The sequence below is a fragment of the Kyrpidia spormannii genome (assembly GCF_002804065.1).
Taxonomy (GTDB): Bacteria; Bacillota; Bacilli; order Kyrpidiales; family Kyrpidiaceae; genus Kyrpidia; species Kyrpidia spormannii.
This window is the reverse complement of record NZ_CP024955.1, coordinates 921,067-1,151,752: the sequence shown is the minus strand read 5'-3', so window position 1 is coordinate 1,151,752 and position 230,686 is coordinate 921,067. Positions and strand designations below refer to the sequence as shown.

General features: G+C 57.2%; 222 protein-coding genes, 2 tRNA genes, 1 other RNA gene, 7 pseudogenes and 5 riboswitches (1 of these 237 cut by a window edge). Of the genes and pseudogenes, 46 read left to right on the top strand and 186 right to left on the bottom strand.

Annotation, left to right across the window (positions count from 1 at the left end; translation table 11 throughout):
* Nucleotides 1-156 precede the first annotated feature (156 nt).
* Nucleotides 157-690: a PIN domain-containing protein gene (locus CVV65_RS05700; protein WP_133121235.1), complete on the bottom strand. Its 534-nt coding sequence runs from the start codon at nt 688-690 to the stop codon at nt 157-159.
* Complete coding sequence (locus CVV65_RS05695; RefSeq protein ID WP_100667329.1) at nt 680-1,795, bottom strand: helix-turn-helix domain-containing protein; 1,116 nt, start codon at nt 1,793-1,795, stop codon at nt 680-682. Before CVV65_RS05695 ends, CVV65_RS05700 begins: the two co-directional genes overlap by 11 nt.
* 81 nt (nt 1,796-1,876) lie before the next feature.
* Between CVV65_RS05695 and CVV65_RS05690 the strand changes: the two genes are divergently transcribed.
* Both CVV65_RS05690 and istB read left to right on the top strand, forming a co-directional pair.
* The gene (locus CVV65_RS05690; RefSeq protein WP_456237322.1) at nt 1,877-2,788 is read left to right on the top strand and encodes an IS21/IS408/IS1162 family transposase; all 912 of its coding nucleotides are present in this window, start codon (nt 1,877-1,879) and stop codon (nt 2,786-2,788) included.
* Complete coding sequence (istB, locus tag CVV65_RS05685; RefSeq protein ID WP_100667328.1) at nt 2,785-3,570, top strand: IS21-like element helper ATPase IstB; 786 nt, start codon at nt 2,785-2,787, stop codon at nt 3,568-3,570. Before CVV65_RS05690 ends, istB begins: the two co-directional genes overlap by 4 nt.
* Before the next feature lie 100 nt (nt 3,571-3,670).
* Here the strand turns inward: istB and CVV65_RS16520 are convergent, their stop codons facing one another.
* On the bottom strand, nt 3,671-3,916 hold the full coding sequence (locus CVV65_RS16520; RefSeq protein WP_133121234.1) for a hypothetical protein: 246 nt from the start codon (nt 3,914-3,916) through the stop codon (nt 3,671-3,673).
* Nucleotides 3,917-3,982: 66 nt separating this feature from the next.
* Complete coding sequence (locus tag CVV65_RS05680; RefSeq protein ID WP_100667327.1) at nt 3,983-4,474, bottom strand: hypothetical protein; 492 nt, start codon at nt 4,472-4,474, stop codon at nt 3,983-3,985.
* A 953-nt stretch (nt 4,475-5,427) separates the two neighbouring features.
* On the opposite strand from CVV65_RS05680, the gene CVV65_RS16705 reads away from it, so the two are divergent.
* Together CVV65_RS16705 and CVV65_RS05675 are read left to right on the top strand one after the other, a co-directional pair.
* Nucleotides 5,428-5,598, top strand: a complete 171-nt coding sequence (locus CVV65_RS16705) for a hypothetical protein (protein ID WP_157935396.1) — start codon at nt 5,428-5,430, stop codon at nt 5,596-5,598.
* Entirely contained in the window at nt 5,595-6,005 is a 411-nt protein-coding gene (locus tag CVV65_RS05675; RefSeq protein WP_100667326.1) for a type II toxin-antitoxin system death-on-curing family toxin, read from the top strand. Before CVV65_RS16705 ends, CVV65_RS05675 begins: the two co-directional genes overlap by 4 nt.
* 379 nt (nt 6,006-6,384) lie before the next feature.
* On the opposite strand, the gene CVV65_RS05670 is transcribed toward CVV65_RS05675, so the two are convergent.
* Together CVV65_RS05670 and CVV65_RS05665 are read right to left on the bottom strand one after the other, a co-directional pair.
* The gene (locus CVV65_RS05670) at nt 6,385-6,852 is read right to left on the bottom strand and encodes a helix-turn-helix domain-containing protein (protein WP_133121233.1); all 468 of its coding nucleotides are present in this window, start codon (nt 6,850-6,852) and stop codon (nt 6,385-6,387) included.
* Between the two features lie 624 nt (nt 6,853-7,476).
* On the bottom strand, nt 7,477-8,025 hold the full coding sequence (locus tag CVV65_RS05665; protein WP_100667324.1) for a hypothetical protein: 549 nt from the start codon (nt 8,023-8,025) through the stop codon (nt 7,477-7,479).
* Between the two features lie 1,074 nt (nt 8,026-9,099).
* On the opposite strand from CVV65_RS05665, the gene CVV65_RS05660 reads away from it, so the two are divergent.
* On the top strand, nt 9,100-9,909 hold the full coding sequence (locus CVV65_RS05660) for a hypothetical protein (protein ID WP_100667323.1): 810 nt from the start codon (nt 9,100-9,102) through the stop codon (nt 9,907-9,909).
* Nucleotides 9,910-10,367: 458 nt separating this feature from the next.
* Here the strand turns inward: CVV65_RS05660 and CVV65_RS05655 are convergent, their stop codons facing one another.
* The 10 genes and pseudogenes from CVV65_RS05655 to CVV65_RS16515 all read right to left on the bottom strand — a co-directional run bounded on the left by CVV65_RS05655 (nt 10,368) and on the right by CVV65_RS16515 (nt 16,979).
* Nucleotides 10,368-10,676 carry a type II toxin-antitoxin system RelE/ParE family toxin gene (locus CVV65_RS05655; protein ID WP_100667322.1) on the bottom strand — a complete coding sequence of 103 codons (309 nt, stop codon included), beginning with the start codon at nt 10,674-10,676 and terminating at the stop codon, nt 10,368-10,370.
* The gene (locus CVV65_RS05650; RefSeq protein ID WP_100667321.1) at nt 10,669-11,067 is read right to left on the bottom strand and encodes an AbrB/MazE/SpoVT family DNA-binding domain-containing protein; all 399 of its coding nucleotides are present in this window, start codon (nt 11,065-11,067) and stop codon (nt 10,669-10,671) included. Before CVV65_RS05650 ends, CVV65_RS05655 begins: the two co-directional genes overlap by 8 nt.
* A 274-nt stretch (nt 11,068-11,341) precedes the next feature.
* The gene (locus tag CVV65_RS05645) at nt 11,342-11,716 is read right to left on the bottom strand and encodes a helix-turn-helix domain-containing protein (RefSeq protein WP_100667320.1); all 375 of its coding nucleotides are present in this window, start codon (nt 11,714-11,716) and stop codon (nt 11,342-11,344) included.
* 48 nt (nt 11,717-11,764) lie between these two features.
* Nucleotides 11,765-12,025, bottom strand: a complete 261-nt coding sequence (locus CVV65_RS05640; protein ID WP_198592137.1) for a type II toxin-antitoxin system RelE/ParE family toxin — start codon at nt 12,023-12,025, stop codon at nt 11,765-11,767.
* A gap of 618 nt (nt 12,026-12,643) precedes the next feature.
* Nucleotides 12,644-12,817, bottom strand: a pseudogene (locus tag CVV65_RS17530) (IS256 family transposase); the annotation flags it as partial.
* Nucleotides 12,818-12,855: 38 nt separating this feature from the next.
* Nucleotides 12,856-13,494, bottom strand: a complete 639-nt coding sequence (locus CVV65_RS05635; protein WP_100667319.1) for a restriction endonuclease — start codon at nt 13,492-13,494, stop codon at nt 12,856-12,858.
* Nucleotides 13,495-14,230: 736 nt separating this feature from the next.
* The gene (locus CVV65_RS17410; protein WP_198592136.1) at nt 14,231-14,734 is read right to left on the bottom strand and encodes a putative toxin-antitoxin system toxin component, PIN family; all 504 of its coding nucleotides are present in this window, start codon (nt 14,732-14,734) and stop codon (nt 14,231-14,233) included.
* Entirely contained in the window at nt 14,734-15,006 is a 273-nt protein-coding gene (locus tag CVV65_RS05620) for an AbrB/MazE/SpoVT family DNA-binding domain-containing protein (protein WP_100667318.1), read from the bottom strand. Before CVV65_RS05620 ends, CVV65_RS17410 begins: the two co-directional genes overlap by 1 nt.
* Nucleotides 15,007-15,534: 528 nt before the next feature.
* Entirely contained in the window at nt 15,535-16,023 is a 489-nt protein-coding gene (locus CVV65_RS05605) for a DUF3997 domain-containing protein (RefSeq protein ID WP_100667316.1), read from the bottom strand.
* Nucleotides 16,024-16,169: 146 nt separating this feature from the next.
* Nucleotides 16,170-16,979, bottom strand: a complete 810-nt coding sequence (locus tag CVV65_RS16515; protein WP_133121232.1) for a hypothetical protein — start codon at nt 16,977-16,979, stop codon at nt 16,170-16,172.
* Between the two features lie 111 nt (nt 16,980-17,090).
* On the opposite strand from CVV65_RS16515, the gene CVV65_RS05600 reads away from it, so the two are divergent.
* The gene (locus CVV65_RS05600; protein ID WP_232796716.1) at nt 17,091-18,392 is read left to right on the top strand and encodes an IS256 family transposase; all 1,302 of its coding nucleotides are present in this window, start codon (nt 17,091-17,093) and stop codon (nt 18,390-18,392) included.
* Between the two features lie 1,384 nt (nt 18,393-19,776).
* Complete coding sequence (locus CVV65_RS05590; protein ID WP_133121231.1) at nt 19,777-20,262, top strand: hypothetical protein; 486 nt, start codon at nt 19,777-19,779, stop codon at nt 20,260-20,262.
* A gap of 854 nt (nt 20,263-21,116) precedes the next feature.
* Here the strand turns inward: CVV65_RS05590 and CVV65_RS16700 are convergent.
* Nucleotides 21,117-21,254 (bottom strand): hypothetical protein, encoded by a 138-nt coding sequence (locus tag CVV65_RS16700; protein WP_157935394.1) that lies wholly within the window; start codon nt 21,252-21,254, stop codon nt 21,117-21,119.
* A gap of 45 nt (nt 21,255-21,299) precedes the next feature.
* Nucleotides 21,300-21,875: a hypothetical protein gene (locus CVV65_RS05585; protein ID WP_100667313.1), complete on the bottom strand. Its 576-nt coding sequence runs from the start codon at nt 21,873-21,875 to the stop codon at nt 21,300-21,302.
* Between the two features lie 978 nt (nt 21,876-22,853).
* Here CVV65_RS05585 and CVV65_RS05575 point away from each other — a divergent pair.
* Together CVV65_RS05575 and CVV65_RS05570 are read left to right on the top strand one after the other, a co-directional pair.
* The gene (locus tag CVV65_RS05575; RefSeq protein WP_100667311.1) at nt 22,854-23,258 is read left to right on the top strand and encodes a hypothetical protein; all 405 of its coding nucleotides are present in this window, start codon (nt 22,854-22,856) and stop codon (nt 23,256-23,258) included.
* Between the two features lie 393 nt (nt 23,259-23,651).
* A complete protein-coding gene (locus tag CVV65_RS05570) occupies nt 23,652-25,454 on the top strand; it encodes a ribonuclease H family protein (RefSeq protein WP_100667310.1) in 1,803 nt (600 codons plus the stop codon).
* Nucleotides 25,455-25,712: 258 nt separating this feature from the next.
* Here CVV65_RS05570 and tnpC read toward each other — a convergent pair.
* From tnpC to tnpA (CVV65_RS05555), 3 genes and pseudogenes are all read right to left on the bottom strand, one after another.
* Nucleotides 25,713-26,675: pseudogene (tnpC, locus tag CVV65_RS05565) on the bottom strand (IS66 family transposase); the annotation flags it as partial.
* Nucleotides 26,676-26,747: 72 nt separating this feature from the next.
* A complete protein-coding gene (tnpB, locus tag CVV65_RS05560; protein ID WP_100667308.1) occupies nt 26,748-27,101 on the bottom strand; it encodes an IS66 family insertion sequence element accessory protein TnpB in 354 nt (117 codons plus the stop codon).
* Nucleotides 27,095-27,424 carry an IS66 family insertion sequence element accessory protein TnpA gene (gene tnpA / locus CVV65_RS05555; RefSeq protein WP_100667307.1) on the bottom strand — a complete coding sequence of 110 codons (330 nt, stop codon included), beginning with the start codon at nt 27,422-27,424 and terminating at the stop codon, nt 27,095-27,097. Before tnpA (CVV65_RS05555) ends, tnpB begins: the two co-directional genes overlap by 7 nt.
* Before the next feature lie 103 nt (nt 27,425-27,527).
* Here tnpA (CVV65_RS05555) and CVV65_RS17405 point away from each other — a divergent pair, with 103 nt between their 5' ends.
* Nucleotides 27,528-27,842 (top strand): transposase, encoded by a 315-nt coding sequence (locus CVV65_RS17405; RefSeq protein ID WP_100667306.1) that lies wholly within the window; start codon nt 27,528-27,530, stop codon nt 27,840-27,842.
* 103 nt (nt 27,843-27,945) lie between these two features.
* On the opposite strand, the gene pdxR is transcribed toward CVV65_RS17405, so the two are convergent.
* Nucleotides 27,946-29,349, bottom strand: a complete 1,404-nt coding sequence (gene pdxR / locus CVV65_RS05545) for a MocR-like pyridoxine biosynthesis transcription factor PdxR (protein ID WP_100667305.1) — start codon at nt 29,347-29,349, stop codon at nt 27,946-27,948.
* 542 nt (nt 29,350-29,891) lie between these two features.
* Between pdxR and CVV65_RS05540 the strand changes: the two genes are divergently transcribed.
* From CVV65_RS05540 to CVV65_RS05520, 5 genes are all read left to right on the top strand, one after another.
* Nucleotides 29,892-31,005, top strand: a protein-coding gene (locus CVV65_RS05540; protein ID WP_100667304.1) for an IS3 family transposase whose coding sequence is annotated in 2 segments (ribosomal slippage) — nt 29,892-30,161 and nt 30,163-31,005 — 1,113 coding nt in all. Because the reading frame shifts where the segments join, the coding sequence is not laid out codon by codon here.
* Between the two features lie 527 nt (nt 31,006-31,532).
* Nucleotides 31,533-32,075 (top strand): SdpA family antimicrobial peptide system protein, encoded by a 543-nt coding sequence (locus CVV65_RS05535; protein WP_100667303.1) that lies wholly within the window; start codon nt 31,533-31,535, stop codon nt 32,073-32,075.
* Complete coding sequence (locus tag CVV65_RS05530; protein WP_100667302.1) at nt 32,072-33,037, top strand: sporulation-delaying protein SdpB family protein; 966 nt, start codon at nt 32,072-32,074, stop codon at nt 33,035-33,037. The genes CVV65_RS05535 and CVV65_RS05530 overlap by 4 nt, the downstream gene beginning before the upstream one ends.
* 91 nt (nt 33,038-33,128) lie before the next feature.
* The gene (locus tag CVV65_RS05525; RefSeq protein ID WP_100667301.1) at nt 33,129-33,809 is read left to right on the top strand and encodes a sporulation delaying protein family toxin; all 681 of its coding nucleotides are present in this window, start codon (nt 33,129-33,131) and stop codon (nt 33,807-33,809) included.
* Nucleotides 33,810-34,077: 268 nt separating this feature from the next.
* Complete coding sequence (locus tag CVV65_RS05520) at nt 34,078-34,494, top strand: PH domain-containing protein (RefSeq protein WP_100667300.1); 417 nt, start codon at nt 34,078-34,080, stop codon at nt 34,492-34,494.
* Between the two features lie 203 nt (nt 34,495-34,697).
* On the opposite strand, the gene CVV65_RS05515 is transcribed toward CVV65_RS05520, so the two are convergent.
* The gene (locus tag CVV65_RS05515) at nt 34,698-35,843 is read right to left on the bottom strand and encodes an IS630 family transposase (protein WP_100666696.1); all 1,146 of its coding nucleotides are present in this window, start codon (nt 35,841-35,843) and stop codon (nt 34,698-34,700) included.
* A gap of 122 nt (nt 35,844-35,965) precedes the next feature.
* Between CVV65_RS05515 and CVV65_RS05510 the strand changes: the two genes are divergently transcribed.
* From CVV65_RS05510 to CVV65_RS05490, 5 genes and pseudogenes are all read left to right on the top strand, one after another.
* Nucleotides 35,966-36,187 (top strand): uberolysin/carnocyclin family circular bacteriocin, encoded by a 222-nt coding sequence (locus tag CVV65_RS05510; protein WP_100667299.1) that lies wholly within the window; start codon nt 35,966-35,968, stop codon nt 36,185-36,187.
* Between the two features lie 183 nt (nt 36,188-36,370).
* Complete coding sequence (locus CVV65_RS05505; protein WP_157935393.1) at nt 36,371-38,578, top strand: stage II sporulation protein M; 2,208 nt, start codon at nt 36,371-36,373, stop codon at nt 38,576-38,578.
* A 58-nt stretch (nt 38,579-38,636) separates the two neighbouring features.
* A complete protein-coding gene (locus CVV65_RS05500) occupies nt 38,637-39,293 on the top strand; it encodes an ATP-binding cassette domain-containing protein (protein WP_100667297.1) in 657 nt (218 codons plus the stop codon).
* Nucleotides 39,294-39,422: 129 nt separating this feature from the next.
* Nucleotides 39,423-39,707 carry a hypothetical protein gene (locus CVV65_RS05495; RefSeq protein ID WP_100667296.1) on the top strand — a complete coding sequence of 95 codons (285 nt, stop codon included), beginning with the start codon at nt 39,423-39,425 and terminating at the stop codon, nt 39,705-39,707.
* 287 nt (nt 39,708-39,994) lie between these two features.
* A pseudogene (locus tag CVV65_RS05490) lies at nt 39,995-41,126 on the top strand (IS256 family transposase).
* A gap of 96 nt (nt 41,127-41,222) precedes the next feature.
* Here CVV65_RS05490 and CVV65_RS05485 read toward each other — a convergent pair.
* The 5 genes from CVV65_RS05485 to CVV65_RS05470 form a co-directional block, all read right to left on the bottom strand.
* Complete coding sequence (locus tag CVV65_RS05485; RefSeq protein WP_100667295.1) at nt 41,223-41,708, bottom strand: hypothetical protein; 486 nt, start codon at nt 41,706-41,708, stop codon at nt 41,223-41,225.
* A 7-nt stretch (nt 41,709-41,715) separates the two neighbouring features.
* Nucleotides 41,716-43,650 (bottom strand): AAA family ATPase, encoded by a 1,935-nt coding sequence (locus tag CVV65_RS05480; protein ID WP_100667294.1) that lies wholly within the window; start codon nt 43,648-43,650, stop codon nt 41,716-41,718.
* Complete coding sequence (locus CVV65_RS16510; RefSeq protein WP_133121228.1) at nt 43,631-43,834, bottom strand: hypothetical protein; 204 nt, start codon at nt 43,832-43,834, stop codon at nt 43,631-43,633. The genes CVV65_RS05480 and CVV65_RS16510 overlap by 20 nt, the downstream gene beginning before the upstream one ends.
* Nucleotides 43,834-45,777, bottom strand: a complete 1,944-nt coding sequence (locus CVV65_RS05475; protein ID WP_100667293.1) for a DEAD/DEAH box helicase family protein — start codon at nt 45,775-45,777, stop codon at nt 43,834-43,836. Before CVV65_RS05475 ends, CVV65_RS16510 begins: the two co-directional genes overlap by 1 nt.
* Before the next feature lie 371 nt (nt 45,778-46,148).
* Nucleotides 46,149-47,262, bottom strand: a protein-coding gene (locus CVV65_RS05470; RefSeq protein ID WP_100667292.1) for an IS3 family transposase whose coding sequence is annotated in 2 segments (ribosomal slippage) — nt 46,149-46,991 and nt 46,993-47,262 — 1,113 coding nt in all. Because the reading frame shifts where the segments join, the coding sequence is not laid out codon by codon here.
* 745 nt (nt 47,263-48,007) lie between these two features.
* Between CVV65_RS05470 and CVV65_RS17525 the strand changes: the two are divergent.
* From CVV65_RS17525 to CVV65_RS17080, 6 genes and pseudogenes are all read left to right on the top strand, one after another.
* Nucleotides 48,008-48,395, top strand: a pseudogene (locus tag CVV65_RS17525) (IS1634 family transposase); the annotation flags it as partial.
* Between the two features lie 448 nt (nt 48,396-48,843).
* Nucleotides 48,844-50,082 (top strand): hypothetical protein, encoded by a 1,239-nt coding sequence (locus tag CVV65_RS05450; protein ID WP_100667289.1) that lies wholly within the window; start codon nt 48,844-48,846, stop codon nt 50,080-50,082.
* A 370-nt stretch (nt 50,083-50,452) separates the two neighbouring features.
* Nucleotides 50,453-50,868: pseudogene (locus tag CVV65_RS17520) on the top strand (IS256 family transposase); the annotation flags it as partial.
* Between the two features lie 109 nt (nt 50,869-50,977).
* Complete coding sequence (locus CVV65_RS05435; protein ID WP_100667286.1) at nt 50,978-51,757, top strand: hypothetical protein; 780 nt, start codon at nt 50,978-50,980, stop codon at nt 51,755-51,757.
* A gap of 245 nt (nt 51,758-52,002) precedes the next feature.
* Nucleotides 52,003-52,242: a hypothetical protein gene (locus CVV65_RS17515; RefSeq protein ID WP_100667284.1), complete on the top strand. Its 240-nt coding sequence runs from the start codon at nt 52,003-52,005 to the stop codon at nt 52,240-52,242.
* A gap of 239 nt (nt 52,243-52,481) precedes the next feature.
* Nucleotides 52,482-53,428: pseudogene (locus CVV65_RS17080) on the top strand (IS256 family transposase); the annotation flags it as partial.
* Nucleotides 53,429-53,455: 27 nt separating this feature from the next.
* Here CVV65_RS17080 and tnpA (CVV65_RS17400) read toward each other — a convergent pair.
* The 37 genes from tnpA (CVV65_RS17400) to rpsU all read right to left on the bottom strand — a co-directional run bounded on the left by tnpA (CVV65_RS17400) (nt 53,456) and on the right by rpsU (nt 92,896).
* Nucleotides 53,456-53,572: an IS66 family insertion sequence element accessory protein TnpA gene (tnpA, locus tag CVV65_RS17400; RefSeq protein WP_407928391.1), complete on the bottom strand. Its 117-nt coding sequence runs from the start codon at nt 53,570-53,572 to the stop codon at nt 53,456-53,458.
* Nucleotides 53,573-53,783: 211 nt separating this feature from the next.
* Entirely contained in the window at nt 53,784-54,107 is a 324-nt protein-coding gene (gene tnpA, locus CVV65_RS05410) for an IS66 family insertion sequence element accessory protein TnpA (protein ID WP_100667281.1), read from the bottom strand.
* Nucleotides 54,108-54,265: 158 nt separating this feature from the next.
* A complete protein-coding gene (gene ltrA, locus CVV65_RS05405; RefSeq protein ID WP_100667280.1) occupies nt 54,266-55,588 on the bottom strand; it encodes a group II intron reverse transcriptase/maturase in 1,323 nt (440 codons plus the stop codon).
* Nucleotides 55,589-56,178: 590 nt separating this feature from the next.
* The gene (locus CVV65_RS05400; RefSeq protein WP_100667279.1) at nt 56,179-57,306 is read right to left on the bottom strand and encodes a cysteine desulfurase family protein; all 1,128 of its coding nucleotides are present in this window, start codon (nt 57,304-57,306) and stop codon (nt 56,179-56,181) included.
* A 7-nt stretch (nt 57,307-57,313) separates the two neighbouring features.
* On the bottom strand, nt 57,314-57,712 hold the full coding sequence (gene dndE / locus CVV65_RS05395; RefSeq protein WP_100667278.1) for a DNA sulfur modification protein DndE: 399 nt from the start codon (nt 57,710-57,712) through the stop codon (nt 57,314-57,316).
* Complete coding sequence (gene dndD, locus CVV65_RS05390) at nt 57,681-59,690, bottom strand: DNA sulfur modification protein DndD (RefSeq protein WP_232796761.1); 2,010 nt, start codon at nt 59,688-59,690, stop codon at nt 57,681-57,683. Before dndD ends, dndE begins: the two co-directional genes overlap by 32 nt.
* A 9-nt stretch (nt 59,691-59,699) precedes the next feature.
* The gene (gene dndC, locus CVV65_RS05385; protein WP_198592135.1) at nt 59,700-61,172 is read right to left on the bottom strand and encodes a DNA phosphorothioation system sulfurtransferase DndC; all 1,473 of its coding nucleotides are present in this window, start codon (nt 61,170-61,172) and stop codon (nt 59,700-59,702) included.
* Entirely contained in the window at nt 61,169-62,281 is a 1,113-nt protein-coding gene (dndB, locus tag CVV65_RS05380) for a DNA sulfur modification protein DndB (protein ID WP_198592134.1), read from the bottom strand. Before dndB ends, dndC begins: the two co-directional genes overlap by 4 nt.
* Nucleotides 62,282-62,959: 678 nt before the next feature.
* The gene (locus CVV65_RS05375) at nt 62,960-63,994 is read right to left on the bottom strand and encodes a tyrosine-type recombinase/integrase (protein WP_100667275.1); all 1,035 of its coding nucleotides are present in this window, start codon (nt 63,992-63,994) and stop codon (nt 62,960-62,962) included.
* Between the two features lie 321 nt (nt 63,995-64,315).
* Nucleotides 64,316-64,733, bottom strand: an RNA gene (rnpB, locus tag CVV65_RS05370) — RNase P RNA component class A.
* A gap of 39 nt (nt 64,734-64,772) precedes the next feature.
* Complete coding sequence (locus CVV65_RS05365) at nt 64,773-64,994, bottom strand: hypothetical protein (protein WP_100667274.1); 222 nt, start codon at nt 64,992-64,994, stop codon at nt 64,773-64,775.
* Between the two features lie 82 nt (nt 64,995-65,076).
* Nucleotides 65,077-66,192, bottom strand: coding sequence for a Nif3-like dinuclear metal center hexameric protein (locus tag CVV65_RS05360; protein ID WP_100667273.1), 1,116 nt, complete (start codon nt 66,190-66,192; stop codon nt 65,077-65,079).
* A gap of 34 nt (nt 66,193-66,226) precedes the next feature.
* Nucleotides 66,227-66,760, bottom strand: coding sequence for a class I SAM-dependent methyltransferase (locus CVV65_RS05355; protein ID WP_269148839.1), 534 nt, complete (start codon nt 66,758-66,760; stop codon nt 66,227-66,229).
* A 124-nt stretch (nt 66,761-66,884) separates the two neighbouring features.
* Nucleotides 66,885-68,849 carry an acetate--CoA ligase gene (acs, locus tag CVV65_RS05350; protein WP_100667271.1) on the bottom strand — a complete coding sequence of 655 codons (1,965 nt, stop codon included), beginning with the start codon at nt 68,847-68,849 and terminating at the stop codon, nt 66,885-66,887.
* Nucleotides 68,850-68,944: 95 nt separating this feature from the next.
* Nucleotides 68,945-70,084 carry an acyl-CoA dehydrogenase gene (locus CVV65_RS05345; protein WP_100667270.1) on the bottom strand — a complete coding sequence of 380 codons (1,140 nt, stop codon included), beginning with the start codon at nt 70,082-70,084 and terminating at the stop codon, nt 68,945-68,947.
* Nucleotides 70,085-70,232: 148 nt separating this feature from the next.
* Nucleotides 70,233-71,372 (bottom strand): RNA polymerase sigma factor RpoD, encoded by a 1,140-nt coding sequence (gene rpoD / locus CVV65_RS05340; protein WP_100669204.1) that lies wholly within the window; start codon nt 71,370-71,372, stop codon nt 70,233-70,235.
* Nucleotides 71,372-73,240 carry a DNA primase gene (gene dnaG, locus CVV65_RS05335; RefSeq protein ID WP_157935391.1) on the bottom strand — a complete coding sequence of 623 codons (1,869 nt, stop codon included), beginning with the start codon at nt 73,238-73,240 and terminating at the stop codon, nt 71,372-71,374. Before dnaG ends, rpoD begins: the two co-directional genes overlap by 1 nt.
* Before the next feature lie 367 nt (nt 73,241-73,607).
* Nucleotides 73,608-76,250 (bottom strand): pyruvate, phosphate dikinase, encoded by a 2,643-nt coding sequence (gene ppdK, locus CVV65_RS05330; protein WP_100667268.1) that lies wholly within the window; start codon nt 76,248-76,250, stop codon nt 73,608-73,610.
* Nucleotides 76,247-77,059, bottom strand: coding sequence for a pyruvate, water dikinase regulatory protein (locus tag CVV65_RS05325; RefSeq protein WP_100667267.1), 813 nt, complete (start codon nt 77,057-77,059; stop codon nt 76,247-76,249). The genes ppdK and CVV65_RS05325 overlap by 4 nt, the downstream gene beginning before the upstream one ends.
* Before the next feature lie 19 nt (nt 77,060-77,078).
* Nucleotides 77,079-77,711, bottom strand: a complete 633-nt coding sequence (locus tag CVV65_RS05320; RefSeq protein WP_100667266.1) for a transcriptional regulator CcpN — start codon at nt 77,709-77,711, stop codon at nt 77,079-77,081.
* A 162-nt stretch (nt 77,712-77,873) separates the two neighbouring features.
* Nucleotides 77,874-79,961 (bottom strand): glycine--tRNA ligase subunit beta, encoded by a 2,088-nt coding sequence (glyS, locus tag CVV65_RS05315; RefSeq protein WP_100667265.1) that lies wholly within the window; start codon nt 79,959-79,961, stop codon nt 77,874-77,876.
* A complete protein-coding gene (gene glyQ / locus CVV65_RS05310) occupies nt 79,961-80,809 on the bottom strand; it encodes a glycine--tRNA ligase subunit alpha (protein ID WP_013074828.1) in 849 nt (282 codons plus the stop codon). The genes glyS and glyQ overlap by 1 nt, the downstream gene beginning before the upstream one ends.
* 279 nt (nt 80,810-81,088) lie before the next feature.
* Nucleotides 81,089-81,874 carry a DNA repair protein RecO gene (recO, locus tag CVV65_RS05305; RefSeq protein WP_157935390.1) on the bottom strand — a complete coding sequence of 262 codons (786 nt, stop codon included), beginning with the start codon at nt 81,872-81,874 and terminating at the stop codon, nt 81,089-81,091.
* A complete protein-coding gene (locus tag CVV65_RS16695; RefSeq protein ID WP_157935389.1) occupies nt 81,871-82,023 on the bottom strand; it encodes a YqzL family protein in 153 nt (50 codons plus the stop codon). Before CVV65_RS16695 ends, recO begins: the two co-directional genes overlap by 4 nt.
* 84 nt (nt 82,024-82,107) lie before the next feature.
* On the bottom strand, nt 82,108-83,007 hold the full coding sequence (gene era, locus CVV65_RS05300) for a GTPase Era (protein ID WP_198592189.1): 900 nt from the start codon (nt 83,005-83,007) through the stop codon (nt 82,108-82,110).
* Between the two features lie 71 nt (nt 83,008-83,078).
* On the bottom strand, nt 83,079-83,783 hold the full coding sequence (locus tag CVV65_RS05295; RefSeq protein ID WP_100667262.1) for a diacylglycerol kinase: 705 nt from the start codon (nt 83,781-83,783) through the stop codon (nt 83,079-83,081).
* Nucleotides 83,770-84,258 carry an rRNA maturation RNase YbeY gene (gene ybeY, locus CVV65_RS05290; protein ID WP_100667261.1) on the bottom strand — a complete coding sequence of 163 codons (489 nt, stop codon included), beginning with the start codon at nt 84,256-84,258 and terminating at the stop codon, nt 83,770-83,772. The genes CVV65_RS05295 and ybeY overlap by 14 nt, the downstream gene beginning before the upstream one ends.
* The gene (locus CVV65_RS05285) at nt 84,255-86,390 is read right to left on the bottom strand and encodes an HD family phosphohydrolase (RefSeq protein WP_100667260.1); all 2,136 of its coding nucleotides are present in this window, start codon (nt 86,388-86,390) and stop codon (nt 84,255-84,257) included. The genes ybeY and CVV65_RS05285 overlap by 4 nt, the downstream gene beginning before the upstream one ends.
* A 6-nt stretch (nt 86,391-86,396) precedes the next feature.
* Entirely contained in the window at nt 86,397-87,416 is a 1,020-nt protein-coding gene (locus CVV65_RS05280) for a PhoH family protein (RefSeq protein ID WP_100667259.1), read from the bottom strand.
* A gap of 16 nt (nt 87,417-87,432) precedes the next feature.
* Nucleotides 87,433-88,635 carry a sporulation protein YqfD gene (locus tag CVV65_RS05275; RefSeq protein WP_100667258.1) on the bottom strand — a complete coding sequence of 401 codons (1,203 nt, stop codon included), beginning with the start codon at nt 88,633-88,635 and terminating at the stop codon, nt 87,433-87,435.
* Nucleotides 88,632-88,928, bottom strand: coding sequence for a YabP/YqfC family sporulation protein (locus CVV65_RS05270; protein ID WP_100667257.1), 297 nt, complete (start codon nt 88,926-88,928; stop codon nt 88,632-88,634). Before CVV65_RS05270 ends, CVV65_RS05275 begins: the two co-directional genes overlap by 4 nt.
* A 105-nt stretch (nt 88,929-89,033) precedes the next feature.
* On the bottom strand, nt 89,034-89,549 hold the full coding sequence (locus CVV65_RS05265) for a hypothetical protein (RefSeq protein WP_100667256.1): 516 nt from the start codon (nt 89,547-89,549) through the stop codon (nt 89,034-89,036).
* Nucleotides 89,546-90,553 carry a flotillin-like protein FloA gene (gene floA / locus CVV65_RS05260; RefSeq protein WP_100667255.1) on the bottom strand — a complete coding sequence of 336 codons (1,008 nt, stop codon included), beginning with the start codon at nt 90,551-90,553 and terminating at the stop codon, nt 89,546-89,548. Before floA ends, CVV65_RS05265 begins: the two co-directional genes overlap by 4 nt.
* A gap of 20 nt (nt 90,554-90,573) precedes the next feature.
* Nucleotides 90,574-91,092 carry an NfeD family protein gene (locus CVV65_RS05255; RefSeq protein ID WP_100667254.1) on the bottom strand — a complete coding sequence of 173 codons (519 nt, stop codon included), beginning with the start codon at nt 91,090-91,092 and terminating at the stop codon, nt 90,574-90,576.
* A 136-nt stretch (nt 91,093-91,228) separates the two neighbouring features.
* The gene (locus CVV65_RS05250; protein ID WP_100667253.1) at nt 91,229-92,095 is read right to left on the bottom strand and encodes a lipoate--protein ligase family protein; all 867 of its coding nucleotides are present in this window, start codon (nt 92,093-92,095) and stop codon (nt 91,229-91,231) included.
* A 115-nt stretch (nt 92,096-92,210) separates the two neighbouring features.
* A complete protein-coding gene (locus CVV65_RS05245; RefSeq protein ID WP_100667252.1) occupies nt 92,211-92,657 on the bottom strand; it encodes a GatB/YqeY domain-containing protein in 447 nt (148 codons plus the stop codon).
* A gap of 59 nt (nt 92,658-92,716) precedes the next feature.
* Entirely contained in the window at nt 92,717-92,896 is a 180-nt protein-coding gene (gene rpsU, locus CVV65_RS05240) for a 30S ribosomal protein S21 (RefSeq protein WP_013074815.1), read from the bottom strand.
* Nucleotides 92,897-93,148: 252 nt separating this feature from the next.
* On the opposite strand from rpsU, the gene CVV65_RS05235 reads away from it, so the two are divergent.
* Nucleotides 93,149-93,436, top strand: coding sequence for a HesB/IscA family protein (locus CVV65_RS05235; RefSeq protein ID WP_100667251.1), 288 nt, complete (start codon nt 93,149-93,151; stop codon nt 93,434-93,436).
* 43 nt (nt 93,437-93,479) lie between these two features.
* Here CVV65_RS05235 and CVV65_RS16690 read toward each other — a convergent pair whose 3' ends face one another.
* Nucleotides 93,480-93,653, bottom strand: coding sequence for a hypothetical protein (locus CVV65_RS16690; RefSeq protein ID WP_157935388.1), 174 nt, complete (start codon nt 93,651-93,653; stop codon nt 93,480-93,482).
* Between the two features lie 251 nt (nt 93,654-93,904).
* Between CVV65_RS16690 and CVV65_RS05230 the strand changes: the two genes are divergently transcribed.
* Both CVV65_RS05230 and CVV65_RS05225 read left to right on the top strand, forming a co-directional pair.
* Complete coding sequence (locus CVV65_RS05230) at nt 93,905-95,530, top strand: ABC transporter substrate-binding protein (protein ID WP_100667250.1); 1,626 nt, start codon at nt 93,905-93,907, stop codon at nt 95,528-95,530.
* A 130-nt stretch (nt 95,531-95,660) separates the two neighbouring features.
* A complete protein-coding gene (locus CVV65_RS05225) occupies nt 95,661-96,191 on the top strand; it encodes an MgtC/SapB family protein (protein ID WP_100669202.1) in 531 nt (176 codons plus the stop codon).
* 30 nt (nt 96,192-96,221) lie between these two features.
* Here CVV65_RS05225 and CVV65_RS05220 read toward each other — a convergent pair whose 3' ends face one another.
* The 5 genes from CVV65_RS05220 to CVV65_RS05205 all read right to left on the bottom strand — a co-directional run bounded on the left by CVV65_RS05220 (nt 96,222) and on the right by CVV65_RS05205 (nt 100,393).
* The gene (locus CVV65_RS05220) at nt 96,222-96,590 is read right to left on the bottom strand and encodes a hypothetical protein (RefSeq protein ID WP_100667249.1); all 369 of its coding nucleotides are present in this window, start codon (nt 96,588-96,590) and stop codon (nt 96,222-96,224) included.
* Nucleotides 96,591-96,789: 199 nt separating this feature from the next.
* Nucleotides 96,790-98,079 (bottom strand): homocysteine synthase, encoded by a 1,290-nt coding sequence (locus CVV65_RS05215; RefSeq protein WP_100667248.1) that lies wholly within the window; start codon nt 98,077-98,079, stop codon nt 96,790-96,792.
* An 87-nt stretch (nt 98,080-98,166) separates the two neighbouring features.
* Nucleotides 98,167-98,331, bottom strand: a complete 165-nt coding sequence (locus CVV65_RS16685; protein ID WP_157935387.1) for a hypothetical protein — start codon at nt 98,329-98,331, stop codon at nt 98,167-98,169.
* 27 nt (nt 98,332-98,358) lie between these two features.
* Entirely contained in the window at nt 98,359-99,138 is a 780-nt protein-coding gene (locus CVV65_RS05210; RefSeq protein ID WP_100667247.1) for an SDR family oxidoreductase, read from the bottom strand.
* Nucleotides 99,139-99,208: 70 nt separating this feature from the next.
* Nucleotides 99,209-100,393, bottom strand: a complete 1,185-nt coding sequence (locus CVV65_RS05205; RefSeq protein ID WP_198592133.1) for an LCP family protein — start codon at nt 100,391-100,393, stop codon at nt 99,209-99,211.
* Nucleotides 100,394-100,456: 63 nt separating this feature from the next.
* Here CVV65_RS05205 and CVV65_RS16895 point away from each other — a divergent pair, with 63 nt between their 5' ends.
* Nucleotides 100,457-100,720 carry a hypothetical protein gene (locus CVV65_RS16895; protein WP_170085264.1) on the top strand — a complete coding sequence of 88 codons (264 nt, stop codon included), beginning with the start codon at nt 100,457-100,459 and terminating at the stop codon, nt 100,718-100,720.
* Nucleotides 100,721-100,961: 241 nt separating this feature from the next.
* On the opposite strand, the gene trxB is transcribed toward CVV65_RS16895, so the two are convergent.
* Nucleotides 100,962-101,879, bottom strand: a complete 918-nt coding sequence (trxB, locus tag CVV65_RS05200) for a thioredoxin-disulfide reductase (RefSeq protein WP_100667245.1) — start codon at nt 101,877-101,879, stop codon at nt 100,962-100,964.
* 162 nt (nt 101,880-102,041) lie between these two features.
* On the opposite strand from trxB, the gene CVV65_RS05195 reads away from it, so the two are divergent.
* Together CVV65_RS05195 and CVV65_RS05190 are read left to right on the top strand one after the other, a co-directional pair.
* Nucleotides 102,042-102,464, top strand: coding sequence for a DUF309 domain-containing protein (locus CVV65_RS05195; protein ID WP_100667244.1), 423 nt, complete (start codon nt 102,042-102,044; stop codon nt 102,462-102,464).
* A gap of 18 nt (nt 102,465-102,482) precedes the next feature.
* A complete protein-coding gene (locus tag CVV65_RS05190; RefSeq protein WP_157935386.1) occupies nt 102,483-103,088 on the top strand; it encodes a DedA family protein in 606 nt (201 codons plus the stop codon).
* A 2-nt stretch (nt 103,089-103,090) separates the two neighbouring features.
* Here CVV65_RS05190 and CVV65_RS05185 read toward each other — a convergent pair whose 3' ends face one another.
* Complete coding sequence (locus CVV65_RS05185) at nt 103,091-104,995, bottom strand: S8 family peptidase (protein WP_232796715.1); 1,905 nt, start codon at nt 104,993-104,995, stop codon at nt 103,091-103,093.
* A gap of 153 nt (nt 104,996-105,148) precedes the next feature.
* Between CVV65_RS05185 and CVV65_RS05180 the strand changes: the two genes are divergently transcribed.
* Nucleotides 105,149-107,071, top strand: a complete 1,923-nt coding sequence (locus tag CVV65_RS05180; protein ID WP_157935385.1) for a DUF2334 domain-containing protein — start codon at nt 105,149-105,151, stop codon at nt 107,069-107,071.
* Here CVV65_RS05180 and yfkAB read toward each other — a convergent pair.
* Nucleotides 106,997-108,226 carry a radical SAM/CxCxxxxC motif protein YfkAB gene (gene yfkAB / locus CVV65_RS05175; protein ID WP_100667241.1) on the bottom strand — a complete coding sequence of 410 codons (1,230 nt, stop codon included), beginning with the start codon at nt 108,224-108,226 and terminating at the stop codon, nt 106,997-106,999. The genes CVV65_RS05180 and yfkAB overlap by 75 nt on opposite strands.
* Before the next feature lie 246 nt (nt 108,227-108,472).
* On the opposite strand from yfkAB, the gene spo0A reads away from it, so the two are divergent.
* Nucleotides 108,473-109,267 carry a sporulation transcription factor Spo0A gene (spo0A, locus tag CVV65_RS05170; RefSeq protein WP_100667240.1) on the top strand — a complete coding sequence of 265 codons (795 nt, stop codon included), beginning with the start codon at nt 108,473-108,475 and terminating at the stop codon, nt 109,265-109,267.
* A gap of 52 nt (nt 109,268-109,319) precedes the next feature.
* Here spo0A and spoIVB read toward each other — a convergent pair whose 3' ends face one another.
* The 26 genes from spoIVB to spoIIIAA all read right to left on the bottom strand — a co-directional run bounded on the left by spoIVB (nt 109,320) and on the right by spoIIIAA (nt 131,821).
* Entirely contained in the window at nt 109,320-110,603 is a 1,284-nt protein-coding gene (gene spoIVB / locus CVV65_RS05165) for a SpoIVB peptidase (RefSeq protein WP_100667239.1), read from the bottom strand.
* A gap of 140 nt (nt 110,604-110,743) precedes the next feature.
* Nucleotides 110,744-112,453 carry a DNA repair protein RecN gene (gene recN, locus CVV65_RS05160; RefSeq protein WP_133121226.1) on the bottom strand — a complete coding sequence of 570 codons (1,710 nt, stop codon included), beginning with the start codon at nt 112,451-112,453 and terminating at the stop codon, nt 110,744-110,746.
* A 36-nt stretch (nt 112,454-112,489) separates the two neighbouring features.
* Complete coding sequence (ahrC, locus tag CVV65_RS05155; RefSeq protein ID WP_100667237.1) at nt 112,490-112,936, bottom strand: transcriptional regulator AhrC/ArgR; 447 nt, start codon at nt 112,934-112,936, stop codon at nt 112,490-112,492.
* On the bottom strand, nt 112,936-113,796 hold the full coding sequence (locus CVV65_RS05150; RefSeq protein ID WP_100667236.1) for an NAD(+)/NADH kinase: 861 nt from the start codon (nt 113,794-113,796) through the stop codon (nt 112,936-112,938). The genes ahrC and CVV65_RS05150 overlap by 1 nt, the downstream gene beginning before the upstream one ends.
* Nucleotides 113,796-114,644, bottom strand: coding sequence for a TlyA family RNA methyltransferase (locus tag CVV65_RS05145; protein WP_100667235.1), 849 nt, complete (start codon nt 114,642-114,644; stop codon nt 113,796-113,798). The genes CVV65_RS05150 and CVV65_RS05145 overlap by 1 nt, the downstream gene beginning before the upstream one ends.
* Nucleotides 114,645-114,656: 12 nt before the next feature.
* Nucleotides 114,657-116,603, bottom strand: a complete 1,947-nt coding sequence (gene dxs / locus CVV65_RS05140; RefSeq protein WP_100667234.1) for a 1-deoxy-D-xylulose-5-phosphate synthase — start codon at nt 116,601-116,603, stop codon at nt 114,657-114,659.
* 149 nt (nt 116,604-116,752) lie between these two features.
* A complete protein-coding gene (locus tag CVV65_RS05135; RefSeq protein ID WP_232070056.1) occupies nt 116,753-117,655 on the bottom strand; it encodes a polyprenyl synthetase family protein in 903 nt (300 codons plus the stop codon).
* Complete coding sequence (xseB, locus tag CVV65_RS05130; RefSeq protein WP_232059632.1) at nt 117,648-117,950, bottom strand: exodeoxyribonuclease VII small subunit; 303 nt, start codon at nt 117,948-117,950, stop codon at nt 117,648-117,650. Before xseB ends, CVV65_RS05135 begins: the two co-directional genes overlap by 8 nt.
* Entirely contained in the window at nt 117,868-119,307 is a 1,440-nt protein-coding gene (gene xseA, locus CVV65_RS05125) for an exodeoxyribonuclease VII large subunit (RefSeq protein WP_100667231.1), read from the bottom strand. Before xseA ends, xseB begins: the two co-directional genes overlap by 83 nt.
* Complete coding sequence (gene folD / locus CVV65_RS05120) at nt 119,304-120,161, bottom strand: bifunctional methylenetetrahydrofolate dehydrogenase/methenyltetrahydrofolate cyclohydrolase FolD (RefSeq protein WP_100667230.1); 858 nt, start codon at nt 120,159-120,161, stop codon at nt 119,304-119,306. Before folD ends, xseA begins: the two co-directional genes overlap by 4 nt.
* Before the next feature lie 84 nt (nt 120,162-120,245).
* On the bottom strand, nt 120,246-121,259 hold the full coding sequence (locus CVV65_RS05115; protein WP_100667229.1) for an NAD(P)/FAD-dependent oxidoreductase: 1,014 nt from the start codon (nt 121,257-121,259) through the stop codon (nt 120,246-120,248).
* A 39-nt stretch (nt 121,260-121,298) separates the two neighbouring features.
* A complete protein-coding gene (locus tag CVV65_RS05110) occupies nt 121,299-122,285 on the bottom strand; it encodes a tRNA (adenosine(37)-N6)-threonylcarbamoyltransferase complex transferase subunit TsaD (RefSeq protein ID WP_100667228.1) in 987 nt (328 codons plus the stop codon).
* Nucleotides 122,286-122,292: 7 nt separating this feature from the next.
* On the bottom strand, nt 122,293-122,739 hold the full coding sequence (nusB, locus tag CVV65_RS05105) for a transcription antitermination factor NusB (protein WP_100667227.1): 447 nt from the start codon (nt 122,737-122,739) through the stop codon (nt 122,293-122,295).
* 13 nt (nt 122,740-122,752) lie between these two features.
* Nucleotides 122,753-122,989, bottom strand: coding sequence for a DUF2273 domain-containing protein (locus CVV65_RS05100; protein ID WP_100667226.1), 237 nt, complete (start codon nt 122,987-122,989; stop codon nt 122,753-122,755).
* A gap of 1 nt (nt 122,990) precedes the next feature.
* Nucleotides 122,991-123,530: an alkaline shock response membrane anchor protein AmaP gene (gene amaP, locus CVV65_RS05095; protein WP_100667225.1), complete on the bottom strand. Its 540-nt coding sequence runs from the start codon at nt 123,528-123,530 to the stop codon at nt 122,991-122,993.
* A gap of 37 nt (nt 123,531-123,567) precedes the next feature.
* Nucleotides 123,568-123,963 (bottom strand): Asp23/Gls24 family envelope stress response protein, encoded by a 396-nt coding sequence (locus CVV65_RS05090; RefSeq protein WP_041304880.1) that lies wholly within the window; start codon nt 123,961-123,963, stop codon nt 123,568-123,570.
* 151 nt (nt 123,964-124,114) lie between these two features.
* A complete protein-coding gene (accC, locus tag CVV65_RS05085) occupies nt 124,115-125,455 on the bottom strand; it encodes an acetyl-CoA carboxylase biotin carboxylase subunit (RefSeq protein WP_100667224.1) in 1,341 nt (446 codons plus the stop codon).
* Nucleotides 125,456-125,468: 13 nt separating this feature from the next.
* The gene (gene accB / locus CVV65_RS05080; protein ID WP_100667223.1) at nt 125,469-126,011 is read right to left on the bottom strand and encodes an acetyl-CoA carboxylase biotin carboxyl carrier protein; all 543 of its coding nucleotides are present in this window, start codon (nt 126,009-126,011) and stop codon (nt 125,469-125,471) included.
* Between the two features lie 188 nt (nt 126,012-126,199).
* A complete protein-coding gene (locus tag CVV65_RS05075) occupies nt 126,200-126,898 on the bottom strand; it encodes a SpoIIIAH-like family protein (RefSeq protein ID WP_100667222.1) in 699 nt (232 codons plus the stop codon).
* Nucleotides 126,899-126,955: 57 nt separating this feature from the next.
* Entirely contained in the window at nt 126,956-127,507 is a 552-nt protein-coding gene (gene spoIIIAG / locus CVV65_RS05070; RefSeq protein ID WP_100667221.1) for a stage III sporulation protein AG, read from the bottom strand.
* Nucleotides 127,504-128,181: a stage III sporulation protein AF gene (locus CVV65_RS05065; RefSeq protein WP_100667220.1), complete on the bottom strand. Its 678-nt coding sequence runs from the start codon at nt 128,179-128,181 to the stop codon at nt 127,504-127,506. Before CVV65_RS05065 ends, spoIIIAG begins: the two co-directional genes overlap by 4 nt.
* A 4-nt stretch (nt 128,182-128,185) precedes the next feature.
* Complete coding sequence (gene spoIIIAE, locus CVV65_RS05060) at nt 128,186-129,586, bottom strand: stage III sporulation protein AE (RefSeq protein WP_100667219.1); 1,401 nt, start codon at nt 129,584-129,586, stop codon at nt 128,186-128,188.
* 19 nt (nt 129,587-129,605) lie between these two features.
* Nucleotides 129,606-129,992, bottom strand: coding sequence for a stage III sporulation protein AD (gene spoIIIAD / locus CVV65_RS05055; RefSeq protein ID WP_100667218.1), 387 nt, complete (start codon nt 129,990-129,992; stop codon nt 129,606-129,608).
* 13 nt (nt 129,993-130,005) lie between these two features.
* Nucleotides 130,006-130,209 carry a stage III sporulation protein AC gene (gene spoIIIAC, locus CVV65_RS05050; RefSeq protein WP_041303678.1) on the bottom strand — a complete coding sequence of 68 codons (204 nt, stop codon included), beginning with the start codon at nt 130,207-130,209 and terminating at the stop codon, nt 130,006-130,008.
* 16 nt (nt 130,210-130,225) lie between these two features.
* Nucleotides 130,226-130,750 carry a stage III sporulation protein SpoIIIAB gene (spoIIIAB, locus tag CVV65_RS05045; RefSeq protein WP_100667217.1) on the bottom strand — a complete coding sequence of 175 codons (525 nt, stop codon included), beginning with the start codon at nt 130,748-130,750 and terminating at the stop codon, nt 130,226-130,228.
* A 24-nt stretch (nt 130,751-130,774) separates the two neighbouring features.
* Nucleotides 130,775-131,821, bottom strand: a complete 1,047-nt coding sequence (gene spoIIIAA, locus CVV65_RS05040; RefSeq protein ID WP_100667216.1) for a stage III sporulation protein AA — start codon at nt 131,819-131,821, stop codon at nt 130,775-130,777.
* A gap of 158 nt (nt 131,822-131,979) precedes the next feature.
* Between spoIIIAA and CVV65_RS17265 the strand changes: the two genes are divergently transcribed.
* Nucleotides 131,980-132,108, top strand: coding sequence for a hypothetical protein (locus CVV65_RS17265; RefSeq protein ID WP_269148834.1), 129 nt, complete (start codon nt 131,980-131,982; stop codon nt 132,106-132,108).
* A 41-nt stretch (nt 132,109-132,149) separates the two neighbouring features.
* Here CVV65_RS17265 and CVV65_RS05035 read toward each other — a convergent pair whose 3' ends face one another.
* The 5 genes from CVV65_RS05035 to aroQ form a co-directional block, all read right to left on the bottom strand.
* The gene (locus tag CVV65_RS05035) at nt 132,150-132,587 is read right to left on the bottom strand and encodes a CD1247 N-terminal domain-containing protein (RefSeq protein WP_100667215.1); all 438 of its coding nucleotides are present in this window, start codon (nt 132,585-132,587) and stop codon (nt 132,150-132,152) included.
* Between the two features lie 115 nt (nt 132,588-132,702).
* On the bottom strand, nt 132,703-132,981 hold the full coding sequence (locus tag CVV65_RS05030; RefSeq protein ID WP_100667214.1) for a YqhV family protein: 279 nt from the start codon (nt 132,979-132,981) through the stop codon (nt 132,703-132,705).
* Nucleotides 132,982-133,218: 237 nt separating this feature from the next.
* Nucleotides 133,219-133,776 carry an elongation factor P gene (gene efp, locus CVV65_RS05025; protein ID WP_013074770.1) on the bottom strand — a complete coding sequence of 186 codons (558 nt, stop codon included), beginning with the start codon at nt 133,774-133,776 and terminating at the stop codon, nt 133,219-133,221.
* A 15-nt stretch (nt 133,777-133,791) separates the two neighbouring features.
* Nucleotides 133,792-134,859 (bottom strand): M24 family metallopeptidase, encoded by a 1,068-nt coding sequence (locus tag CVV65_RS05020; RefSeq protein ID WP_100667213.1) that lies wholly within the window; start codon nt 134,857-134,859, stop codon nt 133,792-133,794.
* Nucleotides 134,852-135,310: a type II 3-dehydroquinate dehydratase gene (gene aroQ, locus CVV65_RS05015; protein WP_100667212.1), complete on the bottom strand. Its 459-nt coding sequence runs from the start codon at nt 135,308-135,310 to the stop codon at nt 134,852-134,854. Before aroQ ends, CVV65_RS05020 begins: the two co-directional genes overlap by 8 nt.
* A 228-nt stretch (nt 135,311-135,538) precedes the next feature.
* Here aroQ and CVV65_RS05010 point away from each other — a divergent pair, with 228 nt between their 5' ends.
* Nucleotides 135,539-136,180: a histidine phosphatase family protein gene (locus CVV65_RS05010; protein ID WP_157935384.1), complete on the top strand. Its 642-nt coding sequence runs from the start codon at nt 135,539-135,541 to the stop codon at nt 136,178-136,180.
* A 58-nt stretch (nt 136,181-136,238) separates the two neighbouring features.
* A complete protein-coding gene (locus tag CVV65_RS16890; protein WP_198592132.1) occupies nt 136,239-137,003 on the top strand; it encodes a hypothetical protein in 765 nt (254 codons plus the stop codon).
* Between the two features lie 120 nt (nt 137,004-137,123).
* On the opposite strand, the gene gcvPB is transcribed toward CVV65_RS16890, so the two are convergent.
* The 3 genes from gcvPB to gcvT are packed head-to-tail and all read right to left on the bottom strand — an operon-like array spanning nt 137,124 to nt 141,063.
* Nucleotides 137,124-138,575 (bottom strand): aminomethyl-transferring glycine dehydrogenase subunit GcvPB, encoded by a 1,452-nt coding sequence (gene gcvPB / locus CVV65_RS05000; RefSeq protein ID WP_100669198.1) that lies wholly within the window; start codon nt 138,573-138,575, stop codon nt 137,124-137,126.
* A gap of 5 nt (nt 138,576-138,580) precedes the next feature.
* The gene (gene gcvPA, locus CVV65_RS04995) at nt 138,581-139,936 is read right to left on the bottom strand and encodes an aminomethyl-transferring glycine dehydrogenase subunit GcvPA (protein ID WP_100667210.1); all 1,356 of its coding nucleotides are present in this window, start codon (nt 139,934-139,936) and stop codon (nt 138,581-138,583) included.
* Nucleotides 139,933-141,063: a glycine cleavage system aminomethyltransferase GcvT gene (gene gcvT / locus CVV65_RS04990; protein WP_100669196.1), complete on the bottom strand. Its 1,131-nt coding sequence runs from the start codon at nt 141,061-141,063 to the stop codon at nt 139,933-139,935. The genes gcvPA and gcvT overlap by 4 nt, the downstream gene beginning before the upstream one ends.
* 64 nt (nt 141,064-141,127) lie before the next feature.
* A riboswitch (glycine riboswitch) is annotated at nt 141,128-141,236 on the bottom strand.
* 2 nt (nt 141,237-141,238) lie between these two features.
* Nucleotides 141,239-141,340, bottom strand: a riboswitch (glycine riboswitch).
* A gap of 134 nt (nt 141,341-141,474) precedes the next feature.
* Here gcvT and CVV65_RS04985 point away from each other — a divergent pair.
* Nucleotides 141,475-143,193 (top strand): DEAD/DEAH box helicase, encoded by a 1,719-nt coding sequence (locus tag CVV65_RS04985; protein ID WP_100669194.1) that lies wholly within the window; start codon nt 141,475-141,477, stop codon nt 143,191-143,193.
* Nucleotides 143,194-143,260: 67 nt separating this feature from the next.
* Nucleotides 143,261-144,007, top strand: a pseudogene (locus CVV65_RS04980) (YqhG family protein); the annotation flags it as partial.
* A 94-nt stretch (nt 144,008-144,101) separates the two neighbouring features.
* Here the strand turns inward: CVV65_RS04980 and CVV65_RS17075 are convergent.
* From CVV65_RS17075 to CVV65_RS04915, 13 genes are all read right to left on the bottom strand, one after another.
* Nucleotides 144,102-145,076 carry an ATP-binding protein gene (locus tag CVV65_RS17075; protein ID WP_100667208.1) on the bottom strand — a complete coding sequence of 325 codons (975 nt, stop codon included), beginning with the start codon at nt 145,074-145,076 and terminating at the stop codon, nt 144,102-144,104.
* 22 nt (nt 145,077-145,098) lie between these two features.
* On the bottom strand, nt 145,099-146,037 hold the full coding sequence (gene thrB, locus CVV65_RS04970; RefSeq protein ID WP_100667207.1) for a homoserine kinase: 939 nt from the start codon (nt 146,035-146,037) through the stop codon (nt 145,099-145,101).
* A gap of 40 nt (nt 146,038-146,077) precedes the next feature.
* Nucleotides 146,078-147,151: a threonine synthase gene (gene thrC / locus CVV65_RS04965; protein ID WP_100667206.1), complete on the bottom strand. Its 1,074-nt coding sequence runs from the start codon at nt 147,149-147,151 to the stop codon at nt 146,078-146,080.
* A 17-nt stretch (nt 147,152-147,168) separates the two neighbouring features.
* Nucleotides 147,169-147,630, bottom strand: a complete 462-nt coding sequence (locus CVV65_RS04960) for an ACT domain-containing protein (RefSeq protein WP_100667205.1) — start codon at nt 147,628-147,630, stop codon at nt 147,169-147,171.
* Between the two features lie 82 nt (nt 147,631-147,712).
* Nucleotides 147,713-149,659: an asparagine synthase (glutamine-hydrolyzing) gene (gene asnB, locus CVV65_RS04955; RefSeq protein ID WP_100667204.1), complete on the bottom strand. Its 1,947-nt coding sequence runs from the start codon at nt 149,657-149,659 to the stop codon at nt 147,713-147,715.
* Nucleotides 149,660-149,681: 22 nt separating this feature from the next.
* Complete coding sequence (locus CVV65_RS04950) at nt 149,682-150,221, bottom strand: shikimate kinase (RefSeq protein WP_232796714.1); 540 nt, start codon at nt 150,219-150,221, stop codon at nt 149,682-149,684.
* 49 nt (nt 150,222-150,270) lie between these two features.
* The gene (locus CVV65_RS04945; protein WP_100667203.1) at nt 150,271-150,678 is read right to left on the bottom strand and encodes a hypothetical protein; all 408 of its coding nucleotides are present in this window, start codon (nt 150,676-150,678) and stop codon (nt 150,271-150,273) included.
* A complete protein-coding gene (locus tag CVV65_RS04940; RefSeq protein WP_100667202.1) occupies nt 150,675-151,163 on the bottom strand; it encodes a hypothetical protein in 489 nt (162 codons plus the stop codon). Before CVV65_RS04940 ends, CVV65_RS04945 begins: the two co-directional genes overlap by 4 nt.
* A complete protein-coding gene (locus CVV65_RS04935; RefSeq protein ID WP_232796713.1) occupies nt 151,156-151,494 on the bottom strand; it encodes a hypothetical protein in 339 nt (112 codons plus the stop codon). The genes CVV65_RS04940 and CVV65_RS04935 overlap by 8 nt, the downstream gene beginning before the upstream one ends.
* Nucleotides 151,495-151,504: 10 nt before the next feature.
* Nucleotides 151,505-152,014 (bottom strand): pilus assembly FimT family protein, encoded by a 510-nt coding sequence (locus CVV65_RS04930; RefSeq protein WP_133121223.1) that lies wholly within the window; start codon nt 152,012-152,014, stop codon nt 151,505-151,507.
* The gene (locus CVV65_RS04925; RefSeq protein WP_100667199.1) at nt 151,944-152,327 is read right to left on the bottom strand and encodes a competence type IV pilus major pilin ComGC; all 384 of its coding nucleotides are present in this window, start codon (nt 152,325-152,327) and stop codon (nt 151,944-151,946) included. Before CVV65_RS04925 ends, CVV65_RS04930 begins: the two co-directional genes overlap by 71 nt.
* Nucleotide 152,328: 1 nt before the next feature.
* Nucleotides 152,329-153,354: a type II secretion system F family protein gene (locus CVV65_RS04920; protein WP_198592131.1), complete on the bottom strand. Its 1,026-nt coding sequence runs from the start codon at nt 153,352-153,354 to the stop codon at nt 152,329-152,331.
* 31 nt (nt 153,355-153,385) lie between these two features.
* Entirely contained in the window at nt 153,386-154,522 is a 1,137-nt protein-coding gene (locus tag CVV65_RS04915; protein WP_100667197.1) for a GspE/PulE family protein, read from the bottom strand.
* A 213-nt stretch (nt 154,523-154,735) separates the two neighbouring features.
* Between CVV65_RS04915 and CVV65_RS04910 the strand changes: the two genes are divergently transcribed.
* Together CVV65_RS04910 and CVV65_RS04905 are read left to right on the top strand one after the other, a co-directional pair.
* Nucleotides 154,736-155,227 (top strand): Lrp/AsnC family transcriptional regulator, encoded by a 492-nt coding sequence (locus tag CVV65_RS04910; RefSeq protein WP_100667196.1) that lies wholly within the window; start codon nt 154,736-154,738, stop codon nt 155,225-155,227.
* Nucleotides 155,224-156,450: an aminotransferase class I/II-fold pyridoxal phosphate-dependent enzyme gene (locus CVV65_RS04905; RefSeq protein ID WP_100667195.1), complete on the top strand. Its 1,227-nt coding sequence runs from the start codon at nt 155,224-155,226 to the stop codon at nt 156,448-156,450. Before CVV65_RS04910 ends, CVV65_RS04905 begins: the two co-directional genes overlap by 4 nt.
* A 73-nt stretch (nt 156,451-156,523) precedes the next feature.
* On the opposite strand, the gene CVV65_RS04900 is transcribed toward CVV65_RS04905, so the two are convergent.
* From CVV65_RS04900 to CVV65_RS04880, 5 genes are all read right to left on the bottom strand, one after another.
* Nucleotides 156,524-157,618, bottom strand: a complete 1,095-nt coding sequence (locus tag CVV65_RS04900) for a glycosyltransferase (protein ID WP_100667194.1) — start codon at nt 157,616-157,618, stop codon at nt 156,524-156,526.
* Nucleotides 157,619-157,627: 9 nt separating this feature from the next.
* The gene (locus tag CVV65_RS04895) at nt 157,628-158,794 is read right to left on the bottom strand and encodes a glycosyltransferase family 4 protein (protein ID WP_100667193.1); all 1,167 of its coding nucleotides are present in this window, start codon (nt 158,792-158,794) and stop codon (nt 157,628-157,630) included.
* 22 nt (nt 158,795-158,816) lie between these two features.
* A complete protein-coding gene (locus CVV65_RS04890) occupies nt 158,817-159,857 on the bottom strand; it encodes a nucleotidyltransferase family protein (protein WP_198592130.1) in 1,041 nt (346 codons plus the stop codon).
* A gap of 285 nt (nt 159,858-160,142) precedes the next feature.
* Nucleotides 160,143-161,108, bottom strand: coding sequence for a type I phosphomannose isomerase catalytic subunit (locus tag CVV65_RS04885; RefSeq protein ID WP_100667191.1), 966 nt, complete (start codon nt 161,106-161,108; stop codon nt 160,143-160,145).
* Nucleotides 161,109-161,133: 25 nt separating this feature from the next.
* On the bottom strand, nt 161,134-162,270 hold the full coding sequence (locus tag CVV65_RS04880; protein WP_100667190.1) for a Gfo/Idh/MocA family protein: 1,137 nt from the start codon (nt 162,268-162,270) through the stop codon (nt 161,134-161,136).
* Between the two features lie 287 nt (nt 162,271-162,557).
* Here CVV65_RS04880 and CVV65_RS04870 point away from each other — a divergent pair, with 287 nt between their 5' ends.
* The gene (locus CVV65_RS04870; RefSeq protein ID WP_100667188.1) at nt 162,558-163,586 is read left to right on the top strand and encodes an NADH:flavin oxidoreductase/NADH oxidase; all 1,029 of its coding nucleotides are present in this window, start codon (nt 162,558-162,560) and stop codon (nt 163,584-163,586) included.
* Between the two features lie 69 nt (nt 163,587-163,655).
* On the opposite strand, the gene obgE is transcribed toward CVV65_RS04870, so the two are convergent.
* From obgE to CVV65_RS04755, 23 genes are all read right to left on the bottom strand, one after another.
* On the bottom strand, nt 163,656-164,957 hold the full coding sequence (gene obgE, locus CVV65_RS04865) for a GTPase ObgE (RefSeq protein ID WP_100667187.1): 1,302 nt from the start codon (nt 164,955-164,957) through the stop codon (nt 163,656-163,658).
* Complete coding sequence (locus tag CVV65_RS04860; protein WP_157935383.1) at nt 164,947-165,669, bottom strand: Spo0B domain-containing protein; 723 nt, start codon at nt 165,667-165,669, stop codon at nt 164,947-164,949. The genes obgE and CVV65_RS04860 overlap by 11 nt, the downstream gene beginning before the upstream one ends.
* Before the next feature lie 244 nt (nt 165,670-165,913).
* Entirely contained in the window at nt 165,914-166,210 is a 297-nt protein-coding gene (gene rpmA / locus CVV65_RS04855; protein ID WP_100667185.1) for a 50S ribosomal protein L27, read from the bottom strand.
* Nucleotides 166,204-166,554: a ribosomal-processing cysteine protease Prp gene (locus CVV65_RS04850; RefSeq protein ID WP_100667184.1), complete on the bottom strand. Its 351-nt coding sequence runs from the start codon at nt 166,552-166,554 to the stop codon at nt 166,204-166,206. Before CVV65_RS04850 ends, rpmA begins: the two co-directional genes overlap by 7 nt.
* Nucleotides 166,551-166,862: a 50S ribosomal protein L21 gene (gene rplU / locus CVV65_RS04845; protein WP_100667183.1), complete on the bottom strand. Its 312-nt coding sequence runs from the start codon at nt 166,860-166,862 to the stop codon at nt 166,551-166,553. The genes CVV65_RS04850 and rplU overlap by 4 nt, the downstream gene beginning before the upstream one ends.
* A gap of 271 nt (nt 166,863-167,133) precedes the next feature.
* Complete coding sequence (locus tag CVV65_RS04840; RefSeq protein WP_100667182.1) at nt 167,134-168,033, bottom strand: M50 family metallopeptidase; 900 nt, start codon at nt 168,031-168,033, stop codon at nt 167,134-167,136.
* A gap of 3 nt (nt 168,034-168,036) precedes the next feature.
* The gene (locus CVV65_RS04835) at nt 168,037-168,915 is read right to left on the bottom strand and encodes a peptidoglycan DD-metalloendopeptidase family protein (protein ID WP_100667181.1); all 879 of its coding nucleotides are present in this window, start codon (nt 168,913-168,915) and stop codon (nt 168,037-168,039) included.
* Between the two features lie 104 nt (nt 168,916-169,019).
* Nucleotides 169,020-170,177, bottom strand: coding sequence for a rod shape-determining protein RodA (gene rodA / locus CVV65_RS04830; RefSeq protein WP_157935382.1), 1,158 nt, complete (start codon nt 170,175-170,177; stop codon nt 169,020-169,022).
* A gap of 66 nt (nt 170,178-170,243) precedes the next feature.
* Nucleotides 170,244-171,044 carry a septum site-determining protein MinD gene (gene minD, locus CVV65_RS04825; RefSeq protein WP_100667179.1) on the bottom strand — a complete coding sequence of 267 codons (801 nt, stop codon included), beginning with the start codon at nt 171,042-171,044 and terminating at the stop codon, nt 170,244-170,246.
* A gap of 35 nt (nt 171,045-171,079) precedes the next feature.
* Nucleotides 171,080-171,778 (bottom strand): septum site-determining protein MinC, encoded by a 699-nt coding sequence (minC, locus tag CVV65_RS04820; RefSeq protein ID WP_157935381.1) that lies wholly within the window; start codon nt 171,776-171,778, stop codon nt 171,080-171,082.
* 39 nt (nt 171,779-171,817) lie between these two features.
* Entirely contained in the window at nt 171,818-172,327 is a 510-nt protein-coding gene (gene mreD, locus CVV65_RS04815) for a rod shape-determining protein MreD (protein ID WP_100667177.1), read from the bottom strand.
* Between the two features lie 3 nt (nt 172,328-172,330).
* A complete protein-coding gene (gene mreC / locus CVV65_RS04810; RefSeq protein WP_157935380.1) occupies nt 172,331-173,179 on the bottom strand; it encodes a rod shape-determining protein MreC in 849 nt (282 codons plus the stop codon).
* 75 nt (nt 173,180-173,254) lie between these two features.
* Nucleotides 173,255-174,289 (bottom strand): rod shape-determining protein, encoded by a 1,035-nt coding sequence (locus CVV65_RS04805; protein WP_100667175.1) that lies wholly within the window; start codon nt 174,287-174,289, stop codon nt 173,255-173,257.
* Nucleotides 174,290-174,393: 104 nt separating this feature from the next.
* Nucleotides 174,394-175,080, bottom strand: coding sequence for a RadC family protein (radC, locus tag CVV65_RS04800; RefSeq protein WP_100667174.1), 687 nt, complete (start codon nt 175,078-175,080; stop codon nt 174,394-174,396).
* Nucleotides 175,081-175,119: 39 nt separating this feature from the next.
* Entirely contained in the window at nt 175,120-175,707 is a 588-nt protein-coding gene (locus tag CVV65_RS04795; protein WP_100667173.1) for a Maf family protein, read from the bottom strand.
* An 11-nt stretch (nt 175,708-175,718) separates the two neighbouring features.
* Nucleotides 175,719-175,964, bottom strand: a complete 246-nt coding sequence (locus CVV65_RS04790) for a DUF4321 domain-containing protein (protein WP_100667172.1) — start codon at nt 175,962-175,964, stop codon at nt 175,719-175,721.
* A 175-nt stretch (nt 175,965-176,139) separates the two neighbouring features.
* On the bottom strand, nt 176,140-177,123 hold the full coding sequence (locus CVV65_RS04785) for an SPOR domain-containing protein (RefSeq protein ID WP_157935379.1): 984 nt from the start codon (nt 177,121-177,123) through the stop codon (nt 176,140-176,142).
* Between the two features lie 232 nt (nt 177,124-177,355).
* Nucleotides 177,356-178,333, bottom strand: a complete 978-nt coding sequence (locus CVV65_RS04780) for a resuscitation-promoting factor (RefSeq protein ID WP_100667170.1) — start codon at nt 178,331-178,333, stop codon at nt 177,356-177,358.
* A 307-nt stretch (nt 178,334-178,640) separates the two neighbouring features.
* Nucleotides 178,641-179,699, bottom strand: coding sequence for a type IV pilus twitching motility protein PilT (locus CVV65_RS04775; protein ID WP_100669190.1), 1,059 nt, complete (start codon nt 179,697-179,699; stop codon nt 178,641-178,643).
* Nucleotides 179,700-179,768: 69 nt separating this feature from the next.
* Entirely contained in the window at nt 179,769-181,169 is a 1,401-nt protein-coding gene (murC, locus tag CVV65_RS04770) for a UDP-N-acetylmuramate--L-alanine ligase (RefSeq protein WP_100669188.1), read from the bottom strand.
* 11 nt (nt 181,170-181,180) lie between these two features.
* On the bottom strand, nt 181,181-182,521 hold the full coding sequence (locus CVV65_RS04765; protein WP_157935378.1) for a bifunctional folylpolyglutamate synthase/dihydrofolate synthase: 1,341 nt from the start codon (nt 182,519-182,521) through the stop codon (nt 181,181-181,183).
* Nucleotides 182,522-182,581: 60 nt separating this feature from the next.
* Nucleotides 182,582-185,254 carry a valine--tRNA ligase gene (locus CVV65_RS04760; protein ID WP_100667168.1) on the bottom strand — a complete coding sequence of 891 codons (2,673 nt, stop codon included), beginning with the start codon at nt 185,252-185,254 and terminating at the stop codon, nt 182,582-182,584.
* A 97-nt stretch (nt 185,255-185,351) separates the two neighbouring features.
* Nucleotides 185,352-185,786: a hypothetical protein gene (locus CVV65_RS04755; RefSeq protein WP_100667167.1), complete on the bottom strand. Its 435-nt coding sequence runs from the start codon at nt 185,784-185,786 to the stop codon at nt 185,352-185,354.
* A gap of 277 nt (nt 185,787-186,063) precedes the next feature.
* Here CVV65_RS04755 and CVV65_RS16885 point away from each other — a divergent pair, with 277 nt between their 5' ends.
* Nucleotides 186,064-186,225 (top strand): hypothetical protein, encoded by a 162-nt coding sequence (locus CVV65_RS16885; RefSeq protein ID WP_198592129.1) that lies wholly within the window; start codon nt 186,064-186,066, stop codon nt 186,223-186,225.
* Here CVV65_RS16885 and CVV65_RS04750 read toward each other — a convergent pair.
* From CVV65_RS04750 to metX, 27 genes are all read right to left on the bottom strand, one after another.
* Nucleotides 186,163-187,425, bottom strand: coding sequence for a hypothetical protein (locus CVV65_RS04750; RefSeq protein WP_100667166.1), 1,263 nt, complete (start codon nt 187,423-187,425; stop codon nt 186,163-186,165). The genes CVV65_RS16885 and CVV65_RS04750 overlap by 63 nt on opposite strands.
* A 12-nt stretch (nt 187,426-187,437) precedes the next feature.
* Nucleotides 187,438-188,385 carry a hypothetical protein gene (locus tag CVV65_RS04745; protein ID WP_100667165.1) on the bottom strand — a complete coding sequence of 316 codons (948 nt, stop codon included), beginning with the start codon at nt 188,383-188,385 and terminating at the stop codon, nt 187,438-187,440.
* A complete protein-coding gene (locus tag CVV65_RS04740) occupies nt 188,382-189,617 on the bottom strand; it encodes a LysM peptidoglycan-binding domain-containing protein (protein WP_100667164.1) in 1,236 nt (411 codons plus the stop codon). Before CVV65_RS04740 ends, CVV65_RS04745 begins: the two co-directional genes overlap by 4 nt.
* A gap of 236 nt (nt 189,618-189,853) precedes the next feature.
* Nucleotides 189,854-191,140, bottom strand: coding sequence for a glutamate-1-semialdehyde 2,1-aminomutase (gene hemL, locus CVV65_RS04735; RefSeq protein WP_100667163.1), 1,287 nt, complete (start codon nt 191,138-191,140; stop codon nt 189,854-189,856).
* A gap of 11 nt (nt 191,141-191,151) precedes the next feature.
* Complete coding sequence (gene ahbA, locus CVV65_RS04730; RefSeq protein ID WP_100667162.1) at nt 191,152-192,213, bottom strand: siroheme decarboxylase subunit alpha; 1,062 nt, start codon at nt 192,211-192,213, stop codon at nt 191,152-191,154.
* Nucleotides 192,214-192,225: 12 nt separating this feature from the next.
* Complete coding sequence (gene hemB, locus CVV65_RS04725) at nt 192,226-193,203, bottom strand: porphobilinogen synthase (protein WP_100667161.1); 978 nt, start codon at nt 193,201-193,203, stop codon at nt 192,226-192,228.
* Nucleotides 193,204-193,207: 4 nt separating this feature from the next.
* The gene (cobA, locus tag CVV65_RS04720; RefSeq protein ID WP_100667160.1) at nt 193,208-194,767 is read right to left on the bottom strand and encodes a uroporphyrinogen-III C-methyltransferase; all 1,560 of its coding nucleotides are present in this window, start codon (nt 194,765-194,767) and stop codon (nt 193,208-193,210) included.
* A complete protein-coding gene (gene hemC / locus CVV65_RS04715) occupies nt 194,760-195,692 on the bottom strand; it encodes a hydroxymethylbilane synthase (RefSeq protein WP_100667159.1) in 933 nt (310 codons plus the stop codon). Before hemC ends, cobA begins: the two co-directional genes overlap by 8 nt.
* The gene (locus tag CVV65_RS04710) at nt 195,625-196,356 is read right to left on the bottom strand and encodes a precorrin-2 dehydrogenase/sirohydrochlorin ferrochelatase family protein (RefSeq protein ID WP_157935377.1); all 732 of its coding nucleotides are present in this window, start codon (nt 196,354-196,356) and stop codon (nt 195,625-195,627) included. The genes hemC and CVV65_RS04710 overlap by 68 nt, the downstream gene beginning before the upstream one ends.
* Before the next feature lie 14 nt (nt 196,357-196,370).
* The gene (locus CVV65_RS04705) at nt 196,371-197,186 is read right to left on the bottom strand and encodes a cytochrome C assembly family protein (protein ID WP_100667158.1); all 816 of its coding nucleotides are present in this window, start codon (nt 197,184-197,186) and stop codon (nt 196,371-196,373) included.
* An 11-nt stretch (nt 197,187-197,197) separates the two neighbouring features.
* On the bottom strand, nt 197,198-198,571 hold the full coding sequence (gene hemA / locus CVV65_RS04700) for a glutamyl-tRNA reductase (protein ID WP_100667157.1): 1,374 nt from the start codon (nt 198,569-198,571) through the stop codon (nt 197,198-197,200).
* A gap of 97 nt (nt 198,572-198,668) precedes the next feature.
* Nucleotides 198,669-199,268 (bottom strand): ribosome biogenesis GTP-binding protein YihA/YsxC, encoded by a 600-nt coding sequence (gene yihA / locus CVV65_RS04695; protein ID WP_100667156.1) that lies wholly within the window; start codon nt 199,266-199,268, stop codon nt 198,669-198,671.
* Nucleotides 199,269-199,281: 13 nt separating this feature from the next.
* Entirely contained in the window at nt 199,282-201,567 is a 2,286-nt protein-coding gene (gene lon / locus CVV65_RS04690) for an endopeptidase La (protein ID WP_232796759.1), read from the bottom strand.
* A gap of 153 nt (nt 201,568-201,720) precedes the next feature.
* Complete coding sequence (lonB, locus tag CVV65_RS04685; RefSeq protein WP_100667154.1) at nt 201,721-203,409, bottom strand: ATP-dependent protease LonB; 1,689 nt, start codon at nt 203,407-203,409, stop codon at nt 201,721-201,723.
* Between the two features lie 112 nt (nt 203,410-203,521).
* Nucleotides 203,522-204,787, bottom strand: a complete 1,266-nt coding sequence (gene clpX / locus CVV65_RS04680) for an ATP-dependent protease ATP-binding subunit ClpX (protein WP_013074699.1) — start codon at nt 204,785-204,787, stop codon at nt 203,522-203,524.
* Nucleotides 204,788-204,799: 12 nt separating this feature from the next.
* On the bottom strand, nt 204,800-205,390 hold the full coding sequence (gene clpP, locus CVV65_RS04675; RefSeq protein WP_100667153.1) for an ATP-dependent Clp endopeptidase proteolytic subunit ClpP: 591 nt from the start codon (nt 205,388-205,390) through the stop codon (nt 204,800-204,802).
* A gap of 91 nt (nt 205,391-205,481) precedes the next feature.
* Nucleotides 205,482-206,771, bottom strand: a complete 1,290-nt coding sequence (gene tig, locus CVV65_RS04670; RefSeq protein WP_100669184.1) for a trigger factor — start codon at nt 206,769-206,771, stop codon at nt 205,482-205,484.
* Between the two features lie 216 nt (nt 206,772-206,987).
* Nucleotides 206,988-207,064, bottom strand: a tRNA-Arg gene (locus tag CVV65_RS04665).
* A gap of 5 nt (nt 207,065-207,069) precedes the next feature.
* Nucleotides 207,070-207,143, bottom strand: a tRNA-Gly gene (locus CVV65_RS04660).
* A gap of 133 nt (nt 207,144-207,276) precedes the next feature.
* Nucleotides 207,277-207,900, bottom strand: coding sequence for an RdgB/HAM1 family non-canonical purine NTP pyrophosphatase (gene rdgB / locus CVV65_RS04655; RefSeq protein WP_100667152.1), 624 nt, complete (start codon nt 207,898-207,900; stop codon nt 207,277-207,279).
* A gap of 69 nt (nt 207,901-207,969) precedes the next feature.
* The gene (locus CVV65_RS04650) at nt 207,970-208,962 is read right to left on the bottom strand and encodes a GerMN domain-containing protein (protein ID WP_232059816.1); all 993 of its coding nucleotides are present in this window, start codon (nt 208,960-208,962) and stop codon (nt 207,970-207,972) included.
* Between the two features lie 140 nt (nt 208,963-209,102).
* Nucleotides 209,103-209,546 (bottom strand): MarR family winged helix-turn-helix transcriptional regulator, encoded by a 444-nt coding sequence (locus CVV65_RS04645; protein WP_100667150.1) that lies wholly within the window; start codon nt 209,544-209,546, stop codon nt 209,103-209,105.
* 75 nt (nt 209,547-209,621) lie between these two features.
* Complete coding sequence (locus CVV65_RS04640) at nt 209,622-209,849, bottom strand: helix-turn-helix domain-containing protein (protein ID WP_013074693.1); 228 nt, start codon at nt 209,847-209,849, stop codon at nt 209,622-209,624.
* Nucleotides 209,850-210,156: 307 nt separating this feature from the next.
* Nucleotides 210,157-210,906, bottom strand: coding sequence for a succinate dehydrogenase iron-sulfur subunit (gene sdhB / locus CVV65_RS04635; RefSeq protein WP_100667149.1), 750 nt, complete (start codon nt 210,904-210,906; stop codon nt 210,157-210,159).
* Nucleotides 210,903-212,663: a succinate dehydrogenase flavoprotein subunit gene (sdhA, locus tag CVV65_RS04630; protein WP_100667148.1), complete on the bottom strand. Its 1,761-nt coding sequence runs from the start codon at nt 212,661-212,663 to the stop codon at nt 210,903-210,905. The genes sdhB and sdhA overlap by 4 nt, the downstream gene beginning before the upstream one ends.
* 13 nt (nt 212,664-212,676) lie before the next feature.
* On the bottom strand, nt 212,677-213,291 hold the full coding sequence (locus CVV65_RS04625; protein ID WP_100667147.1) for a succinate dehydrogenase cytochrome b558 subunit: 615 nt from the start codon (nt 213,289-213,291) through the stop codon (nt 212,677-212,679).
* Nucleotides 213,292-213,627: 336 nt separating this feature from the next.
* Nucleotides 213,628-214,779, bottom strand: a complete 1,152-nt coding sequence (metX, locus tag CVV65_RS04620; RefSeq protein WP_232796712.1) for a homoserine O-acetyltransferase MetX — start codon at nt 214,777-214,779, stop codon at nt 213,628-213,630.
* 50 nt (nt 214,780-214,829) lie between these two features.
* A riboswitch (SAM riboswitch) is annotated at nt 214,830-214,940 on the bottom strand.
* Between the two features lie 215 nt (nt 214,941-215,155).
* Between metX and CVV65_RS04615 the strand changes: the two genes are divergently transcribed.
* The gene (locus CVV65_RS04615; protein WP_100667145.1) at nt 215,156-215,491 is read left to right on the top strand and encodes a DUF190 domain-containing protein; all 336 of its coding nucleotides are present in this window, start codon (nt 215,156-215,158) and stop codon (nt 215,489-215,491) included.
* A gap of 16 nt (nt 215,492-215,507) precedes the next feature.
* Here the strand turns inward: CVV65_RS04615 and CVV65_RS04610 are convergent, their stop codons facing one another.
* The 9 genes from CVV65_RS04610 to CVV65_RS04570 form a co-directional block, all read right to left on the bottom strand.
* The gene (locus CVV65_RS04610) at nt 215,508-216,755 is read right to left on the bottom strand and encodes an aspartate kinase (RefSeq protein ID WP_100667144.1); all 1,248 of its coding nucleotides are present in this window, start codon (nt 216,753-216,755) and stop codon (nt 215,508-215,510) included.
* A 127-nt stretch (nt 216,756-216,882) separates the two neighbouring features.
* Nucleotides 216,883-217,064: riboswitch (Lysine riboswitch) on the bottom strand.
* Nucleotides 217,065-217,244: 180 nt separating this feature from the next.
* A complete protein-coding gene (locus tag CVV65_RS04605) occupies nt 217,245-217,874 on the bottom strand; it encodes an acetate uptake transporter (RefSeq protein WP_100667143.1) in 630 nt (209 codons plus the stop codon).
* 80 nt (nt 217,875-217,954) lie between these two features.
* Nucleotides 217,955-219,907, bottom strand: coding sequence for an acetate--CoA ligase (acs, locus tag CVV65_RS04600; protein ID WP_100667142.1), 1,953 nt, complete (start codon nt 219,905-219,907; stop codon nt 217,955-217,957).
* Nucleotides 219,908-220,144: 237 nt separating this feature from the next.
* The gene (locus tag CVV65_RS04595) at nt 220,145-221,014 is read right to left on the bottom strand and encodes a LytR/AlgR family response regulator transcription factor (RefSeq protein WP_100667141.1); all 870 of its coding nucleotides are present in this window, start codon (nt 221,012-221,014) and stop codon (nt 220,145-220,147) included.
* A gap of 6 nt (nt 221,015-221,020) precedes the next feature.
* Entirely contained in the window at nt 221,021-222,838 is a 1,818-nt protein-coding gene (locus CVV65_RS04590) for a histidine kinase (protein ID WP_100667140.1), read from the bottom strand.
* Nucleotides 222,829-224,379, bottom strand: a complete 1,551-nt coding sequence (locus CVV65_RS04585) for a solute symporter family protein (protein WP_100667139.1) — start codon at nt 224,377-224,379, stop codon at nt 222,829-222,831. The genes CVV65_RS04590 and CVV65_RS04585 overlap by 10 nt, the downstream gene beginning before the upstream one ends.
* Nucleotides 224,380-224,451: 72 nt before the next feature.
* Nucleotides 224,452-226,227: an excinuclease ABC subunit UvrC gene (gene uvrC / locus CVV65_RS04580; protein WP_100669182.1), complete on the bottom strand. Its 1,776-nt coding sequence runs from the start codon at nt 226,225-226,227 to the stop codon at nt 224,452-224,454.
* A 5-nt stretch (nt 226,228-226,232) separates the two neighbouring features.
* Entirely contained in the window at nt 226,233-226,724 is a 492-nt protein-coding gene (locus CVV65_RS04575; protein WP_100667138.1) for a hypothetical protein, read from the bottom strand.
* A 19-nt stretch (nt 226,725-226,743) separates the two neighbouring features.
* Nucleotides 226,744-227,646 (bottom strand): radical SAM protein, encoded by a 903-nt coding sequence (locus CVV65_RS04570; RefSeq protein WP_232796711.1) that lies wholly within the window; start codon nt 227,644-227,646, stop codon nt 226,744-226,746.
* 128 nt (nt 227,647-227,774) lie between these two features.
* On the opposite strand from CVV65_RS04570, the gene trpS reads away from it, so the two are divergent.
* Nucleotides 227,775-228,758 carry a tryptophan--tRNA ligase gene (gene trpS, locus CVV65_RS04565; protein WP_100667137.1) on the top strand — a complete coding sequence of 328 codons (984 nt, stop codon included), beginning with the start codon at nt 227,775-227,777 and terminating at the stop codon, nt 228,756-228,758.
* Nucleotides 228,759-228,851: 93 nt separating this feature from the next.
* Here the strand turns inward: trpS and CVV65_RS04560 are convergent, their stop codons facing one another.
* Nucleotides 228,852-229,745: a methylenetetrahydrofolate reductase gene (locus CVV65_RS04560; RefSeq protein ID WP_100667136.1), complete on the bottom strand. Its 894-nt coding sequence runs from the start codon at nt 229,743-229,745 to the stop codon at nt 228,852-228,854.
* Between the two features lie 99 nt (nt 229,746-229,844).
* Nucleotides 229,845-229,949, bottom strand: a riboswitch (SAM riboswitch).
* Between the two features lie 285 nt (nt 229,950-230,234).
* On the opposite strand from CVV65_RS04560, the gene CVV65_RS04555 reads away from it, so the two are divergent.
* Nucleotides 230,235-230,686: the 5' portion of a PCYCGC motif-containing (lipo)protein gene (locus CVV65_RS04555; protein ID WP_100667135.1), read on the top strand. The gene runs 13 nt beyond the window's last position; the window shows 452 of its 465 coding nt (coding positions 1-452); its start codon is at nt 230,235-230,237; the stop codon falls past the right edge of the window.

The following is a 230,686-nucleotide window of genomic DNA, read 5'->3' as shown; positions in this document are numbered from 1 at the left end:
AAGAAAATCATTGTTTTCTCCGTTTTTCCCACTCAATCGGACGATCTCGCATTTGACTTAGGAGCCATTGGACTACACACTTGCTCATGAGAGCCCCTTGGATCACCTTTTTCCATGGAACAAGGGCAAACGAAAAAGGGCTAATTCTTTCATCCATCACTTTTCCCCGAAAACCTCCGGAAACCCGGCTAAGAATTCCCGCTTTACAGACTCACTATACCGCGCATCCGGGAGGGAAAACAGCTTGTCCACCAATACGCAAAATTCCTTCGGGGTGATGTGGCCCCGCCGATATGATAAGGCCAAGACACCGAGCGTACCGGTCCGCCGAATCCCGTACATCTCGCAGGTCTTGATCATCGGCCCGTCACTGGTGCAACAGACCAGGGACCGTTGAGCGGCAATCGCAATCATTTCGGCGTCGTTACGGCTTAACGCCTTTCGTTTCCTCATGATCTCCGCCCAAAACCCGATCTCTTCCTCCGTCTCCGCCGCAATCCGAACCGGGGCCAATTCCGCCAACGCCTTGTTGGCTCCCGGAAAACGCGCTTCCACCCGAATCATGTTTTCCGCCATGTACACGCGGCTGAAAACCCCGTTGAGCAACCTCACGGATCCGAGACTCGCCAATTCGTTTAGGACACTGTTGTCGACAATGGCCGATGTCCCATACAGATCATCAGAAGTCACCGGCACTATCTTCCCGTTCCCACCCGGCCAGCAGCCGGTTGGCTTCGTCATAGGGGATGCCCAGCACGGCCGCCGCTTTCGACGTACTGACGCCTTCTTCGCCGTGCAGCCGCCTAAGCATCATCTTGGCCCGACCGTTCTTCTCCACATAGGGCATCGGGTTCGGCTCCCGAATGCCGTACCGCTGTTCAATTTCCCGCTTCAGGTAGCCGTATTCCCTACCGGTGAGAATCCCGACATCTTTCAAGGCAAGGATCAAGGCTTGGGCGCTGACACCAAACTCGCGTTTCAGTTGGAGAATGTCGCGCAGTTTGTTGCGGGACCGCGCCAGGACCATCTCACACTCCGTCAGGCGGCTCCGGGGAATCAAAAAATGGCTCGCGAACTGGCTGGCTACCATCTCGTCCCGGTTCCCGCGCGATTTGGCATACGCTCCGCCGTTCTCCCGGTACTGATCGCGATGAAAGAGGAGATGACCCAACTCATGGGCAACGCTGAAAATTTTGCGTTCCTCCGGGATATCACGGTCATCGTTCACGATGATGAAAGCACCCCGTCGCTCGGTATACGCGGAAAGCGCGTCAAACCCGCTGCCAAGCGGCCAAGCGAGAACATGGATGTGCCAATCCTCAAGCATCTGGAAAATCAAGTGCCCCACGTAGCCCTCGACGCCAAGGGCGCTGCGGACACGATCGGCGACGTCCCGGATCTGTGCCTTCATCACGTGATCCAGCTCCCCTTCCAGCCGGTAGCTGGGCGGAACCATGACCACGCGGTTCTCACCCAGGGCCTCCACAACGCTCCAATACTCATCCAGCCGCTCAAGCAGGGTGTGCCGCAACTCCTGGGTAAAATTCTCTTTCGGGTTGTCCGCCCGAAAAAGAAACGTAAACATTTCCACCTCTTCCGACAAAATCTGCCGGACAGACACACCCAGCGCTTCGCAGAGCTTTTCCAGTTTTGCGCTGTCGATTGGCTGTTCGCCGCGCAGGTACTTGTACATCGTCGGCCGGGTAACGCCGACAGCCTTCGCCAACTGCTCGACACTCATACGCCGTTCCCCGCGGATGCGTTCAAGGTTCCGGGCAATGGTTTTTACCGACACGTTCCCCACCCCCTTTTAAGCATATTATACACTATGCGGTTTGTTTAACACACATATCGTAAATTATATTTTACGTTCGGCATTTGGTTTTTCTTTTTTCCAAACGGGCTCCGCGAAAAAACCGGAGGCCTCCTGGGCGCATTCCCCTACCTGGACCCGCATGGCCATCGGCGCAAGGTATGGTGCTTTGCCATGGTACTCGCCTACTCCCGCATGCTCTACCTGGAGTTTATCAGAGCGGCGGACCAACTGCATATCCTCCAGGCACTTCGGAACGCGCTGGAGTTCTTCGGCGGGGTTCCAAAGGTCATTCTCAGCGACAACTGCTCCCCGCTGGTTGTGGCCAACGACGGTCATGGACACGTAGACTGGCAGCCGGCGTACATGGACTTCGCTAAGCACTACGGATTCGTGCCCAAGGCCTGTCAGCCCTACCGAAGTCGTACAAAGGGGAAGATTGAACGGCCCATCGGGTATATCCGGTCCAGCTTCTGGCCGGTATCGTTCGTGGACTATGACGACCTGAACCGGCAAGGTGCCATCTGGCGGGATACGGTGGCCAATGTTCGCATCCACGGCACAACGCGGGAGCAGCCGGTGGTGCGGTTTCAGGCAGAGACGCTGCAGCCCCTGCCTAAGAGCCGGTACACGCTGGCGTACGCCGATATGCGCAAGGTCATGAGCGATTGCCGCGTCTCGTGGAACACGAACATGTACACCGTTCCGTGGCGGTATGTGGGGCACACCGTGCTGGTCAGGGAGTTTGAGTCAGGCAGCCTGCAGATCGAGTACGGCGGGCAGGTCATTGCCGAACACCGCGTGCTCACAGGCAGGCACCAGGTCTCAACCAACCCTGAGCACTTCAAGGGGATCCCGGCTGGGACATCCCATCCGGATCGAGGCAAGGTACCAGGGTTGCAAATCGGGCCGGACGTGGAGCAGCGGGAGCTGTCCGTCTATGAGCAGATTGCAATGGGAGGTCAGGTGCAATGAGTGAGGCGTTGGTTCTGGCCAAGGCCGAGGAGCAGCTGCTGGAGCTGGGATTAAAGCGCGCCGCGGCGGTGCTGTCGGCGTGCGTGGAGTGGGCAGCGGGGCACCAGGCGACCTATGCGGAGTTCCTGCACAGACTGCTAGAGGCTGAGCAGGAGGAGCGATACAGCCGTTACATGCATGCCAGACTCCGCATGGCCAACTTCCCGTATCACAAGACCCTTGCAGATTTCGATTTCTCGTTCCAGCCGTCCGTCGATGAGCGACAAATACGAGAACTAGCCAGCTTGACGTTCATCCAGGAGGGCAGCAACGTTATCTTCCTGGGACCACCGGGGGTGGGCAAGACCCACCTTGCGGTGGCCCTGGGGATGGAGGCGATTCGACAGCGCATGAGCGTCTACTTCGTGACCATGCAGAAGCTGGTCGCCGACTTACGACGGGCGTACCAAGAGGGACGGCTGGACAAGCGCCTGCGCATCTACACCCAGCCGAAGCTGCTGATCTGCGACGAAGTCGGCTACTTGCCGCTTGACGCCTTGGACGCCGCGAACTTCTTCCGGCTCGTGTCGGAGCGCTACGAGCACGGGTCCCTGATCATCACGTCCAACACCAGCTTTACCAACTGGGGGACACTCTTCGGTGACCAGGTGCTGGCCTCTGCCTTGCTCGACCGGCTCCTACACCACGCCACCACCATCAACATCCGCGGCAACAGCTACCGGATGAAGGACAAGCTGCGCGCAGGGGTGACACATGCGCTGAAGGAGGAGGTGACCGCGTAAACCGAACATATGTCTGGGGAATGATGCGCGATGATATTGGGGAACTGAATCCGCTGTTTGTGGGGAATCGAGCACGATTTTTTTGGGGAGTTTTAATCCGCTATTGACAATTGCTGCTTGAACCTGAATTGTGCTCGCCAGGATCCGAGGCTTGGCTGGTCCAGTTGGAAGATTGGTGATAGCGAGTGGTTTCAGTATAAGTGTTCCCGGAATGATAAATTGAAGTGGACTGATCTGTATGAATATCATTCCTCCATGAAACATTTTCTTCGGCAAATACAGGAACAGGAGTTAAAAAAATAAGGAATCCCAGAAATAGTATTTGAAAAATACGAGCCATCTTCATAACTAATTCACCCCCTTTCAAGCCACCTTTAAAAGAAGAGGTGGTATGTAAGAAAAGAACCCATGCTCACTTTTTTTGAAATTGAGATGGGTCCTGCATATTATCAATCAGGAATTTTCCGTCAAGCTGTTTAGTTACTGTAAAAATAGCATCAAAAGTCTTTGGGTTTTGATCTTTACCATCCATATCGCTATTAACAGCAACTTCTGTTTTAGCGTCAAATAAATAGGAATTTCCATCTTTTTTGATAAAATTAACTGTGATAGGACCATGAGTTAAGTAACCTCTGTGCTCCACCAAAACCTGATTTCTATGTGCAGAATTCTCATCCAGAATCTTTGCTAACCCAGGCACCAAATATTGATCTTGCATTGTAAAAGACTTCGGATCCTTATAAGTTGCCGAATTCCACGCATCCACAAACTTCCTCACCACATCTGCTGCCCGGTCCTGCTCAGACAACTGAGGTTCAGCTTGTTTATGAATAAACGGCACACTGCATCCCGAAAGCGTCACAGCCGCTACCATTGCCGCCACAATAAACCCCAGTTTTTTCATGGTCATACGCCTCCTTAAATGAACACATGCACTTTTATATGAGCAAGAGTTGGGATGGATTTGCAAGAGGAACCAAAACAAATTTCGCCTTTGGCGTGTTTGATTCCTTGTCGCTACTATGTACAAAATCAAAAACGGCTCCAACATGGGGAGTCGGCGTTTGTTGTTCCTCGGGCATGTCGTGCCCGTTGGGAGCTATGCACGAAAGAAGTGCAAGTTAACACTCCCACGCTTAAAGGCGTGGGATTCCCCGATGATTCAACACCGTGCATCTCCATCATGATACCTAACCTTCCTAGTTATCTCTGTGACTCCTTTCATGGAACCGGAAACGCCTCAATCCCGAGGACGCTCCATGACCGTCAAAAACCCCGGACAATCCAAGCATGTTTGGCACTTGCCGTCCGCAGAACAGGTCAAACCCTTTCAGAAGCCCTGGTGCCAAAACGATTGTGTCTTCCTTCTTACTGTCACTCCTGCGGAGTTGATTGACCATCCTCGGGTCCACTCGACGCACGCGGCCCTGCGCCCACTTCTCCCGCCACCGGGTGGGCGTCCATATTTTTCCTCAAACGTGTCAAGTCGAAACCTGCAAACTCATACAAACCTGAAAGAGTGGGTTTTCCGCCAGAAAGCTATAACCTATAACATTGTAATTTTCTATCAAATCCGCCCAGAAGACTTTAAGCGGGTGGTGAATGGGGGGCATTTTTGTTGCGGTTTGCCCAAAGTTGCTGTAACATAGAATCAGCTACTAAGTAGGGCTGGAAGCACCTAAACTTACGCCTGCGGAGATTGTGTAAGACCCACGTGGCTGCGGTCGATGAACCAGGATGCTTCCGCCTCTAAGCGAAAGCATGGGTACAAACCTACCCCTGCCTTAGCAAGCAGGCACTCTCCGCACATCTTCCCGAATAAACATGGGAATAATGCCATGTGGGGAGGTGTGGTGGATGAGCAAATATACTGGTGGGGAGGAGAAGGAAATGGCTATCCCGAAAGAGAAAGAGCAGATCAGGCCATCTACACCAGTGGATGTCCGGAGAAAGCGGTTGATTCGCAAAATTACCAGAGAAATCTGCGCTCGCAATGATGAGGCAATGAGGAGACTGGCAAAGAGTTGAATATCAACCACTTGACTGCCGAAGATATCCGGGAAATACATGTCGAAGCACTGAGATTGTATGGTGGAACACCAGGGGAACATGAACCAGGGTCTATTGAGTTGATGGCGGAGAAACCGGCTATGGAACTCTTCGGCCACGAACAATACCCTGGTTTGTTTTTGAAAGCTGCTGTATATTTTGAAGGATTTGCTACACGCCAGTTTTTCGTTGATGGAAACAAGCGAACTGCTTATCTGTGTGCTGCTACATTTTTACGGTTGAATGGATATTGCATTATAGTTTCCGATGATGAACTCTATCATTTTTCATTGGATGTCGCCAACAAGAAAGTGAATCTGGACGACATTGCCCGCTGGCTGGAAACACATAGTGAGCCATGTAGTAATCCTCTTCCTGACGAGTGATTACTAGATGTAAATTATATTGACACCGTTGAATCATCGCCGAGGCAACAAAAAAACGGCTCCAACATGGGAAGCCGGCATTTGTCGTTCCTCGGTCGTTTCTCGGGTATGCCCTACCGGTTGGATTGGCACACGGTTCACGAACCTAAATCTCCGGTAGCCTGAATCGCCGGGGATGCCCCGAATTCATTCGGGGGAGGACGTCACGTGCTCAAGCAATCTCTGCTTTTGTTCCTCAAGCTCTTTCCATTCCTTTATATCCACCGCTTCTGGCATTCCATCGATTTCTTTGTCACTCAAATGACCAAACAGACGATAAAAAATCCCCTTATACTCTTTTTCAAACTCCTCAATCTGCCTGTTAATCCTATCAAGCTTATCATCGACACTTTGCCTTCTCTCTCTTAATTTGATAAATCCATTGCATTTGCACCGCTACAGCGGGATTTTTCCATGCATCAAGCATGAACTTTGGGATTTTTTGTCTCCCTTTTTCTCCGACGACTTCCAGCCCCCGATCAATGTACTTGTATATCATCGTTCTGGACACGCCCAATTGTTCGGACGCCTCTGAAATACTTACCAAGATGTCTGGATTGTAGGCATATTCCAAAAAACCATCTGCCGTTATCCTGTAAAACCAAGAGTCAAAAGACAGCTTGAGCGCTGCCACATCCGTTTGTTCATCAAAGATTCTCTCGGAGTAATTCAACATCTGCTTCAACGAAGAAATGTACTGCTCGTTGAAAAGAAAACTTGGCTCCTTTCTGAGTTTCACTCGTACCGGTTTTAAAGATGAAAAAATATGTGAATACCCAACCGATAAATTGACCACAAAATTGTTCAAAACAAACACGGTTTCCTATGCCCATGCTGCTAAATCCAATACCCAATAACAAAAGAAGATGAGAAAACCTTGCACCAGAGGTTCCAACGGGGTTCTCCATCGGAAGGATATCCGGAAGAATTTATACAGAGCGGAAATACGGTTTCGCGCCTACCAACACGTATCCGGGTACAAAGAAGCCGGTTTCACAGGCCACGATGGAGCGCATCTGTGGGAATCCCAAAGTTGCCGGACAGTTGTCCACAACAATTATGGAGAAATGTCCTAGCAACCCGGTGACAGAGAAACGCACCTTGACATCTCTCACGAACACACCTTGCTGTACAGAAATGTCACCAGTACGCGATTGGCAATGGCCGGTATGGGCTTTAACAGAGGAAAGCCTCCGCCGTCTCGGAGGCGGGGGAGCAGTCACTCGGGCGGTGGCTGCGCTCTGCAGAATCCGCAACGAGGGAGCGGCGGACAACGAGTGGATGATCACATTCGGAGGCAGGAAAGAACAAATCGGCGGTGTCGTATCATTCAAAATCAATCGGCCAGCATGATTTCCATACACCCACCACTTTGGTCATAAAAAACAGCGCGGAGGCCCTTTTAACTTGTTCTGGGCCTCCGCTCAAATCATTATTTCGCCACTTGTTGCACAGTTTCCACGTCCAACCTGTGTTCCTGCACTCCGCTTGGAACTGTCCATGTCTTCCTGATCTCCCACTCGGACAGGTAGAAGTCCGTCAGATACCTCCACGAATAAAGATACCCCTCTTCCCAACTCACATGATGCCACACGCGACCGTTGTCTGTTTCCTCCCAGTATCCAGTTTCCCACCGGGCATATTCATGATAGTACACATACCAGTGGCCTGGATCCCCAAAGTATTGATCGATGGAATAGAGCGGCTGCTGCATCTTGGTAATCAGATTTCCGTCCGTGACATTTTGGAATTTCCAGTCCCAATACAATGGGGTATAATTCCGAATCTCCAGTCCGTCCGAAGTTGTCATGTTATCAATAGGAGTCTCCGTCTGTTTGTCAGGAGTCTGGGTGTGGTTCAGTTGACTCGTCCCGGAAACAGAGTCCGGGGGAATATACCGAATTGTATCCGGTGCGGTCACATTCCAATAATCCGATTGATTGGTGCCAGGCAATTGATTGAAAGCCGTCAATCCATCCAAAAACGCTTCGTCCGGTCCTGGTCCTGATCCATTCCCCCCATAAGATCCTCCAGCTTGACCGTTCCAACTTCCAGGAACCCCGGTCCCAGGCGTGATGGAAGGGGAGTCATTGGAACTCCCTGGTGTGGTTTGGCGTTGTGAACTTGAATTTGAAGTTGGATTGGACCTTGGGCTCGAACTGGATCCGCCAGAATCTCGGGCTTGACCGGTACCTTGAGCGACTTGTTGGACCGTGGTGACTGAGGTGTAGGTCGTTGAGCCGTCGGTGTTAGCGGATTGATAAAAATTTGTATTTCTAATCTCATCATACTTAACATTAAAATCGGCTGTATCAGCTAACGTTGGGACAGAAGATAGACACAAAAATCCTCCAATAGCCACAGTTGCAAAAATTATCCTTTTCATTTCCACATCACCCCCTTTACACTCCACCTCTTACAGAGGTGGTATGTAGAAAGGGGGCCCATCCTCAATTCTTCGGATATTTGGATGGGTCCTGGACACCGGTAATAAGAAACTTGCCATCCGGTTGTTTGACAACCGTAAAAATTAATCTCGCCCTCGACCGGTTTGATTCCTTACCTCCGACAGACCTAAAAATCGAAGGCAACCAAAAACGGCTCCAACATGAAGGGTTGGCCTTGGGCGTGTTCTCCAGGCGTATTTTTCCAGTTGGAGGCTATACGTACGAAGAAAGCAGCAAAGGCAGGTTATCTTGGCTATGGTTCTCTCGTGAGAGAAGGAGACTTTTGGTAGAAAAACTTGTCCCAGCATGCAAAAGAGAAAAGCCCTCGCTCCGGCAAAAAAGACGAGGGCCAAGCCACCACTCGCGGGAGGAAGAGGTTTTTGCCCGTCCCGCCATTTCAAGGAAATTCTAGCACACCCGTTTTCATGCGTCCAGTGAGGGCAGAGGCTCACGCGGTACAATCTTCCATCTGCTATGCGCAAAAATCGCAAGCAACTTGAAGATGTTTCCAAACAGACGTATGATGAACGCAATTTTTCGATCAAGATCCACAAAATGTCACAAGACAAAAATGAGCAAAAAGAAAAAAACGGTGGGGGGAATGGCTAATGAGCTCTGATCGCGATTATCGAAGGCTGATGTATACCTATTGGGGATCTTATCTGGAAGAGCCCTACAAGGACGTCGGCATCGCCGTGGCGCAGACGCTCATGAAACACTGGGGGACGGTGAAGCTGCTCAGCAACAGCACGGTGCCCAACCTGTTGGCGAAGACGGAAGAGGAAAAAGATTATCTAGAAGACATTGAGACGCCGGAGGCGCTGGAGCAAATCGTCAAAGGCCACAGGCTGGTGAAGGACTCCTTGATGTTTGCCGCCGATTTCGTCAATTCCGCCGTCACCGTCGGAAAGTACTGGGTCTCTCTTATCATCAGTTTTGCTTATATGCGCCTGATCGAGTACGACCGTTTAAAGTTTTACCGGACAAAAGATCCGGCGGTCAATGCGGCTCGAACAGAGGCGTTGCTCGCGGTATGCAAGGACGTGGCGCGTCTGCCGGCAATCCGGGAACTGTGGATGGGGGACTCGTGGAACGCCTTCCTGGGCGAGCCGGCGTTTTTGTACCGCCCAAATAAGCTGTATTACCGGGTGCAGAACACCAGCCAAACGTTACAGACCAAAGAAAAGGTGCTGCGTCTCGCGGCCCGGTTTGAGGAACTTGTACCACGGGGGTGGGTGCTGGACTACCTGCGCAAGCGTTTGGGCCCGGAAGCGGTTGAGGAGTTGGACAACAAGAAGATTGTGGTCAGGTTTTATGACCGTTCGCTGACAAAACCAAAAGTTCGCGGGTGGGGATTCCTGAAGGAATTCGAGCGGGATGTAAACGCATATGTGGCTGGGCGTGGGGTGAAATTATAGCTTTCCGGCGAGAAAACCCACCGCCAAAGAAGTAGGTTTTTCCGCCGGAAAGCTGTAAAAGTTGGTGGGGGAGCTCACAAACACTTCTTTTTCACTGCAGCGCTTCCCTCCGAATCGCCTCAACCTCTTTCTCCGGCATTCCCGTAAGCTTCACGATGTCCGTTACCGACGCACCCCGTCTCAGCATCTGCTCAAAACACCCCCTTTAGGCGCTCCGTCTGTTCTTTTGTCAAAATTCGACTGCTGAATCCCAGAATCAGTGCCGCTAGATAGTTTTGATCATCGCGATTGGGCAAATACTGGATCAACTCGACAATCTCTGAAAATGCTTCCTCTCGCGTACACTTCGTGAAGCGCATGTGAAACGCGAACGCGAGTCGTACCCGGTCGGATTCCGCCTACTCATGTAGACCAATACCAATGCAAAGGCCAGGAACATCGTCTCATCGCGGCTTAAGTTACAGCCCTTTCCATATTCGTTTTAATTCCTCATAGAAATTCTCCCGCGTCCCAACAAGCAAAATGAGAACAAAAGGCTCTGTGTCCCCGTCTTCGACGACCGTGTAAGCCACACGGTGTTCGCCATCCACGTATCGAAACCCAACAGTAAAAAGTCCGTCCAAATCGCCAACTTTTGGGTCTCCCTCAAACGGCCTTTCGCAGATATCTCGCATCGTCGCCTGGTATCGGCGAAGCAGTGCCTTGTCCTTGATTTTCTTCAATACCTGCTTTGCTCTTGACGACAACTTGTACCGGTACTCACTCATCGCCTTTGATCAACTCTTCCATAAAGGCGTCCCCGTCCGTCTCTGAGCCGTCCAGCGCCTCCTTGCGGGCTTCTGCAATCACTTCCTTCATGGCCGCCAACAGGCCCTCCCGACGCCGCGCAAACTCCCTTTTTAATTCCTCACCAGTCAAACCTTCGTCAGCCAAGTCGTTGATAATTTCCTGCGAAAAGTCCATCGGATCTTCCACCCGAACCGGTTCCAGCACAAGACGCCCTCGCTCGATATACGCACGCAGAATGTTTCCCATGCCAAGCTGATCAAAGAACTCCTTTGGAATCGTCACTTGACGCTTCCCCGTGATCCGCACATACTTTTCCACTGCCGTGTGTCTCCTTTCCTGCACACTGACAGCATACGCCGACTTCGTCATCTTTAGACGGTCTCCTTTCATCCTTGATTCAAGGATACAACGAAAGGGCAAATACGTAAAGAGAAAATTTGCCAAAAACAGGGGACCGAAGGTGGCCCCGTTTACAGCCCTCGGGCGGGAAAGCCGCCCTTCAGCCGCTTAGAGTGTCAAAAGAAGCTCCGAGCTGAAAGGGTAACACCTGCATGACAAGCCACGAAACACCGCTCGCTCTACACGTGAGCCGGGAGAAAAAAGAAAGAGGACCGAAGTCCTCTCGCCATTTTTCATTCAGCGCTCAACGTCTCGGCTTCCTGTAAAAACCCCGTGATAACCACAGTCCTTCCGAAGCCGCCGAAAGCTCCCTCCCGGCTTCCTCCGGGACCAGTTTCAGCCGCAGATCCAGCGCATCCGCAATGCGAATCAGGGTATCCAAGCGCGGCACTGCGTTCCCGGTCTCCAGCCTGGCGATCGCCGATTGCTTGACCCCGGCCTTTTCTGCCAGTTGCTCCTGCGTCAGGCCGAGCTGTCGCCGGCGCAAAACCATCGCCCCGATCAGCTCCGCCAGGAAGTCGTTCAGCCGTTGCTCCTCTTTGGTGTAGAACTGGTCGCGAAGGTCCCGCCAATGCAGCAAACCGTCGGGGCCTCTGGCGAGGCCCTTCTTTTCGTCCATCTCGGCCCCCTCCTCTGGAGTTCTCGGCTTTAACCTTGATTCTGTTCATTACAGACCGTGACGTGCAACCCAGTCCTCATATTCCCGTCTTGCTTTCTCGATCACACGTCTCGGCGTTTTCTGCGTCTTTTTCATGAACTGATGAAGCAGGACAAATTTGTTTCCTCTCCATCCCACAGAAGGCACCCTGTACCGACCCGGACGCAATTCCCAAATCGGGCCTTCGACATGATCCACATAGGGCTTTCCCAACCGGGTGCCTTGTTTGGACAAAAGGTGCAAATACATGTCCAGCTTCCGCTTTAGCACAACCGCGCCTCTCTTTCCCGCTCCAGCATCTACGCTGATTCGGGCGAGAAAGTCAGCAATTTCACTTTTGCCGCGGCATCTCTATACACGACAATTTCATACACGAGGACACCACTTTCGTATTGTTTGCGTTGCTATCACCACAGATTATAACGCATTCGTTATAAACCTGCAATCCCATGCCAGCAGTTTACCTCCCCACCCAATGCAGCGGGTAATCACTAAGATATGGACGTCGGAGATTTCTGGTTTTCTCAGGCAGGTCAACCTGAGTGTAGCGGCAAAATTCGGCGTTCAGATAATCGAGCAGAAAAGGAACGTCTCCGGGAGATACATTCCCAAGTAGCCCAGGAAGTGCTGTTTAAGGTCGAGAGGGCCTTGGCCGCTTTCTTCAGCCGGGTCAAGAACGGGGAAAACCCCGGCCTATCCCCGGTTCAAGGGAAGAGGGCCGTTTGATTTCAACAATAGTAATCGATTGATAATTTGCACAAATGATACAATATATCGTCTCTCACCCGTTTTAACACACTCAAAACCGTGACTAAACACCGAATGTCTTTGCGTGGCCTGGGCTTGTCCCGGTCGTCGTAAATTTTCGTGACGGCCTTTTTCCTCAATTTACGCGGTTATGGATGTTTCTTCCTGCTGCGACTGAAGGTGTACACACTTGTGTAATGCGTCGATCAGCAACGGGATTTGGCGATATCTCTTGACGGTCTGGAATTTCTTCTCCGCTTCAAGAAAACCCGCGGCAGCCCAGCGCAGCACCTGTCCCCCATTCTGCCAGCGCTCCGATATGTTTGGTCACATCCTCGTCCCCCAAAACCTTCTTATCTCAGCCGTTGTAATTGCCGTTTCTGCCATCCTTTGATTTTTGGCTCTATATCCAGCCCACTGATCAAGCGTACATTGTTAGCCTCTGCAAGTGTGCGTGCGGATGGCTGAAAAGAATTGCTCGTCGTCACCACCCACGCCCCAAGGCACGAATAGCGCCGCCGGCCGCCCACAACCTGTTGCACGGCTTCCAAGTTGACGGGCTTCTTCCAATGCTTGACCTGCACTGCGATTTTCATGCCGTCCTTGGGATCCGTCAAAATCAGATCCACCCCGAGATCCCCGCTGGCCGGCGTGAGTTGTACCTTGTAGCCCTGGTCCTCATAGTAGTATTTGAGCAATTGCTCGAATGCCTGGCCGGAAAGCTTGTCCAAATCAGAGACACGAAGAGCTTCCTCTCGGGTGAGCGTCGTGATTTTCTTGGCCTTTGTGTTGCCGGAAGGCCTTTTTCCGGAGGCCAAAGAACGTTGCCGTGCCCTTAGATTCCTTACCACCAGGACTAAAAGGAGCAAAAGCCCAGCTACAACAAGTGCTCCGACGCCGAACCGGTACTGGCGGAAATAAAAGGCGATTGCCGCCAATCCCACTAACCCGGTCTCCACCGATACAAATTCATTGCGTTGCCGTTTGCCCAATGATTCTGCTCCCCACCTGAATGTTTTATCCCAATACGAAGTCTACCATGTCGTTTTTTCGCAAGACAACTTCTTGGATACCCAAGAAATGTAATTATTGCTAACCTTTAGCATGTTTTGACGTGGATTTGGATCTGAAGCAAAAGAGAGAAGGGCTGGTGTTCACGGTTTCAACCAGGGAAGGGCGTCGGGATCACACAGTCGGTAGAGCATCCGCAACGGAGGTTAGCCGGACAAACCGATAACCACCAGAGCAACTCAGAGATAAAGACGCGGTTTAAACATGTGATCACTCCACCCATCCATGTCAAGACGTACAAACAGGAACACCTCGAACACAAGGACGTGCGGTGCTGCAGTGCGGGTTTCGACGATGATGGGTAGCCCGACAGCCACTTCCGCTCTGCATGCCCCTCCCTTTCGTCAGCCGGCTCCCCACCCGGCCTTCGCTGCCGGCACCACGTCCCAACGAGCAAAATGAGAACAAAAGGCTCTGTGTCCCCGTCTTCAACAATCGTGTAGGCCACGCGATGTTCGCCGTCCACATATCGTGAAACCGCCGGCAGAAATCGAGCGATCGACTACCGGCAGGTCCGGGAGCTCATCGAAACCTTGCCGGATGAACTATTCTCAAGGGTTGGACAGTGCGTCATCATGGCGTCCGACATTCCGAAGCACAATGGTGTCTGTTTTTTCATCGTGAAACGTGATACGGATGTCCATGTTGGCGCTTGCTTCAAATGCCCCTTCGTATCCCTCCATCTTCCGTGTTCGTAACGAAGGATGTGGGGGTTCTCCAACAACAACTCCATTGCTTTCTTGACAGCCTTGCGTGAGTTGGGGTCGAGTTTCGCAAGGCTTTTCGTGAATCGTCGGGTTGGCCCAACACCAAAAGATCCTTGTCTCCGGTGACTAGGAAATCCGCTTTATAGAACCGGGCGGCCGCCAAAATCGGTCCATCTTTGGGGTCGCGAAGTTCCTTAATCGCTTGTTCGATGTGGAGGTCAGGCGGTGGTTCCTGTACTATCAGTCGAGTGCGGGTTGGAAACGCACCCGCCCAATCAACATCAACCGTTCCAAATTTCCTTGCCAATACCTCCTGGACTTCATTCTCAATTGTGGGAAACCACAATACGGGTTCTTGACGATCTTGTAACCGTCGAAGAAGCGAGTGCTCAGGCCCTCGAAACACCAATCCCGAAATCAGCACGTTCGTGTCCAGGCACCAAAGTCGAGCCATTATTCATGTTTCACGTCCGTTCGTTTGTCGAAAAACTCCTGTCGGACACTCTCCACTTCCGCAACCAAGTCTTCCGGTGACATCCCCCGAATCTTTGCCTCCTGTTCAAGTTTACGGGTGAGACGATCTAGACCGGAAAGTGGCTCAATGATGATCCGCGTTCCTTCTTGGCGGATGACAAGTGGTGTATCCGCCGAGATACGCAACGCCTCCCGGATACTCTTCGGGATTGTTATCTGTCCGCGTTCCGTCGGATGTACGATACGCTCCACACGGTTCGCCCCCTTTGCTTTGTGTCGTTCTTATTTTCTTATTTTCTTACTTTCTTGTCAAGAGGGCTTACCATCGAACAATAGCGGTCAGGGAGTCATCGGAGGCAGTGATTTTTGTTGCCTCAAGTAAAATCATGAATAGACACGACCCCGCCCTGGTGTAAAATGATACCAGGAGTGATTTGTGATGACGAACAACGGGCTCAAACAGACGAAAGGCATCGCAGCTCCAGTGGTGAGGGAGGTGCAACAAGCGTTCGAGTCCGCTTTGACCTACGTTTTCGGCCCGCAAGTAGCCCTAATCCATGAAAAAACCGCGCAGCAGCGCGGAATTGCCATCACATCAGGGGTCCCCAACTGTCAAACTTGAGGTTCAGCATAGGGAGGCCAGCGTGCGCACCACATCGCGCAACAAGTCAGAATCGTAACCGGGCCTGACCTTGATGAGTGCGGGGCCAACGCGAACACAAAGAAGCTTGCCCGGCCACCCGCATGTATTGGGGATTCAGGTCATTTTGATTATATCTTTCACTCTGGAGGGTTGGAGCTTCGCGCTATATCCGCCACATCTCTCAATTTAAGGGTTGGTGGGACTTTCAACATCTCCCTGGCATTATTGAATTCCTCCAAACTTCGATACTCGTAAATTTTTAACGCCAGAGTATCAAAAATGTAATACACAGCTTTTTGTTCGTCTGGAATTTCATAACTATTGTTGCTTCCTGGGTACGCCGCTCTTAGTTCATATCGTTTCGCCAAAATGTATCGTTGATCAAAAGCCACTTCGACTACCTTAGCCGGTATCAGAGGTGGTGGATTTCGTGGGTCCCATCCATCCTTTGGGACGATTTTTACATCATGAGCAGAAGTTCTGACTAATTGATATCCTCCCGGTAAGTCAAAAGCATAATCCGAGGGGCCAGGGCCAAAACCACTGAGGCCGATTAAAAAAGTTGGTAATAGGAATATCAGAATAACAGCAAGTCCTATAATCAATATAATCAACAAGACTTTCATAAACCTCTTCTTTGCCAGCTCTATTTTTACCCCTCCCTTTACGCTAGTGTTAATTAAAGATTGTACCTCTCATCCATTTTAATGTGATAGACGGCTGACTTCTCCATATACTGGATCAAAGCCCTTAGAAGTATATATGTATGTGATTACGGTCTAAACGACTCCTGCATAAAGATCCAAATTTTGTAGGGGACTACTGCCCCAATACTTTGAGCGTATGCACCGTAGTTATTCAGAATAGTTACCACGTTCCCGTAAATGCCCGGTGCACCCATCCAGTTCTGATATTCAAAATTATATGTATCATAAACTACCACAGAAATAGTCCATGTTCCATTGCTTTTAGACGCACCTATTGAGTAGTTTACCTTATTCAGGGACAAAAATAAATCTTTTGGGTTGTTAAGTGTCATAGAACCGTATGTAGAATATGAAGAGTATGGGTAGTTTTTCAACTGATTTCTGACTGAGCCAATCATGCTTTGATATACTGGGCTACTTTTAACAAGATTACTCTGCCACGAACCGGAAGAGTAGATTACTTCACTTGGCGAATCTTGTAACGAATGGTCTAGACATTCCGCTGCCAGTTTATACCCCGCTACCCGCCCAGCAGCAACAACGGTTTTCATGCTTGCTCTCACCAACTCCTTGGTGAGGTTCAACTTTGCCACTTGTGTGTTCTCAATAATACCATTTTTAGCAGCGTAATCTACAAACTGCTGTATGTCGGACAAAGTAGGCACATATGTTGCTGAATGTGTGCTACTTACTTTGTTGGAAAGAAACTTCTCGAATTCTCTGTTTATCTTTGGATCAAGATGGAGTTCAGTTGTTGTAACCTGTAAAGTGGGAAATGACACAGAACTTTCTTGGCTTGAACTAGCCAAAGCAGGTGAGACACAGGTAAAGATAAGAGTTGTAAAAAGAGAACCAATAACGAGCTTATTGTTCATAACATTTTCTCTGGCGTTGTCCCAGGTTTCGTGGAAATTTGAAGGTGGCGGTCTCCTAAACCCGTTTGGTATAACGGGATTGGGCACAACGAAGAAAGGAGAACGCCACCTATGAAATCAAGGGTACATCAAATTGTGAGAAATGACCAGAGCCTGTTTTCGACACTGGATCCCTCTCAGCAGTTCACCCTCCAACTGTCGCTACTGGACGTGATGGAGAGCGCGAAAGAGGGACTCATGGCCTTGGCGGTTCAAACCGGGCTTCGAGTGATTCAACTCATGATGCGAGAGGAAGTCGAAGCTTTGGTGGGCCCCAAAGGGAAACACAATCCAAAGCGCAAGGCTGTGCGACACGGAAAGGAAAAGGGCTCCGTGATGCTTGGGGGCCGGAAGGTGGCTGTGGAAAAAGTTCGGGTACGCAGCGTCGACGGTCATGAAATCCCGCTGGAGACCTACCAGGCTTTTCAGGATCCAACGCTGCTGACCCAGGCCGCGTTGGAGCGGATGATTCATGGCTTGTCGACCCGAAACTATGCGTTTGGTCTTGAGCCGGTCGGAAACGAGGTGGAAACCTCCGGCACGAGCAAGAGCGCCGTCAGCCGGCGTTTCATTGCCGCCACGAAGAAGCTGTTCGAAAAACTCATGCAGCGGCGCCTAGACGACCGCCGGTACGTGGCGCTAGTTATTGACGGGATCGTCATGGCGGACCACACCGTAGTGGCGGCATTAGGGATTGACGTAGGGGGACAGAAGCAGATCCTGGGCGTCTGGGAGGGAGCGACAGAGAATGCGACAGTGTGCAAAGGACTGCTGACCGATCTTGTGGACCGGGGACTGAAAACCGATGATGGGATCCTGGTCGTCATCGACGGGAGTAAGGCTTTGCGTGCCGCAGTACGGGACGTGTTTGGAGAGACGGCATTGGTTCAGCGGTGTCAGGTGCACAAGGAGCGCAATGTCCTGGAGCATCTGCCGGAGAAACAGCGAGATTGGGTCAAGAGGCAATTGCGGGAGGCCTGGCGCCAGGAGACCGAAAAAGAGGCACTGGCGGCCCTGCGGCGCTTGGCGGCACAACTTGAGAAGGCGTATCCAGGGGCAGCAGCCAGTTTGCGCGAGGGGATGGAAGAGACCGTGACCGTGATCCGGCTGGGAGTTCCGGAACTGCTTCGGGGAACTCTGCGCTCGACGAATGCGATCGAATCAGCCAATGAGAAGGTGCGGATGGTGAGTCGGAACGTCAAGCGCTGGCAGAATGGGGAACAGGTGCTGCGCTGGGCGGCTGCAGGATTTTTGGAGGTGGAGAAAAAGTTCAGGACCGTCAAGGGATTTCGCCAAATCCCTCTGCTCCTTGATGCATTACACAAATGTGTACATCCGCAACCACAGCAGGAAAACAAATCCATCACCGCGTAAATTGAAGAAAAAGGCCATCACGAAAATCCACGACGACCGGGACAACCTCTTTTCTCTCCCTTCCGTTTGTAAAGCAAAGAAGGTCTTCCTCAATTTTTGTCACCCAATCGCGCAACTTCCCACGCGACCATCCCAGACCGGTAACTCTCCAAACCTCCCTTTGCCCCTTGCTCTCCATCCGCCTTTATCTACAGTTCCTACCTCCTCGACGTTTGGTACATAACATAATCTATCCCCATCTCCGGACCCAGACAATAGTAAAAAAGGGCTATTGTATCGACAATTCTCGACGTTTGATTCGGCAATTATCGACCCTTACTAAGTCTCCCTCGCTTGACATCCAGCATAAATTTCCCATTCTCTTGTTTTTGCAAACATACCTTTACAAAAGATAAACCAATAGTTCAAAGTACTAGGTCTTTAGTCTCAGTTCATGTCGAAAAATAGTTTAGCCCTTCTTTAACTTCAGCGGCAGCAGCTTCGTCACCACCCGGCCGTCCTCCGTCACCACGTACCATCCCGCTGGCAAGCATTTCCCCCAAGGCGTCACCTCACCTCGCTCTTCCTGACCTTGACGCTCACCGGCACCAGCAACTCCAAGTACAGTTTGATGAGGCTGGATGTGCCGGACCGCCCCGCTTTGTCGGCCTCCACTTGCCGATCACCGCATTCTGGCCGTTTCAGCCCACAGCATGGCCGTCTAATTCCACCCGGCGGCACATGGCCCTCCCCTTTTTGGGGAACTACATACCTGAGGCACTCAACCCCCGGCTTGCTTGTCCCTGCGATCTTTCACCTCAAATGCTTCGGCCCGATGCCCCGGCCGACCGTTCCTCATTGAATTCGCTACGGAGAGGCAATGTTAGGCAACGAACGGCAGATATATGGTCAGCTTTCCAGCTCGATCAAACTCTTGGACCAACCGAAATCCTCCCCGCCAACTGCTCCCTTCCCCTCGGTGATTTTCGATGATCGAGCGACAATCACACTGGTTTCCTGAACCGCTACACTCCTGACCGCCTCCAGAAAACTATAGAAACCAGAGTCTAGTAACCATCAAAGCGAATTGTGTTGTGATATCTACGAATTTCTCGTTTTATCTGCGTTTTTCACCCATATATTCCCCGTTCCTCCCTAACAAGCAGTCCGGATTTCAAAATCGCTCCGACATGAAAATCGTGCGCTGCGGATTTCGTGATGGGAATATCGGACAGTCGCTTTAGGGAGGCCCCCGACGAAAAACCTGCAGGCTCTTGTCCTACCGCGACGCTGCGGAACAACTTCGCGTCATGATGACTTGCATCTCTGCAATGTCCTGTTCCATGATCATCACCGTCAACCCCATCATCACTCTTGAATGATGGAAGAAAGGACGGTGGTTCACATGCAACCCACGAACCCGATCACCCTTGCACAAGAGGCACAGATGCACACCCGTGCTGTGGAGCAATCCGCGCAAACGAGTCCCGACACACAAACGGAATGGCAACAGTCCTCGACAGTGTTCCACTGCAAAGAAGGTGACCACTGGGTCCCCATCGAACAGGCACAATACCCACGGGCTCAACACCCGGCCATGTGCAAAGACTGTGCAGCGAAACGCCGGGCGGAAAAGCGCCAACAGGCACAAGCACAACGCACCAAACAACAAGAATCGCTCGATCAAATCCCACCCAAGGACCGACGCGGCGGCACGAAACGGTGCACGTTTTCACTCAGCCGTTACACCGTCACAGCCCTCAACGTCCTGGCGGTGGGGCATTCGCCATCCGAGATTGTGGAAGAAGCGATCATCGAACTCTTGAAGCGGCAGGATCCCCGTACGATTTCGTTCGTCGGGTTCCGCTTCCGGGAATCGGAAAATGCATGAATCCTATCGTAAGCGCCACACGGCCTGGGGATCAGCCGTATGAAACGGGACACACCGCGTTCACGCCAGTGCGGAGCCGCTGAAAAAACCGATTCTTAGGTCGCCGTGTGGCCGTCTCGCCCTTTAGATGTCGCAACAGGCATCCATCCTGTCCATGCCCGGCTGGCCCGGCTGACGATCTGTCACTCTTTGGGAATGGGGCTGTTCGATCACTTCCATGTATGTGTGGGTGTAGGTTGCGAGCTTTATCCGGGAAGACCGAATCCGGCGATATCATGCTTGGTGGGGTTCCTTGTATGAAAGGGGATTTACGAAAACAGTCTCACCACTACTTGAAACTCATGCGTTTCGGTAAAAGGAGTCACATCACAAAATAAATGATCGTTCCAGTTGCGATACCTATCCATTGAATAGAATGCAACAGAAGGATACTGAAAATGGTTCCGCACACGGCAAATGGCACCAATGACTGTATCCCGTAATCTTTTCAAGACATAACACCTCACCGCCGACTTGAGTACCGCCAAGGAAAAAACCTCTTGCTCCTGTTAAAATACAGAATCCAGATTGCCGCCGAAACGAAGCCCTTGCCGTTCGCTGCCACACCGCCGCCCGGACCTGTTGTCCGTCAAGTACAATTGACCCCACTCGTCACCGAAGGTTGACCCCCTGAAAACACGTGGTCACGAACCATGCCGTGTGGCCCCTCGGGGCCTTTGTCCCTACGGGTTGAGACCCTTGCCGCTTAGCGGCATCCGTTCCCTGCCCTCATGTATGGCATTGTATGCGCCAACTTCCAGACAGTCCATCCCGTCAGCAACCGCCCATCACGGTGTGACGCTAACAAGATCTCTTTATGGGTGGGCTCTCCCGCCGGGCATGTGTAACTCGTCCTGACTGAGAAACTCCAGCATCTTCGCCTTTTTGATCGCCGGGTCCATCTCCGCCAATTCCTCCAGTTGCTCTTTGGATTTGTTGTGATTTTGGGCCAAGATTACGACCCCTTATAGCGGCCGGTGACGAGCAATAGCCCCACGTCACAACCTACGGGCAAACATTCTTTCCAAGAATTCCTCGCAGCGATCTTTCCAACCCCCATCCCGAATGGCTTCAACCAGCTCAAGGGGTAAATCTGTAATCTCAGAAATATCCAATATATTAAGTCCTTCTTTCAGCATCCTCTCAGCAACTTCCACCTTGACAGGTATCGTTTCTCCCTTTCTAACGTCTTCACATAACCAGCGTTTTGCTTCGTCCAGTTCTTTCTCCGAAAGATGCAGCATGTCCATGATTTCGTCTGCCGGGATTCCTTGTTCTAAGTAAACTCTTGCTTGAATAGTCTCAGTGATAAAATCAAGCATGGTGTATTCCCGAACGGCATCGCTAGGCAGTGTTCCAGCTTCGAACACAATATGCTTTTGAGAAGTGTGATAAGTGAACCAAACCTTCACACGCCCGGACTGAATGATGGGCTCATCGCCGTGTTGCTCCGGATGAAAATCCAGGATGGCGACTTCGTCGACAAATTCCTTGCCGTGCTTCGCATACGCACCGATGGGAATGACCGCAATCCATTGATTCGGGAACATTTCACGGACTTCGGCCCACCTCAAATCACGGGCACCTCCATGCTGCCATGGCCCAAATCTTTGCATCTCAACTGCGGCGGTCTATTCAACAAACCTGCATAAGAACACACCAATGAAGACCACATCGACCGCGTCATAATTTGGCGAACTACTGCTCTTTTGTCGATGTCATTCAAAATTTTAGAAAGAGGATGATGGCTTGTACGAAATAAGAACCGGACGTCCGAATGCCAACCAGCCATTGGAAACCCCGCTGCCACGACAACTGCAATTCCTGACTATCCAGAGCAGGTCCAACTGCTTGGCCTCATTATAGCCGATTAGTGCCGTTTTGATAAATATCTGTCATCCCTGAATGCCCCCATCCATCTTCAATCTCCTTGCGCCCCACCAACGGTGACAGCGGTCGCCGCCGTTCGAGAAGTCGCCGCAAGCATCACCCCCGCCACCATTTCCGGGCTTGGAGGCGTCCCGACCGCCCTTTGTACGCCACGCCCGGCTTCATCTCGATATGCCGGGAGCCCCCTCTTCTCCCTTCGGGTCGGGCCATACTCCATGCGGTTCCAGCCCCGCTCCCCGACCCGACGCCCCTTGGTTCGAAAATCCCTTGGGCAAAGACCTACTGCTGTATCTTTATTGACTATAGAAACTATAGAAACTAAAAACTAGTTTCTAGAAACCAATGAACGAGATGACCTCCGTTCCTCTCTTACATACAACCTGAAATCACATTTGTACCGAAAATCGCGAGACGAAGATTGCTTCATGGAACAGCCGGGTTATTGTTCCAGCAAACCACCCAAGAATCTCTATGCATCCCCTCTCAAACACACCCGCCAGGTGCTGTTATGCAGATTTGTTCAACGGCTACTTGCATTTCCGTGCTGTCTTGTTCCATGATCATCACCGTCAACCCGATCATCACTTTTGAATGATGGAAGAAAGGACAGTGGTTCACATGCAACCCACGAACCCGATCACACCCTTGCGCAAGATGCACAGATGCACACCCGTGCTGTGGAGCAATCCACGCAAACGAGTCCCGACACACAAACGGAACGGCAACAGTCCTCGACAGTGTTCCACTGCAAAGAAGGTGACCACTGGGTCCCCATCAACCGGGCACAATACCCGCGTGCTCAACACCCGGCCATGTGCAAAGAATGTGCAGCGAAACGCCGGGCGGAAAAGCGCCAACAGGCAGAAGCACAACGCGCCAAACAACAGGAATCGCTCGATCAAATTCCACCCAAGGACCGACGCGGCGGCACGAAACGATGCACGTTTTCACTCAGCCGCTATAGCATCACGGCCCTCAACGTCCTGGCGGTGGGACATTCGCCATCCGAGATTGTGGAAGAGGCGATCATCGAACTCTTGAAGCGGCAGGATCCTCAGACCATTTAGTTCATCGGGTTCCGCTTCCGGGAATCGGAAAACCTATGAACCTCATTCGTGAGCGGCACACGGGTTTTGGGCAGCCATATGAATTGGGCGGGTTGCACTCATGCAGGCCGCACTCGTATGACTGCTGAAAATGGTCGTCGTGTATCCCTCTTCCTATTTCGTGCGTGAGACGCCGCAAGAGGAATCAACCTGGTCCTTGTTTCTAAGCCTGGCCGCCCAAACATCACGCGGCACCCAAAAACTATGGCCATATAGTATAATTCTGTTACAAGCTCTTCTAGATGTTGTCCTGGAATCCGCCCGGCATGTCATCACAGGATGGAGGATTCCGCCAAGCAGTGACACGACTGACGATTTGTCACCCTGTGGGAAGGGGGCCAGTGTTCGAGGGCCATGGAACTTAAAGCAGCATCCAAGAACTCCAATCCATTTCGCGCCTATGCCGATGCCAGTTTCGACTTGTCCGGGCGTTGCGGTCTCGCAATCTTGGTCACCACACCCGACGGCCAGGAACTGCGTTACTCGGCCTCCCTGCCATCAGCCGGCAGCCATGAAGCAGAAAAAGAGGCGGTTCTGGAAGCCGCGAGACGCCTGCAGTGGATGAACGCAGCATCCGCGGTCATCTTCACGGACTGTACGGGAGCGATCGTCACGGACCTCCCCTATCCGGTCGTTTGGATCCCGCGGGAAGAAAATCGGGCGGCCGATGCATTGTCCAGGATTGCCCGTGTTGGCTGGGATACGGTGGTGGGAAAAGCTCCCCGTCCCCGGATTGAGATTGCAAAACCTCTCAAACAAGGAATGGAGTCTCCCGGTCCAACGGCAATCATCCACCCTTTTGAATTTAACCCCCGCGACAAAGTATCGGCCAATATCGAACGTTTTTTTCGTGCAAACCCCACGGCTTCCCTGGACGATTTGATGCGGGCGATGCCACTGCCGGAAATCCGTGTCGCCAATGCTTTGATGTTCAAGGCGCCCACGTGGTTTCGGTTCAATGAGAAAGGGGAAATTCGCTACAACCCGGACGGATCCAAAAACAGGGATCCGATTCAAGTGGTTGCGGCCATTCGCCGCTGGTGCGTAGGAAGGGGCCTCAAAATCGGGGGAAATCCGGCGAACCTCGTTCTGGCCGCCAATAACACCCTCAGACATTCCCTTTCCCAGAGGATTGGAACCCTTGCAAAGGAAACGACTCAACCTGTCGTGGCCATTTCGGAAGTCCTGGAACGGCTCACACCGGAACAACGCGACACCTGGGCAACATACCCAAATCAGCAGTTGGAATGGCTGTCGAAGCATTTTGCCGGCTGGTGGAAGGTCGGCGGATTGCTGGTAAACCCCAAGGCAGTGCTCTCCAAGGACATTTTGGAACGGCTCTGGTCGGAGTTAGGCCTGCCCGTGAACGTAACACGACCTTCCCGGTGGCCCACGCAAGCCCGAAAACACCTGCTCTCCAGCAAATCGCCGGAAGATCAGATGTTTCGTCATCAGTATGAATCGCCTCCATTGAAACGACTCAAAGTAAAAAATCTGGCTGACAGCTCCGAGAAATTTTGGTGGATCACCGATACAGAGGCTCGGAAACAGTGGCAAGAGGAGAAGGACAAAAAGAAACGGGAGTCCTTGGACTGGAAGAGAGAGCGGCGCAAACAACAGATTCGGAAGGCCCGGTGGTTGCTGTGTGAAGCACGTCGGTTGCCAGGAAGGCGGAAAGACCTTGGCTTGCCCCCGCTGCGCGCTCCGTGGTCGCGAACGTTGACTGAGGAGGAACGGGAGTGCCTGGTGTCGAAAGAAGAAGCACGCAGGCTCTTCTCTTACCCGCCGGCGTACCTGGAAGAAGCGGTCAGACGCGGGCTGTGGAGATCGGTGGCCATCGAAAACAGCCTGTACGTGCTTGCTCCCGACGTTTGGTTCACCAAAACCCATGCCGAATCCTGGGAGCCTATCCTGAACGACTGTGTGTACGTGCCGGTGGACGCGGTCCGGCGAATCCTTGGCATGGACCGGAAAGAACTCCTGAAAATTCTTCAGGAACAGCGCATCCAAACCTTTGCCAAGCACGGCCGTGAATGGGTGGTCCGCGGGGGATTTCTGAAACGCGGGGATGTCTTGCGCTTGATTCAACAATATGCGCTGGGAGCACGAATTTCCGGTTCGGCGTTGCGGTTGTTGGACATTTCCGAGGCAAAATAGCTGAGCAAAGGGTTATATAGACTGCGGGCTTAGTATTCGCATCGATTCAGTCACTGATCATGGCAGATATGCTTCAAGAGAACTCGGAGGAGAAGATTCGGAGGAGAAAGTGTGTGATCCGCATCCTTTCCCAACCGGGAGTTGGCGCTACGCCATCACCTGGGGCGGGTGGGGTCTATTTGGCGTGCTCAAAAAGCCTACAGCCACCGGCCTCGTTTGACGCTTACAAAAAAATGTCTTGAAAATGGGGTCCACCTCATCCGCCAGTCCGTTGTACCCCGCATACCCGTCCACATGCAGGTACCCTTTAAACCCGTTCAGAAACGCCTTCGGATGTTCCGCCGCCCGAGTCCTCTGGTACTCATACAGGACGATGGGCGGACTGTAGCGTCCGGTGCGGTACAGCCACAGGTACGACGTCGTCTCTGCCGCCCGCCCCGGCTCCCGCAACACCTGCAGTGTGGTCTCGTCCGCGTGCAGGATGTCTTGGTTCAAAAGCTCCCGGTGCATCCGCTCGTACAAGGGCTCCAGCCAATGCTCCGCGCTGTACACGATCCAATTCGCCAGGGTTTGCCGGGAGAGGGCAAGACCCTGGCGTTCAAACTGTTGCTCCTGCCGGTACAGCGGCATCCCCTCGACGTATTTTTGCGTCATCACGTAGGCTACCGCCGAGGGGGAGGCCAGACTCCCCGGTTGGACCGGCTTCGGCATGGGGGCCTTGACAACCGGGGTCTGGATGTCTTCGCGTTCGCAACGGCGGCAGGAGTACAACTGCCGCACGTGCTCCACCACTTTCACCTGCGCCGGGATGATCTTGAGCTCCCGCCGAACCTCGGTGCTCATCTCGTGGAGCGCATCCCCACACTGCGGGCAAACCTGTTCCTCTTCGGCCAGGCGGTGCTCGATCCGTTCCACCGGCAGCTCCTTCAGCTTTTCCTCCCGCTGGCCCGGCTTTTTCACCCGGCGCACCATCACCGTTTCCACCGTCGGCTCCGGTGGGGGTGTCTGTGCCTCCACTTCGGCCTCGTTAAACAGTTCCAACTGCTCGGAGGTCGTCTTGGAGCGCTCGCTGGAGGCGGCAAACCGGCGGCGTTGACTCAGGCGAAACTGCTCCTCATACCAGGCCACCTTGGCCGCCAACTCGGCATTTTCCTGCTCCAGGCGCTGGATTCTTTTCTCAAGGGATTCGATTGTCTCCGCAGCAACCACGATGGTGTTCATGCTTATTGATTTCGGCACAAACGCTTCTTTTCCTGCCACATCCCACCACGACAGGAAAAGAAGCTTGGAGGCTTACAGGACGGTGCGCGCCGTCACCTCCCGATGGGCTTGGCTCTGATTCAGGGAAAGCCCGTCGAGCAGCCACTGCAGCTGCCGGCGATTGATTTTCAGGGTTCCCGACGGATTCTCGTCGGGCCACTGAAAGGTGCCCCGTTCCAAGCGCCGGTAATGGAGCCAGAACCCATTGTGGTCCCACTGGAGGATCTTGAGTTTATCCCGTTTGCGATTACAGAAGACGAAGAGACACGGCGAAAACGGGTCCAGTTCGAACTGCTCTTTGACCAGTACAGCGAGCCCGTCGATGGACTTGCGCAGGTCGGTGCTTCCGCAGGCGAGATGGACCCGTTGTCCGGGATTCTCTAACACCGGGACATCAGGGCCCGCACGAGGTCGGCGAGCCACTCGGGAGAACAGCCGGGCCGGGCTTCCAAGACGATTTGGTGAACCCGGATCACCACAGAGGCCTCTGCGTCCGTTGAAGTTTCGTCGATCTCAAGGGGAAGCCACTGGGGCAACAGAAAAGTGCTGGGGGTCTGGGGCTTCTCCGAGGCTCGCAGTTTCCGCCGCCAATAGTACAATTGATGGGGTTGAATGTGGTGGGCGGCACACCAGGCGGTGGCGCTTTGGCCGCTGGCCTCGAAGTGGGCCACACGGTCGGCCCAAGTTTTCCGCAACTCGGTCCTTGTCATGGCGATGATCTCCTCCTCCTGCACTCAGGTGGTGTATGAGAGAATCATCGCATGCGGCTGATTGCTCGGCCAGGTGTGTCGGATTTGACGCTTACTTCTCAAGGTGCTCCGCCGGCGGTATCACCGCTCTGAACGGCTGTATGTGGTCTTGGATAATTTTTCACCTCACAAGCATCGTGCGGTGACGAAGTGGGCTGCAGAAAACGACGTGGAACTGGTTTTCACACCGACCCAGGCCTCATGGTTGAACCGCATCGAAAGCCACTTTGCACCCTTGCGATCCTTTGTGTTGCGTGGGAGTCACTATCCCAATCACGAGGCGTTGGCCACAGCGATTCGGTCGTACCTGCGTTGGCGAAACAAGCACAGCCGCCATGCCAGACTTCTACGTGAGCAAAAGAAGATCAAGGTTGTCTGAAACGGCACTAGCATCCCATCAGGGGCCCCCAACTGTCAAACTTGACATTTAACCTGTTAACATTCGCGCTGGTCTGCAAGGACGTACCAAGCGATGTTCAGGCTCAGTATGAGTATTTGAGTACACTTTCCAGTCGAGCTATCCCTTCTTCTATTTGCTCTAAACCCAAGTTTCCATAGCCCAGTATTATCTTATTAGAATGGGCGGATTTTTGAATTGTATGAAGTTCTACGGGATAAACCTTTACCCTGTGAGCATCAATATTTCTCATGGTCTCATCTGAAAATGTAATTCCTTTGAATTCTGCAACAAGGTGTAGACCTGTAGAATCACCGTGGATCGAGACCGTATTAGAAAAACGTTTATTTAGACAGTCGATCAGCTTTTCCCGACGTTTTCTATAAATTTTTTTCATTTTCGAAATGTGCTTTTCAAGATGCCCTTCCTTCATGAATTGAGCGAGTACGAGTTGTTCGAAAGTTGAGGAATGCAGGTCACTGAACCACTTCAGATCTCTACATTTTTTGGTGAGATCAGGCGGTAGGACCAAATATCCTAAACGAAGAGCAGGTGAAAGTATTTTGCTAAAAGTGCCTATGTAAACCACGCGCTCCGGATCCAGTCCTTGCATGCAGCTTACAGGAGTGCCGTGGTAACGAAACTCACTGTCATAATCATCTTCGACAATGTAACAACCTGTTTGACGTGCAAAATGAATGAGTTGAATCCGTCGTTGAATTGTGAGTACCCCTCCCAAGGGAAACTGGTGTGAAGGAGTGACGAATATAAACGCCGGATTTTGAGCTGAAATGTGTTCTGTTTTCATGCCGTAGTCATCCACTGGTACCGGGTGAAATCTGAATCCCGCAGACGAGAATATCGTCTGAATTTCATGAGTTACTGGATCTTCAATTACAACCTCTGAATTCCGGGAACCAAGCAATCTTGCTATGAGTCCAAACGCCTGTGTAGCTCCGGAAGTAATAATGAGTTGATCAGGATGACATTTAACTCCGCGTGTACGGGATAAATACTGCGACAAGGTATGTCGTAATATAAATTCCCCTTCTGGATGTCGATAGCCAAAGACTTCCGGGGGAGCGTCTCGATACACTCTTCTGGCAATGAATCCCCACGTTTTCCTAGGGAACATGTCCAAAGCAGGTATCCCAGACCGGAAGTCTATTACATCTTCTTCGGCAACCAGATGTTCGCCGAAAACACTATATTCGTCTGAATCAAAGGACCTTTCCAGATACGCCCCTTTTGCAACGTAGGTTCCCGAACCAGCTTTGGTTTCTAGATAGCCTTCGGAAACAAGCTGCTCATAGACTTCAACGATCAGATTACGTGATATGTGCAATTCATCGGCCAATTCACGAGAAGAGGGCAATTTGTCTCCAAAGGCCAACTCACCCTTAATAATCTTCTTTCTGATCTGATCGTAAAGTTGCTGTTTGATCGGCGTCCCAGTTCCCCGGCCTATCGTGATCAATACAGACGTCATGTACACCCGCCTCCCAACGAAGTGGCCCATTCAAACTTGATCAAAAGTGGCTCTTATGAATGCCATTTTACTATGCTAATATGCCTCCTGGAACGTGATATTTCAGTGCTGTTGTTAAAACGGATGGCATTTTTCAGTGCTGGAAAGTCATTGATGCATCTTTCATACACATTGCATGGACACTCCTGGTCTAGAAAAGAAGAAGGGAGTGAGGTCTATATCATTGTGTAAAAAAAGATCGGTACCACAAGTCGCAAAATAAGCCATCTCGTCTCTCTTTGGTATCATGGAATTCGCCCCAACCCATTCACGAGGGGGAATGGTAATGGCTCTTTATCGGATTAACCCAGGAAACGCGTTTTTCCACGTGCTCTTACAAACAAGGATTGGGGTGTGGCCGACTTCTTAAACCGGATTTTTCTCAATCGGGAGCCGACGTCGTATTTGTCGGGTCCTTTGTTGACGGACATGGACCAGGAATGGAAAACGTATAATGGACCCAAGAAACTGGACAACAAGAAGGGAGATTTTAAGGTAGGTCCATGCCGCGAAAAAAGTATGATACTGACTTCAAAACCAAAGTTGTCCTGGAAATTCTCAAAGAGGAAAAGACGCTCTCGCAATTGGCGTCTGAATATGGCGTTCACGTCAATCAACTCCGCCAGTGGCGGGATATCGCCTTGGAAAACTGGCCACGAGCGTTTGAACCCGAGAATAAACAGCTGGCCAAAATTCGTGCAGAATATGAAGACAAGATCCAAGAATTGTATGCGGAGGTCGGTCGCCTGAGCACACAATTGTCTTGGTTGGAAAAAAAATCTCGCCTCGCTCAGTCGAGAGGACAGGCTGGCTCTCATCGACTTCCAAGAACGTGAACTCCCGCTCTCCGTTCAGGCCAAGCTTCTGGGCTTAAACCGGTCCAGCCTGTACTACAAGCCAGTCGGACCATCCGAGGAGGAGGTGAGGCTCAAACACCGGATTGACCAAATCTACACGGATCATCTTTTTTGTGGCTCCCGGCGCATCACGGTCATTTTACGCAGCGAACATTGGATCGTCAACCGCAAGGCCGTCCAGCGTCATATGCGGGAGATGGGGATTGCCGGCATTACTCCGGGTCCGGGCCTTCGCCGACGCGCTCAGGCACACCGGGTGTATCCCTACCTGTTGCGGGGTTTGAAGGTCGAGCGTCCGAATCAGGTCTGGGGCATCGACATCACGTATATCCGCATGGCGCATGGCTGGATGTATCTGGTGGCGATCCTGGACTGGTACTCCCGTTATGTGGTCAGCTATGAGCTGGATCAGACCTTGCACATGGACTTCGTTCTGAAGGCCTTGGATCGGGCCCTGCGGCAGTGGACGCCGGAGATCATGAATAGCGACCAGGGAAGTCACTTTACCAGCCCGAAGTACACGGACGTACTGCTAAATCATGGGATTCAGATCAGCATGGACGGTCGGGGTCGAGCCCTGGACAACATCTTCACCGAGCGCCTTTGGCGGAGTCTGAAGCAGGAAGAGGTGTATCTTCGCGACTACCAAACGCCGAGACAGGCTCGGGAAGGGATTGCCAGATACCTGGAGTTCTACAACCACAGGCGTCCGCATCAGTCCCTGGGATATGTGACGCCGGCCTCCGTGTTCGGCCTCTAGGGGGGCCCCTCCACAAAGGGGGGATCCTCCTGCCAAGAACGAGCACCAACGACGAAGGGGGGCTCCTCCACCAGAATGATCGAGGGATGATCCAGAAATGGCGAAAAAAAAGAACGAGTGCATGGAGAATATACAAAGCGCTCGGAATATGCAGAAATAGGGAAGGGATCGGGAGTGACGAGGAATGTGAAGGGTCGGTTTTTTGGACTGAATGTAATCGATTATAGAAATATGTTCAAAGAAGGTTTCAAAAAGTGAACATTGCCGGAAGCATTCGGAAGATCGCGGTGAGTCTCCTAAGTGGAGCCGGGCGAGCCGTCGGTCGTAATCTTGCCGAACAGATAACTGCGACATACCAGTGCGAAGAACGAGTCGGGCGCGATCAATCGCTGGGCTCCACGGTGTTGTCGAAGTGCCTAACAACTTCTGCGTAGGTAACTCTGACGAAAGTGGCAGCCCGGTCCTTTTGGAGGACATACCGCCGCCGCGGCGGTGGCCAGTTCCTTAAGTAACTTGGGGGGGTAAATATGAGTTCGCGACGGTATGTCCTTTTTGGTTGGATATTTTTGGGCATGGTCGCGTTGTGGGTCTATGTCTTTATGTTAGGCATCCACCGTGGTTTACCATTCAGCGTTGTTCCGGATCTTCCATTGGAGCCACGTCTCTTTGTTGAACAGTGGTTTCCACAGGGATGGGGTTTTTACAGTAAGAATCCAAGAGATTCTTATTTTTACGTCGTGAGAATGCCAGACCACCAACTTCCTGTAGGGTGGCCTAATAATTCCCTGAGCAATATTTTTGGGATTAGCAGATTTGGCAGGGCACAAGGTATTGAAGCGGGGTTGATTGCTTCAGAGATCCCTAACTCCGCCTATGTATTCACGAATGTCAATCCTTTGTGGAAGTTGGATGAGCTAAAGCCAGAATTGGTGATCAAGAACCCCTCTCCGTCCCCCACTATACTTGGTGATATCGGTATTATATATCAACCACCAGTACCGTGGGCATGGACCAAGGAGGCGGACAAAATAATTATGCCCTCACGAGTGGCTAGGGTGATTGTGAAATGATGACACGACTTGGACGCGTAGCGTTCGATTGGGTAAGCCAGGGTAATCCATGGACAAATGTATATGGCTTTTCGCGAAGCCTAATAGCCCTGGCCACCGCAATGACTTTGGCTTTTAATGACGCTAGTGTATTTTTTCGTCCGGCGGCAGGAATTCTTACCTATCCAAACCGTGGCGCATTGCCTGGTATATTTAACATGGTGCCGGCCTCGTACACATATTTAAACGTGGTTAGGTGGGTTTGTGTGGTTATTCTTCTTTTGGTCGCTTCTGGATGGCGGCCACGAATTACCTGTGTCCTGCATTGGTGGATTTCGTATAGTCTCTTTACTTCCGCGATAACCATTGATGGGGGAGAACAGGTTGCGACAGTGATGACACTCTTACTTTTGCCGATAGCGCTTACAGATAACCGAAAGTGGCATTGGCAAACGCCCGCCGATACGCTTACCATAAGGAACGACGAAGTACTTCGCAGAATTGTCGCATATGTCACTTTGACCGCCATCAGGGTTCAGGTAGCGATTATCTACTTTAACTCTACTGTTGCAAAACTGGCTCAACCAGAATGGATTGATGGAACGGCTGTCTATTACTATTTGAACGATCCAATGCTAGGACTACCATCCTTGCTAAAAAATGCTTTAAATCCTATCTTAACATCTTCTGCTGTCGTAATTCCTACATGGGGCACTCTGATTCTTCAAACATGCTTATTTGCTGCACTCTTTGCTCCAAAGTCTACTTGGAAGTATTTTCTGCGTGCAGCATTGCTCTTCCATGAGTCAATTGCACTAATGCTTGGCTTGGTCAGCTTTTCCTTGATAATGGTCGCTTCATTGGTGCTATTTCTCCATCCTGCGGAGAAACCTTTTCTCTGGCCTGACCGTTTTTGGAGCCTGCTATTAAGGCGTACTAACTTGATCTTTCGGAGATCAGAGCACGCTGAATCTTCTATGTGAAAGCGGGGTGATACGTTAGAAAAGTAAAATTTTAACATTCAAGCGGTGTGTAGGTCAGGCAATTAAATTCACAAGAGAAAGGAAAGAGCAAATGAAACGGATAAAATGGTTTATAGTAGCACTACTGAGCATCACGGTTGTTGCTGTTTACTCTGGTTTTGAATTTCCGGGGGTTGTGAAGGCCTTTGTACTCCCTAATGTTGAACCCCAGCCAAAATCATCCGCGCACGTCAAGACGCATTATGACGGGAAGGCGATTTTCCAAGGTGTTGTATTTGGCCAAGGCCCGGTTGCGCAATTGTTCCCACAATACTGGCCACCTACGATTACTAAGCAGGCTAACACGCCGGCAGCAAAGGAAATCGTCAACAGTTTGCTAATTCAGATGGAGAAGGAAGATCCGAATTATTTTCGAAATTTGGAGGCGGCGGTTTACAGTGGGAATCCACAGGCTATCGATGCTGCATTCGTGTCCGGCTCGAACCTTTTGACAAGTGCCATGAATACCATGAAGGTCGAAGCGAATAGCGGTAGTGTGGCGAACCGTGCCGTAGGTCAATGTGTCACCTTGTATGTAGGATATGCAGTGGCCGCCTTGACCGTTGCGGGTGCTATTAACTATGCGGTACTGATTAATGCTGCTGGAGGTATAAATGCCTATCTTGTTGTTTTTGCCCAGCAGTATTTCTGGCCGAAGAGTGCCCAGCCAGTAGATAATGCTACGAAGAAAGAGATGTTCATCCAGCAGATGATTGACACCTTAGACAAGTGATCACAGGTAAGGGAATCAAATGCCGGTTCATAGGATATGCCTGTGTACCGGCATCGTCTATCCCACAACGTTCTATGCTTAAGCATTTCCACGAGGTTGGCGGGTTTTCGCCGCCTGTTCCACCTGCCTGCTGGCAAACCGACATCGGTGAAAGTATGTGGATAGTCGAAATAATTTTGAGGTCTGTCACCACTCCTTAAGCCGTTGCGCTGACGAGGGTCTCTGGAATATTATCCATAAAAGTGGCAATAAGGAAGGAAGTGCAGTGATGAAACGGTTTTCAAGTAGAAGGGATGTCCTGTTCTATGGGCTTGTTATACCGATTTTTGTGTGTTGCATTGCGCTTACTGTTATATTTGCGTTAAAGAGGGCATATCTCCCCTGGATCGGCTTCCTGCTCCTTGATGGGTTTATTCTGTGGATCTCTCTGTGTACTTACTACGAATTTAGTGCTGATTCCTTGGCAATTATTTCAGGACCATTCAAGAGGAAAGTGGAATACTGGGAAATTCATGCAGTGTTTCGTACTCGTGATGCGACGGCGGCGCCCGCACTTGCACGAAACAGACTTTCGATTGTGCTCAAAAGCGGTCGACGTGTTCTTGTCTCACCATCGAATGAGCCGGAATTCCTCAACGAATTGCGAAAGAGAAACGAAGATATAGAGTTTAGTGGAGTTTTATAATCCGCTAACTTGAGATGGCCCGTTGGCAAAAAATTTTGTACCATTTTTCCTTTTGCGGTAAAGGATTCCTCAGTTTGAATTTGAGCGCCGGTCCTGTTTTCCATATCTGTACTATCTCTCGATTATTTTCGCGAGGGGCACCACTAGTAGATCGTTTCCGAAAAACTGTTCACCGCATAATTCGACATGCTTGAAAGGTTTTGTCACTCTCTGACCATTTGAAGCCCATAGCGCCATCGGAATGGAACGGGGTGTTTGTTGAGTTCATCCAAGTACTGTTCAATCCGTTCCCGCAGTTCCTCCTTCGAGTTCACCCGGATGTGCCGCAGAACAGTCCGGCTCATTTGGGCGAAAAAAGATTCGATGATGTTGAGCCAAGAACCGTGTTTCGGTGTGAACACAAATGTAAAACGGCCCGGCACGCTTTCCAAATAGCTTCGGGTCTGCTTGGACGTATGAGCAGAGTGGTTATCCAAAATGATGTGGATCTCTACACCGGGCGGATAGTACGCATCGACCACCTTCAAAAACTCAATGAACTCCGCACTCCGGTGTCGTTCGCACAACGAATGATGCACATGGCCCGTTACAAGATCAATCCCGCTGAGAACACTGAGCGTCCCCAACCGGACGTATTCGTGATCCCGCTGAAGCGTTCCTCCCACTCCCGGTTTAGGGAGTCGGTCAGGTGCCGTGTTCGCGATGGCCTGGATGCCTGGCTTTTCGTCATATGACAGAATGGCTTTCAGAGGAGCTTGCGGGTCGCCGGCCTCCCGTAAGATCTCCACCTCTTGGTAGACCGCCAGTACCTCAGCCATCTTGGCGTCAAATTCAGGGTCGCGTTTTTCCAGATAGTATTCGATGCGGTGAGGGTGGATGTCCTGTGCTCTCAGAATTTTTGAGATGGTTCCTTTCGCCAGGCGAGCCAAGGACGGGTGTCCCGCCTCCTCACAATGTGCACGGACATGTTGCGCCAGCAGGCTGTACGTCCACACTTCGTGCGGGTATCCAAGGGCCGTCGGCTTTTGGCAAGCCAAGGAGATCAGCCAAGCCTTCGCTTCCGGGGTGATGACCTCCGGATGACCGGAGCGGGGCAGATCATCCAAGGCTTGCAAGACGCCCACTTTCCGAGCGCGGCGGATTGTTCCGTTGACCGCAACGAGGCTCATGCCCAAGTCCCGTGCAATGGCTGCCTTGTTCTGTCCGTCCGCACACAGGAGAAGGATGCTCGCTCTTTGGACATGGCGAACACTTTCCGAGCGGGATTGGCGAATGCGTTCCAACTGCATTCGTTCCTCTTCCGTCAGTGTAATTTCTGGATGCAACTTTCGATAGACACGCCCCGGCATTCTGCTCCCTCATTTCTACACGTATCGTCACCTTACCCTATCATATGTCGATTGCAAATGCTGTCGAAACAAGGGAAACGATCTACTAGGTAGGGACAAATTTCAGCGAGGTGGGTGGTTTGGTGTTTGATCTGATGGGTTTTCTAGGTGTTGGCAATTGGGTTGCTCAACAGATTGTTTCGTTGATTAACCAGTTTGGTTGGGCGATTATCACGATGAGTATTATTACTACCATTCTATCCGGGGGTAGCCTATCGGTTTGGACGGCCTCAGCAGACTACATTGTTGCGGTCGTATTGAACTACCTCAAGAGGAATCTTTGGCTTCAAGCAATAGCGTGGTAGTAATCTCATGGAAGTAGGCTCGGCAGCTTGTCCGACGGTGGGGTAGCCAGACGTGCAACAGGGACGTCGAACTGCCTGACTGTCGGACGCAACCTGCCGAATCAGTTACTCGGGGAGGCAGCCTAACAAAAAGTGATGTTGCAAGAGAAGAGTGCTCGGTTAACTTTGGATAAGGGGGCACCTATGAAGTGGGTGCGCTGGGAAATCGTACGGATAATGGTCCTGAATCAGACGCGCCAGGAATTTGCCACTGTGGTGTTAAAGCTCAAAGAGATCTTTGGTATCGCTGTACCGGCTTGGGTAGTTTGGACAGTCGCCGTTGTGCTGCAAAACTCGGTTTTTGTCATGATTGCATACCTCGTACTCGGATCCCGTGGCATTCCAGGTTGGTGGGTTCTAGCCGGTCTTGCACTGTTGTTTAATTTGTACATGCCAAGTACTATGGCTAGAAGGGATGTGGAGCGACTAAGGAATGATCCGTTGCGGGATATCCTCAAACAATCACCTTGGCCTGATGAAGACTTGACGATAACGTGGCTGCTGGGCGAAACGGCGTGTTTCTGGATACGTCATATTGGGCTTCAATTTGTGTCGGTTGCAATTATTCTGGACGTTACTGGAAATCTGGTTTTGGGATTCGGGATCGCAATTTTATGGATTGCAGTTGTTTCCGGAGTTTATCTTTGGACGTTGTACCGTCATGTGTATGGGCCAGCAGCGAATCCTTATCGAATGCCTCCGGTCTTGTACATAATCAGTTTGACAGTCGTAACAGGTTTGTTGTGGTTTGTTTCCGATCAAGTCTTGACGGATTTTGCGGATCATCCTATTTCCGTATCTATTTTTCGGTCCGATCATGCATGGTTGATTCTTCCACAAGCTTTGAGAGCCAGGTTTAGCAGTTCCCTATCCGGCATCTGGGAGATGTTTATTCACCACAAATGGCTTGGCTGGCTATCAGTTGCGTTTTTCTGCACTTTCCTTGCTTTGTACATCGTAGTTGGCATTCGTTACAGAATGAGGGCGGCTCAGAGCGATGTGGTGACTGTCGGTGATCCCGATGTTCTGTTCAGGTTGTATCATCTGTTGGCACGGCATTTATTCCCTCGGAATCCGTTTATCTGGCGAGATTTATTGTGGATACAACGGTTCCAAAATCGGACCCAGTTTCCACTGCGGACGGAATTATGGTTGCCTCCATCTATCAGTTCAGCGGTGGCAGTTTCGGTAGTATCCTGGTCTCTAAAGGATCTGTCAGCGTTTGTGCTGATTTTCTGGGCCATTTCATTATATGCGGTTTACCAAAGCCTGTGGTTTATGCTGTGGAGTTTTCCAATTCTTTACCCCTCCAGTGAACTGCGACAAGTTGATTTATTAAACCTCTCGCCAAATACGAGCGTAAGGCAAATGAAGATTGCCAAAATCGCGTTACTGGGAGTACTGGGCTTCCCGTTGCTCCTTGAGCTGAGTCTGATTTTCCTGATCGGTGCCTTCTCGGTAGGATTCGAATGGTTGCACGCCATAACCGGGCTGATCGGGCTGTGGCTCATTTATCTCCTTGTGACCGTGCTCTCGGGTGCATGGATGTTCGTTTTGAACCGAGTTGACTATCCAAATATATTTTCTATCCAATTGGTTACGATGGAAACCAAATTCTTCCAATTTTTGTACCAAGTCCCCAGGCGGTTGCTTTCTACCGTGTTTGTATTGTTATTTCTCACGGCATATTTGTTCAATGATCATCACCTGAATGCTACTTTAGAATACTCGACATTTCTGGGGGTGATGCTGTTATCGGCTGGTTTACTAGCAGTTATTTTGCCAAAAGGGGAACGCTACACTTATAGTTCTGCTTTGGGAGACCATCTATACGGTCGAATGGGTTCCATATGGCTTGCGCAAAAGAGCAAGATTTTCATCATGATAGGTATATATATAAGTTCCTTCTTGATTGGGATGCTGGTTGAGCGAAAGTGGACCCCGCCAGAAATACGTAATCCTGGGATAACCGCTCTAACCTATCTCGTACATAACTTGGAGACGATGGCGTTAATGATTGTGCTGGGTAGTTTAAGTTACGGTGTGGTCAGTTTGCTTCTGCTCGGGTTGAATGGTGCTGTCGCCGGTATAGCAGTTGAAATCCTGGAACAAAAGGATCGCCTGGATCTCATCTGGAAGGCTTTTCTTCCTCACGCCATATTCGAGATTCCTGCAACGCTGTTGTCCGCTGTCATACCCTTTATGGTATGGTCTGCAATCCTGCATGCGAAACGGACACGGTCGTTGCAAGCATTGCGTTCTATGGTAACTCAAGAAGTGGTTCCTATGATTGTGATCGCTGTCATACTGTTTGTGATTGCAGCGTTCATGGAAGCCCAGTTCGGCTTATAAGGTGTTGAATCGATTTAAAGCGGAGGAGAAACTTTCGCTATCAGGGGGCGCGTGGCACATGATGTTGCAACTACGGGGGGTCTCTTTTGAATACGAACCCAATCAACCAGTGCTGCAGAATGTTTCTCTTGATGTCCAGGAAGGGGATATTCTCTGGATACAAGGGGCAAATGGCAGCGGAAAAACCACTCTTTTTCGCTTGATTGCCCAGCTATTGATGCCCAAGGAGGGAGAAGTCCTGTATCATTCACAGCCTATTATCGGCCCGAAGCGAAAAGAATGGCTGGCTGATCTCGTATATTTGCAGGCAAACCCGTATTTATTTGATTACCTGACCGGCAAGGAGAACGTTCGTTTTTTTCGGCATCTCTTTGCTATGCCTGAAGATCAGTTTTGTCCTTACTTTGCTCAGACTGCGGAGAGATTTCGGTTAAACGACGCGTTGGATATCCTTGTTCAGGACTATTCGTTAGGCATGCGATATAAATTGTTCTGGGCTTGTATGTTCGGCCGCGAGGCCCGAGTGTTTCTTCTTGATGAACCATTTGCCCCACTGGACGAAGCTTCATTAAATGTGGCTATAGAGATGGTTCGAACACGTGCAGAAAACGGTGCCGCCGTGCTTTTTACCTCCCATGTACGTGATGTTAGCACTCAGATTGCCACTCGGACGATGCTTTTGGAAAATGGACGGTTGGCGCAGCAACCCATTTGATAAGGCATAAAGCAGGCCTTATCAGAACCACTGTCTATGAACAAGCGGCAGAAGCAGTTTCAAGGCCATTACTCAAAAGGTTGCACGCTAAGGAGAGAGATTATTTTTTACTTGAGGAGGTACAATTCCGTGCAGGATTATCGCACGTTGGCCGCAATTGGTGTAGGTCTGGTTGCTCTTGGTTGTGTGGCAGCTGGACTCAAAATTGGCTCAAACACGTTTTTGGGACAAATGCTTTTCCTGCACGACCATCCGATGATGTACAAAATCACCGTTGCGGGTATATTCGTTGTGTTCTATTGGATCCTCATCAACGTCTCGAAATCCGTTTCTAATCTTTGGGTACGGCGGATCAAGGTATTCATCACACTTGCCATGTTGATAGACCTTGTCTCTTATTTTCTAGTGCGTTGATGGGGGGGCTGCTGGGCGCTTGGCGTTGTCCCAGGTTTCGTGGAAATTTGAAGGTGGCGGTCTCCTGAACCCGTTTGGTATAACGGGATTGGGCACAACAAGAAAGGAGAACGCCACCTATGAAATCAAGGGTACATCAAATTGTGAGAAATGACCAGAGCCTGTTTTCGACACTAGATCCTTCTCAGCAGTTCACCCTCCAACTGTCGCTACTGGACGTGATGGAGAGCGCGAAAGAGGGACTCATGGCCTTGGCGGTTCAAACCGGGCTTCGAGTGATTCAACTCATGATGCGAGAGGAAGTCGAAGCTTTGGTGGGCCCCAAAGGGAAACACAATCCAAAGCGCAAGGCTGTGCGACACGGAAAGGAAAAGGGCTCCGTGATGCTTGGGGCCGGAAGGTGGCTGTGGAAAAAGTTCGGGTACGCAGCGTCGACGGTCATGAAATCCCGCTGGAGACCTACCAGGCTTTTCAGGATCCAACGCTGCTGACCCAGGCCGCGTTGGAGCGGATGATTCATGGCTTGTCGACCCGAAACTATGCGTTTGGTCTTGAGCCGGTCGGAAACGAGGTGGAAACCTCCGGCACGAGCAAGAGCGCCGTTAGCCGGCGTTTCATTGCCGCCACGAAGAAGCTGCTCGAAAAACTCATGCAGCGGCGCCTGGACGACCGCCGGTACGTGGCGCTAGTTATTGACGGGATCGTCATGGCGGACCACACCGTAGTGGCGGCATTAGGGATTGACGTAGGGGGACAGAAGCAGATCCTGGGCGTCTGGGAGGGAGCGACAGAGAATGCGACAGTGTGCAAAGGACTGCTGACCGATCTTGTGGACCGGGGACTGAAAACCGATGATGGGATCCTGGTCGTCATCGACGGAGTAAGGCTTTGCGTGCCGCAGTACGGGACGTGTTTGGAGAGACGGCATTGGTTCAGCGGTGTCAGGTGCACAAGGAGCGCAATGTCCTGGAGCATCTGCCGGAGAAACAGCGAGATTGGGTCAAGAGGCAATTGCGGGAGGCCTGGCGCCAGGAGACCGAAAAAGAGGCACTGGCGGCCCTGCGGCGCTTGGCGGCACAACTTGAGAAGGCGTATCCAGGGGCAGCAGCCAGTTTGCGCGAGGGGATGGAAGAGACCGTGACCGTGATCCGGCTGGGAGTTCCGGAACTGCTTCGGGGAACTCTGCGCTCGACGAATGCGATCGAATCAGCCAATGAGAAGGTGCGGATGGTGAGTCGGAACGTCAAGCGCTGGCAGAATGGGGAACAGGTGCTGCGCTGGGCGGCTGCAGGATTTTTGGAGGCGGAGAAAAAGTTCAGGACCGTCAAGGGATTTCGCCAAATCCCTCTGCTCCTCGATGCATTACACAAATGTGTACATCCGCAACCACAGCAGGAAAACAAATCCATCACCGCGTAAATTGAAGAAAAAGGCCGTCACGAAAATCCACGACGACCGGGACAACCTCTACTCCGTCATCCTCCTGAAACAAATCAGCCTACGTACGAGTTTGGTTCATCTTTCAATGAGCATCTTGCAGTACAGCTTAAAAAATGTAGCCACATCATTAGTAGGTGGTATATCCTGTCTAAGAAGACTAAACCCCCCTGCCGCATAACGGTTCAATAAATCTATACCGTCCACACTAAGCCTTGTTGAAGAATAAGGACTAAGAATTCTTCTCATTAACCTTTCAACGCCTTGAACATCGGATAACATAAGTCCTTGCCTGTCCAACTCCGCCTCGATGAGCAACGCTGCAATTATGTCCGCTTGCGTTGCATACGGACCCGGATATGAGTCAACAAAATAACCACTTTCAACATCGCTTTCATCACCGAGAATGCGCTCCTGAAGTCCGAGAAGAAGACACATATAATACTTGTCAAATTTCGGTGTGCTACTAATTAACTTAAGTCGAGAAAAATATGCTTCTGCTCCTTTAGGTTCCTTAAATCTACCTATTCGAATTTGCGGAATTTCCGTTGTTCCCTCTGTCATAATATCTTCACCCCTCAACAGTTGTTTGAAATTTGGAGAATATCTCCCGTCCCTCGTAGTTGAACACTTCTCCGTTATTGCCACGATATATGGTAAGGAACTGTACGCCCCCTTCCATTTCATAAAAGCTCTCTACAAAGCCCTCTCGTTCACTTGATATAAGAAATACAACTACCTGCTTAAATATTTGAGGAAGTATAGGGGCAACATGTCTTCGAACTTCAAGATCTAACGAGTTCGCTGGTGAATCCACGACAAAGGGGAACTCATATGAGGACTCTTCGAAAAGAGATGCCAGGAATGCATAAGCGATTGAAAGTGTTTGCCCGACACTTGCTCCGGACTTATTTTCCAGCATTAGATATCGATTTATGCTCTTTATTCTGAGAGAATCGTTTTTAATTATTTGATCAATCTTATTGTTTGTTCGATTCTTCACTTTCTCTTTAAGTTTTTCAAGCGCGAAACGCTTAATAGAGTCGACGTAGTCCTTAAGGAGATTCGCTTGAGACACTAATCGAGCTGTGTCGGTCACCACTCTAAGGCGGCGCTGTGCCTCCTCCAACTCGTCCCGGCAAATCGGTATGTTGTTTTTCCAATTCAAATCATTCCCGTGCTGTTTCGATGGATCGTTTGTAGTTAATAATTCTAAATCGTGATTTATATCTTTGATTCTGTCCTCTAGATGCGTCTGTTCGACAATATATTCCCTTATTTGGTCGTCACCTGATTTCTCCAACCACGTACGATTTTGAACCCATTGTCTATCTAATTCTTCACGGCGCTCAAGTAAACCGGATAGACGATTTACAAGATCCGGAAGTAACGCTTCTTGCTTAGTCAGGTCATTTATGGAGGATTTTATAGCATTCATAACGCCGAATTCATCTTCTCCTAAATACTCTTCGGCTTGGGTCAGAATTACCTTCTTCTCTTGTTCTCCAATAGGCCTTCCGCACACACAGTATTTTTGTTCAGCGAGTTCTGCAAAAAACTGCTTAGAAGTCGATTTTGGTAGCCTAAGCTCCCTCATACTTGAAGCGAGGAAATTCAATCTTTTTGAAAACAGTTCACTAACTAAATGAGGTTGTCTCAAAATTTCTAGCGTTTGTTGCACAGTGTTTGATAAAGCTAAGCTCAGAGCATCCCGTTCATTCTTAATTCTCTCCTCCTCTTTTTTTAACTCTTGATTTTTAGAGAGATACTCTTGGATATAGTCCTCCAACTCGTTTACTCGTACTTCCATTTGTTCAAGTTCTTCTCTTAACTTAGATTCCTTCGTTTGTAACTGTTGCAAAGTACCTCTTAGACTGTCAACATTGTTTCGTAGTCTAGAAATGTGATGGGAGGTTCCCTTCGATTCCTTCTCTTGCTGCTTCCTACTAACCAACTTGTCTACCTCTGTTTTAAATTCATCCAACTTATTTAGATGGTATAGATCCGAAATAGCCCCTTCTGCGTCGTTCTTTTTGTTGTCTAGAATGTCTGAAGCAACCTCACCATCAAATATAAACATTCTTACGAACTCTTTCGTCAACAATGGTTTCAACAAATTTGGAGGATCCCAACCGTCTCTCAACCCGCCACTTTCTCCAGTTGTAGAAGTCATGTACCGAGCAATGCCATTACTATAGTCTAACTTTAGCGATACCACATATCTTTTTATCTTGTTTTCATCTGCCACAGACCACGCTACTCGAAACTCACCATTTTGAAATTCCGGTCCAGGGCTAAAGTCACGTACCTGTTGAGGACTCCACTGCTCAGCTTCACCAGAAAAGATAGCTCGTAACAAGCTCATGGTCGTAGTCTTACCTGTACCATTTGGCATCATCAGAAGGGTAATTGGGTAAACTTCGTTAGGCTGTCTCTCCAAATTGACTTCCAGCGATCCGATACCTCGGATATTAGTGTACCTCCATTCATGTAGTCGAATTTGCATTTCTGGACACCTCGTCTTCCCATGTCGCAATACTCTCTATAACATCTAAGATATCAGCATCGGTACAATTATTTACAATATAGTTTTCCAACAGCTTGTATAACCGAAAACAAAATTCCTCAGATTGTCCTGCGCCGCTTAACACCTGTTCAACAACAGCACGAAGATCAAATGCCAAACTCATCAGCGACCCTCCCACCTAATTTTCGACAATTCACTTAGCCACTGCATTCGTCGGAAGTCCGTGTTATCGTCCTTGCGGTCAGTACATATGAAGTCCACAACTCCGGCTCGCTTGTCAGGAGCATTCGGATTTATTCGGAGGCTTCTACCAATGCGCTGAATGGTCGTTAGTCTTGATCGGTCAGCCGTAAATAGCACGATGTTGTCCACAGACTGAATGTCGATTCCTTCAGAAATCCTTTGGCTTGTTAGCAAACAATCGATCTCTCCCCTCGCGAACCTTTGAAGATTTATCCGATCGTCTTCGGCAAAATAAGTGTGATATTCCGGTTTGTATCGAATCAATAGATCTTGTACCCGTGTTCCAAATTCATGGGTCTCAACAAAAATGATACAACGATCCAAAATGTGGTGCCTCGACCTAATAAATCGCTCGAAGATAGGTATTTTAGCTAATGAATTTTTTCGAACCTGAGCTAATTGCCTGTAGAGCTCCTCATCCGAAACAAGTTCTCCCGACTTTTTCCGAGCGTTGTGAGCCGCAATCAGCCTATGAATTCTGTCGCGATCCTCATCGGTTAACTCGTATAATAGGGGAAAATAATCAAACTCACAAAGTATCCCACGCTTGATTGCATCTTCGAGTCTAAATTCAAAGATAACCGGCCCAATTTCTTCCATAATGAACTTATTGCCTTCTTCGTCATACTCTCTCTCGGGTGTTGCACTTAATCCGAGCCGATATTTAAACGGACGGATTCGACCTTTAAGCGCTTTGACGGTGCTACTCGAACCAAAACCGTGAATTTCATCGCAAATAATGATTGTGGTTTCTGGATTTATCCCACCGGCAATATAGTGGATATTTTCTATCAAGAAATCAGTTGATATAACTAATACACTGTTGCCCGAGCTTGCTATAAATCTCGCTATGTCCCTGAAACTCTCGTAATGCCGATAGACCGCAAGATTTGTTTCTAGGACCAACTGACTGCTCCATTGATCCAATAAATCAGTACCACGAACAGTAACAATAGCCTTTTCAATTTCTTGCTTACTGTGTAATTGGTTCAAGATTCCGATGGCAGTCTTTGTCTTCCCTGTGCCCGTTGCCATCTCCAAGATACCGTTACGCGAAGACAAGAATTTAGCAATTGCCTCTTCCTGATGACGCCATTTATTATTTACAAATGTAAACCAAGACTGCGAGCTGCCTTTTGATGCCCATTGGAATTCAGGTGGAGCGATCGCTATAAGTTTGTTTTTATATGCATCCGGGAACTCGAAAGTTCGAACGCCAGGTAGAGTGCCTTCCCACAGACGTTCAAAATACTTGTGACGTTCGAACGCTCGCGCTGAAACAGATGTATCCCAGCTACAGTATACCTCAAATGACTCTATGTTTCTGGCCCAACCATTTATAGACTCATTATTCGAACCAAGAAAGACTACATAATCTCCCGATGCATCTGAAATGATTCCAATCTTATCGTGGAATATACCAGGTGCTATTAGCTCTCCAATTCGCTCCTCCAAATAAGCAACATTAGGAACTGAAATTCGAATATCCAAAATGTCATTCTTAATCAACCAACATAGATTAGCTATGTCAGGATCATGCTCGACACGTTCTTGTAGCTCAGTATAAATCTTGTCGAGGTGAGCATTCAGAATTTCTCGTTCATGATATCCTTTACGTATTTCCGAAATATCTTCTTCTGTCAATTGCGCACCTGCCATAATGCGTATCTTACCACTCCTCTTAACAATAGCCTCCAATCCAGGTTTGATCGGTATTAGAATGGATGAATTAAAATACCCGACTGCTCTATCGTAGTTACTTGCTAACCTAAGACAGGGAAGATAAAACTCATTCAGTAGGTCGTGCTGACCACTGGCGTAATAAGTGCGATACTCCAGATCCCTAAGTCTCTGCTTATCCATACCATACCCCCTCGCTAGTTTCTACACCCACCTGCTCTGCAACCTACGGCAACATCTTTTCACAGATTTCATAGCTCTTATTAAATACATTACCATGCTCCAAGATTGAACAACCTGTTGACAACGGACTGCTGAATGTCGTCCTAGACCCGGAAAACTGTCATCTCGGTAAATGCAGGGAACTTTGAGGTGGACCCCATTGTCAAGACATTTTTTTGGCCCTTTTTAAAGTGTGTTGGGATTCCTGAATTTGGATATGGACGCCGGACCTGTTTTCCATTTCTGGATCATCCCTCGATTGGAGGAGCCCCCCTTCGTCGTTGGTGCTCGTTCTTGGCAGGAGGATCCCCCCCTTTTGTGGAGGGGCCCCCCTAGAGGCCGAACACGGAGGCCGGCGTCATATATCCCAGGGACTGGTGCGGACGCCTGTGGTTGTAGAACTCCAGGTATCTGGCGATCCCTTCCCGAGCCTGTTTCGGCGTTTGGTAGTCGTGAAGATACACCTCTTCCTGCTTCAGACTCCGCCACAGGCGCTCGGTGAAGATGTTGTCCAGGGCTCGACCCCGACCGTCCATGCTGATCTGAATCCCATGATTCACCAGTACGTCCGTGTACTTCGGGCTGGTAAAGTGACTTCCCTGGTCGCTATTCATGATCTCCGGCGTCCACTGCCCGAGGGCCTGATCCAAGGCCTTCAGAACAAAATCCATATGCAGGGTTTGATCCAGCTCATAGCTGACCACGTAACGGGAGTACCAGTCCAGGATCGCCACCAGATACATCCAGCCATGCGCCATGCGGATATACGTGATGTCGATGCCCCAGACCTGATTCGGACGCTCGATCTTCAAGCCGCGTAACAGGTAGGGATACACCCGGTGTGCCTGGGCGCGCCGGCTCAAATTGGGACCCGGAGTGATGCCGGCAATCCCCATCTCCCGCATATGACGCTGGACGGCCTTGCGGTTGACGGTCCAATGTTCGCTGCGTAAAATGGCCGTGATGCGTCGGGATCCATAAAAAGGATGCTCCGTGTAGATTTGGTCAATCCGGTGTTTGAGCCTCACCTCCTCCTCGGACGGTCCGACCGGCCTGTAGTACAGGCTGGACCGGTTCAAGCCCAGAAGCTTGGCCTGAACGGCGAGGGGGAGTTCACGTTCTTGGAAGTCGATGAGAGCCAACTTGTCCTCTCGACTGAGCGAGGCGAGATTTTTTTTCCAACCAAGACAATTGTGTGCTCAGGCGACCGACCTCCGCATACAACTCTTGGATCTTGTCTTCATATTCTGCACGAATTTTGGCCAGCTGTTTATTCTCGGGTTCAAACGCTCGTGGCCAGTTTTCCAAGGCGATATCCCGCCATTGGCGGAGTTGATTGACGTGAACGCCATATTCGGATGCCAATTGCGAGAGCGTCTTTTCCTCTTTGAGAATTTCCAGGACAACTTTGGTTTTGAAGTCAGTATCATACTTTTTTCGCGTCATGGACCTACCTTAAAATCTCCCTTCTTATTGTCCAGTTTCTTGGGTCCATTATACTTGATGGTAGACTATAAGGAAACGTATTCGGTCACTCTAAGACTTGTGTTAGAAGTATCATCCATATTATATTACACTTTGCTTCGAAAGGAATTTAATAAATCATGAACAGAGCATGCAAAGGTCTAATGACCCCATGCCGCAGGAACGGCACCATCTGAAGGATGAAAATAGGTTTGTGTTGAACAGTTACTCTAGTCATAATGAACGAAGCTGGCCCCGCTTCGTCGGTATAAAACGCGTTCAACTCAAGTTTGACAATACCCTTGATTTGACGCGGGTTCGCAAGCTCCAGTTTGTACCACACGCGCTTTAGCCCCGCATGCCTGCGGGGCCGGAAATCGTATATCGCTGGCCATGTGTCTATTGTCCGGGGCTAGTCCATCTTCCGCACACGCCCAGATTCCGAAACCCAGATCGTTTTGGACGGCATTGGAATACCCAGGCTGGCAACGATGCTCCTCACCCTCTCACTGGCCTTGGTCACGCTCAGAAATCCTTTACCCAGGTGTTACCGCTATTCCATAATGGCCGAATGCTGACGGGATTACCGGTCCAGAAGTTGACGGATACAATGTCTATTAATCCGGGAAAGGAAAAGGGTATCTCTGTCTATCAGGATACTGCGGTCAACAGCATCCTCAGAGGTACCCAATCATCATCACCTGTGATCATTGCATCAGATTTTGAGCTCGCAGAGGCGGAAGCGGGACTTCTGGCCCTGGCGGAGCGGTTGATACAGACAAGGCGCGGGCGCAAGCCGGCGAATAAAGGCGTCATGCTCAAGGTGGCGGATCTGTTGACGAAAAAAGGGTCAAGGCGTTTTTCCACGTGCCTACCAGGACGGCGTACTGACGTACGCACGGGGCGAAGGGGCCCTTGCCAAGGAGGCTCTGCGGGACGGGAAGTTCCTGATTCGGACGAACACGACCTTCCCGGCCGGGGACGTGGTGTTGTCCTACAAAACGCTGATGGGGATTGAGCGGGCGTTTTGACAGATCAAGAACTTCCTCGACGTGGGGCCTGTCTATCACTGGAACGAGAAGCGGGTACGAGGCCACATTTTTGTCTGTGTGTTGGTATGCGGACAGGACTATCAGGAAACCAACATGTATACCGTAACATTTCAAGAGCCTGTCCAACCTGGAGATACAGTTATTTTCCGACTCATAAAACTGTGGTGAAATCTGATGGGCGCATATACGGGCCAGACATTAATCAGCATTGGGGAGGACCGAAAACTCCTCACCTGGAACCCATCTCCATCCCCTGACACGAGGGGATACGAGATTTATTATGGGACCGTTGTCCCAAACCAAAAACTAAATGTCGGCATCATCAGCCAAAATCAATATACACTGGATCTTCCACCTGGATCCTACCAAATCTTTATTCGTACCTGGGACACCAACGAAAACTACAGTGATAGCGAAATCGTGACCATCACGATTTAAATCCCAGATAATTCATGTAGGATTTTTTAATTTGTGATAAACTTACGGAGAACAAACATAGGGAGGAGATGTCATGAGAAAGATCACGGCTGTCATTCTGGTTTGGATCATCACAGTATGTTTTGGCAGTTCAGTACCCGTTAAAGCCGATAATGGCGCTCCCCAACTGGATCAATCCAGTACGGTCTGGAAGGTGCCGGCTACCTGGCCCTGGCGCGTCATCATGGGAGACGGCCATTATTATGGGATTGATGAAACCCGTCTGGTCCAACTTGACGGAGGAAAAGAGCAGGTCTTGGCCGATGTACAGAACCTTGATTGGCCGCCGAGCATCGACCCGCATACATATCGACCCGGATACATGGCCTATGACAATGGGACGATTTACTTTGGCGGATATGTATTCGCGCCGGAGGATACCCATGGACGGGGAAAAGGCTACGCAGTCATGATGAGCTACAATGTGCAGGAGGGACAACTGAAACTCCTCTACAAATCCTATGCCTTCCTCCGACTGGATCTCGGGGATCCAAATTATTTCTTTAACGATCCTCAGGACTATCCGCTCATTACATACAATGGCCAAACGTTATACAACTACGTAATGAACGCGGCTGTCCCCAATCCGGTTGTGAAGGGGGATTACATCTATTTTGCCCGTGACAGCAAAGATCCCTATACTGGAGCACCGACTGACCACTGGGAAGCCATTGTGCGGATCAACAAGTATACTGGACAAGAGGAAATTTTGGATGTAGGCAATGGTCTTGGGGTTATGGCAGAAGTGGATAGCCGTCTAACCGACTGGTATGAGAAAGGAAGTGAAATTCTCGTCTATCCTATATCTGACTCCAAATTTCTCATTCCCGATGGACATTTCCGAATCTATGGTATGGATCTAAATGGTATCGATAAACAGAGACTCCCAGCAGAGAATGTCAAGCCCGCCGTCCCATTCACGCCTCGGAAGTTGTACGTGGACAAGAGCATTGCGTACTTTCAGTTCTGGCACCCGAAGGTATATAATGGAACCTTCTGGTATCTCTACTCGGATGGGATTTTTAAAGACACAGGAGATGGCATTCAGAAAATGTACGATCAAACCCAGTTCCCGGATGTTCAAGGAATCCTGGATTGGGCCATGAGTGATAACGAAATTCTTTATGCTGATTTGTATAACCACGCCTTTATCCTAAAGACGAAACCGGCTTCCATCCCAGCCACTCCGTCGAATTTCAACCGATACCTTACAGACTTCGACCGCTATCATCCTTGGGACTGGAGCCAATATAAACCCGAAGACTATCAATAAAATCAATCCCCCGGTCTCTTATGGACCGGGGGTCTTTCTTCCGGATGAATATACATGATCTAAAGCACCTCCTTGACTCAATCCAAGAAGAGCAGGTACAATGCGCTTCCGCCAGGGAGTCAGATCCTTTCCCTTGAAGAGGTAGGAAAAGAAAACAAGCCATTTCTCTTTCTCACAAATACGAACAAAGCCTTCAAACCCAATCACAAGGGGTTCGAGGAACAATATTGGCGTTGTCCCAGGTTTCGTGGAAATTTGAAGGTGGCGGTCTCCTGAGCCCGTTTGGTATAACGGGATTGGGAACAACAAAGAAAGGAGAGCGCCACCTATGAAATCAAGGGTACACCAAATTGTGCGAGATGACCAGGGACTGTTTTCTGCACTCGACGCCTCTCAGCAGTTGACCATCCAACTGTCTCTTCTGGACGTGATGGAAACAGCGAGGGAAGGACTCATGGCCCTAGGGGTTCAAACCGGATTTCGAGTCATTCAGTTGATGATGCGGGAGGAAGTCGAAGCATTGGTGGGCCCCAAGGGCAAACATCATCCGGAGCGCAAGGCCGTTTGACACGGCAAGGAGAAAGGCTCGGTGATCCTGGGAGGCCGGAAGGTGGCTGTGGAGAAAATTCGAGTACGTAGTGTCGAAGGCCATGAAATCCCTTTTGAGACCTACCAGGCGTTTCAGGATCCAATGCTCCTGACCCAGGCTGCCTTGGAGCGGATGATCCACGGGCCTGTCGACCCGAAAATTATGCGTGGGGTCTATTTGGCGTGCCCAAAAGCCTACCGCCACCGGCGTCGTTTGACGCTTACCCTATTTCTAAGTGCTTGGCAGTGAGAGAAAAACGGCCAAAGAAACCATCATAGAATATGACCACGGAAGGGTGGGTGAGCAGTGTCGGAATTTGAAGTATTTGAAAAAGAACGCAGGATGGAATTAGCTTTGCAGGCTACATACAATGAATGGTGGCGGCGGATGTTTCGTGCCGTCAAATCACTTGACGAACAGGATATTCGAAAGTTGTCCAATCCTTTCGTGATTAAATGTCTGCCTGCATATCGGAAAGCAAGGAGAAAGGTATTCATCGTCGGGAAAGAAACGAACGGGTGGGGATCATTCTACGAGACCCTGGATCACTTTCGTTACGCAGATACTGATGTTCAGCGGGAGGAAATAATCCAGTATCTCCAGTGGATGTATGAGGACTTTCGTCTGAACCGCAAATGGGATCATACACCGTTTTGGAGAGGGAGCCGAGAACTATTTCGAGCAGTTGCACCTGATGACGGTGACGATGCCTTTTTAAATGCACAACTCATCCCGTTCGACTATATGAATGGTCGTCCACCGTCAAATCTGGAAGAGTTACTGCATAGCGAGTTCAATGTATTGCCGATGACGATTGAAGCAATTCAGCCCGATGTCGTTCTCTTTTTAACAGGATACGCCTATGACGAACGAATCAAAAAAACCTTTCGGAATCAGAGATTATTGGGGGATACACTGGCGTTTCACCCGATTGACGGATTTCACCAAAACCAATTGGTTCGTTTGTCTCATCAAGTTCTTCCGTATCATACATACCGTACCTATCATCCAGGCTACTCACTGTTACATAGAGATACAGCGTTTGATCCTGTGAAAGAGAAACTTAAGGAGCTGGTAGAGGTATGAGGAGCCTTTATCGGGAGGAGATGGGTGGGTGCGTGCTCGAGACAGATTTGATGTTAGATTAGTATACGTTTGGATTCTGACGGTGGTTACATGGCTTTTCACATTGATGGCGGCGTTTGCTGTTCGGGGGATTGAAGCGGCAAGTGGGCGTTGTCACAAGTTTCGTGGAAATTTGAAGGTGGCGGTCTCCTGGACCCGTTTGGTATAACGGGATTGGGCACAACGAAGAAAGGAGAACGCCACTTATGAAATCAAGGGTACACCAAATTGTGCGAGATGATGCTAGGAGGAAGTCGAGGCATTGGTGGAAAGGCAAACATAATCCGGAGCGCATGGCCGTTCGACACGGCAAGGAGAAAGGCTCGGTGATCCTGGGAGGCCGGAAGGTGGCTGTGGAGAAAATTCGAGTACGCAGTGTCGACGGCCACGAAATCCCGCTTGAGACCTACCAGGCGTTTCAGGTGTGTTTGCTATCTTCGTTTTGAGCCATTCTGATTACCTGAAGGTGAGCCACTTTAGGGAAAGCTTGATCCACATATGGGCGCCCTTGACATGGAGCCTCCAGGGGCATGATTCATTGCGAAAGCGCGATCTCCAAGGGATTTCGCAAGGCAAAGAGCCTATCATGCCCCTTTCTCCATGTAAAGGGCGCCAGCCCAGCTGGAAGCTTGACGGCTCCCTCTCAAGCGATCGGAGTGGCTCAAACAGAGTCGAGCGAAAACATCAGGATCCAACGCTCCTGACCCAGGCTGCCTTGGAACGATGATCCATGGCCTGTCGACCCGAAACTAAGCGTTTGGTCTTGAACCGGTGGGTAGCGAGGTGGAAACGTCCGGCACGAGCAAGAGTGCCGTCAGCCGCCGTTTCATCGCCGCCACGAAGAAGCTGTTGGAAAAGCTCATGCAGCGGCGCCTGGATGACCGCCGGTACGTGGCCCTGGTCATCGACGGGATCGTCATGGCGGAACACACCGTGGTGGCTGCATGGGGCATTGACGCAGAAGGAAAGAAGCAAATCCTGGGCGTCTGGGAGGGAGCGACCGAGAACGCGGCTGTGTGCAAGGCGCTGCTGACAGACCTTGTGGACCGGGGACTGAGGACCGACGAGGGGATCCTGGTGGTGATCGACGGAAGTAAGGCCTTGCGTGCAGCGGTGCGGGACGTGTTTGGAGAGACGGCGCTGGTTCAGCGGTGTCAGGTGCATAAAGAGCGCAATGTCCTGGAGCACCTGCCGGAGAAACAGCGAGATTGGGTCAAGAGGCAACTGCGGGAGGCGTGGCGTCAGGAGACTGAGAAAGAGGCGCTGGCGGCCCTGTAGCGATTGGCGGCGCAACTTGAGAAGGCGTATCCAGGGGCTGCAGCCAGTTTGCGGGAGGGAATGGAAGAGACCGTGACCGTGATCCGACTGGGTATTCCGGAACTCTTGCTGGGGGCACTGCGATCGACGAATGCGATTGAATCGGCACATGAAAAGGTGCGTATGGCGAGTCGGAACGTGAAGCGCTGGCAGAATGGGGAACAGGTGCTGCGCTGGGCAGCTGCGGGTTTTCTCGAGGCGGAGAAGAAATTCCGGACCGTCAAGGGATTTCGCCAAATCCCGCTGCTCATCGACGCATTACACAAATGTCTACACCCCCAACCACAGCAGGAAGAAACATCCATAACCGCGTAAATTGCAGAAAAAGGCCGTCACGAAAATCTACGACGACCGGGACAAGCCCGCACACCATGCGGCTCCGGTCTGCCCGCTGGCGCGGAAATCGGCCACGCGGGTCTGCCACAGCTCACGAAGTTCTGCCAACTCCGCCTTGGTCATGTGATTCCCTCCCTGATTAGCCTGTGGGAGGATTATCTCGCACAACAGGGGGGAGTAGCTACGTGTGTGCCATTTTACGCTTACCCGGAAGTTGCATGTCTCTCCCCTCCGAATCCTGGTACAGAGAGAATTCGGAGGTTCTTGTGCGTTTTCCTCCTATACTGCTTAAAAAACCATCATTCGACAAAATATGACATGCGGAAAATAGGATTCAACATCGGGACGCCAGTGTGCGCACCACATCACGCAACAAGTCAGAATCGTAACCGGGCCTGACCTCGATGATGGCGGGCCCAACACGGACTGACAGGGCCATCTCCGCGCACTCGGGAACATCCTGGACACGGACCGGGATAAAATGGGGTTGTGATTGCGGGGGTGCCTCTGTCTTAAACTTGCTCACCCAATACCAAAGCTGATGCTCTTTGATTTGGTGAGCCGCACACCATGCGGCTCCGGTCTGCCCGCTGGCGCGGAAATCGGCCACGCGGGTGCGCCACAGCTCACGAAGTTCCGCCAACTCCGCCTTGGTCATGTGACTCCCTCCCTGATTAGCCTGTGGGAGGATTATCTCGCACAACAGGGGGGAGTAGCTACGGTAGAGTGAAGGGCTGGGGGACCCAGCCCCTCCTCATCAAACCGTACGTGCAGTTTTCCCGCATACGGCTTTCCGATGTTCTTCACCTTGCGCTGTTATAGCCCCTGCCCATACCCGCTTACCGTTTTCAGCCCAATGGACCGGAAGAACTGAACGATTTCCGTCGGCGTCATCCGGTTGCGTTTGTGCTTCTTGCGCCAGTACAGAATCAGTCGCCGATTGATGTGCCAGTCCACCTTGCTCAGAAACCTGCGGCTCATGCCTGGGTCGACACTCCCATAATAGTTCCTCCATCCTTGGATGATGGGATTCAGGTTTGCCACCACCTGTGCTGGACTCCAATACAGCCGATTCCGTGGCGCTAACTCCTCCCGTACCTTGGCCCGCATCTTCTTCATGGCCTTCTTGGACGGGTAGCTGCGCAGAACGTGCGCTACCTTGCCTCCCTTACGGAGTACCGGTATGCGTTGGTGATGGAACCCGAGGAAATCGAACCCTGGCTTGCCAATCCACAGATCCACCAGCTTAGATTTGTCCTTGTTTATGCTTAGCTCAAGCCTGTTGAACACGGCTTTCAGCACCTTCACCGATTCCAGTGCGTGGGCCTTCTTCTCGCACAGAATGACCAGGTCATCGGCGTACCGCACCAGGGTGCCCAAGTGGGTAAAGCGCTTCTCCCATATCGTGTCCAGGTAGTTCAGGTAGATGTTCGCCAGCAGCGGCGAGATCACCCCGCCCTGCGGGCTGCCGATCTCCGTTTCATGGAACAGGCCTTCTTCCATGTATCCGGCTTTTAGCCACTTCCGAATCAGCTTCAGCACCCGCCTGTCACTGATCCTCTGCTCCACGAGCTTGAGCAGTTTGTCGTGTGGGATGTTGTTGAAGTAGCCCGTGATATCCACGTCTACCACCCAGTACACTTTTCCCCAGTTCACCGCCCGATGGATCCGATCGATGGCCCCTTTGGCGCTACGCTTGGGTCGGAACCCAAACGAGCAGTCCTTGAAGTCCGCTTCGAAGATGGGTTCAAGCACGATTTTTGCCGCCATCTGTGCGACCCGGTCGCGAATGGTCGGAATCCCAAGCGGTCGGGTCTTGCCGTCCGCCTTGGGTATCTCCTTCCTTCGCACCGGCATCGGCCGGTATTTACCTTTCATGAGGAGCTCCTGGATCTCCCTCACAAACCGAATCTCGCCGTACCCCTGGACGATATGACGGATGGTGACGCCGTCCACCCCGGCACTGCCCCGGTTGGCCTTCACTCGTCTCCATGCTTCCCACAGCACATCGATTCTGTATACCTTGTCGTACAGGGCATGAAACCTACGTTTGGGATTCGCCTTCGCAGCAAGGTAGAGGGTCCTCTGGAGTTCTCGAACTTTGTCTTTGGTGTAGTTAGCAGTGTTTTCTGCATTCACTCGCTCTTACCTCCATTGAACCCGCGAACAAAGTAAGGGTGCTTTCCTCCTGCAGGTTGTGTTGTCCTGCGTTCCTTGGTACTACCACCCTCTCCGACTCCCTCCCCGCGGTTCACCATTTCACCTTGTAGGGCTTATAGGGTCACCGTTTACGGCATTCGCCGTGCGGGGTAGGGCCTCCCTAGTTCCAGGCACAACTGTCACTACATGCCGCTTCCTCTACACCGGAGGATTTTTCCGTGCTGCCCTTCCAGATTCTTCACACGTTCCATGGCCTTCGCCGGTGCACACGCGGCTCGGCTTCCTCTTGTCCCTTTCGGGTCTAAATTAACGATGCGGCAGGATTCACTTCATGTTACGGCCTGCAGTTTTGCTTCACCCATCCGGGCTTTTCGCAGGGCTTCACCCTTAGGCTCTCACCACCAGATGCCTGCTAGCTACGAGGCGGTCTGGCCCCTACCTCGGCCGGACTTGCACCGGCAAGTTGTGCCTAGCTTTGCTAGGCACGCTGTGCGCCATTTCACGCTTACCATGCCGGAAGAAAGACGTTAAGGACGCCAAATAGATTGACAGGATTAGCCCGCCATGGTCTAAAGTTGCGTCATTTGACGTACAAATGTTATGATAGGCTCCAAGTCAACAGAGTCTATCTGTGGTCCCCAAGATAAACGAACTGCAGACTCGGCAAGCGCCCCCATTGCTTCCAAGACGTGACTCGGGCGATATTTTGATGAAGTACAGGCCGACCCGTTAGATATAGCAATTTCAGTCCTAGTCGCCAACATTAGAGCTTCTGAATCTATTCCTGGAAAACTTACATTTACGCAATTAGGAAGGCAGTGAGTTTGGTCTCCGTTGATGACGTGCTTAATAACTCTCAGTTGGTCTAAAACATCCTGCTTAATACGAGCCTCTTGTCTTAACCACTTTTCCCCATGGAGCTGTGCAAGTTCCGCTGCCTTACCGAACCCCGCAATCAACGCTACTGGGAGAGTGCCCGGTCGTAGTCCGTTTTCTTGTCCTCCTCCATGGAGAAGAGGTGTTAGCGGTGGTCGTACGTAGTTGCGGTGGCGTAATATCAGTGCTCCGATTCCTTGAGGCCCATAGACCTTATGTGCAGTAATGCTCATTAAATCGTAATCAAGTGATAATATCTCTTTTGATAGTTTTCCAAACGTCTGAGATGCATCAACATGGAATAAAACCCCCATTTCCTTAAGCCGCGTACCGATTACGTCAACCGGCTGTAGTACCCCCGTTTCATTGTTGGCATGCATAACAGTTACCAACAGCGTGTCAGTCCTTACCCTTCGAAGTAAATCTTCCGCATCAATAAGCCCTGCCGAATCTACAGGGCACAATTCGATATCAAATCCTCTACGAGAAAGTACTTTTAATGGTTCTAAAATTGAATTATGCTCAATATTAGTTGATATGATGTGCAGTTTCCTTTGTTTCCGACCATAATCCTCGAGCCCCAAAATCGCTAAATTGTTACTTTCTGTTGCTCCACTTGTAAAGACGACTTCAGTTGGGCTAATGCCTAACAGGTTTGCGATCTTGGCTCGACTTTCATCTACAATTCTCTTTGCCTCCTGTCCATAAATATGAGTTCGGCTACTGGCGTTTCCGAATTGTGATCGATAAACGTGGATCATTAGTTCTAAAACCTCAGGATGAACAGGGGTCGTTGCATTGAAGTCCAAGTACACAGGCATCAGTCATTCACTCCTCTGACTGTGTTTCGTCAGAACTGGACAACTTCAGCAGATCTCCGATGTTCTTAATGAAATTCGTCGCTGCCAGATAACTTATTCCCCTATGCAAATGAAGTCTGAACTGCTTAGCCAATATATCTGGACTCGTTCCAAGGCCATCACTAATGCAACGTTCGATAATGAGCGCTTCATAAATATCCTGATATTCCCCACCAAACACCTGCCAGGTCATTTCAACGTTGCTATCAGCTGGATGCTCAACATCAGGCGGTGGTGTTGGCTCTTTAAGCGATAAACAGAGAGCCCAGCGGCACAAGACATTCCATTGCTGTATCCCTGTTTTAGATTTTAGACGAATCAGTTGCTCCTTGGCTCTATTGGACAATCGTATCTGTTTCACGATCATGCCACAAGGATTCCCTTTCATTTGAGTTTGTATTGAAATATCCTTCCACTATACGGGTGGACTTATCCAATTCGTCATATACGAGTGTGTACCGACGATTAATAAAAGGTTCAATGGCTCTTAAGTAATCCCCTTCAATTTCCTTATCAGTTGATAATACTATTACTTGGTGACTTGCATTTGGAAGATACTTGCTAACGAAGTTAAACCGATGAAGCGAATCCAGGCGTCCCATAGGCGTGTCTATGATCACAGGGAGTTGCTTCCCAGAAACTTTACCTAATCCCCACAGAATCGCTATAGCTAACATTTGCCGCTCGCCAGCGGACAGCTTAGATTTCTGTATAATATTTGAACGTTCGTCTTTTAAAGATATCCTAAATGTAACAGGATCTACATTAACTTCCTCAGCTAGCGACTTTTTGTGTGTGAGTAAACTGTACTGCTTAGTGATTGCTTGAGCTAGCTTGCCAACTTTTTGCTGTATTAGACGATTCCTGAACACCCTCATCTTCTCTTGCGCCTTAATCGAGTACTTTATGATTCTCTCTGCATCATCAGATTCGGCTATCCGATTTCCAATATGTAAAATTCGAGTTTCAACCGCTCGTTTCTCAGCTTCGAGCCGAGCTTTCTGCGATCGAATATTATCGTATTCCTTCCGATATTCTTCTATTTTAATTTTCTTTTTTGTCTTCTGCTCAATTAAGAACTCAAACTGTTTAGGATCTATATCCAATGTGAGGTTAGTCTCAATTTGCTTTAACTCAGTTTCTACCTTATCCAACTCGATAATTAGCTCACGCGAACGAGACGTTTGATGCGAAATTACCTCTAGTACCTGCTGTACCTGAGCTGGACTCAAATTATAATTGATATCCTCATTAGCGACCTGTGACAATTCCCGGTACCGTGCTTCAATCGTACGATTGACAAGTTCTTGTATCCCTTCATCCTTTGTTGAGAGTTGTTTAATCAGCATACTTTGTAGATTCTCAATTTCAGGAAGTATGTATCTCGCTTTCTGGATCAACTCTTCATGGCGGGAGACTAATAAAAGCCGCTCTACACGTTCCCGGACCAGAGTCAACGGAAGTGCTCCCGATGCCAAAGCAACCATCTCAGCACGGAGATCAAGCGATCTCTTTGTTAAATCTTGATGATTAGTGACATACCTTTCCCTATCTTCATAGAGGTTTCCGCCCAACTTGTAGTATTGGGCCTCCAAATCCTCTAGTTGTTTTTCCGCTTGCTCTATTCGCGTGTATAGACTTACTTGCTCCTGGTTCAATCGAGCAATCTCATTATCCAGCTCATCCAATCTAGAATGTGCTTCCTTGAATTCTTCATAAAGATCACTGTTTTTGATTGCCCTCTCCTTACTACGAACAAGTGTTCCTAGTTCTTTGATTAAACGATCGACTGTATCTATACCTAACAGTGATCGAATTGCAGTTTGCAAAGACTCTATAGTTTCTTCCGACTCCGCAAGTGCAGAAATCCTTTCGCCATCAAAAAAGAACAGCTCTGAAATGGCCACAGGAATCTGTTCTTCTATAAATGCGTCCCAGCCTTCAGCGAAGTATGCATTTAAATGACCATCTTGCCACACTGACAGGCGATCCGTTACTCTAACCTGTCTTTCCTTCCAAGACCTTCTGACTCTTAAAGCTGTGAAATCGTTACCATCAGGCACTTCCATGACTAATTCTACCCATGACTCTTCCTGTTTCCCATCAATCCCAACACTAATGAGACTTCGCAGGTAATCTGAATAACTCTCTCCCCGAGGTAAGCGAGGCGATCGCTTGCCATAAAGGTTCAAGAAAATAGCATCAAGAATGGTCGTCTTTCCACAGCCATTAAGGCCTCCAATCAAAGTGACAGGTTTACCATCGCCACGTCCGTTATAAAGCTCAATAGTCTGTTTCCCAAGAAACACCCCAAAATTATTAAGTGTAATTGATTTAATTACCATTTCACTCACCTACTTCAATCTCCGAGCAATGTGCTCGGAAGATCCATTTCGCAAGTTTGTTTGTTGCTTCTTGTACTCTAATGCATCTTCTACGTCAGCGTAATAGCATTTACGTATAAAATGTTCGATGTCATCTATAATGTTCTTTTTTCGATTGAGAAGTGTGTGTTTCTCAGTAAGCATGAGAAGGGATGAACACATTTCGCGTTCAATACTGTCCCCTTCAGTGATTTCTGTTAAAATGGACCATTCTTCCTGACCAAAGTTACTTAGGATGGTATTCTCTGGCCACACCCGGCCCGTGACTTCTGAATAAATTCGGGGTACAGCATCATCAAACTCGAATTTTTCCTCAACCCAAATCCTGCGTATTTCCCTTAACTCGTCTAACGTAACTAACTGGAATTCGCCTATGTAGCTCGGCATTAGAGCCTGGACTTGCTTTTCGACCTCGAGAAGGCGTCGCAGCAAATATTCCCGATATTCCTTTGTGTAAGGTCCAGGAATCGTCCCCTCGCGACTTTCGTAAAGCTTTATGCTACCGTCCATCCTACGGAAATCCCTAAATGAATGGTCATCAATCTTACCGTTTTCATCGAGCTTCCCAATTTCATTTCTAAACTCAAGCATTGGGGTCATCCATATTTTTTCTTCATCATTTTGTATCATTGCCTCCATAGATTTATCCTGGCTTACAAGGGTACAAACCCAGCAGCCAAACCGACTATTACCGCAACTTGGTGTTGTATTATCAACAACCAATGGACACTCATTGTCACTGCTAGCCTCACGATACATACTCATCAAGTCCTTGTTTGAAATACCCCAAGGGTTATTAACTTGCATTAAATACAGCCACACATCATCACTTGACCAGTCTTCAATCGGAGAGAACACCCATGAATTTTGGAGGCTACCATTTGGACTCAGCACTTGCCTGGTACGTTTCGTTTCATATTTCGCCATTGTAGCCGCTCGAGCCGAACTCTCGGATTTTCGAGTACCCAATACAAGGATGGTTTCACCATACTTCTTGACCATATTCCTAATGAATTTGTTAGAAGGATCGATCTTTAGCCGGCTAGTGCACCATCGGAAACCCTGTCGTGGGACGGGATACCCACGCCCAATAAGATTTACCCAGTATGAATTGTGTACATCTGGTGTAAGTCGATGTACCTTTATAGGCATCTTCTGCTGCGTGGCTGCAACTTTCATCAACGTTAACGAACGGTTCACCCAAGCTGCTACGATCGGTTGTTCCACTAGTGTGTCCGTGCTAATTACATGTATTTCTTTTTGGCTCCTTTTTTCGGGGGAAAGATCTGCTATAGCTGTCCATACCAGTTGTAGGGTTGCTGTAGAATCCTTACCACCGCTATAACCCACGACCCAAGGTATGTAATCTGATAGATACAGCTCTTGTATACTCTTCTTCAACTCATCGAGGATTTGTCTGGTAATACGTATCTGCAATTTCAATGAGATATCCTCCCTGCTATTGACAGACCTTTCTTATGTGCAGCTTCAGCTTCAAGTTCTTCGTTACTTAACTCAACACCCATGATGTGTTTCAACTCATTCGTCAACAAGACAAGATTGTTGCGAGAGTATGAAATTCGACCGCCGATAGTGACACGCCCCTCCCACCTTGGGTTTGACCTGTGCCAGTCAACTGAACCTATTCTACAAATCATATTTGTCCATTCATCCGGATGTTGTTGCACTAGTGAGGCGCCTAACCGTCCTAAGGCAACCAGTGCGATGGTATGAACATTTATGTAGTCCCTTCTAAGTTCCGAAGCCCGAACTCGTCCTTCTTTAGCCAGGTTCCACTCGCGAAGGTAACGACTTATGGTATTCCAGTAGTTATATGCAAGTTTATGCTGGTCTTCTAAGTCTTCTTCATCACCAATCGCAGTTAACAATTCACAAGTCGCACGGTAGATGCCACTCAAAGTGAACAATTTGGTTGAACGATTAGATATGGTCGATCTCTCAAGCTCCGTCAAACCCTCAAAAACAGGAACTTGGTGAGTCAGGCTTCTTGCAATTTCGGCAATTGGATCCCTATGGTCATATAAAATGTTTAAAGACTCTGTTGGCCGAACTGCGTGCCGATTCAAATCTGCAAACATCTGCTGGCACCTTTTTAAACCACGATCAATAAAGAAGACTATTGCTATCGTTTCATTCCCTAATTCTGGACGTTCTTTCAGAGCCGCTTCGATCCCTGCTCGACGGTGCTGTCCGTCATTAACTATGAATTTTGCGTCCATAGGAACTCTTATCGTACCTAAGTTGTAGTAATTTAAATCGTCCGATATAGGGTGAAACTCGACATCACCATCAATCGAAACAGTAATTGCCGAGAAGACATATCCATTCGGATTATCGATCATATACTTTGCCAGAACAGGGATCCGGGCTTTGTTAAGAACACGTTGAGACCTTAAGTTCGGTTCGAGATCTTCTTCGTCAAACACAAGTAAGCGCGGAACCAAGCGTAAAGGACACATAGAAACATAGTACTCTCTACCAGCCTGAATACCCCTTATTACTGGAAACGTATAGAACATCGGAAGCTTCACGTTCGTCATCCCCGTAACGGAAGTATAGTTTGTAACAATGGAAGTACGTTCAATCACAATGATACATTCCACGGCTCATCCGGTCAACCCCTATGCATGAGTATGCATACCTCTGACATACGGTCTTGACTGAGTAGAGAATAGATACGCATATTCGCAAAATAACAGATACCGATCACAAGAAACTCGACCAAAATGGTCTATATTTATCTCTATTAACCTCTTATACAAATTTTGGTACTACGCATCACACAAAACGAGACACTAGCACGGTTTAATGAAGTTAAGCTGGAAGTGTGAAAAGCATCTTTCAAACGGGCGTCCGTATGTATGGGCTCTCACTATAGGGGTATGCAGAATGCGTAAGACATTCTAATCAATTAGACCCAACAGGTGATGCCAAGACCAACATAAACTTCCTCAAAAAGATCAATCGAAAATTCCCCAGGAATACCATTGGTAGCTCCCCCAAGATAGACGAAAATCCCATCATCGGGGACCAAAAAGACAAGGAAGAGCACCGGTACAGTTTCGTGCCGATTGCTCTTCCCCCTAAAGCGAAGACGTTTCCCTTTATTGACGTTTTAAACCCCTTGATGACTCTCTCGCGTACAAGCAGATCTTACCTGCTCGTCACCTTCTCTCCCGATTCTCCACCTATCAAATCGAACGGGGCCATTACCGAGCAGACAAAGTGCCAGAATCCAGCCGAATCGGGGGCAGCCAGGCCGACACAGACTCATACACTCTTTGTGTCTCGTGTCTTGGTCGCTTTGCATACCACCGATTCAGCGTGTCGGGCGATCGGTGGCCAAAATAGTTCTGGAGCGTCACGAGATCAAATTCTCGGGACAGTTCGGACCCCATCCGCGTCCGAAAATGCTTCGGAAGCAGATCGGGTAGGCCAATGATTTCCCCGTACTTCTTCACGAGTTTCAGAAGTCCGGTTTCACTGAATTGGCACCGTTTTTGGCTGATAAACATCGGTTCGTCCGCCCGCAAGCCGTACCTTTTCTGCACCTCGTACAACAGTTCGCACAAGTCCGGTTCCAGCCGGTACACACCCTCTACATTGTGTTTGCACCGGGGAATGATTAAAACGTCTTCCTGCAAATGGAACCACTTCAATCCCCGAAGTTCGGACGAACGGGGCATAAACCTCACCAGCACCACAAACAAGGCGTAATCCCGAAGCCCCCAATAGCCCCCTATAGCCTGGAAATCCAACGACAGGAGGGCCCTTAATTTCTCCATGGTCAATGGACTTTCCTCTGTCGGATCGGCGGCGACCCGAGCGCGGCGATCCGCTGCGGAGTCGATATCCGCCACCGGATTGGACTTCACATATCCGAGCTCCTTCATGACGTTGAAGAACGCCCGAAGGGAGTCCAGATGAAGTTGGATTGTACGGGGAGATAGCGGTTCCCCTTTGGCGGTTTTCCGAACGTGTAAGAAGTAGCGATACTTAGCCATAAATGTCCTGTCCAATTTATCGATCGTTCGCGGATTGTGCAAGGCTATATCGGTAAACTCGGCAAAATCCTTGAGATGTCGCCGATAGGTGTCGATATGTTTGGCTTTGCCCTTGGCTTTCCATGCGTTGACCGCCATCGATATGGCTTTATGAACCGTTAGGCCCCCCTCTGTATCCTGCCACTCATCTTGAGTAGAAGAGAGGAACTCGACCACCTGAGTCCCGAGGTTATTGTCCATTGGATCAGCCCCCTTATGAAACGCATATTCGGACTTATCGCCCGGTGCTGCAAATCCTAGAAAAAGACTCTCCGCAAAATCAAGTCAAGGGAGGCCATTCAAAAAAATTCACAAGCCTATAACCCCACTGATAACCAACCGCCGCAACAGCCTATAACACCCTTGCCAAAATGGGTATTTTGGAGCACAATAACCCCGAGGATGGAGAAGTCGAGGACGATGGTCTCCGGACAAAGTCTCCATAAGTATCCAGGGGGCTACAGTACAAAGTTTCCATAAGTTGAAAACCCACAGGGAAAAATCCCCTGTGGGTTCTGGGTCGCGGAAAGGCAACCTATAAGCCGAGTTCTGTCCTCCCGGTGGTGCCGGCGCGCCCGCGGCGCTCCCACCGATCTGGAGGGGCAATCATCTATCTAGGCCGACCGTTGCCGGCCGGCTCCAGCGACCTACCCGAGCGCGCGGCGGGCCACCGCATTGCGCTCCTATCCGGTCTTGCTCCGGGTGGGGTTTACCTAGCCGATGCGTCTCCGCACCGCTGGTGCGCTCTTACCGCACCGTTGCATCCTTGCCCGATCCCGCCCGGGAACCACCCGGCCGGGCCGTCGGCGGTCTACATTTCTGTGGCACTTTCCTTAGGATCGCTCCCACTGGGTGTTACCCAGCACCCTGCCCTGCGGAGCTCGGACTTTCCTCGCATGCGGCCTTTCGGCACTGCACGCGCGATTGCCCGGTTGCCTTCCCGCGTGGTTGAAAGAGGATCGCAGACTTTTATTATAAGCTATCGACTCCCGGTTCGCAATGGAGTAATTTTCCACGCACAAAAGTGACATCGGCCGCCGCTCCCAGGCGCGTGCGTTCCCGACTCCAACCCATCGAGATTGCGACCGCAAAGCGGGCATTTTTGCTCAAAGGCCATCATCGCGTGAATGCAGGTCAGCCCAATGGCAAACAGCACCGCCGCCGCCCCATCGACCCCCCATGCCAACACACCCCGCGCCATGGTCGATCGCTCCTCCCGTCGCCGAAGCCTCCTAAACCTATCCTATGACCCGGGAGATCTCCTCATGACACGCGGGTTTGTATTACACAAAAGCAAACGGTTCTCGAATGCGATCGCTCGGAAATACCTCCACAAGAGCCCCGCGGGCTGCGGCCCTCGCCTGCAGGTAGGCGACGATCACGGGAACGATCCACCGTTCGGTGCTGTAGTGTCCGGCGTCGATAACAGGCAGACCCGCCGCCAGGGCATCCAGGGCGTCGTGATGTTTGACGTCCCCGGTGAGAAAGGCGTCAGCACCCTTCTTCCTCGCCTCCTCGGCCCATGCCATACCCGACCCACCGAGGACGGCCAAACGGGAGACCCGTTGGGAAGCATCCCCACAAAACCGCACCCCGGGTGCATCCAGCCGATCTTTGATGAATACGGCCAACTCCTTTAAGGCCATAGGCTTTGCCAAGGTGCCGATGCGCCCGATCCCGAAGGTTTTGACCGGCCGCTCCAATGGGTAGACATCATAAGCCACCTCCTCGTAGGGATGGGCAGCCAACATGGCATCCACCACCGCATTCAGTCGGTCGGCAGGAACCACCGTTTCCAAGCGGATTTCGTCCACCTCTTCCAGCTTCCCCACCGATCCTATGTACGGATTCGCGCCTTCCTCCGGCTTAAACGTCCCTTTTCCGGGAATGTTAAACGTACAGGAACTGTACCCCCCGATCCACCCCGCCCCTGCCGAGCAGACGGCATCGAGCACCTGGCGGTGGTGATCCACGGGCACGAAAACGGCCAGCTTGAACATGCGCTCGTGCCGCGTGGGAGCGAGCACCTCGACGTCCACCAGCCCCAGACGCTCCACCAGTTGATCGTTCACGCCGCCCGGAGCAACATCGAGGTTTGTGTGGGCATTGTACACCGCAACGTCGGCTTGAATCAGCCGGCGTAACATCCGGCCGGCGGGGTCGTCTTCCCGAATGCGATCCGCAGGGCGATAGAGAACGGCGTGATGAGAGACCACCAGTTGGGCTCCCCGGGCCACCGCCTCCTCGGCCACGGCCGGGGTCAATTCCAGGGTTGCCAAAACCTTTGTCACCGGTTTCGCGGGATCCCCGAGCTGCAGCCCCACTGGATCGCCGTCGATGGCCAGTGCCGGTCGGGCCCACTCGTCCATCCACGCGACGATATCTCCGACTTTGACCATTGCTAAACCTCCTGTGCATCTCCGAGCGCTTCGTTCACCGGGATTCGGCTCTGCAACGAAAAGAACGGAAGAACGACTCGCCGGGGGCATCCGGTTTCATCGCCGCCATGACTTCATACCGTCGCCCCCGGTCTTCAACCTGCCCTTCCTCTGTCACCCGCCATCCAGATTCCTGCCACCACCGCCGAAGAGCGTCCGCATGTTTCATCGGCTGGGCCACCACCAAGGTATTCGGCCCCAGCTTGTCCATGCCCCGGCGGAGGATATCCATGATCGTGAGACCCCCCATCCCCGCCAGCACCACGACTTCCACCTCGCCAGGCTCCAAAGGATCCAGACCGTCACCGAGCCTCACCGACACCGGAGCCTCCCCACCCAGGCGCGCCCGGACACAGGCGCGGGTTCTGGCGTAAGGGCCGGGCCGCTTTTCCACGGCGATCACCTGCTGGGCTCTGCCCGTTTCGATCAAGCGGCAGGCGAGCATCCCGTGATCACTGCCGATATCCGCCACGATACGGCACCTTGGAACCATCTGTTCCACCCTTGCAAGCCTCGAACCATAGCGAATCGCCCATCAGCTCCTCAAGCCCCATCCACGACCTCGTCCACCATCCAAGGCCCCACAGGGGATGGTCGCCCCGAAGAACATCACTGCCCTCGGCCTCCATCCGGACCCGTCCGCCCCCATCATACTAAAACCCCGTTCGGCCGCGCAAATTCTCCAGGATCCGTTCCACCGCATCAAAATCCTCCAACCCGGTGGTGTCTCCCTGGACCTTCCCTTCCTGGATCAACTCCCGCAACATGCGGCGAATGATTTTCCCGGAACGGGTCCGAGGCATGGTCTCGACGATATACACCTGAGCCGGTCGCGCAAAGGATCCGATCTCATCCGCCACCCATTGCTCCAACTCCTGCTCCAGATCCGGCCCCCGCTCGGCTCCGGCCTCCAGAATCACAAAGGCCACCGGGACCGCCCCTTTGACCGGATCCGGCCGGCCCACCACCGCCGCCTCCACCACTTTCGGATGAGCGATGAGGGCGCTTTCCATCTCCATGGTGCTGATCCGGTGGCCGCTGACGTTGATCACATCATCCACCCGCCCCAGCACCCAGAAATGCCCATCTTCATCCCGAATCGCACTGTCCCCGGTGAAATATACGCCGGGCATGACGTTGAAATAGGTGTCCACGTACCGTTGCCGATTGCCGAAAATATCCCGGGCCAGGCTCGGGAACGGCTTGCGGATCACCAAGAACCCCGGGGTGCCGTCCGGCACCGGATTTCCATCCCCGTCCACCACATCCAGGGTATGTCCATAAAATGGCACTCCGCAGGAGCCGGGTTTCATCTCCACCGCCCCCGGCGCCCCGGCCAGAGGAGTCCCCCCCGTTTCCGTCTGGCCCCAGGTGTTGTTGATAACCGCGCGCCCGCCACCCAGCACGCGATACACCCATTCCCAAGCTTCGGGATTGAGCGGCTCTCCCACCGAGGCAAACAACTCCAGGGTGGACAAACGATACCGCCGAGCCAGCTCCTCGCCATTTTTCACCAACATCCGATAAGCCGTCGGCGCCGAAAACAGTTTATTGACCCGGTACCGCTCCACCATCTCGTACAATCGCCCGGGGTGGGGATAATCGAGCGCCCCTTCGTACAGCACCGTGGTCACCCCGAGGGCCAGCCCGCCGATCAGCACGAAAATATGCGAGGTCAACCAGCCGATGTCAGCGGTGTTCCAGTACACATCCTCGTCCCGGAGGTCCAGCTGATATTTCGTGTAAGCGTAAGTCCCCACCAGGAACCCGCCCCCGGCGTGCACGATCCCCTTTGGTTTCCCGCTGGTGCCGCTGGTGTAGATCAAGAGACCCGGCTCATTGGCTTCCATGGGCTCCACCGGGCAAATGGGCTCCGCTTCCGCCATCAGTTCGTCCCAATCATAATCCCGCCCGGGACTCATGGGCACCTCCTCGTCGGAGCGGCGGTACACGATCACCGTTTTCACCGTGTCGACCCCTTCCAGCGCCCGATCGACATTTTCCTTCAAGGGAATGGGGCGACCCCGGCGATAGCTGCGGTTGGCGCAAATCACCATCTTCGCCTTGGAGTCCACCACCCGCTCCCGGAGGGCCTCGGGAGAAAACCCGGCGAATACCGTATTATAAATAGCCCCGATCCGCAGAATCGCAAGCAAGGCCACAAAGGTTTCCGGGAGATTCTGCATGTAAACGCTGACGACATCCCCTTTTTGAATCCCAAACCTTTTGAGGACATTGGCGAATTTTTGGACTTTCTCGTGCAAGCGAAGGTAGGTGATGATTCTCCGTTCCCCGTTTTCACCCTCCCAAAAAATTGCGACTTTATTGCGTCGAAAACTCAGGGCGTGCCGGTCCACACAGTTTTCGCTGACATTCAAATATCCGCCGCGAAAAAAGGCAAAGTCCGGAAAATTTCCTTCCATCACCGTTTCCCAAGGCTTGATCCAGGTCAATTCTGAGGCCACTGCCGCCCAGAAGGACTCCGGGTATTCTACCGACTCCCGGTAGAGAGTCCGATACGCCTCTTCCCCTTGGACGTAGGATTTTGGCACATAAGCAGCTGGAGGTGCAATTTTTCGACTGTCCTGGATCATCTTCGGGCGATCTTGGTCCAACATGGCCCGTCCCCTTTCAGATTTTTCGTGAATCAGCGGGCCGGAGGAAAAGGTATTCCCCCGGACTCCGCTATCATTATATCATCCAACCACTCGGATCAACATCCGATTTCCCGGGCAATAACCAGCCGCTGAATTTCCGAGGTGCCTTCTCCGATCTCCATCAGTTTGACATCTCGAAAATATCGTTCCACCGGATAGTCTGTCATATATCCGTACCCGCCGTGGATCTGGATCGCTTGGTCACAAGTCCGCATGGCCATCTCCGAGGCGAACAATTTCGCCATGGCCGCCTCTTTTTTGAATGGCCGGCCTTGATCCTTCAGCCAGGCCGCTTTGAGCACCATGGTCCGGGCCATCTCAATGTGCATCGCCATATCGGCCAACTTAAACTGAATGGCCTGGAATTTCGAAATGCTCCGGCCGAATTGGACCCGTTCCTTGGCGTAGGACAGAGCCGCTTCGTACGCCGCCCGGGCGATCCCCACCGACAGGGCCCCAATGCTGATTCGCCCGCCGTCCAGAGTGATCAAAAACTGCTTATACCCTTCACCCACGGCCCCGAGAAGATGATCTTCGGGAATCCTGGTCTCGTCGAGAACGAATTCGACGGTATTGGAACCCCGAAGCCCCAGTTTCTCGTAGGTGGTGGTCACTCGAAACCCGGGGTTATCCGTGGGCACGATAAAAGCGCTGATTCCCTTGGCGCCCTTCTCCCGATCCGTGACCGCCGTCACCACCACACTCCGGGCGTACCCCGCATTGGTGATAAAATTCTTCGACCCATTCAACCGCCAAAATCCGTCCTCAAGAACCGCCGTCGTCCGGGTTCCCGAAGCGTCCGAACCTGCCCCCGGTTCCGTCAAGCCAAAGGCCCCCAGGCCTTCTCCTCGAGCAAGAGGAACGAGGTACTCCCTTTTCTGGGCCTCGGTACCAAAGGCGTAAATCGGATACGACCCAAGCGAGATATGGGCGGCGTAACTGAGGCCCGTACTCGCACAGGCCCGGCCAATCTCCTCGACGGCCAGGGCATAACTCACCGTGTCACCTCCCGCTCCGCCGTATTCCTCGGGGAACGGAATGCCGAGAAAGCCAAGTTCGCCCATCTTTTTGAACGTTTCAATAGGGAAACGCCCGGTTCGGTCCACCTCTGCCGCCTTCGGCGCCACTTCCCCTTCTGCAAAATCCCGTACTGCGTCGCGAATCATCCGTTGTTCCGTCGTCAGGTCAAAATCCACCCGCTATCCCCTCCCCATCCGACTGAGCGTTCGTTCAATTTTATTATACGATCGGCGGGGGAATTTCCGCAATCCAGAGTTCTCGGTCCACCGGCAAAAAAAACGACACCCGCCCGCTCGCGGATGTCTTGCATCAGGATCTTCCTTTTTACTCCAGAAAATCTTTCAGCCGCTTGCTCCGGCTGGGATGGCGCAGTTTGCGCAGGGCCTTGGCCTCGATCTGGCGAATCCTCTCCCGGGTGACGCCGAACACCTTCCCGACCTCTTCCAGGGTTCGGGTGCGGCCGTCGTCCAACCCGAAGCGCAAACGCAACACATTCTCTTCCCGCTCCGTCAGGGTATCCAACACGTCCTCCAGTTGCTCTTTGAGCAACTCGTAGGCCGCGGCGTCGGCCGGCGCCAACGCGTCGTCGTCCGGGATAAAATCCCCCAAATGGGAGTCGTCCTCCTCGCCGATGGGCGTTTCCAGTGAAACCGGCTCTTGGGCGATCTTCATAATCTCCCGCACTTTATCCGGGCTCATATCCATCTCCTCGGCGATCTCTTCAGGAGTGGGATCCCGCCCCAACTCTTGAAGCAGTTGCCGCGATACCCGGATCAGTTTGTTAATCGTCTCCACCATGTGAACCGGAATCCGGATGGTCCGCGCTTGATCGGCGATGGCCCGGGTAATCGCTTGGCGGATCCACCACGTCGCATAGGTGCTGAATTTATATCCCTTGCGATAATCGAACTTCTCCACGGCTTTGATCAGTCCGAGGTTGCCTTCCTGGATGAGATCCAGAAACAACATCCCGCGTCCGACATACCGTTTGGCGATACTGACCACCAGGCGCAAATTGGCTTTGATAAGCCCGGCCTTTGCCTCTTCGTCCCCCTGCTCGATTCTCTTGGCCAGCTCGATCTCCTCTTCCGCCGAAAGGAGGGGAACCCGGCCGATCTCTTTCAAATACATCCGGACGGGGTCGTTGATCTTGACGCCGGGGGGAACGCTGAGATCTTCCAGGTCGTATTCCTCGTGATCCTCTTCTTCTGCCGGATGCTCGTTGTCCTCTTCCAGAACGAGATCTTCTTCGTTCTCATTGAGGACCTCGATCCCCTGTTCCGACAGATAATCGAAAAACTCGTCGATCTGATCTGGATCTTGCTCAAAAGGCGCCAATCTATCCATAATCTCGTGGTACGTCAGAGCCCCGCGTTTGCGACCCGTCGCCACGAGTTGTTGTTTGACCTGATCAAGGGATTCCTCGGGCTGCCGCTCCTTGTTGTCATCGCCCGGCTCCGTCATCATCGAATCCCTCCTTCCGTACGGGACTGCGAAAAAACGCCCTGGTGGTTCTTCAACGCGTCGATCTCCTCCCGGAGGCTTTTCATCTGTTCTTGAAGTCGATACATCTCTTCAAACCGGCCGGCCCGGGCGGCCTCATCGAAAGATTCCCGGACCTGCCGCAACGCATCTTCATATCGGGCCAGCCGCCACGTCGCGAAGCAATCCTCTAAACTCCACCCCGCCCGGCCTTGATCTCGGCGGCGTTCATGTTCCATAATCAGAGAAGTCACCACCGAGCGCACGGCGGGATCGTCCACCGTTTCCAAAAAAGCGGTGGGATCCGCTGTCCCTCCGTCTCCGTAATACCGGTACAGATGGGCGGCCAGTACGGCGTGGCTTTCAACACAAAATTCGTCAGCCACCACCTCTTCAACTTGTCTGGCAGCCCCCGGATCGAGTAACATAGAGGTGAGCATCTGGCGCTCCGCCGCAACGTGAGGCGGATAATGGTTCACCTGCGGTCCTGTGGCGGGATCTATATTAGTATTCCACTTGTTTCCATGCTTATCCCTCGTCAAGGTCTGTCTTTGTCTCGTTTCGTCTAGATCGTGCCTCAACGCTTCGAGGGATATATGAAACTCACTTGACAGACTCTGCAGATGGGTTTCCGCTTCCACAGCCGATTCTTCGTCCGCCAGGACATTCAGGGCTTCTTGCAAGAAGGATACCCGATCTTCGGCGTTTGCAAGCGACCGCCGGTCCCTAAGGTCCGCCAATCGAAATGCCGTCAAACTCATGGTCTCTTGTTCCAGCACCCGCTTCATGGCCTCCGGTCCCTTCTCCCTGAGAAGGTCGTCGGGGTCCATCCCTGGGGGAAGGCGAACGGCTTTGGCTGTCACCCCCACTCCTTGCAAAAGGAGTCCCGCCCGTACCGCTGCGCGCCGACCGGCGTCATCGCCGTCGTAGACCACAATGACTTCATCGACGTTGTGCTTCAACATCCTGGCCTGTTCTTCGGTCAGTGCCGTCCCGAGGGAGGCCACCGCCGCCGTGAAGCCGGCCTGGTGCATGGCCACCACATCCATATAGCCTTCCAGGAGAAACGCTCGGCGAGTCTTCCGGAGGGCCGATCGCGCCTTGTGCCACGGATAGAGATGGCGACCCTTGTGAAAAAGCGGCGTTTCAGGAGAGTTCAGGTACTTCGGCTCCCCTCGGCCGAGAACCCGGCCGCCGAACGCCACGACGCGGCCTTGTCCGTCCCAGATGGGAAACATCAAACGGTTCCGGAACCGGTCGTATCTGCCGTGTTCCCCTGTCGCCCCCAACCCGATCTCCATCAGAAAGACCGGGTCGAGCCCCCTTCTCTCGAGAAACGCCATCAGCGAATCCCGGGACGCAGGTGCGAGCCCCAGCTGAAAATCGTGGGCGGTGGTAGTGGAGATGCGTCGTTTTTCAAGATATGTTCGACCCGGCCTCCCGTAGACCGTATTCAACAGCAAGTGTTGATACCACTTGGCGGCGAGCTCGTAGGCCCTGAGTGCATCCCGCCGTTTCTCGGAGTACCCCGATTCTTCTTCGTCCTCCTGGACATCCGGGACCGGGATCCCCGACCGGGCTGCAAGCTTCCGGACGGCCTCCTGGAACGTAATGCCGTCGATCGCCATGAGAAAATGAATAACAGTGCCGCCTGCTTGACAGCCAAAACAGTGATACACTTGCTTCTCCCGCGAGACGGTGAAGGACGGCGTCCGTTCGGAATGAAACGGGCACAGGCCCACGTATGAGCGCCCAACCCTCCTGAGGTGTACATATTCACCGATGACGTCGATAATGTCCACACTTTGCCGCACACGATCAATGAGATCTTCCGGAATCCGCCTGGCCACGATGTCCCTCCTCGCCCGAGAGACAGGAACAACACGTCAATTCGACACTACTCGACAAATTCCTGCAGCTCATCACCACCGTTTAAAATTCCAACGTAGATAAAGTATTCTACAATCCACTCCAAATTCCTGCCCCGGCGACAGTCCGACAGCAGATTCGACGAATTTCCTGCGAAACCGTCAAAAACCCCTGAAGGCTGTAAAGGCCCGCTCTACATATTTACGTCTTTTCCTCGAAAAATCCTCCCGCCGGATCGATCGGCGGGAGGCAGCCACAAAAAATTCACTTTCGACACACGTAGACAAGTACATCGACATCACCCGAGTCCACCGGCTCCTGTGTCGAAAGATCATTCGCCCCACAGCACTATTCCAGGGCGGCCCGGGCGGCGGCCAATCGCGCGACGGGCACCCGATAGGGGGAACAACTGACATAATCCAAGCCCACTTTGTGGCAAAAAGTGATCGAACGGGGATCCCCGCCGTGTTCGCCGCAGATTCCCACCTTGAGTTCTGAATTCGCCATGCGCCCCTCCTGCACGGCCCAGCGAATCAACCGGCCCACACCCGGCTCATCCAGCACCACAAAGGGGTCCGCGTCGAGAATTCCCCCTTGAACATAGGCGTGGAGAAACTTCCCCTCCGCGTCGTCGCGGCTGAACCCGAAGGTCATCTGGGTCAAATCGTTGGTGCCAAAGGAGAAAAAGTCGGCCTGGGCGGCGATCTCCCCGGCGGTCAGGGCGGCCCGGGGCACCTCGATCATGGTGCCGACTTTAATGGGCAACTCCACACCCTTCTCCTGAAGAACCCGCTCCGCTTCCTCAATCACCTGGGCCCGAAGGATCTCCAGCTCCCGGTGGTGCCCGACGAGGGGGATCATGACTTCCGGCTTCACGGACACACCCTCGGCCGCCAGCTCCGCCGCCGCCTCATAGAGCGCCCGAACCTGCACCCGATACACTTCCGGGAAGGTGATGCCGAGCCGGCAGCCCCGATGACCCAGCATCGGATTCGCTTCGTGCAACACCCGGACTTTGCGCAACAAACGTTCCCGCTCCCGCAGGCGGGCCGGGTCGTCGCCCCGCTCCCTCAGTTGCGTGACCTCCACCATCAGCTCTTCGAGGTTGGGGAGAAACTCGTGAAGGGGCGGATCGAGCAGGCGCACCGTCACCGGCAGGCCGGCCATGGCCCGGAGAATCCCGACAAAATCCTGCCGTTGCAAAGGGAGCAATTCCCCGAGAGCCCTCCCCCGCTCCTCCTCGTCTTCCGCCAGAATCATCCGCTGAACGATCGAAACCCGATCAGGCCCCAAAAACATGTGCTCCGTTCGGCACAAGCCGATACCCTGGGCGCCAAACTCCCGGGCTTTGGCCGCATCTTCCGGATTGTCCGCGTTGGCCAGGACCGACAGTTTCCGCACCTCATCCCCCCAGGCCAACAACTCCTGAAACTCCGGCGACAACGCCGGGTCCACCAAGGGAGCCGCCCCGAGGTACACCTGTCCCGTTCCGCCATCGATGGTAATGACGTCCCCTTCTCGGATGGTCCGCCCGTCCTCCACGATGAATTCCCGCTTGCGAAAATCGATCCGCACCGATTCGCATCCACACACGCAAGCTTTGCCCATACCCCGGGCCACCACGGCGGCGTGGCTGGTCATCCCGCCCCGGGACGTCAAGACTCCTTGACTGGCCACGATGCCATGGATGTCTTCCGGCGTGGTCTCCGACCGGACGAGAATCACCGCTTCTCCCTCGTTGGCCCTCCGGACCGCCTCATCGGCGTCGAACACCACCCGACCACTGGCCGCCCCCGGGGAAGCGGGCAACCCTTTCGCCAGCCGATCCAGATCGGCCGCCTCGTCAATCCGCCGGTGTAGCAGCTGGGTCAAACTGTCTGGATCCACCCGGCGGATCGCTTCCATGCGGTCGATAATTCCCTCTTTGGCGAGATCCACCGCCGCCTTCACCGCGGCCTGGGCGGTGCGTTTTGCCGCCCGGGTCTGGAGCAAAAACAGCCGCCCCCGCTCGACGGTGAACTCGATGTCCTGGACGTCCCGATAGTGGCGCTCCAGTTTCCGGGCAACATCCAGGAGCTGGCGGTAAACTTCGGGCATTGTTTCTTCTAGCTGGGCAATGGGCGAAGGGGTGCGAATCCCGGCCACCACGTCTTCTCCTTGGGCATTTAACAGAAACTCCCCGTACAGCTTCGCCTCCCCGGTGGCGGGATTCCGGGTGAACACCACCCCGGTGCCCGAATCGTCCCCGAGATTGCCGAACACCATCCGCTGGATATTCACCGCCGTGCCGAGATCTTCCGGAATCCCGTGGATTTTGCGGTACACCACCGCCCGCTGATTGTTCCAGGACGAAAATACCGCCCGCACCGCCCCCAGCAACTGCTCTCTCGGATTCTGGGGAAAGGGGCGTTTGGTCTCCTTTTCCACCAACTGCTTATACTTCTCAACCACTGCCTTCCAATCCTCGGCCGAAAGTTCGGTGTCCAATCGCACTCCCCGGGCGGCCTTCTGCTCGTCGATGATCTGTTCGAAAGCGTAGTGGTCCACCCCGAGCACCACGTCCCCGTACATTTGGATAAAACGGCGATAACAATCCCAGGCAAACCGGTCCTGCCCCGTCCGCCGGGCCAACCCCAACACGGTATCATCATTGAGTCCCAGATTCAGAATCGTATCCATCATCCCGGGCATGGAGAACACGGCCCCCGAGCGGACAGACACGAGCAGCGGCCGATCGGGATCCCCCAGCTTCAGCCCCGTGCGCTCCTCCAATTGCGACACAGCCTCATCCAGGGCGTCGAGCAGCCCCTCGGGCCACTGGCCCCCGGCGGTAAAATACGCCCGGCACGCCGCTGTGGTAATGGTGAAACCCTCGGGCACCGGCAGCCCGGCCCGGGTCATCTCCGCCAGTCCTGCACCTTTTCCCCCTAACAAATCCCGCATTCCGGCGTTGCCCTCATCAAAGGCGTAAATCTGCTTCACCTGTGTCATGCCCGGGTTCCCCCCCGCTTCAAAATGTCGAGCACGATACTCGCCGTCTCCTCTACCGCTTTGCTACTGACATCGATAATGGGACAGCCGATTTTTTTCATGATCCCTTCGGCATAATCCAGTTCAACCAGAATTCGCTCCAGAGTCGCGTAATTGGCCTGGGCCGTCAATCCCAGGGACCGCAGGCGTTCAGTCCGGATCTTGTTGAGTTCCTCAGGGTTGATCGTCAAACCGATGATCTTTTTGGCCGGGAGGGTAAACAGCTCCTCAGGCGGATCCACCTCAGGGACCAGGGGAACATTGGCCACCTTTAACCGCCGGTGCGCCAAATACATGCTCAGGGGCGTCTTCGACGTTCTGGACACGCCGATTAAGATCACATCGGCCCGCACCAGCCCCCGGGGATCCCGACCATCATCGTATTTGACGGCGAACTCCACCGCCTCCACCCGGCGAAAGTATTCCTCGTCCAGCTGATGAACCAAGCCCGGGCGAAGCTTCGGGGGCGTGCCAAAGGCCTTCCCGAAAGCGTCCATCATCGGCCCCATGATGTCGACAGCGATCACCCCGCCCTCCTCCGCCAGCCGAGCGATCTCCCGGCGCAACTCCGGAAGAATCAGTGTAAAGGCGATCAGCGCCCCGTCCTCCCGGGCGGACTCCACGACCTCCCGGAGCGTGGATACATCGTCGACAAAGGAAATTCGGTGTACGTCCACCCTCCCGCCGTCGAACTGACTGGCGGCCGCCCGAACGACGAATTCCGCCGTCTCGCCGACCGAATCGGAAACCACGTAGACAATGCGCCGCATAAAGCTCCGGATCCCCTCCTCAGATGTCCCGGCCCGATCCCAACTCGACGAAGATTCGCGCGATCGTCGTCTTGGTAAAGCGGCCGACCACTTCAAGTTGTTTGCTGTGGGCATCCATGACCCGGACGACCGGCAATGCGTCGATCTGATAATCGATCAGCTTCCTCGCGGCCTCGTAAACGTTCTCCTCCGGCGTCACCACGATGATATTGGGCATCCGGGTCATCGCCAAGCCCACCGGCACTTCCCGAACATCCTGGGCGCCAATCGCCACTTTCAGCAAGTCCTTCCGGGACACCACACCTGCCAGAACCGCCTGATCCCGAACCACAAAAAGCGTCCCCACGTCCTCCAAAAACATCGTCACAATGGCGTCGTACACCGAGGTCGCCTCGCTCACCACCACCGGGACCGATTTGTAGTCCTTGACTTTCATGTTGCGAAGCTGGTCGGCAATCACTTCCCCCATGGGCTTGCCGACGTAAAAATACCCCACCCGGGGGCGGGCATCCAGAAACCCGGCCATGGTTAGCACGGTCAAGTCCGGTCGAAGGGTCGCCCGGGTCAGATGCAACCTTTCGGCGATTCGTTCCCCGGTAATCGGTCCCTCTCGGCGTACGATTTCAAGAATCTGCTCTTGCCGCTTGGTCAATTCGATGGTTCCTCACCACCCCCGGCCCGAATGATCACGCTGAATGTGGAAAGGGGTGTCGGTCAATGTGTTATACTTTTGGCTGTTATCCCGTATATCGTATATACTAATTGACCACCCTCCTTTCCGCAAGAGAGGGTGGTCCATGATGGCACACTGATTTTAAGACAGTACCACTTGCCTCCAGTCGAGCAACAGATTGTAAACGTCCGCCACATCCCGCAGGAGGCGCAATCGATTCTCCCGAATCTCCTCGTCCTCCACCAGCACCATCACCCGGTCAAAGAACGGGTGAACGGCCCGATTCAGATGGCCCATGGCGTCAAGAGCCCTCTTTTCGTCCCCCGCAGCCCGGGCCGCTTCCAACTCCTGGCGCGCCAGCCGGGAGGCTTCGTGGAGGGCCCGTTCCGCATCGTCCTGAAATCGCCCCGGATCCGGCTCCCCGGCGAGGCCTTCACCCTTTTTCGCGAGATTGTGCACCCGCTTGGCAGCTCCGGCGGTCTCGTAGAGTCCGGAGTGGCCTTCGTCAGCCAGACTTTCGTAAAACCGCACCCGCCCGATCAGGACAGCAAGGGGTTCATCGGCTCGGCCGAGAATCGCATCCACCAAGTCGTGGCGCCGACCTTCCTCCAACAGCCAAGTGCGGAGCCGGGTCGTGACAAAACTGTCCAAATCCGCCCGCCAAGTCCCGCCGTCCTGAAACCCGCTGGCGCGCAAAGCATCCTCGGCGAGATCGAGGATTTCGCCCAAGGCGATGGGGATCTCCAGATAACGCAAAATCTGGAGCAGCCCCAGGGCGTTCCTCCGCAGCCCGTAGGGATCCTCGGACCCCGTGGGCCGAATGCCGGCATAGAAGGAGGCGCACAGGGTATCCGCTTTGTCTGCCACAGCCAACACCGTGCCCGCCGGACTCCCGGGCAAGTCGTCCCCCGGGAACCGCGGCCGGTGATGCTCCAGGATCGCCTCGGCCACCTCCGATCCCTCCCCGGCTTCCAAGGCATAATAACGCCCCATGACCCCTTCTAGCTCCGGGAACTCATACACCATGTGCGTGGCCAGGTCGAATTTCAGGATCCTGCCCGCCGCCTCCACCGTCTCCACTTCCCGGGGTCCCAAACCGAGCCGGTCCGCCAACGCCAGGGCCACCCGGCGCACCCGTTCCACCTTGTCGTACATTGTGCCTGCGCCCTCTTGGAAAACGACGTTCCGCAACCGCTCCATCGCGCGAATCGGGGCGATTTTCCGGTCTTCGTCGTAAAAAAACTTTGCGTCCGCCAATCGCGCCCGGAGGACCTTTTCGTTCCCCGCCCTGACCACGTCCAGCCGGTGGTCTCCACCGTTTCGCACCCCCACGAATCCGGGGATGAGACCGCCGTCCCCGTCCACCACGGGAAAATACCGCTGGTTTTCTTTCATCGTCAGCATGATCACTTCCGGCGGCACTTGGAGAAAGTCCCGGTCAAAGGCCCCGGCGAAAGCAGTCGGCCATTCCACCAAATGCACCACTTCCTCCAGCAGCTCCTCGTCGATCACCGCCTGGCCCCCGATCTCTTCCGCCGCCCGGCGAACCTGATCGACGATCACCTCTTTTCTCCGCGCCACATCCACCATCACAAAGGCCGCGTCCAGCATATCGACGTACGCCTCCGCCCCGGGGATCTCCACCGGCCCGGGATGAAGGGTGCGGTGCCCTCGGCTGATGCGGCCGGTTTTCACGCCGGCCACCTCCGCCGGCACGACCTCCTCCCCGTATAGGGCGACCAACCAGCGAATGGGCCGGGCAAACCGGACGTCCCTCGTCCCCCAACGCATCGTCTTCGGAAAGGAGAGGCCGAGGACGAGCTCCGGGATATAGCCGGCAAGAAGCTCCGGAGTCCGAAGGCCGGCTTCTCGCTTCAGCGCGTAAACGTACACGCCCTGGGGCGTCCCCCGCTCCACCAGATCGTCCACAGCCACTCCCTGACTTCGGGCAAACCCTTCCGCCGCCTTGGTCCAGCGGCCATCTGGTCCTTTCGCCGCCTTCAGGGACGGCCCCCGAACCTGGAATTCCCGATCTTCCTGTCTTTCGGCCAGATCCGCCGCGTACAGCGTCAGGCGGCGGGGGGTGCCATAGACCTGCACGGCACCGTGGGCGAGGCGCTGAGCCTCCAACCATTCGGACATTCTCACCCGAAGCTGTTCCAGGGCTTCAGGAACAAACCGAGCCGGCAACTCTTCCACGCCGATTTCCAACAAAAACGGTGCCGCCATCACTCCCGCCCCCCTTCCCCGACATAGGCTTCCGCGCACAGGCGAGCCAACTGGCGCACCCGGCCGATAAAGGCTGTCCGCTCGGATACGCTGATGGCTCCCCGGGCCTCGAGAAGATTGAACGTATGGGAACACTTCAACACATAATCATAAGCTGGAAGGGCCAACCCCGCCTCCAGGGCACGGCGGGCTTCCCGCTCATAGGAGGAAAACCATTCAAAGAGTTGCTCGGCGTCTGAAACCTCGAAGCTGTATTTCGAGTGCTCGTACTCCCCCCGCAAAAACACGTCCCGGTAAGTCACGCCCTCCACCCAGACCAGGTCGAACACGTTGTCACACTGCTGGATATACGAGGCGAGCCTCTCCAGCCCGTAGGTGATCTCCGCCGCCACGGGTCGGACGTCCAACCCCCCCACCTGCTGAAAATACGTAAACTGGGTGATCTCCATGCCGTCCAGCCACACCTCCCAACCCAACCCCCAGGCCCCCAGAGTCGGCGATTCCCAGTTGTCCTCCACAAACCGGATATCATGTTCCTCCGGGTCGATGTCCAACCTGCGCAAGCTTTCTAAATACAGTTCGAGGACGTCCTCGGGAGAGGGTTTGAGAATCACCTGATACTGATGGTGCTGGTACAACCGGTTTGGATTCTCGCCGTACCGCCCGTCCGCCGGGCGACGGGAAGGCTCCACGTAGGCCACCCGCCACGGGTCAGGGCCGAGCACCCGCAGAAAGGTCATGGGGTTCATCGTCCCGGCACCCTTTTCCACATCGTAGGGCTGGGCCAGCACGCAGCCCCGGCCCGCCCAAAACTCTTGCAGCCGCAGAATCATCTCTTGAAAGGTCATGGCCATCCTCCGCGTTATGCCTCCTTTAAAACATCCTGCCTAAACCTCTGGAAACAAATAAAACCATCCCCCGCCCCATAGGGACGAGAGATGGTTCTCCCGCGGTTCCACCCTACTTGATCCGCACCTCCGGTGCGAACCCTCTTTTCCACCCAGGCTCCAGGCTGCCGTTTCCCCGGGACTGCCGCCGGGCTCCCACCCATCCCGGCTCGCTTGGGGTCAGTGCCCCCGGGTACTATAGACCCTTCCTCGCCCGTTCTTGGTCCTTGTCGGATCGAATCATACCAAATCCCCTCCGGCCCCGTCAAGCGGCCCCGGCCAGGCGTATTCCCGCAGCCTGCGAATATACTCCCGGCCCCGCAGGCGGGCCCCGGTGTGATGTTCCAAATACGCCCCGAGCAGGTCGGCCAACTCCCGGCGGGTATCCGGGCCCACCCGTATATCCCCCAGGCGGTTTACGGGCACCGACTGCAAGGCGCGCATCACTGCGCAAGTCTGGGGGCGAATGGGAATGCCGCGGCGCAGGTCGAGGCACCGGTCGCAAAGAGGCCCGCCACCGGACAAATCAAACATCCTGGCGTATCCCACCGCCGCGCCGCATCCGGCGCAACGATCGAGCAGCGGCCGCACCCCCGCCCACTCGCATACGTGCAGCTCAAACAAGCGAGTGAGAATTTCCGCATCTTTCCCCGCGGCCAGCGCTTCCAGCCACTGGCGGAAAAACTCATAAACTCCGGGGTTGGGGGTCGCCTCCTCCACAAACCGATCGACCAGCTCCGCCGCATACCCGGCGTAGGCGTGCTTCCAGAGATCCTCCTGGATCGCCCGGTATCCTTCCAACCACTGGCCCTGGCGAATGATCGCCATGCCCTGCCCCCGATAGGCCAGGGAGAATGTCCCTCGCACCAAGGGCTGCACCAAGGCGCGCAGGCGGCTCTGGGGCCGTTTGGCTCCCCGGGCCATGGCCCCGACCTTCCCGATCTCCGGCGTCAGCAATGTCACGATCCGATGGGTTTCCCCATAGTCCACTCCCCGCAACACAATGCCTTCCACCTGGACGTTCATACTTTGGCCTCCGCTTCCTCGCTTCCCGAAGCCGGTGGATCTTTTCCCTCCTCCCCCGGCGCGTTCTCCGAACTCTGGTACTGTGAATAGAGGAGATAGGCGTCGATCGATCCCGTCTGGGTGAACCACCGCCAGGACAATTCCCGCACAACCCATCACTCTCACTTTGGGATTCGGAGTACCGTTAGCGTATCCCAACCGGGGGGCCCTATGCAAGGGAATCATTGCATCGCTTAATCCTCTACGTACCCAAAATTGCGCAGGATCGGCTCGCGATTTCGCCAGTCTTTCTTCACCTTCACCCAGAGGTCCAGATAGATACGCGAGCCGAGCAGCGCCTCGATTTCTCTTCGGGCCCTCTGGCCCACCCGCTTCAACATCCCGCCCTCCCGGCCGATAAGGATCGCCTTTTGACTCTCCTTCTCCGTCACCACCACCGCCCGAATGTAAAGCAGGCCATTCTCCCGGGGGGTCATTTCTTCCACCGTCACCGCCACAGAATGGGGGACCTCTTCCCGGGTGAGATTCAGGACTTGCTCCCGCACCAACTCGGCGACAATGAAGGACTCGGGATGATCCGTGACCTGATCTGCCGGATAATACGGCGGGCCTTCGGGCAAAGTGGCATAAATCCGCTCCTCCAGGCGGTCGAGGTTCGTCCCCTTCACCGCGGAAACCGGGACAACTTCCCGGAACGGGTACCGTTTTCGATGCTCGTCGATCATCGGCAGCAACTCTCTCGGCGAAACCAGGTCGATCTTGTTGATCACCAGGAATACAGGCGTTTCCACCCCTTGCAAATGATCCAGAATCACCTGCTCCCCTGGGCCGAACTTCGACGTCACGTCAATGACAAAGAGGACGAGATCCACCTCCTGGAGCGTCGCCAACGCCAGGCGGGTCATATAATCCCCCAGACGGTGTTTGGGCCGATGCACCCCCGGCGTGTCCAAAAAAATCACTTGGCCGTTCTCCCGGGTCAAGACCCCGCGAATGCGGTTCCGGGTGGTTTGCGGCTTATCCGACATGATCGCAATCTTCGTGCCGATAAGCCGATTGAGCAGCGTAGACTTGCCCACGTTGGGACGACCGACTAAAGCTGCAAACCCTGAGCGAAATCCTGAGCTGTCCACCACTGGGCTTTCACCCCCTTATTCAGTATTCCCGGGTGCCCCGGTGCCTCACGAAAGGGATGGGCACAGGCTCACCCTTGGATAAGAGAAAACAGGACGGCCGCCACCGCCACCCCCAGCACCGCCCCGGCCACCACTTCCCCCAGAGTGTGGATCCCGCCTTCCACCCGACTTTGGGCCACCAACCCTGCCAGAACGAAAGCCAACAATGTTGCCATCCCATTCCAGGTGATATAGCCGATTGCCGTCGCCAGGCAAAAGGCCACCGCCGCGTGGATACTGGGCATGCCCCCCTGAAAATAGTTGTACACCCTGTGCCGGGATTTTCCTATGAATCCCACGGCCATCGTCAAGCCCAGGGCAATGAAGGTCACGTACACAGGATCCCGGCGCAACTCCTGAAGTCCCCGCAGCATCCACGGGTCGATCTTCCCGAGGAACACAAAGTACCCCACCACCAGCGCATTGATGGCCGCCAGGAGCACGGCCGCCGCCGCCGTGTCCTTGGCGATGCGCGCCAGGGGGTGATACTGGGGGGATACCAAATCGACCACCGCTTCGACAGCTGTATTAAACAACTCGGCCGCGATCACAAAGGAAATCGAAACAAAGACCAGAGCCAACTCCACCGTTGACAGCTGAAACAAAAGAGCCGCCACCAGGGCGGCGACCGCCAGGGCGAAATGAACCCGCATATTCCTCTGGGTTCGCAGGGCATGAACCACCCCGTCGGCAGCACAGCGAAAACTGTCCGCCAAGCGCCTACGGCTGCCCACCGGGGTTCCCCCTCATGATACCGAGGGCACTCAACACCTCTTCTTGCTTGCCAAACATCACCCGTTCCTGTTCCGGGGACTGGTGATCATACCCGAGCAGGTGCAAAAATCCATGAACCGCTAGAAACGCCAATTCCCGTCGGAGGCTGTGCCCGTATTGATTCGCCTGGCGCTCGGCCGTCTCCACACTGATCACAATATCCCCGAGAAGCTCCCGGCCCTCTTCGGTTTGTACCGGCTCCCCCTCGCCTTCCCGCATCGCAAAGGACAGGACATCCGTCGGTCGATCCACCCCGCGGTAGTCGCGGTTCAGCTCGTGAATGCGCTCGTCGTCCACCAGTACCACCGAGACTTCCGCCGCTTCCACCCCCTCGCGGGACGCGGCTTCCTCCAACACGGCAGCGATCAACCGTTCCACATCGGGTACACCTTGCGCGTCCCTTTCCTGTTCCACCCACACCGCAACTCGGTTCACCCCTGAGCTCCCCCTTTTGATTCGGCCTTGGTCGAAGCCTTGGGCGGCTCGGGATATTCAATCCGCGGATGATAAATCCCGTTCAGCGTTCGCATAAAGGCCTCCGCCACTTGATCCAGATCCCGCAAGGTCAACTGCGACTCATCCAACTGTCCGTCCTGAAGACGGTCCCGGATGATCTTGCGAATCACCGCCTCGATGCGTTGGGGGGTTGGCCGGGCCATGGCCCGCACCGCCGCCTCCACAGCGTCACAAAGCATGACCACCGCCGCCTCCTTCGACCGGGGTTTGGGCCCGGGATAGCGATAACTGTCCACGCTCACAGTGCCGCTTTTATCTTGCTCCAGGGCCTTGTTGTAAAAATACCACAGGACGGTGGTCCCGTGGTGCTGGGCGCAGATATCCCGTATCGACTCCGGCAAGCGGTGTTGCTCCTGAAGTTCCAAGCCATCCCGGACGTGGCTCGTGATAATCAGATGACTCAGACTGGGGGCGATTTTGTCGTGGGGGTTCTCCCGGGTCATCTGGTTCTCCACGAAAAAAGCCGGCCGCTTCGCTTTTCCCACATCGTGGTAATAGGCCCCCACCCGGCACAACAGGGGATCCGCCCCCACCACCTCCGCCGCGGCTTCAGCGAGATTGCCGACGATGAGGCTATGATGGTACGTTCCCGGCGCCTCAAGCAACAGTTTACGCAAAAGCGGATGGTTGGGGTTGGATAGCTCAAGCAGGCGCATGGGGGTGAGAAGGCCAAAGGCCGACTCGAAAAAGGGCAGCAACCCCGTGGTCAAGATCGCCGAAAACATGCCATTGGCCAGACCTAAAAGCAAGGTCCGTAAAAAATTGTAAATACCTGGCTCCGTACCGGTAAACAGCGCCCGCATCGCCGCAATGGCGATCATATCCACAATCGCCACCACAAACCCCGCCCGCACAATGACAAAACGCTGTTTCACCCGGGCCACGGCAAAAGCCCCGGCCAAGGCCCCGACCAAGCTCACAAACTGGACCGCAAAGGAGTCGTCAAACCCAAAAGCGGCGAAAAAGGAAAACAAAAACGAAACAAACACCGCCAGAGAGAGGTCGAACAACATCGTCACCAACATCGAGCCCACGGCCACAGGCACAAAATACCCCAAGCTGGTAAGGTCAAATTGCCGGGATATCATACTGACCCCTTTGACCTCCAAAGCCACGATCACCACAATTAGCCCCAGCACCACAAGCAATCGATTGCTCTCAACAATCTTTTTTTGGATCCGCTCAATGTACAGCGCCAGAGCGCTGACCAGCCCCGCGATCACCACAGCAAAACCGAGAAAAAGGCGATAATTCGGCTGCTCGGCGAGCAGGTTCAGATCTCGAAGGCGCGACAAAATCTCCGGAGTGATCCGCTCTCCGGCCCGCACCACAATCTCGCCCTTTTGGATCCAAACATCGGGCACACTGTCCCGGGCCTGTTGGCGCAATTCCTCCGTCCGCTTCACATCGTACAACTTGTTGGGGCGCAAACTGGCCAGGGTTAAATTGTGGATCACCAGCCGAGCATTCCTGGACAAGTCCAACCCCACCAGTTGTCGATCCACTTCAGAGGGCGCACTGGCCAAATCTTCCGGGCCAAACTCCCGGCCCAAAAACTGTTCCACCATGCGGTTCGTCTCGTTCCGGACCGTGTTCAGTTCTTGGGGGGACAGGGACAAGAGGCTGTTCAGCACGTCATCGCTGACCTGTAGCCCGGGGGGCACGGCGGCTTTGAGCTGCTGGAAGCGCTGGGCCGGCGACAAAGACGTCTGCCCCGCAAGCTCCTGCACACTGGAAAACAGGTGGCTCAAGTCCTGAAGAGCCGAATCCTCCACCGATGGGTCCACCGTATATTGTTTGGGCACTTTCGCCGCTGCGTCATCTTTCCGTTGCTGGGTCGCCAGCGTGTCCACGGCGTCGGTGGGCGCCTTGATGTCGACATCACTGATCGACCCCACCTGAAAACTGTATTTTTGCGGCAGGGTGTTTCCGACAAAAAGACCATACAAAATAAACCCCAGCACGACATAGATTAACACCCGTACCCCGCGGCTGCTCTTCCAGGTCCCCGGCAACGCCGCCGGAGGCCACGCCAAGCTTCCCATCGGCATGAGGGATCAATCTCCCCGTGTCCCAAGCGGCGCAGCTTCGCCGGATGGGCTCCGTGAATCCCTCCGGTCCTCCGCCGCTTGATAGGCTGAAATGATCTTTTGCACCAAGGGATGGCGGACGACGTCTGTCCCCGTGAGATACACAAACGCGATCTCCCCGATTCCCCTGAGAATCTCCGCCGCCTCCTTCAACCCCGAGCGCTTGCCCCGGGGCAGATCAATCTGGGTGACATCCCCGGTAATGACCATCTTCGACCCCAGTCCCAGCCGGGTTAAGAACATCTTCATCTGCTCTCCGGTGGCGTTTTGCGCTTCGTCCAAGATCACGAAAGACTCTTCCAACGTGCGGCCCCTCATATAGGCAAGGGGAGCGATCTCGATCATGCCTCGCTCCAGCGCCTTATGAACCTGATCAGCACCGAATACGTCGTACAGGGCATCGTAAAGCGGGCGAAGATACGGGTCGACCTTGTCCTGAAGATCCCCCGGCAAAAACCCGAGGTTTTCCCCCGCCTCCACCGCCGGCCGGGTCAGCACGATCCGCTGGACATCCCCCCGGCGCAACGCCTGCACCGCCATCACCACGGCCAGGTACGTTTTTCCCGTCCCCGCCGGGCCGATGGCAAACACGATATCCCGCTTGCGAATCGCCTCAATATAAGCGCGCTGCCCAAATGTTTTCGCCAGGATGGACTTCCCCTTTGCGCTGACCCCGAGCGCTTCCCCGTACAAATCCAACAACGACTCCGGCCGGCCCTCCCGGGCCATCTCGATGGCGTAACCCACGTCGGGCTCGGTCAGAATATGGCCTTTGCGCACCAGTTGCAACAAAACGGAAAAGAGGCGCTCCAAGGTTTGTACATCCCGGGCGTCCCCGCTGATGACAATATCCCCGCCGCGCGCCACGATCTTGGCCGGAAATTGTTCCTCGATGCGGCGAAGATGCGCATCGTGAACTCCGAACAATAACGCCGCTTCACGGTTATCCTGTAGGCTGATCTTCCGCAAGGCGCTTTGTTTGGTCAAACGCCACGTTCACTCCCTAATTCGGCGAAATCGGCTCCGGCGACCCCGGCGTCGGGGCGGCCATCGGCCGGGCCACCCCGATATCTTCGACCACATCTGTCCAAACAGTCATATATAGATTACCATTCTTCCACTCCTGGTGCAAAATCTTTTGTTCCTGCACCCGGGCGCCCGGTTTTGCCCGGGCCAAAAGGTCCGCCCGCACCGCGGCCAGCCCCCGCTGTACCGCCTCCTGCTGGGCAATCATCCAACTGTGGCCGGCGGCCTCCAGATAGTCGACCTTGCGCAGCCCCAGGGGCCAGGTCCGCCCCGCCACCTTCAGCGGTTCATCCACCGATCGTTCTTCATAGGACGCAAAAGGAATGTGAGCGGCCCCCCACACCGGAATGGCCCAGGATCCCAGGGTGATGTACGTGCGCCTCACCTTTTCCCCGGTAAAGCCCAACTGCCGGCCTTGGAGCGGGACGACGATGTCCGAGGTGTACCAAACGTGGGCATTGACCTTGCCCTCGGCCGCCACAAGGGTTCCGTCAGGCATTTGGCCGGAGATGACCACCGTCCCCGGGGCCACCGCCTGCCCCCGCTGCACGAGAGAAATTCCCCGCCGGGCGAGGACCGACTCCACCACCCCGGGTTTTCCCGCCACCACTGCTTGAGGCCCCTGGGGCTGAACCTCGTCTTTCTTCGGTTTGATCCGCTCCATCACCTCGATGGTCACCCGGGTACCGGACAGGTGTAACCCCACCCATCCCGCATCGGGTAACAAATCGAGTAACTGGCCTTGCAAGCGGTCGATTTCCATCCGGGAGGGCCTCCACGCCCCGGGGACGAGTCCTATCTCCCGGGCTTTCGCCAACACCTCTTCCGGTTCCACCCGATCCGTTCCCGTGACCTGTACCGTCCAAATCAACGAGCTGAGCACGTAGAGGCCGGCCACGAACATCCCGAATCCGGCAATCCAGAACGGGCGCCGGCGGACAAATCTCCGCCACGGCAACCAGCCTCCGTAGCGGCTCACCCGCATCCCGACCCGCTGTCCGCGGTATACCTGCCGGATAATCCGAATGCCCTGCCAATCGGTGCGAAGGCGCAAGCGATCCTTGTCAACCCAGTGTACCTCTTCCAGCCGCGCCCCCTCCCGGACCGCCCGGTCCAACTCCCGGGCATCGGTCAAGCCCCAAAGCTCCAACTCAAACCACGACAGCCCGTGTATATTCATCCCTCTCGCCCCTTTCGCGCCCGGTACGAAAGGTCGGTCACGTGCCCTTGAATCACGCAGTGATCCGGCGAGAGGCGAACCAGCACCAGATTCGCTCCGGCAACCTGCAGTTCGGCATCGCCGAACTCCACCACCAGGGCGTCCTCCCGGAAAGAAACAATGCGGCCGTGGTTGTCCAGCCGCAACAGGCCGCCGGGGACCCAATCCACCCGAGGATGGTCCCAAATCACATCCTCTGGCAGCTGCAATTTTTCGGTTGCCCAGGATTTCCAGAAACGCCCCCGCGCGCCCACAGGTCACCCCTCCTTTGGTAGACCTGTATGCGTTTGTCGACCCGCCTAGACCCGAACTTGGCCGACTTCTGGATCCTGGGCACCTCCCTCAGACAAAGAACACGTTCACCAAGGGCGGAATCGACCCCGGGCGGCCTTGGGCGGCCCCAGAATCACCGCCGCCGCCACCGCCCGGCGCCAACTTTCCCGGTGTTCTTCCCCGCGATCATCCCTTCGAATCACCGGCGCGCCAACCGGAGATATCCCCCGTTGGTACCTAGGAACGGTTGGGTCTTCCGCCGGTGCCGGTCCAGGCACAACCACCACGGGCGATTCCCACTGGAGGGGTTGCAGATCGGGCTCAGGCCGCGCCTCGTCTTTGCGCACCTGGGGTTCGCCCCCGGGAAGCTTCCACGGGTCTGAAAACCCCGGGCCCTCCTCCCTTCGTGTTTTCCGTTTCCCCTCCCACCCGGAACCCTCCTGGCCAGAGGATCCTTCCTTCCCCGGGAGCCCCTCGGTTCCTTCCATCCCCAGGCTTCCTTCCTGGCCCGAGCTTCCTTCCTGATCCGAACTTGCCTTCCCCTGGCCCCCGAAGAGCCAGTCCCATGCCGACACGTCTTCGGGCAACTTCTCCCCGTTCACTTCGTTTCCCCTCCCGACAAGGGCCCCGGGAGATCACGCGGTGGAGATTTCGCAATGGATTCCCGCATCCGAGTATCTGCCACGATGTTCTGCATCTGCATGTAATCCATGACCCCGAGCTTGCCCTCCCGCAACGCCTCGGCCATGGCCCGGGGCACCTCGGATTCGGCCTCCACCACCTTCGCCCGCATCTCCTCAACGTACGCCCGCATCTCCTGCTCCCGGGCCACCGCCATCGCCCGGCGCTCCTCGGCCTTGGCCTGGGCAATCTGCTTATCCGCTTCCGCCTGGTCCGTTTGCAGCTGGGCGCCGACATTTTTCCCGATGTCGACATCGGCGATGTCGATGGAGAGAATCTCAAACGCCGTACCGGCATCTAATCCTTTGTCCAGCACCGTGCGCGAAATCTTGTCCGGATTCTCCAGCACGTCCTTATGGGAAGTGGCGGAACCGATGGTCGTCACAATCCCTTCCCCCACCCGGGCGAGAATCGTCTCCTCCCCGGCGCCGCCCACCAACCGGTCTATGTTGGCCCGCACGGTCACCCGGGCTTTTACTTTCAGTTCAATGCCGTCTTTGGCCACCGCCGACACGATGGGCGTTTCGATCACCCGGGGGTTGACGCTCATTTGGACGGCCTGGAGCACATCCCGTCCAGCCAGGTCGATGGCCGCCGCCCGGGCAAACCCGAGGGCGATGTTGGCCCGCTCTGCCGCAATGAGGGCGTTGACCACCCGGTCCACGTTACCGCCGGCGAGATAATGGCTTTCGAGTTGATTCGTCGTAAGATTCAGTCCGGCCTTTGTCGCCTTGATCAAGGGATTCACGATGCGAGAAGGAATGACCCGGCGCAACCGCATGCCGACCAGCGTAAAGATCCCCACCCTGACCCCGGCGGCCCATGCGGAAATCCACAACATCACCGGCACAAAGGTAAACAGGACTGCAAAAAAGGCGATGATGACGAGTACGATCAGCGCGAGACCGATCCACGCGGCGTTCATTCAGCCGATCCCCACTTTCGTTAAAAATGGTGGTCTACAAACGATCCCGTTCGAAAAGCCGGGACGCGCCTCACCACGACTCTGGGCCCTTCCACCTCTGCCACCTGAACTTCCTCTCCCCGCTCGATAAACTCGCCTTCTGTCACCACATCCACGCGCTCCTCGCCAAATTCCGCGATTCCCGCAGGTCGAAGGGGCGTCACCGCCGTGCCGGTTTTCCCGAGAAGATAACTGAGATCCCGGGTGGGCACATATCCCTCCCGGCTCTCCTGACGGTCTCCCAAAACGATCCGGTTCCACAACCCCCGTTTGCCATAATAGCGTAAAAGCGCGATGACAACAGCAACGGCCAAGAGCGCCCCGATTCCCAGGGACGCGAGACCGTAGCGGGCGCCGGCCAGGGCCATGACCACCGAAGCCCCCACGGCCAACACCCCCAGGGTGCCCAGGATGCCGAAACTGACAATGGCCATTTCCAAGGCGAGCAGTACAATGCCGGCACCGAGTAGAATCAAACTGACCCATCCCTGCCAGTCCATAGGCTCACCCCCTCGCCTGGCGCTCGTAGTATAGCATACATCCGTTCACAAAAACGATCACCTTTTTCACCCAAAAAACGTCGGAAAAGGCGCCTCTTCCCCGGCCGAGGCGTTTGCCTGCCCCGCGCCCGCCCGATTACGGCCGATCCATCCCGTAAGCCAATCGTCTCGGGTCGGTCTCCGAAGCCCCTTCTCTCCCCCAGGAGATTTCTTCGTCGGTGAGAGCGCGGACCCTCTCCAGCTTCACCTGTGGACCCATGGTACTCTCCAAGAGATTCGCCGTTTCAGCGATCACCTGCCTGACATCCAGGCCCTCCCCGCCTGGCAACAGGTGCAAGGACGTGGAAGACCGGGCCCGAATCGGGCGCTCCCCGGTGGTCCGCTCGTAAAAATCGTTCAACCAATCCGCCGCTTGCTCCGGATCCACGCGCACCCACAAGGTCCCGTGAGCCAGGATGTACCCCCGGTTGCGGGAGCCCGGAACCGCCAACCCACCCTTCCAGCTTTGAGACGTCCCGGCGATTTTCCGCCCGTTCACCACCAAATTATGGGCACCGTCGCAAAATGCACCCGCCACGTGCCCAAACTCGGCTCGCCACCCCCGTTGACTTAGTACCCCCTGCACCGGGCGGCACAACGCCCGATACACTTCCTCTATCCCCACGCGATCCACCCGGGGAATCACCAGGGAAAACTGCAGGGCGCCGGGCCCGTGGGGCACCGCCGTGCCCCCGCTGGACCGAACCCGTATCGGCAGGCCGTCCACTTCCCGGGGCGGATCACCCCCCCGCCGCAATCCTTGTACAATATCCCGGCGGCTGACCACGAGGCACGGGTCGTTGACCCAGAGTCGGAAAGTGGGCGGCCCCCCCGCCGCGACCTTCCGGCCCACCGCCTGGTCTCGGGCAACTTTTTCCTCGATAGTCCCCGGCTGCTCCTCCACCACAAGCCGCCACGTCGGCCACCGGCTCCACAAGGTGTCGTCCCATTCCACCTGTTTCACGCCGCCTCCCCCACCCCTGCACATCGTGGCCCCTGCGCCCGGCACCCGCGGGCGCAGGGGTAAAAACCCCAAAAAAGCCCTGCACGGCTTGTGCAGGGCTTTTCATTCGACCCCTTCACGATCTAAGCGATTCCTGGACCAAAGCATTGACCGCTTTCCCGTCGGCGCGGCCCTTGACTTTTGGCATCAGTGCGGCCATCACCCGGCCCAAATCCGCCTTCCCCTTCGCCCCAACTTCTGCGATGGTTTCCTCGACAAGTCCGCGAAGTTCCTCTTCTGACAAAGGAGTGGGGAGATACTCTTCGAGGATGGCGATCTCTCGCTGCGCCTGTGCCTCTAAATCGGTACGCCCCGCCTGTTGCGCGGCCTGGAGGGATTCGCGCCGCTGCTTTCGCTCGCGCTGCAACACTTGGATCGTCTCTTCCTCAGTTAACGGGCGCTGCCGTTCGATCTCCTCGTTCTTCAAGGCCGTACGCACCATGCGAATCACAGACAAGCGAATCTTATCCTTTTCCTTCATCGCCCGTTTCATATCGTCTGTGAGCCGGTCTTGCACGTTCAACGCTTAAGAGCCCCTTTCCATCACCGGTCCCCGCCGGCCGATGCCCGTTCTACCGCCATTCAGTACTTGCGGCGTTTCTTCCGGGCCGCCTCCGACTTTTTCTTCCGGGCCACGCTCGGCTTCTCGTAGTGTTTGCGCTTCTTGACCTCGGCCAGAATACCATCTTTGGCCGTCGCTCGTTTGAAGCGGCGCAACGCGCTATCGAGGGACTCGTTCTTCCGAACCCGAATCTCCGACACCTGATTCCCTCCCTCCGCCTAACATCCCGTGACGATCACGAGAGGCACAAGGCGTACCTATCCCGGTAAGCACCCGTCCATTAAAATCATTATAATCGAAGCTTTTTCACCGTGTCAACGAGGAGTTTCCAGTTATTCCCATTCAGCGCCGGTAAGAGAGGGAATGATGGGGCCATCCTGCGGATCCTGCCCATCCGTGGAACGTGGTATCATAGAATCAACTTCGACAACGGACAATCCGAGGTGACATCCATGACCGTAAGCCCAGAAGCACGCCGGTACATCCTCGACCTCGCCCGGGCTGAAGAAAGACCCTGGCACGGCGTTCGTCTGCAAGTCATTCCCGGTTGTGGAGGACTGAGGTTCATCCTCAGCCTCGACGATCCCCGCCCCGGGGACACGGAGATCACGGCATCGGAATTGACGATCCTCGCCGACCCCTTTTCAGCCACCTTTCTCGATGAACTGGTGGTGGATTACTCCGCCGAAGAGGACGACCTGACGTTTCGCCATCCGGACAGTTTCGGCTCCAGTTGTTAGTCAACTTGCGGGGTGCAGTCTGTCGTCACTGCACCCCGCCCCCTCACTGACCGGCCCCGGCCGCCGCGGAAAAATTAATAAAGGCAGCAATAGCGAGGCCGATGAAGGAAAGACCCAAATACGTGGTGCGGCCCCAACCTTTATCGCGAATACTCCCGATCAGGGCCTTGAGCGCAAACAAAGCCATGATGACAAAGAAAATCCCGGACAGTACCATGTCAGCTACCCCTTTCTGGCAATGGCGTTCCCCAGATGTCCATCTTGTATTATACCCGGCCACTCCAAGTTCCGGCAATCTCTCCAAGCCTCGCTTTTTCACCGCCGCCCGGGGGAAACATCCACCGACCACGTGGGCTTTTTCGGTCGGGTGCACGCCTGTCCGATTTTCTGCTATCATAAGAGCGACTTGCGGAATTTTGCCCGTTTTTATGGTGCGTATGGTTCGGGTACGGAAAGGAGCACGGCAGGATGTTGCGAAAACCGCTCGGGAAACGGGTCCGGTTGACCTTGGTGGGGGCCGTCGCCTTGCTCACCGCGGGTTGCGGCATGTTGGGAAAGCCGGTCACCCCTCCCCCTCCCCCACCCACGGAAATCACCGTCGGCATCCCGTCTGAACCTCAGACCCTCAACCCGATTTTCGCCGAAGACCGTTCGTCTCTGGCGGTGATTCACGCGTTGTTCGACAGTGTGGAAGCTGAAGGCCCGGACGGCGTCCCCCGGCCGGAGTTGGCCGACCGCGTGACGGTGAGCCCGGATGGCACCACCTACACCATTCATTTGCGACCCGGGGCCACATGGCACGACGGCGAACCGGTCACCGCCGCCGACGTTTTATTCACATACCGGGCGATTCTCCAATCTCAGGTGCAATCCCCCTATCGACCGCTGTTCCTCGTCGACGGGGAACCTCCGGAAATGCGCCAGTTGGACGAATACACCCTGGAGATCCGTTTACCCCATCCTTCGGCGGGGTTCGTCAACGCGCTTACCGTCGGCATTCTTCCCGAACACGCGTTTCCAAATGGGAATGTCAAAGATTCGCGCTTTAGCGACCACCCCATTGGAAGCGGGCCCTTCTCCTTCGTGCAATGGAACCGCGGGCAAAACATCCAGCTGAAACGTTTCGATGGATATTTCGCGGGCCGGCCCGGCGTGGACCAATTGACCTATCGGATTGTGCCGGAATCAAACCAGCGGTCCGCCTTTGCCAGCAAATCGATCGACGTGTTTGTCCCGACTCCGGCCGACGTCTTGAAGATTCAACAAGACGCGTCCGCGGACAAACCGGACCTGGTCCACTATTCCAGTGAATCGGTGATGACCCTGTTGGTGCACCAGCGGGGGTCATACCTGGCGGACCACGCCGTACGAAAAGCCCTGGCCCTGGCGATCGATCGATCTGCCATCGCGGACAAAGCCTTTGGAGGTCCGGGATTGGCGTCGCCCGCCGATTCCCTTTTTCCACCCGGAAACTGGGCCCACGACAATCGAACACCTCCGGCGCCAAACCCCGCCGCTGCAAAAAAAATCTTAGACGAAGCGGGCTACGTGACCAACAGCTCCGGCTGGCGGGTCAAAGACGGAAAGGTCCTGAGCTTTCAACTGCTGTACATCTCTGACCGCACGACAGACAAGATCGCCCAGATGTTAGCAGACCAGGCGGCTGAGGTGGGCATCCAAATTCAACCCAAAGGGGTCGATCGAACGGCCTTTTATCAAACTCTGGATGCCCCGGAAAAAAATTTTGACCTGGCGCTGAACACCTATTGGCTGGGTCCGGATCCGGACGCCTTTGCGGATCTGTTGACGACACACGGGGAATACAATTTCCAAGAGTACGATAATCCCCAAGTGGACAAGTGGTTTACCCAGGCCCGGGAAACTTCGGATCAAGGGGCGCGGCTCTCCTTGTACCGACAGATCGATCAAAGCATTCGAGATGACGTTCCCGTGATCCCCTTGGTATACCCGGAGGGCTTTCTGGCCGTGCGCCGCACCATTGTCAATGTCGAGAAAGCAGATCCGGCACCCGTAGTATTGTTCCGGTATCTTGAACAGTTAGGGGTGAACCCCGGGCGAGCGGTGACGCCATAAACTGACTCGGCGGCGGCGGAATTCGACACCCCTTCCCAGAACAGGGGAAATCACCGGCACCGATCGACATCTTCTCTCCTTGCCCGCGGCGGCCCGTCCCCTTGATGATCAATCCGGGGAGGTGACGGAGATGGATCTTCTGCAGGAGTTGTCCCGGGAGGCCGCGGTCATCGGCCCCATGGTCCTGCGACTGCTCATCGCCTTTGTGGCCGGCGCCATCATCGGAGCGGAACGGGAGTTGCACGTGCGGAGCGAGCACGGAAAAGGGGCGGGGTTTCGAACCTATTCCCTGGTCACCTTCGGCAGCTGCCTGTACGCCCTGGCCAGTACCTACGGATTTGCCGCCACCTCCGGAGGGGGAGTGGATCCCGGCCGGGTGGCGGCCCAAGTCGTCACCGGAATCGGGTTTCTCGGCGCCGGTACGATTCTAAAGGATCCCAGTGGTATGGTGCGAGGACTCACCACTGCCGCCGGGTTGTGGGTGGCCGCCGCCATCGGCCTGCTGATCGGAGCCGGGCTGTACTTTACAGGCCTGTTCGCGGCGGTCCTCGTCTACATCATTCTCCGGTTTCACGATCTGTTCCCGAACTTCCCGCTGTTCCGGCGCCTGGAGGAGATGAACCGAGAGGAGTCTGGCGACAAGGGGGCGGACGACCCGTAAGACCGATCGTCCGCCCTCGGCCTCCAGGAGCTAGTTCTGAAACGGAGTGATCACAAAAGGCAACCGGGGCTCCCGCACTTCTTCTCCCGCCGTCCGCTGCATATCCTTCCAAAATGCCCAGACGTCTTCTTCGTTTGGCCACTGTTCCCGTTCGGGCGGCGGTACGGGAGTCCACCGATCGCCCGTAGGGGGAAAACCGCTCGACAGGGTTTGATCTTCTGGCTCCCCGGCCCCCTCTATAAAGGCTTCGATAAGTGCCACGAGGGTCTCCTGAGTTGAGCAATCCAATTCTTCGCACCTGCGATGAAACCGTTCGGCCAGACCTCGGGAAACCCGGGCTCCCACGTACACCAGAGAAATTGATCCCAATTTTAAATCGACGGAACCCCGTTGGGCCACTCCGACCACCCTCCTTGGGACGAATGATTGTCTAGTCGTGGTTTCGCCACTCGCGGTAAAATCTCCTTTGGGAATCCTGTCAAAAGTCGTCGTCCTACTCAGAAAAAAATCGACAAAAACCGAGGCCCTCGACAAAGAGGAACCTCGGTAAAAAGAGCGGCAAAGGAGGAGGGTGCAGCTTTGGACCGGCGGCCCGCCGTCAGCGCACCGCTTTGCGCAAAGCCTGATCGAGATCTTCCAGGATGTCCTCTAAGGTTTCCAGTCCGACAGAAAGCCGGATCATCTCCGGAGTCACCCCGGATGCCCGCTGTTCTTCCTCAGTCAGTTGTTGGTGGGTGGTGCTGGCGGGGTGAATCACAAGGGATTTCGCATCGCCCACATTCGCCAAGTGAGAGAATAACTGCAGGCTTTCGATAAACTTCCGCCCGGTCTCGACTCCCCCATCAATGCCAAAGGTCAGAATCGCCCCCTGCCCCTTCGGCAGGTACTTCCGGGCCAACGCCGCATAAGGACTTGATTCCAAACCCGGGTAATTCACCCAGCGGACATTAGGATGGGATTCCAAGAACTGGGCGACCCCCAGAGCGTTTTGAGAATGGCGTTCCATCCGGAGAGACAGGGTCTCCAGTCCTTGCAAAAACAAAAAGGCGTTAAAGGGCGACAGGGCGGGTCCCATGTCGCGCATCAACTGCACCCGAGCCTTGACGATGAACGCAGCAGGCCCCACGGCTTCCACATAACTCACGCCGTGATAACTCGGATCGGGCTCCACCAGTCCGGGATATTTCCCCGAAGCCTTCCAATCGAAGCGCCCGCCGTCCACGATGACTCCGCCGATGGAGGTCCCATGGCCGCCGATAAACTTCGTGGCGCTGTGAATCACAATATCCGCCCCGTGCTCCAGGGGTCGGTGCAGATAAGGCGTGGCAAAGGTGTTGTCGATGATCAAGGGCACCCCGACCTCCCGGGCCACCTGGGCCACCGCTTCGATATCGAGGATGTCAATCTTGGGGTTGCCGATGATCTCGGCGTAAAAAGCCTTTGTCCTCGGAGTGGCCGCCCGGCGAAACGCCTCCGGATCTCCGGGATCGACGAATTTCACGTCGATGCCCAGCCGCCTCAAGGTATGATGAAAAAGATTAAAGGTCCCCCCGTACAGATAGGACGATGAAACAATCTCGTCCCCGGCTCCGGCGATATTGAGGAGGGCCAGGGTGATGGCCGCCTGCCCGGAGGCCGTGGCCAACGCCCCCACCCCGCCTTCCAAGGCCGCCATGCGTTGCTCAAATACGTCCTGGGTGGGGTTCATGATGCGCGTATAGATGTTCCCAGGCTCCTTTAACGCGAACAGGTTCGCCGCGTGCTCCGTGTCCCGAAACACATAGCTGGTCGTCTGATAAATCGGCACTGCCCGGGAACGCGTCGCCGGGTCCACCGTCTGGCCGGCGTGCAAAGCCAAGGTTTCAAACCCCTTCTGTTTCTCCGTCACTCCCGTGTCCTCCTGTCTCTGGGCTCATTCTAGAGTAGATTAATCGGATTACGGAGATTATAATGGACGTCTTCTATATCTGTCAAATCACTCGTCCCGGGGGCGCCGGATTCGGAGAAGAAGGTTCTTGCCCGGGCGCTTTTTTTTCGGCTCCGACTCCTCCTCCTTCTTGTGACGGGTCGGCCCCACCACACCAGCCTCTATGGCCTCAGGAAAGGTGTACCATCGGCCGCGGTACTGGATCCGATTCATGGACCCGTCCTCCTTTCGCATTGTTGATCACAGACTTTTCGTCAATCCGCCGTCAACGGAAATGGTCAAACCGGTCAGATAGCTCGCCGCCGGGGAACAAAGAAACGCGACCACTTTTGCAAACTCTTCCGGGGTGCCGTACCGGCCCAGCGGGATTTGACCTTCCCATCTCTTGCGGACCTCGTCCACGGGCTCTCCGGTCTTCTCAGCAGTGATCCGGTCCAACTCCCGGACCCGATCCGTTTCGATGCGCCCCGGCGCAACGTTATTGACCAAAATGTTATAAGGGGCCAACTCGATGGACAACGTCTTCGTCAACCCCGCCACTGCGGCCCGGACAGTGTTGGAAAGGACGAGGTTCGGGATGGGCTGTTTCACGGATGTGGAGGTAAGGTTGATGATTCTCCCCCCGCCCTGGAGCCTCATGTACGGAATCACCAGGCGGGTGGCCCGCACGACACTCATCAGGTTCAAATCCACGGCGGCATACCAGGCCTTGTCATCGAATTGCTCGAAAGTTCCGGCCGGCGGCCCTCCCGCGTTATTGATGAGGATATCCACCCGGCCCCACCGATCCGCCGCCGTGCGGACCACCTTCTCGATGTCACCGGCAGAGGTTACGTCCGCTTGGACGGGGATGACTTCCACATCAGACCGCTCTCGAATCCACCGGGCGGTCTCTTCGATTCTTTGTGCATCCCGGCTGGCGATGACGAGATCGTTACCCGCCTGGGCCAACTCCAACGCCACCGCCCGCCCCAGCCCCTTGCTGGCTGCCGTCACAATCGCCACTTTCCGTCCGTCCATGTCCGCCACTCCTCTCGATTCATCCTCTTTTGTTGCCACCTCGCGCCTTACGACGGGAAACATCCCATCATTATGGAGTATTGTCGAGCTGCACAAAAGCGGCGCTCACATACCCCTCCCGGCCATCCCCGAGCCGGATGTGAAGCCAACCCGGCTGGCGATCCAACACCTCAAACCCCGTTCCGTGTACCAATCGCCCGAGGGTGGGATAATCGGTCCCAGGGCCGGCGCGAAAGTTCACCCACTCCCCACTCACCCGACCCGTGAGTGCCGGTTCCGTCACCGGTGCCGAAGAGGCCGGACTCTGGGACCCGCCGAAACCTCCGGATCCAAGTGTATTTCCAGGAAAATATTTCTGGACGTACTGCCGCACTGCCGGAGTGTCCGGAACCAGAATGCTCTGGCCATCTGACGACCACGCCTCGCGAAACGCATCCGCCGGCGGGAGCTGGATCTGGGTGATGCTCTGCCCCCGATCCCTCCACAGGCACAGTCCCAGGCGAAGTTGGTCTCCCGGCGAGAGATTCGTGCGAATATAAGGCTCGGCTGCGGCGAGAACGTTCGGGAAGCGCACCAGGTTCTGCGGGCGCATCATCTGCCGGATAACGGCCTGCACGAACTTCCTTTGTCGCTCGGTGCGGGCGTAATCCCCGAGGGCATCGTGCCGAAACCTCACATATCCCAGAGCCTGAGCCCCGTTGAGATGCTGAAGTCCCGGCTTCAAGTGAATATCGTAACGCCCGTCGTCCACGTAATCCATCGGCTTCTCCACGTCGATGTCCACCCCGCCCAGGGCGTCCACGATGTGGATAAACCCTTCGAAATCTGTCACGGCGTAGTACGGAATGTCTAGGCCCAGCCAGGTTTCCGCCGTTTTCCTGGCCAAATCCGGCCCCCCTGCGGCGTAGGCCGCATTGATCTTCTCCTGACCCACCCCGGGAATGGACACCCAAGTATCCCTCAGAATGGAGCCCACCGTCACTCCCCCGGTTCCTTGGGGGATGCCCAGGAGCAGCATCGTATCCGACCGGGGATGGGGATCCTGGCCCCGGTTGTCCACACCGAGCACCAACACCCGCACGTCGCCGGATGGCCAGATGCCTGGTGTCGCTCCTTCAGAGACGCCGGACACAAATCTGGCCAAAACGAGGCCGTAGTACCCCGCCACAACCAGCAACAGAAGAACGATGAGCAACAGCAGCCGCTTCGCCCGTTTCCCCGGCGTCATCGATGTCGCCTCACCCCGTCCGACCATGGCATCTTCCCCAATTTCGTGATATCGTTGGGATGAGTTCGTCCGACGAAGGAGGCAGTGGCCATGGTGCGCAAAGTTTCTCTGATCGTCACTGTCATCCTGGTGGCGATCGCCGTCGGGTATTTTATCCGCGACGTCCGCACCTGGCAGTGGGAGCAATCCCTCAGTCCGGATATGCGCCGTCTCTATTATTTCGACGATATCCGCCCGGTCGACCTGAAGGCCTCCGCCATCCATACCGCCGCTTTCATCGCGGCCGTCTCTTTGTTCGAATGGCTTTTCCTGATGGCCTTGCCCCCCGAATCGGAGGGAAAGGATCGGGAATAACCCGGCCCCGCCGGCACCCTCGCTTCCCCGCCACCCAGACAACGGGTGAACTTTTTACCACTTGTCTCACATTATACACGGGGAACCGGGAGGAAGCGAATTACCCGCCAACGGCCGGCTCGACCCAAGGTCTTGGAGACCCGGAAGAACGGGAGGCCGCGAGGAAAAAAGGGGCCCGGCGTAGCCGGACCCCCAAACGGGCGGAAAAGATTTCTTTCGATTCTTCGCCGTGCAGCACAGATCACGACTGCTCTTCCACGTAGTAGTAGGCCGACATCGCGGCCATCGCCCCTTCGGCGACGGCAGTGACGACTTGGCGGAGCCAGGTCTCCCGCACATCCCCTGCCGCAAACACCCCGGGGACCGCCGTTCGAAACCGGTCATCGGTGGGAATCCATCCTTCCGCGTTGACGATCGGCGTGCCCTTCAGAAACTCGGTGTTGGGCTTAAGCCCGATGTAGATGAAAATCCCGTCCGCATCCACGGTTTCTCGTTCTCCCGTCACGGTGTTCTCTAGAACCAGGCGTTCCACTTTGCGCTCGCCCTGAACCTCCACCGGCCGACGATTGAACAAGAAAGAGATTTTCTCGTTGTTCCTGGCTCGTTCTTGAAGCACCGGCTGCGCCCGCAGTTTATCCCGGCGGTGCACAATGGTCACTTTGGCCGCGTGCCGCGTCAAATACACGCCTTCTTCGCAGGCCGAATCCCCACCGCCAATTACGTATAGGTTTTTGTTCTTGAAGAAGGCGCCATCGCAGACCGCGCAATAGGACACCCCCCTGCCGGAGAACTCCTTCTCCCCCGGGATTCCGAGCTTTTTGGGCTCGCAGCCCGTGGCGATAATCACCGTCTTGGTTTCCAGCACCTCTCCTCCGGACAGATGCACCCGGTGAATCGGCGGACCAAACTCCACGCTTTCCACCTCGCCCTGCTGGGTCTGCAGACCGAGGGCCTCGGCGTGTTCCCGCATCTTCTCCGACAGATCCGGCCCCAAAATCGACGTGAATCCGGGGTAGTTTTCGATCTCCTCGGTGTTTTGCATCTGCCCGCCGTACAGGCCGCGTTCCACCAGGAGCATTTTCAAACCCGAACGCAGGGCGTAGACAGCGGCGGACAATCCGGCGGGACCACCGCCCAGAATGATGGTGTCATAAACCAATGTCAAATCCCTCCTCGGGGCTGCGGAAATGGGCCCGTGATATACCCCTGCACCGTATTGTAGCGAAAAAAACTCCATCTGCCAAAGTGCCGGCAAAAAACCAGGTGCGAACTCGGCGCGAATCCCGTATAATTTGGGCAAGATCCGGGACGGAGGACAGCCATGACCGACTATCCCCGGCATTTGGTCGATTTTATTCACCTGTTCAATGTCGATCGCGCTTTCTACGATTGCCATGAATACGGGGAAGAATTATGGCTTGAACAAGGGCGGCCGCCGTTTTTAAAGGGATTGATCCAAACGGCGGTGTCCCTATACCACCTCGAAAGCGGGAATCTGGGTGGCGCCCGCAAATTGTGGCGCACAGCCTCTGCATATCTCTCGCCCTATGCCCCCGCGTATATGGGGCTGGATGTCGAGCGCATCCTCCAGGACATGAACAAACTTTTCACCGAACCCGGGGAACCCACTCCGGAGCAGGCCGCCACAATCCGCCTGCACGTGGTCGATCCAAGACTTCAGGACCTTTTGGCAAACTGGAGAGTGCTCCCCCTGGACGATAACTCCGCCCATTCCAACGACTAACGACCGGAGAGAGGAATCGTGCACAGCACCGATCTGTTACAATTTATCGCCGCCCACGGATATGCGGCCTTGGCCTTGATATTGGCCACCGGTCTCATTGGCCTCCCTGTGCCCGACGAGGTGCTGTTGACCTTTGCCGGATTCTTGACGTGGCAAGGCATCGTTCATTTGCCGGGCACGGCTGCGTCCGCTTTTCTCGGAAGCTGTTCGGGCATTACCTTGAGCTACGTCATGGGCCGGGGGATATTTCGCCGGATTGCAGACCGGGTCCTCCGACGGGCCATGGAAAGTGGAAAACTCGCCCAGGCAACCCGGTGGATGGATCAATACGGAGGATGGGCCTTATTTTTCGCGTATTTTTTCCCGGGGATTCGGCATGTGGCCGCCTATGTGGCCGGCGTCGGGCGCATGGCCTTCCGCCGTTTTGCCAAGTGGGCCTACGCCGGAGCGGCTTTGTGGGTGCTGACCTTTCTTTTTCTCGGACGGTGGCTGGGCCCCCGCTGGCACGTCGTGGAGCGTTGGATGCACCACTGGACCCTCTGGGCGGCGGTGGTCCTTGTCGCGGTCACCGCCATCGGCCTGTGGTGGCTGCGGCGGGTCCGACCGGTGCGAAACCGGTCCTGACCTTAGGGCCACCACGGAAAAATACTCCTCCACCCTCCTCCGGTCTGAACGCTTCGAACCGCAGCCCCGACGTTGATGACCCCGTAACCGTATTGGGGATCCCGCCCGGGAGGACCGCCGTCCACCGCCGTTTGCTGAATGATGTTTCGTACTTGGTCGGCTGTGAGATTTGGGCTGCGCGCCCAGATCAGCGCCGCCAGACCCGCCACGTGAGGGGAGGCCATGGAAGTCCCGGAGAGGGCGGCATATTGTCCCCCCGCGTACGTGCTGGCAATGGAGACCCCCGGAGCCGCCACACCCGCGTGGGCACCGTAGCTGGAGAAGGGGGCGAAGACCCCGCCGGGGTCTACTGCAGTGACCGCCAGAACCTCGGGATAGGCGGCGGGGTACTCGGGGGTGTCCGTCCCTTCATTCCCCATGGCTGCCACCACCAGCACTCCCCGGCCCGCTGCATAACGGATGGCATCGTGAAGGTATTGACAGTCCTCGGTTTGACCCAGGGAGAGGTTGATGACCCGGGCTCCGTGATCGGTTGCCCAAATGATCCCCCGGGCCACATCGAAAGCCGAGCCAGCACCGTCCTGATCCAACACCTTGACGGGCAGGACCCGCCCATGCCAGTCGAGGCTGGCCACCCCTTCTCCGTTGTTCGACAACGCGGCGATCACCCCGGCCACGTGGGTGCCGTGACCATTATCGTCGTCGGGGGGACGGGTGGGGTCCAACAGGTTTGCACCGGGGAGGAGTTGGCCCTGAAGGTCCGGGTGCCCTCGGTCGACCCCGGTGTCCACCACGGCGACTACAATCCCCGGTGCCCCGGTGGTCGTGCGCCAGGCGTTCTCCGCGTCGATCATCGGCATGTTCCACTGATAGGGTCGGTATAAGGGATCATCCGGAGTCCGGTTGATCCGAGCAACCCCGTGGCGTTCGATGTAGCGGGCTCCTTTGGCGCGAAAGAGCGGTGCCGCCCGGTTCATGTCCGAAGGCCTTGCGAAACGAAATACGTATCCGCCTCGCCCGTCCCGGTTCACGACCCGGCCCCCCGAGGCCCTTTGAAGGTCCTCTAGCTCCGGAGTACCGAGCACTCGCCCAAAATGCACAATCCATTCCCCATCCCGGTGGACGACCCGGGGAGCGGGCCTTCCCTGGCCCCCACGGACATGCCAATCGGTCCCATCCACCGCCGATTGGGTATGGATAGCGTCTTTGCCGGCCAACCCCTTGGAACTTCCCACCCCACCCGGGGCGGAGGATAAAGATCCGGGGTTCCCTTTCGTGAGGACCTGGGGCCTCCCGCCCGGGGCATGAAGACTTGTCAGAGCACCGAAGCTTTTCTCATACTCCGCCGCCACCCGGTGCACCGACGCCAACGAGATTTTGACCGCAAGAAGTCCACCGTCCAGCCGCAGCCCCGCGGGGGAGTAGAGCCGGCCGGCCTCGTCCTGCCGGGCCGGGCCCACATACCACCCTGCGGATGACTGGGTGGTGCCGTTTTCCACTTCCCGCAACAACGTCGGGGACAGGGAAGACCCGGTGGCAGCGGGCGGCCCGCCGGCCGGCAACCACACCGCCCCCAGACAACCTCTCCTCGGAGATAACCGATCGGCCAACAGGGCCGTCCGCTCGCCGGGTCCGGGGGATGACAATAGGGCGGCCGCCGCATCGGCCATGTCTTTTCTGGCCCGGGAAACCGTCAAGGACGCGGTCACCGCCACATCCCGGGATGCGATCTGAGCCGCGCTGTATGGAGTATGACTCAGGGGCGGTTGGGAGGGAACGTGCCCCGGCCCCGGGCTTTGTACGCCTCCTCCCGCCCACCAAGCACCGCCGAGGAGGGCGACAATCAAAGCGAATGACACCGGCACTCGCAGGAATCTCGGGCCCCGTTCCTTTCGCTTTTTCTCCATGCTCGTCCCTCCCCGCAGCGAGACTTTGACGCCTTTCAGTGTGCCTTCGGGAAAAAGTCAGTATGCGGTGAGCGAGATGGAAAAAGGACACTGCCCTGCGGGACCGAGCTCTGTGCTAAGATAAAAGGGAGGTGGATGAGTCGAGGTGGTTGGGTGAGACCGCGACAGATTCACGGAGTCCGAATCGCCGTGATTCTCTTGTTATTTCTTTTTATTCCAGTTCAGACAGGACTGTCCGTTTATCAGAATCTATGGCCCGATCATCGACATGTCGCATTGCTGCGCTTTGAAGACGTCTCCGCCGGGCCCCCTTATCAAACTCCCGAAGACCTCGGGAAACTTCGGGCTGTGATGGAATTTCTCGCTGCCGAGAAGGTCCCGTACCAGATTACCGTCGTCCCCAGATATTTGGGCACAGACCCGGAAAATCGGCCGGTGGTCCACGATATCACGCAGCCTGATGCCGCCCCCTTCGTCACTTTGTTGCGCTGGGCTTCGAAACATGGGGCCGTGGTCGGAGTACATGGGTACACCCACCAATACGGCCAACCGGACTGGCGCAACCCGGGAACGATCACGACCATTGGCCGGGAGTTTGAAGTGCCGCATGAGCCCCTGACGGATACGCCCGAATATGCGGCTCGGCGGCTAACGGCGGGCGTGCATTCCTTTGCCGCCGCAGGTTTGGTCCCGGGCTTTTGGGAGACCCCTCACTATGCGGCGACCGCGGAACAAGAACGGGCTCTCCGAAGTAATTTTGGGATCCTGTATGAGCCGGACCGGCGGCAAGTGAGGTCGTTAAAAGATATCGTTCCCCGGGACGGCCCGACGGCCTCCGGGGCATGGGGAGCCGTGTACATCCCGACCCCCTTGGGGTATGTGCGATCCGATCAACCCGAAGACTCCGTGAAGCGGATTCTGTACCGCGCTTCCTTTTTCGAAGGGCTCGGAAGCTTATATTATCATCCAGTGTTGGAATTTCCATTTTTGGAGCCGGTCAAGCGAAACGGCCGACAAGTCTGGCGAGACGGTTTGCCGGAATACCGGTATCGCCCCGGACCGCCTTCGTATCTTCACCAATTGATCGACGGTCTGGGGCGCGAGGGATACACCTTTGAATCGCTCCACCAAGTGGTGCCTCTGCAACCCGCCTGGCAGTATACCCTGCCCGGGGATCTTTGGGCATCTGGGCGACCCTCGGGCCAGGCATGGGATGACTGGGTGAGCATCCAGCGCCAGTCGGGCGACATCTGGGTGACCTCCTCGGAACGGGACTGGCTCCGAACCTCCCCGGAGGCATCCCCTCAACTTTGGGGCCGGCTTCCACCGGGGATCGAGGCCAAGAAGTTGTGGACGCTCGACATCAATGGGGACGGCCGGGACGATCTTCTCGTCGCCGCCTCCAATGCCGTGTACGCGGCCCGGGCAAAAACCGCAGCCTTCGGTTCATTCCGGCGCTTGCCCATTTCCTTGTATCCGAAGGACACCGTGGTCGCCGGGTACTTGATCGCAGGACGCCCGTCGCTGGTGGTATTCCACTCTGAGGGAACGGCGGAAGGATATGTGCTCGGCCCGGATTTAGCGGCGGTTTCCCCTCCCGTTCCTTTGCTGGGCATTCACAGTCAAGGACCCAGGACTGAATGGTTTGCGTGGAACGGGGAAGGCTCGGCGGGTGATCATGCCTCAGACCTCGGGCTGTACCGTCCGGATTCAGGTGAGATCACCCTTTACAAGATCGATCACCAGGGACACGTGAGGAATGCCGTCTCTGCCGCGCTCCCACCGGCCTTGCAGATCATCCCTGCCATGGGGGATCCAAATCTTCCCGAAACCCCGGTGCTCATCGGGTACATGGCCGGGGACGGGCGGTGGATGGCATGGCGGGTACAAGGCCAGACCCTCGCACCCGCCGGGTCCTTGTTCGGACCGTGGATGGCTGGCCGGCCGGGTCAAGCTGCCGCCGGTCGATTCGGGGTGGGGCTCCCTTGCGTGGCGGTGGCTTCAGCCCAGGGCGGGAGAATCGATATTCAGACGGCCATCAGCTACTTTGGCTGGGTTTCCTTCTCCCCTGACTGATTCGCGCTCTCCGGAGACCGGTACCCCGCTGATTGCATAGCGGCCCCGCCATCCGCTCTCCTCCGGAGCCCGGCGACGGCGGAAATCAACGCCAGGATAATAGGCCTCAGCCACAAGAACGTTAGGGCCTAAACAGCCAACGTGGGGGCATTGGCATCCGAAACGGGTGTGCCGCCATTGATCACGCCATCGCTCGAAAGCGTCCCGAATCGGCTCCCTGTGCCAGTTCCCGATCGGCCCCATGTCCGCAAAATCGGTCACATAGATGCCGCCGTCAAGGAGGTTTACATTGAGACGGATTCGTCCATCCGGATCATTGCGCACCGTCACCCCGGGCTCCCGGGCGATGCGCGCCAAAAGTTCTCGGTCCCGAGGGTCGTCACTACACGGATAAAAGGGGAAGGTTCCGAACAGAATCCATACCCTGGGATCTCGCCCATCAAGTAGCGCCAGGGCTTCGGCGCGCCAATCGTCGAGGCCGAGCAACGGCAGCTCCCGGGCGAAGTCACTGGGGTACAGGGGATGAACTTCGTGCCGCCGAACCCCCAGTTCGGCGAGACGGCGGTGGATCTTCGTCAGCCTTCCTTGAGTCCGCGGGCTGATCATCGACTCGGCCGACACGAAGACCCCCTCTGCCGCCAGTCGCCGGGTGTTAGCCTCTAGCCTCTGAAACAGAGCTTCCGCGGTTTTCGGGGCCGGCCGTCGGCGAAGACCCGCAAAGGTCAGCACCGCAAAATCCTCTGGTGTCAAATAATTATAGGAAATATGCATGACATCTACGAAGGGCGCTATAAGGAAATAGCGATCCACATCGAGTGTGAGGTTTGTGTTGATTTGTGTTTGACAACCTCGATTCTTCGCATAGCGTAACAGCGGAAGGACGGTGGACTCGATCAACTCGCGATTATAGCTCGGTTCACCGCCGGTGATACTGAGTGTGGTCAAATGATCGATCTCATCCAGCCGCCGCAAAAGCGGCCCGATATCCGGGCGCTCTTCTGTAATTGTCAAGGTATCCCCTACGGCGCAATGTTCACAGCGCAGATTGCACCGGCCCGTTACCGTGACCTCGATGCTGCTTAACCGGATCTCGCCCTGGGAATTCCGAGACAACAGCGCCTCCCAAGGGTCGTACATCGGACTCATCGCGCTCATGCTCCGACCTCCTTCGTGCATGTCCACCATACATAAAGGAGCATCCACGGTCAACTGCAAACTTGTTACACGGTAAATTTTCCTGTCGCATGGGAAGGATCTCACCAGCGGGTGTCGAATGGTTATCGATGTGCCCCCTGTAGAAGACCCCCCGGCGTCCGCCTGCCTTGATGAGCAGGTCCACTTCCCAAGTCGGCAGACCGTCATAGAAGGAGGTGTAGTGCCTGGTCGGTGGCCAGGTGGAGCGTGACACCTATTCGAGTATTGATCGGCGATGATAACAAAGAGTTCGCGCAGCTTCTTCAGGATTATATCGATAGCCTGCCGGATATGCAGGTGATCGGGCTGGCTTTTAACGGGCGAGAAGTGGTGGACTCCATCGAAACCCTTCAGCCCGATGTGGTGATTCTCGATATCATCATGCCGGTATTAGACGGAATCGGCGTTTTGGAAAAAGTGGCTCCCCTCGAAAGAGAAAACATGCCGAAATTCATCATGTTGACGGCCTTCGGCCAAGAAGGAATCACAAAACGAGCCGTCGAGCTCGGGGCCGCTTATTACATTTTGAAACCTTTTGATATGGAGATTCTTGCGAATCGCATTCGCCAGGTCAGTACCGGCTCTGCACCCGGCGCCTCAAGCGGTACCCAGTCCATGGGGGGAAGCGGCTGGCAGGGGCAGGGAAAGCGCAGCGTAGATTCAGACATCACCCAGATCATCCATGAAATCGGTGTCCCCGCGCATATTAAAGGATACCAATACCTGAGAGAAGCGATTTTCATGGTATATCAGGATGTGGAGATTCTAGGATCCATAACGAAAGTTCTCTACCCGCGAATCGCGGAAAAATATAACACCACGCCTTCCCGGGTGGAACGGGCCATCCGACATGCGATCGAGGTCGCTTGGGGGAGGGGTAACGTGGACGCGATTGGTTCGGTGTTCGGGTACACCGTAAACATGGGGAAAAGTAAACCCACGAATTCAGAATTCATCGCCATGGTCGCAGATCGTCTGCGCTTGAATGCCCGCACCGGTTAACAGCGCCCGCAGGGAAAAAACCCCCGCACAACCTGCGGGGGTCATGGTTCAGTCAGGCCGCAGAGACAGTGTCTTGCGCCTCATTGCCGGTCGCTTCCCGCATCATCCATTCCGCGAAAACCCCGTACCCCTGGGTGGGATCGTTGATAAACACGTGGGTAACGGCGCCGATCAGCCGGCCGTCCTGCAGGATGGGGCTGCCGGACATACCTTGAACAATGCCTCCGGTTTTGGCCAGTAGCCCTGGATCGGTCACTTTGAGAACCATGCTCTTAATGGCCGGATAGCGTTGTTTCATGACACTGACCACTTCAATATTAAAGGCTTCGACCTTCTGACCCTCGATCACCGTCAGGATCTTAGCGGGGCCAGGGTGGACTTGATCTGCCGGGGCCACGGGGATGGGTTGATTGTAAAGACCGTGATCCGGGGGATGGACCATATGCCCAAAGATGCCAAATGATGAATTTTCCTTCACGTCACCGAGCACATGATGTTCGTCCACCATTTGGCCTCGTTTTTCTCCCGGCTGTCCATTTTGCCCCTTGTCAATGGACGTGATGGAGGAGTTGAGCACCTGTCCTTCGCCAACTTCGATGGGCTGTCCCGTATCGACGTCGGTGATGACGTGACCCAAAGCGCCATAGACGTGATTCACGGGGTCGTAGAAAGTCAAGGTGCCCACGCCAGCGGCGGAATCCCGAATGTACAAACCGATGCGGTAGGTGCGCTGATCATTATCGTACACCGGGTGCACCTTGACATGAAAGGATTGTCGCTGGCGGATCAAGGTCACATCGAGATCGCGGTTCGCTTCACCGGCTTGACGAATCCTCTGAGCCGCCTCTTCAACCGTGGAAACCGGGTGGCCGTCGATCTCAACAATGCGGTCCCCGACTTTGATATTTGCCTGTTCCCCAGGCGAAATTTCTCGATTGCCCGTGTGGATCAAATTATACCCGACGATCATGATCCCTTTTGAACGCAGACGGACACCGATCGATTGGCCGCCGGGGATCACTTTCCAATCCGGCAGGACGTCGACCCGCATTTGTCGAACGGGGATCCCGAAAACCTCAAGACGCATGCGAGCCGGGCCTGTTTGGGTTCCATTGACTTGCCAGGTGCCTGCCGTTCCGCTGCGGACCTCGATGGCGCTTCGCGCGTCCGGCACTAGACGGCTGGGTCCCCCGGCTTGCACCACCACCGACGAACCCACAACGGTTTCTATGGAATCAGGAAGACGAAGCCACCCGCTGAACGGAGGACAGAAGCACGTCACGACGATCAGGGTTGCCAATAGCAGACCGACCCACTTCCGACGCTGGTGTGCCACGCCGTTCCACTCCCTTTCCTAGATGCACCTCCACCGTAGACTAGGCGTCTGTGCGTGCTTATAACCTGCCCGCCCGGCCTGTGGGTCTATCCCGCCAAAAAGCTGGCACCCCGCGTGCAATGTGGCCTCTCCCCCCGCTTTTACCCCAACCGGGAATTGGACTGCGCCGCCGCCCGTCGCTCCAACATCTCCTGGGCCTGGCGACGAGTGATCTCCGTCGCCGTGGAACCCGCCAACATCCGGGCCACTTCTTCGATCCGATCCGCCTCTTCCAGAACCTCTACGATTGTCCGGGTGGATTCCTCCGTCTGTTCCTTGCGGATGCGATGATGGCCATCGGCCATGGCCGCGATTTGGGGCAAATGAGTGACACAGATTACCTGGCGGCGCCGAGCAACCTGGACCAATTTTTCCCCAACCACCACCGCCGCCTGGCCGCTCATGCCAGCGTCCACTTCATCGAAAATCAGAGTTGGAACGTCATCGGCGTCCGCCAAGACCACTTTTAACGCGAGCATCAATCGGGACAATTCGCCCCCCGAAGCCACTTTTGAAAGCGGCGCCGGTGGCTCGCCCGGATTGGCCGAAAACAGGAACTCCACTTGATCCGCGCCGTCGGACCGAAATCCTTTCTCGGTTTCCCCCAGCCAGCGCACTTCGATCTGAAACTGGGCGCGGGGCATCGCCAGCTCCCTTAGCTGCTCCTGAACTTTCACTTGAATTCGTTCCGCCAGGGCCAAACGGTTAAGGGAAAGGCGCCGGGCTGTGCTGACCATTTCCTCCCAAGCCCGGGTTCTGGCCTTTGATCGTTCCTGCAAATCAGCTTCATAATTGCGAAGGCGGGAGAGCTCATTCTCCATTGTTGCCGCGGATTCTAAAATTGACTCCACCGAACCGCCGTATTTTCGCATGAGCCGACGCAACTGATGAAGCCGTTCTTGCACGGACTCCAGCTTCTGGGGATCTGCCTCGACAGTTTCCAAATAACGCCTCAGTTCATGGGCCGCTTCACTGAGATTGGCCGCCGCACTCTGTAACATTTCGAGTATGCCCGCCAGCCCCGGGTCGTATTTGACCAGCCCTTCAACCGTTTCTACAATCTCGGCGACCAAATCGGTGGCAGCCCGGACTCCCTGTCCACCTTCATCCAACATCTCGTACCCTCGGGAAGCGTCTTCGAGGATCCGCCCAGCGTGGCTCAACCGCCTGTATTCCGCCTCCAGTTCTTCCTCCTCTCCGGGGGCGGGGGAAAGATCCCGGATTTCTCCCAATTGGAACAATAACCAGTCGATTCGCTGCAATCGTTCCTCCTCCCCCAACTGAGCGGCCCGAAGGTCCTCGTCAGCCCGGGTAAAACGATCGTGAGCCCTCCGGTATTCCTCCAGCAGCGTTTGATGGGATGCATCACCATAACCGTCCAACATTCGCGCGTACCGATCCGGCTGCAAGAGGCTCTGGTGCTCATGCTGGCCGTACACATCGATTAAACGGGCGGCCAGATCCCGCAGCATTTGAACCGTGACCGTCCGGCCGTTGATGCGGCACAGGCTTTTACCTTGGCGGCTAACCTCCCGGACCAGCAGTATTTCCTCCGCTGGTTCGAAGCCCATCTCCTCTAGCCACTGGAGGGCTTCTGGGCGGCCGTCGGTGGAAAACAGCGCTTCCACCACCGCCTGTTTCGCACCAGCCCGAACCTGTTGCGCCGAGGCCCGCTCCCCGCGAATGAGTCCAAGGGCGTCGAGGAGGATCGACTTCCCGGCCCCCGTCTCCCCGGTCAGCACGTGGAACCCGGTTTCAAAATCCAGGTGGGCTTCATCAATCAACAAAAAATTTCGCACCGACAGCGACATCAGCACAGCGTCCCACGCCCCTTTCGCAGTGCGGTGTCACACCATCTGATGGAATCGTTCCTCGACGGCCGCGGCCTGTAGAGCGGAGCGGCAGATGACCAGAATGGTATCGTCCCCGGCGATGGTTCCCATAACCTCCGGCCATCCCACCGCATCCACCAGGGCGGCCACAGCATGGGCATTCCCGGGGAGCGTTTTCATCACGATGAGGTTCTCGGCCCGGTCCAGTGCCACAAAACTCTCCGGCAGCATCCGCTGGAGTCGGGCTTCGTTGTTCACCGCCGGTTCCGGCGGCAACGCATAGACGTACCGACCATCGGCTGTTGGAACTTTGATCAGTTGGAGTTCTTTGATATCCCTGGATACCGTGGCCTGGGTGACCTGAAACCCACTTTCACGCAAAGCTTGGACCAGTTCTTCCTGGGTTTCGATAGAGCGAGAGGCCACCAACTCCCGAATGCGCGTCAAACGTTTATTTTTCATCACTGCGCCTCCACTCCCCGAAGCTTCTGGCGCAGGACGTCAAAGAATTGCCGTTCCCGCCATTTAATCAGGGTTGCACAATGAGCGGATTTTTGCACAAGGACCTCATCCCCGACCCGCAGGCGCACCGACACTTGACCGTCTGCAGAGAGACCCAGATCCTGGTGGTTCGCCCGGGCCTCAATTCGCACCTTTCGATCGGCAGGAACGATCATCGGACGGGTGCTCAGGGTGTGAGGACAAATCGGGGTCAAAAGCATCACCTCGGCCTGAGGAGCCACAATCGGGCCCCCACAGGAAAGGGAGTAGGCGGTGGATCCCGTGGGGGTAGAAACGATCAGCCCATCCCCCGCGTACTGATCCACATATTGGCCATCCACTTCGACCCGCAGGGAGGCCATACGGCCGAGGGCCCCCTTGCCCACCGTGATGTCGTTCAGGGCCGAGAGGTGGTGAACCGTCGACCCGCCCCGCCGCACTTCCGCCTCGATCATCATTCGGTGCTCCAGCTCGTAGTCGCCCCTCACCACCCGGTCCACCGCTTGATCGAGATCCTCTGGTTCCGCCTCGGATAGAAAACCGAGGTGGCCGAGGTTAAAACCCAGGAGTGGCAGGCCAAAAGGTGCAAACCGCCGGGCATACCCGAGAAACGTGCCATCGCCGCCGAGAATAAACACCACGTCTACCCGGCCCGGGAATGCCTCCAAAGCCAATCCCAGGTCTGGCCGCCGCACGGCCTCGGCAGCCTTGGGATCCAAGACGGCATCCCGCCCCCGGGCATGGATGCACTGAACAAGTGTGTCGGCGATCTCCGCCGCCCGGGGTTTGTCCAAATTCACGACCAAGCCCACCGATTGCATCAGCGCCGGTCCCCCTCCTTTCGGCGGATCTGACCCAGGACCCGATGCGCTTCCTCCACCACCACCGAAATCTCCTCCTGCCACCTCCCGTCGGGCAGACCGTCCTCCGCCTTTCGCCGCAGATATAGGAGAAATTCCATGTTTCCGTCCCCTCCGGTGATCGGCGAGAATGTCAATCCTTTCACCTCGAATCCGTCGTTTCCTGCCGCCTCCATCACTTCCCGCAAAACCCTTCGGTGCACCGCCGGGTCCCGGACAATGCCGCCACGCCCCACCAATTCTCTTCCCGCTTCAAACTGAGGTTTCACCAAAGTGATCACATCAGCCCCGTCAGGGAGAAGCCTCCATAAAACCGGAAAGACCAACCGAACGGAAATGAACGAAACGTCCATGACCGCCTGGTCGGGATCGGGCCCCGGGAGGTCCGCTCGCTTCAAATACCGGGCGTTCGTGCGTTCTACTGGAATCACGCGGTCATCGTTGCGCAGCCGCCAGTCGAGTTGGCCGTATCCCACGTCGACGGCATACACCATCCTGGCCCCGTGGCGGAGCAAGCAGTCGGTAAACCCCCCGGTAGAGGCCCCGATATCCAGTACGACCCGGCCCTCCACAGAAACGGGAAACTCCTGGAACGCTTTCTCCAACTTCAATCCGCCCCGGCTCACGAAAGGATGGTCTTCCCCCCGCACCTCCAGCGGCTCATCCCGACCCACGGGGGTCCCTGCCTTGTCGATCCGCCGTCCTCGGGAAAAAACCCGTCCGGCCATAATCGCCGCCCGGGCCTTTTCGCGACTGGGGAACAGCCCCCGTTGAACGAGCAGTACATCCGCCCTTTCCCGATCCGACATCGCACTCCTCCTTTAACGGCGGCCCTGGCCCAGGCGCAAGTCCGAACCTTCCAGGGTATGAACCGCCGCCCGGGGCACCCTGCCAGCCCGAAGAACATCTTTCACCGCATCCGCAACTCGCTCTGCCGTCAAACCCACGGCCCGGAGCAACTCCCCCCGTCCGCCGTGAGGGATAAACTGGTCGGGAAGCCCCAAACACCGCACCGGGACCCCGTGGAGACCGTGGCCGGCCAGCCATTCCAGCACCGCAGAGCCCAGCCCCCCGGCGAGGGCCGTCTCCTCCACCGTCACCAGTGCCCACCCCTCCCCGGCCAGGCGAAGGAGGAAATCCCCGTCTAACGGTTTCACAAATCGCGCGTTGATGATCATGGGATCGACGCCTTCCTCGGCAAGGCGATCCGCTGCCTCTTCGGCCAATGCCACCATCGGTCCCATCGCCACCACCGCCACCGGGGAAAGCCCTTGGCGAATCACTTCCCAGGAACCGATAGGAATGGTGTGCCACTCTTTATCCAGAGGGACACCCCGGGCTGCACCCCGGGGATACCGCACCGCCACCGGTCCTGGAAGTTGGAGGGCCGTATACAGCATCTGGCGCAGCTCATTCTCATCTTTGGGCATCATGATCGTCATGTTCGGCACCGTCCGGAGGTAGGCCACGTCGAATGCACCCTGGTGGGTCTCGCCGTCCGCTCCGACCAATCCCGCCCGATCCACCGCAAAGACCACCGGGAGATTTTGAATGCAAATATCGTGAATCACCTGGTCGTAGGCCCGCTGCAAAAAGGTGGAATACACCGCAAATACAGGCCGCATCCCCGAGGCAGCCAATCCCGCGGACAACGTCGCCGCATGCTGCTCCGCAATGCCGACATCAAAAAAGCGGTCCGGGAAACGCTGGGCAAACTTCGTTAAACCCGTCCCCCCTGGCATGGCCGCGGTAATGGCCACGATGCGGGGATCTTGTTCCGCCAATTCAACAATGGCATTGCCGAAGACATCCGTATAACTGGGTGCTAAAGAAGAAGAGCTTTTTTCCGCCTTGCCCGTTTCGGGGTTAAACGGAGTGACGCTGTGGAGTTTGTCCGGCGCCCGCTCAGCCCGACCATACCCCTTGCCCTTTTGAGTAACCACGTGCAGCAATACGGGGTCCGGGCATTCTTTGACCCGATCCAACATGGTGGTGAGAGCTGCGAGATCGTGGCCATCCACCGGACCAAAGTACGTGAAGCCCAGCTCTTCAAACAGCATCCCGGGCACCCAAAAATATTTCACACTGTCCTTCGCCCGCTCCAACGTCCGGGCCACCTTGCCGCCGATGGAAGGGATGCGCTTCAGCAGATGCTCCACTTCATTTTTCATCTTGGCATAAGTCCGGTCCGTGCGCAGTTTGGCCAAATAGTTCGCCATCGCCCCAACGTTTTCCGCGATGGACATCTCGTTGTCGTTGAGTACGACGATGAGGCGCTTCCGGAGGTGGCCGGCATGGTTCAGCGCCTCCAAAGCCATGCCGCCGGTCATGGCCCCGTCGCCGATCACAGCCACCACATGATGGGACTCGCCCTTGAGATCCCTGGCCACCGCCATCCCGAGGGCCGCGGAAATGGACGTCGAGGCGTGACCCGTGCCAAAGGCGTCGTGGGGGCTTTCCGAGCGCTTCGGGAAGCCCGCCAAACCACCGAATTGGCGCAGGGTGGGAAAACGTTCTTTTCGTCCGGTGATAATCTTGTGCACGTACGCTTGGTGCCCGACGTCCCAGATGATCTTGTCCCGGGGGCTGTCAAAAACCCGGTGCAACGCGAGGGTCAGCTCCACCACGCCGAGATTCGGGCCGAAGTGCCCCCCGGTCACCGAGAGTTGTTCAATCAGAAACCGGCGTATCTCCGCCGCCAACTGCCGGAGTTCCGCCAGAGACATCGCCTTGAGATCGGCCGGGCCGTTGACACGGTCCAACAACACAGAGACCGCCTTCTTTCCCGAGGATCAAAACCCCATAAAACTGACAGCATTATAGCACGCCGAACCGGTCGTCTCAATGAACCGTTCCCCAATGTGCCGTCCCACCCGCCCGCTCGCCGTCAGGGCCGCGAATCCACTTGGCCCTTCTCTCACCAGTCCCGGTCGGCCAAATACCTTGCCAAATCGGCGAGGTGGCGGGTATCCCCTGGAAACCCATGGAGATGGGCGATCGCTTCCTTGGTCAATCGCCGCACGTCCTCCCGGGACCGGTCCACTCCGTACACCCCTGGCCAGGTCAGTTTGTTAAGCGCCGCATCCCGCCCCACGGCCTTGCCGATCCGTCCGGCATCCCCGCCCACATCCAGGAGGTCGTCCACGATCTGATACGCGAGCCCCACAGCCTGCCCGTAGGCCGACAACCGATCCAGAAGCGACTCGTCAGCTCCGGCACACAATCCTCCCATGCGAAGGGAGGCGATGATGAGTGCCCCCGTTTTTTTGCGATGCAGGTCCCGCAAAAGTTCGGGGTCCGGCGGGCCTTCGGCGCCCGTAGCTTCGATATCCAGAACCTGACCCCCGACCATGCCCTCCTTTCCCGAAGCCTCCGCCAACTCTTCCACCAGCCGGATCCGGGTTGTCGGGGGGAGCGGAGCTTTGGCGAGAACGCCAAAAGCGAGGGTCAGCAACGCGTCCCCCGCGAGTACCGCCATGGCTTCGCCAAACACCCGGTGGTTCGTCGGCCTGCCCCGGCGATAATCGTCGTCGTCCATGGCCGGAAGGTCATCGTGAATCAATGAATACGTATGCACCAGTTCCAGGGCACAAGCCGCCGGCAGAGCCTCCCGCAGGCTGCCTCCCGCCCCTTCGCAAGCAGCCATCGCGAGTAGAGGCCGAAGCCGCTTCCCGCCGGCAAAGAGACTGTAGCGCATCGCCTCGTGCAGCCGCCCGACCCCTTTCCCAGGTGGGATCAGGGCATCCAGGGCATCGTTTACCGCCCGGGCGCCCGCCTCCCAGAATTCCCGAAGCTCTTGTTCCACTGGGCGATCACTCATCCTCCCCAGGCCGGGGTTCAAAGGGACGACTTTCCCATCCCCCGCCCTCCTGTTGTAAGACCACTTCGATTCGCTGCTCCGCCTGATCCAACTGGTCCCGGCACCACTTGGCCAACATCATGCCTTCCTGAAACCGTACGATCGACCGTTCCAAGGACAGTTCTCCGCTCTCCAACTCCCGCACCACCTGTTCCAGCCGCTCCATCGCTTCCTCAAAACTGGCCGGTTCCTCGGGTCCCGCCTTGCCCCCGCTTTGGGGCAATTCCTCCTTTAGCGGTTGTCGCTCCTCCGCCATCCTCCGACTCCTCCTCGATACCCCAGACTTGACAGTCCGCCCACCCCCCTGTCAGCCGCACATGGACGTTGTCTCCGGGGGCAAGCTGGGAGATGTCCCGGACTAACTCCCTACGATCCGGTCGGTATACCAAACTCCAGCCCCGGCGCATGACCGCCAAGGGGCTCAAGGCCTCCAGCTTGTCCACTTGCCGCTCGAACCGATGGACCGCCCTCTGCCATCCGGTCCACGCGGCAAACTGAAGCTTCTGTTTTTGCGCTTCCAACCGGTTTTGGGCCCGCTGAATCTGCTCCTTGGGACTGTGCCGGCCGAGGATATCCGTCAAGCGGATCAAAGTTTCCTTCCTTCGGTAGACCGATTTCCACGCCGCCTGACCGAGTCGGGTGTGTAAACCGTCCACGGTTTGTCGACGCCATTGAATCCACTGCTCCGGCCGGCGCAGGCCGGGTCGCCCCAACAGGTGTTCCAACCGTTGACGATCGCCCTGCACCCGCCGCACCAGGGCATCCACCATGGCCCTTCGAGCTTCCTCCACCCGCCGGCGCAACTCAAGCACGTGGGGAGCGACGAGTTCTGCCGCCGCCGTGGGGGTCGGTGCCCGGACATCCGCCACATAATCGGCTATGGTGAAATCGGTCTCGTGCCCGACCGCCGACACTACAGGAACGGGGGCTGCGGCGATGGCCCGGGCCAAAGCCTCGTCATTAAAGGCCCACAACTCCTCCGGCGAGCCCCCGCCCCGGCCGATGATAATCACGTCCAACTCCCCGTAGGCACAGGCCGCCGCCAGGGCCGCCGCCAAGGAAGCGGGCGCCCCGGGGCCCTGCACCAACGCCGGGAAAATCGCCACCCGGGCCAGAGGATACCGCCTGCGCAACGTTGTCGCGATGTCCCGGATCGCAGCCCCCTCGGTGGAGGTGATCACCCCCACCACCCGGGGGAAGGCCGGCAGGGGCCTTTTGCGCTCTCGATCGAACAACCCTTCCTTTTGCAGTCGATCCCGGGTTTGCAAAAACGCCAGGTACAGAGAGCCGACCCCTTCGGGCTGCATTTCTTCCACATACAATTGGTACGTCCCGTCCCGGTCAAAGACAGCCACCCGCCCCCGGGCCACGACTTTCATGCCCTCCTCGGGCCGAAAAATCAGCTTGCGGTTTCGGCTGGCAAACATCACCGCCCGAATCCGGCTTCCCGCGTCCTTGAGAGAAAAATACATGTGCCCACTCGAATGGTGGGTGAAATTCGAAATCTCACCCATCACCCAAACGTCCTGAAGCACTTCGTCCCGGTCCAGTAAGTCGCGGACATAAGCGGTCAATTCCGAAACAGTGAGGGCTTGCGCGCCGGCTTCGGTCATTGAACATTCCCCATCCGTTTTGCACTCCAAAGCGTGTTGTAAAGGAGCATCGTAATGGTCATCGGGCCCACGCCCCCGGGTACCGGTGTAATCCATCCCGCCCGCTCCTTAACCGCCTCAAAATCGACATCGCCCACCAAGCGGCCGTCCACTCGGTTGATCCCCACGTCGATCACCACAGCACCTGGCTTGATCATATCCGCCGTGATCAACCCCGGCCGCCCGACGGCCGCCACCAGAATGTCCGCTTGCTTCGTGTAAAACCCCAGATCTTTCGTTTTTGAGTGGCAGATGGTGACTGTTGCATTCTCCCGCAGGAGTAGTTGGGCCACGGGTTTCCCGACGATTCCACTGCGCCCCACCACCACCGCGTGGGCACCGGCGATTTCGATTCGGTTTCGGCGGATCATCTCGAGGATCCCCGCCGGAGTACAGGGAACAAATCCTTCCCCTCCACTGTATAAGCGCCCGACATTCCACGGGTGAAATCCGTCCACATCTTTACCGGGCGAAATCCTCGTGATCACGCGATCCTCGGCTATCTGGGGCGGAAGCGGCAGTTGCACGAGAATCCCATGAATCGACGGATCCTCGTTATAGTGATCGATCCTCTCGAGGAGCGTCTGTTCCGACAGATCGGCGGGAAGGCGTTCTACCACCGAGTGGATTCCCACTTCTGTACTCGCCTTTTGTTTTCCCCGCACATAACTCTGGGAAGCCGGGTCATCCCCCACGAGGAGGACGGCAAGCCCCGGCACAATCCCCCGCTTGGCCCGCAACTCCTCAACATCCCGCCGAATCTCCTCGCGAAGGGCGGCCGCCAATTGTTTCCCGTCAAGAATCTGCGCCGACAAGTCCCACGCCTCCTTCGCCCCGCCGATCTTTTCATCCGCGTCCCGAGTAGCCCATGCCCTGCGTCCCGCTCCTTCAGGCGGAGCTTATTCTTTCCGGCTGCTGCTGTGTCCCGGGAACAGTTTTGCCTGGGGATCCAGATAGGTCTTCGCGTTATTGATTGCCGTAGGCGCTTCCCCGAATCCCGTGGCAATCAGTTTTAGCTTTCCGGGATACGTGACAATATCCCCGGCCGCGTATACCCCGGGAATATTCGTCTCCATCTTGGTGTTCACGACAATGGCGTTGTCTTCCATCTCCAGTCCCCAGTTGAGGATCGGCCCGAGGGAAGCCGAAAAGCCAAGTCCTGATACGACCGCCTGAACTTCCACGTTTTCCGTCTCGCCGGTCTTATTGTGGACAATTGTGGCTCCGGTCAACTTTTCGTCCCCGTGCAGCTTCTTCAGCTCGTAAAATGTTTTCACTTCTACGCCGGAAGTAAACAGTTTTTTCACACTGTCCTCGTGGGCACGGAACTGATCCCGGCGATGGATCAAGATCACCCGGGAAGCCACCGGCTGAAGCATCAAGGCAAAATCCACCGCCGAATCCCCGCCGCCGATCACCAACACCGACAGACCGCGGAACCTTTCAAGATTGTCAATATAATAGTAGATTCCCCGCCCTTCAAAGGCCGAAGCCCCTTCCGCGGGCAGCGGGCGAGGGGTGAAAGAGCCGATCCCGGCGGTGATCACCACTGACCGACTGAGATGCACCCGCTGCCCCGTGTGGAGCTCGAACACCCCGTCCTCTCGTTTCCGCAGATCCTGAACCTGCTCATTTAAACAGACTTCGGGATGGTATTGAAACGCCTGCTCCACCAGCCGCTCCACCAATTCCTTGGCGCGGACTTTGGGAAATCCTCCAACATCATAAATATATTTTTCCGGATACAACTCCGCGAGCTGACCGCCCAACTGGGGCAAGCTGTCGATAATCTTCACCTTTAAGTCCCTAACGCCCGCATAAAATGCCGCAAACAGTCCGGTAGGCCCTCCCCCTATGATCGTAACGTCAAATAATTCCTCCTGCTCCTGGGTCAGTTCTTCTTTTTCTGTCATTGGCTTTCCTCCTCGCGCAGCCGAAAAATGCCGACCTCATTATACCGAATTCACCTCTTCCCGAAAAGCGGCCAATCCCAGCCGGGCCACCCCCCGGGCGTTGTCCCGGGAATACTCCGGCCCGGCCCAGTGGAGCACCGCCCCGACGGCGGGGTGAGAGAGCCGGTGGGTGAGGCGATGGCGAATCCACGCGTTCGACGCCACTCCGCCCACCATCAGAATATGCCGCTCCTCATGCTCGGCCAGGGCATGAAGGAGCGCCTTTTCCAGCGCCCGGGCCACACACCGCTGCACCGCCATCGCCACTTGGGCCGGAGAGGCCCCATCCTCAATCCAACGCAGCGCCCGGGTCTGGGGCCCGGAGAAACTGATGGAGCATCCCCGAACGAAAACCGGCAGTGCGACCCCGCCGGTATCGCCCCCCGCCAGCGACTGCGCCAGTCGCTCCAAAGCAGGTCCAGCGGGAAATGGCAGGCCCAGGGCCACGCCCACCCGGTCGATCAGTTGTCCAGCGTGAAGATCCATACTCCGGCCCAGGGTGTCGATGCGGTAACCCCCGGGTTTTCGCTCGACCCTCAGAATATCCGTGGTGCCCCCGGACACATGTGCGGCTAAAAACGACGCTGCGGGTACATCCCCCACATCGGCCTCGGCGGCCGCCAAGTGGCCCTCTTGGTGGCTGACAGCATAAAACGGAACCTGCAACCCAGCCGCCAAACTCCGGCCGAGTCCCTCCCCAGCCAAAAACACGGGCATATAGGAATCTGGGGTAGGACGAGGCCGAACACTGGCGGCCACGGCCGCCGTTTTCTTGAGATCGACCCCTTTTCTTGCCATCTCCTCCGCAAGTGCAGGAAGGTGGCGGACATGTTGAAAAAGGGCTTCCGATTGCCGGAGCCCTCGTTCCCCTGGCTTGACGTCCAACGGAAGGCGGCCGTCGAATCGAACGGCGCCCAACCCGTCTAAAACACAGACGGAAGTGGTGTAATTGCTTGTGTCGATCCCCAGAACATAGCGCTCGTCCAAAGGAGGTTCACTCCCCCACCCGAGTCCTGAGTTCCTCAAGATGGACAACAATCCGGGCCAAAACGCCGTTGACAAAACGGCCGGACTCTTCCGTGCTGTACCGTTTCGCCAGTTCCACCGCTTCATTCATCACTACACTCACTGGGGTTGCCGGGACATGGAGCAATTCATAAACAGCGAGGCGAAGCACATTCCGGTCCACTGAAGCCATTCGATCCAGGTCCCATCCCGTGCTGTACGTCCGAAGAACGCCATCGACACGGCGTCCTTCCTCGAGGGTACCGAATAACAGTCTTCGGGCAAACTCCTCATCTTCCGGGCTCGGATCCCCTTCGGCCTCCCCGTCACCCCGCAGCCGCCATACCTGTTCCAGCGCTTCTTCAGCGTCGGTGCCGCCGAGATCCACGGCGACCAATGCCTGCAACACCTTTTCCCTGGCGGCTCGTCGACTCACCCCGCCTCCCCCCTCACGAATCCCGGTATCTCGACGGCAACAGCCGTTCTATCACGTCTCTCCAGTCTTCCCGGCGCTCCCAGGCCCCTCCCCATACATAGCCTAACCAAACGAAGAACGCAAAGATCAGTGCCCGCCAGAACCCCACGAACAAAAATACCACCCCGGCCACAAGCCCCAGAACAGTGCCGAGAAGTCGACCCGGATGGTTTTCCCACAACCACTTCAACAGTTGCGCCATTTGATTCATCTTACAACACCCGCCGCCGGTCTCGGTTGCCCTTCCACAGCACTTCCCCCGCAACCCCGGACACATACACCCGCACGTCCGAAACGCCCAGTCCGGACGTCTGCTCCACATATTCCCGAACCGACAACTGGAGTTGTTCAATCAAGGGCGGCACCGCTACATCGGGCTTGACCACCACTTTCAGCCGAATGGCCACCCGCTCCCCGCTCGGGTGAACCCTGGCCGTCAGCTCGTCCACTCCGCGAATCTGCCTCGCCACCCGAGTGGCCATCTGTTCCACCGCTTCGAGGGCGATGGACACATCCCCCTCGGTCCGGTGAAGCACCACGGCCGCCGGGTCTGCCGGAGCCCCTCGTAAGAAGAGGAACCGCAAGCTCACGACCACGAGCAAAATGCACACCGCCAAAACGGCCGCGGGGTCGATCCGAGCCGCCCACCGCGCCACGACGTCCCATCCCGCCGCCCACAGTGCCGCAAAGAGCGCGACAACCCCCACGACCAAAGCGTAGACTCCAAGCAAAATGCGATCGACAATGTGCACGAGCCCACCTCCCGACGTCTCCGGCGGCCGACCGTTGTTACATCACTCGAGGGGAAGTCTCTTCTGCCTTCTCTTCCTGCCGGAACGCCACCCCCAGCACATGGACGTTCACTTCCACCACTTCCAACCCCGTCATCGTCTCAATGGCGCGTTTCACATTCTCTTGGATCGCCCCGGCCACATCGGGAATCCGCGCCCCATATTCCGCCACGATGGACACGTCCACAGCACACTGTTTCTGGCCGACCTCGACCTTGACGCCCTTAGACAGGTTTTTGCGCCCCAACAGCTCGGCAATACCGCCCACGACACCGCCGCTCATCCCGGCCACCCCGGGCACCTCTACGGCAGCGAGGCCAGCAATCACCTCAATGACCTCATTGGCAATTCGAATACTACCCAATTCCGTTATGGAGTCATCCGGTTCGACCATCTCCGTCACCCCGTCTCGATCCTGTCATCACTTTCCTGTACTTGCAGTATAACAAAGCGCCCCGTCGGGAACAATGAACCCCTCAAACTTCTTGTACCTCGACGCACAACCCACAGGGGCGGCGCAACTCCGGAGCCGCCCAAGTTTTCTTTCACAGTTCATGGGTCTCTAAAAACTGGGTGGTCACATTGCCTTCAATGAAATCCGGATGATCCAATACCTTCAAATGAAACGGGATGGTCGTTTTAATGCCCTCAATGCGAAACTCCGCCAAAGCCCGCTTCATTCGGGCGATGGCCTGTAGGCGGGTCGGTGCCCAGACAATCAGCTTCGCAATCATCGAATCGTAAAAGGGCGTTACTCGATAACCGGAATAGGCGGCACTGTCGACCCGCACTCCGATACCCCCCGGGGGGAGGTACTCCTGAATCAGTCCTGGAGATGGCATAAAATTCTTATTGGGATCCTCCGCATTAATCCGGCACTCGATCGCCCATCCCCGGAGTGAGACGTCCTCTTGCGCCATGGACAATGGTTCCCCGGCGGCGACGAGAATCTGCTCCCGCACCAGATCGTACCCTGTTACCCACTCCGTTACCGGATGTTCCACCTGAATCCGGGTGTTCATCTCCATAAAATAGAATTTCCCGTCTTTATCGAGCAGGAATTCCACCGTCCCGGCCCCGACGTACCCGACAGCCAGGGCCGCCCGAACAGCCGCCTCCCCCATCTCCTTGCGCAATTCCGGGGTCAATACGGGGCAAGGTGCTTCTTCGATCAGTTTTTGATGACGTCGCTGGATCGAGCAGTCCCGCTCTCCGAGGTACACGGCGTTCCCGTGCCGATCCGCCATGATCTGGATCTCGACGTGGCGCGGTTCCTGAACGAGTTTTTCCAGATATACACCAGGGTTCCCGAAAGCCGTTTCCGCCTCGGTCCGGGCCATCTCAATCCCCTTGGCGAGCTCCTCCGGGGTCCCGGCGGTCCGCATTCCCTTTCCACCGCCCCCCGCGGTGGCTTTGATTATCACGGGATAACCGATCTGCTGAGCCACCCGAAGAGCTTCCTCGGTGCTCTCGATCAAACCGTCAGTTCCCGGAACCGTGGGAACCCCCGCCCGCTTCATCGTCTCCTTAGCCACCGATTTATCTCCCATCTGCTCGATGGCCGAAGGAGGAGGACCGATAAAGGTAATATTGCAGGCGTTACACACTTCGGCAAAATCGCTGTTCTCCGCCAGGAATCCGTATCCCGGATGAATGGCGTCCACGCCGGTTTTCGTCGCCAGGCTCATGATGCTGGCAATATTAAGGTAACTCTGCTTGCTCGGTGTGGGGCCGATGCAATACGCCTCATCGGCCATCTGAACGTGAAGAGCTTCCCGGTCTGCTTCGGAGTAAACGGCCACCGTTTGAATACCTAGTTCCCGGCAGGCGCGAATAATCCGGACCGCGATTTCTCCCCGGTTTGCGATCAAAATCTTCTTAAACACAGCCATCCCCCCGTCAATCCAAGCGAACTCGGAACAGGGGCTGTCCGAACTCGACCAACTGGCCGTTTTCCGCCAGGATTTCTACGATCTCTCCGCGGCAGTCCGCCTCGATCTCGTTCATCAGTTTCATGGCCTCAACAATGCACACGATCGTCTTCTCGTCGACCCGACTGCCGACCTGAACATAAGGATCCGCGTCTGGCGCAGGGGCGCGGTAAAAAGTGCCGACCATGGGCGAAGTAATGGTATAAAGCGAGGCATCGACCTCCGATTTCCCCCCGCCGTTACCGGTCCCCTCAGACTTGGGCTCCGGGGTCCGGGGTTCCGGGGTTGCCGGAGCGGTCTGCTCTTGGATTGCGGTGGTCTTCTCCACCGGCGCAGCCTGGGGCAAAACTGCTGGGGCAGCGGGGGCGGCCGGCGCTACCGCCGGAAGGGGAGCCGCCGCCTGGGCTTTTCGAATGGACAAGCGGGCCCCCTCCGATTCCACCTCCAATTCCACTACGCTGGTTTCGTCCATCAAGCGAATCAATTCCCGAATCTCTGTTACCCTGAACATGCCGTGGTCACTCCCTGTGTGCATTCGTTCACTTGGACAAGTATACCACAGCGCTATGAAGAGCGGCCACAGACACGCAATTCGATCCTACGGTTCGACCCGTTTTCAAACAAAATGGACTGTTGGTCAATAACGCCAACAGTCCTTGAAATGCCCATGGCCCCCAGGGCCCACTGGACGTTTTCGCCTCATTCGTGCCAGTATACCGTGATGTTCGACGCCGGGATCCCCATCTGTTGATGGACGATGCCCATCACGTTCACGGCCTGTTGGGGTGACAGCGAGGACGCTTGTACGTAGACGGTGACGTGGTCATAATTCACATCCCCGCTCCCGGAAGGCAGGATCACCGCTTGCGGGAACCCGGCCCCTTTGAGCATTTCCACCGTTTGTTCCGCTTTTCCCTGCATGGTGGTAATCTCCTGCAGTTGTTGGTTGGCCTTGGCCACCTCCTCACTGGACGATTTCGGGTTCGCGATGACTTGCTGAAGTTGCTCCATCACCCCGGACTCCCGTTGGGTTTCCTTCAATGCCATTTCCGCAAAATAATCGCTCCCCGAGCTGTTTTGCGCCCCTGTGCCGCCCCCAGAACCGGCCTGGGACGGGGTGGCCGAATTCTGCCCCGACGCCCCGGTTCCAGAGGTGCCCGCACTGCTGGCGGTACCCCCGGCTCCATGAGTAGAACCGGTTCCCCCTTGGTCGCCGGTGGCTGAAGGAGGAAGCGGCGGCAGCGTGTCCGAATTCGTCGTTCCTGCCCCACTCGCGCCCTGGGTCTGTTCCCCCGTGGTCGGCAGAGGTTTATTCTCACTGTTCACCGTGTAATAACCGATGACCATCAACGCCAGCACCATCATCGTCGAAAGCCACACCGATTGCCTCTTGACCAATCTGTCTCCCCCCGTCTCCTTCGGTTCGGAAACCGCGGCCGGCCCGCCTTCCTGGATTCATTGGCCGGGCACCACGGCAACACGATGCGGCGGCACACCGAGGACGGCCGCCACAGCCTGCACGATCTCCGCCTGCACTCGGGCGTCCTGAGCCCCCTTGGCAACCACCAGCACCCCCCGGACTTGGGGCCTGAGCCGTTTGACGATCAGGGGCTGGTTCTGCCCAGCCAACACCACCTGGTCGTTCGACGACTGGCTCGTGGTCACCCGGGTCCCGCCCTGTTTGTCCGTTTCATTAATCGTCTGGTTCTGGTTCTGATCGTTGCGTGCGTAGACCACCTCCTCGGTCGAGTCCACATTCACCATCACCCGGACGTCCTGCACCCCAGGGAGTCGGCCTAGAAGGCTGGTCAACTGTTGTTCGTACGCTTGCTCATAAGCCTTCATTTCCGCCGAACCCCGACCGGCTTGGTCGGTCGCAGGGACCGACGGGGGATTGACCGGCGCCCCGGACGAGCCGCGGTTCAACGCCCCAAGGGCGATGAGAACCACCCCGAGAATCCCCAAGATCCACAACCATTTTGATCCAGTTGCAAAATTCCAGTTCACCCCGCCCCCCCTCCCATTCCCGAGGTATCGTTCTGTACATCGACCAGGGAAGGATCGATGCCGAGATCTGCGGCAACGGCCTGGGCCACCGAGCGCCGCAGGGCCGCATCCGCCGAAGGGGCAGGCCTCTGATCGGGCCCGATCTCGACAGGCCGGACGGGGGTAACCAGCGACCCCGACCCCGTCGCCCCGGAACCGGATCCCGATGGGCCGCCAGAGGGAGCCGACGGCAAAGGCGGCCCAAGAACTACCACGATCCGGTGCAGAACCGGAGGTTTGGGCACCGGGCCGGGAGCCGCCGGCCCCGCCTCCACTTGAACGGAGGCGACCGCGTGTCCGGACGCTTGGACCGCCCGCTCCGCGACCCGGCGACGGATTTCCTCCGTCCAGGCACCTTGGGCTTGTTGAGCTTCCCAGGCCATGACCCGATCCGTCAACCCCCAAGCGGACGAACCTGCATTTGCGGGTTCCCCAAGGGAAGCCACCGCCGCCTTCCAGGCTTCGGTCATGTGAAAGACTTGCATCAGCGGGGTCAACAGCGTACCCACCACCACCAGCCCCATGACCACCTTGACGTAGCGCTGCATCGTGTTCGTCGGCAGCATCCAATCCAGGAAGGCCGCGGCCAAGAGTACCAACACCACTTGTCTGAGCCACGCAACCAGCGCGTCCACCCCGTCACCTCGCCATGACCGACAGATTCCCCACGGTGATCACAGCAGTGATAGCCAGGAAAAACATCATCCCCACCGTGGCCACCGCCGCAAAGAGGATCATGAGCGTTTTCCCGATCGCTCCGAGACTCTGGGCCAGCATCGATGTGCCGAGGGGTTGGACCAAGGCACCGGTGATGTTGTACACCATGGCCACCGTCAGGATTTTCAGAGCCGGAAAGGCGCAAATCATGAGCATCACCACTGCTCCTGCCACGCCGACGACATTTTTGAGAAGAAGGGACGCACCGACCACCGTCTCTGTAGCATCGGAGAACATTTTGCCGACAACCGGGACGAAACTGGCGGTGGCGAATTTCGCCACTCGAATCGCCACGCCGTCCGCCACCGCCCGGGTTCCCCCGGAGATGGCGATCACGCCGAGAAAGACTGTGAGACACAAGCCCAGCACCGTGATGGCCGCGGTCCTCAGGACCCCCGCCAATTGGGTTGCCCGGTACCGCTCGGACAGCAAACTGGTGATGTCCAGCACTGCGCTGAAAAAGATCAGCGGGATGACCACCGTTGTGGTCACATAGCTCACCACGTGGGTGATGCCAATGGTCAATGGGTGAAGCATCGCCGCGGTGCTGAAAGCCCCCACCGCGGCCAAAAGGGCCGTCAACAGAGGCAACACGGCGAGCATACAATCGATCATCATTTGAACGGCTCCCCGGGCGGCCCCCACGGCTCCAAAAAACGATTGCACGGCGAGAACAAGGAGGGCCAGGTACACCCCGGCGAAGGCAATCCGGCTGACCTCGGGATGGGAGAAAGACCCTTGCAAGGTCTCCAGGACCGCGGCGAAAATCGCGATCAAGATCAACATGCCGAGCAAACCCAAACTCTTTCCCCACTCGTCGAGGACAAACCGGGCCAGTCCTTTTAGCACCGCCCAGGATCCGGACCCATTCTCCACAAAACCCACCACGGAGGGAATACTGTCCGGAGGGAGATAGCCCCCGTATTTCTCCACGATGTCCCGCCAGAATTGCTCTACGCTGCGGGTGTCCACCCCGGGGACGTCCATCGCACCCGGGCCAGTGCCGGCGGGAGCTGCAGGCCCCGGTGTCGAGGCACCGGGAGCCTCGGACGGCGGCGCCAATGCGGGCGGTGATCCGGACGGCGGGGATGGAGAGGGCGGCGCCTGCCCTTGAGAAGGGACGGGGCCAAACCCTGGGCCGTACCCCGAAAGATCGCCGGCCCGCGTCCCGACCGGGACTTCTCCCCATCCGGGATCCGGCAGCGGCCCCGCCGCCCAGGCCCTTGTTCCAAGCCAGGCCCAAAGAATCCACAGCGTCGCCCCCACCAGAACCACAGCGGCCACCACCCGCCAGGGGCTTTGGGCCGGCGATGGAATCTTCACACCTCCACCCCCATCCCCTTCACTGCAAGACCCGCATGACCGTCTCGACAACAGAAGTGAGGATCGGCACGGCGAGCACCATGATCATCACCTTGCCGGCCAGCTCGATTTTCCCCGCCAATGCCGACTCCCCGGCGTCCCGCACGATTTGGGCGCCAAACTCGGCGATGTAAGCGATGCCGACGATTTTAAAAATCGTCTGCACGAACATCCAGTCGATGTTCGCTGCACCGGCCAGGTGCTCCATCGCGCCGATCACCGTGCCCACCTTCTGGACGATGAGCATAAACAGCGCGGCTCCGGCGAACAACGACAATAGCAGAGCGATTTGGGGCGCTTGGGACCGGATCAGCGCAATGAGCACCGCCGCCGTCAACCCGAATCCGACGATTTGAAGAATCTCCATACCCGTCCCCCGGTCAATGCAGACGGAACACGTCCATAATCTCGTTGAACAATTGGCCGATGTAGTGGATCACCATAAACAGGATCACTACGAACCCCGTCAACGTGGCCCAGTGGGCAAACTCTTCCTTGCCGGACTGGCGCAGTACCGTATGAATAACCGCCACCAACACGCCGACGCCGGCGATTTGGAAAATGGCGCTCAAATCCAGTCCCACGACCACGGCCCCCTTCTCACATCAGCAAAACCACCACGGCAAGGCCGGCCAGTATTCCCAAAGACCGCCACATTCGCACCCGCTGAGCCGCTTCCCCCGCCGCCTCCCGCTCCTGCACCGACAGCCGCTCCAAAGCCATGCGGATGTGTTTCCGCTGATCCTCCCGGTCGGATACACCCAGCGTCCGACCGAACTGCACCAAGATCTCTTCGTCCGCCGGCGCCAGTGCCAGTTCGGCGCACCGTTTTCCCACCGCCGCCTCCCAGTGAACCCCGGCACCGACCTCCGGCCGGCTTTCCAAACCCTCGGCCGCGTCGGCAAAGATCACCGCTGCGGGGGGCGCGCACACCCGGGCGATTCTCGCTAGGGCACGGGGCAAGGGCGTGGCGGAGAAAGCGATTTCCGTATCCAGCAATTGAAGTCCCGCTTGAACCGACCGTAGAGCCTCCACCCGCTTCCTGAGCCTTTCGGCCTTGTAAAACCCAAGACCCGCCGACGCGGTGAGCACAAAGGCGCTGCCGACCCATTGCAACAAGCTCATCCTTCGTCACCCCATGCTCCCGCTTCACGCCACCGGCCCAGGCCGGCCAGTTCCGGCTTTAGCCTGGTCCCGTTTCAATCGCCGACCGGCTTCATCAAACACCCCCTCCACCGTCATGGGCCCCTGGCGCCGGCTGAGCACCACGTACCGGCGGAAGAGCCGCCCCTCCAACAGGGGGCGCAATGCAGGCCGGGACTCGGCGTCAGCCAGGCTGGCGGCGTGGGCAGAAGCCAAAACCACCACTCCGGAACCCACCGCCTCCATCAGTGCGGCAATGTCCGCCGCCCCGCCCACTTCATCGGTGATCAACACCTCGGGGGACATGGAGCGCACCATCATCATCATGCCTTCGGCCTTGGGACACCCATCCAGGACATCAGTACGCGGGCCGAGATCATGGTAATGCCGCCCCTGAAAGGTCCCGGCCAACTCCGATCGTTCGTCCACCACCGCCACCTTGAGGGGCGGAACCCGGGGATGCCAGGCCCCGATGCTCAGATGGTAGGCGAGATCCCGAAGCAAAGTGGTTTTGCCACACTGTGGTGGTGACAGAATGAGGGTGCTGGCGGGCATGCTCATCCCATCGATCAACCAGGGGGCCAGGACTCGGGAAACACCGACAACCGGTTTGGCGATGCGAAAATTCAATCCCGTGATATCCACCTGGGTTTGAATCCGCCCTCCCGCCACCACCGCCCGACCGGCGAGCCCCACCCTGTGGCCGCCCGGCAGAGTAATGTACCCCCGGCGCAGTTCTTCCTCCAGCGCATAAAGGGAGGATTGGGACAACCCCTGAACGATCTGCATCAGCTCCTCGGTGGAGATGACCATTCCTAGATCCGCCGAACGGGCCAAACGCCCATCTTCGGTCAGAAAACCCTCGTGTCCCTTCGTACAGACTTGTACCGGCCGTTCCCGACGGATGCGGATTTCTTCAATTCCACTGAGTCCTCGGGAAAAGCCTTGCCGGAGCGCATCCCGAACCCTCCCGGGCATCAACCGAAGCACCACCCCGGGGACCGCGTTCCCCTCGCCCTCCTTCGCCCGCCGTTGATTCTCGACCTGGGACACCCTACATTCACCCTTTCGGGACAGAGGTTAGTACATCATATGGGACAGGGGTTGCTCATAGACCAATCCCTGGACGGATTCCGCCGGAATTCGCCCGTACCCCCTCGTCCTCGGAGGCATAGAATACATCGGTACATTCCATGCGGGGAGGAACATCGATGGACTGGTTAGCTGTGTTTATCAAGTGGGTCGTGGTGTTCCTTGTCATTTACCTGTTGTTTATGGTCATGGTGCTGACCTTCGTCCATATGAGACAAAAAAAACCAAGCCCCAGGTGGGCACCCTAGGGCTTGAAGTACATGTGTAGATTTCGTTAATGCTGGGTCGGTCAGGCCTGAGGGGGCTTGGATGACACCGCCGACCGACCATCCTGCCTGGATACTTGAGAATCTCCCAGGACCATCGTGTGATGACAATTGGGGCACTCGACCTCCGCTACCCCTTCGTCGTTGACGATCCCTTCATCCAGGTAAAGGGTATCGCCGCATTCCGGGCACTCCAAACGAATATAGGAAGTCTCCTCAATCTCATCATCCGCATCTAGATCGAGGAACTCCTCGACATCCCCGAGATCGTCGTCGATGAGACTTACATATTCTTCCAGTTCCCGCTGACTGTCCGCCCAGTGTTCCACAGAAGCGGACAGACTGTCCAAAACGTCGACCAAACCGTGCAGCAAACGACCTTCCCTCGACTCGGGATCGACCTCAAGACCTGACGCGAGCCCCTTGAGATAGGCGATCTTTTCCCGCACTTGGCTTTCCACGCGGCATCCCCCTTTCGTCAGCCTGCCGAACCGGCGGGTTGCGGGCTCTCCCCGCCCGGCCGGAGGAACCGCCCCTAGTATGTACCCGGCGGGCCGACGGCATGCCGCAACTCCCTCAATCGGAAAAAATCCCCCACAGAATGAGGCCCACGCCGGTGAAGATGAGGACCATCCGCCCCCAGGACAGCTCCTCCGCCATCGCGGCGAGGCCTGTGGCCGTGACGAGAATCAGCACGGTAGGACCGACGAGCGCAAGGGTGGCGTTGATAGCCATCGCTTTCTCCAAGGACTGAAAATATAACATCAAGAGGCCGGCACACACCTCGATGCTGCCCGAGATCAGCCGAAGGGTTCCCATCGCGGTCACTGCGTGCTCCCTCAGTCCGTCCCACATCACTTGGGCCCTCCTGTCCGCATGTCCTCACCGGGGAATATATGCAGACAGGACCCCGGGGAGAACAAATCCCGGACTGGGTCACATCGAGCGACGCCACCGCCGATCACTCATTCCCCCGGCATTACCCGTGCCTCGTCAGGCCCAGCCGGCACCGAGCCGAGCGCCTGGTGAGAAAACCTCCTCTCTCCGGGAACATCCTCTCAGATCCCGCCCAGCGGGCCGCCCCGGGAATCTTCAGGCCCGGGACACGTACTCTCCCCGCCGGGTATCGATCACCAGCTTATCCCCCACGTTGATGAAAAAGGGCACCTGGACCACCAAACCAGTCTCCAGGGTGGCGGGTTTACTCCCCCCGGACGCCGTATCCCCCTTAATCCCCGGGTCTGTCGCCACCACTTCCAAAACCACGGTGTTGGGCAACTCCACCCCGATAGGCGTCCCTTCATGCAACATCACGTAACAATTCATGTTCTCCTTCAGAAATTTGGTTTCCCGCTCGAGTTGAGCCGCCGGAATGGAAAGCTGTTCATAGGTCTCGGTATCCATGAAAGTGTACGAATCGCCATCATTGTACAGGTACTGCATCTCCCGGGTCTCCACCCGGGCTTCCTGCACTTTTTCTCCAGCCCGGAATGTGGTCTCTTTCACCGCGCCGGTTTTTACGTTTTTCAATTTCGTGCGCACAAAAGCGGAGCCTTTCCCCGGTTTGACATGCATAAATTCGATCACTTGCCAAATCTCCCCGTCCACTTCGATGGTCACCCCGGGACGGAAGTCGTTGCTGGAAATCATTCGCCAATCCCCTTTCTACAAAATCAAAAGTTCTTTTGGGGAGAAGGTGAGCCGCGTACATCCTTCTGCGGTCATCACCACATCGTCCTCAATCCGGACCCCCCCCACCCCGGGCAAATAAATCCCGGGTTCAACCGTCACCACCATCCCCGGCCGGAGCACCTCTTCACTTTGTGCCGCCAAACGGGGATTCTCATGGATGGCCAAGCCCACGCCGTGTCCGAGGGAATGCCCAAAGGCTTCACCATACCCGGCATCTTCGATCACCCTTCGGGCCAGGGCGTCCGCCTCCCGACCCGTCATACCCGGGCGAAGATCCTGCAAGGCCCTCTGCTGAGCCTCCAGAACCACCTCATAGATCCGGCGCCGCTGGTCATCTACCCGCCCCACCGCCACCGTCCGGGTCAGGTCGGAACAATATCCCTCGTAAACACAACCAAAATCAAAGGTGACGAGGTCGCCGATCTCCAAAGTTTTTTGGCTTGCCACCCCGTGAGGGAGAGCCGATCGATGTCCCGATGCGACAATGGTCTCGAAGGAAGGCCCTTCAGCTCCGAGATCCTCCATCGTCCGTTCCAAAACCCGGGCCAGATCCAACTCCCGAACCCCGGGCCGGACGTGATCCAACACCGTTCGAAACGCCTGGTCCGCAATGGCGGCCGCCTTTCGGATTTTGACCAGCTCATGGTCGTCCTTGACCATCCGAAGCTCTTCCACCAGCCCCGACGTCCCCTCTAAACGGATCGGATCCAGAGCGGTTTTCAGGCGCTCCCAGGTGCCTACCGTCATATGCTCCTGTTCAAATCCCAGGACTTGAACTCCCCATTCCTTCAAGACCTCGCTTAAGGTTTCCACCATCTGCGCGCCGTGCCGGACCACCCGGAGTCCCTGGACCTGGGTTTGCGCCTGTTCCACATAACGAAAATCCGTCAGGAACACGCCCTCTTCCCGGCCGACCACGACGTACCCCGAAGTTCCCGTAAACCCGCTCAGATACCGGCGATTATCGGGGTCGGCCACAAACAGCGCGTCCAGCTGACGAGCTTCCAACTCCTTCCGGACCCGTTCAATGCGTTCACGCACCTTCTCGTTCCCCTCCTCCTTTGCACGCCTCAAGTAAGGCCTCCAGGGCCAGTCGATAACCCAAGTCCCCCAGCCCCGCGATCACCCCTTTAACCACTGGCGATATTACCGAATGGTGCCGAAAGGACTCCCTGGCATGAACGTTGCTCAAATGTACCTCCACCGCCGGCAGGGGCACCGCCGCCAATGCGTCCCGGAGTGCGATGCTGTAATGGGTCAGCGCGCCGGGATTGATGACAATGCCGTCAAACTGTCCCCGGGCTTGATGAATCCGATCGATCAGCGCACCCTCCCAATTCGACTGAAAGGACTCGATCTCGCAGCCCCGCCCCCGGGCCCAGGCTTGTAAATCCTCGTCGATCTCCTGCAAGGTTTTCCGTCCATAGATCTCCGGCTCCCGCAGCCCCAACGTCCCGAGATTCGGTCCGTGCAACACCAAGAACCTGTACACCCTCCGCCTTCACCCCATCTCCGACGATCCTAAGTCTTTCGTCATTTTATCATTCTCCGCCTGGCGAACACAACGACGCCACCCGAAGGGTCACGGTATATCCCCTCTCGACCGGGACCCAACCTGGAGCCGGGGAATCGTGCACCGATGGCCCCCTTTCGTTGTATACTCGAAACGGATCGGTGCCAAAAACCATGGCAACCCCCACGAACGAAAGGATGGAGACTTATGCCTGAAACTGAAGGCCCGGTGGCATTCACCCAGATTTGCCTGGTGCGCCATGGGGAAACGGCATGGAATCGAGAACAGCGCCTGCAGGGCCACCGGGACGTCCCCTTGACCGACCTCGGCCAACAACAGGCGGAGGCTGTGGCCCGACGTCTTGCCGAAGGGCACTGGGATGCCGTGTACAGCAGCGATCTCATGCGGGCCAGATACACCGCAGAGGTGATTGCCAAGGCATGCGGGATCAATTTTGTAACTGATCCGCGCCTGCGGGAACGCAGTTATGGGCAGTTGGAAGGGTTGACTCGGACGGAAATCGCCCAGCGTTACCCGCATTTGGTGGGGCACGGTTGGGAACACGAGCACTCCGGTGTAGAACCCTGGGAGAGGATGGCCGACCGCGCCCAGGAAGCCCTGGCTGACATGACGGCTCGACACAAGGGGTCCCGCCTTATCGTCGTCAGCCACGGCGGCTGGATTCGCGCCCTGCTCGGCCGCCTGTTCCCCAATTGGGATCTAAAATCTCCCATCGACAACACGAGCATCACCGTGTTGCACCAGGAGGGGGACAAGTGGCGGCTTCTCGTCGCGAACGACATTTCTCACCTCGTGGAACCGCGAATAAGCCAAGGGGATGTCGTTTAACCTAAACACGGCGACACGGCCAAATTTTAGCCCAAGCCTTGGAGGTGAACGACCAACGATGAACGTTCAGCAACTCCAGCAGGCCGCCCGACAAGCCCAGGACCTGTGCAACCGGCTCATTGCCCAGGAACAGCAGAATGCCGCACAATTGAATCAGTTCGGCCAAGATACCTTTCAGAACATGTCCCAGCTCGAATCCAACGCTGCGAGAGAACTTCGCCAGATTCAGCAATTGTGTGCCCAGATCGAACAAGGACTGGCGGCCACTGCCCAGACCGGGGCTGTGTCGGGAGCCGGCATCGCCCCCATGCAGTCGGTGTCATACACCGCCCCCTATGGTCCGGCCCAGGGGTTAAGCCGTCCGGATATCCCCGGCGGAACCTTACAGCAAGTCATGCAGGCGGATCGAAACCCGTTTACGGGTCCTTGGTACCGCCCGACACCGGTATCCGGCGCCCAGTCCGCTGGCATACAGGGGGGAGGCGTCAACACCGCCGCCATCTCCCAAGTCCTCCAGGCGGACCGGCAGCCGGGGTCCAATCAGAACCAACCCGCCGGCTGGTACGGTTCGGCAGCCGGGCAAACTGGCGGCCAAACCTGGCAAGCCGGGGGCCAGGGCGCTCAAGCGGCCGGATACTCCCAGGCTGCCCAGGGTGTCAATCAGACCGCCGTGCAACAAGTTCTTCAAGCCGACCGAGGCCAGGGGGAAGCTGGGAATTGGCAACGCCAAGGCCAGGCGAGTCAGGCGGGTTATACCCAAGGATACTATGGTCAAGGAACTGGCGTGAATCAAGTGATGCAAGCCGCCCAGCGGGCCAACTGAAATTCAGCGGCGCACCCGGACCGGCGGATCGAGGTGCCCCGGGGCACCTAGACCGCGTCGACACCACTCAAGAGGGGCCTTTTTTCGAGGCCCCTCGTGGTATTTTACAAAGCCCACGGTCTAGGAGGATGGCTCGCCCGTCCAACGCAGCACCGGCGCACGGGCCGCCCGGGTTTCGTCCAAACGGGAAACCACCGTCGTATGCGGGGCTGAACGCACCTTTTCAGGATCGGATTTCACCTCTTCGGCGATTTGAACCCACGCGTCGACAAAAGCATCCAGCGTCTCTAGACTTTCGGTTTCCGTCGGCTCGATCATCAAGGCTTCTTCTACGATTAACGGAAAATACACCGTGGGCGGGTGAAACCCGAAATCGATCAGCCGCTTCGCCATATCCAACGTTCGCACGCCTTGGCGTTTTTGCCGGGCTCCGGAAAGGACGAATTCGTGTTTGCAGGTCCGACCGTAAGGCAACTCAAAGTACGGCGCCAATCGCCTCATCAAATAGTTCGCACTGAGCACCGCGTCCTCGGACACCCGCCGCAGACCCTCGGGTCCCATCGCCCTGAGGTAGGCGTAAGCCCGAACCAACACCCCGAAGTTCCCGTAAAACGAGTGCACCCTCCCGATGCTCTGGGGGCGATGGTCGTCCAGCACCACCCGGCCCCCTTCCCGCCGGATCACCGGAGATGGCAAAAAAGGTTCCAAGAATGCCTTCACGCCTACGGGGCCCGCCCCGGGGCCGCCGCCGCCGTGGGGCGTGGAAAAGGTTTTGTGCAGGTTCATGTGAACCACATCGAAGCCCATATCCCCGGGCCTCGCTTTCCCGAGGATGGCGTTCGCATTGGCCCCGTCATAATAGAGGAGTCCCCCGGCCGCGTGTACCCGTTCGGCAATCTCAACAATCTGTTCCTCAAAAAGGCCCAAGGTATTAGGATTGGTCAACATGAGAGCCGCTGTGTCCCCGCCGAGCACGCGCTCCAGGGCCCGGAGATCGACCCCTCCCCGGTCATTCGACGGCACCGTCACCACCCGAAAACCGGCCATCGCCGCACTGGCGGGATTCGTTCCGTGGGCGGAATCGGGGATGATCACCGTCGTCCGGTCTTCTCCCCGGGACCGGTGATAGGCCCGGATCATCATCAACCCCGTCCATTCACCCTGGGCGCCGGCCGCAGGCTGGAGACTCACCGCGTCCATGCCCGTTACCGCCGCCAAGGCTTCTTGCAGCGCAGCCATGAGTTTTAGGGCTCCTTGAACCGTTTCAACCGGCTGGAGTGGGTGAAGGCCGGCAAAACCAGACATTCGGGCAAACTGTTCATTTCGTTTTGGATTGTATTTCATCGTACAAGAACCCAAAGGATAAAAACCGAGATCCACCCCGTGATTGCGCCGGGAAAGTGCCGTGTAATGGCGAATCACATCGGGTTCACTCACTTCTGGGAGCCCGGGCGGGACCTGCCGCAGATAGTCCCCGGGCAGCGCGTCTGCCAGATCCACCTCGGGCACGTCGCAGGCCGGGAGGTCCACCCCCCGCCGTCCGGGCCGGGATTTTTCAAAAATCAACTGCATGTCGGTCACGATCGAACCCCCTCTTTCACCGCATCCACCAAACGGTCCATTTCCGCCCGGGTCCGCTTTTCTGTCACTGCCAAAAGCCAGCCTCCCCGCCAGTCTGTCCGGTACTCACCAAGATCCAGGCCCCCCAAGATCCCTTGTTGCAACAACACCCGGTTCACCTTCGCCGGATCCACGGGTAGGCGCAGGGCAAACTCGTTGAAGAAGGGCGCCCCGGGGATGAGGGGCTCGACGCCGGGGATCCCCGTCAAGCGGTTGAACAGATAGTGGGCTTTTTGTAGATTTAACCCGGCGAGATCGGCCAAGCCACCGGGCCCCAAGGCCGCCAGGTAAACGGTTGCCGCCAAGGCATTCAAGGCTTGGTTGGAGCAAATATTCGATGTCGCTTTTTCCCGGCGAATGTGCTGCTCCCGGGCCTGGAGGGTCAGGACGAAACCCCGGTGTCCACGGGTATCCACCGTTTGTCCCACGATCCGGCCGGGCAGGCGGCGCATCAGCGCCCGGGAGGAGGCCATGAGACCAAGATACGGCCCTCCGAAGGAAAGAGGGTTCCCGAGGGGCTGCCCCTCGGCCACGGCGATGTCCGCTCCGCACGCGCCCGGCGACTCCAAAACGCCTAGGGCGACGGGATAGGCGGCGACGATGAGCAGCGCCCCGACCTCGTGGGCCCGCCGGGCAAAGTCGCGAAGGGGCTCCACAATCCCGAGAAAATTGGGGTACTGGACCACCACCGCCGCCACCGATTCATCAAGCTCGTTTAAGGCTGCCGCCGATGAGCGGCCATCGGTATCCCGCCACGCCACCACTTCTACATCCTGCGCCTCACAATAGGTGCGGATCACTCGGCGATACGCGGGGTTGAGGAGGTCGGACACCCACACCCGGCTCCGGCGGGTTGCCGCGCAGGCGGCCAGCGCCGCCTCGGCGGTGGCCGAGGCGCCGTCGTACATCGAAGCATTCGAAACCTCCATGCCTAGCAACTCGCAGACCATGGTTTGATACTCAAAAATCGCCTGGAGGATCCCTTGGCTGATCTCGGGTTGATAGGGAGTATAGGAGGTGTAAAATTCGCTGCGACCGATAATTGCATCCACCACCGCAGGAACGTGGTGATCGTAGGCACCGGCTCCGAGAAAACAGGCCATCTCAGCAGCCGGTCGATTCTCCCCGACCAACTCGGTCATATGCCGATCCAACTCCACTTCCGACAGGCGCTCCGGAACCTGCAAAGCCCCGCGAAATCGCACTTCTTCCGGAATGTCGTCAAAAAGTTCCTCAATGTCGGAGATCCCGAGCACCGCCATCATGCGCCGCCGGTCTTCTTCTGTGTGCGGCAAGTAACTCCACGCATTCACTGCACTCCCCCCAATCCCGGTGCGCCGGCTCCCTTCGCCGACGACCGCGCTCTTTTATAAAAGGGCTTTTCCACCACCGTGGCGGCCAGGGATCTCCCTCGCACTACCACGTCCAGGGCCTGACCGGGCGAAGCGAATTCCTCCTCCACCATGGCCAGTCCGATGTTGCGCTGTACAGTGGGCCCAAAAGACCCGCTGGTCACCCAGCCGATTTCCCGTCCCCCAGACTTCACGGCATAACCCGACCGGGGAATGCCCCGGTCCACCATAACAAGACCTACGAGCCGCCGGGTCACCCCCCTCTCCAGTTGGGACAGCAGGGCGTCTCGGCCGATAAAATCCCCGGCGTCCCATTTGACAAACGCCTCGAGGCCGGCTTCCAAGGGCGTGATCTCTTCGGTTAGTTCGTGGCCATAAAGCGGCAGCGCCGCCTCTAGCCGAAGAGTATCCCGGGCGCCCAGCCCTGCGGGGATGAGGCCAATGGGCCCTCCGATCTCCAGCAGTCGGTCCCATAGTTCCAGCCCTCGGTCAGCGGGGACATACAGCTCAAAACCATCTTCCCCCGTATACCCCGTGCGGGAAATCAGGCCCTGTACCCCGGCCACCGATCCCACCTCGGCCCGAAAGGGTTTCAGACTCTCGCCATCCCCTTTCGCCGCCCGCAGAACCGCCACAGCCTCGGGGCCCTGCAGGGCGAGAAGAGCGGTCTCCTCGGTACGATCGGCGATTTCGACGCCCGGAAGGCGATGCTCCTGCAGCCAGGCCAAATCTTTGGCCGTGTTGGCCGCATTGACCACCAGCATGTAGCGATCTGCATCCAGTCGGTAGACCAACAGATCGTCCACCGTGCCGCCGCTGGGCAGGCACATCATCGTGTACATGGCCCGGCCCGGCGAAAGGGCGGCGACATTTCCGGTGACCATCCGCTGAAGAAAAGGCGTACTTTCTGGCCCGGAGATTTCGAATTCGCCCATGTGGGAAACATCGAACAGCCCGGCCCGGGTGCGCACACCCCGGTGTTCTTCCAGGATCCCCGCGTACTGGACCGGCATATCCCAGCCGCCGAACTCGATGATTTTTGCCCCCATCGCCTCATGGGCCGGGTAGATCGGTGTCCGCTTGCCCATCGTGCTCCCTCCCGTTTCACCGAAAGCAAAAAATGACAAAGAGACGAGGTTTCCCATCCCCGTCTCTCTGTCCTTCAACCTGAGAGCATGCCCGGATGGCCGCCGGTCCATTCGCCGGCCGTCCAGGTTACCCCTTTGGTGGCCCCGACCATCGCCGGGGCACTCTCCAGAGACTCGTCCGGATGCGGTACTTTTGCCTGAGAGTTTCGCGGGAGGATCGGGAATCCTCCCCTTGCTCCTTCGGCGGTGCATCAGCACCCTCTCCCGCACCCTTCATCCGACATCGCATCATTTGGTTGGATATTCTTCATATTACCGAAGATCGGGGCCAGGCGCCACCAGTTTTCCGCCGTGCGTAAAAAAAAGAGAATGGACACACACTAAGGCTGTCATGTCTTGGGGGGATGGATCGTGAATCACCTGCCGGAGGTGGAATTCAATGAATCCGCCTTTGACGAGTTCGTGACCCGGGTCCGGGAGGATCGCTGGGACTCTTGGGCCATGTTTCAATTGGCCCTGGAAGCACACCGGCGGCAGTTGACCGAGGATTTTGACCGTTTAACCTGCATCGAACAACTGCCCGCAGTCATTCCCTATCCGCACCAACTCCGCACCGCTGAGCGAGTGCTTCGAGAATTTCGCGGTCGGGCGATCCTCGCCGATGAAGTGGGCCTAGGTAAAACGATCGAGGCAGCACTGGTTCTGAAGGAATATCTAATTCGTGGTCTTGTGCAGAAAGCCTTAATCCTCGTCCCCGCATCCCTCGTGCTGCAGTGGACACGGGAATTGAACGAAAAATTCAACATTCCCGCCTTCGCCCAAAGAAACGAATGGTCTTGGTCCACCTACAATATTTTGGTCGCTTCCATTGATACCACCAAGCGGGACCCCCATCGCCAGGCTGTTCTGAGCCAACCCTGGGACATGGTCATCGTCGACGAGGCCCACAAGCTCAAGAACCGCAAAACGAAAAACTGGCAACTCGTCAATCAGTTGCAGAAAAAATATTGTTTATTGCTCACTGCCACGCCGATTCAAAATGACCTGCGGGAACTGTACAACCTGATCACCCTATTAAAACCGGGACAGCTGGGGAGCTTCCGGGAGTTCTGCCGCAATTTCGTCGAAGATAAGCGAACGCCAAAAAATCCGGCCGGACTGCGCAAAGCCCTCGATGCAGTGATGATTCGGAATAAACGAAGCGAAGGCAATGTCGAGTTCACCAAACGGTACGTGCGCCAAGTCCCGTTGCAACTGTCTCCGGAGGAGCGCGTTTTTTACGAGGCCGTCACCGCCTTCATTCGGGAAGAGTACCGTCGGCGCATCGACACATCCCAAAATGTCCTTCATTTGATCACCCTACAACGGGAAATGTGCAGTTCGCCGTACGCGGCCTTGAACACCCTGGAACGCATGGCAAAGGATGAGGTCCATCCTGCGGGCTTTCGAGCCCGGTTGCTGGAACTGTGCGAACTCGGGGCTCGAATCCCCGCTTACACGAAAGTGGAAACCACCATCGACTTGGTGAACCAGATCCATGACAAAGTGATCGTGTTCACCGAGTATCGAGCTAGCCAAGATTTTCTTCTTTACATGATGAAACGGCGAGGCATCCCGGCCGTGCCCTTTCGCGGCGGATTCCAACGCGGGAAAAAGGACTGGATGAAAGACATCTTTTCGAAAAGGGCCCAGGTGATGGTCGCCACCGAAGCGGGGGGTGAAGGGCTTAACCTCCAGTTCTGTAACCAGATCATCAATTTTGACCTGCCCTGGAACCCCATGCGGGTTGAACAGCGCATCGGCCGGGTTCACCGTTTGGGCCAAACCCGGGATGTGTTCATCCACAACCTGGCCACGGCCGATACCATTGAACAATATATCGTTGAATTGCTCCAAGAAAAAATTCGCCTCTTTGAACTGGTCATTGGCGAACTCGACCTGATTCTCGGCAAAATGCGCTTATCCGCCGACGACTTTGAGCGACAAGTCATTCGCTGGATTATGGATGCTGAACATCCGGATCGGCTTCGGGAAAAAATGGACGAGTTCAACCACGCTTTTGAGTCGGCGAAGGCCGAATGGGCCCGGGAACGCGCGACAGAGGGCGTGGAACTGCCCGGTTTGATCTAGAGGACGCCTGTAACCCGAGAGTTCCGCCACACAATACGCCCCTGGGGCGGCCGCCTGGAGGGAGTCCATGGAAAACATCGAAGCCATCCGCACCTTCGCGAGAAGCTACTTCATCCACACCGGCGCAACCCTCATCGAAGACAGCGATACGCGCCTTGCCGTACGCGTGCCCATCGAGATCGACAAAGAGCTCACCGACCGGCCATATTATTGGATGTGGGTGGAAGCCACCGGCCAGGAGGTGGAGCCGCCGACCTACACGTTCATTTTCGACCCTGAGGCCACCGAGGAAGAGGACGAAACGGCCGAATGGTTGGCCCCTGGAAGTTTTCGTCTGCAGCGAATGTACGAATCGGTATGTCGCCGGGGACGCTATGTACGCCAGTTTGAGGTGAGCCGTCCGGACATCTTACTCCGGCCGGTCCTCTTGGTGTATTGGAAAATCTCGTATGTCTCGGACCGGCGAAAAGATCGGTTATTGGCCGCCGCCGTAGACTTGGTGGAGGGGCGGGTCACCATCCGCACGGACGCCTCTTTGCCACCGGTGCAACTTTCTGACACTCCTTCGGCTCGACATTTTGAGAAAGCCCGAATCGACTGGCCAGAAGCCACAGGTCTTCTCCAGGCCGCCCTGCGCCTTCATCTTAGCCACGAGGATCACCGCTGGGCCGAGGAAGCCCTGGAGAGGCTTCGGGAAGAAGAGCAGCGCCTGGCCCTGTATTTTCAACAGATTCTTCGGGAACGGGAGGAGGATCGTCGCACTTTGGAAGCAGAGTGGGCTATCCGCCGGGAGGAACTGAAATGGCGTCTCGCCCCGCGTATCCTAGCTGATCCTCTTCAATGGGCTTTGCTTTTCCTCACCCCCGCCTCGATGCTCATCTGGTTCGACAACCGGCGATCGGCTTCGCTCACTCGTCCGGTGGATATGTGGGAGAAGGAGGGGGCGTTTCTTCCAGCCTCGGTCCGAGCCAGTCAATCTGCCGGAGCCGGGCATCGGGACCGTCCAAGTGTCCGTGCCGATTCATCTGCACAATGCGGCTTCGCATTACGTCCACAAGAACTTCCAGCTCCCGGGCTACCCGCCCGTAGATCTCCGGAGGTGGATAATTGCTCGTAAATAACGTCGGCCGAGCGGTGGTAAAACGAGTATTGATAATCCGAAACATCTTCTCCAGTGTAAAGTCACTCGGCCGCTCCTGGGCAAACTCATCGATGGCGAGCACCGGCACCCGGCAATACGCCTCCACGATGGGTTCCACATCCTGCCCAGACGCAATGCGGCTGCGGAGGCGGTCAAAAATCATGTCCGCCCGGACAAAGAGCGTCGGGACCCGCCTTTCCTCCAGGCGATTGACGATCGCCAGGAGAAGATGTGTTTTCCCCACCCCCGGCGGCCCAAAGATGTACAGGCCCTTCATCGGCACCCCGGGTTCCGCCGTCTCGGCAAACTCCACCGCCGCTTTGTACAAGTCCGGGAACCGGCGCTTTTGCTCCTCGGGAAAATTCTCGAAGGTAAAGCGGCCGTCCGCCTCAGTCTTGCCCGAGAACGCCTCCAGCTCTTTTAAGCGGCGTCTTTCCAACCACTCTTGATACGGACGGCAATACCCGGTTCGAACGGTAATCTCGCCCTGGTAAACTTCCAGTTGGTCGAACATGCCCCGGGCGTCTCCCTGCTTGCCACACTGTTCGTAACCCCGACACTTGCCGCAGATCTCCTGCTGTTGCAAGTAGGCAAACAATAAGCCACTGCCCCGAATCACCGCCCGGGGCTTTAGTCCGAGTTCGCGGAGTTGGGGAATTCGCTCATAAAAGAAAGAAGGGTCGGTCTTTGCCCCCGGGCGCCGTAACGCCGCCAGACTGGCCAGCGATCCGATGGACTCCATATGGCCGTCCCTCCCCTAACATTCACCGAGTCAACGGTTGAAGAGACGCCGATGCGTCGATATCGATCACCTGCGCCCCTCGCAAATCGGGTCGCAAAACCATCGAATGGGCCGCCAGCCCTGCCCCCGCCCAGGCCTGAGTCATGGCGGGACCCACTGGCTCTTCGTCTCCAGCCCGGCAGAAGGCAATCAAGGAAGGCCCGGAACCGCTCAATGCCACGCCCAAAGCTCCGGCTTTCCGACCCGCATCCGCGGCGGCATCCATGCCGGGGATGAGAGACATTCGGTAAGGTTCGTGTAGCACATCATCCATGGCCGCCCCAGCCGTTTCTAGATCCCCCGTGGCAAGGGCCCCGACCAACAGACCCACCCGGTTCACGTTGTGGACGGCATCGGAAAAGGGCACCGAGGTCGGAAGCACTTTCCGGGAATCTTTCGTGGCCAGGGGTACTTCAGGCACGACGACAACGCAAACGAGATCTTGGGGTACCGGTAATTTGACGTACCGCGTTTTTTCCCCGGTCTTCCCGGACACGACGATCCCGCCGAAAAGCGCGGCGGCGACGTTGTCAGGATGCCCTTCCATGGCCACCGCCAACTCTAGCAGATCATCCGCGGACAGCGGCCGCCCGCACAGTTCGTTGGCCGCCGCCAACCCACCCACAATAGCCGTGGCACTGCTGCCCAGCCCCCGGGTCACCGGGACCGCATTGTGAGCCCGCAACTTCAATCCTGGTCTTCGTCTGCCGAGTTGATCAAACACGTACTGCACCGCTTTATAGATCACGTTTTCAGAAGTCGCCGGAATCATGTCCGCGCCGGCGCCGGTAACTTCAAATTGCAATCCCTGATCCATAATCTCGAGTTCGATCTCATTATAAAGCTGCAACGCCATGCCCAAACTGTCGAATCCCGGGCCGAGATTCGCCGTGGTGGCCGGCACTCGAACCTTTACCGCCACGAGGGGTCCCCCATTTCTCTCCAAAATCTCATCCCCAAGCTCACGACCGAAGCGCTTCCGAACCCATCATCGCATCGGCCACCGCTTCTTCGGTGGCCTCCACCACCTGCGGGCCCTCTGCCCGTCCAGGGGCGTGCAGCAACGCTGTATCCGGATCCTTGAGCCCGTTGCCGGTCAAGACGCAGACGGCCGTCATTCCCTTTTCCAGCCGGCCCTCGGCTCGGGCTTTGACCAGTCCCGCCACCGAGGCGGCGGAAGCGGGCTCACAGAAGATCCCTTCCCGAGCCACCCATCGGTAAGCCTCGAGAATCTCCTCATCCGTTACTGCGCCCATCATCCCGCCAGACTGCTCCACCGCCTCCACCGCCCCGTTCCAGCTCGCAGGATTCCCAATTCGTATGGCTGTGGCAATCGTTTCCGGGTGAGCAATCGCTTTACCTTGTACGATGGCCGCCGCTCCTTCAGCCTCGAAACCAAACATACGCGGGCGATGCCGGGTACGCCGATGAAGGTGATACTCGACAAACCCTTTCCAATAAGCGGTAATGTTACCGGCATTACCCACTGGAATCGCAAGCACGTCCGGGGCTTCCCCCAGTTCGTCGCAAATCTCGAAGGCCGCCGTTTTCTGGCCCTCAATCCGAAAAGGGTTGACGGAGTTCACCAAAGTCACCGGGTGGGTCTCGGCTAGATGTCGAACGATCGCCAATGCCTGGTCAAAATTCCCCCGGACTGCGACGACCTGGGCTCCATACATATACGCCTGGGCCAGTTTTCCTTGCGCGATCTTTCCATCCGGGATTACCACCACCGCGCGCATTCCCGCCCGGGCCGCATAGGCGGCGGCTGACGCCGATGTATTCCCCGTGGAAGCGCAAATTAACACCTTGGCTCCGTCCTCTTTCGCCTTTGTCACCGCCATGGCCATCCCGCGGTCTTTAAACGAACCTGTGGGATTAAGGCCTTCGTACTTTAGCCAAATCTCGAGGCCGGTGCGCTCGGACAGTTGTCGGGCATAGATGAGCGGTGTATTGCCTTCTTGTAGGCTGACCGGCTCCGTGTCCGGCCCCACGGGCAAGAACTCTCGGTACTCCTCCACGACACCCCGCCACATGGTGTGACCCTCCTCCTTCACTGACTGTAACCGACAATTTCCGCCCGGCGGACCCCGGTCATCCCGATCAAGGTCTTCACCAAGGCGTCGACGGGGTTGGTCATGTCGGAAACGTCCACCATCACCGTCACCAGAGCGGCTTGGTGCACCGGCATACCCTGATTGATAGTAAGAACGTTTCCCCCAGCCCGGGCAATGGCGTCCAATACGACAGAAAGGACCCCCGTGCGATGCTCAAGAATGAGCGACAGGGTCACCACATGCTCCCGCCCTTCTTCATCGTACAGATGCACCAGGTCACGGTACTTATAAAAAGCACTTCGGCTCAAACCGACCTGGGAGACAGCATCGTGAACCCTCTCCACTTCCCCGCTGGCAAGCAAGGTCTTGACCTGAACCGTTTTGAGCATGGCTTCCGGGAGGATCTCTTCCGCCACCAGATAGTATCTTCGGCGATTCCCTTCACCCACGCCCGTCACCCCGCGATGTTTACTGTAGGTGGATTGCAATCCTCTACTGGTAGACAGTATAACATCGCGAGCTGAAGTTGACAATCGCCGGTTACGGAGTGTAGCTTTTCAATCGCTGCCCCTGAGCAGCCCCCTGGCCAAAGAGCCTCTCTCTCCGCCGCAAAACACCGGGCCGGACCGTGGGCTGCACCGCTACGTGGCCCGAGATATAGATATCGTGCCAAAGCAAAAACATCAAAACCGTCCACAGCTTCCGGGCGTAGTCCCCTCGCCCGAGCCGATGATCTTCAAGCCTGGCAAGTAGCCATTCCCGATCAAAATACTGATCGACCGACTTATCGGATAGGCGCTCCCTGGCCCAATCGTACAGCTCGTCCCGCAACCAGCGCCGGGTCGGAACCGGAAAACCCAACTTTTTGCGTCTCGATACCGCTTCGGGCAGAATGTCCCGGACAGCCTCCCGCAACACGTACTTGGTGGTGCCCTCCAAAAGGCGAAGCGAGGTTGGAATGCGCCGAGCTACATCGAAAACCCGCACATCCAAGAAAGGCACCCGAAGCTCCAGGGAGTTGGCCATCGTCATCTTGTCGGCTTTCATGAGAATGTCACCGGGAAGCCAGGTATGAATGTCTACGAGCTGCATTTGGGTGACTTCATCCATGTCGGCAAATCGCTCGTACAACGGCTCAGTCACGACTTTCACGCCAGCGAATCCCCCATCGGGGGTCCACTTGACAAAGGCCCGCTTCTCATTGTCCGAAAAAATGTTGGCGTTCCCCACAAACCGGTCGGAGAGTAAGCGAGACCCCCGAAGGAGAAACCCCCGGCCCTTCATCCCCGAAGGCAATCCCCGGGCCCATTCTCCCAAGCCCCGGCGCACTCCGTCGGGCAAGAAATGAAACATTCGCAGGGACAGCGGTTCTCGATAAATGGTATATCCCCCGAATAATTCATCTGCCCCCTCCCCGGAAAGTACCACCGCAACGTCGGAAGAGGCCAACTCCGCTACAAAGTAGAGGGCGATCGCCGAGGGGTCTGCGACCGGCTCATCCTGGTAATAAGCCAAATCGGGAAGAACCTCCGCATACCGATCCGCCGAGATCACGACATCTCGGTGGTCAGTACCGAGAATCCTCGCCGTTTCCCGAGCATACTCGATTTCGCTCATCCCGCCGGCCCCTTCAAAGCCCACGGTAAAGGTTTTCACCTGCTCAAGTTCTTTCAACAGGGCGACGATGGTACTGGAGTCAACCCCACTGGAAAGAAAAGCGCCCCGGGGCACATCGCTGTTCATATGCGCTCGGACAGACTCCCGCAACACCTCCCGGACCTCGTCCACGAAAACGGGTAGCGGTCGATCTTCCGGTTCGAAAGTCGCCTCCCAATACCTTCCGAGCTTTGCTTCCCCATCCCGCCAAATCAGCCGGTGCGCCGGTGGCAACTTCTTAATGCCCTCAAACATCGTCTCTGGGTCGGGCACGTATTGGAACGTGAGATAGTTCCACAACGATTCCGGCTTCACCCGGGCTTCGATCCCGGGGGCCGCCAAGAGGCTTTTGATCTCCGAGGCAAAAACAAGTCCTTCGGGGGTCAGAGTATAGTACAGCGGTTTGATCCCAAAATGATCCCTGGCCAACAACAACGTGCGCCGGGGCTCATCCCAAATCGCAAAGGCAAACATGCCCCGGAGTCTGCCGACTAAATCTGGCCCTTCTTCTTCGTACAGATGCACCAAAACTTCAGTATCGGTGTCCGTGCGGAACCGGTGTCCCCGCTCCACGAGCTCGCGGCGAAGCCATTTGTAATTATAGATCTCCCCGTTAAACACCACCCAGATCGAGCCGTCCTCATTGGACATGGGTTGGTGTCCGCCAGCCACGTCGATGATGGAAAGACGGCGGAATCCGAACCCCACCCCCGACCCCAGGTAGAATCCTTCATCATCCGGTCCCCTGTGAATGATCCGTTCCGCCATCTGCCGAAGAGTCTCCATCTCGACATTTCCATCCCGGTTCGCGATTCCACAAATCCCGCACATGACCCCATCCTCACCTTCCCGCTTATCCCAATCGAACCGCACGCCCGCCCGGTTCGCCCAGGCTAAAGTGATTCACGATGGCTTCGGCGACAGCTTGTGCCGTTTGATCGCTGGTATCGATCGTCAAGTCCGCCCACTCGTACATCCCTCGACGTTCCTGGAGAAGCTCGTGCACCCGGGCAATCCGGGAATCCCCGCCAAGCAGCGGCCGGACCGCTGGGTCGCCGACCAACCGCGCAACCAACACGTCCTCCCGGGCGGAGAGATAGACCGTTTTCCCGCTTGCTTTCATGATCTCCACATTTCGCCCCCGAAGGACGATCCCCCCTCCGGTGGCGATGACCCACCCACTGCGCCCGGATAGTTCCAACAAAGTCGCCTGCTCGAGATCGCGGAAAAACGATTCCCCTCCCTTTGCAAAAATCTCGGGGATCTCCATACCTTCCTTGCGGACGATCTCGTCATCCGTATCTGCAAACGACCACCCGAGCCGTTCGGCCAACAGCCGCCCCACCGTGGTTTTTCCACTTCCCATGAAACCGATGAGATACAGGTTGGTCAAATCGTCCCCTCCCTCATTGCATCTATCCTACCACACCACACGATCCACTTTAAGGACCGGAGCCAAAATCCGTCCCCTCTTGCCAACTCCGAATTGCGAAACTCCCTGGATCCACCTCCACCCGCAAAGACCGCTGGACGACATCCCCAATACGACCCCGGGAAACCACCACGATCAACGGCCCGGGCTCCTCGGCGACTGCGACCTCCACCCGCCCCAAGTCCAAGGGCAACTGTTGCGTCCCCCTCCAGTCCGGGTGTTGACGCAATTGCTCCAGGGCCCATTCCCATCCCACCTCAGCCAATCGGTCCGCCTGATCGGCTCGCACCTGCCGCACAATCCGCTCAAAATGGCCGTGCACTTTGTCGAACAATGTCCACACGGCCATCTGCATCACCAAGGCCAGGGCGAGCGTCGCAGGAAGGATCCATCCACCGCACCCCCGTGACAGTATCACGGTCCGGAACCCTCTCCAGATCTGGAACCCGCATCGGGGAGGAGGCGCCGCGAAGCGAGAAAACCGACCATCGGCTCCTGATCCCAGGGCCGCGCCCACCAGGTCTCAACGGTGAGCCCTCCGGGCTCCACGACAAACCAGATGCGTTTCACTCCATTGGCCAGAACGACGTCCCCCTCCCCGTTCACAGATTGAAGGACCTGCCCATGGTCGCCCAGCCGCAGGGAGATCCATTTTCCCCGCCCATCGCGAAATTCCACCCTCCTTCCCCCGCCCCGAACCTCATCCGCGTCGTGAAACTCCCGGGACAACCGGACCATCAGTCGGCGCCACTGTTCTTCCCCTTCGATCCCTGCATCGATTCGATTCGCACTGGAAGCGACGGCGGCCCACCACTGTGCCCAGGTCATCCATATCACAGCCGCCATCACCGCAACCAGCGCCGTCTCCAGAAGAATAAAACCCTGCACACCTTTTTTATTCACGCGGAATCCGCCTTTCGGGGGCAGGTTCGATGAAGCTCAGCTCCCGGTCACCGCGGATACCGTGCCACCTGACCTTCAGTCGGGCAACGAGAACTTCATTCCACCTCTGCGCACCCTCCCACGCGACGAGGTACTGAACCCCCGACCTCTGCACCACTTCCCCGACAGCCACTCCGGTAGCCACCCGCCGCTCCCGGGCTTCAAGGGCCAGATTCCGGGCTATGGCCCATTGTTGCGCGTCCCGATATTCTGCCAAAAGTGCCAGGGTGTAAGCCCCGGCCGTACCAATCAGAAGAACGGTGCAAAGGGTGGCGAGTAACGCCTCCATCATTATGAACCCGTCACGGCCCAAGGAAAATCACCACCCCACTGTCTGGGTAGATCCGGGCGCCCATGCGATCTCCGAATCGGTTGCACAGCCAGATCGTCCCGCCCTGAATCCCGCTGCCCCGGGGGTTGAAGCGCAGATGGGTGTCCGGCAGGGGCAAAATGCCGGTCGCGTACGCAATGCCGGATTTGTTGTCCACCGTTCTGACGTGTTCCACCCCGCGGTACACCATGTAATCCGGGCGAGTCCTCCAAAATCTCAGTTCATAGAAGACGCCTTCCGCCTCGGCCCGGCTCTGGCACTCCCTTAAATCTGCCGTCAGCCGCTCCGCTGCAGCTCTTAATTCCCAGTACGCCAGCCACCGCACCATACCCGGAATGGCAACGGCGGAGAGCGCACCTATGAGAAGCAGTGCAGCCATCGCTTCGAGCAAAGTAAACCCCCTCGCTCTCTCACAATCCCAAAACACCGTGCAACGAACAGGAAACCTCCGGTGTCCCGGCCGCCCCTTCCTTGATCTCATAATGACCTCCCCCCGGACACTTGGGCGATGATTCCAACAACTTTGCGTCAACCAAAGCCTGAAGGGCTGCCTCCGACGACCCTGGCAAGGGGATATCCTGCACCAGATCCCACTGAACGATGACCATGCGAAGCAACCGCTGGTTACTTTCGCAACCCGTCTTTTGCGCGGCCTCACCTGCAGCCCGCAGATTGGGCACCGCCAAGGAAATAAGAACCCCAATAATGGTCACGGCCACCAACAACTCAATCAACGTAAAACCACCCTGGTACGACCGCTTGCGTCTGCGCCGGGTCTTTGCTTCCGAAGTCACCTTACGACACCACCCGCCCCATCAATTTCGTGATCGGCAGGTAGAGAAGGACAAAAATCCCCAAAATCAACACACCGATGACTCCCGTCAGAGCCGGCTCCAGCCACCGGATCCATAATTCCGTGCGCCTCCTTTGTCTGGCCGCGATGCGCTCGGCCAACACAAGTAACGCCCTATCCATCTGGCCGGTCCCCAGTGCCAATTCCACCACCCGACGCAACTCTTCTGTGCACTGCGGCCACCTCCCCAAGGTCTCGGAAAGGGACTCCCCTTCGGCCATCCGCTGTCGCACATATCGGGCCGCTCCGGAGACCCGGGTTCTCAATCCGCCCAGGTGAGCCAGTGTTTCCTCTAAGGACACGCCGGCAGCCAGCATGGTGCCGACGAGAAAAGACCACTCGAAGGTAAAGGCGTCGTACAACCCCAGCGTCTGGGCGCAGCGCCGTAGGGGCGATCGTCGACTCAAACTGTAGCCCTGCATACCCTCCGGGACTGGAGCGGAAAGTTCTCTGCCCCGCCTTTGCCGACGTCCGGGGGCCCATAACCATAGGGCGAGTCCCAGAGCGGCGGCAGCCAGCGCGCCGAGGCCGCCCCCGGCCCACCGAATCGCTTCCAGGTCAATCCCGGGATCCAGGCCTAGGGGTTGGTAAAAATCTTTCAGCTTTGGCAGTACGACCACGAGAAACAGGATACATACCCCCGTCGCCGCCACAGTCACGAAGAGCGGGTAAGTGAGTTGCCGCCACATCTCCCGCCAGTGCCGGTCCCACTGAGCAGCCTGCCCACCGAGGACAGTCATCATCTGGACCCATTCTCCCGTGGCCTCCCCTACCCGGATCAATGGAAGCCACAATAGATATTGTCCCGCCTCTTCATAGAGTTCCGAAAGGGACCGACCTTCCCGAAGCCCGTCGCGCCACTGCAGCAAAAGCGTTGACAACGGTCCAGTCCGCGCGACGGCTATAACATCCAAGGCGTCATCCAAGGGTATCCCCGCTTTTAGATACGAGGCCAAATCTGTCCACAACTCCGCCCAATCCCTCAGGGGAACCCGCGGGTCATCTCTCCTCCGCCCCCACCGAGGCAGTCGCCATCGAAACTGAGGCCATCCCGCCCACCAAGGACTCACACCACGGTTCACCCAACTCCCCCTTTATCATCCTCGGCCATGCGCTCTCCTCCCAATCTGGAGAACTGGACCAGGGCCGATCCCGACCTTGTTCCGAAAGATGAAACAACGGCAGTACCCCTGCGATTCCCCGTCCTTGGCATGCATCACATCCAATGGCCGTCCAGGCGAATCCCGCCTGCCCCCCGCTCCCCCGAACGGTCCCGGACCTTCGCCGGCAATGGGAACACAGCCTGCCCACCAATCGCTGACTGAGAATGGCCAGGAGCGTACTCTCCAACTCGCCCTCAGGAACCCCCCACTGGCGAAACCGTGACCAGACTTCGGCAGGACCCGCCCCGTGAACGGTGGCCACCACCAGGCATCCGGCAAGGGCCGCCTGAACCGCCGCCCGGGCGGCATCTTCGTCGCGAATCTCACCGATTGCCACGGCGTTGGGGTCTTGGCGCAAACAGGCTGGCAAAAGGCGGCGATACGTCCAACCCCTACCCGTTTGAACCTCCACTTGGTGAACGCCCTCCACATGCTGTTCCACTGGATCCTCCAAGGTCACCACACACCGATGTTCCGCCGCCCACCGTCTCACCACCCGGTACAAGGACGTCGTCTTCCCGCTTCCAGTGGGGCCAGCGATCAACAGCAATCCGTGAGCAGACTCCGTCCACGCCAGCCAGCGCCGCCAAACCGGATCGTCCCCAAAGTCTGACTCCGATGGATCCTCCCCCGTCCGCACATGGTGAATCCGAATCACGAGACGCTCCCCTTTTACGGTGGGCAAGGTGGCCACCCGCATGTGACACACGTTCCCCCCTACGGGAAGCTGGAGCTGGCCATCCTGCGGAATCCGCTTCTCAGCAATATCCATCCTAGACAGCAACTTCACCCTCCGCACGATCTCCTGCCCCATCCGGCCGTTCCAGGTCGTCACCCGCCACAATCGGCCTTCTCGACGAAATTGCACCCGCCAACCAGCCTCGTCGGGCTCCACGTGAACGTCGGGCACTCGTCCCGCCACGGCCCGTTCCAGCACCTGCTGAAGTGCCTGCACCGGCCCTTGGCCTTCCATAGCCTTCCCCCCTTCTGGTTCCGCCGGCCCCCTCCGCCGGGTGTACCCAGTGGATTCGACCCCGCGCCGAACAAACCTTTGGAGCCCTTCTGAATCTGAAAAAATCTTTATTAAACCTTCGAGACCGGGATTTCCCCGGCGACGGAGATCGCCGATTCAGCCCGGCTGCGGTATAATAGGGTCCAATACCGGCGCAACCTCAGGAGGTTTGCCATGGATTCACTGGTGAAGCGGATTTTACAGTTGTTGCAGGAAAACAGCCGCCTGCCCCAGCAAGCGATCGCCGATATGCTCGGCGTGTCCCGCAACGAAGTGGCGGCGGCCATCGATCAGTTGGAGAAAAATGGCATTATCAAGGGTTATTCCGCGGTCATTCATTGGGAGAAAGCGGGGTACGAACAGGTGACGGCGATGATCGATGTCAAGGTAACCCCCCAGCGGGATGCCGGATTCGACGCCATCGCCGAGCGCATCTATCGCTTTCCGGAAGTCAAATCGGTGTATCTCATGTCCGGGGCCTACGACCTTTCAGTGGTTGTGGAGGGGCGAACCATCAAAGAAGTGGCCCGATTCGTGTCCGAAAAGTTGTCCACCCTCGAACACGTGCTGTCGACGACCACCCATTTTATCCTGAAAAAATACAAACAGGACGGGGTTATTTTCGACGATCGGGAAGGGGATCAGCGGCTGGTGATCACCCCATGACAGATTTTGAAGATCGCCTTTCACCGACGGTGCGAGCCATTCCCCCGTCGGGGATTCGACGTTTTTTCGATTTAGCCGCCACCACCCAAGGGGTCATCTCCCTGGGAGTGGGGGAACCGGACTTTGTCACGCCGTGGCGAGTCCGGGACGCCTGTGTGGATGCGTTGGAGAGGGGTTATACGAGTTACACATCAAACCGCGGGCTTCCAGCCCTTCGGCGGGCCGTGGCCCGGTATCTCGAAGACCGATTCGGGGTTTCGTATAACCCGGACACCGAAGTCCTGGTCACGGTGGGGGCCAGCGAGGGGATCGACGCGGCGCTTCGGGCGATCCTTTCGCCGGGGGATGAAGTCCTCATCCCGGAACCCAGTTATGTGTCCTATGGTCCCTGCGTCCAGTTGGCCGGCGGAACGCCGGTGTACGTCCCCACCCGGGCGGAGGACCAGTTCAAGCTCAAGGCGTCGACCATCGAACGGTTCATCACGCCGAGGACAAAGGCGTTGTTGCTCAGCTACCCGAACAATCCCACCGGCGCCACCCTGGGTGAGAGAGATCTGGAACAGATCCGGGCCATGGTGCTCAAACACGACCTACTCGTCATCAGCGACGAAATTTATGCTGAGCTGAGCTACGTCCTGCCACACACCAGTTTTCCATCGTTACCGGGTGTGCGGGAGCGCACGATGCTGTTAACCGGGATGTCCAAAGCCTACGCCATGACAGGCTGGCGAGTCGGTTTTGCCACGGGCCCCAGGGCGTGGATCGACGCCATGGTAAAAATCCACCAGTATACTATTCTCTGCGCACCGATCATGAGCCAAATGGCGGCGGTGGAAGCCCTTACCAAGGCTTCCCGGGAGCGGGACGAAATGGTGGCCCAATACGAGGAACGCCGACGACTGGTGGTGAGCGCTTTTCGGCGGATGGGCCTTTCTTGTCACGAACCAGAAGGGGCCTTTTACGCATTCCCGTCGGTGAAGGAAACCGGCCTCGATGACGAAGTGTTTGCCGAAGAACTGCTAAAGCGAGAAAAGGTGGCGGTCGTACCGGGACGGGTATTCGGTCCGGGGGGTGTGGGACACATTCGCTGTTCGTACGCCACCGGTGTTGACCAATTGCTGGAGGCTTTCGAACGAATGGAACGGTTTTTGGAGAAGCTCGACGATATCCGCGCCGAGCGGGAAGGACGCGCCCCGAGTTCTCTGGGAGGTGCCCGACGATAGGGCGCAAGAAAATCAAACGGGCGGTTTTCCCCGGTCGCCCCGTCTGGGGAAAACCGCCCGTTCTTTTGTTCCGTTACCCGACGGCCCGGACCTCTTCTTCCGGCAGTGAAGGCAGAGCTAACCCCGTTTTGACCAATGCGTAAGCCGACAAAAGATACGCCACCACCGATTCCGCCCCTTGATTCAGGTTCACACCCCCGGCGAGAAGCCCATCCTTGCATCCTCCTGTGTCGGGGTCATACAGCGAAATTCCTTCCACATTGCGCCCGGTGAACCACGAAAAACTGATCCGAGCCGCTTCCCGATCAGCGGGGCGCCCCAGAACACTCCAAAATGTGGCATAGGCCAGGACCATGGCCCCGGCGTCCACCGGTTGTTGGTCATAAAGCGCAGGGCGTCCTCCCTTTGGAAACCATCCGTGGTTCCCGACAATTTGAAGTACTCCGTCAATAATCAGCGACTCGGTGAGAAAATCCATCGCTTCCTCAGCAATCCTTCGGGCTTCTTTCGACCCCGTGACCACGGCCCCCCGGAGTAGCGCAGCGGGCAACACGCCGTTCGAATAAGTCAGGGCTTCGTCGAACCACGGCCATCCCGGCCCGCTGTGCCGGTGATAAGCAGCCACCAGCCCCTCCACCAGCTCACCGATCAGCGGCTCCAGCGCGACCCGTCGCTCCTCCCTTTCCCACGCCGCGCAAAGCCCCAGGAGGGCAAAGGCTTGGGCCCGAACAAAGGAGAGACCGGTGGCATGGGGGACTGCTCGTTCAAAGGCTGCCGCCGCCACGCGGCCGTAGTATGAATTTGGCTGTGTCCTCATCGTCTCCCCCAAGGCCCATAAAGCCCTCCCGAAGCTGTCTTCCGACCCCAGTTCCTCCAAAAATCGCCTGTCATACCCGACGAAGTTTCGGAACCTCCCATCCGGGCGCTGGGCGTACACCAGAAATGCCAGGTAGCGGTCGGCCAGCCTTGCCAGCCTGGCGGACCAGGGCCGACATTCGGGCAAACTTTGCAGCCCAAGCGCGGCGATCAGCGCCCGGGCATTATCGTCGCTCGTATAACCGGTGGCGAAATCCGGGACAGGACCCACGGCGTGTTGGATCATCCCCGTCGAATCGGTCATCCGTTCCATGTGATCCAACCGCATCTCCACGGCCAAGGGCTCGTTCATGTCCGAAGATCACCTCACTGTCATCGGATGCGCCGGCGCCAACCCCTCTTCCGCCAGCTCCGCATACTGCAGTCCAATCTGGGGCCAACTCACCGATGCGCCAAAAGAGCGGGCTTTGGCTTCACAGGCCTGCTGTTTCAACGGGTGATCGAACATCTCCAGGATCGCCCGGGCCATGGCCCCAGCGTCCCGGAACGGGACCAGAGACCCCGCTCCCTGCCCCAACAGCTCCTCGGCGTACCAGTACGGTGTCGAAACCACTGCCCGGCCCAGTCCCACGGCATAGGTGAGAGTGCCACTGCAAATCTGTTCTTTCCCAGGATAAGGGGTCACGAACAGATCCGAGGCCCATAAATAATCGAGTAACTCTTCCCGTTCCAGGAAACGATTCACGAAACGAACGTGGTCAGCCATTCCCAGTCGGTCCACCATGGCCTCCAAAGACTGTCGGTAACGCTCTCCGCTCCGGCGCACCACGTCCGGATGTGTCCCCCCGAGAATGAGGTACGTCGTCTCGGGATAACGCCGCACCACCTCGGGAAGTGCCTGGATTACATTTTCAACACCCTTTCCGGGGCTTAACAAACCAAAGGTAGAGATCACCCGCCGCCCATCCAGTCCAAGCTTCGCTTTCATGGTCTCCCTGGGCACCGGCGAATGATAAACCGGCACGCCGTGGCGAATCAGTCGGATCCGGCTTTCAGGAACACCGTAGACCTCTTGGAGCAGTTCCCGGGCTTTTTCTGCCATGACCACCACAAAAGCACTCCGGGCACAGATCTCGCTCAGCACGCGTTTCTGTCCCTTGGTCGGAGATTTCAAGACAGTGTGGAGCGTGGTGATGATCGGCACCCGAAGCTCTTGATAAAGGCGCAGGATATAGCGACCGTCTTCCCCGCCGAAAATCCCGTACTCATGTTGTACGCAGACGACATCGATTCCGGCAGCGCTCATCGCCTCCGCAGCCCGGACGTAGTCCCTGGGTCGCTCATCGCGGATCGCCCACGTGGCGCCAGGAGGGATCGTCTCCCCCTGGGCCTCGCGGATCATGGCCGCGATGCGCACATCGGTGCCAGCCTGGGATAGCGCTTCTGCGAGGTCCGCAGTAAAAGACGCAATGCCGCAACGTCTGGGCGGGTAAGTGCCAATGAGGGCCACACGGCGGTGTTTCCTCATACGGCTGTCACCTCCGTTTGATTTACCGTTCCTGGGTCACCGTTTCCGCCGTCACCGCGCGCTGGACAAAACGCACCGATGGCGGAACGGTCGTCCCCTGACCCACCACAGTACTGATCAATTCGGCCCCGGCGCCTACCTGCACACCATCCCACAGAACACTGTCCCGCACCACTGCCCCGGGACCCACATGGGTATTCGCGCCAATCACTGCAAAGGGGCCGACTGTTGCACCCGGAAGAATCTGGGCCCGCGGACCGATCAGCACCGGTCCAATCACTCGGGCTCCGGCGAAAATCTTGGTCGTCTTGTCCACCGCCACCCCGCTGGCGGGAAACGCACATCCCGGCAATTCGGCCGTACGAGAAAGCAAATGGCGGTGCAACAAGATATACTTCTCAGGCGTCCCCATGTCAATCCAGTAATTGTCCGAATTATAGGCGTAAAGTGCCTTCCCCCGCTCTAACAGCTTTGGAAAAACCTCCCGCTCGATGGACAGCGGCGTCCGAAGAGGAAACCACTCCAATGCGTCCGGTTCCAGAACGTACAGGCCCGCATTTATGTAGTTCGTGGTGACCTCCTCTAGAGATGGTTTTTCCAAAAAACGTTGGATTCTTCCCTTCGCGTCGCTTTCGACTAGCCCATATGGCGTAGGATCTTCCACCCAGGTCGTGGCAATGGTGACGAGCGCGTTGCGCTCAAGGTGAAAATGAACTAAAGCGGAGATGTTTAAATCTGTGACAATGTCTGCATTGCAGACGAGGAAGGAATCGTCAAAATGATGTTTCGCTTGGACAATCGCCCCGCCAGTGCCCAGTAACGACTCCTCGCGTTCATAAGCAATCCTCAAGTCCAAGCGCGAACCATCGCCAAAATAATCCTCAATCTCCTGACCACAATATCCCAGGGTAATCACGACCTCGTCAATCCCGTGGCGACGAAGCAATAACAGTAGGTGCTCCAGTTGCGGGCGGTTGGCCACCGGCACCATGGGCTTCGGCAACTTGTCCGTGAGGGGCCGCAGGCGAGTTCCCTTTCCACCAGCCAAAACTAGTGCTTTCACTCTCTCTCGACCTCCCTGTGTCATCCGGGGTGAAGCCGAAACCAAGAGGTAGCATATCACATACCATACCCCTGGGACCTATTCGACTGTACTCATCGCCAGGTTTCGATTACCACTGAACCTATGAAACTCGTTTCGGCCATCCCCACCTATAGTAGCAAGATATGGTTTGATTTTAACACAAAATCCACTTCAATGCCAGGACCGTCCAGCCGGAAGTATGCCCGGAATGAGCAAATTTCGGTGAAAAACTCGCCAAGGCCCACTCTCGCCTGTTATTAGCACTCATTTCGCACGAGTGCTAATAACAGGCGCTGAAAACAAGGCTTCAAACCTTCCCGATAAAACAACGGGGTGTAACACAGCAGGGAGCAGAAGGTGATCCCCCTTGGCCACGGACCGCCGTCCATGGTCCCACACCACCTCCCCTGACCCTTGAATCACACTGATCAAACGAAAGACACCACATTCGTCCACACGTGCTTCTCCATCGACCAGCCAATGATCGATCGTAAAAACTTCCCCGCGCACCAAGTGTTCGATAACGGCGCCAACTCGCCCCGATCGGGCATAACCCGGCCGCTGAGGTTTCGGAGAAGGACACCTCGTAACCGCCAGCGCTTCTTTCACGTGTAAATCCCTTTTTCGGCCGTCGGCGCCGACCCGGTCGTAGTCGTAGACGCGATAGGTAGTATCGGAACTTTGTTGAATTTCCAAGATCAACAGGCCTCTGCCGATGGCGTGAAGAGTCCCGGCCGGGACATAAAAGAAATCTCCCGCTCGAACCGGGACCTTCACGAGCAGGTTGCCCCAAGCTCCTTCTTTCATGCGCTTCTCAAAGTCCTCCCGGGTCTGTGCACGATGCCCATATACAATCGATGCCCCGGGCTCGGCAAAAAGCACGAACCAAGCCTCTGTTTTCCCCGCATCGCCCCGGGGCCGGGCATAGCGATCGTCCGGGTGCACCTGAACAGACAGATCTTCGGAGGCGTCAATCACCTTGACAAGAAGGGGGAATCGGGCACCGGGCGGTAGCCCGAACCACTCCGGGTTAGCCTTCATGACTTCACTCAGCCGTTTCCCGGCCAAGGGGCCGTCGGCCACGGGAGTCGGTCCATGATCGTGGTCGGAAATCACCCACGCTTCGCCAATTCCGTCAGAAGCCCCGGAATATCCGAACTCCCTCAGCCGCGATCCGCCCCAGATCCGTTCTTGAAACACAGGGCGAAAAGACAGGGGATACGCCTTCATCCATCTTCCCTCCGCAATCTCTACGTTAGGCGACGGTGTGGCGGGTGTCGGCCAACCGGGTCAATGACACCGCGAGCTCCAAAGCCTGGGCCGCTTCCTCCAGAGGCGCCCGAACAGGGCGACCGGGGCTCTGAAGAGAGGCGAGGAGATCCTCCATACACGACCGGATGGCCTGTTGATACAGAACCTGGCGGTCTGGAAAGCTCACCTGCCAGACCCGGCCTTGGCGAACAATTTCCGCCTGGGCTCCGGTCGAGGCCGCCCACGGTCCGATCACCGATTCCAAACCCGGATCGTCCCGGTCCGTCCAAAGCTCTAACTTCTCGGGGATCCAACCGTGAACCAGCGCATAGCCCTCTGTGAAAACCAGGCCGGTCTGGGTTCGTTCCCCATTTCCGGGTCGGGTAAATCCGTGGTAATAACTTCCGGGTGCCCTCCAGGCCCGCCCGGACCGCGGGTCCACCCCGCGGTGCTCCACCACGGCCAACACCCGGTCTTCCGCCCTCCACCCCTCCGGGCGAACCGTTTCCCACACCGCGCCGTGAATCGGCACCACCTCTCCTCCGAGGATGTAGCGCACCATGTCAAAAAAATGAACCCCGTGTTCGACCAAAATGCCCCCGCTACGCCTCGGATCCCAAAACCAATGATGTTCGGGCATTCCTCCCCCGGCCCAATTTTCCATCTGAACGCGCTCGGGTAGCCCCATCTTTCCGGCCTCCACAATCCGGCGCAAAAGCTCGACCAACGGATTGTACCGCATGACAAAGTCCACCACCGCCGGGAGCTCTCTCATCCGGGCGACCAGGGCCACTTCTTTCAGCCGTTTTGGGTCCAGAGCTCCGGGTTTCTCCAAGAACACAGCCGCTCCCTGCCTCAAAGCCTGTTCGGCGTACACCGGTTGCAGGTCAGGCGGAGTCGCTACAACCACCACATCCACCGGTTCCTCTGGCCACCCGGTCCCTTCCCCTGTGATCTTCTGCACAGGATCTTGAGAAAGGCCCCGACTCCGCCGCGCCTCCCCCCATTCTGCGACTGCCTGTTCCGCGGAATCCCCTCCCCGGCTCTTCACCCATCGGAGACGCAAATCGGGAATCGGCGCCACTGCGGACAACACGAATCGTCCAAAGGCACCGGGGCCGACGAGTCCAAAAGAAGCCATTTCGTGGACACCTCCTTTCGCCCCGATTATACAAAAGATTCCTTTTTTCCGGTAGCCGGCCGCGCCAATGCCCGAAAACACAGCGAATCGCCACAGGTTGGGGGCACACCGGATAAAATCCTCCCGGATCTCTACAGGTCGGGGGAAACGCTGGAACCCCCACACGCCTGTCGGCGGGGTTTGACCCGGAGCCCGGTCGAGCTCGGGAGGGCCGTTTCGATTCCTGCCAAGAAGCGGTATACTCAAAACATGAACCACCAAGACCCTACATAGCGGGAGGGAATTCTGTGCCTACCTTATTCGAGCCGTTTACAATTAAGAACCTCACCCTTCGCAACCGGGTTGTCATGCCTCCCATGTGCCAGTATTCGGTGACGGCAAAAGACGGAAAACCGAACGACTGGCATTTCGTCCACTACACAAGCCGGGCGGTGGGCGGCGCCGGGTTGATCATCATCGAGATGACCGACGTAGAGCCCGATGGCAGGATCACTGACTACGATCTCGGTTTGTGGAGCGATGATCAGGTCCCCGCCTTTCGCCGGGTGATCGACGCCTGTCACGCTTATGGGAGCAAAGTCGCGATCCAGATTGGCCATGCGGGTCGAAAAGCGGAGGATGCCCCCACTCCGGTGGCTCCCTCCCCGATTCGTTTCTCGGACCGTTACAAGGTGCCTCGGGAGTTGACCACGGAGGAAGTCCGCAAGATGGTCGCGAAGTTCGAAGCGGCCTTCCGCCGGGCTCTCGAAGCCGGGGTCGACGCCATCGAGATCCACGGCGCCCACGGGTATTTGATTCACCAATTTCACTCGCCGCTGACCAACCGCCGGACGGACGAGTACGGACAAGACCGGCTGCTTTTTGGCGTTGAAGTGATCGAAGCGGCAAGACGTGTGTTGCCGGAATCCATGCCGATCTTTATGCGCATTTCCGCCGTGGAATATGTAGACGGGGGATACGGACTCGAACAATCGGTGGAATTCTGCCGAAGATATCGAGAGGCAGGGGTGGACCTGTTCCACGTCTCCTCGGGCGGCGAGGGCCCCATCGGATCCGGGGGCACCCCCGGCGCTGAGCCGGGTTACCAGGTCGAATACGCACACACCATCCGTCGCGCTCTGGGGGTGCCGGTTATCGCAGTGGGGAAACTGCAGGACCCCAGGCTCGCGAATCGGGTCATCGAAGAGGAAAAAGCAGATTTGGTCGCCGTGGGGCGGGGCATGCTTCGCAACCCGTATTGGGCCAATGAAGCCAGTCTAACGCTGGGTGGCTCGCCCCTCACTCCAAAAGCCTACGAACGAGCCTACCGTCTCTAACCTGTGACAGGCCCTTGGCGAATCCGAGGTCAGTCAGGCGGAAGATCCGGACCCGTGGGATCTTCCGGCCTACTCCTCGGGAGTTGCTTCCTCTTCTACGCCCTCTTCATCGACAAACTCGAAGACAAACCCCCCGATTCGCACCGTATCCCCGTCCCGGGCGCCTTTGCGGCGAAGAGCTTCATCCACCCCCATCTTCCGCAGAATTCGGGCCAAGCGGTGAACCGCCTCGTATTGATCAAGAGGAGTCATGCGGACCAACTTTTCCACCCGAGCGCCGCGCACCACAAACTCCTCGCCTTCGCGATCCACTGAAAACGTATCATCCTCCAGGCGAAACACCGGCCCTTGCGGTTCTTCCTCCACCGCCTCTTGGGCGGGCATTTGATCCAAGAGGTCCGCCACGGCGTATATCAATTCCCGCACCCCCTCACCGGTTGCCGCAGAAATCGGGAACACCGGCACATCCCCCACCCGCTTCCGGAATGCCTGAAGCCGCTCCGCGGCTCCGGGCAGATCCATTTTATTGGCGGCGACGATTTGGACCCGCTCCAGTAGGCGCGGGTCATAGAGGCGCAACTCCTCATTGATCTGCTTCCAATCCGCGTAGGGATCGCGGCCCTCGGGGCTCGCCATGTCCACCACGTGAACGATGACCCGGGTGCGCTCCACGTGGCGCAGAAATTGGTGTCCGAGGCCGTGACCGGCGTGGGCACCCTCGATTAACCCGGGTAGATCGGCCATGACGAAGCTTCGCCCGTCCCCGACATCCACCACACCGAGGTTGGGGGAAAGGGTCGTGAACGGATAATCGGCAATCTTCGGCTTTGCCGCCGTGACCGAGGCCAACAACGTCGATTTGCCTACGCTCGGTAACCCGACGAGCCCGACGTCTGCCAGCACTTTCAGTTCTAACACGATCCAGCGCTCTTCTCCGGGCTCCCCGTTTTCCGCCATGCGCGGCGCTTTATTCTGAGGGGTGGCATAATGGGTGTTCCCCCGCCCGCCTCGACCACCTCGGGCCACTACCAGGCGCTGTCCATGCCGGGTCAGATCACCCAAGATCCGCCCGCTTTCCCGGTCGCGCACCACGGTCCCCGGGGGAACTTTGATCACCAGGTCTTCGGCCGATTTCCCATGCTGATTCTTCGGTTTTCCGTTTTCTCCTCGTTCTGCTTTAAAATGGCGTTGGTAACGAAAGTCGATGAGGGTGCGCAGTCCCTCATCCACTTGCAGAACCACATCCCCGCCCCGGCCCCCGTCCCCCCCTGCGGGTCCGCCCATAGGGACATATTTTTCCCGGCGAAATGAAACGATCCCGTTTCCCCCATCCCCTCCTTTCACATAAATCGCAGCCGTATCAATCCACATGATATAACTCCTTTCCATCCACAGGCTCTAAGCGTTCTTCCCGGGACTTGGGCCCTTCCCGCCCGCGGATCCGATCGGTTCCTTGCTCCCGGCCCTCCGAGTTACATAGGCGCACCTCCACGCCTTCCGGCCGAGATCTCACGAAAATCCACCATTCCTCTCCATCGGGGTGAGCCCCCGACAACCGGGAGTCGTCACCGCACGCCCCTGCAACTTGCCGGAGTTCTCCTTCGACCTGAGAGATTGCCCCGGCGGGGAAATCCACTCCGGGAGGTCCTTCCCACATCAAATTCGCCCGGGGAAACTCGCACAAAAAACGGAGAAAAGCCCCGCTGCGATTCGGATGTTCGAGATCTGTTACCATGGCCTGCCTTTCGGCTGTACTGGCCATACGGCAAACCACCTCATCCACTCGTTCCCACCGGCGCATTTGTGTATAACCCCGAATCAATTGACACTCATTCAACCAATGATGCCGGAAATGTTGCAAGGCTTGAATCCAAGCTTTCTCTCGTTCTGACCATTCGTGGGTCTCTCCGCCCCGGGTGCCTTCTTTATGTATGATGCCCCGCCTCCGTCCGAACCACAGAAGATACAAGCCGCTGGCTGCAGAAGCCACGCCCCAACCGATGACCGATCGCTCTCCAAAATCAGCCCCCAGCCAAACGGCCGACCAGACCGCCCACAGCGTCAAAATGTGTCCGCCTTTCACCGGCCTCCCTCCTTTTCGCATCTCTGTGTGGATTCGACGCGAAAGCCCCATCTCCTGTCGTCCCGAACTGCGACCCGGCACCCGAGATATCAAATGCCCGACAAAAAGTCAAAAAGAAAAGCGCTCTGAAGAGCGCCTTCGATATCTTTGATCTGCCGCGGCCTCGAAAGTCTTCTCTCATCCGTCGGAAGCGCGAGGAATCCGTCAGCGGCGCCGTCCGCCGCTGAGGACTCACAAAGCGTGATCAAACTCCAGCCGCTTCTTCTTTTGGGTACACACTCACTTTCTTGCGATCCCGCCCAGCCCGTTCGAACTTGACCAGCCCGTCCACTTTGGCAAACAGGGTGTCGTCTCCACCCCGTCCGACGTTCATTCCGGGGTAGATCTTCGTTCCCCGCTGGCGAACGAGGATACTTCCCGCTGTGACAAACTGCCCGTCATGACGCTTGACTCCCAAGCGCTTCGAAATACTGTCCCGGCCGTTTCGGGTGCTCCCGACGCCCTTTTTCGTCGCGAACAACTGCAAATCCCACTTTAGCATGCGTTCCACCTCCCTTTCACCTCTCCAGACATGGTGATGTGATGGCGATATTGAACGGCGGTCTGCCACAGACCGAATACGCAACTTTCCAAGAGCAGCTGTACCTTATCCGAAACCTCATCGGGCAAGTCCGGGGGAACGTCCAGGTCGAGAAAGCCGTTTCTCGCCGTGGCCGGCAGCGAGACACCTAACAGGCTCTGGCAGCTGTTGACGAGGTTGAGGGTCAAGGCCGACACCGCTGCACAAACAATATCGTGGCCGGCCTCCGACCAACCAGCGTGGCCGCTGACCTTGAGCCGCCGAATTCGTCCTCGCCGGTCCCGTTCCACCTTTACCCGGATCAACCCTCGATCGCCTCAATCCGCAATTTCGTCCACGGCTGGCGGTGTCCATACTTGCGCCGATAGTTTTTCTTCGGCTTGTACTTGTACACGATGATCTTTTTCGCCTTGCCCTGTTTCAGGACACTGGCCTTGACCTTGGCACCTGGTACCAACGGAGTGCCGATCACCACTCCGTCTTCCTTGCCCAGCAAAAGGACCTCGGGAATCTCCACCTCGGCCCCTTCGTCCACCGGCAATTTTTCCACATAAATGACATCGCCGACTTCAACCCGATACTGTTTTCCCCCGGTTTGCATGACTGCGTACATACCCTACACCCCCTTACACCCAGACTCACTGCACCGGGCAGCCGCCCTCGCGGCATTTGCCAAACCCGGGACAAGTGGTTGTGGTGCACACCCGCGCACACCTACCTCCCCATCGTATCAGATGCCGGGAGATCATGTCAAACCGGCGATTTCACCGGCCACCGGGGCCCCGTTCCCGGCTGTTGCCAGACCTTGTTCATACGAAGACCGATCGGAGCAATGAAGGTGGGAACCGGATACGGTGGCGTACGGCGCACCCGGAGCGCCGAGGTTACGAGGAAAGGTTCGGCGGTTCCCCGGGCCATTCGCCGATCGCCTTGCCGAACCCCCCAGGGGCAAAAAGAAATTCCAGGAATTCCTGCTCTTCAATGATAAAGATAATCTTACCTTCGTCGTCCAACACCGCAATCAAGTGAAAAGCTTCTGGGGCGAAATATCGCGCGATCTCCCCCGCCCGCATGTAGCGATGCACTGCCAGAGGCCGCACTGCCCGCGGTTCGGACTTCGGGGCCTTCTTTAAGCCATACAGCCATCTCGCCGCTTCATAAGGGATCTCCCGGCGAATCTGCCGGGCACTGATTGCCAAAAACCCGGCCAGGGCCCACATCCCGACATGGGGGGCCCCCCAAATGGCGGTCCCGGCGCCCAGGGTAGCCAGGGCACCCGAGCACCAAAAGGCGCTGTTGACCGCCAATTCCCCTGCTCTACCGTACCCGAAAGTTCGGCTGCTCACCGCCCGCCAGATCCGCCCACCGTCAAGGGGCAGCGCAGGAAGTAAGTTAAACAACATCATTGTTAAGTTCACCCGCACAAAAAAAGCCGCAAAGCCTTCGGACCAGATCTGGGCCGAATACAGGACCAGCGCCACCCCCGTCAAAATCCCGTTAGCCAGAGGTCCCGCCGCGGCGATCCATACCTCCCGTCCCGGGGACCACGCTCCTGGTTCCCCTTCAATGATCGCCACACCGCCGAAAGGGAGGAGGGTGAGCTCCCGAATCCGGTACCCAAAGGCGCGGGCCACGGCAATATGTGCCAATTCGTGGATCACCACAACACAGAAAACGACGATGACCTCCCACACCAGGCCAGCCGCTACGGCCAAGGCGACCAAAAACAAAAAGAGAGGATGCACGCGAATGGGCATCCCCTTTCCTGCGGCCCCCGCGGCCATCCCTCACCGCCCCTTTCCGTCCAACACCGCATGGGGATCCGCGTATCGACCGTTGACGATATATCCGAACAATAGCTGGGCTGGCCGCTGCGCGCTGAGGTGGCCCAGCGCCTGACCCGGGTAAACGTAATCCCCCGTTTTCACCACCACATCCCCTAAGGAACCATATAACGTCTTTCCCCGGGTCCCGTGGTTCACAACCACATACAGCCCAAAGGGGTCCCTGCGACCCACCTGCTCAACGACTCCCTTTCCCGCGGCAGTTGCGGCGGCACCCGGCACCCCGTCCAACACGACCCACGGGTGGTCCGAACTGTAGTCTTTTACCACAGTGCCAGACAAAGGCGCGGACCACACCGAGCCTCCTTGGGAGCCCGCCACGGGAACGGCCAAACCATCTGCCGCTACTTCCTGCATCCACCCTGATACGTTGCTCCAGTTGGTCTGTTCGGTCAATGCCTTTTCCGCCACCGCTTTGACTCGGTCGGATAACGCCCCCTGTTGGTGAAAAGCAACGTACACTCCTCCCACCAGCACCGCCGCACCGAGGATCTGCCACGCCAACCCTCCGAGCCCAGGGCCATCTGTTGTCCTCACGTCCCGCCATCTCGAACGCCGCCTGGAGCTCCGGGACCATGCTTCCCGCCGCCCTGACCAGAACCTATCCTCCCAATTCGCCCACAGCCGGTCGTCAAAATTCGTCTGAAACTCCTCGGTCCGGGCCGACCACCTGGATTCGCTTTCCCCTTGAGATTCGGAGATTCGATCGACTTCCGGGCGCGGCCACTCTTCCCTCAGTTCGTCCTGCGCACGGTGAGAAACCCTACCGCCTTCCTCGGCGTCCCTCGCCATCCTGCGCCGTTTCACCGCATCCCAGTCCACTTTGCATCCACTCCCGCTCCTCGTCCTCACTCACTCATATGAGGCTTCGGAGACAGGTATGACAAGCCGCCGCTCCGCGCTATGGGCAGGGTGGCGGCGGCGGCTCAAAACATCGTCTTTTTCCGGCGAAGTCCGACGCTCAACACGAGACCCACCGCCATCATCGATGTCGCAATGGAACTCCCTCCGTAGCTCATGAACGGTAGAGTAATCCCCGTAATCGGCATGATGCCGATGTTCATCCCGATATTTTCAAAAACCTGGGCAAAAAACATCGAAAACACTCCAGCTATGACATTCGTGCCGTACATATCCCGGGTGCCCAGGGCAATGCGAATCATTCGATAAAAGAAAATTAGGTAGAGAAGAATGAGGGTCATGCTGCCCACGAATCCCCATTCCTCGCTCAGCACCGAAAAAATAAAATCGGTGTAATTCTCCGGGACAAATCGCCCTTGAGTCTGAGCACCCTGCTCGAAGCCCTCGCCCCACAGACCGCCGGAACCAACGGCAATCAGCGACTCATAGGTGTGATAACCCGGTGCATTGCCGGTCTCGTCAGGCTTGAGATATTTAACCGGATCCCGGAACGCCACCAATCGGTCGAGCTGGTAGGGTTTGATGATTTTGAAGAACACGTGCGGATCGACGTGGTAGAGAACCACCAAAGATGCGATCACGGCGGCACCCGCGCCAAACAGGACGAGCAGATGGCGCCAACGAGTTCCTGAGACCATAAACATCCCGATACCCATCGCAAGCATGACCAAGCCCATTCCAAGATCCGGTTCGATGACGATGAGAACAAAAGGTAAACCGATCATTCCCATCGGTACGAACAGGTCGCGGAATCTTCGCTGACCGGACTCTTCCAGCTTCGCAAAATACTGTGAGATCGCCACAATGGTGGCGAGTTTCATGTATTCCGAAGGCTGAACGCTCAGCACTTTAAGATCAAACCAGGCTTTGGCCCCATTAATCTCCGTGCCAAACAAATACACGGCCACAAGGAGCACGATCCCGATCCAATACATCGGTTTCCACCATTCAGCAAGGCGCTGGTCGCCCACGGCTACAACCAGTCCCATAAAAAGAAAACCGATGCCAAACCAAATGATCTGTCTGGCGTAATAGTAGGCGGGGTGATGGGCATCGAGGGTGTGCGTGGCACTGGCGATATTGATGACACTGATGCAAGCGATGGCCACGAGTACGGCGACGATCATCCAGTCAAAACGTTTGAGCCAAGTGCCCGGCGTCACGCCCCGACCTCCTTTCCCGCTCATTATAGCGCAGGAACAAACCGGGGGGAATGTACACCGCTCGCTTCATCGCCGGAGACCGATCATCCGCCTCAACCGTCCAAGCCAACTCCTGCCGTTTTCCTCCAACGCCATAAGGGGAACCGGCTCCCCGAGTATCCGCCGGGCGATATTGCGGTACGCCTGGCCGGCTTTCGACCCCTGCACCAAAACCGCCGGCTCTCCTTGATTCCCCCCGCGAATCACCGTTTCATCATCGGGAACCACCCCGAGCAAATCGATGGCGAGGATGGAGACGACCTCTTCGATCTCCAACATGTCTCCTTGCCGGACCATCGCCGGTCGGACCCGGTTGATGATCAATTTGTTATCTTGAATGCCTTCCCCTTGAAGCAGGCCGATAACCCGATCGGCATCCCGGACGGCCGCATGCTCGGGGGTGGCCAAGATGATCGCCCGGTCCGCCCCGGCCACCGCGACCCGGAAACCCTGTTCAATCCCGGCCGGACAGTCGATCAGTACGTAATCAAACTGGTCTTTTAATTCGCAGACGATCTTGCGCATGGCCTCGGGAGTCAAAGCGGTCTTGTCCTTGGTCTGGGAAGCAGGAAGCAGGACGAGACGGTCGACCCGCTTGTCCTGAATCAGTGCCTGCTCCAGTCGGCACTCCCCTTGGGCCACATCGACCACGTCGAACAAGATACGGTTTTCCAACCCCAAGACCACATCGAGGTTTCGCAGCCCAATATCGGCGTCCACCAAACACACCCGTTTTCCCAAGAGCGCCAGTGCGACCCCGATATTGGCGGTCGACGTCGTTTTACCGACGCCGCCCTTTCCCGATGTCACGACCACCGCATCCCCCACGGCGCACCCCCTCCCTATGACGAGATCTCAAAAGGCTAGCGCTCTTCCTCCCGCCCCCGGGTGCCTTCGCCGGATCGCCGCCGCGGCCGGCGCCCGTTCAAGGCCCATAACTTATCCACCTGCACCCTGTCCCCATCGATGTAAGCATATTCAAAATACGCCACCCCGGGCACCCGCTCCTCCGGGGGCTCTGAAATGATATCTGCAATCCGAATCTGTGTTGGCCGAAAATCCGCGGCGGCAATCACCGCCTCCCGGTCTCCCGATGATCCGGCGTGGGCGATCCCGCGCAGAGCACCGAGGACGTATACGTCACCCTCCGCAGCCACCAACCCCCCTGGATTCACATCCCCGATCACCACGAGATCCCCGGGGTGCACCACCACCTGGCCGGCCCTCACCGGGCCGTACACGAGGCGTGGCTCGTAGGTCACCCGGCGGCGCCCCCGGTCGGACACAAACTCCCGCACCAGTAAACTTCCCGTTCTCGAAAGGGCTCGACGGACTTCATCCCGCTCCCACTCGCTCAGATCCCGACTCCCGGTATATACGGAGACATCCATCTGCGCACCGGACAGCAAGCGGGCTTGGGCTCCATTCAGTTTTTCATCAAGGTCCGCGAGAATATCCCCGAAGGCGCAGGCGTCATCCAGATAGAAGACAAGGCGGTTGCGGACACCCTTGATGGTCACCGGCGGCCTCTTCGGTTCTTCCCTCCGCTCACGTTGCGCCATGGCAGCCTCCCATACCGGCGACATGCATGATTCCGTCCATTACTTCGGCGTCGATTGCAAAAAATCCTCCCTGCTGGGCCGCAGCAACCGGCTCCAGAGGGGGAATCCCAAAAAGACGATCAACCCGTTCCAGAACATCGCCAACAGCAGTCTCTTTTCGACGATCACGGGTTCGAGAGGCCAGTCGCCGATCAGACGCCCGAACAGGTACAACCCACCCTCATACACGCCGGTGGCCAGGACCACCGCCAGAACGTGGATAAAGAGGGTTTTTCGAAACAATGGCCTGACGGCCCACCCTGTCGCAAAGATCACCATAGCCAGCCACATGGCGTGAAGCCCAAGCCAACGCCCAAAAGTAAGATCTTCGAGAAAGCCGATCAATGCGGCGAGGCCCGCGGCCTCCCACGGTCCCCGTAGGACCGCCGCCACGGTGAGCAGGGCGATGTCGACATTCAAGTAGGCCCCCTGGAGTCCGAGGGCCTGTAGAATGGTGGAACGGAAGACGAAAACTGCCACCAGCAAGGCGAACAGCCACCCGACTCTCACCGTTCACCCTCCATTTCGGCGGACCACAAACACTTCCTGCAGATTGTCGAGGTTGGCGAGGGGCCTCACGATGGCCGTTTTCGTCATCCCATCCTCTCCCCGCATCACTGAACTCACAGTGCCCACGATGAGGCCTTTGGGAAATAACCCCCCGTATCCCGAGGTTTCCACCGTCAATCCGGGCTTAATATCATAATCCATTCCGATGGACGTCATCTGGACAGTCCGTTGGTCTGGACTCACCTTATTGATGATCCCCAGGGGCGGCGTAGGTCCCACCCCCAGGATAAGGGCGGAGATCCCCACCGGCTGCCGGGAGGTATCGGTCAACAACTGAACCACGGCACTATGGTCATGAACCGCCCACACCCGGCCGACCAATGCATTATCCGCGGTCACCACGGCCATGTCCTTTTGAACTCCCTGGGCACTCCCGACGTCAATCGTCAGGATGTCGTGCCACAGATCCGGCTGGCGGTCCACCACATTGGCAGGAATGAGTGTCTTCCCCCGAGGTGACTGCATCAAACCGGCGATCTTGCGCAAACGTTCATTTTCCGTCTCCAGGTCATTCACCTGAGCCTGAAGGGCAAAGTAGTTGTGCAACGACGCTTTCAACACGGCGTTTTCTTCATAGACGTTTTGCAGGTCCCGCAGATTGCCGAAAAACTCACCGATGGCCCCAGCCGGACGGTACAACCATCCTTGAACGGCCGCCACCGCATCGCCGATCACCCGCTCGGGCCACGTGACGCTCGTCCTCTCCCCGGCGGTGGCGACAAATAAGCCCGCGGCCACGACTAAAAGCCCGCCCGCGGCGGCCATCCGCCGCCGAACAACTTTGTGGTACAACCTGCTCCCGCCCTTCATCTATAGTGGCGAGTCCGTTTTGACAGTGCGCACGCCCGCCGAAACCCGGACTCGTCTTCAACGAGTCCGCCGGCGGCGCTGGACCGAACGAGAACGCAACAGCGGAATCATATCGAGAGACTTACCGGCCCCGATCGCCACGCAATCCAGAGGATTCTCCGCCACGAGAACCGGCATCCCGGTCTCCCTGGACAACAGCCTATCGAGATTCCGGAGCAGCGCCCCACCGCCGGTCAAAACAATGCCCCGGTCCATAATATCTGCAGCCAATTCCGGGGGGGATTTTTCCAATGTGACTTTCACGGCATCGACGATACTGTTGACGGTCTCGGTTAAGGCCTCACAAACTTCTTCGGCACTGATCCGCAAAGTCTTCGGCAAACCCGTCACAAGATCACGCCCCCGCACTTCCATAGAAACTTCTTCTTCTCCGGGGATCGCCGAACCGATGCTCACCTTTAGCTCTTCCGCCGTGCGTTCGCCGATCATCAAATTGTACGCTTTCTTTATGTACTGGATGATCGCTTCGTCCATCTCGTCGCCGGCCACGCGAATGGACCGGCTGGTCACAATTCCCCCAAGGGAGATGATGGCAACCTCTGTGGTGCCTCCGCCAATATCCACAACCATCGATCCGGTGGGCTCATCCACAGGAAGACCTGCCCCAATCGCTGCAGCCATGGGTTCCTCAATGGTATGGGCATCCCGGGCGCCGGCTTGTTCTGTCGCCTCTTCCACCGCGCGTTTCTCCACTGCCGTGATTCCCGAAGGAACACACACCACTACCCGGGGCTTCCCAGACCACAAAGACTTATGCCGGAGAGCTTGGCGAATGAAGTAGCGGAGCATCGTCGCGGTGGTCTCGAAATCGGCGATCACTCCGTCTTTCATGGGACGAACGGCCACGATGTTCCCGGGGGTTCGCCCGATCATCTGTTTGGCCGACTCGCCGACGGCCTTGATCTCACCGGTATCCGTTTGAATGGCCACGACCGAAGGTTCCCGAACGATGATCCCTTTTCCCTTCACATACACCAGGGTGTTCGCCGTTCCTAGGTCGATCCCCATCTCCCAGCCAAATCGATTCCACATGCCGCAGCAAACCCCTTCCTGTGTCTTGAAAATCGGCGCTCCGGGAACAACGGAAAACCCCGCCGCATCAGGCGAGGTTTGCCCGACTGTCGCCGCCGCCCTATCTAGATCAGTCCGCGTTCTCGCATGCTCACATACGTCCCTCGGCCGATGACCACATGATCGACCAAATCGATACCAAGAATCCGACCCGATTCAACAATGCGTTTCGTCACATCGATATCTTCCGGGCTAGGCGTAGGATCGCCACTGGGGTGGTTGTGGGCACAGACCACCGCCGCCGCATTGCGTTTGATCGCGGTGCGAAAAACCTCCCGGGGATGTACGAGAGACGCATTTAACGTTCCGACGGAAACCACTTCTTCACCGAGCACCCGATGTTTCGTATCGAGGTGAAGAACCACAAAATGTTCTTTTGAAAGAAATTGCAATCGTTCCATTAACCGGGATGCCACGTCATTGGGGGAGTGAATCGGCTTTGGCGCTGGATGCGCCCGTTGTACCCTTCGACCAAATTCCAGAGCCGCTAGGACCTGGGTCGCCTTGGCAGGTCCCATGCCCGACTCCTCCATCAATTCGCGACTATCCGCAGCCAGCAGTCCCGCCAGCCCCTCGAACCGCGTCAGGAGCCGCTGGGCCAGCTCCAAGGCCGACCTCCCGTGGCTCCCCGTCCGTAGAAGGATAGCAAGCAGTTCCGCATTCGTCAACTGTTCCGGACCAAAAGTCAGCAGTCGTTCACGGGGCCGCTCCTGAAGCGGCACGTCTTTGACCAAGATCTTCTCTTCCTTCATTGCGATCCCTCCCCGAGGTAAGAGATCGCCGAAGCTGTTTCAAAAGTCCGGGAACAACCCCACATCAAAGGTCTGAAGCAACCCGTCCAACAGTCCGAGGGGAAGGCCGACCACCGTCCAGAAATCCCCTGATATAGAATCAATCAGAAGCGCACCAACCCCTTGAATCGCGTAGGCTCCCGCTTTATCCATGGGTTCCCCCGTCTTCACGTAAGCCTTGGCGCGGTCTTGCGAAAACGGGCGCATCCGAACTTCGGTGGCGCGAAACCCGGTTTCTTCCCGGCCGGTGACAGCATCGATCACGGCCACTCCCGAATACACCGTGTGCGCCCGCCCTTGTAACTCCATCAGCATGTGGACAGCCTCGTCGGGGGAAGAAGGCTTTCCCAAGATCCGGCGATCGACGACCACCAGGGTGTCTGCCCCGATCACCAGGGCCCGGGGTCGACGGGCCGCTCCCCAGCGAGCCTTCATCCTCGCTAATTCCCGTACGATCTTCCCCGGCGGCCACTGTGCATCATACACTTCATCCACTTGAGGCCTCAGGACATCGAACTGCAAGCCCAGTCCCCTAAGGAGAGCCTCACGTCGCGGGGAACCCGATGCCAGGACCAGTTCCCGTTTCATGGATCGCTCACCTACCGTTTTCGTGCCAACCACAGTCCGACGACCCCACCGACAAGCCCCACCATGTTTATTGTGATCTGCAAATCCAAATGATATTTCACCACGTGAAGATCGGCCCCGGGTTGCCACCTGATGGATGTGGATTGAGCCACAAAGGGGACGTGAGCTTGGCCGAGAAGATCTCCACCCACGTTGCCGATGATCAAACCCACGACACCATATAGAACGGCGCGTCCGATGTTCGACGACTTTCCCACTGAGCCAACTCCCATTCCTGTACCGTGAACGCCCGGCAAACGACAGCATTCGAGCGATCATCCCCACTATTCGACAAATGGGGTCCAGAATCCTGCCGAGAAACGAAACAAATCCATCCATCGGGGCATGGACGCAATATTTGAATCGGAAGGGGAAGAAGGTGGCTGGCCAGCCTCACCCACCAGCGGCCGGACCTGGCGCTTTTCCAGCGGACAAATCGGCAATCAGCTGTTCGTAGTCGTCCATCGCCTGCAGGAAAGTGCCCATTAGCGGACCTGGGGCCTCCCCGCTCCGAATTCCACCGACTACGGCACTCAGATCCTCTTTCCATTTTTCCAGCCGGTCCGCTTGGGATTTTCGTCCCGCCGCCCGCAGCTCCTGCGCCCCCCTGTCGAGAACCGGGCTCACCTCCTGTAATCCCCGATTCAGGTTCGCCTGGCCTTGGGCATCAGCGCCCCCTTTCGACCACTCGTCTACCCCAATCCCAAGGAGATCGACCGATTTTTCCAAAGCCTGTACCACAGCCTTAGAATCAGAAACCCCTTGTATCTGTCCAGGAGGAGCGGGAGGCCGGTAGAGCTTCACAGCCATGGGTACATTCATGTTTCGAAGCATATCTCCGAAGGGACCTGGCACGGCCGGGTCTATCGTCACCCCAACCAGGACCAGAGTCGGCCTACCCCCGGACAATTTTGCCGTGATACCACGCTTCTCAAGGGACGCAGCCAGAGCCTGGGCACGCGCCCCGTCAGAAAAGGCCCCTACCTGTATCGTGTACAGGTGAATGTTCGAGGTGGCATTCGAATCAGGAGATGGGGGCCCGGATCGGGTGAACACAGAAAAACAAATCCCGCCGAGTAAAGTTCCGACGGTCAGGGCGATGGTCGCTGGCAATAACCAATGTTTGACGAGATACCGCAGCCCGGCCGGCCACCCTCGGCGCGGTGGAATGCCCTTGGAGGCACGCAGGGCCGGGCGATCGGCTCTCGGTTGTAGATTGTGATGAAAAGACCCGGTCTTCAAAGCCTCGGGACGACTCGGCCTGTCCGCGGAAGCGGAACCCGCGGGCCTGGACGGGGCAGTTTCTCCCGGGACATCCGCGCGGCTCAGCCGGGGCCGGTCCTCGGACAACCGAACGGTGATTCTGGCCTTGTCCACGTTCTTTCCCTCCCTTGGGCGGTTGTCCACTATCACAACCTACGCACCCCAGGACTGGACTAGAACTGGATCCGCCGGGCATGAGGGTTCCCCGTCGCAAACTGCCGCCTTTTCGACCAAGGCCCGGCCACCGTTGGGAAGATCCTGCCCGAAGGCACAAAAAAAAGCCTTTCCATCGGCCTATGACTGAGCTGGCGTGGCGCCGCCGGGGATCCCCCCGGGGCGCCTCCTTTCACCGCCCGATATACACCGTCAAAATGCGCCGGCCGAAGGCTTGTGCTTCCGCCTCAGTCGGAAAGTACAAATCCACGCGGTTTCCACGAACGGCTCCTCCCACATCATCCGCCACCCCTTGACCATAACCGGGGATAAACAACGGAGTCCCCAAAGAAATCACCGAGGGATCAACCGCCACCGTTCCCCGCTGGGGCACATGGCCCGTCGCCGTGATCCCACCCCCGCTGTACGCGGTGGCCACCACCGTGAGGGCCGTCCCCCCAGTGAAAGACTCCATACCTCGGGACGCCAACATCACCGGCCTCGGACGGGTCCCCACCGCCACCACCCGGTCTGAGGGAGGAGTGACAACCGTGCGCTCCACTTTGCGGTCGACCTCTTTACCGTTCTCGTAAAAAATCGTCGTCGTCACGCGCTGTAACCCTTCCACACCGGGCGACAGTACTTTTTCTGTGCCTTGATCCAGTTGGTCAGTGGACTGACGTTCGGTCTGAAAAGGTATCTTTTCTTCGTTGACGACCACTTTCTGATCCCGGCGCGTGATGCGGATCAATTCCCCGGGGGATATGCTCGCGGTAAGGGATGGACTCACCGAATCGTTTCCTTTCAGCGATATTCCCCACTCTTTCAAAGCCATGCCCACCGTCGGCATGTGTGTGACTTTCTCTTGTTCTTGCCCAGCACCATCCTGAAGACGTACCCGTTTCCCGTGTATCACGACCACTTGGAGGGAACCCTCAATCCGCGTTCCCGGCACCGGGGCAACGATATCCTGGAGGGAGAAAGCGACCCCCTGCTGCCGCAACAATTCGGCCACCGACGGGGTATTCCACACGCGTATGGTGCGTTTCGCCCCATCCACATCGAGGATGACCGTCTTCGCCGACGACACGGCCGCTGCCCCTCCCCCAGCCATCGTCACCGCGACCGCCGCCGCCAACGCGTAAAGGCGTTTCCGTCCCCACTGTCGCACGCGATCACCTCACTGTAGAGTTGTTGTCGCAGTCATCGTCCAGTATAGAGGCAACTTAAGAATATTGCAAGGATGTTTCTTGCTCGTACGAGAAAAATAGGCCTTTGGCACCATGACTTCCGTTTCTCGCTCCTTCCTCCTAACGGGCAATGCGCGTCAGGAAAGCCAGAGAAAAACAGGGGTGCCGATTCATGGCACCCCTGTTTACACTGGGACATCCGTCGGGGTCAGGCTCCCCAGAAAGGTCGCCTCGTCGAATTCCCCGCATCCCCTGTATAAACCGTTGCCGCTCGTTGTACCGCCCGCCTCATCCTCCGAATCGATCGATTCGGTCGCCGAACACAGCCAAGCGGCCTTCTTCCTGATCGATCACCCCACCCGAGACCAGTTCCCTAACGTGCATGTCGAAGGTTTGCATGCCTTGGCTTCGCCCAGTTTGCATCACCGTATGGAGTTGATGGGTCTTGTCCGAGCGAATCAGATTCGCCACCGCCGGAGTATTGATCAAGACCTCGGCCAGTGGCACCCGCCCGGCGCCCCCAATACGCCTGACCAGCCGCTGGGCGATCACCACCCGGAGAATCGCCGCCAACTGTGTACGAATCTGCTGCTGTTGGTGGGCGGGGAAAACGTCGATCAGCCGGTCCACCGTTTGAACGGCGTCCCCTGTATGTAGGGTCCCAAGGACCAAGTGCCCAGTTTCCGCAGCCGTAATGGCCGTCTGAATCGTTTCTAAATCCCGCATCTCCCCCACCAGAATGACGTCGGGATCCTGGCGCAGCGCCGCTCGCAGCCCGCGGCTGAAATCCGGTACATCCTTGCCCACTTCCCGCTGCTCGATGAGACACCGGCGATGTACATGAACGTATTCAATAGGATCTTCCAATGTGATAATATGCCGATCAAATCGATCGTTCATTTCGTCGATCAAGGCGGCCAGCGTCGTGGTTTTCCCGCTGCCGGTGGGACCGGTCACCAACACGAGTCCATAGGGTTGGTCGACCATCGTGCGTACCACCGCCGGGAGCCCTAGGCTGTCCAGCTTGGGAATCACATCTGGCACCAGACGAATCGCCAAACTGATTCCCATCCGTTGCCGGTAGACGTTAACCCGAATCCGGTGTGCGTCTCCCCCTTCTGGCCCAACCCAATCCAATGCTGTATCCACATCCCCCATCTCCGATAGCCGGGAGAATTCCCCTCCCAAAACCTCCCGGGCATATCGCTCCGTCTCCTCGGAGGTCAGTATCCCACCGCCAAGTGGCCGCAATCGACCATCCACCCGAAGCATAGGCGGTGCCCCCACAGTCAAATGGAGATCGGACGCTCCTCCGGCCTGGGCTTGTTCCAGCCATCTGGCCATCATGGCGGACACCTGCCCTTCCCCTACCCCTCAAATTTACCGTTGACGCCCCTCTTAACCTGGAACAGAGTTTCAGGCCCGGGCCATCGGTTCTGCCAAGCCGTCTTGCAAAGCTTCGGCTAACTGCCGTGCTGCCATCCAAATGTCCCCGGCCCCCATGAACAGGACCAGATCCCCGGGATGAACCCGACTGAGCAGATCGTTGATGACGTCCTGCTTTTGCCGCAAAAACCGAACCCGTTCATTGCTCCTTTCCCGAATCAACTGGGCAAGGCGCTCGGCGCTGACTCCGGCGATCTTCTGTTCCCCGACCGGGGAATAGATATCAGTAATAATGACCTCGTCCGCATCTTTGAACGCATAACTGAACTGATCGAGAAGAAAATGGGTGCGCGTGTAACGCTGAGGCTGAAAAACGGCGACAATCCGCCGTCCGGTGGTTCGAGCTGCCGCCAGGGTGGCCTCGATTTCCGTGGGGTGATGGGCGTAGTCATCCACAATCAAGATCCCGGCCACATCGGCGATCTGCTGGAAACGCCGCTTAGCCCCCCGAAAACTGGATAGAATCTCAGCAATCGTCGAGAAGGGGATCCCCGCTTCCCGACAGACAGCGATGGCAGCGAGAGCATCGCTGATGTTGTGTCGCCCGGGCACCGACAGGGTGAGGTCCCCAACGTACTTCTTGCGATAGAAAACACGGCAGCGGGAGTGACCATCGTGAAGATCGACGTCCTCGGCAGTCCAATCCGCCCCGGAAGAAAAACCGTACCAGACGGTGCGGCCGGCTATTTGGCTGCCTAGATTCGACAGCTCGGGATCGTCCGCACACAGGACGGCCAGACCCCCCTCCCGCACTTGCCCGAGGAACCTTTCATAGGCTCCGCGCAAATTCTCGAATTTCCCACCGTAATTCTCCAGATGATCCGGCTCAATATTGGTGACTACGGCCACATAGGGATGATAATTTAAAAAGGTCCCGTCGCTTTCATCCGCCTCCGCCACCGCGTAAGGACCCAGGCCTGCCTTTGCGTTCTCGCCTAGGTTAGAAATGACGCCTCCGACAATATAGGTGGGATCCAGCCCCGCCTGGTTCATCACAAAGGCGATCATCGAAGAGGTGGTGGTTTTTCCGTGGGCTCCCGCAACGGCAATCCCTTTTTTAGCTTGGAGAATCTCCGCCAAGAGTTCCGATCGGTGAAGAATGCGCACCCCCCGTCGCCTCGCCTCTACCAACTCCGGATTGTCGGGGGACACTGCTGATGAATACACCACACAATCCGCGCCATCGACCTGACTTGCCCGATGTCCGATGGCGATAACAGCACCCCGCCGGGCAAGCTCATCCGTCAGCGCATTAGCCGCCACATCCGATCCCGAAACCGAAATGTGCCAGTCGAGTAAGACCCGGGCTAGGGCACTCATCCCATAGCCGCCGATGCCAACAAAATGTACATGCTTCCCCAATTGTTCCATCTCCACCACCCTCACTGGCTCTCCACCCTCAACTTCCCTCCGGCTCGGACGTCCATCACCATGTAAAGGGACCCGGTGACACACACCGCTCCACCGGAGCCTACCGCTGCTGCGGCCGTCTCCAAGGCGTCCAGGGGGTTCGGGCAGACCGCCGCCACCTCCGCCCCGATTCGACGCATCCTCGTCGCCAAACTGTCCGGGTCCATGGCCCGGGGGGTATCCGGCGCCGTGGCGATCATCCAACTGGCGACATCTTTCAAAGCCGACAGAATCCCATCTACATCCTTATCTGCCAAAACGCCGACCACGAGTCCCCAAGTGCCCGGGCGGATCTCGCGCAACGCTTCTGCGAGTCGTCGCGCCCCGTCCGGGTTATGGGCCCCGTCCAACAGGATCAGGGGCGACAGTCCGGCCACCTCCAACCGCCCCGGCCACGCGGCCCTCTCCAACCCCCGGCGGATCGCCCACCCGGGGACGGAGACGACCCCGGACCGGTCCAGATACCGCGCCACAGCCACCGCCACCCCGGCATTCTCACACTGGTGGGCCCCAAGAAGCCGAATCCGGAGGTCGGATATCGTCTCTCCGTCCCCACTCCATGAAAACTGTTGCCCCTCCGGCGGCAGCCCGGCCCCCAGGCGGAGCACCCGGCGATCCGCCACTGCCCATTCCCGATCCAGGGCCCATACCGCACTGTTTACGCCGGCCGCCACTTCATCGATCACCCGGAGGGCGACCCCATTCGCCGTGGTGAAGACCGGTACCCGCTCCTTGATGATGCCGGCCTTTTCCGTTGCGATTTGTTTAATAGTGTGCCCAAGAACCCCCATATGATCGAATCCCACCTGGGTGATGACCGCTGCCTCGGGCACCACGACATTGGTGGAATCGAGCCGGCCGCCGAGTCCCGTTTCCCAGACCACCACATCAGGCCTGGTTTGCTCAAAATACCGCAGAGCCACGAGGGTCCACACTTCAAAATGAGTCAGTGCACCAAGATCTTCTCGGACTTCTAGCTCCCTGGCCAACGGTTGCAGAACCCGCAGATACCCGATGAGGACATCCTCCGGAATCGCTTGGCCGCCTACGCTCACCCGGCTTCGCTCCCCCGCCATAGGAGGGGAAATAAACATCCCCACGCGGTACCCCGCCGCGTCCAAGATGGATTCCAGAAAGGCACAAGTGGAGCCTTTGCCGTTGGTGCCCGCTACGTGTAAAAACCGCAACCCCCGCTCCGGGTGACCCAAACGATCCAGCATCCACCGCATCCTCACAAGACCCGGACGGATTCCAAAACGTGTCAACCCTTGCAACCAGTCCTGGACATCCTCGGCATTTCCCCGCGGCCCCACCGACCCATCATCCCTCTTCATCTTATGTCGAACCTGCACCGGGAGCCACCAGACTTCGGCTCAGATCATGCGCTGAAGCGACTTGAGCCGGGCCTGAACGCGCTCTCGACGCGCCGCGTAATCCACTTCTTTGCGCCGCTGTTCTTCCACCACCGCCGGCGGAGCTTTGGCCACAAAGGACGGATTGTCGAGCTTGGCCCGAACCCGGTCCACTTCCTTCCCCAGTTGCTCAAGTTCTTTCTCCAACCGTCTTATTTCGCCTTCCAGATCCACGACTCCTTCTAAGGGGATGAACAATTCCGCCCGGCCCAACACCTCGGTCACCGACTTCGAAGGCGGCACCGCGTGCAAATCGAAGTCGAGCGGATCAATCCCCGCCAGCCGTCGCAGATAGACCTCTCCCCCCTCGAAATCCCGAAGGGCCTCTTGATCGGCGGGACGCACCAGCACCGGAACCGGCTTGCCCGGCGGGACATTCATCTCCGACCGCACATTGCGCACCCGGCGGATCAACTCCATCCATTCTTCCACCACGGCCGCCCCAGGAGCATCGAAGTACTGATCTTCCGGTACCGGCCACTCTGCCGCCACCAAGGCCTCCCCATGACCCGGGAGTTTCTGCCAGATCTCCTCGGTCAAGAAGGGCATAAAAGGATGGAGAAGTCGCAATGCCCGGTCCAAGACGTGTACCAACACCTGGCGAGTCCCCCGTGCAGCCAAGGGATTCCCGCCATATAGCGCCGCCTTGGAGAATTCAATGTACCAGTCGCAAAACTCGCCCCACACGAAATCATACACCATTTTGGCCGCGCCGCCGAAGTCGAAGTTCTCCAAGGCCTCGGTCACGTCCCGTACCGTCTCGTTGAGGCGGTGAAGGATCCAGTGCTCCGGTCGACCGAGCACAGCGCCCTTTAAATCCCCGCCGACCTCTTTGTCGACATTCAGCAACACAAAACGGGCGGCATTCCAGATCTTATTGGCAAAATGACGGGCAGACTCCACCTTTTCCCAATAAAACCGCTGGTCATTCCCGGGTGCCGTGCCCGACGCCAACATAAACCGCAGCGCATCGGCGCCATATTTGTTCACCACATCCAGGGGATCAATGCCGTTGCCCAGACTTTTGGACATTTTCCGGCCCTGGCTGTCCCGAACGAGTCCGTGTATGTAAACGGTGCGAAAAGGCACTTCTCCGGTAAAGGCCAGGGACATGAAAATCATCCGGGCCACCCAAAAGTAAATGATGTCAAACCCGGTCACCAGGACATCCGTCGGGAAATACCGGCGTAAATCTTCGGTTTCCTCCGGCCATCCCATGGTGGAAAAAGGCCATAGAGCGGACGAAAACCAAGTGTCCAAAACGTCCTCTTCCTGGCGCAGTTGCCGGCTCCCACACCGGGGACAGTGCTCCGGGTCTTCCGCGGCCACGATCGTTTCCCCGCACCCCTCACAGTACCACGCCGGAATCCGGTGACCCCACCAAAGCTGGCGAGAAATGCACCAATCCCGTACATTTTCCACCCAGTGAAGATATAATTTTTCAAAGCGCTCCGGAACGAAGCGCACTCGCCCCGCTTTCACCGCTTCAATGGCCGGCTCGGCCAAGGGTTTCATTTTGACGAACCACTGTTCGGACAAGAACGGTTCCACCACCGTGTGGCAGCGCTGACAATGACCCACCGCATGCCGGTGCGGTTCCACCCGTTCGAGATAACCTTCCCGGCGCAGCGCCTCCACCACCGCCTTACGGGCCTCGAACCGGTCCATCCCCTGAAAATCGCCCGCCCCTTCGTTCATGGTGCCATCTTCGTTCATCACCACCGGCGCGGGCAGGCCGTGTCTGCGCCCGACTTCAAAATCGTTCGGATCGTGGGCCGGAGTGATTTTAAGACAGCCGGTTCCAAAGGAAGGATCCACATAAGAGTCTCCGACCACCGGGATCTCCCGGTCCGTCAGGGGGAGGCGCACCCGTTTTCCAATCCAGGCGCGGTATCGCTCATCGTCCGGATGAACCGCCACTGCCACATCCCCGAACATCGTCTCCGGGCGTGTGGTGGCCACCACCACAGCCCCGCTTCCATCGGTGAACGGGTATCGAACGTAATGAAGGGCTCCGTCGAGCTCCTCATGCTCCACCTCGATATCCGACAAGGCCGTTCGACAGCGCGGACACCAATTGATGATATACTTGCCTCGGTAAATGAGACCGCGTTCGTAAAGCCGCACAAACACTTCCCGCACGGCCCTGGATAGGCCCTCGTCCATGGTAAACCGCTCCCTGGACCAATCGCAAGAAAATCCCAAGGCCTGTATCTGATTCGTGATGATGCTCCCGTATTGCCGCTTCCATTCCCAGACTTTTTCCACAAAGGCATCGCGCCCGATATCATGGCGGCTCTGGCCCGTCTCTTTAAGCAACATCGCCTCCACCCGGTTCTGGGTGGCGATTCCGGCGTGGTCCGTTCCCGGTAGCCAAAGCGCATCCCTGCCCTGCATGCGCCGAAAGCGAATGAGAATATCCTGCAGGGTGAAATCCAAGGCGTGCCCCATGTGGAGAGCCCCGGTGACATTGGGGGGCGGGATGACGATCGTAAAGGGCTTTCCATCCGGCACCCGGCCCGCCCGAAAATATCCATTTTCCATCCAGAAGCGATACCATTTGCTCTCAACATTCGCCGGTTCAAAAGCGGTCGGCAGTTGATCCGACCGGGCTGTGCCGCCTTGGCCTTTCATGGCTGTCCCTCCAACTGCCGCGAATTCCACATCAATTTCACATCTTTGCTATCATAAACACGGCACCTTCGACTTGTCAAATGCTGTCGAATGTGTATCACTTTTTCTTCTTTTTCCGGCGCCGCTGGGCTTGCCTCTCTGCCCGCCGGGCCTCTTGTCGCCGTCGCCTCTGTTCTTCACTGTACCGTTTTCCCCTGACCATCAACCAGGTGCCGGCCAAATCCACCGCCGCCAGGAGGATGACCTGTTGGATCAGAAATTGACGCAGGACCTCAGCAGGAGCGCTCCCGGTAAACAGGGTTCCCCTGTGCACCGCGAGATAGACCCCAAGGGTCAGGATTCCCGCTACCGCGCCCGCCAGACCTCCACCCACATGTGGACGGCTGGACAGTTGGCGCACCGCCCCATTGATGGCCACCACCATGGCCGCGGGAAAGATCACAGGGTACCAATCGCCCTTGAAAGCGACCACGACAGCCCCAATCACCCCCAGTCCGATTCCCCATGATAGTCCGTCACGCCACTCCTTCACTTCACGACCTCCATCCTACCGAACATTCAGGTGGCCTGAGCCCGTATGCATTCGCTTTGGGCCCGTCCTACCGGTTCTTTTGCACCTTTTCATCATACCATGTTTTTTCCCGACCGGCGCAAAAGGGAAAGGGAAACGAAACCTGGGTAAAGCCACACCAAAACGAGCCCGGCTTCCCGAGAAAGTGGGCGCCGGGCTTGAACCCGATTTTGGGAATGTGCATAGGTATAGAGAGACCGCCGCCCATACAGGGACGCGGGCCGAGGAGAGGATTGCCGTGCCAAAGTTCCTTCACGACATCGTGAATATCGTCAAGTTGTTGCTTCTGACGGCCATCGGACTGCTCTTTTTGCGTGCGATGCTCTATCCGAATGCCTTAGACATGTTCATTCTCATGATGCTGTTCGTGGTTCTCGTCGCGATGTTCGCCGGCCGGTGAAAGACAGGGGTCCGCATCAGACAACCACGGATCCCGCCCGGTGCGCGTTTTTTTGGTCTTTCGCCCCGTTCCCCGATAACCCGAAGCAGACTGTAGCGCCAACCGGACAGCCGGAGCGCGCCTCCGGGAGATGCTCCCTGATGCGTTCACCACATCTGCGTCTGGCAACGTTTTTGAAACGGCGGGGTGCGGCCCAAAGGAATGCACCAGCCGGTCCGCTATGTCCCGCCACTCCCGGCACCTTCGCTCGTTGACCCCGAACCAATCCGCCCGGCCCGCCAACTCCTGAGCCCTGCGGGTCCACCGCGCCGCCGTCTCGAACCACTCTTCATCCAGGCGTCCTTGCGGACTCCAGAGGATCAGGGCGATCCCGAATTTTCGATCGTCGGGAAAAGGAGTCACCTCTCGATATGCTTGGATCCAACTCTCCCATCGCTTGGGATCCACCGTCCGCCCGCCGTAGCGCAAGAGGAGCCCGGCGATGTCTTCGAAGGGCGCCCCCGGTCGGCACCTGTTGGCCCGGCGAAGCCACCATGCCCCTTCCCCGCCGTCGACCCAGTCATCCACTCGGTCGAAAGCGCCCACCGCCCCACCGGCGGCCGTGTCCAAACTCCACCGCCTCGGTAGATCCCATTTTGACGCCCAGGAGTGCCAAGCCGCAAAAAACCCCTCCAACATCGCCCGGTGATCTTCTGGAGCCCCCTCGATGAAGGCCAACCAGTTTTGCTCCAGGCGCTCGGGCAACGGATCCACACACCGGGGCCAGGCCGGCGTGGGACCCAGGGCCACCCGATGCCACCAAGCGGCATGGGCAAACAATTGCCGAATTGTCCCCCCCACCGGAGGTGGAGAAGGACCTTCCCACGATCGGCAGGCGGCTAAAACCCGGTCCTTCCATCGGACCAGCCGGCTTCCATCCAGACCCGGTAAATATGGACTAACCGGAAAACCCCGGTCTGAGGCAAACTGGACCACCCTGGCCACATAGTCGCCCCAAACCGGGGTTCGAAAGACGTGCAGTTCAATCTTGTACAACGGGTGCCGCATTCGGAAGACAGCCCCTTCTCCAGCGAAGGGTTCGTCATTCTCCTCCCCGGACTCCGGCCGGGGCTCCCAGGCCGCAGGCGGCCAACCGTAGAGGCGCTCCACCCACCGCCAGATCGCTTCCCGGCGGCGGAGCGCCATGTCTTGGCCTGTCATGGGTTCATCCCCCTACACCGAATGATCCAACCACGCCGGAAACCGGCTTAGACCTTCAGCCCAAGCGGCGGCATATTCCGATGCGGCCCTGGAGTCCGTTCTCAGGAGAGGCCATCGGTGAGGAAATCGCAGATACGCCTCCAGGATGACCTCCGCAGCCCGCACATCCCGGGGGGCCCATCCGCTCGCCAACCAAACAGACCGAAGCCCATCGAGAAAAGGGAGCCATTCGTCCGGTTTGGCGATCATGAGATTCTCGGCCAGAGTAGCTGCATCGTACAGCGGCAAGTCTCCGATGGCCGCCCGGAGATCGCCCGGCCGCTCCCAAAGGGTCGCCACGGTCTCTAAACGCCAGCGACCCAAACAACAGAGACGGTTCTTCTGAGCCCGCTCCGACCATCTGCGGTAATCTCCTTCCTCCAACAACGCCAGGGCCTTCTGGCCCCCTTCTCGAAACGCCCTCACGGCGCCGCCGTCTGCATCCGGCGTTTCGGCGACCACGCGGTCGAGGGCAGTTAAACTCCGGCGGAATCTCGCTACCCAGGTTCCGTAGCGATCCGCCTTTCCGGATCCAGGCCGCGGGTGTCGGGCGAGCACCTTCACGAGCGCCCCCGTTACGGTACCGAGACTACGCCCATCCCCAGGGAGGATGACACTGGCCTCACCGGGGATCCACAGGCTGTACGTCCATCCGCCGGTCTCCACCCACAATCGCCCGCCAGGTCCCGCCGCCGGTCGGGGAAGAGCGACGACCCCTTCCGCTTCCAGGTCCTTCAAGGCTTCCAGTCTCCACCGCAGGTTTTCGGGGGAAGAATCTCGGACGACGACGTAGCGGTGCCCGCCGCTCTCTACTTCAAACTCCCCATCGCCCTGGGACATGGGCACAACGTCGGCCAATCCGTACCACCAGGACACCGATTCTAGGATCGATCCCTTGGGTGCCGTCCCTTGCCCCGTCATTCTTTCCGACGCCTCGGCACCACGAGCCACTGGCCCGGTTGGACGATTTCTCCGGACAACCCGTTGAGACGCATCAGATCGGTCACCGGCACCCGGTACTCTTCGGCAATCCCGAGCAGGCTCTCCTGCTCGTTCACCCGTCGGAACGTCAGTGTGGCGCTAGCGGGCATTTCCGCGCGTTGATACAATTTCGCCCAAGCGAAAGATTCGGGTCGCTCCTGTCCTGCCCTCACTGCGGTGACAGCAACCCGCTCACCTTCATCCACTGCCGTGGCAGCACCCGGTTCCTCCTCCATTTCTTCCCCAACCGATTCCTCGGTCAGCGGCGCCTCAGGCAGCGAATCTGCCGGCCACTCTTTTTCGCCGACCGCCCAGCCCGACCCTTTCTCCGTGAAATCCACTGGCACATCGGCCGGACCCGTATCTACAAAGCCCGAAGTGTCGTCCGCCACTCGCCCGTCTGGATGCTCCTCCCCGTCGACGCCCCTCTCCCCGGCGTGATCCGCATCCGCCTCCGGATCATCAGATCCACCCGCAGGATCGCCAGCTGGACTCGCCTGTTCTTCTCGAACGGACGACAGTTCCACCCCGGGTACCGGATCCATGGGACCCGTCGTCCACCCCGGCGGTGCACTCACAGGATCTTGACCGGCCTGGAACTCGAAAGAAGGTAAATCCTCCGCGCCTTCAGAAATCTCCTCCGGTTGGTCGGGCAACGACCTGCGGCCGACCTCCGTCGTTTCACCCGCCCCTTCCGGCCAAAACCCTTCTTCCTGGTCACCGCAGCGAAAATAATACCCTGTCGCTGAGAATCCGTCGACGATGAGATCCGCCCGGAGCTGAAGAACTCCGGGGCCGAGCACGTGAACGTCCCAGGAGCCCAGGCGCGTTTTGACGTGCAAGACCTCGCCCTCCTGGTCCTCCGCCCGCACCCGCAGCTCAAAGGGCAGCTTCTCTTGGATACTTTTGAGAGCGCCTTGATCCGCCACCGCATCGAACAAAAAACCCTCGGGCCGAGTCCAACCATCTCCCCGTCGATCCTCGGGAGGAGCGGCATACCCGATCACTTCAATATACCCTTCCAGGATGTAAGCGTCCCCCTCTCGGGAGAAGGAAGTGATCTCCGTGGCCAGGGCCATGTCCTCTAACGATTCATCCCCCTGCAACTCCGGGATTTCGCACTGGCGGTCGACACGCACCTGAATGGTCCGTTGCCGTTTTCCTTCCCGCACCCCGGTGCCCTCCCTTCATCGACCGCGCCCGCCCGCGGTCGCCCCGAGCGCCGCGTACGGGCAGTCTGTTCCCTTTAGGTCTATGTGTCCGGGAAATGTCCTATGACCGCTGGTCAAGCCATCCCATGCAAGAAGGCGGAACTTCGTCTCTCGCCCGAAGTTCCGCCCGACTCCTTGTGCCCGCCCAATTCCACATATCTCTCTTTACCGCACCGAAGATCTCCCATCGGTGTCGGTTACAGCCGTTTCAGAGCATTCCGATGGGCCTCCAAAGTCCGATCCAGGTCCGCATCACTGTGTGCCGTGGACAAAAACCGGGCCTCCAGTTGCGCGGGGGGCAGGTACACCCCTCTCTCCAGCATCAACCGGTGATATTTTGCAAATCGGCGCCCGTCGGCCCGTTTGGCACTTTCGTAATCCACCACCGGCTCCTCGCTAAAATAAAACCCGTACATGGAGCCGGACGCCGCCGCATACACCGGGATCCCCGTCTCCCGGGCCGCCTCCACAAGCCCGTCCACCAACCGTTTGCTCATCTCTTCGAAGCGCCGATACACGTCCTCGTTCAGATGGGAAAGGGTTGCGAGCCCTGCGGCCATGGCCAAGGGATTTCCGGAAAGGGTTCCCGCCTGATACACCGGACCCGCCGGTGCCACCAACTCCATAATCGACCGTTTTCCTCCAAATGCCCCGACCGGGAGGCCCCCGCCGATCACTTTACCGAACGTCGTGAGATCGGGATCGATCCCAAACCGCTCCTGGGCGCCCCCTCTGGCCACCCGAAACCCGGTCATGACCTCGTCAAAAATCAGCAACGCCCCGTACTCCCGGGTGATCTCCCGCAGTCCTTCCAAAAAGCCCGCCCGGGGAAGAACCAACCCCATGTTGCCCGGTACTGGTTCCACGATCACCGCCGCAATCCCCTCGCCGACCTTCGCAAACGTGTCACGAACAGCGTCGAGGTCGTTATAAGGCAAGGCTATGGTATTGGCGGTCACCCCCTCGGGTACGCCGGGGCTGTCCGGCAGTCCCAGGGTGGCGACGCCAGAGCCCGCCTTGACCAGGAAACTATCCCCATGGCCGTGATAGCAACCGATGAATTTCACCACCCGATCCCGGCGGGTGTAGGCCCGGGCCACCCGCAGGGCGCTCATGGTCGCCTCGGTGCCCGAGTTAACCATGCGGACGACTTCCACCGAAGGCATCAGTTGGCAGACCCTTTCCGCCAACTCGGTTTCCAAAAGGGTGGGGGCTCCGAAACTAGTCCCCCGGGCGGCGGTCTCGGTGATCGCCCTCACCACATCCGGGTGGGCGTGGCCGAGGATGAGCGGGCCCCAGGACAAACAGTAATCAATGTACTCGTTTCCATCGATGTCGATCAGATGCGACCCCCGGCCCTCGGCCATGAAAACCGGGGGACCTTCCACCGCATGAAATGCCCGCACCGGACTGTTCACGCCGCCGGGCATCACTTTCTGCGCCGCTTCGTAGGCCCGCTCCGACCGTGTAGTCCCCTGAAACATCCCGACGCCTCCTATGCCCCGAGGCCGACCCGGGGCAGATATTTCTCCTCCCAAGCTTCCATTTCCGGGGTAAAGTATTGGACCCGGGTCTTTTTATATTCTTTCGTCGAATACAGAGCCCGCATCTCCCGGATGCCGGTCTCCCCGGCAATCGCTCCGAGAACGGCTTCACATTCCTTGACCGTGCGGCCGTGGACCATCGTAAAGATGTTATAGGGCCAGTCCTCGTAGGTGGGACGGAGGTAACAGTGGCTCACCGCCGCATACGACGCCATTTTCGCCCCCACCTCATCCACCCGATCTTCGGGTACGGCCCAAACCCCCATGGCGTTAGCCCTAAAACCCGCCTCCCTGTGGTGCAACACGGCGGAAAACCGGCGCATCAGCTTTCGGTCGAGCAGGGACTGGGCCCCAGCCAAAAGGGCCTCGGTCTCGATCCCCAGGGCCTTGGCGGCGGGATCAAAGGGCCGCACCACCAGCGGAATGTCTTTTTGCAACTCCCGGATCAGCCCCTTATCCGCTTCGGTGAGGGGCTGTCCCTTGGGGATTTCCCGATCCCGGTCGCTGTAAGCCGCCTCCGTCGCCTTTCGGGTGACATTTTGCTTCCCCGTCACATCCAGTTGCACACCGATCTTGTACAACCGGAGCGTCGGCAGCATCCGAATCGAATCCACCCCGGCGAGCTCCCCTAGAAGCTGTACCGTCCGCTCCAGCCCGATCCGGCTATCCGGGGGTACGGCGATGGTGAACCACAGGTTGAACTCGTGATTCCGGCGATAATTATGAGAAACTCCCGGGTGCTCATTAAACACCCGGGCCGCGTCTTCCAGCCGGGTGGGATTCACCCGGGCCGCCACCAGACTGGAACGATACCCCAGGCTCCGGGTGTCGAAAATCGCCGAGATCTGCCGAATCACCTTGCCTTTCAGGCGTTGAATCCGCTCCAACGCCTCCTCCTGGCTCACGCCGCACCTTTCCCCCACCACCCGAAACGGCTCCGGGTCTAAGGGAAAGGACGATTGAATCAGATTCAGCAATTCCCGATCGATGTCGTCCATTTCAAATTTTGCCATTGTCCCGCCTCCTTATCCCCGATCTTCCCGGAGCCAACGGGCGACATCTTTCGCAAAATAAGTGATGATCAGATCCGCACCGGCCCGGCGCAGTCCCAACAGCGATTCCAAAACCACCGCCCGTTCATCGATCCATCCCCTCAAGCCCGCCGCCTTGATCATGGAATATTCCCCGCTCACCTGATAAGCGGCCACAGGGACATCAAAGCGCTCGCGAAGGTCCCGAATGATGTCCATGTAGGCCATGGCCGGCTTGACCATAATGACGTCCGCACCTTCATCGAGATCGCTCCGGGCTTCCCGGATCGCCTCCCGGCGGTTGGCGGGGTCCATTTGATGACTCCGCCGGTCGCCAAACTGCGGGGCGGAATCCGCCGCTTCCCGGAACGGACCGTAGAACGCGGACGCGTATTTCACCGCGTAGGACATGACGGGTACGTGCTCAAAGCCCCGCTCGTCCAGAGCCGACCGAATCATTTTCACCCGTCCGTCCATCATGTCGGAGGGCGCCACCAGGTCGGCCCCGGCGGCGGCGTGGGAAAGAGCGGTTTGCGCCAGGAGAGGGAGGGTTTCGTCATTGAGGATGACTCCATTCCGGACGATGCCGCAATGTCCGGCGGGATTGTACTGACAGAGACAGACATCGGTGGCGACCACCATCTCCGGAACTTCTTCTTTGACCGCCCGAATGGCCTGTTGCACGATGCCCCTCTCATCGTAAGCTTCGGAACTTCGCTCGTCTTTGTGGGCAGGGATCCCGAACAACAGAATCGACCGCACCCCGAGCTCCGCCAGTTCCACCGCCTCCCGGCGAAGTTCATCCACACTCAGGTGCTCCACGCCGGGCATGGAGGAAATCGGCTCCCGAACCCCGCTGCCGTGCACCGCAAAGAGTGGGTACATGAGTGTCTCTATCGAAAGGCGGTTCTCCCGCCACAGATCTCGCATGCCCGGCGTCCATCTCAACCGACGATGCCGATCGAATTGCATGTGATCATCCCCCGTTTCGTATGGCCCCGGCTTCCATCTCCCGGGCCAAAAGGTCCACCAAGCTATCAACGGTGGCCTGCTCGGCCACCCCCGCCACCTTCAGCCCCAGTTCCCGGGCAGTGGCTGCGGTCACCGGGCCGATGCAAAAGGCGGGAACATGCTCTAGCCATGGCCTCGCCTCTTCCCCGATGCCCTGGAGAAAAAATCGCACCGTAGACGAACTGGTGAAAGTCACGGCGTGAATCCGCCCCTCCCGGAGCAGGCCCCGAACCTCCTCCGCCCCTTCGCACCCGGGCTCCGTCCGGTACGCCTCCGCCTCGACCACCGCGGCTCCAGCCGCGGAAAGCACCTCCGGAACATCCCGGGACGCGAGGTTCGATCGGGGCAAGAGGACCACATCCCCGGAGGCGATGTGAGGAACAAGGGTCTCTGCCAAGGCTTGGCCCCGGTATTCCGAAGCCGTCAACTCAGGAATGACTCCCCGCTCCCGCAGTGCCTCCGCCGTCGCCGGGCCCACCGCTGCCATCCGAACCCCAGACAACCGACGGACGTCCAACTCCAGCGCTCTCATTCGGGACCATACGCTCTCCACGGCGTGACGGCTGGTCAACACGATCCACTTCAGGTCTGACCGGGTCAGCGCCTCATCCAAATCTGCCCAGGACGCCGGGGGTTCAATGCGGATCGCCGGGAACTCCACCGCTTCCCCGCCCAAATCCTCGATCTGTGCCGACAACGCAGAGGCCTGTTCCCGGGCCCGGGTCACGAGAATGCGCTTGCCAAAAAGCGGCTTCCGTTCGAACCAGTTCAGCCGCTCCCGGAGGCCCACCACTTCTCCCACCACAATAACCGCCGGGGAGCGAAAGTTCCGCCTCCGGACCTCGTCGACGATGGTATCCAAAGTCCCGGTCACCGTTTCCTGTTCCATTCGGGTGCCCCAGCGGATCAGGGCCACCGGCGTCGTGCCCGGACGGCCGTGTGCGGTCAACTGCTCGACAATGCCGGCGAGTCGCCCGACCCCCATGAGAAAAATCAACGTGCCCACCCCGGTGGACAGCCGGTCCCAATCGATCCACGACGTCTCTTTCTCCGGATCCTCGTGGCCGGTGACCACCGCAAAGGAAGGCGTATGGTCCCGATGGGTCACAGGAATTCCGGCATAGGCTGGCACCGCCACCGCCGAGGTCACCCCCGGCACCACTTCAAAGGGAATGCCGTGCTCCACCAGAAACTCGGCCTCTTCTCCTCCCCGGCCGAAAACAAAGGGGTCTCCCCCCTTCAGGCGGACCACCGTTTTACCATCCTGGGCCAGGCGCACCAACAGTTCCTGGATCTCATCCTGGGTCAGGGTGTGCCGGCCCTCGGCCTTTCCCACATAAATCCGCTCGGCGTCCGGCCGGAGGTAGCGCAACAGGCGGGGCGAAGCCAGGCGATCATACACCACGGCATCGGCCTTCTTTAGACACTCCATGCCCTTCACCGTGATCAACCCGGGATCCCCCGGACCAGCCCCCACCAAGTACACCGTCCCCGGTTTCCCGGTCCGCCCTTCCCCTTCACCCACCGAGTTCCGCCTCCTCCCGGGTTTCCTGTAGAATTCTGCCGGCACCGAGTTCAACGAGATCTGCCGCCGCCCGGCGGCCCACCTCAGCGGGATCTTCCCCTTGCACCACCACCCGAAACAATTCACTCCCGTCAGGCCGGCCCACCATGGCCGCCAATCGAATATGTCCATCCCGAATCTCCGCCAGGGCCCCGATGGGCACCTGGCATCCCCCCTCCAGCGCCGCCAAACAAGTCCTTTCCGCTTCCACCGTCCTTCGGGCCGCCGCGTCTTCCACAGACACCAGGGATCGCCGGGTGTCTTCATCGGCTTCCCGGCACTGCACGGCCAGCGCTCCTTGACCGACGGCGGGCAGACAAATCTCCGGAGACAGGTGCTCGGTGATGCGATCCCCGAGCCCGAGCCGCACAAGCCCGGCCGCTGCCAGAACCACCGCATCCACCTCTCCGGCCGCCAATTTGCGAAGGCGGGTATCGACATTGCCCCGCAGGGGAATAAATGCAAGGTCCGGCCGATATCGGCGCAGCTGGGCCACCCGGCGCAGGCTGCTCGTCCCCACCCGGGCGCCGGAGGGGAGATCATCAAAGGGCCGGCCATCCCGGGTGATGACCGCATCCCGGGGATCCTCTCGCCGGGGCACAGCACCGACCACCGTTCCCGGGGCCAACTGGGCCGGCAAATCTTTCAAACTGTGCACCGCGGCGTCGATCCGCTTCTCCAGGAGCGCCCGCTCGATTTCTTCGACAAAGAGGCCCTTGCCGCCCACCCGGGAAAGCGGCAGGTGAAGAACCTGATCCCCCCGGGTGGTCATGGGCACCACCTCGGCCGAAAGGCCCGGAACCCGTTTCTGCCACTGTTCAATCACCCAGCGGGTCTGGGTCATGGCCAGAGCGCTTTTTCGCGAGCCGATCCGCAGAATCCCCATGATCCCCCGCCCCCCATCTCCCTAGAATGGCTTCGACAACCGCCTTCGCCCCCGGCGCATCGCCGGAGCGCCACCTGTCCAGCGCCTGAGACCTCCAAATCTCCGCAAAGGCTTCCCGCCGCTCCGAAACCCCGACCCCCGCTGCCCGCAACCTCTGTCTCGCTTCCACCATCTGCTCCACAAAAGGCCCATAAGCGGGGTCGATCACCTCTTCCAACAGCTTCCGAAACGCCTGAGCCAACCAGGGGCTTCCCCCGGCGGTGGAGACCGCCACCGTCAACGGCCCTCGGCGAAATGAGGCGGGAACCCGGAGATTGCCGAGTTCCGGCCGATCGGCGACATTGATCCAGACCCCCGAAGCCCGGGCATCCTCCGCCACCCGCCGGTTGACTTCCGGATTCCCGGCCGCCGCAAAAACCAACCGGTACGCCCCGGCTTCTCCCACGTGGTACTCCCGGGGTTCCCAGCGCACCGCCCCCTCCCGAACCCGGCGTTCGAGTTGTGGCGCCAGCTTCGGACTCACCACCGTCACCCGGGCGCCACACTGGATGAGCCCCTCAGTCTTCCGAGCTCCTACAGCCCCGCCTCCCACCACCAGGACCGGCAGCCCCCGCAAATCCAACGCGAGGAGGTAATCACACCGCAACTCTTTCTCCCCCGTCAATACGCCACCTCCGTTCACCAGCGGTGGAACTGGGAGAAATACATACCCACCACCAGATAATTCAGGACAACGCCGCCAAACCCCGCCACCGTAAGCCAGGCCGCCCGCCGAACCGGCCAGCGGGAGGTCACCCGAAGATAAATCACGGCCCCGTACAGAAGCAACAACAACAGGGAAGCCAAGGGCTTTGCATCCCACAACAAGGGACGTCCATACTGGAGAACCGTCCAGATCGCCCCGAGAATCATCGAGATCAGCAGCAGTGGAAACCCGATCAAAACCATACGATAAGCCAGGCGGTCCAACCGATCCAGGGCCGGCAGGCGCCGGAATGTGGCGGTAAAACGTTTGGCTTTGAGAAGCCTCTCCTGAATGAGAAACATCACCGAAAAAATGCACGCCAATGAGAAGGCCGTATAACTGAGAAACGCCATCCCCACGTGCATGACCAACAGGTCCCCCTCCCGGGGCACCGACGCCGACGGCCCCCGGTGGGCAAACGTATCCAGTGCCACCACCGCGAATCCGATGAGATTCGCGAAAAACGTGAACAGGTCGATTTTATAAAAGTAGTTCGCCACCACAGAAACCGCCAGTAACACCCAGGCGAAAACGACCATCGACTCCGAGGTGGACCACACGGGGAAGTGCCCCAGTTCCCGGGTTCGAAATGCCAGAAAAAAAGTCTGCAGCCCCCATACGACGCATAACACAACAAACGCCGCGCGGTTCACGCGGGCATCGGGATTAAGAAAATCGAGAAAATAGAGCAATACGCTAATAGCATAAAGTACGGTCATCCCATCAAATATATAAGTCGCCAGTTGCACCGTGCGTCACCTTAGACGGAACCCAACCGCTGTTGTGCGGCCATGGACCCCAAGGGCATGTCCTCAACGCCCCTCTCCCGGGCCCCGACCTCCTGTTCGACGGCGGTTCCGGAATCGTCGGCCCCTCCAAGCGCAAACAACCGCCGGACCGTCTCCAGATAAAACGTCGCCTCCGGTTCGGTCGCCATCGCTTTCAACTGAAGGATGGGATCGCGAAGCAATTGGTTCACGATACTCATCGTGTGTTTGTGAAGGACCACCCGGTCTCGTTCGCTGAGGTCCGGAAACTTGTTCATCAGGCTCTCCATGACCGAACGTTGAACCTGCATGCCTTTCTCCCGCAAATCCCGTATGAGGGGGATGACCTCTTGCATATTGTACCACTGTTTAAACCCGCTTATCTCTTCTTCTAGAATATCTTCCACCCGGACGGCAGCCCGTTGCCGCTCTTGCAGGTTTTGGGCCACCACTTCCCGAAGGTCATCGATATCATAGAGAAACGCATCGGAAATCTCATTAATGGCCGGATCCATGTCCCGGGGCACCGCGATATCGATCAGCAACAAAGGCCGCTGCCTCCGTCGCCGGCACACCTTCGCCACCATGTCCTGATGGAGGACATACCCCGGAGCTCCGGTGGAACTGATCACGATGTCCGCCTCGGCCAAAGCCAGCGCCAGGGCGGACCAGTCGTAGGCCTCCCCCGAAAACCGATCCGCCAGTTCCCGGGCCCTTTCCCAGGTGCGGTTTACCACCAACACCCGGCTCACCCCTTGGTTCCACAGGTGAGTCGCCGTCAGTTCGCCCATCTTGCCCGCGCCGATCAACAGCACCGCTTTATCCCGCATGGAACCGAACACTTTCCGGGCCAATTCCACCGCCGCATAGCTCACGGACACCGCGTGTTGACCGATCTCCGTTTCCGTATGGCCTCGCTTGGCCCCGGTGATCGCCCGCCGGAACAACTGGTTTAACACCGCGCCGGTGTTTCCAGCCGCTTGGGCGTGCTCAAAAGCATCCCGGACTTGGCCGAGAATCTGGGTCTCGCCGAGCACCATCGAATCGAGCCCCGCCGCCACCCGAAACAGATGATGAATCGCCCCGTCGTTCACGTGCAGATAGATGTATCTCGTAAAATCCGCCCGGTCAAGACCGGAAAGATTGGCGAGAAAAAGGCGAAGAAACTGCTCACCCGGGTGAAGGGCGTCCACCACCGCATAGATCTCCGTTCGGTTGCACGTGGACAAAATGACACTTTCAAGAACACTTCGCGTTTCCCGGAGCTGCCCGAGGACCCCTTCCATCTCCTCGGGACCAATGCTGAAGCGCTCCCGGATTTCCACGGGCGCAGTGCGATGGTTGACGCCGATCACCAGGATGTGCATAACCTTCACCTCAATCATGGCAAGTCCGCTGCATGGGTCATTTGAATCTTATTATATCATCGACCCGTTCGATCTCCGGATGGAAATTCTGAACGATTTATGAAGGGGGGTGACCCTCCCGCCCTGATAGCCGCTCGACAACCCAGGTCCACACCTGGTCCCGCCCCAAACCCGTTTCGGCCGAAAATACGACGCACCGACTCGGCTGCAGTGTCGCTTCTACCTGCCGGCGATGGCTTTCCCACCTGCTTCTGGCGATCTTGTCCGCTTTGGTGGCGACCACGAGGACCGCAAGATCATGGACCCGAAGCCATTCCGCCATCAACCGGTCATCGGCGGTGGGGGGGTGACGCAAGTCGACCACGTGGATCACCCCGGCCAACGATTCGCGGTTCGCGAGGAAGTTCTCCACCATCGCCCCCCATCGGCGCCGTTCACTTTGCGATACTTGAGCATAGCCATACCCCGGTAGATCCACCAGATAGAAGCGAGAATTGATTCGATAAAAATTCAGCGTCCGGGTCCGACCCGGCGTGTTCGAGGTGTGGGCGAGTTTTTTCCGCATAGCCAACCGATTAATGAGAGACGACTTTCCGACATTAGATCGCCCGACGAGAGCGAACTCCGGCAGACCGTCCTTGGGGAACCGATCGGGGGAAACTGCGGTCCCTGCGAGAATCGCCTCTGTCACCTGCATACTCCCTCACCCCTCAGGTCGGTTGCAAGACCGGCTCCCCTTGTTCGGCAACCGGGCGAAGGGCTTCTGCCAACACATCGTCCATATGGGACACGTACACAAAGGACAATTGCCGGCGAACTACTTCCGGTACGTCCTGCAGATCCTTCTCGTTATCTTTTGGAAGCAAGACCTTCTGGACGCCGGCTCGGTGGGCGCCAAGGCATTTTTCCTTCACGCCCCCGATGGGCAGCACCCTTCCCCTCAGGGTGATTTCCCCGGTCATCGCCACTTCCCGCGCCACAGGACGCCCTGTCAAGGCAGACACCAAGGCGGTGGCCATGGTGATTCCGGCACTGGGCCCATCTTTAGGAATGGCACCCTCAGGGACGTGGATGTGAACATCGTACTCGTCGGGAAAGCCGGGCGGGATCTGTAGTTGCCGGGCCCGGGACCGAATGTAGCTGAAGGCCGCCTGGGCCGATTCCTTCATCACGTCGCCCAACTGGCCGGTGAGGGTCAGCTTTCCTTTGCCGGGAACCACCGCCACCTCAATGGATAACGTATCCCCGCCCGCCTCGGTCCATGCAAGGCCCGTGGCCACCCCCACTTGGTCCGTTTCCTCCGCGGTGCCGAAGCGAAACCGTTCGGGGCCGAGAAAAGCTTGAAGCCGACTTTTCGTCACCGAAACTTTCTTCTTGCCGTCGACAATCATCCGGGCGGCCTTGCGACACACCGCCGCGATTTCCCGTTCAAGATTCCGGACCCCGGCCTCCCGGGTATAACTTCGAATGATTTTGAGCAAAGTCTCGTCGGAGATCGACAGTTGATCCCGGGTTAAACCGTGGGCCTCCAGTTGCTTGGGAACGAGATACCCCTTGGCGATCCGCAATTTCTCCACCTCGGTATACCCCGGGAGATGAATCACCTCCATACGGTCGAGGAGAGGCTGAGGAATCGTATACGCCACATTGGCGGTGGTGATGAAGAGCACCCGGGACAGATCGTAGGGCACCTCGATATAATGGTCACTGAAGGTATGATTCTGCTCTGGGTCCAGTACCTCAAGCAAAGCCGACGCCGGATCTCCGCGAAAATCATGGCTCATTTTGTCAATCTCATCCAAGAGGAAAACGGGATCCATTTCTCCGGCTTGTTTCATTCCTTGAATGATACGCCCGGGCAACGCCCCCACATAGGTGCGGCGGTGGCCGCGAATCTCCGCCTCATCCCGCACCCCGCCCAGCGAGACGCGGACAAACCGCCGTCCCAGGGCCCGGGCGATCGATTTGGCCAAACTCGTCTTCCCGACTCCGGGCGGGCCCACAAAACAGAGTATAGGCCCTTTTAACCGATGAGCCAGTTTCTGTACTGCGAGATATTCCAGGATCCGCTCTTTCACTTTCTCCAATCCGTAATGATCTTCGTCCAAGACTTGGGACGCCCGATCGATATCGATCTCCCGGGGCTCGGGCTCTTTCCAGGGCAGGGACATCAACCAGTCAATGTACGTGCGGACCACCGATCCCTCGGCCGAGGCCTGGGGGATCTTTTCCAGGCGATCGATCTCTTTTTCGATTCGTTCCCGGATCTCACCCGGCATTTCCAGGGCGGCGAGCTGTTCCCGAAGTTGCTCCACTTCGGCCAGGCGACCTTCTTTTTCGCCCAATTCCTTCTGAATCGCCTTCATTTGTTCCCGGAGAAAATATTCCTTTTGAGTTTTCTCCATCTGCCGCCGCACACGCTGGTTGATCTTTCGTTCGAGTTCCAGGACCTCCCGCTCGTCGGACAAGAGGCGCAACAATTGTTCCAGCCGCTCTTCCACATCGAAGGCTTCGAGGATGGTCTGTTTATCTTTGATCTTGAGGGGCAGGTGAGACGCGATCACGTCTGCCAGCCGTCCCGGCTCTTCAATATCCAGAACGGCCAAATATGTTTCATGGGTGATCTTTTTCGACAAACTCACATATTGCTCAAACTGGTGCAGAACGCTTCTCATCCGGGCTTCGATCTCTGGCGTCGGTTCTCCACTATCTTCATCCACCGTTTCCGCCTCGACCGAAAACACTTCCTCCGTTTCGAGATAGCGAAGGATCCTCGCCCGGCTCAAGCCTTCCACCAGGACGCGGATCGTCCCATTGGGCAGCTTAAGCATCTGTTTGATCTCCGCGACGGTCCCCACCCCGTAAATATCCCCGGTCTGGGGGTCGTCCACATGAGATTCCATCTGCGAGGCAAGCAGAATCTTCCTACTCCCCACCATCGCCCTCTCCAGGGCGTGAACGGACTTTTCCCGTCCCACGTCGAGATGGAGCACCATCGTTGGGAACACCAACAACCCTCGTAAGGGCAATAACGGCAATGTGACCGATTGAGCCACGGTACCGTCACCTCCTGCTTCGCTGCCGCCCAGGCGGCCGATTCGGGGTGCAGCACTCCTATTCTAAAGGAATGTAGACGCCGTGTAAAACGCCTATAAAGACGCATCCGCCTCCAGCCCCGAGCCGGCAGCCGCCACCGCCGGAGCCGGAAGATCCGGGACGGTTGGTAAAGGCGTCCCCTTGAGATAAACCAACGCTTCCCCAAAGTCCCGCACGGGGATGATTTCAAGCTCCGGGTCACAAGACCACCGCTCCGACCAATTGTCATCGGGAATGAGGACTCTTCGGGCTCCTGCCTTCCGAGCCGCCTCGATCTTCGCCGGCACCCCGCCCACCGCTTTGACCGAACCGGACAACGAAATCTCACCCGTTACCGCCAAAAAGCCGTCCACAGGAATCTCCCGGATCGCCGAATACATGGCCATGGCTATCGCCAACCCGGCCGAAGGACCATCTGCCGGCACCCCGCCGGGAATGTTGATGTGAACGCTCCAATCGTCCAGGGCAATCCCGAACCTCCGCAGAACCGTTTCGGCGTTCTCTACCGAACCCTGGGCGGCAGAGCGCCGTTTCATCCGTAGGGCCCCATGGCTCACCTCTTCCTCATCGATGACCCCGGTCACTCGGATCTGGCCAGCACCCGGCCGATATAGGGCACTGGCCTCGATCGGCAACACGCGCCCGACGTTGGGTCCATAAACCGCTAGTCCGTGCACCAATCCCACCGTGGGCCGGCCGGCCACCCGGTGATGCGGCTGTGGAGAATAGCCTGCCACTTGCACGACCCATTCGACGTCCTCGGGTTCGACGCGGTCCCTCCCCTCATTCTGCACCGCCCCTGCTGCGATTTGAACCAGGTTGACCGCGTCCCGGCCATTCCCGGCGTACCCGGCCACCGCCTGAACCGCCTCAGGGGGGATTTCAACCCCGATGCGGCGGGCCGCCCGCTCGGCGATTTGGGCCAATTCATCGGGATATAAAGGGCGAAAATAAATCTCCACGCATCGGGAGCGCAGGGCCGGCGGGAGTTCGTGAGCCGGGCGGGTGGTGGCCCCGATCAAGCGGAAGTCGGCGGGCAGGCCGTTTTGGAACAGATCGTGGATATGGGGCGGAATTGCGGAATCCCCAGGGCGATAATACGCGCTCTCCAGGAGAACCCGGCGATCCTCCAACACTTTGAGCAACTTGTTCATCTGGATGGGGTGTAGCTCCCCGATCTCGTCGATAAACAGAATGCCCCCGTGGGCCCGGGTCACAGCGCCCGGTTTCGGTTGTGGGATGCCCGCGGCCCCCATCGCCCCGGCGCCTTGATAAATCGGGTCGTGCACCGATCCGATCAGCGGGTCGGCGATTCCCCGCTCGTCAAAACGAACAGTGGTGGCATCCACCTCGATGAAGGGGGCCTCCGGCCCGAAAGGAGACTTGGGGTTCTCCTTGGCCTCCTCCAACACTAGGCGGGCAGCAGCAGTTTTACCCACCCCGGGCGGGCCGTAGAGGATCACATGCTGGGGGTGGGGGCCACATAAGGCCGCCCGCAAAGCTTTAATCCCTTCCGATTGGCCAACGATGTCCTCAAACCGTTGAGGGCGCACCCTTTCATTGAGAGGTTCGGTCAACGAAGTCTCCCGTTTACGCGCCCATTCGTCCAAGTCCCGACGGGAGTCCCGGACAGAGAATGGGCCAAAGGTGCGCCCCCCGGATTGGCTTTTCATGACATTCCAGATATAAAACCCGGCCAGCACCAGAAAAACCACTTCCGTCGCCAGCAGCAAAGCGCCCACCGCCGCCCCCTCCCTCGCGGAAAGTCTGGCACTAGTATGCCGCGCTCCCACAAAAACAAACGGAGGGGATTCCTCCCCTCCGCCCAGGTACGGTCTGGCTTCACGACTGATTTTACGCCGTTTCTTCTTTCTTTTTCTTCTTACGCCCGTCGGCCTTTACCAGAATTGGAGATTCCTTCAGCAAGACCGTCTCTTTGGTGACCACACATTTGGTGATGTCGTCCCTGGAGGGGATCTCATACATCACGTCCAGCATGATACCCTCGATAATCGCCCGCAGTCCCCGGGCACCGGTGTTTCTCTTAATCGCCTCCCGGGCGATCTCCGTCAGCGCCTCGTCCGTAAACTCCAACTGGACATCATCCAACTCCAGTAACCGTTGATATTGTTTAACCAACGCATTTTTCGGCTCCAGGAGTATCCGCTTCAGTGCCGTCTCATCCAGGGCAGCCAAGGTGGTGATCACCGGGAGGCGCCCGACAAACTCCGGGATCAGGCCATATTTTAACAAGTCCTCGGGAAGGACCTTCGACAGGACTTCATCCCGGCTCAGGTCGGTCCCTCGGGCTTCTTCACTGCCAAACCCGATGACCTTGCGGCCGAGGCGGCGCTTGATGATCTGTTCAAGTCCATCAAAGGCCCCGCCACAAATGAACAAAATATTGCTGGTGTCGATCTGGATGAATTCCTGATGGGGGTGTTTACGCCCACCCTGAGGCGGAACACTCGCCACTGTCCCCTCGAGGATCTTCAACAGGGCTTGCTGGACACCTTCCCCCGACACGTCCCGGGTGATGGAAGGATTCTCCGATTTCCGGGCGATCTTATCGATCTCGTCGATATAAATGATCCCTTTCTCGGCCTTTTCCACGTCGTAATCCGCCGCTTGGATCAACTTGAGAAGAATGTTCTCGACGTCTTCCCCGACGTATCCGGCCTCGGTGAGAGAGGTCGCGTCCGCGATGGCAAAAGGAACGTTGAGAATCCGTGCCAAGGTCTGGGCGAGCAGCGTTTTCCCGCTTCCGGTAGGCCCTATGAGCAAGATATTGCTTTTGGACAGCTCGACGTCATCCGGTTTACCCTGGGCGTTGATCCGCTTGTAATGGTTGTAAACGGCCACGGCCAGGGACTTCTTGGCATGATCCTGGCCAATGACGTATTGGTCGAGGATGGCGCGGATCTCCGTGGGTTTCGGGACATCGGTGAGTTCAAACTCTTCTTCTTCCCCGAGTTCTTCCTCTACGATCTCATTGCACAACTCGATGCACTCGTCGCAAATGTAGACTCCCGGGCCGGCCACCAACTTGCGGACCTGGTCCTGGGTTTTGCCGCAAAAGGAACACTTGAGCTGCCCCTTATCATCGCTGAATTTAAACATCGGCTCACCCCTCTACTTCAGGTCGACGGGCGAGATCACCTCATCGATCAGCCCATACGCCTTGGCTTCCTCGGCGTCCATAAAATTGTCTCGATCCGTATCCCGCTCGATCTTCTCCAAGGGCTGCCCAGTGCGCTCAGACAGAATGCGGTTGATCTTGTCCTTTGTCCTCAGAATCCAGTCGGCGTGAATCTTGATGTCCGCCGCCTGGCCCCGCACGCCGCCCAACGGCTGGTGAATCATGATCTCACTGTTCGGGAGGGCGAAACGCTTCCCCTTGGTCCCCGCGGCCAAGAGAAACGCTCCCATGCTCGCCGCCATACCGATGCACACCGTCGAAACATCGGGCTTAATATATTGCATTGTATCATAAATCGCCATTCCGGCAGTAATGGATCCCCCCGGGCTGTTGATATACAAACGAATATCCTTCTTGTCGTCTTCCGCAGCCAAAAACAGGAGTTGCGCCACCACGAGATTGGCGACGATGTCGTCGATCTCCGTCCCCAAAAAAATGATCCTGTCTTTTAGCAAACGGGAGTAAATATCGTAAGCTCTCTCCCCGCGGCTGCTCTGCTCGATCACCATCGGTACCAGACTCATGGGGACCCCCCTCCATGTGGAAAACGAGGCACCCTCGACGAGGGTACCCGCAAATGAATATCACCTCAGGCTCTTTCTATTGTACACCATGTTACGCCGATGTACTATTGGCCACGAGAAAGTCCACCGTCTTTCGGATCGCCAAATCCTGGCGAAGAGAATCAAGCTGGGACGGGGTCAGCAACTCTTTGAGCCGCGCTACATCCATCCGCATGGATTCCGCCGCTTTCTCCAACTCCGCCTCAACCTCTTCCTCCGTGGGTTCAATACCCTCCTGCTTCTGCACCGCTTCCAGCACGAGACTTGTCCGAACCCGCAGCTCCGCATCCGGACGCATCTGTTCCTTTACTTTCTCCTTGGACGAACCCGTCACCTCAAAATACATCTCCGTGGAAATCCCCTGGCGCTGTAGCCGATCGGCGAAATCGTGGTACAGATGCTCCAGTTCGTGCTCGACCATCACACTGGGGACCTCCACCACCGCCCCTTCGACCACCTTGTCCACCACCTGATTCTCGAGGTAGGTCCTGTGGTCTTGTTCCGCCCTCTGTTCGAGTTTATTCTTGAGATCGGCACGCAATTCCTCCAAGGTTTCAAACTCACTGATATCCTTCGCGAACTCATCGTCCAGCTCCGGCAGCCTCTTGCGTTTAATGTCGTGCAGATGGACCTTAAACAGGGCCTCTTTACCCCGAAGGCCCTCAACATGATAATCATCGGGAAACGTAACCCGGATCTCCCGATCCTCTCCCTGGGCCATGCCGATGAGTTGTTCTTCGAACCCTTGTACAAAAGTGCCAGATCCGATTTCTAATTGGTAATCTTCGCCCTGGCCGCCCTCCAGAGGCTCACCATCGACAAAACCCTCAAAATCGATCATGACGAGATCCTCGTTTTGGACCGTCCCGCCTTCGCCCACAACCTCGATCTGGGCGTGTTGACGGCGCAGGTTCTCCAGTTCCTTATCCACATCCTCCTCGGTAACCGGAAATTCCTTATCTTCCACCGTCACGCCCTTGTAGGTCCCCAATTCTACCTCGGGCTTGACGGTCACCTTCGCCTTAAAAATAAACGGCTTTCCTTTTTCGAGTTGGACGACGTCGATCTCCGGCTGGGACACGGGCTCAATCTGGGCTTCTTCCACCGCCTTGGCATACGCTTCGGGAAGCAGCAAGTCCAAAGCGTCGTTGTAAAGCGCCTCTACACCGAACCGGGCTTCAAAAACAGCCCGGGGAACCCGGCCTTTTCGAAAACCAGGTAAATTTACTTTTTTTACCACTTTTTTGAACGCCTGGTCCAGCGCTTGGGCTAGCGCCCCGGGGTCAACTTCGACTTCCAGGATGCCGAGATTCTTCTCGGTTTTCTCCCATTTCGTGATCATGAACACATGTTCCTCCTTGCCGCCTGTTCACAGTAATCGCCGGCCACGTCATAGTCACTATATCACGGCAACTAAACGGGCGCAATCACAGGAAGACCTAAGTTGCCGCTGGCCGGCCGGACAAAAAAAGACTCCTCCCGGAGTCCTCAAAGCACAGAAACCGCCGGAGCCGGCACCTCGACACCTCTTGGTCCCACCCGGACGAGACCTGATCGTTGGCGTCCCAGGAGGGATTCGAACCCCCGACACATGGCTTAGAAGGCCATTGCTCTATCCAGCTGAGCTACTGGGACAACGGTGGAGCGGGTGATGGGAATCGAACCCACGTAACCAGCTTGGAAGGCTGGGGCTCTACCATTGAGCTACACCCGCACTCTCTCCGGGGCGGCGCCCTTCCAGCAGAGACGTCCCCCCATTCGCCACAAAGCGTATTATACGAACCCCACCCTACCCCCGTCAAGAGCAACCGCGTGCGGTTCTCTCCCCGGGACCAGAAGCGCCCCTGTTAAACCGACGACGCTCCCGGGGTTCCTCCCCCTGGACTGGACAATGCCTGGACAAGGGCTTCCAGGGCCCTTTTGCGATGGCTCACTCGATTTTTCGCCTCGGGCGGAGCTTCACCGAAGGTTTGTTGAAGCTCCGGGCTCCAAAACAAAGGATCGTAACCGAATCCTGCACTCCCCCTGGGCTGCGCCAAGATCCATCCCCGAGTCTCCCCGTGGAAGGTGTGAGTCTCCCCCGATGGCTCGACCCAAGCCAGGCAACAAACGAATCGGGCAGCCCAAGGGGGCGGCGCAGGGCAGCGCTCCAGTTCCGCCAAAAGCAGTCGGTTGTTCTCCTCGTCTGTAGCCCCGGATCCCGCGAACCGGGCCGAAAAAACCCCCGGCCGTCCCCCGAGGGCTTCCACCTCCAGTCCCGAGTCGTCCGCCAGTGCCGGCAGCCCGAGGCGCTCCGCGGCATCCCGGGCTTTGATCAGCGCATTCTCACAAAAAGTCGCCCCGGTTTCCGGGGGCGGCACATACTCGGGGAATGCATTCAGCGGGAATATGTCCCAGCCCAAAGGGCGGAGCATCTCCGTGAACTCCCGGACCTTGCCTTTGTTGTGCGTCGCCAAAACGACGGTATACACGGCGGTTCTTCCCTTTCCTTTCCTTTCGCCTCTTAAGGCATCATTATATCATGGAGCCCCGCCCTTTCACTACAACTGCGACGTATTGACAAATCGCGGCGCCGACACCGGTTTGGCAAGATCGAGACCCTTCACCACCGGCGTCTCCCCTTTGACCGTGAGTTTCACTTGGGACACATGAACACTTTGTGCTAGAGACAGCACCACAGCGGCCACCGATTGATCTGGTTTTTGGTCATTCCAGAAAGAGCGGTCGAAATCCACGGTGGCGAGATTGCCATCCAGGCTCGTGTGCAACACTTTCGCCCGCGTGGTCACCGGCGAACTCAATCCCTGGATTCCCGGGTCTGTCAACTGAGCCATCGTATCTTTCACCACATCGGTGGAGGAACCCACCGGAAGAATTTTGGTCACCGGCACCAAGTACGTATGATCTCCCGACCCCCCGCTGTAGTACAAGGTCAGCTTCTCCGTATTGGAGGGGTTGATGTTGCCAGCCACATTAAGATTGATACCCATCGCCCGCCCCAGGGGCTGCCCGATCGGGGTTCCCGCGACAGGCATCGTTTGAAGCTGCCGACCGTTCACGAGAATCTGCACTTGCTGGATCGTGGGAAACTCCGTCAACGCCCACACCACGCTATCCACGATTTGCCGTTCTTGTTGGGGCGTCTGATAATGGAGGACCTCTTTCGAAAAATCGACTTTGGCCAACCCGTTCCGAATGTCCATCCCCAAAACCTTCGTCCCCGGTGGCAGGGATCCCTTTAATCCCCACTTGGCCGCCGTGGCGTCCCCCGGACCGCCCTGAACCATGTACTGGAGAGTCTCCGTAGCAATTCCGGTCACCTTCGGAATCGAATCGGCAATGGGCACCACATAACCCTGCGGGTTCACATAATACATCGTGGCCTGGACCGTTTCACCCACCTGATCTCCCTGAGGCGCGCTCGGCGCCGGGCCTCCTGGAGGCTGATCGACGGGCCCGGAAACAGGGCTGCCAAATCCACAGCCGACAGCGATCATCCCTACCGCTGCCACGATCAACCATCGCCACCGCATCCCCTTCACCGGCCTTCCCTCCTGTCCGTCACGTGCTCATCCCTATATATACGAGCATGACGGGCTGGTATGCCGGTTCCGGGAAGAGGTAAGGGTGAAAAACGCAAAGTAAAAGGCTCCCCACGGGGAACCTCTGCCGATTACTGAATATGGGCGATCAAATCTTTGAGCGCATCGGCCAAAATCGGAACTTTGCCGGGCTCCATACGCGCCAACACACCCCGGAGATAGTCCCGACGCGCTTCCAGCACCTGTTCAATCATCGCCAGCCCCCGATCCAAGACCCGGAGCCGCACCACCCGTCGATCGATCGGATCCCGAAGCCTCTCCACCAAGCCATGCCGCTCCAACCGATCCACCAAATCGGTCGTCGTGCTGTACGCGAGAAACATCTTACTGCTCAATTCGCCCATGGTGAGCACGCCATGATCGCGGATCAACATCAGGGCTTCGAATTGAGGAGGTGTGATCTGAAAATTCACATGGATTTCCCGACCCTTCTGACGGACAATGCGGCTGATAAAGCGAAGCTCTTGCTCAATCTCGCTGACCAAATCCTGTCCGGGAACCCACCGCTGTTCCATAGAGGGCCTCCCATTCGCGTTTGCCCCCATTCTAATGTTCCTTACACCGAAACGTCAACGTAGGACCCGGGTTTGTCAAATTTTCAATTCTCCCATGCGGACCAACTCCACCACCGCCTGGGATCTTCCTTTGACATTCAATTTTTTCATGACGTTTGAAATGTGATTGCGCACAGTTTTCTCGCTAATATACAGTTGCTCGGCGATCTCCCTTGTAGTTTTATCTTGAACGAGAAGTTCGAACACCTCGCGTTCCCGAGCGGTCAAGAGTGATTTGCCTCGAACGTCTCCCACCGCTGTCACGGTTGATCCCTCCTTGTACGCGGCGTCAATGACAAGGGCAAGGGATACAGTCAACGTATCCTATGACCGCGCAGCAAGGATGGCAACTCGTCCATCCAGACATCCGCGCCCGCCACAAACCTCCCCGAATCGGGCGGGATGAATTGAGAGACTTCGGGCGCATGATCTTTCCGGGCCACCATATGCACGGGGTTGGGCGAATGAGCCAGTCCACCCCGTGGCCATCGACCGGGTACCCCTTTCCGCGAACAGAAAAAGACCCGGCTCCGACTCTGCCGGGGCCGGGTTGGATTCGAAATGCCCTCGATTACTTCTTCAACCAACTTCCGACGGCATAGCTGTTGACTTCCCGATTCACGGCCGCGATCGACGTGGTCAACGGGATCCCTTTCGGACAGACCTGGACACAGTTCTGGGCGTTGCCGCATTCGTGAATACCGCCCTCGCCCATCATCGCCTCCAGTCGTTCCTCCCGGTGCATTTTCCCAGTTGGATGGGTGTTGAACAGCCGCACTTGACTGATGGCAAAGGGACCCATGAACGAGGTTTTTTCGTTCACGTTCGGACATGCTTCGACGCAACAGCCACAGGTGAAGCATTTAGACAACTCGTAAGCCCATTGCCGCTCCCGCTCAGGCATCCTGGGGCCGGGGCCCAGGTCATAAGTGCCGTCGATGGGAATCCAAGCTTTGATCTTTTTCAGAGCTTCAAACATGCGGCTTCGGTCGACCACCAAGTCTCGCACCACAGGGAAGGTGCGCATCGGCTGCAGACGGATCGGCTGCTCCAATTGGTCAACAAGGGCCGTACAGGCCTGGCGGGGTTTGCCGTTGATCACCATCGAACAGGCGCCGCACACCTCTTCCAGGCAATTGGATTCCCATACCACCGGGGATACCGGCTCCCCCTTGGCGTTGACGGGATTCCGCTGAATTTCCATTAGACAGGCGATGACGTTCATATTGGGCCGATAAGGAACCTCAAACTCCTCGTCATAGGGCTTACTGTCCGGGGTATCCTGCCGCTGTATGATGAGGCGGATCGTTTTCTCGCTCACGCCTTGGTCTCCTCCTTCTCCACGTCGTACTTCCGCGGCCTGGGCTTGATCAAGGATACATCCACCGGCTCGTATTCGAATACCGGGCCATCGGGCGTATACTTTGCCTTCGTGGTTTTAAGCCAGTTTTCGTCATCCCGGTTGGGAAACTCCGGTTTATAATGAGCCCCCCGGCTCTCGTTGCGGTTCAGGGCCCCCAGGGTGATCACCCGGGCCAGCTGCAACATGTTCCACAACTGACGGGTAAAAGGCGCCATCATGTTTTCCCACCGGGATTTGTCCGCAACACCGATGCGGTGCCACCGCTCCATCAGCTCTTGAATCTTTTCGTCCGTCTTTTTCAAACGGTCATTGTAGCGGACAATGGTCACATTGTCGGTCATCCACTGACCGAGTTCCCGATGCAGTTTGTAGGGATTCTCCGGCCCTTCCATGCGGAGAATCGACTCAAACCGTTCCTCTTGCTTTTTCCTTTCCGTCTCAAACAAACCGTCCGGCAGGTCATCGGCCGATTTTTTCACGCCCCGGATCCACTCCACCGCTTTGGGGCCCGCCACCATGCCGCCGTAGATACAGGACAAGAGAGAATTGGCCCCCAGGCGGTTCGCGCCGTGGTACTGGTACTCCGCTTCGCCAGCGGCAAAAAGACCGGGGATATTGGTCATCTGGTCATAATCCACCCACAAACCACCCATAGAATAGTGAACCGCCGGGAAAATCCGCATCGGAACCTTCCGGGGATCCTCCCCTACGAATTTTTCATAGATCTCCAGGATCCCACCCAGTTTCACGTTGAGGACATCCGCCGGGATGTGGGATACATCGAGATAGACCATATTTTCCCCGTTGATCCCGAGCCCCAGGTCCACACACACGTGAAAGATCTCCCGGGTGGCGATATCCCGGGGTACGAGATTGCCGTAGGCCGGGTATTTTTCTTCGAGAAAATACCACGGTTTCCCGTCCTTGTAAGTCCACACCCGGCCGCCTTCGCCCCGGGCCGACTCGGACATTAGGCGCAGCTTGTCGTCCCCCGGAATCGCCGTGGGATGCACCTGCACAAACTCCCCGTTTGCAAAATACACGCCTTGCTGGTACAGCGCCGATCCCGCAGAACCCGTATTGATGATCGAATTGGTGCTCTTGCCGAAGATCAGCCCAAGCCCCCCGGTCGCCATCACCACGGCGTCGCTGCGAAAAGCGTGGATCTCCATGGAGCGCAAATCCTGGGCTATGATCCCCCGACATACGCCCTCATCGTCGATGACCGCCTGGAGAAATTCCCAGCCCTCATACTTCTGCACCAAGCCCGCCGCTTCGAAGCGCCGCACCTGTTCGTCCAAAGCGTAAAGCAGTTGCTGGCCCGTGGTGGCTCCCGCAAAAGCCGTGCGGTGATGTTTCGTTCCGCCAAACCGCCGGAAGTCGAGCAACCCTTCCGGTGTTCGATTGAACATGACCCCCATCCGGTCCATGAGGTAAATAATCCCGGGGGCCGCCTCGCACATCTTCAAGACCGGAGGCTGATTGGCGAGAAAATCGCCTCCATAAACCGTGTCGTCAAAATGTTCCCAGGGGGAGTCGCCCTCGCCTTTGGTGTTCACCGCCCCGTTGATGCCTCCCTGGGCGCACACCGAATGGGAACGCTTGACGGGGACCAGGGAAAACAAGTCCACCGGCACGCCCGCTTCCGCCACTTTAATCGTGGTCATAAGACCGGCCAAGCCGCCGCCGACGACGATCACTTTCTGCTGACCCATGCCCGATTCCTCCTCACGCCGCCCCGTGGGTGAATGCGACTAGTGCGCTGATGCCGACATAGCTCAAAACGAGGAAAAAGACTCCGAACACGTAAGCGAAAACCCGTTGGGAACGCGGCCCCACCGTGATGCCCCAGTGAATGCAAAACGACCACAAGCCATTACTGAGGTGAAATACCGCGGCGACCACACCGATCACCATGAACCAGAAGGCCACTGGATTGGCGACAATGCGATGGACGAGGTCAAAGCTGGGGGCATTCCCGCTGAACCGCGTTGTCCAGAGGTGGAAAACAATAAAAATGAAGGTGATCACTCCGGTTACGCGCTGGAGGACGAACATCCAATTCCGAAACCAGCCGTAGCGTCCCACGTTGTACCCGGAGGTAAAGGCCACATACAATCCGTACACCCCGTGGTACAAGAGGGGGATAAAAATGAAGACAAACTCAATCAACGTCAGAAACGGGAGATTCTGAATAAAGGCGACAGCGTCGTTAAACGCCTGGGGGCCGTTAATGGCGCTGGCATTTGTGAACAAATGCTCAATCAGGAAGAGACCCACCGGCACCACACCCGCCAAGGTATGTAGCCTCCGAAAAATAAACTCCCTCTTGTCCTGTGACACCGCAAATCGTTCCTCCTTCTGTTGGCCTCAAAACAGCATAAAAGGAAGGCAATCCTAGGTGATTGCCCGCTCACCCCGAACCCATATCGATAGCATGCCCGAAACGTCGTCGCCGCGGCTCAACGTACAAAGAAATTTTAAAGTTTCCCGGTGGGCATGTCAAGGAAACGAGGCCGTCCACGAAGGCGAACAGGAGGAGATCATGTGTGGATACAGGTCAGGGAATTCACGTATTTCATATTGTGTTGCAGATACAACACCCCAGCACGAGACGTTGTACAGAAACGGAAGCCCCCGGATGGGGACGGAGGCGCCCGGTCGGGACGTGCACCTGGGTCACCCCTCCGGGGCATATACCGATCGTGCCGCCGGGTTCAGGAACTCGCTGAGGGCCGCAGACATCTGTTGAAATTCCACTAAAAATGCGTCGTGACCGTACACCGAGCGAATCTCGCGATACTCCACCCTTTTACCGGTCGCCGCAAGTCCTTCGGCGATTTCGATCTGTTCCGCAGCGGGATACAACATATCCGAATCGATCCCGATGCAGAGAAATTCCGCCTCCGTCCGGGCATAGGCGGCGGCCACCCCGCCCCGGCCCCGGCCGATATCATGTAAGTCCATAGCCTTGATCAAGTACAGGTACGAATTGGCGTCAAACCGCCGCACCAGTTTTTCACCTTGGTATCGAAGATAACTTTCCACTTGAAATCTCGCCTCAAAATCCACCGGTCCGTCCTCTTCTTCCCGCCCTACCACGCTCCGGCCAAACCGGGCGTTATACAACTGGGGCCCGCGATAGGTGATCATGCCCACCATCCGGGCGAGGGCCAAACCCGCCGCAGGTTTTTCCCCATTATAGTAATCCCCGCCGTTCCACGCCGGGTCATTCATGATCGCCAAGCGCATGACGTCGTTGTACGCAATCGCCATGGCAGACAGTCGAGCACTGGTGGCGATGGGAATACACCGCTCAACCCGGTCGGGGTAGGTCACCGCCCATTCCAAGGCCTGCATCCCGCCCATGGAACCCCCGATCACCGCGTAGAGATGAGTGATGCCAAGCTTCTCCAGCCACAACCTCTGGGCTTCCACCATGTCCCGGATGGTAATGGGAGGGAATCGCAGCCCCCACGGGCGCCCATCCGGACCCGGGGACGCCGGCCCCGTCGACCCCGCACACCCCCCGAGCACATTCGAACAGACGATATAAAAACGATTCGTGTCCAGGACTCGTCCCGGACCGATCAGCCCGTCCCACCATCCGGGCTGCCCGTCCAAATTCCCGGCGTGCGCGTCTCCGGTCAGAGCGTGACACACCAGGATCGTTCGATCCCGGGCGTTCTCCGGGTCTCCATAAGCTTCGTAGGCGATGTCCACCTCGTCCAGGACCCGCCCGCTGTCCAGGGTTACGGGTCCGACTTTTACCACACCTTTGACCCCGAAGGCATGACCCATCGCCCTCACTCCCTTCCTGACACGCCACAACTGAAAAGCCCCCTCTGCGAGAAGAGGGGGCTTGCAAGGGCAGTGTCCACCTCTTATCTCTCAGGATCCACCCAGGTCCTGCAGGAATTGGCACCTCTCCGCCTTCTGGCGGTGGTTGCCGGGTTTCATCGGGCCAGTCCCTCCACCACTCTCGATAAGAGTTCTCCGAACGATTCAATTGTTGTTTGTAAGCTTTGAGGTTGAGTGTACCACGGGTCAAAATCGCCTGTCAACCTGGCGGAGAAGCACCGGAGAAAATCTCCCGTAACCAAGCGATCCGCTGACAGCCCTGGGCGCCAGCCGTCAATGTCCAGCCTTGGCCGACATACATTACCATCGACATCTGCGCCCCGCGGGGCAGCTGGAGGGACCCGCCATGTGGGATGCCGAATCCCGCCTCCGGCTTCGGATCTACTGCACGGAACGCGACCGGATTCACGGTCGTCCGACGGCCCGGGTATTGATGGAGTTGGCCCGTTCCACAGGCCTGGCAGGCGCGACGCTATACCGTGCCTTGGAAGGATTCGGCCGTAGCGGCGTGCAGAGGAGCTGGCGTTATTTTGAAACCGAATCGGCTTTGCCGCTCATTGTTGAATTCGTGGATGAGGAATCGGTGATCCGGCGCTATCTGAACACCTTAGACCACCTGTCCTTTCAGGGGTTTTTGACCATCGAGCGCGTGGAGCAAATCACCTGGAGCGGCCCTCGCTAACGAGGGCCGCATCGACTTATGCTTTGACCGGATTGACCTTCTCTTCAGCTGAGGCGGACAATTCGAAGGCCTGGTGCAACACTTGTACCGCTCGTTTGACATCCCTGGCGTCGACGACACAAGACACTTTGATCTCCGAGGTGCTGACCATCCGGATGGACAGCCCCGCTTCAATCAGCGCGTCGAACATCCGGGCCGCCACGCCGGGGTTGCTAATCATGCCTGCGCCGACGATGGAGATCTTTGCCAATTCTTCTTCCGCCACAATCTCTCCAGCTCCCAGCTCCACCCGCAGATCTTCCAATACCCGAAGGGTCACAGGAAGGTCGTCCCGACAGACAGTAAAAGAAATATCATGGACATCATTATGCACGATGCTCTGAACGATAATGTCCACGTTCACGTTTTCCTCCGCCAGGGCGTGAAAAACTCTACCTAGACTATCCCGCCGATTGGGGACCCCCACCAGCGACACCTTGGCGACGTTGAGATCATGAGCAATGCCCCGGACCACCTGTCCTTGTTCCACGTTCGCATCCTCCTTCACCCATGTCCCGGGTCCGTCATGAAAACTGGAGCGCACCACCAAAGGCACCCGATACAATTTGGCATATTCCACTGCCCGGGGGTGCAGCACCACCGCGCCGAGGTTCGCCAACTCCAGCATCTCGTCATAGGAGATTTCCGGGATCTTGGCGGCTTCCTTGACAATACGGGGATCTGTCGTGTACACGCCGTCCACGTCCGTGTAGATCTCACAGACATCCGCCTTCAAAGCGGCCGCCAGGGCCACGGCGGTGGTGTCCGAGCCGCCCCGGCCCAAGGTGGCGATCTCCCCATCGTCGGTCACGCCCTGAAAACCTGCCACCACAGCAACATGGCCGTCGCGAAGCAGGGCGTCGACACGATCGGGCCTCACCTCCAAGATCCGAGCCTTCCCGAATACCTGCTCTACCCGGAACCCGGCCTGGCCTCCGGTCAAAGACGTCGCCGGTACGCCGAGCCCTTGGAGAGCCATGGTCAACACGGCGATGGACACCTGCTCCCCGGTGCTCAGGAGCATGTCCAACTCCCGGGCTGGCGGCCGCTCATTCACCTGCTTGGCCAGGGCGATGAGATCATCGGTGGTATCGCCCATCGCCGAGACCACCACCGCCACCTGATGACCTTCGGCCCTGGTTTTCGCAACCCTTTGCGCCACCTTTACCATGCGCTCCGCCGTCGCCACGGAACTGCCCCCGAACTTCATCACGATTCGCGCCACATTTCTCTCCTCCTCGCCGCGTGCGCCGGCCCCGCCGGCGGCCGGCGGCGGAACAGACACAAAAAAACAGCCGTAGACAGGCCCGATCTACCGCTGTTCATACTCACACGGAATCGCAACCTCTCTCCCACGCAGTAGCACTCCACAAGGGAACCCCTTGTGACAGTCCCGGACCTTTTCGATCCGGGCCCAGCGCCGGCGCCTTGAGGGCCGCCGCCGACGCTTCGGCGAAATCCCCTTTCCCGGGCGGATCGTCGGCCCCTTCGCCTCCCCGCCGGTACTCTTGGACCTCGCGCCTCTACCCCCGTTCGGGCATCGAGAGTGCGTCATTGAGTTCGCCACAAAGTATATCATAGATTCCCGGATTGTGTATAGGCTTGAAAAGGCGGGCCCGGGTCCCGCCAAACCGGTCCCCAGACCCGCCCGATTCTCCCGGGCGATCGTCGATTCATCTCCCCTTTACCCCATGGGCGGCCGGGCGGCAGCCCGTCAGGCGCTGGCCGCAGGGGAACCCGGGGAAACCTGCCGCCCCTGAGGTTTTGCCCCCACCGACAAAACCGTCCGGCCGAAGGTGCTGTTGATGACTCCCGCTGCGGAGGTGTACCAGGCCACCACCGCCGTCAGAATCCCCAGCCATCCGCCGACATGGGTTGCCCCCACAGGACCGAAAGCGCCGACGGTCAGCAGGACAAAGGTGAGGAACAAGAGCGTAAACACGGTGATGAGCGCCTTGTTGGTTCGAAAAGACCCGATCCACATATAAAACGTGAAAATCGTCCAGGCGAGAAGGAAAAGTCCCAATGCGACACCTGCGTCGACCTTAAAATCCAGCACCCCTTTTAACTGTAGGTAGACAAAGGTCCCCAGGGACATCCAAAAAGCCCCGTAGGAAGAAAAGGCTGTCGCGCCAAACGTGTTGCCCGTCCGAAACTCCCACATGCCGGCCAACAATTGCGCCAGTCCCCCATAAAACAACGCCAAGGGGAGAAACGTCCCGAGTACCGCTTCCGGGAATAGCCCGGCATTGATGGAACTGAGCACAAAAGTGGTCAGGGCAAAAGCCGCCAGCCCCAGCGGCCCCGGGTCCGAAATCCCCGTGATCTTCACTTCGCTCGCCATAGCATCATACCCCCTCTGTCATCTGTGACCAGCCGCGATCTCACCGGTCGCGGCGGTGTCCCCACTGTGGCTTGAATATCTTACTCTTCTTTTTCTGCGTAGCGCGCTTTCAAGTCTTCCATGACCCCGGGATCCGCCAAGGTTGTGGTGTCCCCCAATACGCGGCCCTCGGCCACATCCCGAAGAAGGCGCCGCATGATCTTGCCACTGCGGGTTTTCGGCAACTCCGGTGCGAACACGATCTCCTCGGGCCGGGCCAGTGCCCCGATCTTTTCGACGACATGTTGTTTCAGCTCATCGACCAAGGCGGGATCGGATTCTACCCCTTCTTTCAACGTTACAAAGGCGGTAATGGCCTGCCCCTTGATCTCATGAGCCCTTCCGATCACCGCCGCCTCGGCCACTGCGGGATGATCCACTAGGGCGCTTTCCGCCTCCATGGTCCCAATTCGGTGCCCGGATACGTTGATCACATCATCCATTCGACCGAGAACCCAGACATATCCATCTTCGTCCTTGTGGGCGCCGTCCCCGGACAAGTAAATACCGTCGAATTTCCCAAAATAGGTGTTTCGGAACCGCTCGTCATCTCCCCAGATCGTGCGCAGCATGGAGGGCCATGGCCGTTTGAGTACCAGATAACCTCCCCGGCCCGGCTCCACCGGGTTCCCGTCTTCGTCCACCACATCCGCCTCAAAACCCGGCAAGGGCAATGTGGCGGAACCTGGCTTCGTCGCCGTCAGCCCCGGCAGGGGAGCGATGACAGCGCAACCCGTCTCAGTCTGCCACCAGGTGTCGACGATGGGGCAACGCCCGGCCCCGATGTATTCGTGGTACCACATCCAAGCTTCGGGGTTGATGGGCTCTCCCACCGTCCCGAGCAAACGGAGAGAGGACAAGTTTCGGCGTTTGGGATACTCTGGACCCCATTTCATGAAGGTCCGGATGGACGTCGGGGCCGTGTAGAAGATCGTGACGCCGTATTTTTCCACAATCGCCCAAAAGCGATCCCGATCTGGATAATCTGGAGCTCCCTCGTACATCACCACCGTGGCTCCAGCCGAGAGGGGACCGTACACCACGTAGGTGTGTCCCGTGACCCACCCGACATCGGCCGTGCAGAAAAAGATGTCCTCGTCCTTGAGGTCAAACACGCTTCTCATCGACGTGTTTGCGCCCACCAGGTACCCACCGGTGCTGTGCACAATGCCTTTGGGTTTCCCCGTCGTCCCAGACGTGTACAGGAGATAAAGAATGTCTTCGGCGCCCATGGTCTCGGCCGGGAACGGAGTCGTCGGCGATTTGGCCATCTCCTCCGCCCAGTCCTTGTCACGATCCGGCGCAAAGGCCGCTCCGGACGCCTCGCCCACCCGTTTGACCACCAACACCGTTTCCACGGGTGTCCCCTTGACCGCTTCATCGGCATTCGCTTTGAGAGGTACCACCCGGCCCCGGCGCCAACCGCCGTCCGCCGTGATCAAGATCTTGGACTCGGCGTCCATGATACGGTCCTTCAGACTTTGGGACGAAAAGCCCCCGAATACCACCGAATGAATCGCTCCGATCTTGGCGCAGGCCAACATGGCAATGGGCAACTCCGGAATCATCGGCAGGTAGATGGTCACCCGATCGCCCCGCCGAACGCCCAGGCGGGTCAGCATGTGGGCCGCCCGATCCACCTCCCGGCCCAGCATTTCGTACGTATACACCTTGGAGTCGCCGGGTTCCCCTTCCCACAAGATGGCGGCCTTGTTCTTGCGCGGGCCCAACCGATGCCGATCCACCGCGTTGTACGCCGCATTGAGCTGACCATCCGAGAACCACCGGGCGTGGGGCGGATCCCATTCCAAAACTTTGGTGAACGGGGTCACCCAATCCAAGTGACGGGCTTGTTCCGCCCAGTATCCCTCCGGATCCTGCCGGGCCCGGTCATACACGGTCGGATCCCGGAAGTTCGCCTGATTGCGGAACTCTTCCGACGGTTCAAACCGGCGTGTTTCTTTGAGCAGGCTATCGAACTCCTCTTGCTGCACCCTCCCCAGACCTCCTTCGTTGGTCCATCTTTCCCCCACCCTGATGTCACGGCACCGACCCCGGGGTGTGCGGGATTCCGCAACCGCTTGGGCATGCGGAATCTCCGCACAAGTGCGGTATAGGGGAACTAGTTTAATTTTAGCGTAAGATTCGGGACATTGGCGTACTTTTTGCGCGAAATGCACACCCGGGAGCCTAAAATGCCGCCGGGCTGGCCCGAATGTGGCGAAATCGTGTCAACTGGAACGTCTGCCGCCGAGTCGTTCGAACAACTCCTTTACGGCATTTCGGCTGACGGGAATCTTGGTGCGGGCCCGATCGTTGAGGACCACTGTATACGCACCGTTGAACCAAGGTTCAATGGCGGATACGTATTCCAGATTCACCAGATAGCTGCGGTGGGTCCGGAAAAAATTGAGTCCCGCCAATCGCTCTTCCAGTTCCGCCAGGGTCCATTTCGCACTCACCGTGAGCGAATCCGTATGAATTTCCACGGCTCGACCGTTGCGAACCGCATATTGAACCGCCCCCGGGTGCAGAACGACCGTTTTTTCTCCATCATCGACCAAAAGTTTGGGACGACGGAACCCTCCGCCTCCCGGAACCGCGGTGGTGAGTAGACCCATGGCTGCCCCCTCCCCACCCCGCTCTTGACCGGCCGTATCCCCACCTGCCCGGACAATCCCCGGGACCGTCCCCATGCCGACCGCATGGCCACCCCCATCCCGGCCCCGGGACGCAAGGCGCCGGCGGATCCGTTCCAAGGTCTCGCCCAGGCGTTCTTCATCATAAGGTTTGAGCAGATAATCCACGGCATCTAGCCCAAAAGCTTCTACCGCATACTGTTCATAAGCGGTGACAAACACCACCTGGGGGGCTCGACCTTTCCAAGACCCGTTCCGCCACCGACGGGCCGCCTCAATGCCAGACAAAGAGGGCATATGAATATCCAAAAACACCACATCGGGGTGGTATTGGTCCACTAGCTCCAGAAGTTCCGACCCATTCTCGGCACCCGGACACAAAGTTACGTCCGGGTGGCAGGACAACAAGTAGGTCAACTCCTCCCTGGCTACCCGTTCGTCCTCCGCCACCATCACCTTCATGCTGCCTCACCCTCTCGCTTCGAGTATCTGATCCGCCGAAGATTCCGCCGATGACGGCCTCCCTTCTCCCGCCTCTGCCCCGTTCCCTTGCGCGATCCGGGGTAATCGAAACCGAACTCGAAGCCCTCCTTCAAGAGCCTGGTCAAACTGAAGGGCCGCCCCGGGGCCTAACAATCCGATCAAACGTTGGTTCACATTGTACAGCCCGCCCCCCGTCCCGTCTTCCCGCTCAATGGGCATCACCCCCAACCGGGGAAGAAGAACGGGATCGACGCCGGTGCCGTTGTCCTGAACTTCAATGACAAGGTCCCCACCTTCCGCACGCACAAAAACACCCACCCTTCCCCGGACAGCCCTTGATCGAACCCCGTGTTTCACCGCATTTTCCACCAGGGGCTGTAACGTCAACGGAGGGATCTGCACCCCGTCCACCAGCGATTCGTCCACGTCGAGAAACACGGTCAATTGGTCGGCGAACCGAGCTTTGACGATTTCTAAATAAGCCCGGAGGTGTTGCAGTTCCTGGGCGAGGGGAATCAGCGGATACCGTGCGGCCCTCAAGTTCATGCGGACAAAATTCCCCAATTGCACGACGATATGCCGGGCAAGGGGAGGGTTGACGCGGATGAGCCCACCGATCAGATTCAGGGTGTTGAACAGAAAATGGGGTTCGATTTGAGCCTGCAAGTGGCGCAATTGCGACTGGCGAAGCAATTCTCGCATCTCCTCGGCAAAAATGGCATCCAGTTGATGAGAAATGAGCCGACCCAACCCCTCCGCCAGGGCGATGTCCGCCGCCCTTAGCTGCTGGGGATGCCGGAACATCAGATTCACCAGGCCGATCGTTTCCCCAGATCGGCGAAGGGGCACCATAATCGCCGCCGCCAAGGGACAAGAGGGCTGGGAACACCCGAGGGCCGCTCGGTTCGGAGCCACCTGAATCGTCCCGGTCCGGAGGGCCGCCGAGCCGGCTTCGGTGCGAATGCCCGTGCCCGGTCCGTGGTGGTCCCGTCCCAATCCCTCATGGGCCAGCACCTTCTCCCGGTCGGTCAGAGAGACCGCCGCCACGTCGAGCTCATGAAGCAAAAACCGGGCAATGACCTCGGCGGTGTCATAACTCAGGCCCCGCCGAAGTTGTGGAAGGGTCTGCTCCGCCACACGAAGAGCTTTCTCCGTCTGAAGAGCTGCCCCCTGCTCATACTCGTGCACCGCCACTCGGACAATCGCCGTAAACACCCCGATGGCCACGCTGTTGGTCAGGGTGAGGGGCAAACCCACATCGCTGACCAGCTGGATGGTCTCGGGGCCCGGCCGCCAAATCAACAACAGCGCCATGTGAAGAACGGGAAAAAACATGCCGATAAAGAATGCCTTTTCCGGGGCGATGACCCGTTCATCGGAGAAAAACCTCGCCGTCATTCCTGATAATACCCCGGCCAAAGGATACAACATCACGTCTGCCCCGTGTGCCCATCCGCCGATTTGGGCGACAAAGAGCGCAACCAACAACCCAGACAGACCGCCGACCCGAATGCCACCCAGAAGTCCTGCGATCACCACCGCCACGAGCCCCGGCCCCAAGAGTTCCTGGTCCGGGCCCAGGTGCCAGATCCACCCGTGTTCCGTTACCCTGCCGCCATGGAGGAGAATGCCGCCCTCCACCCCTGCCACCGCAAGGACTGCGAACAACAGGGCATGGGCCGTGTAGCCGAAGGGACTCCAGCGCCGTTCCAATAGCCTGCGAAATGCTGGCGTACGGCTCACGAGAAACCCTGCCACCAAAAGCAGGCTGGTTCGTGACAACAATGAGAAGGTCAGGCCCACGACCCCTCACCCCCCGACGCAGTGCCTGTCGTTTCCCCTTGCCGCACGTGCCCGCGGAGAACTTCAAAACGCGTGGGGTCCGGCCGATCGCCCCCGACCCACGTTCCAATGACAGCGGCCAAAAAGCCGATGGGGATGGCCACAATCCCGGGTTCATCCAAGTGAATCTTTTCTAAAAACGGTAGCGTGACAGGAAGAAACCCTGCCGGGCTGAAAAACACCAAAGTCAAGGAAGCCACGAGCCCCGCCACGACTCCAATCATGGCGCCCCGTTCCGTAAACCGCCGCCAGAACAATGTAAAGAACAGAAGCGGGAGGTTCGTCGCCGCGGCAACGACAAAAACCAAGGACACCGGGGTTGCCACGTTGACCCGGCCCATGCCCAGGGAGATCGCCACCGCACCGAGACCCAGGACGAGCGCCGCAAACTTCGCCACCCGCAATTGTTCCCGATCTGAGGATCGACCGCCCCGGTACAGCTTATGATAGAGATCGTGAGAGACCGCCGTGGTGGCAGCCAGGAGAAGCCCCGTCACCACGGCAAGAATGGTGGCAAAGGCCACGGCCGACAGAAACGCCGTGAAAAAGTCTCCCCCCACTGCTTGGGCCACCGCTAACGCCGTAAAATTCCCCGTGGGATCGAGTCCTCGGATCGCCGCTCCGCCCACGAGGGCCAAAGCGCCAAGTCCGAGTACCACCGTCAATACATAAAACGCGCCGATCACCGAGGTCGCGGTCCATAGGGTGGCCCTCACCGCAGACTCGTTCGGCACCGTAAAAAATCGCATCAGGATGTGAGGGAGCCCCGCCGTTCCGAGAAAAAGGGACAAGAACAGAGACACTTCGTTGAGGGGATTTTCCAGCAGGTTCCCTGGGGCGAACAATCCACTCCCCCACGGACTGTGCTCCTTAGCCGCGGCGACCAGCCGACCAAAGTCCCAATGAAACGACGATAACACCATCAAGGCGACCAAAAAGGTGCCCGTCACCAGCAGCCCAGCCTTGATGATTTGAACCCATGAGGTGGACACCATGCCCCCGAAAATCACATACATCGTCATCAATATACCCGTAGCCGCCACGGCAACGGGATAAGGCACATCCAGCAACAAATGCATCAGCCAACCCGCCGCAACCAACTGCGGAACCAGATACAGGGTTGAGATCAGGACCGTATCCACCGCCACCAACCCCCGCATTCGCCGGGACGGAAATCGGGCACACACCACGTCCGCCAGGGTATAGCGACCCAGCCGCCGCACCGGTTCCGCCACCGCGAACAACAGGGCGTATGAACTCCAAAATCCCGCCGCATAAAGGAGACCGTCGAATCCGTGCAAGGCGATGGCCCCGGTCACGCCCAAAAAAGACGCGGCGCTCATAAAATCGCCAGCCATGGCCAGCCCGTTCTGCACTCCTCCTAAACTCCCGGAAAATCGATAGAATTGGGGGAGGGTCCGCCCCCTCTGGGCGGCCCAGTAGCTAATCAACAAGGTACCCGCCAGAACCGCGATAAAAAACACAATATACACAGGCTTCATCTGCCGGCGGCCCCCCAGATGGTTCGTATATCGAAACAGTCAACACCGACGCGGGCCTCCCGCCTCGCCGGATTATTTCAAGGCTTGCAAGATCTGCTCCGCCAACCGGTCCCCGATGCCCGCCTGGCGAAATTCCTCCACCGAAGCTTGGCGAATCGCCTCCACCGAGCCGAAGTGTTGCAAAAGCTTTCGTTTTCGCTTCTCGCCAATGCCCGGAATATCATCTAATACCGAATGCATGATCCGCTTGCCCCGGGTTTGCCGATGAAAAGTAATGGCAAACCGGTGAACTTCCTCCTGAATGCGCTGAAGCAGATAAAATCCCTGACTGTGCCGGTCGATGGGCACCGGTACCGGATCATCTCCGAGGAACAATTGGTCCGTCCGATGGCGGTCGTCTTTCGCCAATCCGCACACCGGGATTTCCAGGTCCAGCTCGTCCTGCAGCACCTCTAAGGCCGCTCCGATCTGCCCCCGGCCCCCATCCACCACGATCAAATCTGGCAGCGGCAACTTCTCCCGCAACACCCGGGTATATCGCCGCCGAATCACCTCCCGCATGGAGGCGTAATCATCCGGCCCCTGAACGGTTTTGATCTTGAATTTCCGATACTCTTTTTTCGCCGGCTGTCCGTCCACAAACACCACCATGGCTGCCACGGGGTCCGTCCCTTGCAGGTTGGAGTTGTCAAAAGCCTCGATCCGCCGGGGCGCGGCGATGGCCAACACGTCCCCCAACTCCCGCACCGCCCCCACCGTGCGCTCCAGATCCCGCTCCTCCAGAGCCAGTTTCTCCTGGAGCGCGATCCGGGCGTTCTCACAGGCCATCTCCACCAACTGCCGCTTGGGGCCGCGCTTGGGCACCACCACCCGGGCCCCCAGCCATTCCCCCAGCACGTCTGTCTCCACCCCTTCGGGCAGGTAAACCTCCTTGGGCCGCTCGGTCTCCTCAAAATAAAATTGCGCCACGTAAGAGCCAAAATCCTCTAAGGGATCGTTGTAAAAAGGAAAAATCTGCACCGCCCGTTCGATCAATTTCCCACCCCGGATAAAAAAGACCTGGACGCACATCCTTCCCCGTTCCGCATAAAATCCGAAAACATCCCTGTCCACCTGATCTTGAAACACGATCTTCTGCTTCTCCATCACCCGCCCGATGTGCTGGATCAAATCCCGGAGCTCCTTCGCCCGCTCAAAGCGCAGAGCTTCGGCTTCCTCGTGCATCCGCCGCTCCAGCTCCTCGACAATCTCCCCGTGGCCCCCGTTCAGGAACCGCCCAATGTCCTTGCGGATCGCCTCATACCGTTCCGGGTCCACGGGATACTCACACGGGGCCAGACACTGGCCGATGTGGTAGTACAAACAGACCTTTTTCTTGAGATTCCGGCACTTGCGCAACGGGTAGAGGCGATCCAACAAGCGCTTGGTCTCCATCGCCGAACCGGAGTTCGGATACGGGCCAAAGTAGGACGCTCCGTCCTTGGCCATCCGCCGGACGATCTCCAGGCGGGGGTGTTCCTCCCGGGTAATCTTGATATACGGGTAGGACTTATCATCCCGGAGCATGATGTTGAAGGGGGGTTGGTGCTGCTTGATCAGATTGCACTCCAGAATCAGCGCTTCCACCGCATTGTCCGTCACGATGTATTCAAAATCCCGGATTTCCGAGACGAGTTTCTGGGTTTTCGCATCATGGCTACCCGTAAAATACGAACGCACGCGATTTTTTAACGTTTTCGCCTTCCCGACGTAAATCACCCGGCCCTCGGCGTCCTTCATCAGATAGACGCCGGGTTTGCCGGGAAGGAGGGCCAATTTCTCCTTCAGCCAACGATGTTCCTCGATCATTCCACTCACCCAGTTTTCATTGTATCCCGCTGGCGAAGCCAATGAAAGAGGAAAACTGCGGCCATGGCGGCCAAATCCCCCCCGACAAACCACCAGGATCCGGATTCCACCCAGCCGGCGATCGGCCGGGACCAAAAAGGATACAGGTAGGCCGGTGCAAATTGGCGGTGGGTAAACAGGTCCACGGCAATATGGAGCGCGGCCCCGGCGGCCACCGCTGCCGCGGCCCGAAATCGGCCGATGAGAGCCGCCACCATCACTGCGCTCCATAGGGGGAGGGAATGACTCAGGCTGTCCCCGGCAAACACCCACGGCCGCCCCATCAACCCGTCCAGGCCCTGCCGGAGCAACGTGCCCCCTCGGCCCGTCAGGATCATGAACAGCCCGGCACTCCACAACCACAGATCTGGCGCCAGGGCCCCGGCCACCAAAAAAGGAACGTCTCTTCGTTTTCGAAATATCGCGTACATCCAAAACCCATGTCCCAGAGTATCCACCCGACCCGCTCCTTTCCTTTCACTCCCCCCTAGGGTGCGGTGGTGACGTGAGGTTCATTCCAGCAAATCCTGCAGCTCCCAGTCCAACCCGTCCGGGGCCGAGAATGCCTACGAAGATCGGGATCAGGCGCAGATGAAGATCCGGGTCAAACCACCCCTCATAACCGGCCGCTTCAAGCCGCCGGGGCATGCCCAGCAACCGGCTCCGCTTTCCACCGGATCCGTCTCCCAGGTGAAAGGTATCCAGGACTACCCGGTCCGCCGCCTCGGCCAGCAGCCGGGCCAGCCTGTACGGGTTCATGGGCAAAACCGGGGACACCGCCGCTTGAGTGGGCACGCCGGCCCTCCGCAATCGCGCCAAGGCCCGAAGGCGACCGGAGACCGGCGGCGAGGTCGGGGTGAGCAGGCGGCGGACCTTCTCGTCATCGGTCTCCACGGTGAGACTGACCCGCACTTTTTTGCCCAGGGCTCGCAGGAGATCCACATCCCGGAGGACCATGGGGGAACGGGTTTGAACCACCAGTTGGTCGACGCCTCCTTCTTCCGCGATCACCCGAAGCAGCTCCCGGGTGATCTTCCATCGCCCTTCCACTGGCTGATAGGGGTCTGTGGAGGAGCCCAGGAAGATTCTGAGTGTCTCTCCCCGAACCCGGCTGCGCCGCAGCTCCCGGCGAAGGCGTTCCGGGGCACCCTCTTTGACCGTCACCCAGGTCCCCCAGGGTTTTGGATGGAGTAAAGCCACCGGCAGGCGCCGCACGTAACAGTAGGGGCAACCGACGGTGTCCCGGCCGAGGTTGTCCACCGGTCGGCCAAAGGCGCACCCGATGTACGGGTTCAACGAATGGGTGAATCCTGTCAGATACCCCGTGGCCGGTTGCAACATCCGCCCGGCCGTCTTTTTCTCCACATGAACCTCGGCCAACCCCCGTCCCCCCTCGCCATCGACTATTTTGCCGAATGTAAAAAAAGACGTCAAAAAACGTCGAAATCCGTTTTCGCCGTGGCAGTCCGGTCCGACCTTTTGGTATGATAAAAGCCGAGGTGACCACGATGCGCGTATTTTCCGGGATGCAGCCCAGCGGCACGCCCACCCTGGGCAATTACCTCGGCGCCCTGCGCCATTTTGTCGACATCCAAGATGAAGCCGAAAGTTTTTACTGCGTGGTGGACCTCCATGCCGTTACGGTCCCCCAGGAACCTGCCGCATTGCACCGGCAGACGAGACAACTCAGCGCTCTGTATCTGGCGGCGGGGATCGATCCTCGTCGGTCGGTCCTTTTCCTTCAATCCCACGTCCCCGCCCACTCCCAGTTGGGGTGGCTGATGGAGTGCCTGGTGCATTACGGTGAGCTCGGGCGCATGACCCAGTTCAAAGAGAAATCTGAGGGCAAGGAAGGCGTGAGCGCCGGCCTGTTTACATATCCTGCCCTTATGGCGGCGGACATTTTGTTGTATCAGGCCACCCATGTCCCGGTGGGGGAAGACCAAAAACAACACCTGGAGTTGACCCGGGATCTGGCCGAGCGGTTCAACAAGCGGTACGGGGATACGTTTGTCATCCCGGAGCCCATGATCCCCAAAGTGGGAAGTCGGATCATGTCCCTGGACGACCCGACGAAAAAGATGAGCAAAAGCAGCGCCAACCCCGGGAGCTACATTTCCCTGCTGGACAGCCCCGACGACATCCGGAAAAAGATCCGCCGGGCGGTGACCGACTCCGAGGCGGAGGTGCGCTTCGATCCCCAGCGGAAACCGGCCGTAAGCAACTTGCTCACCATTTATTCATCATGCACGGACAAAACGATCCCCGAACTGGAGAAACAGTATTCCGGGGTGGGATATGGACCTTTTAAGCAAGATCTGGCCGAAGCGGTGGTGGCCCGGCTGGAGCCGCTGCAAGAGCGGTATAGAGAGCTGGTCGACAGTGAGGAGCTGGACCGCATTCTCGCCGAGGGGGCGGCCAAAGCCAAGGCTGTGGCGGAACCGAATCTGCACCTGGTCTTCGAACGGATGGGATTTCTGTTGCCCCGTTGAAAACTGGGAACCCGCTCGGGGTTGCAGGGCCGTCGGGCGGGATGGAGCGGAGCGTCGAGCCCTTCCGCACCGCTCCATCCGGGCTGGTGCCCTTTAAATCGCAGCCCGGCGAAAATCGGTGTCGATATCCAGGATCTCGTACACCGCCCGCAGGTCCCCGATGGGAAAGAGATGGGCGCCGGCCGCGAACTCCCTCAGTCCCCCGTACAACTCCCGGCAGAGGGCGATCCCCGCAGCCCGGCCGCCTTCTTCCACTTTCTGAATCACGTCTTCCCCCACCCGCACCCCGGGTACCTTCTCGTTAAAATAGCGGGCTTGGCGGGCGGACTTGAGCGGCAGAAGTCCGAACAGGATGTGGACCGGCAGGTGGCGGGTGCGCTCCCAGAAACGCAAGGCCGTCTCGATATCGAACACCGGCTGGGTCTGGACGAAGCGAACCCCGGCTTCCACCTTGGCCGCCAATTTGGCCACTTCGGCGTCCAAATCTTCCGCCCCGGGATTGGCCACCCCGCCGATCAAGAACCGGGTCGGGCCGCTCAGTTCGTGGCCGGTCAAGTCGTAGCCTTGGTTCAGTCGTTCAGCCAGCCGGGCCAAACCGATGGAATCGGTCTCAAACACCCCTTTAACCTCGGGATGATCCCCCCGGCTGGGAGAATCCCCGGTCAAGGTGAGGATGTTCCTCACCCCCAGGGCCGCCGCACCCAACAATTCGCTCTGAAGGCCGAGCAGGTTGCGGTCCCGACAGGTCAGGTGAAAAATCGCTTCAAGGCCCAGATCCTCCTGGACGATGTGAGCCAGGGCGATGGGGCTCATCCGCAGGGTGGCCATGGGACTGTCCGCGATATTCACCGCATCCACCTTGCCCCGGAGGAATTTGGCCGCTTCCATGGTGGGCAAGGGATCCGCCCCCTTGGGCGGCTCCAACTCCACCGTGGTCACAAACTTGCCGAGGGCTAACTTTTCCCGTAAACCGTGCACATTGTACATCCCCAGATCCCCCCACTCCGCGCGTCTTCCTCGCCTCCATCCCCTAAACCCACCAAAAAACCCCTTTCCGGTGGAAAGAGGTCGGACTATTGTCCCCCTCTCTCATCTTCCGGGGTCTCCCCGCAGGAATTGGCACCGTGCCGGTGTTCCGACCGGTTGCCGCGGCATCATCGGGCCCGTCCCTCCGCCAACTCTGGATAAGAGTAAGGATCCATCGCGAGTATTCGGTTTACAATTACCTTCACCTTACGTGAATTTCTCAGCCGTGTCAAGGGGCCGCATTTGGCACATCCGCGGGAGTTCCATTCGGCATTTCCAAGAACTCGGCGTGGTCTGAAGGGTTTTGGTGGTTTACCCACACCCTTTTCTTATGTTAGCCTAACCGTGTCGAGCTAACCAAGCCATCATATCTCCCCTGTTCCGCATTTTACCTATGCGATACGACATTGGAGAGAGTGAAGGCGAGTCTGTCAGAAAGAGGTAGCAGAAATGAGGCGTTCAAAAATCCTCCACCTCAGCATTGTTTTTCTTTTGTCATCCACCTTTCTTGTGGCCTGTGGTTCCTCTTCCTCCTATCAGGGCGATATCCTGGAAACTACAGCCTCTGCTGAAGTATTGCCGACCTTTTTAAACAACCAGCAGGAAGCGGTCCGCCAAATCTATGCAGCCGCCGGCAAATCCACCGAACTGTTGCAATGGATCCCATGCTATTGCGGATGTGGGGAAAGCGCGGGGCATAAAAGCAACAGGGACTGCTTCATCCGCGCTGTTAATCCGGACGGGTCGGTGGTTTGGAATAGCCACGGCGCCGGCTGCGGCGTCTGTTTGGAAATCGCAGCTCAGTCCATAGGGCTGTGGAGAGATGGCAAAAGGGCGAAGGACATTCGGGCTTTTATTGAGGAGAAGTACAAAGAAGGGTACGCTCTGCCGACTCCAACCCC

Excerpts from the sequence above, each read along its gene's own strand:
- istB (WP_100667328.1), top strand. The coding sequence starts at position 2,785 with ATGAGTGAGGCGTTGGTTCTGGCCAAGGCCGAGGAGCAGCTGCTGGAG.
- CVV65_RS16520 (WP_133121234.1), bottom strand. The coding sequence starts at position 3,916 with ATGAAGATGGCTCGTATTTTTCAAATACTATTTCTGGGATTCCTTATT.
- CVV65_RS05680 (WP_100667327.1), bottom strand. The coding sequence starts at position 4,474 with ATGAAAAAACTGGGGTTTATTGTGGCGGCAATGGTAGCGGCTGTGACG.
- CVV65_RS16705 (WP_157935396.1), top strand. The coding sequence starts at position 5,428 with ATGAGCAAATATACTGGTGGGGAGGAGAAGGAAATGGCTATCCCGAAA.
- CVV65_RS05660 (WP_100667323.1), top strand. The coding sequence starts at position 9,100 with ATGAGCTCTGATCGCGATTATCGAAGGCTGATGTATACCTATTGGGGA.
- CVV65_RS05655 (WP_100667322.1), bottom strand. The coding sequence starts at position 10,676 with ATGAGTGAGTACCGGTACAAGTTGTCGTCAAGAGCAAAGCAGGTATTG.
- CVV65_RS05650 (WP_100667321.1), bottom strand. The coding sequence starts at position 11,067 with ATGACGAAGTCGGCGTATGCTGTCAGTGTGCAGGAAAGGAGACACACG.
- CVV65_RS05645 (WP_100667320.1), bottom strand. The coding sequence starts at position 11,716 with ATGGACGAAAAGAAGGGCCTCGCCAGAGGCCCCGACGGTTTGCTGCAT.
- CVV65_RS17410 (WP_198592136.1), bottom strand. The coding sequence starts at position 14,734 with ATGGCTCGACTTTGGTGCCTGGACACGAACGTGCTGATTTCGGGATTG.
- CVV65_RS05605 (WP_100667316.1), bottom strand. The coding sequence starts at position 16,023 with ATGAAAGTCTTGTTGATTATATTGATTATAGGACTTGCTGTTATTCTG.
- CVV65_RS16515 (WP_133121232.1), bottom strand. The coding sequence starts at position 16,979 with ATGAACAATAAGCTCGTTATTGGTTCTCTTTTTACAACTCTTATCTTT.
- CVV65_RS05600 (WP_232796716.1), top strand. The coding sequence starts at position 17,091 with ATGAAATCAAGGGTACATCAAATTGTGAGAAATGACCAGAGCCTGTTT.
- CVV65_RS05590 (WP_133121231.1), top strand. The coding sequence starts at position 19,777 with ATGCAACCCACGAACCCGATCACCCTTGCACAAGAGGCACAGATGCAC.
- CVV65_RS05575 (WP_100667311.1), top strand. The coding sequence starts at position 22,854 with ATGCACACCCGTGCTGTGGAGCAATCCACGCAAACGAGTCCCGACACA.
- CVV65_RS05570 (WP_100667310.1), top strand. The coding sequence starts at position 23,652 with ATGGAACTTAAAGCAGCATCCAAGAACTCCAATCCATTTCGCGCCTAT.
- tnpA (WP_100667307.1), bottom strand. The coding sequence starts at position 27,424 with ATGACAAGGACCGAGTTGCGGAAAACTTGGGCCGACCGTGTGGCCCAC.
- pdxR (WP_100667305.1), bottom strand. The coding sequence starts at position 29,349 with ATGACGTCTGTATTGATCACGATAGGCCGGGGAACTGGGACGCCGATC.
- CVV65_RS05535 (WP_100667303.1), top strand. The coding sequence starts at position 31,533 with ATGAGTTCGCGACGGTATGTCCTTTTTGGTTGGATATTTTTGGGCATG.
- CVV65_RS05530 (WP_100667302.1), top strand. The coding sequence starts at position 32,072 with ATGATGACACGACTTGGACGCGTAGCGTTCGATTGGGTAAGCCAGGGT.
- CVV65_RS05525 (WP_100667301.1), top strand. The coding sequence starts at position 33,129 with ATGAAACGGATAAAATGGTTTATAGTAGCACTACTGAGCATCACGGTT.
- CVV65_RS05520 (WP_100667300.1), top strand. The coding sequence starts at position 34,078 with ATGAAACGGTTTTCAAGTAGAAGGGATGTCCTGTTCTATGGGCTTGTT.
- CVV65_RS05515 (WP_100666696.1), bottom strand. The coding sequence starts at position 35,843 with ATGCCGGGGCGTGTCTATCGAAAGTTGCATCCAGAAATTACACTGACG.
- CVV65_RS05505 (WP_157935393.1), top strand. The coding sequence starts at position 36,371 with ATGAAGTGGGTGCGCTGGGAAATCGTACGGATAATGGTCCTGAATCAG.
- CVV65_RS05500 (WP_100667297.1), top strand. The coding sequence starts at position 38,637 with ATGATGTTGCAACTACGGGGGGTCTCTTTTGAATACGAACCCAATCAA.
- CVV65_RS05485 (WP_100667295.1), bottom strand. The coding sequence starts at position 41,708 with ATGACAGAGGGAACAACGGAAATTCCGCAAATTCGAATAGGTAGATTT.
- CVV65_RS05480 (WP_100667294.1), bottom strand. The coding sequence starts at position 43,650 with ATGCAAATTCGACTACATGAATGGAGGTACACTAATATCCGAGGTATC.
- CVV65_RS16510 (WP_133121228.1), bottom strand. The coding sequence starts at position 43,834 with ATGAGTTTGGCATTTGATCTTCGTGCTGTTGTTGAACAGGTGTTAAGC.
- CVV65_RS05475 (WP_100667293.1), bottom strand. The coding sequence starts at position 45,777 with ATGGATAAGCAGAGACTTAGGGATCTGGAGTATCGCACTTATTACGCC.
- CVV65_RS05450 (WP_100667289.1), top strand. The coding sequence starts at position 48,844 with ATGAGAAAGATCACGGCTGTCATTCTGGTTTGGATCATCACAGTATGT.
- CVV65_RS17515 (WP_100667284.1), top strand. The coding sequence starts at position 52,003 with ATGAAATCAAGGGTACACCAAATTGTGCGAGATGATGCTAGGAGGAAG.
- tnpA (WP_407928391.1), bottom strand. The coding sequence starts at position 53,572 with ATGACCAAGGCGGAGTTGGCAGAACTTCGTGAGCTGTGGCAGACCCGC.
- tnpA (WP_100667281.1), bottom strand. The coding sequence starts at position 54,107 with ATGACCAAGGCGGAGTTGGCGGAACTTCGTGAGCTGTGGCGCACCCGC.
- CVV65_RS05400 (WP_100667279.1), bottom strand. The coding sequence starts at position 57,306 with ATGCCTGTGTACTTGGACTTCAATGCAACGACCCCTGTTCATCCTGAG.
- dndE (WP_100667278.1), bottom strand. The coding sequence starts at position 57,712 with ATGATCGTGAAACAGATACGATTGTCCAATAGAGCCAAGGAGCAACTG.
- dndD (WP_232796761.1), bottom strand. The coding sequence starts at position 59,690 with ATGGTAATTAAATCAATTACACTTAATAATTTTGGGGTGTTTCTTGGG.
- CVV65_RS05375 (WP_100667275.1), bottom strand. The coding sequence starts at position 63,994 with ATGGACAATAACCTCGGGACTCAGGTGGTCGAGTTCCTCTCTTCTACT.
- CVV65_RS05365 (WP_100667274.1), bottom strand. The coding sequence starts at position 64,994 with ATGGCGCGGGGTGTGTTGGCATGGGGGGTCGATGGGGCGGCGGCGGTG.
- CVV65_RS05360 (WP_100667273.1), bottom strand. The coding sequence starts at position 66,192 with ATGGTCAAAGTCGGAGATATCGTCGCGTGGATGGACGAGTGGGCCCGA.
- acs (WP_100667271.1), bottom strand. The coding sequence starts at position 68,849 with ATGTTGGACCAAGATCGCCCGAAGATGATCCAGGACAGTCGAAAAATT.
- rpoD (WP_100669204.1), bottom strand. The coding sequence starts at position 71,372 with ATGACGGAGCCGGGCGATGACAACAAGGAGCGGCAGCCCGAGGAATCC.
- ppdK (WP_100667268.1), bottom strand. The coding sequence starts at position 76,250 with ATGACACAGGTGAAGCAGATTTACGCCTTTGATGAGGGCAACGCCGGA.
- CVV65_RS05325 (WP_100667267.1), bottom strand. The coding sequence starts at position 77,059 with ATGCGGCGCATTGTCTACGTGGTTTCCGATTCGGTCGGCGAGACGGCG.
- glyS (WP_100667265.1), bottom strand. The coding sequence starts at position 79,961 with ATGGCGGCACCGTTTTTGTTGGAAATCGGCGTGGAAGAGTTGCCGGCT.
- glyQ (WP_013074828.1), bottom strand. The coding sequence starts at position 80,809 with ATGACCTTTCAAGAGATGATTCTGCGGCTGCAAGAGTTTTGGGCGGGC.
- recO (WP_157935390.1), bottom strand. The coding sequence starts at position 81,874 with ATGAACGTCCAGGTGGAAGGCATTGTGTTGCGGGGAGTGGACTATGGG.
- CVV65_RS05285 (WP_100667260.1), bottom strand. The coding sequence starts at position 86,390 with ATGCCGATGGGAAGCTTGGCGTGGCCTCCGGCGGCGTTGCCGGGGACC.
- CVV65_RS05275 (WP_100667258.1), bottom strand. The coding sequence starts at position 88,635 with ATGAATATACACGGGCTGTCGTGGTTTGAGTTGGAGCTTTGGGGCTTG.
- floA (WP_100667255.1), bottom strand. The coding sequence starts at position 90,553 with ATGAACGCCGCGTGGATCGGTCTCGCGCTGATCGTACTCGTCATCATC.
- CVV65_RS05255 (WP_100667254.1), bottom strand. The coding sequence starts at position 91,092 with ATGGACTGGCAGGGATGGGTCAGTTTGATTCTACTCGGTGCCGGCATT.
- CVV65_RS05235 (WP_100667251.1), top strand. The coding sequence starts at position 93,149 with ATGACCGTAAGCCCAGAAGCACGCCGGTACATCCTCGACCTCGCCCGG.
- CVV65_RS16690 (WP_157935388.1), bottom strand. The coding sequence starts at position 93,653 with ATGGTACTGTCCGGGATTTTCTTTGTCATCATGGCTTTGTTTGCGCTC.
- CVV65_RS05230 (WP_100667250.1), top strand. The coding sequence starts at position 93,905 with ATGTTGCGAAAACCGCTCGGGAAACGGGTCCGGTTGACCTTGGTGGGG.
- CVV65_RS05225 (WP_100669202.1), top strand. The coding sequence starts at position 95,661 with ATGGATCTTCTGCAGGAGTTGTCCCGGGAGGCCGCGGTCATCGGCCCC.
- CVV65_RS16685 (WP_157935387.1), bottom strand. The coding sequence starts at position 98,331 with ATGAATCGGATCCAGTACCGCGGCCGATGGTACACCTTTCCTGAGGCC.
- CVV65_RS05210 (WP_100667247.1), bottom strand. The coding sequence starts at position 99,138 with ATGGACGGACGGAAAGTGGCGATTGTGACGGCAGCCAGCAAGGGGCTG.
- CVV65_RS05205 (WP_198592133.1), bottom strand. The coding sequence starts at position 100,393 with ATGGTCGGACGGGGTGAGGCGACATCGATGACGCCGGGGAAACGGGCG.
- CVV65_RS16895 (WP_170085264.1), top strand. The coding sequence starts at position 100,457 with ATGGTGCGCAAAGTTTCTCTGATCGTCACTGTCATCCTGGTGGCGATC.
- CVV65_RS05195 (WP_100667244.1), top strand. The coding sequence starts at position 102,042 with ATGACCGACTATCCCCGGCATTTGGTCGATTTTATTCACCTGTTCAAT.
- CVV65_RS05185 (WP_232796715.1), bottom strand. The coding sequence starts at position 104,995 with ATGGAGAAAAAGCGAAAGGAACGGGGCCCGAGATTCCTGCGAGTGCCG.
- yfkAB (WP_100667241.1), bottom strand. The coding sequence starts at position 108,226 with ATGAGCGCGATGAGTCCGATGTACGACCCTTGGGAGGCGCTGTTGTCT.
- recN (WP_133121226.1), bottom strand. The coding sequence starts at position 112,453 with ATGTCGCTGTCGGTGCGAAATTTTTTGTTGATTGATGAAGCCCACCTG.
- ahrC (WP_100667237.1), bottom strand. The coding sequence starts at position 112,936 with ATGAAAAATAAACGTTTGACGCGCATTCGGGAGTTGGTGGCCTCTCGC.
- CVV65_RS05150 (WP_100667236.1), bottom strand. The coding sequence starts at position 113,796 with ATGCAATCGGTGGGCTTGGTCGTGAATTTGGACAAACCCCGGGCGGCG.
- CVV65_RS05145 (WP_100667235.1), bottom strand. The coding sequence starts at position 114,644 with ATGTCGGATCGGGAAAGGGCGGATGTACTGCTCGTTCAACGGGGGCTG.
- CVV65_RS05135 (WP_232070056.1), bottom strand. The coding sequence starts at position 117,655 with ATGAGTGATCGCCCAGTGGAACAAGAGCTTCGGGAATTCTGGGAGGCG.
- xseB (WP_232059632.1), bottom strand. The coding sequence starts at position 117,950 with ATGGCGGAGGAGCGACAACCGCTAAAGGAGGAATTGCCCCAAAGCGGG.
- xseA (WP_100667231.1), bottom strand. The coding sequence starts at position 119,307 with ATGACCGAAGCCGGCGCGCAAGCCCTCACTGTTTCGGAATTGACCGCT.
- CVV65_RS05115 (WP_100667229.1), bottom strand. The coding sequence starts at position 121,259 with ATGACAGAAAAAGAAGAACTGACCCAGGAGCAGGAGGAATTATTTGAC.
- CVV65_RS05100 (WP_100667226.1), bottom strand. The coding sequence starts at position 122,989 with ATGAATCAAATGGCGCAACTGTTGAAGTGGTTGTGGGAAAACCATCCG.
- CVV65_RS05090 (WP_041304880.1), bottom strand. The coding sequence starts at position 123,963 with ATGGTCGAACCGGATGACTCCATAACGGAATTGGGTAGTATTCGAATT.
- accB (WP_100667223.1), bottom strand. The coding sequence starts at position 126,011 with ATGTTCAGGGTAACAGAGATTCGGGAATTGATTCGCTTGATGGACGAA.
- spoIIIAD (WP_100667218.1), bottom strand. The coding sequence starts at position 129,992 with ATGGAGATTCTTCAAATCGTCGGATTCGGGTTGACGGCGGCGGTGCTC.
- spoIIIAB (WP_100667217.1), bottom strand. The coding sequence starts at position 130,750 with ATGAGCTTGTTGCAATGGGTCGGCAGCGCCTTTGTGCTCACCGCGTCG.
- CVV65_RS17265 (WP_269148834.1), top strand. The coding sequence starts at position 131,980 with ATGGACTGGTTAGCTGTGTTTATCAAGTGGGTCGTGGTGTTCCTTGTC.
- CVV65_RS05030 (WP_100667214.1), bottom strand. The coding sequence starts at position 132,981 with ATGTGGGACGGACTGAGGGAGCACGCAGTGACCGCGATGGGAACCCTT.
- efp (WP_013074770.1), bottom strand. The coding sequence starts at position 133,776 with ATGATTTCCAGCAACGACTTCCGTCCCGGGGTGACCATCGAAGTGGAC.
- CVV65_RS05010 (WP_157935384.1), top strand. The coding sequence starts at position 135,539 with ATGCCTGAAACTGAAGGCCCGGTGGCATTCACCCAGATTTGCCTGGTG.
- CVV65_RS16890 (WP_198592132.1), top strand. The coding sequence starts at position 136,239 with ATGAACGTTCAGCAACTCCAGCAGGCCGCCCGACAAGCCCAGGACCTG.
- gcvPB (WP_100669198.1), bottom strand. The coding sequence starts at position 138,575 with ATGCAGTTGATTTTTGAAAAATCCCGGCCCGGACGGCGGGGGGTGGAC.
- gcvT (WP_100669196.1), bottom strand. The coding sequence starts at position 141,063 with ATGGGCAAGCGGACACCGATCTACCCGGCCCATGAGGCGATGGGGGCA.
- CVV65_RS17075 (WP_100667208.1), bottom strand. The coding sequence starts at position 145,076 with ATGGAGTCCATCGGATCGCTGGCCAGTCTGGCGGCGTTACGGCGCCCG.
- thrC (WP_100667206.1), bottom strand. The coding sequence starts at position 147,151 with ATGTGGCGGGGTGTCGTGGAGGAGTACCGAGAGTTCTTGCCCGTGGGG.
- asnB (WP_100667204.1), bottom strand. The coding sequence starts at position 149,659 with ATGTGCGGGATTTGTGGAATCGCGAACCGGGATGGAAATGTCGAGATG.
- CVV65_RS04935 (WP_232796713.1), bottom strand. The coding sequence starts at position 151,494 with ATGATGGAGGCGTTACTCGCCACCCTTTGCACCGTTCTTCTGATTGGT.
- CVV65_RS04930 (WP_133121223.1), bottom strand. The coding sequence starts at position 152,014 with ATGAGATCAAGGAAGGGGCGGCCGGGACACCGGAGGTTTCCTGTTCGT.
- CVV65_RS04915 (WP_100667197.1), bottom strand. The coding sequence starts at position 154,522 with ATGGAAGGCCAAGGGCCGGTGCAGGCACTTCAGCAGGTGCTGGAACGG.
- CVV65_RS04910 (WP_100667196.1), top strand. The coding sequence starts at position 154,736 with ATGGATTCACTGGTGAAGCGGATTTTACAGTTGTTGCAGGAAAACAGC.
- CVV65_RS04905 (WP_100667195.1), top strand. The coding sequence starts at position 155,224 with ATGACAGATTTTGAAGATCGCCTTTCACCGACGGTGCGAGCCATTCCC.
- CVV65_RS04900 (WP_100667194.1), bottom strand. The coding sequence starts at position 157,618 with ATGAACGAGCCCTTGGCCGTGGAGATGCGGTTGGATCACATGGAACGG.
- CVV65_RS04895 (WP_100667193.1), bottom strand. The coding sequence starts at position 158,794 with ATGAGGAAACACCGCCGTGTGGCCCTCATTGGCACTTACCCGCCCAGA.
- CVV65_RS04885 (WP_100667191.1), bottom strand. The coding sequence starts at position 161,108 with ATGAAGGCGTATCCCCTGTCTTTTCGCCCTGTGTTTCAAGAACGGATC.
- CVV65_RS04880 (WP_100667190.1), bottom strand. The coding sequence starts at position 162,270 with ATGGCTTCTTTTGGACTCGTCGGCCCCGGTGCCTTTGGACGATTCGTG.
- obgE (WP_100667187.1), bottom strand. The coding sequence starts at position 164,957 with ATGTGGATTGATACGGCTGCGATTTATGTGAAAGGAGGGGATGGGGGA.
- rpmA (WP_100667185.1), bottom strand. The coding sequence starts at position 166,210 with ATGCTAAAGTGGGATTTGCAGTTGTTCGCGACGAAAAAGGGCGTCGGG.
- rplU (WP_100667183.1), bottom strand. The coding sequence starts at position 166,862 with ATGTACGCAGTCATGCAAACCGGGGGAAAACAGTATCGGGTTGAAGTC.
- CVV65_RS04840 (WP_100667182.1), bottom strand. The coding sequence starts at position 168,033 with ATGGCCGCGGGGGCCGCAGGAAAGGGGATGCCCATTCGCGTGCATCCT.
- minC (WP_157935381.1), bottom strand. The coding sequence starts at position 171,778 with ATGGCGCAACGTGAGCGGAGGGAAGAACCGAAGAGGCCGCCGGTGACC.
- CVV65_RS04805 (WP_100667175.1), bottom strand. The coding sequence starts at position 174,289 with ATGTGGAATCGATTTGGCTGGGAGATGGGGATCGACCTAGGAACGGCG.
- radC (WP_100667174.1), bottom strand. The coding sequence starts at position 175,080 with ATGAAGGAAGAGAAGATCTTGGTCAAAGACGTGCCGCTTCAGGAGCGG.
- CVV65_RS04795 (WP_100667173.1), bottom strand. The coding sequence starts at position 175,707 with ATGAAACGGGAACTGGTCCTGGCATCGGGTTCCCCGCGACGTGAGGCT.
- CVV65_RS04775 (WP_100669190.1), bottom strand. The coding sequence starts at position 179,699 with ATGATGGCCAGATGGCTGGAACAAGCCCAGGCCGGAGGAGCGTCCGAT.
- murC (WP_100669188.1), bottom strand. The coding sequence starts at position 181,169 with ATGGAACAATTGGGGAAGCATGTACATTTTGTTGGCATCGGCGGCTAT.
- CVV65_RS04760 (WP_100667168.1), bottom strand. The coding sequence starts at position 185,254 with ATGAAAGGCCAAGGCGGCACAGCCCGGTCGGATCAACTGCCGACCGCT.
- CVV65_RS04750 (WP_100667166.1), bottom strand. The coding sequence starts at position 187,425 with ATGACAGGCCAAGACATGGCGCTCCGCCGCCGGGAAGCGATCTGGCGG.
- CVV65_RS04745 (WP_100667165.1), bottom strand. The coding sequence starts at position 188,385 with ATGACGGGGCAAGGGACGGCACCCAAGGGATCGATCCTAGAATCGGTG.
- hemL (WP_100667163.1), bottom strand. The coding sequence starts at position 191,140 with ATGTTTCAGGGGACTACACGGTCGGAGCGGGCCTACGAAGCGGCGCAG.
- ahbA (WP_100667162.1), bottom strand. The coding sequence starts at position 192,213 with ATGGCAAAATTTGAAATGGACGACATCGATCGGGAATTGCTGAATCTG.
- hemB (WP_100667161.1), bottom strand. The coding sequence starts at position 193,203 with ATGCAATTCGATCGGCATCGTCGGTTGAGATGGACGCCGGGCATGCGA.
- hemC (WP_100667159.1), bottom strand. The coding sequence starts at position 195,692 with ATGGGGATTCTGCGGATCGGCTCGCGAAAAAGCGCTCTGGCCATGACC.
- hemA (WP_100667157.1), bottom strand. The coding sequence starts at position 198,571 with ATGCACATCCTGGTGATCGGCGTCAACCATCGCACTGCGCCCGTGGAA.
- yihA (WP_100667156.1), bottom strand. The coding sequence starts at position 199,268 with ATGCAGGTGACAGAGGCGATTCTCGCAGGGACCGCAGTTTCCCCCGAT.
- lon (WP_232796759.1), bottom strand. The coding sequence starts at position 201,567 with ATGGTGCTCCATCTCGACGTGGGACGGGAAAAGTCCGTTCACGCCCTG.
- clpX (WP_013074699.1), bottom strand. The coding sequence starts at position 204,787 with ATGTTTAAATTCAGCGATGATAAGGGGCAGCTCAAGTGTTCCTTTTGC.
- clpP (WP_100667153.1), bottom strand. The coding sequence starts at position 205,390 with ATGAGTCTGGTACCGATGGTGATCGAGCAGAGCAGCCGCGGGGAGAGA.
- tig (WP_100669184.1), bottom strand. The coding sequence starts at position 206,771 with ATGATCACGAAATGGGAGAAAACCGAGAAGAATCTCGGCATCCTGGAA.
- CVV65_RS04650 (WP_232059816.1), bottom strand. The coding sequence starts at position 208,962 with ATGCGGTGGCGATGGTTGATCGTGGCAGCGGTAGGGATGATCGCTGTC.
- CVV65_RS04645 (WP_100667150.1), bottom strand. The coding sequence starts at position 209,546 with ATGGAACAGCGGTGGGTTCCCGGACAGGATTTGGTCAGCGAGATTGAG.
- sdhA (WP_100667148.1), bottom strand. The coding sequence starts at position 212,663 with ATGGGTCAGCAGAAAGTGATCGTCGTCGGCGGCGGCTTGGCCGGTCTT.
- CVV65_RS04615 (WP_100667145.1), top strand. The coding sequence starts at position 215,156 with ATGTGGGATGCCGAATCCCGCCTCCGGCTTCGGATCTACTGCACGGAA.
- CVV65_RS04605 (WP_100667143.1), bottom strand. The coding sequence starts at position 217,874 with ATGGCGAGCGAAGTGAAGATCACGGGGATTTCGGACCCGGGGCCGCTG.
- CVV65_RS04595 (WP_100667141.1), bottom strand. The coding sequence starts at position 221,014 with ATGAAGGTGATGGTGGCGGAGGACGAACGGGTAGCCAGGGAGGAGTTG.
- CVV65_RS04585 (WP_100667139.1), bottom strand. The coding sequence starts at position 224,379 with ATGAAGCCTGTGTATATTGTGTTTTTTATCGCGGTTCTGGCGGGTACC.
- uvrC (WP_100669182.1), bottom strand. The coding sequence starts at position 226,227 with ATGATCGAGGAACATCGTTGGCTGAAGGAGAAATTGGCCCTCCTTCCC.
- trpS (WP_100667137.1), top strand. The coding sequence starts at position 227,775 with ATGCGCGTATTTTCCGGGATGCAGCCCAGCGGCACGCCCACCCTGGGC.
- CVV65_RS04560 (WP_100667136.1), bottom strand. The coding sequence starts at position 229,745 with ATGTACAATGTGCACGGTTTACGGGAAAAGTTAGCCCTCGGCAAGTTT.